The sequence below is a fragment of the Phaeobacter sp. HS011 genome (genome assembly GCF_018101215.1).
GTDB lineage: Bacteria > Pseudomonadota > Alphaproteobacteria > Rhodobacterales > Rhodobacteraceae > Phaeobacter > Phaeobacter inhibens.
In genome coordinates this window covers 57224-285568 of the sequence record NZ_JAGEUF010000001.1, presented here as the reverse complement: position 1 = coordinate 285568, position 228345 = coordinate 57224, and the positions used below count along the sequence as shown (strand labels likewise).

Here is a 228345-nt window from a genome sequence, read left to right as displayed (position 1 = left end):
CGGCGCAGAGTGGTCAGAAACTCTGACATCGGATAGACAGTCACGGCGGCGGGAAGATGATCCTGCACCGCCTCATTCAGCTTGGTTGGATTAACGAACCAGGAAACTTCGCCGGTCCGATCCGCGATGAGAAACGATTGCGGCATCGGATTAAACGCCACATCATCTCCGCGCAAATTTAGCAGCCAGGCGATATTGTCCGGCTGGGTCTCGACCAAACATTCAGCGCCTTTCTCGTTTAGATGCGCAACCATATCTGCGCATTTTTCAGCGCAGCTTCGCCCGGACAATTGCACAGGGAATACTGTCACCTGCCCCGATGGCGGGGACGGCTGATCCTGCCAGATGGCATCCACCGGATTGTCCTGCTGCGGCTGCATCACGGCGCCTGCCTGCGCGCAGGCCGCAGAAAACCGATCATACCAACCGGGCGGCAGGTGCATCGGGTCACACCCCACCTGCCAACCCTCCCGCGCGACCGAGGAAAGCCAGTGTTCCGGCGGCTGATCAAAGATATGCAACCGCGAAAACCATGGGCCTGCACATTCATTGGCGACCTGCACACTGTAACGCCCATCGACAAAAACCGCGACAGTCTCCGTCGTTACAATCGCCATTCCGGCGGAGCCGGTAAACCCGGTGACATAGGCCAAGCGTTCGTCATGCGGGGCGACATATTCACCCTGATGGGCATCAAACCGGGGCAGGATGAAAGCATCAAGATTGCGGGCGGCCAGTTCCAAACGTAGATCGGCGATGCGCGCCGCCGCAGGCGGGTTGCTCAGAGTGTCAGGCATTTTGGGAGATCTCTTCAGCAAGATGGCAGGCGACCTCACCGCGGTCGCCAAGGGGGCGCAAGCGCGGAACATCCCGCCTGCAGACATCAGCGGCATGAGCACAGCGCACATGAAACGGGCACCCCGGTGGTACATTCAAGGGTGAGGGCAACTCTCCCTCCAGCCGGATCGCATCGCCCGTGTCATCCGGGTCAAGCGAGGGGGCCGCACTCAGCAACGCCTGCGAATAAGGATGCGCAGGGTTTGCAAACAGGGTCTCACTGTCGCCTATTTCAACGATACGGCCCAGATAGATCACCGCCACCCGGTGCGAGACATGACGCACCAGTCGCAGGTCGTGGGCCACAAACAGGATGGTCAGATCCAGCTGCTCCTGCAATTCCAAGAGCAGGTTCACCACCTGCGCCTGAACTGAGACATCCAGCGCCGACACCAACTCATCCGCAATCAGCACCTCAGGCTCCACCGCCAGCGCGCGCGCGATTGCAATCCGCTGGCGTTGACCACCGGAAAACTCATGCGGCAGTTTCTGAGCCGCATCGGCTGGCAGCCGGACCAACTCCAGCAGTTCCTCCACCCGCGCAGGAATTTCATCCGCTGGGCGCATTTTGTGCACGTGCAGGGCTTCGCTCAGGATTTGACCACAGGTCATACGCGGATTGAGCGAAGAATAGGGATCCTGGAACATCATCTGCACGCGGCGGTTATAGCTGCGATCACGGCGCGCACCCTCGGCAAAGATATCCTGCCCATGGTGGCGAATACTGCCACCCTGCGGCTGATAGAGACGCACAATACAGCGCGCCAACGTGGATTTTCCACATCCGGATTCACCAACGACGCCAAGGGTTTCCCCCTTCTGCAGCGCCAGGCTGACACCATTCAGCGCCCGCACTGCGCGCCCGGGTTGTTTGCGTATCACATCAACCAAGCTGCGCGGCAGCTGAAAGGTCAGGCTGAGGTCGTCAATCTCCATCACCGGATGCGTCATGCCACTTCTCCCTGAATTGCGGGAACCGGATTGAAACAGGCCGCGCGCCGCCCGGTACTGATGGTTTCCAGCGGAGGCCTCTTGCTCAGGCAGGCTTCCGTCCGCACCTCACAACGCGGTGCATAGGCGCAGCCTCGCGGCAGCATCTCAAGGCTCGGCGGTGTGCCCGGCACGGAATAGAGCGGCGTGCGCGGGGCAATATCCTGCGGCACCGAACGCATCAGCCCCGCGGTATAGGGATGCCTTGGCGCGCGCAGCACCTGCCGCACCGCCCCCTGTTCCACAATGCGCCCGGCATACATCACCGCAACGTTTTCACAGGTCTGCGCCACCACACCCAAATCATGGGTGACCAGAATAACCCCCATGTTCATCTCCTGTGACAGACGCAGGATCAGATCGAGGATCTGCGCCTGAATGGTGACATCCAGCGCGGTGGTCGGCTCGTCCGCCAGCAATAGCTTTGGCTCCGCCGCCAGCGCGATGGCGATCATCACCCGCTGGCGCATGCCGCCGGAAAACTGATGCGGATAGTCCTGCAACCGAGAGGCCGCGGCGGGGATCCCGACGTGATCCAGCATCTCAATCGCCCGGTCCCGGCGCGCAGCGCGAGACAGATCAGTATGGGCCTTCAGCGTCTCGATCAGTTGCAAACCCACGGTCAACAGGGGGTTAAGCGAGGTCATCGGCTCCTGAAAAATCATTGCAACCTCGCCGCCGCGCACCTGGCGCAACTGCCGATCCGACAGGCGGGAAATATCCCGCCCCTGCCAGCGCACCTCACCCGTGACCTCGCCGTGACGCCGGGTCAGCCCCAGGATCGACCTGAGGGTGACGCTCTTACCCGATCCGCTCTCACCAACGAGGCCAAGAACCTCACCCTGTCGCACATCAAAGCTGACATCGCGTACCGCCGGCAGCAGCACACCGCCGCGCTTGAACGTCGTGCAGAGGTTGCGAACCTCCAGAACCGGTTGTGTCTCTTTCATGGTCATAATCTCTTTCCCCTCAACCGCGAGGCCGCAACAGATCAGCCAGCCCGTCGCCGATCAGCGAGAACCCGATCCCGGTCAGCACGATGGCGATGCCCGGCATCAGGCTGAGCCACCAAGCCGTGGTGATGAAATTGCGTCCTTCGGCAATCAAGACACCCCATTCAGCCTGCGGCGGCTGCGCCCCCAGACCGAGGTATCCCAGCGATGACCCCAGAAGGATTGCCAGCGACATATCCGTCATCCAGTAGACAATCACCGGGGTGATCGCATTGGGCAGCAGGTGGCGAAAAATAACCCGCCGGTCAGAATACCCCATGACCACCCCCGCCGAAGCATAGTCATTGCCCATCTGGGTGATCACCTCGGCACGCATCAGGCGCGCGTAATACACCCAGCCAACCACAGTGATGGCGATATACATATTGATCAGTCCCGGCCCCAGAACGGCAACAACCGCGATCACCAGAACCAGAAACGGAAAGGTGATGACCGCATCCACCACCCGACCAAAGATCATGTCCGCGATACCACGATAATATCCAACCAATGCGCCAATTGTGACACCGATCAGCATCGCAAAGACCGTGGCCAGAACCGCCATCTGCATATTCACCGAATAGGCCGAGATGACCCGGCTCAAACTGTCCCGGCCCAGCATGTCTGTGCCAAAGGGATGCGCCCAGCTCGGCGGCTGCCGCACCGCGTTATAATCGATGAAGTTCGGATCATATGGGGCGAACAGGCCCGGCGCGATGGCCAGCAGCGTCGAGACTGCGATGATGGCGACACCAATCATGAAACCGGGTTTGCGCAGGGCAATCTGCCACCGGCTCTGCTGCGGGCGTGTCGCCTCGGGCGACAGGAGTGTGGCATCAGTCATGTCAGACGCATCCTCGGGTCTAGAGCGCTCTGGATCAGATCGGTCAGCAGGAATACGATCGACACCAGCACAGCAAAGGTCAGGGTCAGCCCCTGAATCAGCGGATAGTCACGGGCAAAAATCGCCTCCAGCATCAACCGGCCTACCCCCGGCACCGCAAACACCGTCTCGGTAACCAGGGTGCCGCTCATCAAATTGCCGATGGACAGGCCAAGCAGCGTGACCGTGGAAATCAGCGCGTTCCGCAGCACGTGCCGTCCAAGGATCTGCCAGGCCGACAACCCCTTGGCGCGGGCGAATTCAACATACTCCGCATCCACCACCTCAACGATGGCCGACCGCAGGTTCCGCATGATGATCGCAGAGGTATAAAGCGCCACCGCCACCGATGGCAGAAACAGGTGATAGAGCCGCTCTGCAAAACTGTCGCCATATCCGCCCACCGGGAACCAGCGCAGCTGTGCCGCCAGAAAGGTGAGCAAGAGCAAACCGATATAGAACACCGGCATCGACAGACCGACCTGAAAGACCGTCCGGATCACCGCATCTGGCCAGCGCCCCCGGTTAAGTGCAGCAACAAAAGCCAGAGGTCCCGCAATCAGCACGGACAAGGCCACCGCATAGGTGGTCAGAAACAGCGTGGTCGGCAGGCGGCTGGCAATCACATCCATCACCGGTGCGCGCATCAGGATCGAACGCCCCAGATCCCCCTGAACAGTGTTCGACAGGAATTGCCAGAACTGGATCACCAGGGGTTGGTTCAGTCCCAATCGTTCACGAATAGCAGCCAGATCGGCGTCAGACGCACGGTCCCCTGCAATGGCGATAGCCGGGTCTCCTGGCAACAAGCGTACCAGCAAAAAGATAATGATCATGACCAGAAAGAAGGTCACGGCCATCAGTGCCAGGCGCTTGAGAATATACTGAATAGTGGCCATTTCGGCATCCGTTCATCGGCGCCGCCAGCCACGAGGCTGACGGCGCGTGGTTGTCCAAAGCGGTCGATCAGCGGCTGATCGACGCCTCCTCGAACAGGTTGTTGCCCAACGGTGTCTGCACATATCCGCTGACAGTCTCGGACAGGGCTACGGCAAACGGCGTCTCATACATGAACAGCAATGGCGCCGCCTCTGCATAGATTGATTGCATTTCGGCGTATTGGCCGGCCCGCGAGTCCGCATCCATTTCCGTCGCCGAGGCTTCGAACAGGCTGTTGAACTTCTCGTTCTCCCAGCCGGTGCCAACCGCCTTCGCCGTTGGGAAATAGCCCAGCCAGCCGGTAACCTGGCTTGGATCATTCACGTCATTGACCCAGCCATAGGTGTGGATGTCGAACTCACCCGACCGGTTTTTGGCACCACGGGTGGCATTGTCCACCTGCTCCACCTTCAGCTGGATGCCCAAAGGCGCCCACATCTGCTGCAGCGCTGCAAAGATGGTACTGTCATCGGCGGATCCGGCCAGGGTGGTAAAGGTGATCTCAGTGCCCGCCGCCAGACCAGCCTCCGCAATCAACGCTTTTGCCTTGTCCATATCATAGCCGTAGAGCGGATCCGTTTCGGTGGCCAACTGCGTCGCCGCCGCCATCAGCGGCGAGGTCATCGGCTTGCCAGCCCCCTGCAGCACCAGGCCAATCAGCGCCTTCTTGTTGGTGGCATAGTTCAGCGCCTGGCGCACGCGCGCATCAGCCAGCGGGTTGGGCGATCCATCCGCCCGCGTCGGGCGCGTATTGATCGGCGAATAGATGATCCGGGTTGAGGGGAACAGATTCATGTCAATCTTCGGATCCGCTTCCAGCTCGGCCACGCGCGAGAACGGGATGAACTCTGCCGCGTCCATCTCGCCCGCCTGAAGCTTCAGGATTCGGGTGGCATCATCCGGAATGATTTCAAAATGCACACCGTCCAGATAGGGCAGCGGTTTGCCGTCGGCACCAGCGCGCCAGTAGTGCTCATTGGCGCAGAAATCCATTGAGGTCCCCTGTTCGAACCCACAGAGGTAAAAGGGTCCGGTGCCAACGCCAGTACTTTTTGCGGCAAAGATGGCTGCGGATTTCTCCTGATCGGTCGCGCCATCGGCGGCCTCAAACCGCGCCTTGGAGACAACGCCGGTTGTGAAGGTGGCGAGCATCGACAGGATCGTGGGGTCAGGCGCCGAAAGCGTCAGCGTGATCTCATTTCCATTATTGGCAACTGTATCCAATGTTCCGAGAAGACCTGCCCAAGGACTTAGATCAGCATCGCGTGCTCGATTCAGCGAAAACACCACATCTTCACCAGTGAGCGGCGTCCCGTCGGAAAACTTGATGCCCTCGCGCAAGGTAAGCGTCACGGTAGTGCCATCGTCAGACACAGCATAGCTTTCGGCGAGGCCAGGTACGACGGAATTCCCATCCTGACTGGAGCGCAACAGCGTGTCAAACAGGCTGCCAACCATCCAGATATCTGGGTTCCGGTCTGCATAGATCGGATCAATCAGCGTGGAGCCATCATAGCGGGCAAAATTCAGCACGCCACCGCGATCCTGCGCCAAAGCCGGCCCGGTCAATGCTGTGGTCAGGACGGCTGCAGCCGCCACCAGTTTTCTTGTCATTTGTGAGATCCTCCCAGATCGATTCTCCGTCTCATGGGGAGGAGCATAGCGCGAGTTTTAAAATTACTAAAATTATTTTTAGCAAAACATGTCGCGAGGGGATCAGAGCCCTTATTCGGCTGATGAAAGTCTGATCCGGGCAACCAGCTCAGTGCGACGCGCTCTTCATCGGCATGGTGCTGACCCAAAGTTCGACAGCCTCTTCATCGCTCAACACAATCGAATAATGTGGTTTTGAGCAGTCATGATGGACAGTGTCCCCCGGTGACATGATATGTACCGCATCGCCCAGATGATATTCGAGCTGTCCCGAAATCAGGTAACAGAACACCTCCCCCTCATGGCACATCTTCTCCGACACGTGGCCGGGAGGTCGATGAATGATGGAAGGATAGCACAGCGCGCCGGAGAACCCCGGCCCCAGTTTTTCGTAGAGCCTCCCGTTTACGCCCAATGCGTAGGTATGCCGATTATCTTTATGAATATATTCCCGAAATTCCTCATCGACACTCAACAGCTGTTCCACGGTGGTTTGCAGAGAAGCAGCAATCGACAACAGAGACGATAGCGACGGCGTGCTGATGCCGCGCTCCACCTGTGAGATAAATCCGGGCGTCAGTTCGGTCTCCTCGGCAACCTGCACCATCGTCATTCCCATCGCTTTGCGACGGCGGCGGATGGCATGGCCCAACTGTTCAGGGTTGTCTTTCTTCCGGCTTCTTTTGTTCGTTACTGGTTTGCGCGTGCCTGAGACGTCCATGTCGATATCCTGAAAGTTACGGCGAGCCTCGCATCATACCGCCCAGAGACATCAGACTGATCATTCGGGGCGGATTGCAGATAGCGAAACTGCGAGTACCAGGAAAACGTATACTAAAATTTATTGAAGTGCTACATCATAAATGACCTATAGTTTACCAATCCAGGCGTTTTCCTTGTTTCAAACCTCAGAGAGGCCCGATGCGCAGCACAAAGACCGTACACGTGATTTCCGCTCATGCCGAGGGAGAAGTAGGGGATGTCATTGTTGGCGGCGTCGCCCCGCCGCCGGGCGCCACCCTCTGGGAACAGCGCTCTTTCATCGCAGAGGATCAGACCCTGCGGAACTTCGTGTTAAATGAACCGCGCGGTGGCGTGTTTCGACATGTGAACCTTCTCGTGCCACCGAAGCATCCGGATGCCGATATGGGCTTCATCATCATGGAACCCGAGTTCACGCCCCCGATGTCGGGATCAAATTCGATCTGCGTTGCCACCGTCCTTCTGGACAGTGGCATCCTGCCGATGCAGGAGCCAGAGACCCATCTGACACTGGAGGCGCCCGGTGGCTTGGTGCGCGTACGCGCCGATTGCAGGGACGGCAAGGCGGAACGCATTTACGTTCAAAATGTCCCCAGCTTTGCCCGCGAAATAGGCGTGCCGCTGAATGTCCCGGGGATCGGAACGCTACATGTAGATACCGCCTATGGCGGCGATAGTTTTGTGGTGGTTCAGGCTGCGGATCTGGAACTTGAGATCTGCGAGGCGGAAGCCAAAACGCTGGCTCAGATCGGCAGCCGCATCCTTGATGCAGCAAATGAGCAGCTGGGGTTTGCCCATCCCACCAACCCGGACTGGGCTCACATTTCTTTCTGCGCATTCTGCGGACCGCTCACGTCGACCCCAACAGGTCTGCGCAGTCGCTCAGCCGTCACCATCCAGCCGGGTAAGGTCGATCGCTCTCCAACCGGCACCGCGGTTTCAGCCCGGATGGCTCTGATGCTCGCCAAGGGGCAGATGACCGCGGATCAGGACTTCGAGGCGATTTCTCTCATCGGCTCAAGCTTCAAGGGCCGGATCGCGGCGCAGACCACTGTGGGCGATGTCGCTGCAATCGTGCCAGAGATCAGCGGCCGGGGGTGGATCACTGGCACCCACCAACACATGCTGGACCCTGACGATCCCTGGCCAACAGGCTATCGCCTCAGTGACACCTGGGGCGCCTGATGCCGATCTACTTGATCGGTCGGCCACAACAGGGCACACCCGACCAATCGCAGCCGGAAGGCAGCAAACGCAACCACCACTGATGAGGTCTCAATGGCAGCTAGGCGTGCCATCTCCCGCAATACCCTTCCCGACGTTATCGCCGCCGATCTGCGTGAACGCATCCTGAGCGGCGAACTGGCGGAAGGTGAACCGATCCGTCAGGAGGCCTTGGCCGAAGAATATGACGTGTCGCGCATGCCGGTGCGCGAGGCGCTGAAGCGCTTGGACGCCGAAGGGCTGGTGCTGTTCACGAACAATCGCGGGGCCACGGTAACCAAACACTCGCTACGCGAAATCGCGGAGATCTTTGATCTGCGCATTCTGGTCGAGGTCGATCTGTTTCGCCGCTCGATCCCCGCGATGACCACAACGGATTTCGCCCGATGCAGCCAGATCCTGGATGAGATGGACGCCTCCTATGACGCCGATGACGTCGCCACTTGGGGCGCGCTGAATCACCGCTATCACTCCGCACTTTATGCTGCGGCTGAGCGCAAACTGACCAATGAGGTGCTGCAGGGACTCAGCCTCCATTCCGACCGGTTCATCCGCATGCATCTGAGTGTGATGAAACAGCGCGAACCCGCCAAGGCAGAGCACCGCGATCTCCTGGCCCTGGCCCAAGCGCGCGATATCGATGCCGCCTGTGCCGCCCTGACCCGGCATATTTCCCGGACCAAGGAAGAGCTGCTGACATTGGTCGCCGAAAACCGCGCCTAACCCCAGTTCTGCCATCCGCGCCGAACAATGCGCGATGCGTGAATTCTGCAGGAAGCGGGCCTTCTCCTCTTGTGAGCAGACCTAAAACCAATATATTTAGTCAGGAATTATTCAGAACGCCCGAACGCGGGTTTCAGCAGACGGATCCACCACCGATGATGCCAGTGCAGACATTGCCCCTGCCGCAAGCGCAGGCCCCTGATGACTTGCGCCAAACGCCTGTGTTCAACGAACATGAATATAGCATTCTCAACACCTTGCGTCTTGCCGCGATGGGTTGCCGAGCTGCGGCACGCACTGACCTGTTCGAGGCCTGCGCCCTGCTTTGCGTCGATGGGGAAGACGCCAGACGCACCTATATCGACACATTCGTAAAATGCCTGCCTGAAGCCCTACCCCGCCGAATCAAGTGGTTTCGCCCCGGCACCACGGAGATCTCATTCGACGAAGCCTGGGTTTTGCGCTGTCTGTCGCGGGTTGCCGCGCAGGATTATGACAGCCTCGGATTTTTGCTGAGGTCGCAAATTGACCCCGCCCGCCGCCGTTACATCGGGTTTTTACTGGGCCGTATTTCCGAGCAATTTCCTAAGATTTAGAATCGTTCTAAAAACTCTTGATCTATGCGTCTTGTCGGGTATTATATGGCTTACAGCAAGCCAGCTTCCTGCCAGCCAGCTATTTTATTACGGAATAATGGGGAACACGATGACACAGACCGCTGCTGCACTTTCGACCGATGCAAAAACCGCAATCGCCGACGCCCTGAACCAATCCGTGGCAGAAACCGCTGTCACAACGATGCTGGCCCAGAATTTTCACTGGAACGTTAAAGGCATGGCATTCGGCCCTCTGCATGATCTGTTCCAAAAGATCTACGAAGATCACTTCCTCGGACAAGATGATCTGGCGGAGCGTGTGCGCGCACTGGACGTCCATGCCGAAGGGACCTTGGCCGGGATGCTGAAACGCTCCAAAGTGGCCGAGCATGACGGCCATGCCACAGATCAGGAAATGATCCGCATCATGATGGAGGCACAGGAGACGTTGGCCTCAACTCTCGCTGGCTGTGGTGCACTGGCCGCCGATCACGGCGACACACTGACCGAGGATCTCTGCATCGCGCGCGGTCAGACACATGAAAAATTCGCCTGGTTCCTGCGCTCACATCTTGCAGGCTAAGCCTCACCAAATCAGGTTGGGCAACACTAGATTGATCGCGGTCAGAGGATCTCCTCGGCCGCGATTTTTCGTTTCACCAGCTTCTTGCGGTAGGCGATATCCCAATGAGTGTATTTACCCAACTGCCCCTGCTGCGAGGTCAGCATTGTGACAAAAGCCCGCCGATGGCTGTCCTTCTTCAACCCCTTGAAGAGTGACTTCTGCGCTTTGGTCATCGAACAGCCGATACAGTGACCCTCACGTTTGAATTTACAGACATCAATACAGGGGCTGGGCGTCTTGGGCATATCTGACCTTATGCGTTACCGGGCATCTCGCACACACATGGGACGACTCCGACGCCGCTGCAACCACAAAGGCGAGTGTTTTTGTCGATTTTCATCAATTCTGCACCCAACCCTAGCGCAATCGGTCAAACGGCCAACGTAACTGCCTTGCTTCTGGTGTAGGCATCCAGACCTTCCAGCCCCTTCTCTCGCCCGAACCCCGATTTTCGATTGCCACCAAACGGCAGCTCAATACCGCCCGCCCAATAGTCATTGACTGTCACCTGCCCGGCATCAACCCGCCGGGCCATACGCAGCGCGGTCGCGATATCCTTGGTATAGATACCGGCAGCCAACGCAAACTCGGTGCCATTGGCCAGTGCCAGCGCCTCAGCCTCGTCCTCAAAGACCTGAATTGCCAACACAGGGCCAAAAATCTCCTGCAGGACGGCATCATCGTTGGCTGCAAGGTCATCCAGAATGGTTGGTGCATAGAACCAGCCCTTCCCGCTCTCAACATCGGTCAAAATCTCGCCACCGGTAACAATCTCGACCCCGCGCGTCCGGGCGCGGCTCACATGATCGTCTATCTGCGCCAAATGCCGGGCTGAGTTTACCGCTCCGATATCCGGCCCGCGCAACCCGTGGCCAACCCGCAGCCTCTGCGCCCGCGCGACCAGCTTGTCGCGCACTTCTGCATGAAGACTGCGGTGGATCACCAGCCGCGAACCAGCGGAACAGATCTGCCCCGCGTTCGAGAAAATCGCCCACAATGCGCCCTCAACCACAGCGTCCACATTCGCATCACCAAAGGCAACAAGAGGGGATTTGCCCCCCAGCTCCAGCGTCAGCCCGGTCACGTTGGGGGCCACGCTCTGCATCACACCAACCCCAGTTGCCACCGAACCCGTGAAGGTGACATGCCGCACACGGGGATCGCGTACCAACGGCGCGCCCGCAGCAATTCCGGTGCCGGTCACCACATTGACCACGCCCGCAGGCAACCCCGCCCGGATCAGAAGATCGGCAATCATCAGGGCCGTGAACGGCGTTGTCTCTGCCGGTTTAACGACCGCGGAACACCCTGCCGCCAGCGCCGGTGCAATCCCGCGAACCAAGGTCGAGGTCGGATAGTTCCACGGCACGATATGCGCGGTCACGCCCACCGGTTCACGCAGGGTGAACGCGGCATTGTCATTGCCGAGGTTCACGCTGCGGCCATCCAATTTGTCCGCAGCACCGGCGTAATACTCCAGCAACCGGGCAGACCCCGCGATATCGCCGCGCGCCTCCGCCAGCGTCTTGCCGCTATCCACGCATTCGACAACGGCCAGATGCTCCGCCTCGTGCCGCATCAGCCGGGCCGCTTCGTTCAGGATGGCGCATCGCCGCGCAGGAGGTGTGGCACTCCAGATCTCAAATCCTGCTACGGCGCTGGTCACCGCATGATCGACATCAGCCGCATCGCCCGCAGCAAAGTCAGCAAAGGCAGTGCCCCGTCCGGGGTCGAAACTCTCCATCCGCCCCCCGGCTCCGGGCGCAACAGCGCGCCCATCAATGAAATGATCACGCGGCAGATCGGGCAGCGCTCCGGTATCAAAATAGGCGGCAATCAATCCATCAGCGCTCATGGGGTATCCTCACTACAGGTGTATTTCGACGTGGCCAGCCACTCAGGATTGATCTCGACGCCCCACCCGGGCACCTCGCTGACCGTGGCCTGCCCATCGCAGATCACAAACGGATCGGTGACAAAGAGATCGCGCTGCCAGGGGTAATAGTCCTCGCCCTCGATGGAGAACTCCAGATAGCGCCCGGGCAGATCAACGGCGCGCATCATATGCATCGTGAACAGCGTCACCATCGACAGGTTTGCGCAATGAGGCGTGCACGGCAGCCCGGCCGCAGCGCCAAGCCGGGCAACCTCCATGCTCCGCGTCATCCCACCTAGATAGAGAATATCAGGCTGAATGATATCAACCGCGCGCATCTCAATCATACGGTGCCAGGTCTGCAAATCCCAATCCTGCTCACCACCTGCAACGTTCAAATCCAGCGCACGAGTCACCTCTGCGGTCTGCTCCAGCATCCAATAGGGGCAGGGTTCCTCAAAATGCTCATATCCGTGATCCTGCAGCAGCTGCCCCACCTCAATCGCGCGTTTGGGCGAGAACCCGGAGTTGCCATCAACCAGGAGCGCCACCCCCTCCCCCAGAGCCGTGCGAATCTGGGGAATGATTGCCTCTGTCCGCCCCGGCCATTCGTCGCGATCTTCGCCACATTCGGCGCCAACCCGCACCTTGAAGGCATCAAACCCGAAATCATCACGCAGCGCTTTCAGCCGCTCCGCCTCATCCTTGGGCGTGATGTCGCGGCGCATCGACGACGCATAGGCGCGGATCGGACCCGATGATCCCCCCAGCAATTCCGCAACAGGCTTTTCCGCCACCCGACCGCGCCAATCCCAGACCGCTGTATCAAGCCCTGCCATCGCACGCCGCAAATAGGTGCCGGGATATTTGTGCTCTCGCAACGGGATCTCCGCGATCACCGCCTCCATCGCATCCATACCCCGCCCCAAAGCCCAAGGTGCCACTTGCCGATGCAGGATCTCGCAGGTCAGATCGCTGTTGTAGGTCGAAACCTGCCCCCAGCCCTGCCGCCCATCCTCAGAGGTCACCCGAACAAAGCCGACAAGTGGGCTGCAAAAGGTCTCAATACGACGTATTCGGGGACCGCTGTCCTCTTTGCCACGACCGGCCCCAACGGGGACGGCGCCGGATGCTGAATAGGGCGTGGTCATGTCGCCTCCAGAATAAGATCCGCGGCCCGATGGGCCAGCATCATGGTCGGGGCATTGGTATTGCCCGAAGTGATATTGGGAAAGACAGAGGCATCCACCACCCGAACACCGTCAAGCCCATGCAGTTTCAGCTTCGGACAGACAACACTCGTGCTGGCATCTGTGCCCATCCGGCAAGTGCCGACGGGATGAAACACCGTGCCACAACGTTCGCGAAAATCAGATAGGATATCCGCATCCGCCATCTGTCGCAGGTCCGTCCCCATCGCCGCTTCGATCAGACCATCCAGCGCCGGGGTTGTGGCCAGCCGTTGACAGAGCCGCCCACCGGCAATGACCTGTGAGCGATCTTCCTCGGTTGCGAGCGAATTGGGCCGGATCAGCGGTGCTGCGCTAACATCAGCGCTACAGATATCGATCCGCCCCCGGCTTGTCGGGCGGCTCGGCTGAAAGCCGAGAATAAACCCGGCAAAGGGATCAGGCCGGATCACCTCGCGCGTGCCCTCCGGTGTTGTCGTATAGGTCACCGGGTTGAAGTAGAGTTGCTGATCAGGCCGCGTCAGCGACTGCGCGCTTCGGAAATAGCCGCCACATTGGTTCACCGACAGCGCCAGCGGCCCCCGCCGCCACAGGGCGTAGTGCAGCGCCGCGCGGATCTTCCCCGTCAATGGCGACAGGACGTTATTCAATGTCGGCTCGGTGGCGCGGAAATAATAGTTGATCCCCAAGTGATCCTGCAGGTTGCCGCCAACCTGCGGCTGATCATCAACGATCGCAATTCCATGTCGCCGCAACAGCTCCGCAGGCCCAATGCCGGATTTTTGCAGCAGCCCGGGCGAAGCAACCGCGCCCGCAGAAAGAACGATCTCCCGTCCCGCCGCTATCGACATGGATTTTCCCCGCCGCCGCACCTGAACCGAAACAGCGCGGCGCCCCTCAAAGGTGATCCGTTCGACCAGTGCGTCAGTCATCAAGGTCACGTTTTTACGTTTCAACGCAGGGGTAAGAAACGCCCTTGCGGAATGCATCCGCCGTCCGCCGCTGGTATTGATCCGATAGGCCGTCGCACCTTCGCCACCCGGATCATTGATATCATCGGTTCTTGGCAGTCCCAGTTCAGCCGCCGCCGAAAAAAAATGCCGGTTCGCCGGATGGATCTGATCCGACACATCCTGCACATGCAGCGGGCCGCTCCCGCGGCGTTGTCCATCCGGCGCAACCTGAGTTTCCATCGCCTCGTAGCTCTGCCGGACGGACGTCCAGCCCCAGCCTGTGGCACCTGCGGCCTCCCAATCGTCAAAATCCTGGGGCAATCCCCGCGCATAGACCAGCGCATTGATCGCGCCGGAGCCGCCAACACACTTGCCGCGCGGCCAATACCCTGCGCGCCCGGCCAGCGCTTCCTCGCGCACGCTTTCGTATTTCCAGTTCACCGCCGGATCGAAGAAGGTCTTGCCATACCCCAACGGCAGCGCAATCCAGGGAGAGCGCCCGCGCCCGCCGGCCTCCAGGATCAGCACCTTATGCCGCCCGGATCGGCTCAGACGGTCCGCCAGCACACATCCAGCAGATCCCGCACCAATAACAATGTAATCAAATCCCGTCACTTGCCCGACCGCTCGCATATCTCCTGTCGTCAGATCGTTACAAAGCATGCGACAAATCCAGAAACGAAAAATAATTCGTCAGCACCTTAAAAAAATTCGCAGCGAGGGTATTCTGACCGCATGTATCGTGATCTCCCCCCAATGACCTGGCTCCGCGCCTTTGACGCCAGCGCCCGCCACGGCAGTTTCACACAGGCTGCGGAGGAGCTCGGCCTCACCCCCTCAGCGGTCAGTTATCAGGTGCGCGGGCTAGAGGCGCAGTTGGGGCACAAGCTGTTTCACCGCGACCACAAATTGCTCAGCCTGACCCGTCTGGGACATGCCTATCTTCCAATCGTGGCCAAAGCATTTGCGGATATCGGCGCCACCACCTGGAATCTCTTTGGCAACGGGGTCCAGCAGGAGGTGACGCTCCGCTGTCTTACCTCGCTGAACCTTCTGTGGCTGATGCCGCTGCTTGAGGATTACAAAACACGTTACCCTGACAGTCGGCTGCGGGTGCTGTCGTCCTCGTGGAGCGAATTGTCCCAAGGGGAAGCCATCGATATCGACATTCGCTATGGCGATGGCAGCTGGCGCGATGGAGCCGTCGTACCATTAATGCAGAACAAGGTGATTGCGGTTGCCGCACCCGGCCTGCTTGGCAGCGCACCTTATCCCGATCTGCACAGGTTGCCGCTGATTGAAATGACCGGTGTCGTCGACACTTGGCGTCATTTCTTTGCGCGCCACAACCCAGAGGCCGCAATCCCTGAACCAGCCTACAAAGTCGACCAGTCGCTGATTGCCCTTGAACTTGCCGATCGGGGTCTGGGGGTCGCCTTGGTGGCCGATGTGTTTGCGCGCCCCTATCTGGACCGTGGCACGCTGCTGCGCGCCAGCCCTGTGGAGCTTTCGACCCAGCATGGGCATCATCTGGTACTGCCGTCTGATCGCAACAGCCACCGCCCGGAGGTCAGGACACTTGTAAGCTGGCTGCAATCTCAAGCCCGAAACAGTGCTGAGCTGGTTCGCGCCGCGATTGCCTCATCACCGGCGGACAGCTAGGGTCAGCGACGAGCGGATCAGATGGGCGAACCGACTCATATCCTGACAATAACGTACCCTGGGTCGGCATGCTCTCTGTTCTCGCAAATCGAAGCTATCGCCATCTTCTAGCTGCCCAGATCATCGCGTTGCTGGGAACCGGGCTTGCCACGGTCGCGCTTGGCCTGCTGGCCTGGCAGATCGCTGGCGAGCAGGCAGGTGTTGTTCTTAGCACCGCACTTGCGATCAAGATGCTGGCCTATGTCGGGTTGGCGCCTATCGCCTCCGCCCTTGCAGACCAACTGCCGCGACGCGTCATGTTGGTATCGCTCGATCTTATCCGCGCCGCTGTTGCGCTCGCTTTGCCCTTCGTCACCGAGATCTGGCATATTTACGGTCTGATCCTTCTCATGCAGGCGGCCTCAGCCGGGTTCACGCCAACCTTTCAGGCCACCATTCCCGATGTGCTGCCTGATGAAGCCGAATATACCCGCGCGCTATCTCTGTCACGGCTGGCCTATGATCTGGAAAGTCTGCTGTCGCCAATGCTTGCTGCAGCCCTTCTCACCGTCGTTAGTTTCCCGGTGCTGTTTACCGGAACCGTGATCGGGTTTCTTGCCTCCGCTCTGCTGGTGGTCTCGGTGCCGATCCCGTCGCCGCAGCCCAGCCCCCCACGCAGCATCTGGACCCGCACAACGCGCGGTATCCGGCTCTATTTCGCCACCCCAAGACTGCGCGGTCTGCTGGCATTGAATCTGGTGGTTGCAGCGGCCTCCTCGATGGTCATCGTCAACACCGTTGTGTTGGTCAAGGGTCACTTCGCGCTCAACGAACCTCAGGTTGCCATCGCACTGGCGGCCTTTGGCGGCGGCTCAATGATGGCCGCCCTCCTGCTGCCACGGGTGCTGGATCATATGCCGGATCGCCCGCCCATGCTGGCGGGTGGCGCGCTGTTGACCATCGGCCTGTGGATCGGCCCATGGGCCGACAGCTTTGGTCTTCTGGTGGTTCTTTGGGCCCTGCTCGGATTTGGCTTCAGCTTGGCCCAGACCCCGACCGGCCGATTGCTGCGGCGGTCTGCCCTTCCCGAGGATCGCCCCGCCCTGTTTGCGGCCCAGTTTGCGCTCAGCCACGCTTGCTGGCTGCTGACCTATCCACTCGCCGGGCAGATTGGCGCGCGCGCCGGGTTCGACGCCACGTTTCTGCTGCTGGGGACGCTCGCAGGCGGCGGATTGCTGCTCGCCGCAAGGCTTTGGCGCGACGATGGCGGTCTCGCGCATCAGGCTGAGGCCGCTACGCATGATCACCCTGACCTGCCCGCAGATCACCCACATCTGGCTACCTATGGCCATGGGCCGAACCATCGGCACCCGGTGGTGGTCGACGATCTTCACCCGCGCACCTGACCGTGCTGATCTGCGATCCGCCGCACAGACGGCAAGGTCAGCTCCCTAAATATCCAGCGGCAGCTCCTGTGTGCTTTTCTCCGTCGAAATCACAATTGAGGTGCGGAATTTACGCACATTGCTGTCAGCAAAGAAAAACCGATGGGTGAATGCCTCGTAGCCCGCAATGTCCGGCGCCACCACAACCATGACAAAATCGGCATCCCCCGCGATGCAGTAAAAATGCAGCACCTGCGGATCAATCCGCGCCTTTCGTTTGAACGCGTCAATCTGTTCCAGCCGATCCCGTTCCAATTCCACCGAAACAATCGCGGTAACGCCTAGGCCCACCTTCTGCTGATCAACCAGCGCGACTTCCTTCTGCAGGACACCTGCCTCGCGCAACCGCCGCAAGCGGCGCTGGACCGAGGCCGTGGACAGACCGCTTCTCTCAGCCATCTGCTGCACCGTTGTACGTGCGTCCCTCTGCAGCTGTGTCAGCAACATGCGGTCCGCAGAATCCACATGATCATCATGCATCACATTCTCCAAAATAATGATCTGAAGGTATCACAATATAAGATCATGGGCCATATGGCGCATCACTCACTGGTGATAAACCCATGGAATGACACATCACACACCGCAACGACATACCGCTTCACTGACCCAAGGCGCGCTGGCAATCCTGCCACTGGCACTGGGCGCATCGCTTTATGGTTTTGCTTTTGGGGTTTTGGCAGCCCAGATCGGCTTTCCCTGGTGGGGGATCGCCACGATGAGCGGTCTGGTTCACGCAGGCTCTTCGCAGATTGTTGCGGTTGAACAATTCTCCAGCGGCTCGGCCCTTCTCGGCGCGGTGCTGGCCGGTGCCGCACTGAACCTGCGCTACATCGGGATCGTGGCCTCGCTAATACCGCTGCTGGACGGGCTGCCGCTGTGGAAAAAACTGCTGGCGATCCACATGACCGGCGATGAAAACTGGGCCCTGACGATGGCAGAGCGGGCCAAGAACCCGCAGATTGGCGCAGCTTTCCTGATCGGCTCTGGCTGCGTGATGATATCGGTCTGGACCCTGTCAACGGCCCTCGGCGCGCTGGTCGGGTCAAGTTTCGGCGATCTGGAGCGCTTTGGTCTCGGCTTTGCCTTTACGGCTGCCTTCATTGCGATGGCCCGAGGCCTGTGGAAAGGAACTGGCGATCTCGCGCCTTGGACGGCAAGCTTTGTTGCCAGTTTCGCCTTGGTCGTCGCACAGGTTCCCACAGCCTACGCCATAATGATCGGTACATTGACCGGCCTTGCTGTTCTTCTCCTTAACCCGCGCAGAAAGGTACCGGCGCAATGACATTTAACGAATGGGGATTAATTCTGACCCTTGCGGCGCTGGCCTTCGGAATCCGGGTTCTTGGGCTGGTCGCAGGCAATCGGGTGCAGCAATCACGCTTTGCCCCGCTGCTGGGGCATTTGCCAGGCTTGATCGTGATCTCGCTGGTTGCGACATCCTTGGCAAACCAACCGCCCCAGACATGGGTCGCAGCGGCCATTGCTCTCGGTATCGCGGCGCTGACAAACAATGTCATCTGGACCATGGTTGCCGGGGTTGCAGCCTATGCTGTGCTCTCCCACGCCGCATTGCTATGATGTGAAATTGCACGTAAAAAACACCCGCAGCGGTATCAGCCACTGCAGGTGTCAAAAGGTCGAACGGGCCGACGACGGAGATCGTCATCCGGTCATCTGCCAGTCGTCAGGATCCTCATCCCATCCATCCGGCTGGGTCTCCACAGCAGCAGCCGGTGCATTGTCCTCCGCCACGGTGAAGTTTGATACCAGCTCCGCCAGCTTGGTCGCATCACCGCGCAGCATATGGCTGGCCGCAGTGGATTCCTCCACCATCGCCGCGTTCTGCTGAGTCACCTGATCCAGCTGCGACATGCCAATATTGATCTCATGCAGACCAGTAGACTGCGAGGCAGCACCATCGGCAATCTCGGAGACCTGCTGCGAAATCTGCCCGACCTGGGCCACGATATCACTTAGGGCGGTGCCAGCCTTGCCCACCAGTTCGACACCATAATCGACCTTTTTCGAGCTTTCGCTGATCAGCGTCTTGATCTCCATCGCCGCCTCGGAGGTGCGTTGCGACAGCCCCCGCACTTCGGAAGCCACAACAGCAAAGCCGCGACCGGCATCGCCAGCACGTGCCGCTTCAACCCCCGCGTTCAGCGCCAGAAGATTGGTCTGGAACGCGATATCATCAATCACGCCAATGATCTGCGCGATATGTTTGGAGCTTTCCTCAATATCAGTCATGGCAGAGACCGCGCTGTTGACGACGCTGCCGTTCTTTACGGCTTCGCTCTTTGCATCTTGGGTGGTCGCCTCAACGGCCCGCGCACCATCGGCGGCGGATTTCACGCTGGCAGTCAGCTCATCCAATGCGGCGGCGGTTTCTTCCAGCGTCGCAGCCTGGCTTTCCGTGCGTCGCGACAAATCATCAGAAGCTTGGCTGATCTCATCCGCACCGTTGCGTATGGACGAGGCCACATCCACCATATCCACCACCGTTCTGCTCAGTGTTTCGACCGTCAGATTGAAATCGGCCTGCAGCTGCGCATAGCCTTCCGTCAGCTCTTCGGTGATCCGGGCCGAGAGATCGCCCTGGGCCAGCCGTGCCAGACCATTGCCAATAGCCGTGACTGCAGCGGTCTGCTGGGCCTGATGAGCGGCCCGCTCCTCTTCTGTGGCTTTAGACAGCGCCTCTTTTTCGACAAGACCATCGCGAAACACCGTCAGAGCCTGTGCAATCCGGTAGATTTCGTCGCTGGTCCGATCAAACCCGTTGATCGGGCTCAGATCACCATCGGCAAGCCGTTCGGTGGTGCGGCTGATCGCATTCAGCGGGCGTTGAACCAGCCAATGGGTCAGCAGCAATGCCATCACCAACAACCCGGCGGCCATCATCAGCAACCGTTCGATATTGGCATAGGCCTCATCGACCGTCACCGCAATATCCGCGGCCATATAGGCGATTTCGCCCCGGCTGCCTGACCCCAGAAGGGACGCCCGGCTGGCAATCTGCAAGACTGCATTTGCCGTTGCATTGGCCTCCTTGGTGGCATCCGCATCCGCCGTGAGCGACGCAATGCGGAAAATCGCCAACCCCTGATCCGGCTCTGCCATAGTGATGATTTCATCGAGCTGGGTCGCAAGCCGCCCATCGTCAAACGTCTTATACTCGGCCAGGGCCGCTGCCGCTTGCTCCATTGGTTCCGCCGCAGCACGGGTCTGCGCAATGCTCTGCGCAGTTACCACATCCAGTGCGGCAACCTGAAAATTACTGATCCAGGTGTTGATCTCCAGCAGGGTATTGAGGAAGCCAACTTCGTTGGTCAGCAGCCCCTGAATGGCTTTCTTGCTGTCGTCGCTGGCATCTTCAGCCGCCAGTGTCACCTCAAACACCATATCATCGACCGCCGTCGACAGTTCCGTATCGCTGGACAGGCGTGCACTCAGTACCTCCTGGCGCAGCGCATTGGACTGAAGCCGCCCGCGCGACACCGCCTTTTGCAATACAGCGGCGGCGTCCCGAATGGCAAAGATCGGCACCACACCGGGTGCCTCAACCTCCAGAATATCGATGACATCGTTCAGGCGACCATCCGACGCCTTTGCCAGATCCATCAGGATCGACTGCATCGCGCGGTCCTCGGTTTCGCCAATCGCCAAGGCGATACCAGAGATCAGGTTGATCTCCGCCCGCGCCTGCAGCAAGGATTGCAATGTGGCGAATTTGACTTCGACCAGATCAACCAATGTTGCGTCAACCGCAGACATCGTCTGTTCGCCGCCTTTGGAAAGGTTCGAATAGGCGTTATCCGCCATCTCGGCGAGGGTGACCTGCATGGCACTGCTAAGGCCTTGAAGCTGTTCCATCATGGCGATCACCGCAGCGGCATTCTTAAACGCGACGGTGCGCGCCGCGATCGAGGCTTCCAGCGCCTCTTCAACCATAACGACATCGGGTTTGAATTCATCACGCAGCACCTGCGGCAGCTGCTCTACCGCGCCGTCCAACGCCCGGACCGCTGCGGTCACATCGCTTTTTGCGAAGTCGAGCGAGCCCGGTGTCTCCGCCAGCATAACCGCAACCATCGCGTCTTTCGTCCGGGCCGCCGCAGCAGTCATCTGACCGCTGAGTTCCAGTTCTGGAAGCTTGTCCTCGGTCAGTACATGCACATCCGCAGACACCTGCTCAAACGCCTGTGTCACAGCGTATCCAATCGCCGCCGAAGTACCCGCCATCGCCAGCAGGATGAGAAACATCTTGGCGCGAATACTAGACAACGGGTTCCACCGCCGTGTCGCGCGTTTACGTGTCTGCGTGGTCATAATTAGTCCCGTAAGTCATTAAAACTACTAGGCTCTGCCCGAAAAACCGGACAGACGCAGGGTCGTCGAGGCACCGAATGTGCCTCGACCAATTGCTGCGTTAAGATTCACCACCCGCGACGACGGGCTGAAACCCACCCTCTTTGGTGATATGGGTCAGGAACACATCGTCCATGCCCTGATTGTCATCCGGGCCAAAGCGCATGGTAACACCGCCAAAGTCCACGTCGCGCAGTCCCGCCATGGCCGCGAGATAGCTGTCACGGGTCAGATCCGCGCCGGCGTCTTCCAAGGCACGGATCGCCAGACGTCCGGTCAGATACCCCTCCAGCGTCACAAAACCCGGCTCGGCGTCAGCATCGACGGCTTTCAGTGCTGCCTGATATTGCGCCACAACAGGCAGCGACTGATCCCATGGGAACGGCACAACCTGGCTGATGATGACACCCTCGCCTGCGTCGCCCAATTCCTTTGCCAAGGCATCGGAGCCGACGAAAGAAATGTTTACAAAGGTCGGGTTGAACTTCAGCTTACGTGACAGCTTGATGAACTCAGCAACCGGCTTATAGGCTCCGACCATCACCACCGCATCAGGTTTTGCCTTGCGAATGGTCAGCAGCGCCTTTTTCACGGCAGTGGTATTGCGCGTATAGGTCCCTTCGGCCACCAGCGTCATGCCGCGCTTTTCCAGGGCGGCGGTCACACCGGCCAGACCAACACGGCCAAACCCGTCATCCTGATACAGAAGCGCGATCGATTTCATGTTCTGCTCATCAACCAGATGGGCAATCCAGGCCTCAGTTTCCGCGGCATATGTGGCCCGCACATTGAGGATATTCCCATGGCTGGCATCGCGCAGGAAACCCGCCCCGGTGAAGGGCCCGATGAAGGGCAGCCCAGCCTCGGTCGCAATCGGCTGCGTCGCCGAAGCGGTCGGCGTACCCACGGCCCCAATCAGGCCGATGTGCTGATTATCCGCAATCACCTGTTTGACCAGCGCCACAGACTTATCCGGTTCATAGCTGTCGTCCATGCTATCCAAAACGATGTTGCGCCCGTGAACACCGCCAGCAGCATTCGCTTCAGCGAAAGCCGCCTCCAGTCCCAGCTGCATGCCCTGACCCAGCGCCGCGGCCGGCCCGTCAAGCGCAGCAACCTGCGCAAAGCGCACCTCAGTCGAAGAGACCCCCTGCTCAGCCAGTCCAAGCGATGGCACCGCCAGAGCCAGAACCGCCGCAGTCGTTAGTTTTCTTAGCAACATCGTTTACTCCACCTTCAAATACATCGCAGCAGCCTGTCGCCTAGCCGTTAACAAAGCTTCCAGCCGCAAGAAGAATGTCATGCAAAATACGCAACGCATTTTAACGATCCTAGGAAGCCGTCGCCCCCAGCATGCATAAACCGTCGACGTCACCCGCCACCGCTGTTAGATTGATCGCGCTCTATTCCCGATCAAAACGCAGGACCCTCCATCGTGAAGATCCCTTCATCGTGAAAATCCCTTTGTTTTTTGATGGCTACGACCTCAGGGCCTATGACTTTCCGGGTGGGCAAAACCTGTCACAGCTGCGCGAGCGCCTGCGCTATGGCTATCGGCTGATGAAGGGGGCGCAGCCCCGCACCGGGTTCTATGTTGCCTTCAAAAACCTCGCCAAAAGTCTGCAAATTCTGGACCACGACGTGGTGATAAATGACTTTGGCTTTGCGCGCAGGCACCCGGATCACCCTATAGGGCTGAGTGGCTATCTCCCACCACTTGCACGATTTGGACTGCAGAACCCCGCTATTTACGGCCCCGGCCGGGTTCCCGATCCAACAGAGCTTGCTGCGATTCGCAGCCAGCTGGACCTAAAGGTGGTGACCTACCCGTCGACCTGGCCCATCCAGCTCAATCCGATTGAGACCCGCGCCCAGTTTGCGCCGATGTTCGTTGGTATCGACACGGATGCCTGGCCCGATATGTCCGGCACGACAAAATCCATTGATGTGCTGTTTTACAACAAGGTGCGCTGGCACCGGAAAACGGCTCGTGAAACTGACCTGATCCAACCGCTGCGCGATATTCTGAGCGCCCGTGGTCTCAGCTGGCAGGAGCTGGACTATGGGCACCACACACCCGCGCAATACCGCGATCTGGTCAGCCGCAGCCGTGCGTTGTTGTTTTGCACCGAACACGAGACGCAGGGTCTTGCCTATCAGGAGGCCATGTCGGCCAATCTGCCCGTTTTTGCCTGGGATCAGGGAGAGCTGGTCGATCCCTCTCAGCGCGCTCTCGCACAAGGGAATGTCCGTCCCAGCGCCGTCCCCTATTTTGATGAACGCTGTGGGCTGCGGTTCCAGATAGAGAATATTGAAGAGCAGTTTGATCGGTTCTGGACTGCACTGCCAAACTATCGTCCCCGCGACTACGTGTTAGACACCCTGTCCCTGCGGCGGGGAGGGGAGCGATTCATGTCGCTTTATGCGCCTCTTTTCGACCGCGGGGCACCCGCATCGGAGCTGCACGGCTCCACCCCCGCCGAGGCCAGAAGCGCCACCACATCTGCCGGGGTTTGACGGAACACCGTCTCCGGCAGCTCGGCAATCCGCTGGCGAGCGGCGGCAATCTCCGATGGCGTCAGATCCTGTAGACATCGGATCAGCGCCTCTGCGTCTGCGCTCCCCAAGGTCCAACCCTGCCCGGTCGCCTTGATCTTGTGACCGGTCTCAGTCCCCGACACCGCGATCACCGGACAGCCATGCCAGCCCGCCTCATAGATCCGATTGGGCAGCAGCAAATCCGAATTGCCACTCTGCAGGGGATCGCCCATCTGCCAGAGATCCTGCGCCCAGACGACATCGCAATTGTCGTAGCAGGCGGCAAGACCATGGGGATAGGCATAGGCCCCGTGGAAAATCACATTTCCAAGGCCAGCGATCCGGGCGTGAAAATCCGGAAGCACATGGTCGTGGATCTTACCATGAATATGCACTTCAACAGCTTGACCCATCTGTTCTGCCACACACAGCAGCAGCTCAAAACTCGGGCGACAGCGGATGGCCCCAATCCAGCCCAACCGCAGCGCATCCCCCCCGGACACCCGGTCGGTCGGCACAGGGCGCGTCATGTCCTCAGGCACGACCATCTTGTTTTCAACCAGGTGCCAAGGGCCCGAATAGCCCTGAACCGGCGCAAAATACCCGGTGTAGAATCCGGGCGACGACAGCCACAGAACCTCCGCCCCCGCCATCAGGCGCCTCTCACCCCAGCGCGCCATTCTGGATTTGAGGCTTGCGCCCTCAAACAGCGAATGGATATCCAGCACCTCATAGGCGATTGGCGCGGTAGCACCGCAGCGCAGCCGCAGAGCGGCCGCCAGCGCCAGCATATCGACATTGCGCGCCACCAGCAGATCGGCCTGCTGCACCAGCGGCGCCAGCCGTGGATCACGCAATGCCGTGGCCAGCGCCAGCCGCCCGCGTCGCAACAGCCCGTGTTGGCCGATTTCGCCCAGATCAATATTCTGCCAATTCACCATCGGCAGCGGCCCCTTGCGCGACGCGACCGAGATCACCTCATGCCCCAGCGCCTGAAATGACGCCAGCCGCCGCAGCTGGGCCACATCGGTCAGATCAGAGGCAAAGCAGACCAGCCGCGCCATGGCTCAGCCCTGCACCCGCTCGGACCCAGCTTCGTGATCCGCGCGGCCGCCATAGATTCTGGGTTGCGGCAGGGCACAGCATCCCGCAAGCACCCCCAGATGCAGCACTCCGCGCAACAGCCAGAAATTGCGGCGTGCTTCGGATGGTAATGCTGGCAGCGCAGCACCGGCGCAATAGACCACCTTCGCCATCGCAGCACCTGCCAGTCGTATCCGCGCCAGTGATCCGGGCGCGCCAGACGCATAGCTCTGCCCCATGCGGAACCGCCGTTTGGCCAGCCACCCAAGACGCAACCGTTCTGGGGCCACCTCTTCAAAAACCGGGGCCTCAGCACAGACCGCAAACCGCGCGCCCATATGCGACAGCGCAAAGAAATAGGCCGTATCCTCGCCGCCGCTTGTCCCGCGATCCAGATCGAACACCTCCCCCTCCCAGGGCTGGCCCGCAAATCGCATCAGCGCATTGCAGCTATGGGCCGTCTGCGGTTGCTCGGCTCCGGTCTGCATGGGCCTGCGCAGTTCTGGCCAATTGCTGTGCCAGTCCTGATCCACCATCCAGCCCGGCGCATCCGTAGGGTAGCGCGCGATTGCCGGGCCTGAGATCACATCTGCACGGGTCTCCACCGCCCGGCGCATCAGCTGTTCGATCCAATCGGCAGGCACCACCTCGTCATCATCGACAAAGGCGATCCAATCGGACTGCCGTTTGCGCGCCAAGGCCAGGCACGCATTGCGCGCAACCGAGATATTGCGCGCAGGCGCATGGATGTAGCTGACCGGCCAGGAGGCTGTCGTACCCCGCACCCAATGCTCCGAGGAGGGAGCCTCATCATTGTCGGCAACAACAATATCAATCGTGTATCCCGTCGGAGCGCGCAGCGCGGCCAGGCTCTCCAGCGTCGCCACAACGCTGCGACGCCGATAGGTACACAGCAGGATTGAGATCCGCTCCATCATTCTCTCATCCTCCATCCCGCTGCGTCCGGCTTGTCTGCCCTGAGGCAGATCGAAGACCAAACCCGATCATCCTCCGCAGCAGCCCAATCGCCCAGGCCATATGCATCACCACTAGGGCCACCCCGGACCAAACCCCAATGGCTCCCAATCGAAGACACGCCACCACCGTCACCGCCAATACTGCAGCCAGATAAACCAACGGCCAGAGCAGCGCGACTGGCCAGACAGCGGCGATCGCCAGCGCAATAACGCAGAGGACGAGGTTCAGCACCGGCGCCATCTGCCGCAACCGCGGTCGCATCCGATGCTTGATCAGTGTCGCAGCGCGACCGGCACCGTAGTTCTGATACTGACGCCACAGTGCCGCGGGCGTGCTACGCATCACATAGCCAAGCCGCACATCGCCCGCCAGCCAGATCCGGCCGCCCGCAGCGCGCAACCGCCAGTCCAGCTCGGCATCCTCATTGTGGCTAAAGGCAGCATCATACCCCCCCACCTTGCGAAACCAGTTCAGATCCATCAGCGCATGATGGCCATGGTCGACATAGCCTGAGGCCCGCCCCCCGCGATGGGCTGCCCCGCCGGACCCAAACGGCGTATCCACCACCCAGGCCGCTGCCCTGCCAAAGCTGCTGGCCCCCTGAGAATCCATTGCCACCACAACCGACACCGCATCCTCCGCCAGCCGAAATGCCGCGAGCAGAGCGGTTGCGTAATCTGCCGGATAAATCGCATGGGCATCACACCGCAGCAGTAGGTCAAAGCCCTCCCCGTGATTGACAACAGCGCGGTTGACCGCCGCAGACTGGAGCCGCTCCGGGTTATGCAACATATGTATCGGGCACGGCGCTGTCTCGGCAAAGCGCTGGACAATCGCAACCGTCTCATCCGTGCTGCCACCATCTGCCACCACCAGCGATGAACGTGCCGGATCGCGCAGCAATGGATCACGCAGCAGGCTCTCAAGGCAGGGCAGAATGGCCTTCGCTTCATTCAAGGTCGGGATCACAACCAGAATACGCAGATCCTTGGGCGCAGACACAGGGCTGGCGCTCGTGGCGCCCTCTTTGCCGTTCTGCCCGCTGCTGCCCATGGTGTTTGTTCCATTCCGTGTTATGGACCTGTCTAGCGGATCTGATTATGCTGCAACAGATTGATTTTTGCGCGCAGTCTAATGAACTTGGACCTGCCACCTACTTGCCACCTCTGCGGCGTCGCGCAGCGCAGGGCGGGCCGTGGGCAAACCAACAACGATGGGGTCAACCAACGTGTCCACGCCTAAGACGTCCTTTGCCGCTGATGACGGTCAGGAGGTGCTCGATCTCGGCGCCATTTTTGCAATCATCTGGCGCGGGCGCTGGGTGATCGCGGCCTGCGTGCTGATCGGTCTGATCGTTGGCATCTGGCGGGCCTATATCGTCGCAACCCCGCTTTACGGAGCCGAGGTGCAGCTGGTGCTCGACCCCCGCGATGAAAAAGTGGTGGATATCGAAAGTGTGGTCAGCAGCCTCTCCGCCACGGATGAGGTGATCCGTACAGAGGTCCATATCCTTGGCGGGCGAGAGCTGGCCGGTCAGGTTGTCGATCGGCTCAATCTGATCTCTGACCCGGAATTCAACATGATGCTGCGCGATCCCGGCTTCAATCCGGTGCAAGCGCTGAAGGACATGATCAAAGGCATCCTCGGGATGCAGGTCTATGATACATCACTCACCCCCGACCCTGCCTTTGTCCGCGAGAAAGTCATCCAGACACTTCTGGCCAACACCCGGGTCGTCAACATCCCGGACACCTATATCTTTTCAATCTGGGTGCTGAGCGAGAACCCTTTCAAGGCGGCGGACATCGCCAATGCCTTTGCCGATACCTATGTCGAAAATCAGGTGGCCGTGAAACTGAATGTGACCGAACAGGCCACCGGATGGCTGGCGGAGCGGGTGACGGAACTGCGCAGCCAGCTGGAGGTGAACGAGCGCCGGGTCGCCGATATTCGCGCGCAGGCCGACGTCACCAGCCCGGCGCAGCTGATCGGTCTGGAAAACCGCCTGATTTCGCTACGCAGCGCCCTGGCCGAACGGGCCGCAGAGGTCGCAGAGCAACAGGCCGCACAGACCGAACTCACCAGCCTGCAGACAGTTGAGGAACAGCGTGTGGCTGCCCGGCGCAACGGCTACGGTGCCATTCTGGCGCGGGCAGATAATCCACAGGATGGCTGGCGGAGCGTTCTGGCACAACTCGCCCGTGACCTGCGCGAGGCCGAAGCGAAGGAACAGGCGATCCGCCGTTCCATGGCCGATCTGGAGATCACAATCGCCACCCAAAGTGATGCGCTGACCGAAGTGGTGCAGGCCGAACGGGACGCCGAAGCAAGCCGTCTGTTGTTTGAGAATTTTCAGAACCGGCTGCGTGAAACCTCGATGCAAATTGGCCTTCAGCGGGCCGACAGCCGGGTGATCTCGCGCGCGTTCCCACCCGATCGCCCTGCCCTGCCGAACAAGGGCCAGATCTTGATTCTGTCAGTCTTTCTCGGCGGATTTCTCGGTACGGTGCTGGTGGTGGTCTTGCAACTCTCCCGCGCGCGCCTGCATTCCGCGGCGCAGATCGCAGGGCTAACATCGGTGCCGGTGATCGCCGTTCTGGATCAGTTTTCACAGAAAATCCGCCCCGAACAGGCCAGCGCGCTTGGCCCTCAGACCCGCGATGGCGAGGCCATCCGCAATCTGCGCACCACGCTGCTGATGGCACGGGGTGATGTACCGCCGCAAGTGGTTGTCTTCACCTCCGCCGAGAGCGGCGACGGCAAATCCACCCTGTCAGCGGCCATGGCCCATAACATGGCGCAGATCGGTAAATCCGTGCTGCTGGTCGACGGCGACCTGCGCCGACATTATCTCTCGGACCCGCTGGCGGATGGAAACAGCAAACCGGGGCTGTTCGACGTGCTGTCCGGGCGCTGCGATCTGGCAGAGGCGGTGCTGCCCGGCGCACTGGGGCAAGCCGATATCCTGCCTGCCGGCAGCGTCTCCGGCAGTGCGGCAGATCTATTAAGCCAAGGCGGCCTGACCGCGCTTTTGTCGGTGGCCCGCAGCCACTGGGATATCATCATCTTCGACACCCCACCGATTTCCGTGGTCCCCGATGCGCGGATCATCGGCCAGCACGCGGATCTGCTGATCCTTCTGGCGCAGTGGAACACCACCCGGCAGGCCGTCTTTACCGATGCGCTGCGAGAGCTGGAACAGGGGGGGCGCAGCCCTGACGGCATCGTTCTGACCAAGGTGAAAGCCGCTGCAAAACCGCTCTACGGGGCGACCAAACGGTCCCGCGACCGTTATTACCACGGGTGATGGCCGGATGCAGCTTGCCTCCCTTCTCCGCAAGGCCCGCATGGCCAGCCGCCGCAGCCTCGGCCAACCGGTCCTGAACTATCAGGTTCTGGGTGAGCGCTGTTCCGGCACCAATTTCCTTGACCAGCTGATCCAGCAGAACTTCGCCGCGGCGCGCCCGCGCTATGAGATGTGGAAACATGCGTTCCCCAACCTCATCGCGCTGCCTGCTGATGTGCTCTATGTGGTGATCTTCCGTGATCCGTTCCAATGGCTCGAAAGCATGTACGGCAAGCCCTGGCACAGCGTGCCAGAGCTGCGCGATCTCTCCTTCTCCGCGTTCATCCGCGCCGAATGGCGCAGCGAAATCGACGTGCCTGCATGGTTCGATCTGCCAAAGACAAGCCCCTGCAAAGGCCAGCCGCTCAATCAGGATCTGCACCCGATCACTGGTGCGCCCTTTGCCAATCTGCTGGCCCTGCGACAGGCCAAGGCCGAGGCGCTACTGTCCCTGCCGCAGCGCGGCGCACGCGTGATCTACACCACCCATGCTGCCATCAGTCAAAACCCGGAAGAGATCATCGCCCGTATCGCCAAAGAAAGCCCGGCGCCCCGCAATACGCGACTGGAGATCCCGCAGGGGCATTATGGCTGGTCATGGTCCAATCGCGATGTGAAACCGAAGACGGCAGGCCGCCTGATCACACCGGACGACCGCGCCTGGATCACCGCTCAACTTGATCCAGCACTTGAGGCCGCGATGGGCCTGCCGCTTGGCTCTGAGCCCGCCGCTTAACGCGTATTATACTAGGATACGGGCCCGATCAGATCCGAGGCGGCACATCCCGCCAGCGTCCCAGTGCCCGCCCGGCATAAATCCAGGCCATGGCGATCAGCATATGCCGGATCGAGTGTTCGTTATAAATCACATTGTCCGACAGCGCCGCGACCAGATTGATCAATACGTAGAACAGGTAATACCCGGAGGTCACGCTACCGTCCTGCAAATACCAGCGAAAACAACGGATCACGACGGCGATCAGCAGGCCGAAGAAGGTTACCGCCCCCAGTAAGCCATTGCCCACCATCAGCTCGATATAGCTGTTGTGGAACCAATAAAGACCCTCGTCGACATAGGCCTCAATATACAGCCGCGCATAGGACGGCACCGACCAGAAGGCCCCAAACCCAACGCCCCCAATCGGCGCTTTGGCGATCTCTTCCAGCCCAAAAGCCCAGATCACCGTACGCCCGGTCAACGTGCTGTCCTTGCCCAAACGCTCCAGCAGCAACCCCAGCGCGTCAACGCCCGAGATATAAATCGCGAGCGGCACCAGAAACAGCACCATCAGCGAAAATAGCAGCGCAACCCGTCGCGCTGTCCCGCCCCAGCGGCGGATCCACAGCACCGGCACATAAATCGCCAGAATGGCAAATGTCACATAGGCCCCCGCTGATTGAGCCATGCCCAGCACCGGGATCATCAGCGCCGCCGCAAGCATGCCCAATATTGATAGCCGCCAGTAGAATCCCAGTGTCACCAGCCCATGCGCTGCATTCACCGTCGCCTTGGCGAGGGAATTCTTATGCATATAGATGCCCTTCAACGCTCCATTGGGATGAAACGCAGGCGACAGAAATGTCATTATGGAATTCAGATAAGACAACGCCACGCCGGCCGCCGAGGTCAGGCTGACCACGATCATCGTATGATGCGCCGGAATAGCCGAGGCGATGCGCACCGCGATCAATGTCGTCATCGCCAACTGAAAGCTGCGATAGGCGGTGACTGGCGGGTTGACGCTCCACAGGGTGGAGGCCATCGCAATGACACAGGGCATCAGCACCGGCCAGGCCTGCCACAGGATCGCAGCACTCTGCCGCCAGTCGCGCAGATACCACAGGATCGTCAACGCGTAGAGCGCCATCCAGCCCGGTGACTGAAATCCCAGCCGATAGACCACCCCGGTGCCCGACATCGCCGCCAAAATCAGATAGGCCATATGCAGATGGCCACGCGTCAACCACCAGCGCCCTGCCCCGCGCCGCAGCACCGACGTCGGCCTTGGCTGCCGCTGTGGTTCCTGAAGTGGCTCAACCGTCAGTGTCATCTCGCCCTGCGTTCTGCTGTTGATCTCCGCTGCTCTCCACCGCTACCCGCTCGCTGCCTGCCGATCCAGCCATAGCACATGCAGAGCCCCGTGCCCGCGTCCCATTGGCAACATCAGATGCCCCTGCTGCCAGTGTCCGGACAGTCGGCACCATCCAGAGCGCCGATTGCCCCAGCGCGTCAACCGCCTCGGCCTCAACCTCCCTGCGGGAGGCCTCACAACACATCCGCGCCCAGACCGGGGCCGCAGCGGCGCCAAGATCCAGCGCGCCGTCTGCATCCATAGGTAAGGTGATACCCCCGCTGCGGCCCCCAAGCCGCCAGCGCTGCGGTCGTCGCCACAGGCGCGAGGCCGCGGCCTGCACTTTCAGCTCCATCCGGTTGCGCAACACCGATGCCAGCCAGGGCAGATGATCAGGGCGCATCACCGCACGCCGCAGCGCCCGCGCTAAGTGACCCGCCCGCACATCCCGTGCCAGCTCCAGCTGCGCGTGCCGCCGCAGCAGCGCCCGCCGACGGACATGCGCCAGTTCAGCCAGATCCGCGCGCGCCTGTTGCTGCACCAGATCATCCAGCACACCCATCTGAGCCGTCAGATCCCGGGGCTCATTGCGATAGGAGGTTGAGGCCACATGACGGCGATAGAGATAGGCTGCCATCGGCAGCACCCACATCTTCGCGCCCGCCAGCACCAGCCGCAAGTACAGGTCGTGATCCTCTCCGATCCGCAGCCCTGGATCATAACGCAGGTCGTTCAGAAAACATTTTCTAATCAATGGCTTGAGATATCCAATATGACTGATACCTTCAGGATCTACGCCACTCAGAACCAGATCTTTCAAATTCAGCATCCGGGCCACTTTCGGGGCGTGTCGGCCCAATATGGTCGCGCCCCGCGCCATAGGCTGCCCGGAAAACAGGATCATATCGTCGGCGACCACATCTGCCGCCAGATCCCCCGCCGCGTTCAGCATCATTTCCAGCCGTCGGGGGTGCTGGCTGTCGTCGCTGTCGCAAATGGCAACCCATTCCCCCCGCGCCAGCGCCAGCGCCTCATTGCGGGCTATGGCCGGACCGCCACTGTGTGACCGCCGCTGCGCCCGGATCCGCGGATCGGCGGCAACCGCCGCGCGGATCACCGCCCAACTGTCATCCTCCGAGGCGTCATCGATAATAATCAGCTCCAGATCTGTCAGCGTCTGCGCCAATACCGCCCGAATTGCCAACGGCAGATACGCCGCAGCATTGCGGCTGGCCATGATCACTGAAACCTGCGGCCGCGAGTCAGCCATCGCGCTGGCCCTTGGGCGGCGGGAGATCTGACACCACAGGTCCGCGCGCCCGGATATGCACCGCCGCCGGGACCCGCCAAGCCGCCGACACTCCCGCAGCGTCGCCATAGGTCAGCGTCAGCGTCCCCCGTGATGCGCGATGGCACAGATCAGCCCAAAGCGCGCTTTGGCCACCATCTGCCTCCGGCGCCGGGACCGCGATCCGCGTGCCAGCACTGTCACCCGTCAGCGCAGGGCCAGCCCCATCAGGCCCGACCAGATGAACCACCTCCGCTGACGCGTCAGATGCCCGCTCAACCTCTTGGCCGCGCTCGGGACCACGTGCCTTGGCCAGGGCCACCCGCGCCAATTGCAAGACCAGATAGGGATCCCGTAGCAGCTGCCCCGCAGCAGATATCAATCGCCGTTTTTTCAAATCCTCTGCCAGCGTTTCAAATGCCAACCGCTGCTGCAATACCCGCCGCCTATTGCTCAAAATATGCTGTATTTCAGTGTGTTGATCCAAATTTAGCCGATCATGCAAACCCTCCAGCGCCGCAAGCGACGCCACGACATGTGCCCGACTGGAGCGATAAGATAAGGACTGCGGATGCCGCCGGTATAGGTAAAGCGCCTCTGGCAGCAACCACAGACGTCCACCCTGTAGCAACAGCCGCAGATAGAGATCCTGATCCTCACCAATCGTCAGCGTTTCGTCGTAGCGCAGCCCACTTAGTGCCTCACGTCGGATCAAGGGCTTGATATAGCCCAGCTGCGCGCCGGCCTCTCCCGGCTCCGGCACCCGCAGCATCTCCGCAGGACCGATCTGGCGCGGCATTTCCCATCGCTCCGGTCCGAACACGCTGCGCGGCGCCGCCATCGGCTCGGTTGCAAAATGGATCATATCATCGGCAACCGCATCGGCGCCCAACGCCTGAGCCGCCAACAGAAGGCGGCGGAGCCGGTCCGGGTGCATGATATCGTCGGAGTCGCAAATCGCCAGCCACGCCCCCCGCGCAACAGCCAGCGCCCGGTTGCGCGCTGCGGCCGGGCCGCTTGGCGTTTCCCACAGCAGCACCCGCACACGGGCGTCCTGCGCAGCGGCGTCTTGCAGGATCTCAACCGACCCATCGCTGGAGCCATCATCCGCCACGATCAGCTCCCAGTCATCGTAGGTCTGCGCCCGCACAGACGCCAGTGCTGCGCGCAGGTAGCGCGCGCCCTGATGATTGGCCATGATGATCGAAATCAACCGCCCCTGCCCCGCCAGTTCCTGCATAGATCTGCCCATTCTGCCCCGAACATGTTTAGCACGCCGCCCCATAACGAGACCAGATCCGAACGCGGAACCGGCCGGATCACGGCCCAGAGGCATTTCCCGTGGCACGGTGTCATCAAACTGCTAAGACTGACGGCCAAGAGACGCCGCAACGCAACCGCCGCCCCTTCGGAAAGATCCGCCATGACCGACATGCCCGCAGCGCCACAGCATGACCACCAGACCGATGCGAACCTGTCACGGGTCGGTCCAACCATAGTGGGGATCGGCGCGCAGAAATGTGCCTCCACCTTCATCCATGCCGCCCTTGGTGCCCATCCGGACGCCGCCGTGTCTGACCCGAAGGAACTGGATTTCTTCAGCGCCTATTTCGATCGTGGGTATCAGTGGTATTGCAGCCATTTCGCCCATGGCGCAGACAAACCGGTCAGGTTCGAGGCCTCCCCGTCGTATTTCTACGATCCGCGCTGCCCCGACCGGCTGAACGCCTTTGATCCCACGATCAAGGTGGTCTGCCTGCTGCGTGATCCGGTGGCCCGTGCCTATTCCAATCACCTGCATGAGGTGATCAAGGGGCACATTCCTCCGCTCCCCTTTCATGAAGGGCTGGCCAACAATCCAGCCTATCTGGAACAGGGGCTTTACAGCCGCCACTTGGGTCGCTGGCTGGCCGCCCTTGGCCGCGACCGTGTTTTGGTGATGCTAGCGGAGGAGATCAGCGCGGATCCCGTCACCGCAGCGCAGAGAGTCTATCGGTTCGCAGGACTGGACGACGGCCATGTCTCACCAGTGCTGCACGAACGCCGGAACGAGAGTGACCGCGCCCGCTTGCCGACCCTGCGCCGTGCCCTTCGTGCCGGGGGTGATCAGTTGCGCAAAGCGGGCTTTGAGGATGGTCTGGCACGGCTAAAATCTACCGGTCCGGTATCGGCTCTGCTGCGCGCCAATAGCCAAAATATGCGCGATGTTGTGCCGCCCCTCGGGGAAGACGATATCGCCAGGCTACGCGCCTATTTCGCCGATGACCTGCGCCAGCTCCCGGCATTGCTGGGGCGTGACAGCCTGCCCTGGGAGAGCTGGCGGGCCGTGGAACACTGAAAACATAATGTACACATATGTACATTATGTTTTACTCAGAAGAGAATGGCGTCCTGCGCGATAAGCAGATCTAGCGTCAGCGCCTCTGCCCTGTCATCAATCACAGCAACATTAATCCAACCATCGTCCTCTTCGACCTGCAAAAGATCGCGTGTCCCACGGCCGCGTTCCCCATCCAGCCAGCGCAACTGCTCCGCACCATTAAGGTTGAACCGGGTCAGATCCAGAGTGTCCCCATGGGACAGGGTAAAATCATTGACCCGATCAGCAGGACCGCCCTGGCTGAAGATGAAGGTATCCGCGCCACCCCCGCCCCGCAGCTGATCGCGACCGATACCGCCATCCAGCACATCCTCTCCACCGCCACCGGCCAGTCGGTCCTTGCCACGACCGCCAAAAAGAAAATCATCGCCATCCTTGCCGCGCAGAATATCGCGGCCCTTGTCCCCATAGAGATGATCTGCGCCGTTATTACCAACCAGTTGATCCGCGCCGGCGCCGCCATGGATCAGATCTGCTCCATCGCCGCCAAACAGATCCTCGGCCTGATCGGTACCCACCTGCTCGGTCGCGAAGTTGGGCGTGCCCTCCTGCTCCTGTCCCGGCAGGGACACATCGGCAATCACGGCAACCAAGGGCGGCGCGTCCGGATCTGGTGTGCCCGCCCAAGCAGTTTGATTGTCAGACACCGCCCAGAGGTCAGCAAAGCTTTTCACCGCGCCGGAATACCACAATCCACCCGGCATATCCGCTCCGCTCAATTCAGCAAGGACTTCACCATCCACCCAAAAAATCGCAGCCGTGCCGGTTAGCTCAATTTCGTAGGTATGCAGCCCCGCAGCCGCATCAAAGCCAAGATCGACAACCAGTGGCCCCGCGGGGCCGTCCGCCAGACGCACGCGGCTGCCGTCCTCTGCTTCCATATGAATGCTCAATTGCACCTGACGGGTATTGGCGCCGACAAATTCGAAATCAAACTCTAGCCAGCGGTCATTGCGATAGTCCTCCTGATAGAGGAACATGCCGAAAACCGTACCGTCCTGCATCTGCGGCGCCTGCGCTGTCCAGCTCCAGGTGCCGGTCTCATGGGCGGCTTCGGATTGCATTTCCCCGCCGGTGAAGGTCCGCTCACCCGCGCCGCTCTCAGATGTCAGATGCAGCTCAACCGCGCCATCGGCATTGATCTGCACATTGTCCTTTGACCATTTGGTGTCTCGCGATTGCCCCGCGTTCCAGGTTGACACCAGCCAATCGTCGTCATCGCGGACCTGACCCGGAATCCGCAGATCCACGGTCGGGGTCACGTCTGCCTGCGCGCTGTCGGTTGATGCCATCTCGATCACTCCAAACCTTCGTGCCGCTTGTGACGGCGTTGCCTTGGGTTTGGTTCTCGGGGCGAACGATGGCAGGATTGTGCCTTAATTATCGCGCATTAATGCCCCATTCATACAGTTTAACGCAAACTCAAGAACAGTTTTAGAGGGTTGTTTTTTAGTCGAATTGCACAGCGCAGCGGGACCGTCCATTGGACAGCCTGCAAATCCCGATACAGCACATCCCCCAATGCACCACCGGTGATAGTCCGGCGGCACCCGTATCGCGACCTCTCTGTCCCCGTGGGGACACTCAGCATGATTGACCCGTGTCAGCAGCGAGACGGGTATGGTTAATGTGTATTCATATCTTAACGACTTGAAAAGAAAAAAGGCTGCCCCTTTTGGGACAACCCTCATTCCGCGCCTGTCTAGGCGCAGCATCTACCAATATGTCGGCTTAACTATCCTCACCATCCAAAGCGTCGAAAAACGCGCTGATCGCTGTCTCCAGGCGGCGCTGATCAACCGCTGAGAAATCACGCTCCATCGCCATTTCGATACGCCCATCACGCGCAAGACACCGCACTGTCCCCGCAGGGACGGTACAGCGCAGCGTTGTCTTAGCCGTACCGGCCCGCTGACTGCTGGTCGTTTCCTTCACATTGGAGGCGGGTGTCTTCAGCGCCTGGCGCAGTACCGACAGCTCTTCCTCGGCGCTCGAGAAACTGCGCTCGCGCAGTCGCTGCCGCAGAGCGGCCAAGGCGGATGGGGTGTCCACAAGATGCTTCTTCAGGTCCAGCCCCAGCGCCCTCGGGATCGCTTCCGCAAAAGACAGCTCCGCGCCAATCATCTCCAGCAGTTCGGCGAAGTGACGAATATAGCTGCGTTTCTGCCGCCCCGCAGAGGCATAAAGCAGCGCAACAGACTCTTCTACAGAGTCTGAACCTGTCTCTGGATCCTGTGCGTAAGACAGCGCCAGCTGTGCCATCTCGGAAAAAGAGATGTCCCGCCGCACTAGGTTTTCATCCACCATGCGGCGATAGAGACCTTGCAGCGTCTCTCCCCGCGCAACCAGGCCCGCCGGGATCAGCCTGAACTGCTCATCCCCGGTCTCCTCATAAAGCGCGCGATAGGCTGACAGACGGCGAAAACCCTGAACCAGCTGATACCCATCGCCGTCTTCTTCCACCCGGATCGGGTTGGAGAGGCCAAGATCACGAATAGACTCCTTCAACTCCTCCAGCTCGGGATCCCGATTAACGGCGCGGTCGCGGATCAGCTTGCTGGTGGAAATCTGATCCAGCGGGATCCGGTCAACCACAAGGCCAAGCGTCTTGAGCCGCACGAACTCATGCGCAAGCCGGTCATTTTCGGCGCGGATATTCTGTTCCACCTCAGCCCGCGTCCGCAACGCATCAGCGTTTTCGCTGATCGCAGTGGCCATCGGCCCGCGCCGAGCCTCGCCTGTGCGGAAGGCGGATTTGGTTTCCGGTGCCCCGATTGCTGGGTGCGGATCCGATGGGGCAGGGGAGGGGGCCTCCGGTTTTGCGACGGTTGGCTCCGACGGAAAATCGATGTCGAACATTCTGCGTTTGCTCATGCCTCATCCTCCAACTGCGCCCATGCGGTCAGGGCGTTATCCTTGAACTCCATATAGGCCTGATCAAACGAGGCGCGCGCCCGCCGCCAAGTCTCCCGCGTCATATCCCGATAATCGATCTCATAGATTGAACTGAGGAAGCGCCCGGATTGTTCTACCGCGCGGGTCATTTCAATCGGATGCTCCGTCATCCGGTCGCCAAACACCTTCACGAAAGCGTCGCGCATCGCCCGATGCAGATCATTCCCGGATTCATACCGGGTCAGCAGGAATCGCACTTCCTGAAACACCTTCGGCAGGCTGAACGTCCCCGCGGGGACAATGCCATTAAATGCAGAGAGATCCTCCAGCGCCTCCGAGAGCTGACCAATGAATGAGGTCGTGGAGTCATATTCCCAGTACCCAGGACCTGAAGGAATATAGAGCATGTCTGCTGCGAAAACCGCATTCATCGACTGGTAGCCAATCGCGGGCGGGCAGTCGAAGATCATCATGTCATAATCGTCCGACGGCAGCTGATCGAGATAGCGCGACACCGCCGCAAAAAAGGACCACTCAGGATTGAGGTGCCGATACTGGGCAGAGGCAAATTCCACAAAGGCCGCATTGGCGCAGCTGGGGATCACGTCAATCGTGGGCCAGCTGGTCGGTTTGACGAAGTCGCTGATCCGCAGGTCCTGGAGGCCCATGCCGGTGATTGCTTCCGGCAGGCGCCGCTTGGGCAGGGCGGCCCCGGACTCGGCGCCACGGGTGCTGGCGTTCATGCGCTCGGTCTCGCGCACCAGATCGCGCGCCATGATGCCCCAGACAGTATAGTCTTCGGTCACATCACTGAGCCCCATGGAATGGGAGAGCGTCGCCTGCGGATCGAAATCAACACAGAGCACACGATAACCATCCAAGGCAGCGGCATGAGCGAAATGCAGCGCTACGGTGGATTTACCAGCGCCCCCCTTGAAGTTGGAAATCGCGACCCGCAGCGCCCGCTTTCCGGCTGGACGCTCGGGCATCAGCGATTTGCGATTTACTTTCAGGCGGCGGCGCAGCTCATTGATTTCCTCAAGCGAATACCAACGCTGGCGACCGTCTTCTTCCACATGGCCCTGCGGCAAGCTGGGATCCGCTGCCAGACGACCGCGCAAAGTAGACTGGTTCACCTTAAAGATCAGCTCGGCCACTTCCCAGCTGGAGAACCGCCGCAGCGTCTTTTCCATCTTGGGAGAGAAGGTCTGCTGTCGGATCCAACTCTGCATTTTCAGCGATTGTGCCTGCATGTCTGCCAGGTCTTGATGGGTAAACATCTCTGCTCCTCATTCTCTGTAGTGCGCCCTTATTGATCAAGCGGACGCTTTTCCTACCTGAAAACCCGTTTACGCCGAATTTGCAAAAAACGCAAAACCTATTATCGTCGGAATGAGCGTCCTGTCCCCGCGGGGACCACGTGCGACGAGAGATAGGCAAACCCCTTGTTTTCCAGGGCCTGCGCGATTCGGTGGTGTTTGCAGAGTAGCGACGAAAAAATGGGGTTCCCCTCGCCTATATAGGGGGACGCTATATTGACCACCGCTGCATATTGGGGGACATTTTCGCCCCAATAGGGGACGCCTTAGATGTCACCCAATACCATGAATACCAATTTTTGAATCAAAAATGGGAATGGGATCGAGACGCAAACAACAGCGCTCTTGACAGAATCGCATCTCTGGACGCAAATCAGGTACACCAACTCAAAAACGTTGAGTTCGGGTCGAACTTCACCGAAGATCGCCGTTAGCGACACCGCGTGAACCCTGACCAAGATCAACAGGATCTCATGGCAAACATGAGACGACAGAGGCAGCCATCCGACATCGGGTGGAGATATGAGGGCAGCCATGCTTGCCAGTAAACCCGTCGGGCGACAGGCCGCGGCATTGAAATATGATATCCTCACGGCGTTGGGGACCTATGCCCTCTCGCTGGAGAAGGGGGCCCAGCGTCTCGTTCTGCGCTTCATGACCCTGATGACTGCGCGCTATAATTGGCAACGCAATGAGCTGGCCGTGGGGCAGCGTGAGATTGCCCGGATGTGGTCAGTCGATGAACGCACGGTCAAACGGGAGATGGCCAAGTTGCGGGCACTCGGCTGGCTTGTGGTCAAACGGCAGGGCGCGCGGGGACGCGTTACCGAATATGGTTTCGATCTGGAGTGCATCCTTGAGGACACGCGCGGATGTTGGGTCGCGGTTGGTCCAGATTTTGATCACCGGATGCGTGGCAGCGACACGCCTGAGAAAAACGTGGTACCTCTGATGTCAGGGACAGCGGCACCGGCCCCAGATATCAGCGATGGCAGCGAGTGGAGCCTGGCAAAGGCCGTTCTGCATCAGGAGGACCCGGCCACCTATTCGGCATGGATACAGGCGCTCACGCGGGAGAGCAGGGCAGGGGGCAGGTTGATCCTGCGCGCACCAAGCCGATTTCATGGCAACTATGTCACCGCACATTTACAAGAGAGGCTGCTGGCGGCCTGTCATGATATCGACGCGGATGTGGATCAGCTGACGATCCTGTCCTAGAGGTGCCTGGCCCAGGTCCCAGATTAAAAAGCAGCCCCCAAGCGGTTGCTCGGAGGCTGTCATACAACCGATGCGGCGAGGATCAGCGACGCTGTGGCACCCGATCCTCAAATCGTTTGAAGGCCAATGTGATCACCCCTGCGATGGCCATATAGACCAACGCCAGCAGCAACAGCGGCTCATAGACGATGAACGTGTCAGACCGCACCCGGGAGGAGACTGCGTAGATGTCCAGGACGGTAATGGTTGCCACCAGCGGTGTCGCCTTCAGCTGAAGGATGGTTTCGCCGCCAAGTGTGGGCAGAACGTTACGGACAGCCTGCGGCAGCCAGATCCTGCGGAACATGGTCAGACGCGGCATACCGTAAGCTTTGGCCGCCTCCAGCTGGCCCTTGGCAACGCCTGAGAAGGCCCCGCGCATAACCTCGCCCTCATAGCCGGCATAGGAAAGTGTGAGGGCCAGAACGGCATAGGGCCAAGCCTGCCTTAGGTAGGGCCACAACTCGCTGGAGCGGATCCAGGGGAACTGCGGAAACAGCGACCCCAGCCCGTAGTAGAGTAGCCAGATCTGCAGCAGCAATGGTGTGCCCCGGATGACGGTGCAGAAGATGCGCGCCGGCGTCGAGAGGTACCACGGGCCAACGGCCTGAGCGAGGCCAAGAGGCACCGCCAGTGCAAAGCCAAGGATACTGGTGACAACAAGGATCCAGATCGTGGTCCACAACCCTTCCAGCGCCAGCGGCGCATAGGTTGGAATCCAGTCCCAGCGTAGGGAAACCGCGCACCAGACAACCAAGGCTGCGAACAGGGCTATCAGCACCAGCCGATGAGGTTGCGTCAGGGATTTAAAGGAGGTCATTGGCGGCGCTCCCGCAGCGAGGGTTGGCCGCGCCTCGCCCAGCGTTCGATCCAGCCGAAAATCACGCTAGAACAGAGCGTTATCATCAGATAAAGCGCCCCAGCCGCAAGGAAGAACGTGAAATAGGCCCGCGTGCTGCTGGCGGCCTGCCGGGTTTCGAGGGTCAGCTCCGCAAAGCCGACAATAGCCAACAACGCGGTGTCCTTGGTGGCGATCAGCCACAGATTGGCCAGACCCGGTGTTGCAAAGCTCATCATTGCGGGGATGGTCACCCGGCGCATGGTCATGAACGGCGGCATCCCGTATGAACGCGCCGCCTCAATTTGACCGGGGGGCACCGCCTTGATGGCGCCGCGCAACACCTCAGTGGCATAGGCGCCCTGCACGATGCCCAGCACCCAGATGCCAGCTACAATTCCGCTGATTTCCACCCGACCATAGCCGAAACTGCCGGCGACTTTGTTGATCAGATCGGTCCCGACATAATAGAGGATCAGGATCAGCACCAATTCGGGCACGGCGCGGATCACAGTGGTGTAAATGGCGAGCAGATCACGAAGGATCGGCCCGCCATAGAGTTTTCCGTAGGCCCCGAAAAGCCCGATAATCAGCCCCATGCCAAAGGCCCCAAGGGCAATCTGGAGCGAATTGGCGAGGCCCCGCAACAGGTTGCCCCCCCATCCCGGCGGCGAGAGCGACAACAGCTGTGCGCTCTCGGCCAGACCAAACAGGTCGAGGAGTCCGGTCACGATATGTCCTTACTCGGAGTAGATGCTGGTCGTGAAATACTTCGAGGTGATCTCGGCATGGGTGCCGTCGGCCAGGATTGCCGCGATCCCCTTGTTGAGCGCTGCCAGAACATCGGCGTCCCCCTTGCGCACACCAGCGCCGACACCTTTGCCGAGGATCGCTTCGTCATTGGCGACAGCCCCTTTGATCTCGCAGCAACCGCCTACATCAGAGCCGACAAAATCAGCCATGGCGATGCTATCAGCCTGAGTCGCGTCGATGCGGCCGGCAAAGAGATCCTGATTGGCCTCATCCTGAGTCTGATAGACGCGCAGCTCGGAATCTTTGAAGTGTTCCTGTGCATAGGCTTGGTGGATGGTGGAGGCCTGAATGCCGACAACTTTGCCTGCCAGGGATTCTGGAGTGGCTTCAATGTCCATCGACTTGTCCGCCACAATCACCGCCGGGGTGTTGTAGTAGGGATCCGAAAAATCAATGGTTTTCAGCCGCTCTTCGGTGATCGACATTGAGGCCATGATTGCGTCGACCTGCTGACCGGTCAGCGAGGGGATAATACCGTCCCAAGCGACCGGAGTAATAACGCAGTCCAGTTCTGCGGCGGCGCAGACGGCATTGATCACGTCGATTTCCCAGCCAACCCACTGACCGGAGGAATCCAGCGAGGCGAAGGGCGGATAGGGTTCTGCGGCCACGCCGATCTTGACAGGTTCTGCCTGCGCGACAGCACAGGTTGCAGCCACGGTCGCGGCGGCAATGACTGTGGATTTAAGATTTGAAATCATGGACATAACTGTCTCCCTGTTTTGTTGTTGTACGTGTTATTATGCGTTAAGCGACCGAACTGAGGAACTGTTTCAGGCGCTCTGATTTTGGATTTCCAAAGACCTCCGACGGGGGGCCTTGCTCTTCGATCCGACCTTCAAAGAGGTAGACGACATGGTTCGCGACTTCTCTTGCGAATTTCATCTCGTGGGTGACCAGCAGCATGGTGCGCCCTTCCGCAGCGAGGTCACGGATCACCGTCAGGACCTCTCCGACCAGTTCGGGGTCAAGCGCCGATGTCGGTTCATCAAACAGCATGACATTGGGATCCACAGCCAGTGCGCGAGCGATGGCGGCACGCTGCTGTTGGCCGCCGGAGAGAAAGGCCGGAAAGGCATCGGCCTTGTCGCCGAGGCCCACGCGGGCCAACAGTTCATGCGCACGGTGGATCGCCTCGGAACGGGGCACCTTCAGCACATGAACCGGCACCTCAATCACGTTTTCCAACAGGGTGCGGTGGGTCCAGAGGTTAAATTGCTGAAACACCATGGCCAGGCGGGTGCGGATGCGTTCGATCTGGCGGCGGTCGGCAGGGCTGCCATCCTGGCGCATCGCCACGGTTTCACCTGCAATTACGATCTCGCCTGAGTTGGGTGTTTCCAGAAAGTTGATGCAGCGCAGCATGGTGGATTTGCCGGATCCGCTGCCGCCAATGATGGCCACGACATCACCCTGTTTCGCGGTGAGTGATACGCCCTTCAACACCTCCAGCGAACCGAAGGATTTGTGCAGATCGCTGACACGGATTGCCTCGGCCTGCGTGTGGGGTTCTACCGGCGTTTCAGCACGCGCCTGTAGGGGAGCAGATGCTGTCGAAAGCGGGGCAGGGTCTGCGGCAGCCGGATCGGGCATTTTTTTATGTCCTCATATTTCGGCTTGTAGTAAGGCTGACTTGGAGTAATTATGCAAGTGTATAATTACTGACCGCGTGATTGCGCAGCATATTGGAGAGCCTCGTGTCAGGTGAACGCCGGAAATTTAAGCGCGCGACCGCACAGGAGCGGAAGGAAGCGCTGATCCTCGCGACTTTGGAGCTGGTGGCGGAGAAAGGTGTGCGCGGTGCCACCGTGCGCGATATTGCTGAACGGGCGGATGTGACCCAGGGGCTGATCCGGCACTATTTTTCCTCCAAGGAGGAGCTGATGACCGCAGCCTATGAGCATCACATGGTCTTCATCAGTGATCTTACCTTTGCCCCGGTTGCCGGGATGGAAGGAAACGCCCGCGCCCGTCTGGCCGGGTTTGTTGAGGCCTCCTTGCTGCCTCCGGTGGTGGAGCCGACGGCGGTGGCGCTCTGGGCCGGGTTTTTGAACAAAGTGCAGCAGGATCCGCAGATGCGGCAGATCCACCAGCGCACCTATGACTATTTTCGCGACAAGCTGGGCGAGTTGATCGCCGCCGCATTGGAGGAGGCGGGAACCCCCGTCAACGCGGCGCGGCTGCATCATCTGGCGGTGGCCTGCAACGCGGTGATCGACGGTCTCTGGATGGAAGGCGGTGCCTTGCCGGAGGCGTTTGAAGAGGGCGAATTGCCAATGATCGGATTGGAATCCGTGGGCGCAATTCTGGGATTGAACTTGCAGCATAAGGCAGAACAGCCATGAGAATGACCGATGTGACCAGACGGTTGGCGGGGCTTGGCGGGGCCAAGTGGGAGGTGCATCTGACTGCGCGCGAGATGATCGCTGCTGGGGCAGATATCATCGAGATGACCATTGGCGAACCGGATGTGCCCACACCGGAGGCGCTGATGCAGACCGCCGGTGCCGCGATGATGGCCGGGCGCACCGGCTATTCGGACGGACGCGGGGAGGCCAATCTGCGCCAGACCCTTGCAAAACGGTACAGCGCCAGCACTGGGCGCGCGATCAGCCCGGACAACGTGCTGTGCTTTCCGGGCACACAGACCGCGCTGTATGCGGTGCTGATGGGGGTCGCTGAGCACGGGGACGAAGTTCTGGTGGGGGATCCGATGTATGCCACCTATGAAGGTGTAATCCGGGCAAGTGGTGCCGACATGGTGCCGGTGCCGCTGCGGCCCGAGCATGGGTTTCGGATGCAGGCGAATGATATCGCAGAGAAAATCACGCCCCGCAGCCGCGCCATTCTGCTCACCACGCCGCATAACCCCACGGGGTCCATCCTGACGGTTGAGGATCTCGACGCCATTGGGCGGCTGGCGGACGTTCACGACCTGTGGATCATCTCGGATGAGGTTTATGAGCAGCTGGTGTTTGACGCGGCGGAGTTTGTGTCGCCACTGGCGCGCGCGGCCTTTGCCGACCGGGTGATTGTGGTTTCTTCAATTTCCAAATCGCACGCCGCGCCGGGGTTCCGCAGTGGCTGGTGTATTGCCAGCACGGCCTTCTGTGATGGGTTGCTGCCGCTGTCGGAAACGATGCTGTTCGGCAATCAGCCTTTCATTGCGGATATGACAGAGCAGGCCGTGCGGGAGGGGTCTCCGGTGGCGGAGGGGATGCGCGCGCGATTTGCAGCCCGTGCGGCAAAGCTGGCAGAGCGGCTGCATCGCGACACCGCGTTGCGGGTGCACAGCCCGGAGGCGGGTATGTTTGCAATGATCAATGTGGCTGCGACCGATTTGGATGGTGACGCATATGCGCAGGACCTGTTGCACAGTGCCGGGGTTGCGGTGATGCCGGGATCATCCTTTGGCGAGAGCCTGCGAGGCTGGGTTCGGGTGGCGCTGACGATTGAGGATGACGCATTTGACCGCGCGCTGACGCGTATCGTGGATCATGCGAACCGCACATCAACGGAGGTCGCATGATCATGGGAGATCACAAAACCGCCGCACCCACGGTTGGTGAGGCGCTGGTGGAAGAGCTGGCCGCGCGCGGTGTGCAGCATGTGTTTGGCATTCCGGGGGTCCATACGGTTGAGCTGTATCGTGGGCTTGGGAGATCCGATCTGCGCCATATCACGCCGCGCCATGAGCAGGGGGCTGGGTTCATGGCGGATGGCTATGCACGGGTGTCCGGTCGGCCTGGCGTTGCCTTTGTTATCACCGGGCCAGGGCTGACCAACACGCTGACCCCGATGGCCCAGGCACGCGCGGATTCGGTGCCGATGCTGGTGGTGTCCGGGGTGAACGAGAGCGGTTCTCTTGGTCATGGGATGGGCCATCTGCACGAGTTGCCGGATCAGCATGCGCTTGCGAAGATGGTCGCGCTGAAATCAGAGCATGTTGCGGCACCGGAGCAGCTGACGCCCGCGTTGGATCAGGCCTTTGCACCGATTGCGGGGGCTGCGTTGTCACGGCCCGGACCCACCCATGTGCAGATCCCGCTGGATGTTGCAGGGAGTGCTGCCACGGATCGCGACGGGCAAGAGACCGCGCCAACCGATGTGCAGGGCAGGGGGAGTGTATCCCAGACGGATCTGGCGGCGTTGATGCAGCGCCTGACCGCAGCGGAACGTCCCGTGATCCTGGCCGGGGGCGGCGCGCGGTTCTGTGCTGATCAGTTGCGTCAGCTGGCAGAATATCTGGGCGCGCCTGTGGTCCAGACCGTCAATGCGCGCGGTGTGATGTTTGATCACCCGCTGTCGGTGCCCGCCAGCCCCAGCCTCGGCTCGGTGCGCGAAATGATCGGGGCGGCGGATTTGGTGTTGGCACTTGGCACTGAGCTGGGGCCGACCGACTACGATATGTATGCCACGGGTGTGATGCCGCAGATGCCGGGATTGATCCGGGTCGACCTCTGTGCGGAACAGCTGGCGCGTCATCGGGCGGAGCTGACGATTCAGAGCGATGTCGCGGCTGTTCTGTCGGCGGTGCTGGCTGAATGGAAGCCGGATCACTATAGCCCGACCGATTGGGGCATTGGATTGGCCGAACAGACCCGGGCTGCCGCCTGGGACGAAATCGGCGAGAGCTATCGCGCTCAGGTTATGGTGCTGAACGCGCTGCGCTCAGCGGTACCGGGGGCAATTGTCGTCGGCGATTCCGCCCAGCCGATCTATGCGGGAAACCTCTATTATGATCACGACCGCCCCGGCGGCTGGTTCAATGCGGCAACCGGATATGGCGCGCTTGGCTATGGCATACCGGCTGCCATCGGTGCGGCCATTGCCGCGCCTGAGGCGCCGGTTATCTGCATCGTTGGCGATGGTGGCGCGCAGTTTTCCCTGCCCGAGATCATGACGGCTGTTGATGAGGCTTTGCCGATCACGTTCATCGTCTGGAACAACCACGGTTATCAGGAAATTGCCCTTTCGATGCAGGATGTTGGCGTGCCGGTGGTTGGCTGTGATCCGACACCACCGGATTTTGCGGCAACGGCACGATCCTTCGGGATTTCGCATCGTGCGGTTTCTGCGGACCCGCAGGAGGTTGCCGTCGCATTGCACAGCGCGGCAACGGAAACCGGCCCCCGCATGATCGAAATTACCACCCCAAAATTCCTGCCAACACTGGCCACTGAGGACTGAGACATGACCAACCCTACCTATGAATTCACCCGCGCCATCAGCCGCCGTCCGGCCTCCAGCATCACGGATGGGCTGCGCGCCGAGGATATCGGCACCCCCGATCTGGACAAGATGCTGGCCGCCCACGCCGATTATGTCTCCGCATTGAAGAGCACCGGGGCGGAGGTGATCGAGCTGCCACCGCTGGAAGCGTTTCCGGATGCGGTTTTTGTGGAGGATACAGCCCTCTGCCTGCCGAAGGGCGCGGTTCTGATGCGTCCCGGCGCGCCGTCGCGACTGGGGGAAGTGGCTGAAATGGCGCCGACATTGCGCCAGTGTTATGATGAGGTGCGCGAGATCAAAGGCCCCGGTTTCATCGAAGGCGGCGATATTCTGGTCACGGAGCGCGAAATCCTTGTCGGCCGCTCGGCCCGGACCGATGCCGCAGGCGTCGCTGAACTGGCAGAGATTGTTGCCGACTGGGGCCACAGCCTGCGCGAAGTGTTTACGCCGGAGGGCGTGCTGCACTTCAAGACGGATTGTTCGCTGATGGATGCTGAGACCATTTTGTCCACCAAACGTCTCGATGCGTCCGGTTGTTTTGAGGGCTACCGGGTGCTGCATGTGCCTGAGGGCGAAGAGGCGGCTGCCAATGCGATCCGTTACAACAATCTTGTTCTGATGGCGGCGGATTTTCCGCGGACGGCAGAGATGCTGGACCGCGAAGGGTTTGAGGTTGTTCAGATCAGCAATACCGAATGTGCCAAACTTGACGGCGGTATGTCCTGTTTGTCGCTGCGCTTCTGACGCCGCTCTAAATGTGGATCTCTCCCGGTTTCGGGAGGGATCTGGCTGCATATGGTTGAAACTTGGCGCTGAGGCCCCTTATGAAAGGCAATCGGGCGGACAAAGACCATTGAGGCAGCAACATGAGCGGGACAGAACGGATTTGCGTTATCGGGCTTGGCTATGTCGGGCTGCCGCTGGCGGTTGAGTTTGGCAGATCCCGTCCGGTGGTCGGGTTTGATATCAGCGCCGAGCGTATTGACGCGTTGCAGGCTGGTGAGGACAGCACCCGCGAAATCAGCGCTGAGGCCTTGTCCAGCGCCGCGCATCTGACATTGACAGCTGACCCGGCAGAGATCGCCGACTGCACGATCTTCATTGTGACTGTCCCGACCCCGATCGACGACAGCCGCCGACCGGATTTGACGCCTCTGCTGCGCGCCTCGGAAACGGTTGGACGGTTTCTGAAGCCCGGCGATCTGGTGATCTATGAATCGACGGTCTATCCCGGCGCCACCGAAGAGGATTGCGTTCCTGTGCTGGAACGGTTGTCCGGTCTGACCTTCAACCGTGATTTCTATGCGGGCTATAGCCCTGAGCGGATCAACCCCGGCGATAAGACGCGCCGCCTGCCGGATATCGTCAAGGTGACCTCCGGGTCGACGCCGCAGACAGCGGAGCGGGTCGACGCCCTTTACCGTGAGATTGTGGTGGCGGGCACGCACAAGGCCGAGAGCATTCGTGTCGCCGAAGCGGCCAAGGTGATTGAGAACAGTCAGCGCGATATCAACATCGCGCTGATCAATGAGCTGGCCAAGATCTTCAATCGCATGGATATCGATACCGAAGCGGTTCTGCGCGCTGCGGGGACGAAGTGGAATTTTCTCAACTTTCGCCCGGGTCTGGTGGGCGGACACTGCATCGGCGTTGATCCCTATTACCTGACGCACAAGGCAGAGCAGCTGGGCTACCACCCCGAAATTCTGTTGGCAGGGCGGCGTCTGAATGACGGAATGGGATCATATGTTGCCAGCCAGATGGTCAAATCCATGCTCAAACGCCGGATGGCGGTTGCTGATGCGCGGGTGCTGGTGATGGGGTTGACGTTCAAGGAGAACTGCCCCGATTTGCGCAACACACGGGTGATCGATGTGGTGCGCTGCCTTGAAGAATTTGGTCTGACAGTGGATGTACATGATCCCCACGCGGACCCTGATGAGGCACGGGCTGAATACGGCGTAGATCTTGTCGCGGACCCGGAGGCGGGGAGCTATGATGGCATGGTCCTGGCGGTTGCCCATCAGGAGTTTCGCGACATGGGCGCCGCGCAGATCCGGGCCTTGGGTCGGGCTGATGCGCTGCTCTATGATCTGAAGTATGTGCTGACACCGGACCAGTCAGACCTGCGGCTCTGACCGGCCGATCAGGCTCTGAATCGGACTATTTTGGAACCATCAGCAGCTTGCCCCCGCGCCAGTAGGCGCCGGTGTCTTCGCGCAAGGCCTCATAGGCGCGGATCCTGTCCTGGGCATCTTGTCCTCCGGCATCAACCAGATGTGTCAGCAGACAATCCAGAACCGCCATCGCGCCGCCATAGCCACCAAAGGGATGCAACGTGTTGTCCGCGACCAGCAACAGGTGGTCTGGCTGTAGTCCCGGCGTGATAACTTCGCTGTCAGAGATCAGGATCAGTGTCGCCCCCTTGCGGCGCGCCAGCCGTAGGGCTTGCAGCGTTTCGGAGGAATAGGGGGCAAAGGTCATGGCAATCAGGCAATCCTCAGCGCCAATCTCCATCAGCTCGTCAATCGCTGTGCCCATGTGACGGGGCACCAGATCCAGACTGGGCAGGGCCATGCGCCCGACGTAGTGGAAATAATAGGCCAGCGCGTAGCTGGCGCGGGTCGCGGTTACATAGCAGCGCCGCGCGGAGGTGAGGGCGGTGACAATGGCGGCGGTGCGTTCCGGGGTCATCAGTCGCAGGGAGCGGGCCACGATGTTCACCTCATTGCGGGCGATGCGACCGTGGCGGGCCGTGTCGGGGGCCTGTTCCAGCCGATCCAGCCAGCCGAGGCCCAGACCGCCCTCGCGTTCGGTGGTCAGTGCGGCACGAAAGGGCGCGCGCAGGGCTTCAAAACTCTCGAAGCCCAGATGCACGGCCAGTCGGACCAGAGAATTGGCACTGACGCCGGCCTTGGTCGCGGAGACACGGATCGGATCGAGTCCGAAGTCGCCAGGCGTGTCGATGATATACTTCGCCGCCGCCGAAAGGGCCGGAGGCAGGTTCTCGATCTGGGTTTTCAGCTGATCGAGCAGGCGATGGGTCTGTCGGGGATCAAGATGCGGGTCCATACCGGCAGTTCAGACCATTTGTGTGATGGAGCGCAAGATGGAACATATGTTTTGATGTTTTGCCCCCGCCCGGGGACCGTTGGATGGTCAGGCGGGGGCAGATGCGTTGGTCTATCAGGCGGATGCCGCTTTCAGGTCTGACGCGTTGCTTTGCGTGATCGATCCATCCTCTGCCACGGAGATCAGCTCACGATGGGCCAGTTGGTCGAGCCCCTTGCAAGCCACCAGCATTAGGATGTCCTTCTCCCGCGCGACGATGGCCATATGGCTGAGCCAGCCACCAACCTCGCTGAGGACAGCCCCTGACCGCTGCACATAAGGCAGCCAAGCGGGGTTGATCATGCGGCAGGCGAGGATATCGCCATCCTGAAATCCGTCAAAGACATCAGGGCCAATGGCGGTTTCGTCCTCGACCCAGAACACGCGGCCCTCAACGCGGCCGCTGCCTGCGACGCAGGTGCCGCCGAGGCTGCCGTCACCGGATCCCGCCTGAGCCCCTAGCGACAGCAGTTCACAGTCGCGCAGCGTGAGGTTGACGGAGGTTGGCGCTGAGGGTTTGCGCAGCTCCTCGCGGTGCTTGCGGGCTGTGGCGCGGTCTTTCAGGGCCTCTGGCTGGTCCCAGTTGCCGGTTATGATGTCATCCATGTCCAGATAAAACACCAGATCATCCAGTCCGGAGCGGCTGCCAAGTGCAAGCAGAGCCCGGCGCAGCTCTGCCAGAACCCGCAGGGCTTCGTGCTTGGCCTGTTCTTTCAGATCCTGATAGGCAATCGCAAGATCCAGCGTGTCACGCAGATCCTCCGGCAGGTCTGCTGGTGGTTTGACGGTGCCACTGATCGGCTCTACCGAACTGTCGAGCAGCGAGATGAGCAGGCTGGGGGCTTCCTTGTAGCGCGGTGCCGACAGCTCATAGTCGAAGATGGAGCGATGCCCCATCAGGACCTGTGCGCGGCTTTCGGCCATCGGCCCGGTGCAGGACGCCAGCAGGCTGGACGGTGCGTTGGGCAGATCGGCATGCATCAGATGGGCACGCAGCGCCGGGTCACCTGCAGCGGCGGCGCTGGCCTCGCCCATGGTGAAGCCCGCGATGATATTCACCTTCTCAGCTTCGACATAGATGTCCGTAACAAAGAGGTCGCGCAGCGTCGCAATCGCCTCCAGCTGTTTGGGCAGCGGCAGGGCGGCGTAGTCCACCGCCTGCCAGAATGCCAGTTGATCGCTGAGACGGGGCAGAACCTCTGCGTGGAAGCGGTCGATCATCGGACGGGCCTGTTTGCGCAGCTGCTTGGCCTTGGTTGCCGTTAACTTCAGCGTCATCTGCTCCTTGAGGTCGACATCGACGTAGGTCTTGCCAAAGAGGTTCACCAGATGACCGGCGCGGCCTTCGGGCAGGTTGTAGGGCACCGACAGGGCGCGGCAGGCCAGATCAACACTGCCGCCCGGCGACCACAAGCTGCCCATCAACGAGAATGACAGGGGTGTCGGGCGGGGCAGAACCTCGGACATTTCGTCCTGTTCCAGAATTGTCTGGTCCGGATCAGCGTCTCCGTAGTGGTCCAAGAGATCACGCCATTCGGCCAGACGGGCCTGCTCTTGCTCAGTGCCCAAAGAGAGCGTGGTGATGTCGCGGCTTTGCACGATCTGGAATTCACCATTGGCGTAGGCCCATTCCACATCCTGCGGAGCACCAAATGTCTCCTCGATCTGTTGTCCAAGCGCCAGCAGTGGTGCCATGTCGAGCGTCTGGTCCTGATCCTGGGACGCAGGCAGGCCCGTATAGCGACCGAAGCGCAGGCTGGTGGGTGTGACGCGCCCGGAGACCAAATCCTCGCCGCAGCCTTCGACCCATTCGATCATGCACATGCCCGGTGCCATCGGATCCTGGGTGAACATGACGCCGGCATAGTCGGCCAGAACCATTTCCTGCACCACGATATTGCCCTGATCGGCGCTGTCGCCGTCACCGGCGTAACTGGCGGCGCGGTCTGAGGAGAAACTCTCCACGACGTCGTCCAGTGCTGCGCGCATGGTGTCTGCGGTCACGTCGAGCACGGATTCAAAAACCCCGGCAAAACTCTGATCGGCGCCGTCCTCATTGCTGGCAGAGGAGCGCACCGCGACCGGTTTGCCGCCAGCCAGGGCAAAAACCTTGGCCGCAAAGGCGTTTTTCTGGGCGTCGGACATTTCGCGGTAGTCGTGGATAGCGTCAGAGCGCACGATCACGCCGCCGGGCACCGGCAGGCCCGCGTTGCGCAGGATCGACAGGCGCAGGGCCTTGTTGCCGGCGTGTTCCAGCTCCTCGGTGTAGCCCATCGGGATTACGCCGCGCGGCAGTTTGGCGAGGCGGTGCTTGTGGGCGCGCAGGGCAAAGGCTTCACCCAGCTTGCGGTGCAGGCCGGTGACATAGGCGCGCTGCACCAGCAGGAGGGTCAGGCTGAAGCAGAGATAGGCGTTTGCGGCCGCTGTCAGGGTGAAGACCATCGCAAAGAGTGCGGGCATGCCCAGCACCATCCAGAGGGTTTTCTGGCGCGGGGTCTTGGCAACGGCCCACAACAGGTAGACGGCGGCGAGTGCGCAGAACAGCACCGGCAGGATGAACAGCGGATCGGCTGCGCCGAGGTTTGCCATCCACAGGAACGGGGTCTGCAGGCTGGCGCTGGCCTCTTGCGCCGCCGAGACGCCCAGCATCATCACCGGCAGGAACAGGAGCGCGGTGAGGTTCTTCATCGGGGTCAGGCCCTTGTCAGCATAGAACGCCTGCACTGCGCGGGCCTTGCGTACAGGATCATCGGCCAGTCGCTCTTTCAGCGCCTTCATCTCATCTGCGGTGTCATTGGTGGTGATCTGGTCACGCTCGGATTTCAGCGCGACCGGCAGGATCATGATCCGGGTGATCAGCGACAGCGCCAGCAGGCCCAGCAGGATATGGCTGCGTTCATGCACCCACAGCAGCGCGGCTGCCAGCGCCGAGATCGCCTTGTCCCAAAGGCCGCTCTGCTGGTCGGCAAGCCAGGCCTGAACATGCGGTTTGGGGGCCGGTGCGATAAAATACTCCCATGGCAACGTGTACCGTCCCCGGAAATCGAAGCCCTTCTGCGCCAGTTCCAGACCCAGCACCTGACTCATGAAACAGCTGCGGCGATCATAGCAGGCGGCCAGCGTTGGTTTGCTGGGATCCAGTTCACTGATGCGCTGCATCAGATGGGCGGTGGTCATCTTGCGGATCGGAATGTTGACGGCCCCCGGCAGATGGCCTGCATCAAAATCCCCGGGATAGCGGGTATCGACGATTTGCAGGTCTTCGGTGTTCATCAGGTCGGTGAAATCAGCGGTGCTGAGGAGCACATCGCGGCCGGGGTATTCCGGGATCGCGCGCAGGTCGGAGAGGGTTTTCACGTCCTTGTCGGAGAAATCCCGTCCCTCAACGATCCATTTTTCGATACCACCCGCGATGAAACTGCAATCAATGCCCATCGCAGCCAGTTTGGCGCAGGTCTCGGAGCTGCGGTTGCCATTGTGACAGAACAACACGACCTTCTGGCCCGGCTGAACTGGGCGCGATTGCAGGAAGTCAGGGAATCGGATGTGGGTCGCGCCGGGCAGGGTGCCCATGGCGTTCTCACCGGTTTCACGGATGTCGTAGAACAATGTCTGACCATCGTCGAGCGCGGCAGCGGCATCAGCGGTGGACATGGCCAACGGATGATCGGACTGGCGCGAGAAGCTGGTTTCCTTGAGTGCCGCATCCTTGATCTTGGTGCCGTCGAATTGCGCTGGCCGCACCAGGGTGGCCTGCAGGCGGGCCTGTTCAGCGGCGCGCTGGGTCGTGAACTGCCAGTAGTTCAGCATCGCCAGTGCCAGCGCTGCCAGCACCAGACCGGTGATCAGTTTGATCGGATATCGCTTCGCTTCGGCCTTGCCCTTTGGTTGCAAGCCGAGCTTGGCTGCGACCACCGCGCCAAGACCGGATACCATTGCGACCCCCACTGCAAGCACCTGCGAGAGGGAGGAAACCGACCCGATCACCAGTTCCGGCGAGGGAATGGCCCAAGCCGCTGCAGGAGCCAGCGCCGACGAGAAAAGAACCGCCAGCGACAGGCGAGAAACGGGTGTGTGGAAGCGAATGCATTTTGGTATCACGGGATATCCTGCCGGGCTTGTGCCCGATCTTCAAATTTGTGACGAATTTTACAAAAGAGCGCTGAAATCGTTACTGAAACGTTAATATTCAGACCGCGCCGAGAGCGAGCCATAAAATTATTTATACTATTTCAGGGTCACTTAACCAAATTTTCTCACTATTCAGGGTAAACAAATGCGTGGATTCACCGAACCGGCCTTGTCCGGGTTCAGACTGGAGAAGATGATGCCAATCGCCTGGAAATATCACTGTGGACCTACGGGTGTGATGCGCCTTTGGTCGATGATCTGTGTCTGTCTGCTGGTGCTGATGGCGCCGATGGCCGCCCGCGCTGATATCACGCTGACGTTTGGCACATATGCTGCGGATAAACCCACCGTGACGGTTAAAAAATATCGCCCGTTTTTGACGTTTCTGTCCAATCGTCTGGGAGAGGCTTTGGGTGAAAAAGTTGTCATTCGGATGACAGTTGCCAAGGAATATCAAGAGGGTATCGATCAACTTGCCAGCGGGGAGGTTGATTTCGCGCGCTTTGGACCCGCCTCTTACGTTCACGTGATGAAACAGAACCCGGGCATCCAGATTGTCGCCATGGAATCGAAGAAGGGGCGTAAGCGGTTCAAAGGCGTCATCGTGGTTCACCGCGACAGTGCGATCACCGAATTGTCGGATCTTGCGGGTCTCAGCTTTGCCTTCGGCGATGAGCTGTCGACGATTGGTCGCTATCTCGCGCAGAGCCACCTGTTGGAGGCCGGAATCGACAGTGGTGATCTGCATACCTATGACTACCTCGGGCGTCATGATCTGGTTGGGGAGGCAGTTGGCGCCGGTAAATTCACTGCAGGTGCGCTGAAGGAAAGTACCTACAAAAAACTGATCGCCAAGGGTGTCCCGATTCGGGTTCTGGCAAGTTTTGACAATGTCACCAAACCCTGGCTGGCATCCTCGGACCTGCCGGAAAATGTGCTGCTGGCGATGCGTGAGATCATGCTGTCCTCAGAAAATGAAGAGATCGTGCGGCGGGTGTCCAAAAACGGCTTTCTTCAGGGCTCTGATTCCGACTACGACCTGATCCGCGACGCGATGGAGCAAAGCCAGGCATTTTAGTGCCTTCACCGGGGACCCTTATGAAACGCACGGGCATACTCTTTCAAATCGTCGTCTCTTTGTCGCTGGCGGCTCTGCTGGTTGCGGCGGCAATTGGCGATGTCGCGCGCCGGTATGAAACCAGAAATCTTCAGGCGCAATTGAAAGAACAGGCTGAGCTGACCATCTCGCTGCTGAGCGGGCTGATGCTTGAATCGATCATCGTTGAGGATGTGCCGGTGCTGGAAACCGGTCTGATAGAGGCGATTGCACGCAATCCCAAGCTGCTGCAAATCCAGATCCAGAACAGCGCGGGCACTCCGATTGCCGAAGCGGGCGAGATTGATCAGGTGGGGCCTGACGATTTTGTCATGTATGATCGTCCGATCACGCTGGATGGGTTTGATTTCGGCCGTATGGTTGTCCATTGGTCGACCCGTGAAGGCCAGGCCATGGTTCAGCACAAGGTCAGTCAGACCATCATGTGGACCGTGGTTGCAGTGGCGATTTTGTCGCTGCTGGTGCTTATCCTGGTGAGTGTGCTGGCGTTGCGCCCGTTGCAGATCATCCATCAGAGGATGTCGGATGCCATTGCCGGTCTGTCAGGGTTGCAGGCCCGTCTGCCGTGGTTTGCCTCGCGCGAATTCCGGGCGCTCAATTTCTCTGTCGGGGTGCTCGAAGATACGTTCTCCGAACGGGATGAACGCGAATACGCATTGGAAGAGGCCCGCAAGGCCGCCGATATCGCCAATCGCGCGAAGTCGGAATTCCTTGCAAATATGTCTCATGAGATCCGCACGCCGATGAATGGTGTTATCGGCATGGCTGAGCTGATCCTTGAAACCGATCTGGATGAAGATCAGACAATGTACGCCGAGACGATCTCGAAATCGGGATCGGCGCTGCTGACCATCATCAATGATATCCTGAACTTCTCCAAGATCGAAGCCGGAAAGATGGAACTGGAGCGGGCGCCCTTCAATCTGCAGACTGCGATTGAGGACGTGGTGACTCTGCTCTCGCCGAAGGCCGCAGAAAAGAATGTCGAGGTGACCCTGCGCTATGATCCCAGTTTGCCGGAATGTTACGAAGGTGATGTCGGGCGTATCCGCCAGATTCTGACCAATGTTGCAGGCAACGCGGTCAAATTTACCGGAAAGGGGTATGTCTATATTGAGGTGTCCGGAGAGACTGACGATGATCGGACGGCTCTGCGCATCTCGGTGACCGATACCGGCGCCGGTATACCCGAGGACCGCTTGGATCGTATTTTCAACGCGTTTGAGCAGGCCGATGGTGCCGCCACCCGTAACTACGAAGGGACTGGTTTGGGCCTTGCGATCTCGACCCGGTTGCTGGAATTGATGGGGGGGCGGATCTCCGTGCAGTCGGAACTTGGCAAGGGGTCTGTGTTCACCATTGACCTGCCGCTTCGGATCCGGCCAAGCCAGCCGAAACGGGCGCAGGATGTTCGTGATTTCAAGGGACTCAGAGCCTTGGTGGTTGATGATCTTGAGCTCAACCGGATCATTCTGACTGAACGGTTGGCAACCTGGGGCGTGCAAAGCGTCGCTGCAGGATCGGCCCATCAGGCGCTGGAGTTGCTGCTGGATTCACGCCACGATGGCACTCACTATGATGTTATTTTGCAGGATTTCCAGATGCCGGGCATGGACGGCAAGGAGTTGGCGGAGCGCATTCGGGACATTCCGGAATACCGTGATTTGCCCATCGTGATCCTATCCTCTGTCGAAAACACAATTGACCGGGAGGCCCGCGACCATCTGGGGCGCTGTGAGGTTGCCTTGAAACCCTTGCGGGCTGCGCAGCTTCAGTCGGTGATGAGCCGCGTATTGGAGACGGCAACCGAGGAGGCGCCGCAGGCCGTTCCCCCGCAGGGCGTGGAGACATCCGTCGTGCCGGAGGTGAAACTTCTTTTGGCTGAGGACAACAGGACCAATCAGCTGGTGGTCTCGCGCATGCTTAAGGCTGCGCCGATAGAGGTATTGATCGCGGCCAACGGGGAAGAGGCGGTGACGATGTTTCAGGAACATCATCCGGATATCGTATTGATGGATATGATGATGCCGGTAAAGGATGGGATCGACGCTACCGCTGAGATACGTCAACTGGAAAAAGACAACGGTCTGGGCCGCTGCCCTGTGGTGGCATTGACGGCAAACGCGCTGCAGTCACATCGTGAGGAGTGTCTTGCGGCTGGCATGGATGACTTCCTGAGCAAGCCGATCAACAAGAAGGCGCTGCTTGGTGCGGTCGGCAAATGGGTCGATTGTGGACCTTTGCTGAAAACAGGAACCTGACGCGCCTAGGCTGGCGAAGAGATCACGAAGATCGCCTGCGTGTTGTATTCTTCCGGGCGCGATCAGAGATGCCTTTGGTGGCTTTGATATCTTTACCAGCCATCGGAATGTGATTTTGCTACGTGCCGGTCTTGGGTCAGGTCTTGCTCAGCAGCTGCTTAAGGCTCGACAGGGCGAAAAGACAGGCTGCAAGACAGACAATTGTTGGACCGGTCGGCGTGTCGAACATGAAGGCCAGCTGCAAACCTCCCAGCGCTGAGATCGCGCCTGTGACCGCTGCGATGATGGTCATGCGCTCCGGTGTTGCGGCAAACGGCCGTGCGGTTGCGGCTGGGATGATCAGCAGGGCGGCAATCAGCAACACTCCGACGACCTTGATCGCAACAGCCACTACAACCGCCAGCGCCAAGGTGAGGACCAGCTGTTCACGTCGGGGATCAATCCCCGCCGCATGTGCAAGGTCAGGATTCAGTGTCGCGGTCAGGAGCGCCGACCATCGCCACCAGAGTAGACCTACAACCAAGAGAGCGCCGCCCCAGATCACCATGAGATCGTTGGCGTTTACCGCGAGGATATCACCAAAGAGATAGGCCATCAGGTCAAGTCGCACGCCTTGAAGAAAGGACACTGCCACGAGGCCGAAGGCGAGAGAGGAATGCGCCAGCACGCCCAGAAGCGTGTCGACTGCGTAGCCTCTGCCGCTGAGTGTTGAGACGACCGTCGCCATGATCAGCGCCATCGCGAGGACTCCGACAAAAATTGACGTATCGAAACTGAGGGCGAGTGCGATCCCCAGGATTGACGCATGTGCAGTTGCGTCGCCGAAATAGGCCATCCGCCGCCAGACCACGAAACATCCGAGGGGGGCCGCGGCAATCGCGACGCCGACGCCCGCAAGCGCAGCGCGGATCAGAAAGCTGTCCAAAATCATCATCAGTGGGGTCCGGTCATTTCGGCACTTACGTTTTGCGGGTCATGCGCGTGGTCGTGACCGCAGCGGTGATCGTGCGAATGGTTGTGCTCGTGTCGATAGAGAGCCAGAGCCCCCTGCGTCCCATTTCCGAAAAGGGCACGATATTCTGGGGCTGAGGCCACATGTTCGGGGGCGCCTTCGCAACAGATGTGACCGTTGAGGCAAATCACGCGGTCGGAGGCGGCCATAACAACATGCAACTCATGACTGACCATTAAGATGGCACAGCCGAGGTCGCGGCGCAGTTGTTCGATTTGCTGATAGAAAGCGGCAGACCCGGGCTGATCCAGCCCCTGTGTGGCCTCATCCAGAATCAGCAGCTGAGGATTGCAGAGCAGCGCGCGGGCCAGCAGAACACGCTGGAACTGGCCCCCTGATAATCTGGTCATCTGGCGGTTCATCAACTGTCCGGCCCCGGCTTGCTCCAGCGCATTTTGCGCAGCGACATCAGATACCGAATGCGGCAGGCTCAGAAACCGGCGCACGTTGAGGGGGAGAGTCGGGTCAATATGCAGCTTTTGCGGAACATAGCCGATGCGCAGCCCCTGCGCCCGGGACACGGTACCAAGCGTTGGCCGCAATGCGCCAATAATCGTCCGCAGAAAGGTTGATTTCCCCGAGCCATTGGGGCCAACGATGGTAACGATTTCTCCGCGATCAATTGCAAAATTGACATTGTGTAGCACGGGGTTGGCGTTGTGCCTTACGCTGACACCGGTAAGTTTGACCAGGCTCATTGCGTGTCGTCCACCTGACATTTGGGGCAGAGGCCTTCTGCCTCCATCACTGTGCGTTCAATCAGGAACCCCGCTTCGCGCGCGGCGGCCCCAAGGCGACCGTTGGATGTTTGGGACGGTGCCTCCGCAACCGCATTGCAGGTGCGGCAGATCATGAAGACCGGGGCGTGATCATCACCGGGGTGGCTACAGGCCACAAAGGCGTTCAGCCGTTCAATCTTATGAGCGAAACCGTTTTTCACCAGAAAATCCAGCGCCCGATAGGCAATCGGGGGCTGCGATCCCAGGCCTTCGCCGCGCAGAATGTCCAGCAGATCATAAGCGCCCATGGCGCGATGGGCCTGCAGCAGGATTTCCAGAACCCGGCGCCGCACAGGCGTGAATTGTAGGCCGTTCGCACGACAATGTGCATCAGCAACGGCGATCCCATCGCTGATACAGTGACTGTGGTCGTGTGCGTGAAATCCGATGGGGTCCATCTGAGGCTCCGTTGGGCGATCTCTTTCGGGGTTGATATGTTATGTTATGACGTTTATCAACCGCCGTAATGTTATACAATTACATGAGGCCATCATGGGACATATCCGCTTTTTAGCAACTGCCGCAACAGTCTGGACCGTAGCGACGGCTGCCTTCGCCGAGGTGCCAGCAGTTGCTGCCGACATTACCCCGGTCCATGGCCTCGTATCGCGTGTGATGCAGGGGGTTGGCATGCCTGACCTGGTGGTGCCGCCCGGCGCGTCACCGCACAGCCATTCGATGCGCCCTTCGGAAGCGCGGGCTCTGGATCAGGCGGATCTTGTTTTTTGGGTTGGCCCGAGACTGACACCGTGGCTGGAAGGTCCTATTGCGACGCTTGCGTCCGATGCGAAGGTGATTGCGCTGCTTGATGCCGAGGCGACACAGCAACTGATGGTCCGAGAGACCGTTCAGTTCGGGCAGGGGCATGACGACGATCATGGCGGCGGCCACGATGACGGGCATGATGAGGAACACGGTGATGATCATCACGACGGGCATGATGAAGAGCATCATGACGCCCATCACGATGATGAGCACGCAAGCGGTCATGATGCGGATCACGGCACCGAAACGGCGCATGCAGATGAGCATGGGCACAGTCACGAGGCCGGCAGTCTTGATCCCCACGCGTGGCTGATGGCGGAAAATGGCAGCGCCTGGCTGCAGGTCATTGCGGAGGCCTTGGCGGCTGTCGATCCGGAGAATGCCCCGCTCTACATGCGCAACGCGGCGGAGGGGCAGGCCGAGATTGCAACAGCGGCTGCCGAAATTGCAACCAAACTGGACGCTGTGGCGGGCAAACCATTTGTCGTTTTCCACGATGCGTATCAGTATTTTGAAACCGGGTTCGGGATCCAGGCTGCGGGGGCTATTTCGCTGAGTGATGCATCGGATCCCAGCCCGGCCCGGATCGCAGAGATCCGCGCAACCGTTCAGGAGATGAAGGTGCGTTGTGTCCTGTCCGAGCCGCAGTTCAACTCCGGTCTCGTGGCAACGGTTTTGGATGGGACCGATGCGGGCACAGCGATTGTCGATCCGCTCGGCGTCAAGCTGGAGCCGGGGCCACAGTTCTATCCGCAGTTGCTGGCCTCAGTCGGCGACGCGATCGCGGGCTGCTATTGATCGGTGGGGGTCGGCGTCTGGCCGACCCGTCCCGCCAGTAGATGAACCAGCGTGGCGCCGGTCTCATAGTAGGCGCCACGCACGCCGGCAAAGGGCAACCTGTGGTCGTCGCTTACTGGAATGGGCAGTAGCGATCTGTCTCCATGCATCAGGGCCTCGGCCATGCGTCGGCCGAAAACCGTACCGGGGCCGATACCGCGTCCTGAGTATCCAAAACAGGCAAATCCCTGACCCAAATCAACAATTTTTGGGATATGCTCGGTTGTCATCGCGATCTTGCCGGCCCACTCTGCCTCAAACGGGTGATCTGCGAGGGCAGGGAACATGACTGCCAGCTTCCGCCGGAGCCAGTTTGTATGAACGCTGCGCGCCTGGTGGGACAAGTCACCCATGCCCCCGATGATCAACCGCCCGGCGCGGTCGCGTCGCCAGGACGACATGATCAGGCCTGTGTCCCAGCAGCCTTCTGCCTGCGGCAGGATCCGCCCCGCGAGACCGGCTGGAAGCGGCGCGGTTGCGGCCTGAAAATAGCTGACCGGGATGGTGGCCGGGGCGGTATATCCCGTGATGGGCAGCGGGTAGGCGTTTGTTGCCATGATCAGGTGACGGGCGCGGACTGTGCCCTCGGGGGTACTGACCCGCCAGCCATCTGTTTCGCGTGTGAGACTGACAACGGGTGAGCTTGCATGCAGCCTGGCGCCTTGCGAAGCCGCGGCGCGGGCCAGTCCGATGGCGTAGGCCAGCGGCTGAATGGTTCCGGCGCGAGGGTCGAACAGGGCGCCATAGACGGCATCGCTGCCAACGCGCGCGATGGCATCGCCGCGAGACAGGAGCGTGACAGGGGCGCCTATGGCCGTCAGCTGTTGGTGCCGCTTTCGCAGATCTTTCAGTCCCGAGCGCGCATGGGCGCAATGCAGCGTGCCAGTCTGTATCGGTTCGCAGTCGATCTGATGGGTCTTGATCAGTTCAAAAACCGCCGCGGGCGCGGCCGCAAGGAGGGTGGACAGCCGGGTGCCGTTGGCCTCTCCGAGGACGGAATTGATCTTCTTGGGGGGCAACCACAGCCCGGCGTTGACCAGTCCGACATTCCGCCCGGACCCACCCGCACCAAAGGTCTCCGCCTCCAGCAAGCGAACATCAGCCCCCAGCTCTGCCGCGCGCAAAGCCGCCGAACATCCGGTATACCCGCCGCCGACAACAACCAAATCTGCCGAGACATCATCGTGCAAGGCAGCAGCATCGAGGTCCTCGCGACAGGTTGTCTGCCAGAGGCTGCGGTTACGGTCAGGCGTCATGTCCATCATCCTCTATGAAGGGAGCATATCGTCTCAAAATCTGGTGTTGCCGCATATGCCCCTCCGTAATTTGCTGATTCGCATCCACGCAGGTGGTGCTGCGATCCGTCTGATGATTGATTTTGGCATATCGCAGGGACGCGCGGTTGCCGAGAAAAATCAGCAGTTTGGTGGTGGTTTCCAGCGGGATACGGGATGGGCGGCTTAGCCTGTGCGGGTTCCGCCCACATCTTCTGGCGCGATCGATACGGATTTCACAATCGCATGGCATTCGGTGCCGATGGCCAGATCCAGCGCGACGGCAGATCGCCGGGTGACACGTGCCAGCAAGGCTCCTGCTGAGGTCTGCAAAGAGATCATGATACCTGGCCCGTCGCCGCTACGCAGCGCGGTGACGCGGCCCGGCAGAATGTTCAATGCAGACAGGCCGACGGGTCGCTGGCGTGAGAGGATCACCTCATGGGCGGAGATGCGGACACGCACGGCATGGCCCGGCGGATGGGGCACGCGAGGAAGGAATAGGGCAAGGCCACCGGCGTTCAACTCGCTCAGCCCATCTGCGTGATGCTGCTGTACTGTAGCTTGCAGAATAGCGCCGGCAGCACGCACGCCAGTCGGCATGATGGTCGGGTCGGCCAGCACCAGATCGGCGGGGCCGCTGCGGATACAGCGCCCGTCTTGCAGGACAACCACAGTGGTTGCCAGCCGGGCGACCTCGGCAACTGAATGCGTGACATAGAGAATGGGGAGCGTGATTTCGTCGCGCAGCCGTTCCAGATAGGGAAGAATTTCGGCCTTCCGTGCCTCGTCCAGGGCGGCCAGCGGTTCGTCCGCCAGGATCATATCCGGTGCCGACAACAGGGCGCGGCCAATTGCGACACGCTGTTTTTCACCACCCGAGAGATTGGCTGGATGGCGGTTCAGCAATGCCCCCAATCCGAGCATCTCGACCACGGTGTCAAATGTCGTCACCGCGCGATTTCGGGTCTTAAATCTCTGGCCATACAGAAGGTTTTTCGAAACACTCATATGGGGAAAAAGCCGTGCATCCTGAAAGATGTAGCCAATGCGACGACGGTGCGGGGGGGTATCTATCCCGGCTTCTGTATCCAGAACAACGCGGCTCCCGAGGCAGATCTTGCCTGTCTGTGGCTGCAACAGACCTGCCACAGCGTTCACGACAGTGGTTTTCCCGGCCCCGGAACGGCCGAACAAAACGGTCACCCCCGCAGGAGCAGAAAAATCGACATCCAAGGCCAGCTGCCCCAGCTGATGCGTCAGCTTGACGTCTAACATGTCGCCCCCCGGACCCGGTCCGCAACACGGCGTGCCAGCCATTCCGACGCCAGCAGCGCGGCCATGGCAAGGGCAACGGAGATGATCACCAGCCGAAGGGCCGCTGTTTCACCACCGGGCACCTGCAGAAAGGCGTAGATTGCTGAGGGGAGCGTCCGCGTCTGGCCCGGAATGTTGGAGACAAAGGTGATGGTTGCGCCGAACTCACCCATTGCCTTGGCGAAGCCAAGGACGGCTCCGGCCAGAACACCGGGGAGGATCAGAGGCAGGGTGATGGTCACGAACACCCAGATCCGCGAGGCACCCAGTGTCGCGGCAGCCTGTTCCAGTTTGGGGTCCACCGCCTCCAGCGAAAGGCGTATGGCGCGCACCATCAATGGAAAACCCATGATCGCAGCAGCGAGAGCCGCGCCGGTCCAGCGAAAGGCAAAGACAATGCCGACCGCGTTCAGAGCACTACCAATCGGACTAGGGCCGCTGAAGACGATCAGCAGAATGTAGCCGGTGACCACGGGTGGCAGGATCAATGGCAGATGAACCACTCCGTTTAGCAGTGCTTTGCCCCGAAACTGCCCACGCGCCAGCGCCAGCGCCACCAACAGCGCCAGCGGCAGCGACAGAAGGGTTGCCCAGAACGATACCTTCAGGGACAAGGCCACCGCCTGCCATTCTTCGGGGCCAAGCCACTGCATTCTGAGGGGTCACTCCACTAGCACGGTGAAACCTTGCCCGACAAAGATTTCTTTCGCAATCGGACTGCTGAGAAAGTTCAGGAAATCAATGGCCTTTTGTCCATCATGGGTCGCAGCAGCGGGGTAGGTTATTGGTGCGTGGCTGTCTTGCGGGAACCGATCAACAACGGTGACAGCGGGGGTGCCGATCACATCGGACCCGTAGACCACACCCAGACCAGCGGCGCCGCGGGCGACCAGCGCAAGCGCAGCGCGTACATTGTCGGTTTGTGCAACATGCGGCTGCAATTGATCCCACAGGCCCAGATGTTGCAACGCAGACTTGCCATAAATCCCGGCCGGGACGGCCTCCACCAGGGCCATCGCCAGCGGGCGATCCTGTACCTGGATCAGCAGCGCGGATGTATTTTGCAGAGAGAGGGAGGGCACAGCTGGTGGTGCTACGGTTGGTGCGATCAGGACGAGGGAATTGCCGAGGAGATCAATGCGTGTCTCGGCTGCAATCAGGTTTCGCGACTGCGCCCAATCCATCCAGGCGGCGTTGGCAGAGATGAAAACATCGGCTGGTGCGCCATATTGCAGCTGCCGGGCCAACAGGGAGGACCCGGCCAGAGATAGATCAACGGTTGTGCCATTCTTGGCTTCATAGGCCTCAGCGATCTGCTCCAGCGCGGTTTTGAGGCTTGCCGCACCAAAAACAGTAAGTCGGTCGCTGAACGCGGATCCTGGCCAAAGCAAGGCCAGAACCATCGCGAGGCGTGCGAGACGTCGGCTGCTCCGCGGTTCTGGACCTATGGGGCGATCCGGCTGGTGTTGGCTCTGCACGTTACGTCCTGTCGTCACAAGTAATCAGGATGATAACGGCTCATGTGAACAGGCTGCAAGGCGCAACTCGACGGTTCTGCCCTGACGCCTACATCGCAAGAAGGGCCCGACGGTGTCGGACCCATGCAAAAATTCTGACGTCATATCTGCGCCCGGGTTTCAGACAGAGTTCCCGGTGCTAGCGCGCCTAGAACAGCGTGACCGCACCAACATCTGCTGCGGGTTTGGCCGCCGGAGCCGGCCGCGCAGCAACACGCTCCTGCTCGCCCAGACGCCTGTCATCTTTGACCTGCGTTTGCTGCGCAGCCCCCGAAACCGCATGGAAACGCACCCGCCTTGCCGAAGTGCCACCAACGCTGGATGACACCACCGCGATGCTCTCGTCCCGCAGGAACCGCTGGACGAAGTCGGCATTTGAGGCGCCGATGTCGGAGAGATTTGCCGACATTTTGGCCCCGCCGAAAACCTTGGCTTTCAGATTTTCGCGGCGCGCCCCTTTTTTCATGATCCCGTTGATCAGCAGTTCCATCGCATGGATACCGTAGCGCGCATTCACACTATCGCTGGCGGTTGAGGAGGCCAGCAGAAAGTGGTTCATACCGCCGACACCAACTTGGTCATCGTAGATGCACGCGGCAATGCAGGAGCCGAGCACGGTGGAGAACACCACGGTCGGGGATGTCGATACGCGATACTCGCCTTGTAGAACGGTCACCGTGGTAGAGTTAGCAAATACGCTCAAGGTGATTTCCTTCCCAGTTATATGTCAGGTCTTGCAAGCCTGAATCAGTGTTCCGGCCATTCGCGCAAGCGAGACCTGTTGCTGTGCGGCGCCCATTTCCCAAGCAACGCGTGGCATCCCGTAGACGACACTGCTTTTCTCGTCCTGCGCAAAGGTCTTTGCCCCGGCCTTGCGAAGCTCCAGCAGCCCTTGCGCCCCATCTTGCCCCATACCGGTTAAGATTGTGGCAACAACGCTTTTTGCGATGGGCACGGCAGACATAAAAAGTGCATCGACCGACGGCATATGACCTGAGATTGGGGGACCTTCCTTAAACCGCGTACGATACGGCTTTCGGGGGGTCATACCCATGTGGCGTGGTTGGCCGGCCGCGACATAGACATGGCCAGGCGACAGCGTCATATTGTCGTCGGCAGTCAATACCTTAGCTGGGCAAATGCGATCCAGAAGAGAAACCAACCCGCGGCCAAAATTCTTACCAGTGTGTTGAACGATCAGGGTTGGCGGACAGTTCAGCGGAAATCCGACCAGCACACTGCGCAGGGCTTCCACACCGCCGGTGGAGGAGCCGATCAGGATAATCTTGTCACTGCCGGGGCCTGCTGTGCCGCCAGCGGTTTGTTTTTGCAAAGGCGAGGCCTGATCCCGGCGCGGCGCCTTGACCATCATGTCGAAATAGCGCGCAAAATCGCGAGGGTTGTCGGATTTCGTCAGCTCGAAGATGCCAGCCCCGACGTCCAGCAATGGTGAAGAGTTGCGCGCTGGCGTTGACCCCTGGTTGTCCATCACAGACACCCACCTGATATCAAGCGCTGAGAAGAGAGCCAGCATCATTTCGAACTCGGGCAGTTTGGTGAACCCATCCTCGACGAAGGCAAAAGTGGGCTGACCCGCCTCCGCCTGATTGTAGGCCATCATCAGATTGTTGGCCAAAAGCACCTGAAGGCCAGGGTAGGTGGCCTCCATATGTTGTTGTAGGGTCTGCGCAAAACGCCGGTCCGTGGTGATGATCAATAGGCTCTGTGACAATGCTCATTCCGCTTGTTGCGTTCGGACAAAGGCCGAAGTGTTTCAGATGTACGGGCCCCCAACCCTGGCTTGGGGTTGGGGGCGTTTGGCGGGATCAGAAATCCTGCCAGATGTCCTTGGCGGCATTGCCGCTGGTGCTGGCTGCTGCGGGGGCTGGCTGTGGTGTGACAGCCTCTAGGTCCCAATCATCGCCATGGGCACTGGGGGCGGCCGGTGCGGCCTCCTGCGTGGCAACCGCTCTCCGGGTTGGCGCTGTGGACGCTGCGGGTTTACGGGCCGGGGCCTGCCCGCCGCCTGCTGCGACACGGAAATGGGCGACCAGTTCCGCCAGTTTGCTGGCATCAGCGTTCAACATGTGACCGGCGGCGGTGGCCTCTTCAACCATGGCGGCATTCTGCTGGGTGACCTGATCCAGCTGGGTCACGCCGGTGTTGATCTCATGCAGGCCGGTGGACTGTTCGCTGGCCCCGGTCGCAATGCCGGACACCAGTTGCGAGATATGACTGACCCGTTCGACAATGCCCTGAAGCGCATCACCAGTTTTTCCAACCAGATCGACGCCACGCTCCACCTGTTTGGTGCTGTCGCCGATCAGTGTCTTGATCTCCATCGCGGCATCCGAGGAGCGCTGCGCCAGCGCCCGCACCTCACTTGCGACCACGGCAAAGCCCTTGCCCGCCTCGCCAGCGCGTGCGGCTTCCACCCCGGCGTTGAGCGCCAGAAGGTTGGTCTGAAAGGCAATGTCATCAATCACACTGATGATCTGGGAGATATGGGTCGAGGATTGTTCGATCTCGGTCATGGCAGAGACCGCGCTCTGGACCACTTCGCCGCTGGTTTCGGCCTCCTGTTTGGCCTCCTGCATGATGCTTTCGACGCTGCGCGCCCCTTCGGCGGCGGATTTCACGCTGGCCGTCATCTCATCCAGAGCGGCGGCGGTCTCCTCCAGCGTGGCGGCCTGGCTTTCGGTGCGGTTCGACAGATCGTCAGACGCCTGGCTGATTTCATTTGCCCCACTGCGGATGCTCTCGGCTGTGTCAATCACCTGCGTGACCGTGGAGCCCAGGGTCTCCGCCGTGCGGTTGAAGTCACGCTGCAGCTGGGCGTAGTCCTCAGGCAGGTTTTCATTGATGCGAACGGTCAGGTCCCCCTGAGACAGTGCCGCCAGGCGACTGGAGATGACCTGGACGACATCAGCACGCTCTGCGTCGCGGGCCTGTTGATGACCTTTCATCGCCTCCTGCTGCTCCAATTTCTCGCGGAACGCTTCCAGCGTGCGGGCCATTTCGCCGATTTCGCTACGGGCCTGCGTGTAAGGAACATCCGCATGGGTTTCGCCCTCCGCCATGGAGGCCATACGCGCCTTCAGCCCATTGATCGGCCCCGTCACACTGCGCAACAGGACGGTCGAGGCAATCATCAGCAGAATAAGACTCACGCCAAGGGTGATAATCGATTCGATCTGCATCTGGGCGAGGTCCGCCTGGATGTCGGAGACATAAGAGCCGGTGCCGATGATCCAGCCCCAGGGTTCAAACGCCTGCACATAGCCGATTTTCTGTTCCGGCGTGGTCTGCCCCGGTTTCTGGAACCAGTAGCGGACCGATCCGGCGCCGTCGCTTGCGGCGACCTTGCCCAGTTCCTGAAAAACCTTCATGCCCTTCACATCTTCGAAACCGGACCGATCTGTGCCGACCCAATCGGGCACCATCGGATGCGCCCGCACAATCATATTCTGATCGAAGGCAAAGAGATATCCGGACGTCTCGAAGCGGATTTTTTCAATCACTTCACGCCCCTGGGCGCGCGCCTCATCGGCGGTAAGGTCACCCGACTGCACCTGAGCCTCAAGATCAGCAAGCAGGCTGATGGACGTGTCGATGATGTTGTTTAGTTCACGGTCACGCATGGCATAGGCATTATCGACGGCGCGCGACAGCAGCAGGACGGTCAACAGCACGGAAAGTGCGAGCGCCATCGCCACCACTGCGTAAATACGGATGGGAAGACGAAAGAATATGGACGGCATCGGTCACTTGGTCCTTTGAGGAATTACATCCTCCGACACTATGCCTCCGCCCCCTAACAAACCGTTAGGTACGTACCCTCAATTGCCTGTTTCGCAACATTATTACGTAGAGTTTCGATCTGTTATCTTAAGGCGTTTGAAACCCGCCAAGGCTAAGGCCCTGCGCGGTGTTCCCGCGATTCCGCCAATATCCTGCCCAGAAACGAAAAACGGCCCCGCTGCGGGGCCGTTTCATCCATGTCGCGGTATATATATGCTTATGTCACTGGACCGACAGCATACCCTTCTCGGACGCCAGTTCGCGCATCTTCTTCTGCAGCTTTTCAAAGGCGCGCACTTCGATCTGGCGGATCCGCTCCCGGCTAACGCCATATTGGGTGCTAAGGTCCTCAAGCGTCTTCGCCTGATCGGCCAAACGACGCTGGGTCAGGATATCCTTCTCACGGTCATTCAACACCTCAAGCGCACTGGCCAGAAGTTCACGCCGGGCCTCAAGCTCATCCCGCGCCTCATAATCGCCAGCCTGATCGGCATCCTCATCTTCAAGCCAATCCTGCCACTGCATAGTGCCTTCGCCCTCGCTGCCAACAGTGGCATTGAGTGACGCGTCCCCACCGGACATACGCCGGTTCATGGAGATCACCTCAGTTTCGGTCACCCCAAGATCGGTGGCGATTTTCTTGACGCTGTCGGGGTGCAGATCGCCCTCCTCCAGCGCGCCGATACGGGCCTTGGCCTTGCGCAGGTTGAAAAACAGTTTCTTCTGCGCCGAGGTCGTGCCCAGCTTCACCAGCGACCAGGAACGCAGGATATATTCCTGAATAGATGCACGGATCCACCACATGGCATAAGTCGCGAGGCGAAAACCCTTCTCGGGGTCAAACCGTTTGACCGCCTGCATCAGGCCGACATTGGCCTCAGAAATCACCTCGGCCTGTGGCAGGCCGTAGCCGCGATATCCCATCGCGATTTTTGCTGCCAGACGCAGGTGCGATGTCACCATCTTATGGGCAGAGGCACTGTCCTGCTCTTCCACCCAGCGCTTGGCCAGCATGTATTCTTCTTCCGGTTCCAGCAGCGGGAACTTGCGGATTTCCTGAAGGTACCGATTCAGCCCGCCTTCGGGTGTTGGTGCGGGCAGGTTTGCATAATTCGCCATTCTTTGTGTCCCTCCCAATGTATAAGGACTTAACATCGTTCTATATGGGTTAACGCATAGCCCCGTTCAAGAGTTGCCAAGTTTATCTCTTATAGGAATCGTAAGAAAAGCGGTCTGTGACGCAGTTCACAGGGATTTGCACAACAAACGTCGCGCAGTCACATCAGCTGCACGGGAAATCGCCCCAATAATTCATAAGGTTACCAACCAAGAGGCGGAATTATGTGCCCGCGGCTCCCAGCTTTTGCAGCAAATGCGCCATATCTTCCGGCAAGGGGGCCTCAAACCGCATGGCGTCGCCAGTGACCGGGTGAATGAACCCCAGAACCGCTGCATGCAGCGCCTGACGCGGGAAGGCCTGGATGGCAGCGGCGGTGTCTTCCGGCAGCGATTTTGCCGCCAATTTACGCTTGCCACCATAAACCGGATCCCCCACCAGCCCATGACCCGCATGGGCCATATGCACGCGAATCTGATGGGTGCGCCCGGTTTCCAGCCAACATTCGATCAGGGCGACAACAGGCGGCGTGCCAAAACTGTCGACGATGCGGGCGCGAGTGATGGCGTGGCGACCGCCTTGAAACAGGACGGCCTGACGCTGCCGGTCGGTTTTGTGCCGCGCCAGCTGGGTCGTCAGTTTCAAGATATTTCCGGGTTCGAAACTGGTGCCTTTGACCCCGCGCAGGCGCGGATCATTGGCATCAGGAACACCATAGCAGATCGCGCGATAATAGCGTTCTACCGTGTGTTTCTCGAATTGGGCCGCCAACCCCTGATGCGCCACGTCGGATTTGGCGACCACCAGCAGGCCGCTGGTTTCTTTGTCAATGCGATGCACAATACCGGGACGCTTCACCCCGCCGACACCAGAGAGGTTATCGCCACAATGATGCAGCAGCGCGTTTACCAGCGTCCCCGACGGCGTACCGGGCGCCGGATGCACGACCATGCCAGTAGGCTTGTTGATGACAATCAGATCGTCATCCTCGTAAATCACCTCAAGCGGGATATCTTCGGGACCAATATGGCTGTCTTCGGCCTCTTCGATTGTGATCTCAATCAGCGCGCCCTCGTCAACCTTGGCTTTGGCATCACTGACCACGGTTCCATTGACCTGTAGCTGACCTGCTTCGATCAATCGGGCAAGCCGGGTGCGCGATAGGGTGGCTTCCTCTGGCACATCACGCGAAACCGCTTTATCAAGCCGTTTAGGCGGGTTTTCCGCAATGACAAACTCGATCCGGCGGCGGGCCATGACACATCCTTCTGAAACAGATAATCAAAGTGAACCGCCCCAGCTGGTGTTCCTGCGGCGGATGGTGACCACGTTGACGGTGATCATGATTTGCGGGTTCTTAGTGGTTCTGACCTTGCTTGTCATCCGTTTGTCTGCATCCGGTCCAAACCTGCCCGAAACTGTCTCCCTGCCGGACGGGGTCAGCGCCCGCGCCGTAACCTTTGGCGACGGCTGGATTGCGGTGGTGACCGATGGGGATGAAATCCTGATCCTGAACAGCCTGAGCGGCGCAATTGAGCAGCGGCTGGACATCCAGCCCACAGGCAACTGACGCAAGACAACTGACACAAATCGACCAGCCGAGACACACAGGTTAGGGAAGACCCTGAATTCATAAAATAAAAGATGAAATCGTCGCAGTCGCGCTGGAACCTGTTTCGGTCCCTGTAGAGCTTTGCCAAGGATTGAAGAGTGGTACCACCTCCCCGGCTCGAACGGGGGACCTCCTGATCCACAATCAGGCGCTCTAACCTACTGAGCTAAGGCGGCACTACGGGCGATTTAATACAGGGGCGATGAGAGCGCAAGAGGAAAGCCGCAAGTTTTTTACCCTCAATGTGCAGAGATGTGCCGCCAATCGGACGGGTCACGCGCACGCCTGACATGCTCCGTCTGGCGGTGGCGGGTCCTTGCCTTTAGAGTGGGGGCAGGCTAGCAGAACCAGTCAACGCAAGCCCCACGACAGGAGAGCCGCATGAGCATCAACACCGAGCGCGACATCGAAGCAAACATGCAGATCGGCCCCACCGATGCTGGCATGGTGCGCATTTTCATCGAAGCGGACGGCATCGAGATCCCGATGGATTTCGACCCGGAAGAAGCCAATGAAATTGCCGAAGAGATCATGGCAGCAGCTCAGGCCGCGCGCAGCCTCAATACCTGACCCCAGACCTAGCCGGCCCTCAGACACCCCAACTCCCAGCCGCACCCGGCTGGGGATCGCGCAGCCGATGCAGGCGACTGGCCGCATCCATGGCGAATTTCTGAATCAGCTTCTTGCGGCGGGCGGCGGGCAGCTTTTGTTCCGGCGCCATGCGGATAATCTCTGCGTCGTAGTCATCTGCAATGATCAGCCCGCTGTCATCCGGTAACAGCTCATTTGGAAACGCCAGATCCACGGCCCAGAAATAGCGGTCACACCACTCCAGATAGCCCTGCCATTTGCTGTCGGACTGAAAATCGGCGCGGCTGGATTTGCACTCTACAACCCACAGCTCCCCCTTGGGGCCAAGCGCCATCACATCGACCCGCAGGCCGCGTGCCGGGACGAATTCCTCGACCGTGACAAAGCCAAGCGCTGCCATATGGCGCGCAACACCGCGTGCAAGACGCTGGCCGGGAGTGAGTTCCTGCATCATGTATTCAATGTGAACAATACGGGAACAAATGACAAGCGGTCTCCTTGTTGGCCAGCCTGAAAATTGATGGCCGGACCGTCCGCAGCCCTCGTGTCGAAATCCCCGCCGAAAAGAGTTTCATCCAGACCCTTGTCTCGCCCTGCCGCGCCCCCTAGTTAGAGCGGAGGCGGGTTCTGCCCTTCTCGTGACAGGTAGCATTCCAGTGGCCTTAAGCAATTCCGAGGGAGCTGGCTCTGTTCGGACCCTGGTCCTTTTATCTGGCGCCCACCTGTACATACAGGTCCTCGGGAATCAAAACCGCACGGTTGACTGGTGGTCCCGCCGCATTCCACCACTGTTCGAGCTGACAAAAGAAAAGCCGCGCCTGATGTGCACGGCTGACTAGGAGCGTGTTGGTTTGGACGGTTTTATGTCCAGGGCTGAGGATCAGCGACGCGGCAGCTGCCGAGAGGCTTTCCTGGCTGGAACCCGGACCGGGATCATCTCACCTGTCGCATCTGGCGTGATCCGCATCCCACCGCGCGGGTTTTCATCCTTACCCGCGAGGGACATCACCGCATAGCCGAACTGTACCCCGGCAAAAACGATCCCGTTCATGAACCACAGAAGCGCGACCGCCAGCAATCCGCTGTCCGATGTGCTGACCAGATGCCACAGGTTCATAACATTGAACCACAAAAGCATCCCGACAAAGGCCCCGGCGATGCCAAAGCCGATCACCACATTCCGAATATAGAGTTTTACCAGCTTCGGCATAAAACGCCCTCCTGCTACAGCAAAAACGGTAGCATTCTTTGCTAGGGCGTCCAGCGGCAAATCGCGGATCGGCGGAATTTGACGCATGTTGGCGGATCTTTGACGATCACCCAATGGCGCGAAATCAAAAAAGCGCGCCATCAGGGCACGCTTTCTGACTGTCTTCACATAATTTCTATCTTCACCTGGCTTTACTGCCCTCTACCGAGGAGCGCGAGCTGCCAAGAGGGCCTCAAAAAGCTTCCGGCGCTGCCTCGCGGGCCATGTGATCCAGCACGGCGTTCACGAATTTCGGCTCTTTGCCCTCGGGGAAGAAGGCCCGCGCGATATCAACAAACTCGTTGATCACAACCTTGGGTGGGGTTTTACCCGCCAGAAACTCAGCACCAGCCGCACGGAACAAGGCGCGCAGCGTTGGATCGATCCGGGCAATCGGCCATTTGGCCACCAGCGCACGGTCGGTCATCTGGTCAATCTTGGCCTGCTCATTGACCGCGCCCTCAATCAGCTTGCGAAAGCTCTTGGTGTCGCCCTCAGCCATTTCATCGCCATCATAGACCGCACCAAAACGGTGGTCTTCGAATTCGACGATGACCTTGTCAAAGGTCAGATTGCTATGTTCCATCTGAAACAGCGCCTGCACGGCATAAAGCCGGGACGCTGATTTCATTTTGTGCTTGTCACTGCCCTTGCGAGCGGCGCCTTGGCTGTCCGAGGTGGTCATGCGGTGGTGGGTCCATTATCTGAGTCGGCCAGTCTGATGGCCTCGGAAGGGGCTTTAAAGCCGACTCCCTTGGTTTGGGCGCCCCATTTACGCGTCAGCGCGATCAGATGCAAGGCCGCAGCGGCAGCGCCGCCACCCTTGTTCTGATCCTTGGTATCTGCGCGGACCTCTGCCTGCTTGCGATTTTCCACGGTCAGGATGCCGTTGCCGATGCACAGCCCCTGCAACCCCATCAACTGAATTGCGCGACTGCTGTCATTGCAGACGGTTTCATAATGGGTGGTTTCGCCCCGGATCACGCAGCCCAGCGCCACATAGCCATCAAAGTTTGAGCTGCGATCGGCAATCGCGATGGCGGTGGGCACTTCCAAGGCGCCGGGCACCTCGATCAGCTCGCAGGTGCCGCCTGCGGCCTCAATCTCCGCCTGCGCCCCGGCAACCAGATTGTCGGCGATGTCCTTGTAATAAGGAGCAACAACGATCAGCAGCTTCACCGGCTTGTCGAATGTCGGGCGGTCCAGCGTGTAGTGGGTTTCATGTGCAGCCATATCAAGCGTCCTTCAGCAGAGGTTTGGTGCCAACGATGGTCAGCCCATAGGCGTCCAGTCCAACATAGGTGGTGGAGGGCGAATCTGTCAGCAGCACCAGTTCTTGCAGCCCCATCTTGGACAGGATCTGCGCGCCCAGACCGGTCTGTTTGATGGTGCGCGGGCCCTCGTCGTCCTGCGCATATAGCGCGCTGCGGGGCTCCCGGAACAGGCAGACCACGCCGCGCCCTTCCGCAGCAATCAACTCCATTGCGCGGGGCAGCTGGCGGGCTGATTTGGGACCAAGCCCCAGCAGATCGGTCGCTTCATGCAAAGCGTGGGTACGGGTCAGCACAGGTTCTGGCGTGGTGATATCCCCTTTAATCATCACCACATGTTCGATGCCATGGGTCTGATCGGTGAACAGGCGCATTTCCCAGTCACCGCCAATCTCAGCCGTCACAGTCTCGCGCGAGGTTTCAACCACCAGATTGTCATTGCGCGCCCGGTAAGCGATCAGATCACTGATGGTGCCAATCTTCAGCCCATGTGTCTTGCCAAAGGTAACCAGCTCCGGCAGCCGCGACATGGTGCCGTCATCGTTCATGATCTCACAGATCACCCCCGATGGGTTCAGCCCGGCGAGGCGCGAGATATCAACGGCCGCCTCGGTATGGCCGGCGCGCACCAGCACGCCGCCGCGCTTGGCCCGCAGCGGGAAGACATGGCCCGGTGTCGCGAGCGATGCCATCGTATTGTTCTCGTTAATGGCCTCTGCCACGGTCAGCGCGCGGTCGGCTGCTGAAATCCCGGTCGAGACACCCTCGCGCGCTTCAATCGATACGGTGAAGGCTGTTTCATGACGCGAGGAATTGTTCACCGCCATCATCGGCAGACCCAGCGCATCAACCCGTTCTGCGGTCATCGGCAGGCAAATCAGCCCCCGCCCATGGGTCGCCATAAAGTTGATTGCAGCCGCATCGGCAAATTCGGCCGCGATGACCAGATCACCCTCGTTTTCACGATCCTCGTGATCGACCAGGATGAACATCCGCCCCTGATGGGCCTCTTCGATGATCTCTTCGATCGGGCTGATTGCATCGCGCAACTGGGCTTCAATCGGCCCCGGTGTTTCAAAGCTCATTCAGGCAACCTTTCGGTGGGCAGTCGTGGACAGCGGTCTATGCGACCCCCACAGCCCCGAGCAAGGCCGTGGATACCCAGCGGGATAGACCAGCCGTCCCGCAAATACCAGCCCCGCATGCGGCAGACCATGGCCTGGACGCGGCGTCCAAGAGCAGGCCACCATGTAGCGCTGACCAATATCGACGTTCCTTTCGACACTGTTGTGTAATTTTTCCAGTGACCCGCGCCGCCCCTGCGGCGCGCCTGGCCCAACGCCTTGTGTCGCATCCGTGATGCGGCGCACAAGGGGGCGGGAGCCTTAGCGGCTTTTGCTTGGCAACGGTCCGCGGGCGCGGCTTACCGCGCCGCCCGATCTCAACTCGCCTCGTGCAGCCGTGCTACATAGCGCGCAAGCGTATCTATCTCGAGGTTCACCGCATTGCCCACCGCAACATCCCCCCAGGTTGTAACCTCTTTGGTGTGCGGGATGAAATTGATACCAAAGTCACATCCTTCGACATCGTTCACCGTGAGCGAGGTGCCATTCAACGCAACCGACCCCTTCGGCGCGATGAAGCGTGCCAGATCCTCTGGTGCGCGCAGGGTGACACGGGTGCTGTCGCCCTCATCACGGATGTCAACAACCTCGGCCACACCATCGACATGTCCCGACACGATATGGCCACCCAGTTCGTCGCCAACCTTCAGCGCGCGTTCCAGATTGACACGCTTGCCAACGGTCCAGCCATTGCCGCCGATATTGGTCTTGGACACCGTCTCGGCCGAGATCTGTACATCATACCAATCGTCCCCCAGCGCGATCACGGTCAGGCAGACGCCATCGGAGGCAATCGAGGCGCCAATATCGATGCTCGCAGTGTCATAGCCGGTCCGGATCCGCGCCCGCAGGTCGCCCTGCTGCTCCAGCTCGGTGATGATGCCGATATCGGTGACGATGCCTGTAAACATGGGCGGGCTCCTGCAAATGCGGTTGTGGCCGTGTTGATCGGCCGGCGCCTCTCTGGTAGCCACTGGACCGCCGCGCGGCAAGCCCCGCTGTTGCCGGATGAACCCGCCCCGCCCTGCAATTGCCCGGAACCGATGGCCGCTCTTGCCTTGCGCCATTCCGGCGCCCTACCCTAGCCCGCAAATATGGTTAAGCCGAATTAGCGGTTAAGCCATTGTTTGTACAATCGGGATATATTTGGTCCATTATGCACAAGACCGACGATCCACAGCGCGCTTTCCTGTTCCTGCAAGGGCCACACGGTCCGTTCTTTGCCAGTCTGGCAGAGATGCTGCAGGCGGCTGGTTGTGCTGTCTGGCGCGTCGGTTTCAATGCGGGTGATCAGGCCTTCTGGCGCGATAAGTCCCGCTACCTGCCCTATCGCGGCACGCCGGAGGATTGGCCTGCACATCTCGAACAGGTGCTGGGCGATCATCAGATTACCGATTTGGTGCTTTATGGCGACACCCGTCCGATCCATGCGACAGCTGTGTCCGCTGCGCGCGCACGCGGCATCCGGGTGCATGTGTTTGAGGAAGGCTATCTGCGGCCCTATTGGGTCACCTATGAACGGGAGGGCTCCAACGGGCATTCCCGGCTGATGGACATGCCGGTGGCAGAAATGACCACGGCCCTTGCCCTTTCCGATATGGAGGCGCCACTGCCGCCGTCCCATTGGGGTGATACCCGGCAGCATGTCTTTTACGGCGCGCTCTATCATGGCTTTGTCATGCTGCTCAATCGTGGCTACCGCCAGTTCCGCCCCCATCGCACGCTGCCGGTCACCCGCGAATTTCAACTTTATCTGCGCCGCCTGCTGCTGATGCCGTTCCAGGCGCTTGAGCGTCGGCTCGCCACCCGGCGTATCCGCAATGGGGGCTTCCCCTATCACCTGGCCCTGCTGCAACTGGAACATGACAGTGCCTTTCAGGAGCATTCACCCTTTGCCAGTCTGACGGATTTCCTGACTGACGTGTTTCAAGGCTTCGCTGAGGGCGCTCCACGTCATCACCACCTCGTGGTCAAGGCGCATCCGCTTGAGGATGGTCGGGTTCCGATCCGGCGCACCGTCCGCCAGCTGGCCAAACGCTATGGGATGGAACATCGCGTGCATTACGTGCGTGGCGGCAAACTGGCTGCCCTGCTGAATGAGGCCCGCACGGCAGTTACCGTGAATTCAACCGCAGGTCAGCAGGTGCTCTGGCGCGGCATCCCGCTGAAGGTGTTCGGCAAGGCTGTCTATGACAAGCCTGAGTTTGTTTCGACCCAGCCACTGGCAAAGTTCTTCGCCGCCCCCGCAAGGCCGGACAACCGTGCCTACAAGGACTATCGCCGCTATCTTCTGGAAACCTCGCAACTCCCCGGTGGCTTCTATTCCCGTAAGGGTCGCCGCCAACTGCTACGGCAGGTGGTGGATATGATGCTCGCCTCGGAGGACCCCTATCAGGCGCTCATGCAGGGGACAGCGGCACCGCGGCAACAGTTGCGTGTGGTGAGCTGAGACGCCACATCTCTAAGGCTGGATTTTTTCAAGACGCTGCGCTAGCTTGACCCCAAAACTTGAGGCAAAACAATAATAGGTCGAGGAGACCGAGCAGTGAAAACCGTTCCCTTTCAATGGGCGCGACCGGTTGCGATTCTGGCCGCAGTCTCGCTGGCAGCATCCTGTGGCCTTCCCCAGGTCGGCCCGAACAAGCGTCAGATCTACGCCGGTTCCGTGCAAAAAGAAGGCGATGCCTTCATCGTCTCGGTCAATGACCGCGTCACCCGTGCCACCGCCGTGGTGCCCGCGCTCGGATTTTCTGACAGTTTCCGCAGCGCCGGTCAGCTGACCTCCGATGTGATCCGCCCCGGCGATGTTCTGGGCCTCACGGTCTGGGAAAACGTCGATGACGGGTTGCTGGCGGCTGAAACAACCAATGCCACGGTTCTGGAAGAGGTGCAGGTCGACAGTGCCGGCTTCATCTTCGTCCCCTATGCAGGGCGGCTGCGCGCCTCGGGCAATACACCGGATCAGTTGCGCCGCACCATCACCAAGAAGCTGGAAGATCAGACACCGGACCCACAGGTTCAGGTGCGCCGCCTTGCGGGCGATGGCGCCACTGTCAGCCTGACCGGGGCGGTAGGTGGACAGGGTGTCTATCCGATTGAACGCCCCACCCGGACGCTGGCGACCATGCTGGCCCGTGCGGGCGGCGTTGCGATTGAACCTGAAAACGCTCAGATTACCGTCATTCGTGGCGCCGAACGTGGCACCATTTGGTTCCAGGATTTGTTCAAACACCCGGAGCTGGACATTGCCCTGCGCGGCGGTGACAAAATCCTGGTGGAAGAGGACAGCCGCTCCTTCACCGCATTGGGCGCCACCAGCGCACAGGCGCGCGTCCCGTTTGAAAGCCAGAACCTCTCCGCGCTTGAAGCGATTGCGCAGGTCGGCGGTCTGGTCTCCACCGCATCGGATCCCACTGGCGTCTTTGTCTTGCGCAACGAACCCGCAGAAATCGCCAATCAGGTCTTGGGACGCAACGATCTGATCGGTGCGCAGCGGCTGGTCTATGTGCTGAACCTGACGAAACCCAACGGGCTGTTCGTGGCCCGCGACTTTGTGATCCGTGATTCAGATACGCTCTACGTCACCGAAGCGCCCTATGCCCAGTGGACCAAGACGATTTCCCTGCTGGCCAGCCCGCTGGCCCCCATCGCCAGTGTCGAAAGTTTGGCCAGCGGCGGCTGATGACATGACGGGACACCACCCGACAACCAAGGCCGGGGGCGCGCGCTCCCGGCTTTTTTATTACAACGCCGGCTTCCTGCGTCAGAAACGGCTGCAGCGTATCCTATCGCTGGCCGGGTATGACCTACGCTTGGGCAAACCAACCGCCGATGATCTGGTCGCGGTCTGGGGCAATGCAGATACCGCCCATCGTGGCCATGCTGTGGCAGAGGCGCGGGGCTGTGGCCTGTTGCGGGTCGAGGACGCTTTTCTCCGCTCAATCCATCCCGGCCGGGCGGGGGAGCCACCATTGGGGCTGTTGCTGGACCGCTCCGGGTTGCATTTTGACCCTGCTACCCCGTCCGATCTGGAGCAGCTCCTGGCCTCACATCCGCTGGATGACAGCGCATTGATGCGGCGCGCCCGGCGCGCTATCGCGCGGCTTCAGGACGCCCATCTGAGCAAATACAACGCCTATTCGCCACAGGCACCGGTCCCTGATCCCGGCTACGTTCTGGTGATCGATCAGGCCCGTGGCGATGCCTCGGTCCGCGCCTCGACCCCGTTCGAGGGCACCGATCACGCGCGGTTTCAAGAGATGCTCTATTACGCGCAGGACGAACATCCGGGCGCCCGTATCATCATCAAATCTCACCCGGAGGACCGCGCGGGCCACCGCCCGGGCTACTACAGCGCCGCAGACGCGCAGGGCCGGGTTGAAATCCTTGATACGCCAGTGTCACCCTGGGCACTGCTGGAAGGCGCAATCGCGGTCTATACCGTATCGTCGCAAATGGGATTCGAGGCGATCCTTTGCGGCCACAAACCCCGCATTTTTGGTCAGCCTTTCTATGCCGGCTGGGGCCTCAGCGAGGATGAATTCCCCATCACCCGGCGCCAACGCAGCCTGACCCGCGCGCAGCTGTTTGCAGCCGCGATGATCCTTTATCCCACATGGTACAGTCCCCATCACGACCGCCTGTGCGAGCTGGAAGAGGTGATCGACGCGCTGGAGGCGGAGACCCGCGCCTGGCAGCAGGACCGCGCCGGCTGGATCGCCTCCGGCATGCGGCTTTGGAAACGGCACCCGCTACAGACCTTTTTTGGCCGCTACCGGCGCCTGCGGTTCAGCAACAGCCCTAAGACGGCGAAGGCAAGTGGGCGCAACTGGATGATCTGGGCCGGGCGCACCAGCACCAGGCAATCTCCAGGCGCCCATCGTGTCGAAGATGGCTTTCTGCGGTCGCGCGGCTTGGGCGCGGATCTGATACCACCACTGTCACTGGTGGTGGACCGGCAGGGGATCTACTACGACCCCCACCAACCCAGCGATCTGGAGGATCTGATCGCTGCCCGTGCCACCCTGACGCCCGAGCAGCAGCAGCGTGCGGAAACCCTGACCCAGCGACTGGTGCAAGACAGCCTGTCGAAATACAACCTCGGCGGCACAGTGCCGGACCTGCCGGAGGGGCATCGGGTACTGGTCGTGGGACAGGTGGCGGATGATGCCTCGGTTCGGCTGGGTTGCGAGAAAATCGCGACCAACGCCGATCTTTTGCGCGCCGCCCGCGCTGCAAACCCGGGCGCGGTGCTGATCTACAAACCCCACCCCGATGTGGAGGCCGGTCTGCGGGATGGCAGCATCGCCGCGGAGCAGCTGGCGGATGTGGTGGTGCCCGACAGCGACCCGATGGCGCTTTTGGATATGGTACATGACGTTTGGACAATGACGTCGCTAATGGGATTTGAGGCCCTGCTACGCGGGGTGAAGGTCACAACGGTTGGCGCGCCCTTCTATGCTGGCTGGGGGCTGACCACGGATCTGGGCGCTGTCCCGGTGGCCCGACGTCGGGCACGCCCCTCGCTGATGGGGTTGGTACACGCCGCGCTGATCGACTACCCGCGCTACGTAGATCCGGTCAGCGGCCTGCCCTGTCAGGTGGAACTGGTGGTGGAGCGACTGGCCAAAGGGGACATCCCCGCACCCGGAACCGCCAACAGAACCCTTGCCAAACTTCAGGGCCTGCTAGCCACCTACGCCCACCTCTGGCGATAAGCTGCGTACGCAGAAGGTGCTCTGCCCGGTCTTGGGGCGCTGCCCCTAGCGCAGGGAACGCGTCCAGCGGTGTTGGATATCAGCTCCGACCGGACGGACATCAATCAAATCAAAGCGCGGCGCCTCGGCCAATGCGTCCAGCCCGAGGCTGCCGATTGAAGACAAGCCATCGCCGCCGATACCCAGCCCTGCGGTGAACCCGATCAGCTCATCCACCAGATCCTGCGCCAGAAGCGAGGCCGCAAGCGCACTCCCCCCCTCGCAGAAGACCCGTGTCAGCCCCGCCTGCCCCAGTTGCTGCAACACGTCGCCCGCATCCAGCTGCAGCCCATCTGCCGCGCAGGGCAGCAAGACCGCCCCCAATCCTTCCCAGGCGCGCAGGCGTTCGGCGTCGGCCCCGGCGCCGTGGCAGATCCAGACCGGAATGTCGCGCGCGCTGCGCGCCAACTGCCCCATCAACGGCAGGTCCAGATGGCGAGAGATCACCACCCGCACCGGCTGGCGTGCGACCCCCAGATCCCGCACCGTCAACGAGGGATCATCCGCCCGGGCGGTGCCGCCGCCTACCATCACCGCATCATGGCGCGCCCGCATGGCATGTACGGCCCGCCGCGCCTCCGACCCGGTGATCCATTTGCTTTCACCCACAGCGGTGGCAATGCGCCCGTCGAAACTGCTTGCCAGCTTCAGGGTGACAAAGGGGCGTCCCTGTTCGGTCTTCAGAAAGAACCCGGCATGATCCCACGCAGCCACATCGGAACAGACACCGGTGGTGACCGGGATCCCTGCGTCACGCAACATCGCAAACCCGTGGCCTGAGACACGCGGATCGCTATCCTCGATCGCCGCGACGACACGCGCCACGCCAGCATTGATCAGAGCCTGCGCGCAGGGCGGGGTCTTGCCGGTATGAGAGCAAGGTTCGAGCGAGACATAGACCGTTGCACCGCGGGCCAGGTCTCCGGCCTGCTGCAACGCCTGTGGTTCAGCATGGGGGCGACCACCCGGTTGGGTCCACCCACGGCCAACGATGCGTCCGTCGCGCACGATCACGCAGCCCACGGCCGGGTTCGGCCAGCAATTCCCCTGGCCACGCCGCCCCAGCGACAGTGCCAGCGACATGAACCTTGCGTCCTCGGGCCGCGCCCGTTCTGCGGGGCTCACTCTTCTGGCGCCACCGGCGGGCGCAGCTCGTGAACGAAGTCCTCGAAATCGTCCGCCGCCTGGAAATTCTTGTAAACACTGGCAAAACGCACATAGGCGACGGTGTCGATCCGGGCCAGCGCCTCCATCACGATCTCACCAATCTTGCTGGACTGAATATCGGTCTCACCCATGCTTTCCAGCCGCCGCACGATACCCGAAATCATCTGGTCAATGCGTTCCGGTTCGATGGGGCGCTTCTGCATGGAAATACGGATCGAACGCTCCAGCTTGTCGCGATCGAAATCTTCGCGTTTTCCGTTGGTCTTGATCACAACGAGATCACGCAGCTGCACCCGTTCATAAGTGGTAAACCGTCCGCCGCAGGCCGGGCAGAACCGGCGCCGCCGGATCGAGACATGATCCTCAGCAGGGCGCGAGTCTTTTACTTGGGTGTCGATATTTCCGCAAAACGGGCAGCGCATCAGCTGTCCCCCCTGTTCCAGTCCGCCGGTGAACGGGACGCCGCTGCGTCCTTATCCACAACTATATGGCAGCCTCTAGGGTTTGGGTAGAGGTGAATTACGACCACAAGATGCCGGGGCCTAGACCAGATGCGCGATCACCCTACGGCTGTGTGGTGCGTCGCGATGCTCGAAGAGGTAGATCCCCTGCCAGGTACCCAATGCAGGCCGCCCACCACTCACCGGGATAGACAGGCTGACCGGCAACAACGCTGCCTTGATATGGGCAGGCATGTCATCCGGCCCTTCATAGGTGTGGCGCAGATAGGCCATCGACGGATCGGAGGCCGGGGGCACCAAGCGGGACAGATAGGCAAGCAAATCACCCTGCACTTCCGGATCAGCATTTTCCTGGATCAACAGCGAACAGGAGGTGTGCTGCACGAAAAGCGTCAGCAGCCCCTGGCTGCGCCCGCTATCCTGCACCCACCGGGCGATCTGATCGGTTATCTCATACAGCCCCTGCCCACGGGTTGTGACGGTGAACTCTGCCTGCATGACCTCTGCCCTTGGTCCTGATTGCCTTGTGCCGCGCGCTTCAGTTGCGGCTGCGAAAGGGGAAAATCCAATCCTCGCATTTGCCATAGGCGGCATTGGCGCGGAATGCATATCCCGGGGTCAGGATATCGCCGGTCCAATTGCCGGTAAAGGGCGTCACCCCGGCGGCTGCCGGATCCAGTGTGAAGCGCACGGCAGAGCGCGCGCCGGTTGTGGCGCTAGCACCGATACCGTCCACGGCGTAGATCTTCGTCTGCCAGGACAGCCCCAGGGATTTGCGCACATAATCTCCTGCGGCACACCAATAGTCGGATTTGAGGGCACCGGCGCGGCCAATCACCTCAAACTGGCCGGTCCCGGCTGGCACCACCTCCAGCCTGTTGATGGCCCGAAAGGCAGAGGCAGGTGTCGACAGGGTGACCAGCACCAGCGCGGCCCCCACTATTCCCGGAATGCGCCGTCCGGCTGAGGTGGGGATGATGCGACCCGCACCTATGCCAAGGCGAGAGGTGAAACGGGAAACAAAACGCATGGGCAACCTCCTGGTCCGGGACTACTGTGCTTCTCAGAAGCGGGTAAAAGCGGTTGTGCATTGGTGGTCAGCCTGCTGAACACTGAGCCGGTCGCCGACGCGATAGGCGTTGGTCCGTTTCAGCCAGCTGTCGCCGCGCTCACTTGCGACCGGTGTTAGGGTGAAATGCACGGTGGATTTGCGGTTCACCGCCACCCCCTCACCCAGGCCACGGGCAACATAGATACCCTGCGCCCAGCCAGCACCCAACGCGCGGCGTGCGTAATCCGCAGCACCACACCAGAACGCCGAACGAACCGCGCCCTGCGGAGGGGCCACCTCGAATTGACCATCAGGCAGCGCAAAAACCCGTGCCCGGTCAGGAGTGACATGGCCCGTGGGCGCCGCATCGGCACAGGCCGAGAGCGCGAGCGTCGCTGCTAGGAGGAATGAAGGTAGTCGCATGATGCCAATCCCTGAATAACTAAAACTGCCGCAGGTCCCGACCGAATGCTTCAGTCCGACCGACCCGGCGTCGCAAAGCCTGCATGAAGGTTCTGAAGTGTGAGATAGGAGGCCACGGACAGGATTCCAGATACAGACGGACGCTGCCAGTCACAACTGATCACATTCATCGGGGTAACGCCACTTTGCCGCGCAACCAAACAGGTGATCACCGCGTTGAGCGGGCAAACAACCATCAGACAGAGGATCTTTTCATGGCTCAGAAAACCTTGTTCATCACCGGCGCCTCCAGCGGCATTGGCGCTGCAACCGCCCGCGCAGCTCATAAGGCAGGCTGGAATGTCGGGCTATTTGCCCGCTCCGAGGACAAATTGAACAGCCTTGCTGAGGAACTGGGTGACGGCGCCTTGGTCCTGCCCGGCGATGCGACGAAATTCGAAGATCAGGTCGCTGCCCTGCAACATCTTCGCGACAGTTTTGGTCAGGTGGACGCCGCTTTTGCCAATGCGGGCACCGGGCTGAACACCCCCGGCACAGAGAAGGGAGATCCGGCTGAATGGCACGATTTGGTGCATATCAACATCATGGCTCTCCTTTACACAGCCAAGGCCGCCCTCCCGCATCTGAAACGTCAGAAGGGCCACATGGTGCTGACCGGCTCCGCAGCGGGGCGAGTGCATATCCCCGGCTCGATCTACGGCGCCTCCAAATGGTTCGTCCATGGTTACGGTGGCAATCTGGCGGAGGAAATGAAGGAATGGGGTGGTCGCTGCACGGTGGTCGCGCCGGGAATGGTGGACACCGCGTTCTTTGACGAGGCCAAGCCCGACAAGTTGAAGCCCGAAGATGTGGCCGATGCCGTAGTCTTTGCGCTGGAGGCTGATCCACGCAACGCCGTGCGCGAAGTGTTCCTGATGCCTACCGGCTGACCTGACTGTCTTCCCACCGTCTTGGTCGCAAGTCATCCGGAGGGGTATCGCACCCCTTCCGGATGATTACAGCAGCACCACAGATGTCCTTGGACATAAGGCGCTGGTTAGTGGCGGCGCTCAGTGGGAAAGGGTATAATTTCAGCGGTTTGCCCTTCGGTCAGGGCCGTTGCCAGCACCTCCAGAACATCCGGATCAGCCGCCTCACCAGCCTCTTGGCCGAAGGCGGCGCAAGCACGATCCATCAGCATGGCGCGGGCAGCGGGTGCATCCAGTTCCTCAAGCAACGCCCGATCCTCGCGCATGATATCCACCAGAAATGCATTCGCTTTGGTCAGCGCGCTGAGCGATCTGAGTTTGTCATCCAACACGGTAAGTGCGTCGTTCAAATTGGAATGATGCGGCATTGGACCCCCTCCGATATCGCGAAATTAACATGTTGGTAACTTAGGTACTCGCGGGCGGAAAACAATTGTTGACCGTTAGGAATGGTTAACGAACCGACCTGTCCGACATCTCGTCAAGCGCCTCGTATTTCACTCTTCATCCAGTGCAGCCCTGTGGCACGCGCAATAAAAAAGGCGCCCCGCATGGGACGCCTGGTACTCCGATGCTATGCATCAGTGCTACTGATCCAAGAAGGAACGCAGTTTGCGCGAACGGCTCGGATGCTTCAGCTTTCTGAGCGCCTTGGCCTCGATCTGACGGATCCGTTCACGGGTTACGCTGAACTGCTGGCCAACTTCCTCCAGCGTGTGGTCGGTATTCATCCCGATACCAAACCGCATCCGCAAAACCCGTTCTTCACGCGGGGTGAGTGAGGCCAGAACCCGGGTTGTGGTTTCCTTGAGGTTTTCCTGAATGGCGCTATCCAAGGGCAGCACCGCATTCTTGTCCTCAATGAAATCGCCCAGCTGGCTGTCTTCCTCGTCCCCAATCGGGGTTTCGAGAGAGATCGGCTCCTTGGCGATCTTCATCACCTTGCGAACCTTCTCCAGCGGCATCTGCAGCTTTTCAGCCAGTTCTTCCGGCGTCGGCTCGCGGCCGATTTCATGCAGCATCTGGCGACCGGTGCGGACCAGCTTGTTGATCGTCTCGATCATGTGGACCGGAATACGGATGGTCCGCGCCTGATCCGCGATGGAGCGGGTGATCGCCTGGCGGATCCACCAGGTCGCATAGGTCGAGAACTTATAACCGCGACGGTATTCGAATTTATCCACCGCCTTCATCAGGCCGATGTTGCCTTCCTGAATGAGGTCAAGGAACTGCAGGCCCCGGTTGGTGTATTTCTTGGCGATGGAAATCACGAGACGCAGGTTTGCCTCGACCATTTCCTTCTTGGCCTGACGGGCCTCTTTTTCGCCCTTCTGAACCTGCTGCACGATGCGGCGGAATTCAGAGATATCAAGACCCACATATTGACCAACTTGCGCCATATCAGCGCGCAGTTCTTCAACCTTCTCGGTCGACCGTTCGACAAACATCTGCCAACCGCGCCCGGGCTTTTCGCCCATCTCGGCCAGCCAGTTCGGGTCCAGCTCGCGACCGCGATAGGCTTCGACAAACTCACGACGGTTAATGCGGGCCTGATCAGCCAGCTTCACCATGGAGCTGTCGATCGACATGACGCGACGGTTGATCCCATAAAGCTGATCAATCAGCGCTTCGATCCGGTTGTTGTGCAGGTGCAACTCGTTCACCAGCAGTACGATTTCAGAGCGCAGGGACTGGTAGACCTGCTCGTCACGCGCGCTGAAGGAGCCATCCTCGTTCAGGGTGGCCGAAATCCGGCTGTCCTGCATCTCGCTCAGCTGTGCATAGTCCGAGGAGATCTGCTCCAGAGTGGTCAGGACCTTGTCCTTCAGCGCCGCTTCCATCGCAGCGAGGGACATATTGGCCTGATCGTCCTCGTCGTCGTCATCGTCCTGCGCAATCGGGTTGCCGTCTGCATCCAGCTCGGGGCCGGTTTCCTTGGCGGCGGGCTTGTTCGCGGCTACGGCGGAGGTATCCACCACCGGCTCGCTCACCTCGCCATCCTCATCCAGCTGATTGCCGAATGTCGCCTCAAGGTCGATCACATCGCGTAGCAGAATGTCTTCGGACAGAAGTTCATCATGCCAGATGGTGATCGCCTGGAAGGTCAGCGGGCTCTCGCAGAGGCCTGCAATCATCGTGTTGCGACCGGCCTCAATCCGCTTGGCGATAGCGATCTCGCCCTCGCGGCTCAGCAGTTCAACGGATCCCATCTCGCGCAGATACATCCGCACGGGGTCATCGGTGCGGTCCAGCTTCTCAGCTGCCGCCCCGGCCACCGCCACTTCGCGGTTGCTCTCGGTGGTCACCAGTTCGGTCGAGCCTTTCTGCTCTTCCTCTTCGGCTTCCTCATCCTCGATGATGTTGATGCCCATTTCGGAGAGCATGGACATCACATCCTCGATCTGCTCCGAACTTACCTGATCCGGCGGCAGGACCTGATTGAGCTGATCATAGGTGATGTAGCCCTTCTCACGCGCTTCGGCGATCATCTTCTTGACCTGAGTCTGGCTCATGTCGAGAGAGATTTCGGGCTCCTGATCGTCAGGTTTGCGGTCGTCGGTATCTTTGGCGGCCATTCAATGCTCCTCGTAGGGGCTGGGGCGATTCGGTTTCGCGAATCATTATCGCGATCCGCTGATTCGTCACCCGGTTTACCCGTTTTTCTTTCGCTCTTCCTTAGCAAAACGACTCACTGCGGCGCAGCGGTCACTTCTTGGAGTAGCCAATTCGTTCCAAAAGGGCGCCGAAAGCGTCACGTTCCTCACGGTTCAGACGCGCTCCGTTCTCCCCAACATCATATTGCGCACGATCTTCATTCTCGCTGCGCACGGCCTTGTTGCGGGCTTCTGCCGCCTGCCCCAGTCGCCATGTCACGGCTTCATCTGCCAGTCCGTCCAGATCCTCTTCCGCCTCGGCCAGTTCGGCATCCAGACCGCGGCTCGCCTCCAGTTTGGCAAACTCCTCCGCCAGGGTCAGACTGGCCACTTCAACGTCACCGGGTCGCCGCAGACAGGGGCTGATTGCCACATGGCGAAGCGCAAAGAGGTTTTCAAGAGCATGTGCCCCGGCAGCCGTAGCTATTTCTTCTTTCAGCCGTTCCGGTGCATCAATGCCATGGCGCAGCACCAGATCACGCAGCAGCGCGTGATCCGATCCGATACAGGCCATGCGTTCCAGATTGACCTCATATTTGGCGACGACAGCCGGGGTGGTGATCACCGTGGCCAGAATCACCGCCTCGCGCACCCGCGCCAGTGACTCTTCGCTGCCACCGGCCAGCAGAGAGTTACGCGTGGTTTCCAGCGGCTGCGGTGGGGCGTTCTTGCCCCGCCAGGGCATCCGCGTACCATCACGAAACCCGCCGCTCTTACGCGATTTACCAGCGGCATAGCCGCCTTGTTTGCCTGAATAGCCCTGGCTACCAGATGTGTCTGGCCGACCTGCTGGCACACCAGCAGGCGCCGGCCCATTATCGTAGGGTCCGGCGTCATAACCGGGATCAAATCCCGGATCGTAGCCCGCTGTATCATACCCGGGATCATATCCGGCGTCGTAATCTGCACCGAAACCAGGATCATCTGCCGGCCTGGCCCCCGGATCAAAACCGGCATCAGGCGCGGCATCAAAGCCAAGATCCAGACCCGATCCGGCTGCCTCCTCCCGCGGGCGCCCTCCCCGAAACAGTTCCCAGCGCAGATCCTGCAAATCCTCGCCATAGTGACGGCGGATCGAAGGGTCACGGATCAGTCGGATCTTGTCGCGCAGCGCCTTGTCCAGCGCGGCCTTGCGTTCCGGGCTGTCAAACACCTTGCCTTCGGTTTCGCGCTGCCAGAGCAGCCGTACCATGGGCATCGCCTGATCCAGCACCGCTTGCACGGCCTCGCGCCCTTCGGCGCGGATCAGATCATCCGGGTCCTTGCCCTCTGGCATCAGCGCAAAGCGCAGGGATTTTCCGGCTTCCAGCAACGGCAGAGCCAGATCAATCAACCGCATCGCCGCACGCAGGCCTGCGGTGTCACCATCCAGCGCAATGATCGGCTCATCGGCGATCCGCCATAGCATCTGCAACTGGTTTTCAGTGATCGCGGTCCCCAGAGGCGCCACCGACGCCTCAAAGCCACCCTCGGCAAGCGCGATCACATCCATGTAACCTTCGGCGACCAAAAGCTGGCCAGATTTCCCCGATGCGGTGCGCGCAGGCCCGTGATTGTATAGGCTGCGCCCCTTGTCAAACAGCGCCGTCTCCGGCGAGTTCAGATATTTCGCATTGTCACGCGGATCCATTGCACGCCCGCCAAAGGCAATCGCCCGCCCCCGCGCATCGCGGATGGGAAACATGATCCGGTTACGGAACGTATCGTAGGGTTTGCCCCCTTTGTTGGACGGTTTGGCAAGGCCCGCCCCCATGATCAGCTCTTCCGGCACCCCTTTGCCACGCAACGCATCCCAGAGATTCTGCCACCCTTCCGGTGCGAAGCCGATCTCCCAGCGTTCCAGCGCCGGGCCGCTCAGCCCACGCCGCGCCAGATAGCTGCGCGCGCCTTCCCCGGCCCGCGTGTTGAGTTGCAGGCGAAAAAACCGCACGGCCTGCTCCATGACCTCGGCCAGCTGGGCCCGGTGATCCTGTTTCTGCTGCGCTCTCGGATCACGGGCGGGCATCTCCATCCCCGCCTCCTGCGCCAGAATCTGCACCGCCTCCATAAACCCGACGTTTTCGGTTTCCTGCACAAATTTCAGCGCGTCCCCTTTGGCGTGGCAGCCAAAGCAGTAGTAGAAGCCTTTGCGGTCATCGACGTGAAAGCTGGCGGATTTCTCATGGTGAAACGGGCAAGGTGCCCACATGTCGCCCTTGCCCTGGTTCGATTTGCGCTGATCCCACATGACCTTGCGCCCGACAACCTGCGTGAGGCTGACGCGGGTGCGCAATTCGTCAAGGAAACCGGGGGGAAGCGACATCTCAGTTGCTCTGCAGCTGCTTTTTCATCTTCTGGATCTGATCCCAGTTCTCCAGGCACTGCTGTTCCATCAATGCCCCGAGATCCGTATCGCGCAGGTCACGTTTGCGCAGGCTGTAGACATGGGCCGTCAGCTGCGGAATGGCCTTGCTGTACTGGTCAGGCCAGCTGGGGTTGCTGGCCAGAATCGTCTGGCCGACGTCCGCCTGCTTCACCCGGTCCAGCCGCGCCTGTTGCACCGCCGCCATGACCTGCCCTTGATACTTGCAGCTTTTTTCTTTCTTTTCAGCCGCATAGACTGGCGTTGCCAGCAATGCCGCGACAAGGGCAAGACGGATCATACAGATGACTCCCGGAATCAGTTGGTGATCCAGAGAGATTACCCCCGTGCCGCGACAGCTTCCATCGCTGTTTTCAGATCATCCACAAGTGTCTCCGCCATGGACCGGAACACCATGATCTGCAGGGTCTTTGGCCCCAGCCGCGTGATGGACGCCGCCATGTGTTTCAACTCACAGCGAGCTGTGTGGCCGCGTTTGAACACACTTGGCCGCAGATCCACCGGGCACAGCCGCGCCAGCACCGCATCTCCCTGCGCCCCCTCCAGCCGGACCACCGCCCAACCATCGCTCTGATCGGTAAGCGCTGCATGCTCTGCCAGCGCAGGATCCGGGCGGGTCCCGCTCAGCAGTGCCATCTCGCGGCCGAACCAGATAATCCGCGCGCCCGCTTTGGCATGGCTGCGGTTCGGCGTCGGCCAGCGCAGCCCGTGGGCTGCCTCCAGGGCAGCCGACAGCGCAGCAACCTGCCCCGCATAGGGCGCCAGCGTCGTCATCCCTTCACCCGGCGCTTCCGTCAACGACAGCTCCCCGACCTCCAGGGGCAGCAGCCCGGCACAGGGGGTTTTTACACTCAACTCAACCACGGGCACGCTCCCCTTCCGGGTCAAAGAACACTGGCTCCACAATCTCGCAAAGCGTATCCAGACCCGCGGTGTGATCCACCATGCGAATGGGATCACCAATCCGGTCCGGGCCAGCCTTGATCAGCGCCAGACCAATCATATGACCCAGCGTCGGCGCATAGCAGACGGAGGTCACATAGCCCTGATCATGGGCGCGCTCGACCGGGTCCTGCGGATCAAAAAGATGCGCGCCCGCTGTCAACTGCTGCACGGCACCGATCGGTTTGATCCCCACAAGCCGCATCCGATCCCTGGCCGTCAGCCCCTCGCGCTGTGCCAATTCGCGACCCACACAAGGCTTGCCAGACGCCAGCATGCCGCCAAAGCCCAGATCATGCAGCGTGGCCGTGCCGTTGATCTCCGCATGGGTCAGAAACCCTTTCTCAATCCGCAAGACGTTCAGGGCTTCCAACCCGTAGGCCCCACCGCCCAGCCCCTCGGCCCGGCGCAGCAACTCGCCAAACAGGCTCTCACCGTAGCGCGCCGGTACCGCCAGTTCATAAGCTTCCTCACCGGAGAATGAGATCCGAAACAGCCGCGCGGAGATCTCGCCCAGCGCGATCTCACCACAGGCCATGAACGGCCAATCAGCGGGTTCAAAGGCCGTGCCCAGCAGATCCTGCAACAGCGCGCGCGCCTTAGGGCCTGCGACGGAAAACTGCGCCCATTGCTCGGTGACCGAATTGATCCGCACATCCCAATCCGGGTGCAACGCCTGCGTCACGAACTCCAGATGCGCCATTACCTGCCCGGCAGCGGCGGTTGTTGTGGTCATCACATAGTGGTTCGGCGCAAGACAGGCCGTTGTGCCGTCATCCATGACAAATCCATCTTCGCGCAGCATCAGACCATAGCGCACCCGACCGGGTTTCAGCTTGGCAAAACCATTGGCATAAACAAAGTCCAGCAGCCGCGCCGCATCCGGCCCCTGAATATCAATCTTGCCGAGGGTGGAGACATCCGCGACCCCCACCGCATTGCGCACATACCCAACCTCGCGGTCACAGGACTGCCGCCAATGGGTCTCGTCGGGTTTGGGAAAATAGCTGGCCCGATACCAAAGCCCAACCTCCATCATATGGGCGCCCATATCCTCCGCCAGCCGATGCGACGTCAGCAACCGCCGGGGCGCAAAGCCCTGATCCTCTGCCCCTGCCCCCATCACGCCAATCGGCACTGGCACATAGGGCGGGCGAAAGGTGGTGGTGCCGGTCTCTGGGATACTGCGCCCCGTGGCCTCCGCCAGAACCGCCAGCGCCACCACATTTGAGCTTTTTCCCTGATCCGTGGCCATACCTTGGGTCGTGTAGCGTTTCATATGCTCAACCGAGCGAAAGTTCTCACGCCCAGCCTGACAGATGTCCTTGACCGTGACATCATTCTGAAAATCAACCCAGGCGCGCCCCCGCCCCGGCACCGACCACAGCGGGGAAATGCGATATTCCGCCTGCTCGGCCTCAGGCAGCTCTGCCGCAACAGCCCGCTTGCCCAATGCCTCTAATGCTCGCGCGCCGGCCTCTGCCCCATCTTGCAAAGCGGCTGTGGTGGTGAAGCGCCCGCGACAGGCCCCCACGGCCTCCAGCCCAGGAACCGCGCCGTCCTGCGGCACAAAACACGCAAGGTCCCGCCGCCAGCGGGGCCGTCCGTTCAGATGGCAGGTCAGATGCAGCGTCGGGTTCCAACCACCGGACATGGCCAGACAGTCCGTCTGCAATTTCTCCTCTCCCGATACCGATCGCAGGGTCAGGCTCTCCAACCGTTGGCGGCCAGAGGCATTGCAGACCTGCGCCCCCCGGATCACCCGAAAAGCATCACTCTGTGGTGCGTCATGGCGGCTGTCGATCACCGCTGCAACATGCACCCCGGCCGCAACAAGATCCCGCGCGGTGCGGTGGGCATCATCGTTGTTGGCAAACACGGTCACCCCTTCCCCCGGCGCCACCCCCCAACGATTGAGGTAACTGCGCACAGCCCCGGCCATCATGATCCCCGGCCGGTCATTATTGGCAAAGGCCACGGGGCGCTCCAACGCGCCTGCGGCAAGGATCGCGCGTTTCGCAACCAGCCGCCAGAAACAAGCGCGCGCGGGTTTGCCGCTACCGGCAGGTATTGTCTCAAGCGCGCCGTAGGTTCCCTGATCGTAAACACCTGTCACGCTCGTGCGCGCCATACGGCGCACATTGTCCAGACTGTCCAGCTCTGCCAGCGTGGCCGCAACCCACTGCTGCGCCGGGTTTCCATTGATGGTCTCTTGTTCGCTGAGCAATCGACCGCCGGGCTGGCTATCCTCGTCGCACAGGATCACATCCGCCCCGCCCCGCGCCGCCGTAAGTGCCGCCATCAGCCCCGCAGGCCCGGCGCCGATCACCAAGAGATCGCAGAACCCATAGGCCTTTTCATAGATCCCATCATCCGGCGCGCCAGACAATGCGCCAAGCCCCGCCGCACGGCGAATGACCGGCTCATAAATCTTTTCCCAGAACGCTGCAGGCCACATAAAGGTCTTGTAGTAAAACCCCGCGCCCAGAAACGGTGCGGCCAGATCGTTCACCGCCATCACGTCAAAACCAACCGACGGCCAGCAATTCTGACTGCGCGCCGCCAGTCCTTCATACAAGGGCAGCGTTGTCGCCCTCAGATTGGGCTCCTGTGCTGCCCCCTCTCCCAAGGTGACCAACGCGTTGGGTTCTTCACTGCCAGCAGTCAGGATGCCGCGTGGGCGGTGATATTTGAACGACCGCCCCACCAGATGAATGTCATTGGCCAGCAGGGCTGCCGCCAGCGGCTCCCCTTCCCGCCCCGTCAGGGCGCGCCCATTGAAGGAAAAGCCGACCTCGCGCGTATCGGACATCCCCGCCCATCCTGCGATCCGCATCACAGATCCTCCTGTGCAGATGCCAGCTGCACCGCGAACATCTCGTGGCTGGACGTGTCGCGCCGCACCCGGATCCAGCTGCCGCAGCCTTGCTGGTGATACCACCATTCCTCAACCGGACCGGCGGGATTGTCCCGCAAATGGACATGGGCATGCCACGCCTCAAGGCTGCCGCCCTCTGTAGGTGCCTCAAGCGCGGCACCCCGGTAATAGAACTCGCGCCGATCGCGCTCACCACATAGGGGGCAGGTAATCCTCATGGCCGACGCCCTTTCACCTTTCCAAATATACTCATATCCACCGCTGCGGCAATCGCAGGCGCAAATTCGGCACTGCAGGGATCAATGCAGATTATGCTGCGCACCGGTCGCCTCCTCATCCATCAGGCCATGGCCAGTTTCGAACCGCTCCAGCCGGAATGCCGCCGCGGCCTCATGTGGACGGTCCGTGGCGATCAGATGGGCATAACACTGCCCAGAGGCCGGCGTTGCCTTGAACCCGCCATAGCACCAGCCCGCATTGAGATAGAGCCCCTCAATCGATGTCCGGTCTATGATGGGCGAGCCATCCGGAGTCATATCCATAATGCCGCCCCAGCTGCGCAACAGCCGTGCCTTGCCGATGGCGGGCAGCATCGCCATACAAGCCTCCATTGTGTGTTCCACCATCGGCAGGTTCCCCCGCGCCGCATAAGAAGCGTAGAGATCAAGGTAGCTGCCAAAGACCAAACCACCCTTGTCCGACTGGCTGATATACAAATGCCCCTCTGCAAAGGTGATGACATGATCAATGATCGGCTTCAGCCCTTCTGAAACAAACGCCTGCAAAACATGGCTCTCAATCGGCAGGGTCAGACCAGCCATGGCCGCCACCTGACTGGACCGCCCGGCGGCGGCCATCGCCACCTTGCCCGCGCGGATCAGACCACGGGAGGTCTCAACCCCGATGACCTTGCCACCCTCAGTCCGAATGCCGGTCACCTCACAGTTCTGCAGGATATCAACACCGCGCTGATCCGCCCCCCGTGCAAACCCCCAGGCCACCGCATCATGGCGCGCCGTGCCCGCCCGGCGCTGTAGTAGCGCCCCCTGAATAGGAAAACGGTTGTTGTCATAGTTCAGCAGCGGCGCCATCTCGCGCAGTTGGTCGCGGGACAGGATCTCGGCATCATCACCCTGATTGATGATCGAATTCGCCCGCCGCACTGCACTGTCACGCTGTGCATCATTGTGAAAAACGTTCAAAATCCCGCGCTGCGACATCATCGCGTTGTAATTCAGATCCTGTTCCAGCCCCTCCCACAGCTTCAGGGAATGGGAGTAGAACTCAGAGTTGCCCGGCAAATAATAATTCGCCCGAACGATGGTGGTGTTGCGCCCCACATTGCCGCCGCCGATATAGCCACGCTCCAGCACGGCGATATTGGTCATGCCGTGATCCCTGGCTAAATAATAGGCGGTCGCCAGCCCATGACCACCGCCGCCGATGATCACCGCATCATATTCGGGTTTCGGATCCGGGTCGCGCCAATGGCCCTGCCAGCCCCGATTGCCCGTCAGCCCTTCGCGCAGCACACGCCAGCCAGAAAATCGCATCCCCGCCCCCTTGGTCTTTTACCCGGCGATCAGACGCGGGCCTTTGCCCGACCAACTGCCTTGGTGTCGTCGCGTGCCAGTCTGACCGGAACGCCACTGGGATACCAGCCCCGTGCAGATCAGTCGCCCGTTATCAGCAGCACATTCAGGACACATATGTCCAGTACTGAAAGCGACGCAGACCGCCAGCACCGGGTCGCGTTCACCCCAAAATCACACGCATAGGCTACTAAAACGAAAAAAGAGGCGGGACATGCCGCCTCTTTTCTTATGTATGATCCAAAAGAGCTGCCTTGAATAAGGTCAAAGCCCCTTGGCGCGGTAGCTTTTGGCAACCTTGTCAATGGACACCAGATAAGCGGCTGTACGCAGATCAGTCACGTCATTGCGGCCGTGCCAGACCTCCCGCATCGACTGATAGGCCGTGCGCATGGTGTCATCCAGACCGGAGCGCACCAGCTCCAGCTCATCAGCGCCTCGCAGGTAGCGTTCGGTGAACTTGGGGTTCAGCGTCCAGGTCTTGCCCAGGCTTTCAGACAGGGCCTCCAGCTCATCCACAACCAGCTGATGACGCGCCTCTTCCTGGCGGCGTTGCATCCGGCCAAAGCGGATGTGGCTGAGGTTTTTGACCCACTCAAAGTAGGAGACCGTCACACCGCCCGCGTTGGCGTACATGTCGGGAATGATTACAGTCCCTTTGTCGCGCAGTATCTCATCCGCGCCCGCAGTGACGGGGCCATTTGCCGCCTCAATGATCAGGCGCGCTTTGATGTTGGCTGCATTGGTGAGGTTGATCACCCCCTCCAGAGCCGCCGGGATCAGGATATCGCAATCCTCTTCCAACAGCAGCGCGCCATTTTCAACATACCGCGCATCCGGATAGCCCGTCACGCCGCCGTTGTTGGCGATCCACTGGAACACCGCTTCGATATCGAGACCTTTTTCGTCGATCAGACCACCGTCGCGCTCGATCACAGCGGTGATCTTGGCGCCGTCTTCCGACATCAGGAATTTGGCCGCGTGGTAGCCCACGTTGCCGAGGCCCTGAACGATGACGCGCTTGCCGTCCAGTTTGCCGTCCATATTGGCAGCCGCGACATCCTCCGGGTTGCGGAAGAATTCGCGCAGAGCATACTGCACGCCGCGACCCGTCGCCTCGACCCGGCCAGCGATACCGCCCGCGTTCAGCGGTTTGCCGGTGACACAGGCCTTGGCGTTGATATCCGTGGTGTTCATCCGCGCATATTGGTCTGCAATCCACGCCATCTCGCGTTCGCCAGTGCCCATATCGGGGGCTGGAACGTTCTGGGATGGGTTGATCAGGTCGCGTTTGGCCAGTTCATAGGCAAAACGGCGTGTGATCAGCTCCAGCTCGTGCTCTTCGTACTGGCGCGGGTCAATGCACAACCCGCCCTTGGAGCCACCAAACGGCGCCTCGACCAGCGCACATTTATAGGTCATCAGCGCCGCCAGCGCCTCAACCTCATCCTGATTCACGCCCATCGCATAGCGGATGCCGCCCTTCACAGGCTCCATATGTTCGGAATGCACCGAACGATACCCGGTGAAGGTCTGAATCCCCCCACGCAGGCGCACGCCAAAGCGCACGGTATAGGTCGCGTTGCAAACCCTGATCTTCTCTTCCAGACCCGGTGGCAGGTCCATCAGGGACACCGCCCTGTTGAACATCAGGTCCACACTCTGGCGAAAACTGGGTTCTGTTGCACTGCTCATCGGCTGTACTCCGTGCTTCTGCGTCGACTCAGTGAGATAGTGTCCGGACACTATGACTCTTGGATTAAGAAGGTGCGACCTTTTTGACCATTCCCGAGCAAAAAGAATCAATATTAGGCAAATTGAGGGCATGCGGTATTTGACTGAGTCGCCACGTTTGGCAGGTCGCTTCCGATTTGTTGACGCGCACTGAACAACCCGCGCGCGCACGCCACATTACCGTTAAATTCAAGGACAATGCGCGCGATTTGGTCCGGTATACGCCCCAATTCCGCCACCTTCATAAAGCATTAATATGTGTGAAATTCCATTTCTGATGGCGCTGTGCCGGGGGGTTAAGCGGCTGGGGGTTCGACACATGACTATGCGTTCTGACAAGATATCCATCGCGGCCCGACAGGCCTGCCTGACCGCCTGCATTCGCAGCGGGGCGCAGCTGCGCGCTTTCCGGCAGGATGACTCGGGCGTGCTGCTGAAACCCATGGTGGGCTTCCTGCTGTCAATGCTGGCCGTCGGCGGGATTGGCGTTGATCTGATGCGTATGGAACGGGACCGTACCATCCTGCAGTATACCCTTGACCGCGCAGTTCTGGCGGCTGCCGATCTCGACCAGCCACTGCCTCCTGCAGCGGTGGTTCAGGACTATCTCAGCAAGGCGGGGCTCAATAAATACTACACGCCCCCGGTGGCTGAAACCGGGCTCGGGTTCAAAAAGGTGCAAAGCACCATCGACACCACATTTGAAACCCACATGCTCAAATTCTCCAGCGGCCAGGACATGCCGCTCTATGCAACCTCCCGCGCCGAAGAGAGTATCGACGGGCTGGAGATCTCATTGGTGCTGGATGTCTCCGGATCGATGGGCAGCAACAGCCGCCTGGCCAATCTCAAGGTCGCGGCAAAAGATTTCGTCGACACGATGATCGCCAATACCATCGACAACAAGATGTCGATCTCCATCATCCCCTACGCCACACAGGTCAGCCTGCCGACCGAGTTGATGGATCAGTACAACACCACCGACGAACACGCATATTCCAACTGCGTGAATTTTATCGGCAGCCATTTTCAGACCACCGCTCTGTCCACCACCGAAGAACTGGACCGGACGATGCACTTCAGCGTGTGGTCCGGCAGTGACTATCGCGCCAGCGCAAACCCGCTGGGCAGCCCAACTTGTGAAGACAGGGCCGACCGCGAAATCCTGCCATTCCAGAAGGATGCGAACACACTCAAAGGCTTCATCGACGGCCTGAGTGCAAAAGGTAACACATCGATCGATGTTGGCATGAAATGGGGCACCGCCCTGCTCGATCCAAGTGCGCGCCCTGCCATCAGCGCGCTGGCATCAGGCGGTGGGGCCATGGTGCCAGCTACGTTCAATAATCGCCCGGCGGCGTTCAATGATCACGAAACGGTCAAGGTTATCGTGCTGATGACCGACGGCAAGAATACCAACCAGTACTATGTCGAGTCCGACCACCGGGAAGGATCCTCCGACGTCTGGTACAACTCTGCCGCCACCGGCTCGAACCCACGCTACTCGCTCTACGATCCGCAGCGCGACAAATACTGGTGGGACCGCATGAACCGCTGGGAAGATCACGCCTATGGTCAGGGCAGCTATCGCAAATGTGGTAGCTACAGCTGCTGGTGGCAGGACGAACAGGGGGAGCCTGCGAATGTCAAACGCCTGAGCTGGGGTGAGCTGTTCGGTGAAACCTCGCTGAAATATCTCTACAAGTACCTCTATGGCGATTGGATGGGTCAGTCCTCGGCGCGCAGCGTCTGGTACTACGGCGTCTATGACTACTGGAACACCAGCACCAAGGACGCCCGCACCCGCGCGGTCTGCAACGCCGCCAAAAATCAGGGCATCGTTGTCTACACCATCGGGTTTGAGGCGCCCAGCAGCGGCACTGCGGTGCTGAAGGATTGTGCCAGCTCAGATGCGCATCACTTTGATGTGCGCGGGCTTGAGATCCGCGACGCCTTTGCCTCGATCGCGACGTCGATCCGCCAGCTGAGGCTGACGCAATGACTCGCCGCAACCAACATCAAAAGCCCAGTCGGCTACGCCGCGCCCTGCGCCTGTTCCGCAAGCGCGAGGATGGCAACGCCACGGTTGAATTCGCCATCGTGATCCCCGCCTTTCTGTTTCTGCTGATGAACACAGTGGAACTGGGCATGATCACCATCCAGCAATCCATGCTGGAACGGGCACTGGATCAGACCGTGCGCGGCCTGCGCCTCTCAACCGGCGTTCCAAAACAGCACAATGAGATCCGCGACGAGGTTTGCCGCCGCTCTGGGTTTATCCGCAACTGCGGCACGTCACTGCGGCTCGAAATGGTACAGGTTGATCCTTATGCCTGGACGCCGGTTGACCCGGTTCCCGACTGCATCAACCGGGTTGAGGACGTGCAGCCCGTGCGCAATTTTGTCACCGGCGACTCCAACGAGCTGATGTTCATCCGCGCCTGCATGGCCATGAAGCCCGTGTTTCCTCATTGGGGCCTGGCTGACGATATGGACAATGATGCCGACGGCCGGATCCGCCTCTATGCGACCTCAGCCTTTGTTCAGGAGCCCCGGTAAGCCATGTTGACCCGTATCCGCACCCTGTTCCACCGCTACCGACGCGAAACCGATGGCTCGGTCTCGGTTGAGTTTGCCTTCTACATGCCGCTGCTGCTTGGCGTCTTTGCAGCAATCTACACCTATTTTGATGCTTTCCGTCAGGAAGGGGTCAATCTGAAAGCGGCTTATACCATCTCGGACCTGATCTCCCGCGAGACCTCGACCCTGAATGAGGATTACATCGACAGCATGCATGATCTGGCCAAGCTGCTGATCCGCGTCGACTCCTCTATTTCTCTCAGGATCTCGGTGATCCGCTGGGATGAGGACGATAACCGCTACTATGTGGACTGGTCCAAGGTGCGTGGCGGCAAATTCACCGAATGGCAGGACGGCAACATTCAGGAGGTCAAGGATGATCTGCCGACCATGCCGGATCAGGAGCGGGTGATTCTGGTGGAAACCAAGAACGATATCGACCCGGCCTTCAACGTTGGCCTGCCAGATATGGACATCCAGAATTTCGTCTTCACCCGCCCGCGTTTCGCACCGCAAGTGAAGTTTGAAGGTCAGGACAGCGGCGGCGGTGACCACAATGACAACAGCGGCGCGACGGACTAGACCTGCTGCTCAACCAACAAAGGCGCCTCCGGCATCGGTGGCGGCTTTTGCCATTCGAAAATACAGATGCCGCCTTAGCTCTGCGACTGCCCAGCCTCACGCCGTGCAATCATGATCGCCAGGATTTCCGCCATGGATTTGCTCTGCGCACCCGGCGTGACGCCCCCAATGCCAATCCGATGCCCCAGTCGCCACCAAAGCCCCGGCCGCCAGCTGCGCGCACCCTTGGTGGCTGTTCGGATCAGAAAGCCGTTCGACGGTTTGAACGCAAACACCCCACGATCCACCGCAACAACATCCGCCACCTCGGCTATCACTGCCCCGTCGGAACTACGCAGCACCTCTTCGGTCAATTCAATCCGCAACGCGGTAGCCTGCCATAGACGCATGGCCAGCCACAGGCAAAACCCACCAATGGCCAGCAGGAACACCAGCCAATGGGGGGCTGGCGGTTTGGCCAGTGCCACATAGATTGCCAGCGCCCCGACCACGATCAGCATCACCGCTGCCAGCACCCGCCGCGGCGCGGAGGCATCCACCGTTGCCAAAATCTCATCCTTCGTCTCGCCCGATCCAGCCCTCTGGCCCATCACCCGTGTCCTCACCCTGTTCTTCCGCCCCGGTCAGCACCACGGAGCTCGTCCCGGCGGATGTAGCCTGATTGCACCAAAGGGCATAGCCCCCTGTTGTCACGGTCTCCCAGAAAGAGGCTCCCACGGGCGACTTATGTGCACCTTCGCACATCAGCAGTTAACCAGAGGGGCTTTCCGACACACTCGCACAGACCTATCTATGAGGTCTTACACAGCAACCGGAGACCTGCCATGTCGATCCGTCCCATCCTGGAAACCCGTCCCGCCACACCCGCGCTGGAAGGTGCAGGCGTCAAGCTGCACCGCGCCTTCGGGTTTCACGACCCGAGCGAACTGGACCCCTTCCTGCTGTTCGACGACTTCCGCAATGACCGCGCCGAAGATTTCGAAGCCGGTTTTCCCTGGCATCCCCACCGGGGGATCGAGACCATCACCTATGTGTTGGACGGTACCGTTCACCATGGCGACTCTCTGGGCAACAATGGGACATTGGGCGCCGGCGACGTGCAGTGGATGACCGCCGGATCGGGCATCCTGCATCAGGAGATGCCAAAAGGGAATGCCAAGGGCCAGATGCATGGTTTTCAGCTCTGGGGCAACCTGCCCGCCAGCCAGAAAATGACCGCCCCGCGCTATCAGGACATCACCGCCAAGGACATTCCCGAGGTAATTGACGACGACGGCACCCGGGTGAAGGTCATTGTTGGTGACTTCTGGGGCAAACGCGGTCCCGTCGACGGCATCGCCGCCGATCCGCAATATCTGGATGTCTCCGTCCCGCCCGGTATAAAAAAGACCTTTCGCATCGACACATACCGGCGCGCTTTTGCATATGTCTTTGCCGGTCAGGGCGCCTTTGTCGATGCTGCAACGCCGCAGGGTGTGCTGCTGGAGAAAGAGGTCGCGGGCGAGGAACTGCACATCCGCGATATGTCCGGCGATCGTACGCTGGTCCGGTTTGGCACCGGTGAAGAAATCACCGTACAGGCTGGCCCGGAGGGGGTTCGCTTCCTTCTGATCTCAGGCGCCCCGATTGAGGAGCCTGTCGCCTGGCATGGCCCGATTGTCATGAACACCCAGGATGAGTTGCGGCAGGCCTTCAGGGATCTGCGCAATGGTCAGTTTATCCGGCCCGCCCACTAGATCCGCCTCAGACTGCCCGCTTGGTGTCGCGTTGCAGCGCGGCACCAACCCTCAGGGGGGGGGGCAGGCACATAGGGTCAGGCGCGAACGGATTTCTGTACCATGTCCCAATAAATTGCCTCGACCTCGTCCAGCGACAGACGCCCGCCGCTGCGGTACCAAGTCATCACACCGTTCAGCATCGCAATCACCGCCAGAGTTGCGATTTTGGTGTCGGGGATATGGAACACGCCCAGCCGCACCCCGTCTTTCAGGATCGTTTCCAGCGCATTCTCATATTCGCGACGCAGGGACTCGATAGCGGTGAAATTGTCTTCCGACAGGTTTCGCAACTCCATATAGGCAATGAAAACCGCGTCGGGTCGTTCCAGATGGAAGCGGATGTGAAACCGGGTAAAGGCCTCAAGCCGTGCCAGAACGTGATCTTCGGCACTGCCAGCAGACACAGTCTGATCCGGGTCCCGCAGATCCTGCCAGGCCTGCAACAACTCCGTCATATGACCTTCCATCAGGCTGAACAGCAGGCTCTGCTTGTCAGGGGTATAGTTATAGAGCGCACCGGCCTGCACACCGACCTCGGATGCGATCTGGCGCATTGAGACCGCCGCATAGCCATGTTGGGCAAACAGCTTCAGCGCCGCAGCGCGGATGCGCGGACCGGTGATATCGGAATGTGAACCTTGGGTACGTGCCATCTCTCCATTTTATATGAACATTCGTTCATATAAAAGCCCCGCTTGTGCCTTTTCACCAATATGTGCATCAAGGGAATAGTGAACAAGGATGGTTTTTATGCAATCGCCCGCACAGTCCAAGACCCGGCTCCCGATGCCCAGCATTTGTGCAACTTCGGGATTGGACCCCCTCCGTCGGCATTCTCGGCTTTTCCCCCTGTTGGCCGCAGCTGCGCTCGCCTCGGCCTGTGCCCGCGTGCCGGAGCTGGAGGACCGGCTTACACCCGATCTGCGCGGCGCCGCCTACCCTGCCCTTGTGCCCTTGGAGGATGCGCTTCACCCCGGCACATCCGCAGCTGAGGAGAGCAAAGCGCTGGAAGACACGCTAGAAGCGCGCGCCGCCCGTTTGCAGGCCCGCGCAGATAGGCTGCGCGCAGCACAACCCTGACGCAAGGCCCCCAGCTTGGCAGCCCCCTCAGCTGCGGGCAAAACCGTCTGATCTCACAGCAACACACGCCCTGTCTTGGGATTTGTCCGCCGCGTATCGCCGCCGCCGTTGCACCGCTGCGCCGAACCCGCTAAGGCGGGGAGACGTCTTTCGGAATTAAAGGATCCCCAGCTATGACAGAGCCGCTTCGCCTTGGTATTGCAGGTTTGGGCACGGTTGGCACCGGCGTGATCAAGATCATCCGCCGTCAAGCAGCCATGCTGGAGGCCCGTACCGGACGCCAGATCCAGATCACAGCCGTCTCCGCGCGGGACGCAAGCAAGGACCGTGGCGTGCCGCTTGGCGACTATGCCTGGGAAACCGACCCCGTGGCGCTGGCCACCCGCGACGATGTCGATGTCTTTGTCGAACTGATGGGCGGCCATGAAGGCGCTGCCAAGGCCGCAACCGAGGCCGCCTTGGAGGCAGGTAAGGACGTCGTTACCGCCAACAAGGCGCTGCTGGCGATCCACGGTCAGGCGCTGGCCGAACAGGCCGAGGCTGCAGGCCGCGTCATCCGCTTTGAAGCGGCTGTAGCGGGCGGCATCCCGGTGATCAAATCGCTGACCGAAGGTCTGGCAGGCAATGAAATCACCCGCGTCATGGGCGTTATGAACGGCACCTGCAACTATATCCTGACACAGATGGAAGCCACCGGTCAGGGCTACAACGCCCTGTTCGAGGAATGTGGCCGCCTTGGCTATCTTGAGGCCGATCCCAACCTGGATGTCGGCGGTATCGACGCCGGTCACAAGCTGGCGATCCTGTCCGCCATCGCCTTTGGCACCAAGCCCGCTTTTGACGATGTGCAGCTGGAAGGTATCCAGCGCATCAGTCTCGACGACATCCGCCACGCTGCCGATATGGGCTACCGGATCAAGCTGCTGGGCGTGGCGCAGCGCACCGGGCGCGGGCTGGAACAGCGTATGTCGCCCTGTCTGGTGCCTGCGAATTCCCCGCTGGGTCAGCTGGAAGGCGGCACCAATATGGTGGTGATTGAAGGCGACGCGGTTGAACAGATCGTCCTGCGCGGCCCCGGTGCCGGCGAAGGTCCGACCGCCAGCGCAGTCCTTGGTGACATCTGCGATCTGGCCCGCGGCAGCCGCCTGGCCACCTTTGGCCAGCCTGCGACCTCTCTGGAAGATGCCCCTGCGGCCCAGACCAGCCTTGCCGCTCCGCATTATCTGCGCTTGGCGCTGCTGGACAAGCCGGGCGCACTGGCCAAGGTGGCTGCTGCCCTTGGCAATGCTGGGATCTCCATCGACCGGATGCGCCAATACGGCCATTCTGAACCAACCGCGCCAGTACTGATCGTGACCCATAAATGCACCTCCAGCACCCTGCAGACGGCACTGGAAGATCTGGCCAAGACCGATGTTGTGGCAGGTGAGCCTGTTGCGCTGCGTATCGAAGAGGTCTGAGCGCCATCAGATGTAAAAAACAGCGGAAACAGTGCCGATTGCAGCGCGCCGTTACCGCCAACCGCCCTTGCCCGCACTGCCAGATGCAGGGTATGCGACGGCACCGACCCGGGATTGAGATAGGACATTGGCTATGACTTCTGACACCAACGACGCCGCATTCAACGACCGCCTGCTGTCGCTCGGCCTGGCCCGCGTGGCTGAGCAGGCCGCTCTGGCCTCCGCACCGCTGATCGGCCGCGGCGATGAAAAAGCCGCCGACCAGGCCGCCGTCAACGCCATGCGCGAACAGCTGAACCTGCTGGATATCGCAGGCGTCGTGGTCATCGGCGAAGGCGAGCGGGACGAAGCACCCATGCTCTTTATCGGCGAGGAAGTCGGCACCGGCAAAGGCCCCGGCGTTGATATCGCGCTGGACCCGCTCGAAGGCACCACGCTGACGGCCAAGGATATGCCGAACGCGCTGACCGTGATCGCGATGGGGCCGCGCGGCTCTATGCTGCACGCGCCGGACACCTATATGGACAAGCTGGCCGTGGGCCCGGGCCTGCCGGAAAATGTCGTTTCGCTGGACATGAGCCCGCGCGAGCGCGTCGAGGCGCTGGCCAAGGCCAAGGGCTGCGCCCCCTCTGACATCACCGTCTGCATTCTGGAGCGCCCCCGCCACGAAGCGATGATCGCTGAGGTGCGCGAAACCGGCGCCGCCATTCGCCTGATCACCGATGGCGATGTGGCCGGCGTAATGCACTGCGCCGAAAGCGAAATCACCGGCATCGACATGTATATGGGCCAGGGCGGCGCACCCGAAGGCGTGCTGGCTGCTGCCGCACTGAAATGCATGGGTGGTCAGATCTTTGGCCGCTTGCTGTTCCGCAACGATGATGAGAAAGCCCGCGCCGCCAAGGCCGGCATCACCGATCTGGACCGCGTCTATGCCCGTGACGAAATGGTCACCAGCGATGTGATTTTTGCCGCCACCGGCGTCACCGGCGGTTCGCTGCTGCCCGCGATCAAACGTCAACCGGGTTGGGTGGAAACCACCACGCTGTTGATGCGCTCCAAAACCGGGTCCGTGCGCCGGATGAGCTACCGGACTCCGCTCAGCGCGCATCAATAGGATCTGATCTTGCGACGCTACGCAAAGGTCGGGTTTTGAGTATTTGAAGAAAGGTGAAAGGCCGGGTCCGCGCAGATCCGGCCTTTGCCATGAGAACGCCCGTCAGGGGCCGGGGCAATCACGCGGAAAAGGGACGACGACATGAGCTTTCTGGGAGTTGAGACTTCACTCAGCGGGCGTCGCTGGATTGGCCCCGATGTGGAGGTCGCCCGCGCAGCCGAGATGATGGAACAGCAGACCGCACTGCCCGCCGCCGTCTGTCAGGTGCTGGCCCGGCGCGGCGTCCCCTCCCATGAGGCCAGCGGTTTTCTAATGCCGCAGCTGAAGGAATTGCTCCCTGATCCGCGCCGGATGAAAGATATGGAACCCGCTGCGGCCCGGTTCCTGCAAGCGGTGGAGCGGCGCGAGCGGATCGCGGTCTTTGCCGACTATGACGTTGATGGCGGCTCCTCAGCAGCGCTGCTGTTGGTCTGGCTAAACCAGGTAGGGCTGAGCGCCACGCTCTATGTGCCCGACCGTATCGACGAGGGCTACGGCCCCAATGACGCCGCGATGGCCGCGCTGGCCCGTGATCACGATCTGATTGTCTGCGTCGATTGCGGCACGCTGTCCCATGGTCCGATCGCCGCCGCCAAAGGCGCTGATGTGATCGTGCTCGACCACCATCTGGGCGGAGAGACCCTGCCGGACTGTGTCGCAGTGGTGAATCCCAACCGCCAGGATGAGGACGGCGACCTAGGCTATTTCTGTGCTGCAGGCGTGGTGTTTCTGATGTTGGTCGAGCTGCGCCGCCAGATGCGGGACAAGGGACTTGGCACCGGTCCTGACCTGATGGCCCTGCTGGATCTGGTGGCACTGGCCACCGTTGCGGATGTGGCACCCCTAATTGAAGCCAACCGCGCGCTGGTGCGTCAGGGGCTGAAGGTCATGGCCACTCGTCAGCGGCCCGGACTGGTGGCGCTGGCGGATGTCTCGCGGATGGATTCTGCCCCCTCCACCTATCATCTTGGCTTTCTGCTCGGGCCACGGGTCAATGCTGGCGGGCGCATCGGCAAGGCCGATCTTGGTGCGCGATTGCTGGCGACCAGCGACCCGGCCGAGGCCGAAGCCATCGCCGCCCGGCTGGATGAGCTGAACACCGAGCGCCGCGATATTGAAAACGCCGTTCGCGCCGCCGCGCTGGAGCAGGCGGAGGCGCGCGGGTTGGATGCGCCGCTGGTCTGGGCCGCTGGTGAAGGCTGGCACCCCGGCGTTGTTGGCATCGTTGCCTCTCGCCTGAAAGAAGCTGCCGGCCGTCCCGCCATCGTGATTGGCCTGGATGGCGATGAGGGCAAGGGATCTGGCCGCTCGGTCAGCGGCATTGACCTGGGCGCCTCCATCCAGCGCGCTGCGGCTGAGGGGCTGCTGATCAAGGGCGGCGGACACAAAATGGCAGCTGGGCTGACGGTCGCGCGCGACCAGCTGGAACCCGCCATGGCGCGGCTGAGCGAACTGCTGGCCAAACAGGGCGCCGGTGATCTGGGCCCAAGTGACCTGAAACTGGACGGCATGTTGATGCCCGGTGCCGCAACGGTACCGTTGATCGAACAGATCGAACAGGCAGGCCCCTTTGGGGCCGGCGCGCCCGCCCCCCGCTATGGGTTTCCCGACCTACAGGTGCGATTTGCCAAACGGGTTGGCGAAAGCCACCTGAAACTCTCACTCAGTGACGGGTTGAGCAGCGGGATTGATGCCATCTGCTTTGGCGCCTTTGATACTGCTTTGGGATCGCGCCTGCTGGATCACGGCGGCGCCCGTTTCCACTTTGCCGGTCGGCTTGAAATCAATACTTGGGGGGGCCGCCAATCCGTACAGCTGCGGCTGGAGGATGCCGCCGAGGCCTGAGATCAGCCCCGAAAAGCGCAGCACACAAAGAGCCTAGCAGTCGAAAATAACCGCCGCCCGCCCACGACAAAATAAATTGCAATACTGGTGTTTTTTAGCTTGCGGGTTCCGGCCCAAGACACTAAATACCCGCTCACACCAAGTGGCCCGTTCGTCTATCGGTTAGGACGCCAGGTTTTCAACCTGGAAAGAGGGGTTCGATTCCCCTACGGGCTGCCACTTTTCCGCATATCACCTTCGATTGACCGCCTGCATCTTGCAGAATGCTGCCTGTGCGACATTTGCAGCAGCCCGGCATCATGGCGCGGCCTCGACGATCTGTCGCCCGTTCCGCCAAGGGCGCTGGCCTGTGAGTGCCACTTTCCGCGATCCAAGCAGCGACAGAAGTTGCTCGCGGGAACACGTCGGATACCACAGGCGGTGCATCAAGTTATTTTCATAATTTTCATAAGCTTGCGGGATATTTCACGAGGTTGAAAAAAACTCGCGCTGATGTCAAAATCCCTCTTGCGCCGGGGCGATGTACTCAGTAAACACGCCCTCACAGACCAAGTGGCCCGTTCGTCTATCGGTTAGGACGCCAGGTTTTCAACCTGGAAAGAGGGGTTCGATTCCCCTACGGGCTGCCACTCTGTTTCCCCTGAACATTGTAATATGAACACTTTCGGAAACACGCTTCGTGTATGCCTGACTGCTGCGGTCGAACCACTTTCTGCCCGCTGTCACTCATAGGGGTCAATCATCAGGGCACCTGCGGCATGCATACGACCTTTCGATCAGACCCGGCTCCACGCGATAGCCTCGGGACCACGGCACCAGCGCATCAGTCCACCCGCATCAGATCACACGCAAAGACCAGCTCCACCGCAGATCCACCGACTGGCTGAGCATTAGGCTTCATCCTGCTCATCCATACCAGGCTGATAGAAGAAGTGGCGCGCCCGGCCTGCGTTTTTTGCAGCATAAAGTGCCACATCCGCCTGATGGAGCAACGTTGCCGCGTCCAGCCCTTGCGAAAAGGCCGCAGAAAGTGCGGTCCCTGCGCTCGCCGAAATCTTGCAGGTCTTATCACCGAAGGGGATTGGTTCCTCGATGCTAGAAATCAGCCGACGGGCAATACCTGAGAGCTGTATTCGGTCAATAAGACCCTCAAAGATAAGAACAAACTCATCCCCACCAACCCTTGCGACCGTATCATTCTGACGGGTGCATTGCACCATCAGCTTCGCTACCCGTTGCAGGACGGTATCCCCCGCCGCATGGCCAAGCGTGTCATTGACCTCTTTGAAGAAATCGAGATCCACATGCATCAGGGAGAAATCCCGGCCCGAGGAGATCAGCCGATTCAGGATGTGATCCATCGCGCGGCGGTTCTTCACACCTGTCAGCGTATCTGTAAACGCCTGTTCCTCTGCGGCGATTTTTGCCCCCTGTAGGCGTAGATTAAGCTGGCGTGACGCCTCCATAGCGGCGGATTTCGCCTCAACAAGATAGAGCATCTCAATGGTCAGATCCGTCGGGGAAAAATCAGCACTTGTAAGATCATAGTCGCGCACCGCTTCAAGCACTGAAATGCCGAAAGATAGGTTGATGAACCCGCCCTTACCCTCCGGGAAGGGGGCAAGCACCCCTTTCAGACCGGTTTGCGGAGCATCGCGGAAATTGAGATGCAGTTTTGCACCGGCTGTCTTGATCAGGTCCTCAGTCGACCGGACCCGACGCGGCCGCGCGAGATCAAAGACCCGAAAGAACCGGCTGCCGATCCATTCGGTATCCGGGCGCAGTTTGCGCAATGTCGGCCCAACCCCGGTAATCCGCCCTTCATGGTTAATAACCACATGCATCGGACAGATTTCATTGGCGATGGAGGAGATTTCCCGCATGCTCAGCATCATAGTGAATGCGCCCCCAGATCGAAGGCGCGGCCTTCGGCAAATTCAGTTTCAACCAGGGTGATCGCAATCACCTCTGCGTTGTCCTGCGTGCCTGAATGATCAAGGAAAACCAGATCGCCGTAGTCATCCGCCATCGCCCTCAGGACCCCCATCAATACATGGGCGTACCCGGGCAGACCGGGCTGGCAATGCAGTTCAAATTGCCCCGGCGCCTGTTCAATCAACTCCAGCCCCGGCAGGTTCAGATCTGCGACAGCCAGCCGTGCGCGATCCGGCAAATCATCCAGTGAATGCAGGAATTCCACATAGTTGACCCCACCAAAACGCAGCAATCGGCGCAGCGCCTCCAGCTGCGGGTTTGACACCAGAAACGTGCCCATATCTTCCAGCATTTCCGGCAGCGGGCGTTTCAGAATATCCTCTGCAGTCCGCAACATGATCTGGGATTGCTCATCCGTATAGGTAAGCATGGCTTCGAACTCGCTAAAGCCGAGCTCCGCCGTATCCATGATTGCCTGCCAGCTGTCCTTCCCGAAGGTGGTGCTGACAAACGCCTGGAATGCCCTATTGATCAGACCGTGCATCACTGGCCCCTTGTTACGTGTCTCTACTTTTGGCCCAGCCTGGTTAATAAAGGGCCAACAATTAAAATTGCTACGGTTTTCCCGCAGTCAGATGTCAGGGCCTTACCAGAACCTCTAGCCCCCCCAGCTTCAGCGTATTCTGCCGTGCCGGAGATATCTCGAAACGGTCAGCCTGCGCTGCCGCCAGCGCAGCCTCGACCTGCTCTGTTGCCCATTCTTCCACTGGTGTCCCGCGCTCCAGAATCACACGGCCTAGCATATCTGCACCGTCCGGGCCAAACCGCAGGGCCAGGCTCTCCAGCTGCGCTCCGTCACGACCTTCTCTGAAGAACAGCAACGCGAAGTCCGCCGTCTCGTCGGAGGTTGCACCCAGCGCGCCGCGAATAAGCACACATCCCGCGTTGCCATCCGGCAGCAGTTGCTTGCACCCGCGAATCCAGCGCAGCAGCTGAAACCGCTTCAGGCCCCTGAAATCATCCGCTGTTACCAAGGCTCCGGCAGGTCGTACGGGCAGCAGTTCAATCAGCTCCTTGCGCTGATCATCGGTAACATCCACCGCGTCCGTCGTTATTTGCCAACGGGTCGCGGCGCTGCGCGCCAACTGCAGACGCTTGGAGAGGTCCTTGTCGCCGGTCTCTTCCGCATGGGCATCCAACCGCGCCAGAGCGTCAAGCCCGCCCTGCCCCCAGTCATGAGCCATCTGCCACAGGGGCAGCTCTTCTGCTTTGGTCTCACCTGCCAGCACCCGCGCCACCTGGTTGTTGCCGGCAATGCGCCCCGCATCCACCAGCGGAGTCAGGGCCAGCGCCAGGGTGGCACCTGTCATCAGCGCCAGGCCGACAATGGCGCGGCGCAACAGATCCGGCCAATGCGCCCCGCCAATGGCGGCGCAGCCGGCATAGACCAACCCATGCAGCAGTAACATCATCGCAAAAAGCAGCGCATAGATGCGATCCGGCGTCCAACCATATTGCCAGACCCGCATCAACACCGCCCAGGCCGCCAGACCAGTGACGAGCATCAGACCAATCGCCAACTGCCGAGCTGCGATGCCGTTTGCGCCCTTTGGTTGCTCCTGCCGGGTCAGCGCCACGCAGACCAGTGTCATCATCACCGCTGACATCGCCATCAGCGTTGCAGCTGAGGACAGATGACCAAAGGCGCTGGACAACCCCTGCAGCGGAATCGCCGCCAAAAACAGGCCGACCACCAGAAGAACCGGGATCAGCAGCAGGCTGAGCAACCGAAACAAAAGATGCGGCGCGCCGCCGCCCCCCAGCTCCTGCACCACCGCCAGGCCCAGACCGAAAACCGCGCCGCTCAGCATCAGCGCCAGCCAGTCCACCTCGGCGATGTCTTCAAGAATAGTGATATTGACCAGATCCAGCAGGGCATTGGACAACAAGCCAAGGATCCAGAAGACAGCGACAAATCCGACCCCGCAGGCCAGGCGAAACGCAATCCCCCAACTGGCCGCAGACAGTGCCGCAAACCAGGTCCAGCGCTCCGGCGCGGACAGCCGCAGCAACACAAAAGGGCAGGCCATCGCGCCAAGCGTCAGCGCAATCAGCACCAAGGTCTCGTTCTCTAACAGGTCGATCGCAACCGGGTAGCGCAACGCCGCCAGAAGCATCAGCGCGGTCATCGGCACCGCAATCCAAAGCGCCCCGCGCAACGCATGCAGCAGCGACAGCGGTCCGATCATGGCCAGTGATGCGCCGCAAAAACTGGACAGAAACGCAAACATCGCCAGAAACAGGCTCTCAGAGAGACCCAGCTGATCCCAGTCCCGCGCCAGCAGCCACAGCGCGAATCCACTGCCCGCACCCAAAGCCACCATTGGCAAACGGGCGCGCAAAGCGGTCGCAGTATCCGGGTCAGTCATGGCAGCGATTCTCTCGTTAGATCGGCCTGACTTATACACTTGCGCAAAATAATGGCAGAGGTCTGAACGCGCGAAACTTCCCCTCAACTGGCGTTAGAAATCAGTTGGCGCGCCTCCCTCGGATTTCCGGCGTGCGACGAAGTCCGCCAGTTCCTCGTGCCGGGCCACATCCAGCGGTGGCGCTTCAAATCGGGCAATGATCTCCTTGAACATGTTATGTGCCCGTTCCGGCGTCCAGACCGCGCCTGCCGCCTCCCAGGCCTCATAGTTGCGCCAATCACTGAGGTAGGGCTGATAAAACGCGGTGCTATAGCGATCCTGCGTGTGCTGAATACCAAAGAAATGGCCGTCGTTGCCGACCTCGCGAATGGCTTCCAGCGCGATATCCTCAGGGCCGGTGCCGATGACTTCCGGCTGCATGTAGCGCTGGATCTGCTGGAGAATTTCGCAATCCATGATGAACTTCTCCGGGCTGGCAATCAGCCCGCCTTCCAGCCATCCGGCCGCGTGGTAGACCATATTGGTGCCCGACTGCACTGCCGCCCAGAGCGAATTGGACGTCTCCCACATCGCCTGCCCATCCGGTACATTGGCCGCACAAACACCGGACGACCGCATCGGCAGGCCATAATAGCGCGCCATCTGCCCGGTCATCTGGGTCGAGCGCATATATTCCGGCGTGCCAAAGGCCGGGGCACCGGATTTCATATCCACATTGGAGGTGAAGGTGCCGATCACACAGGGCGTGCCGGGGCGTATATATTGAAACAGCGCAATCGCCGAGAGCGACTCGGCGATGGATTGCGCCACAGCTCCGGACATGGTCACCGGTGCCATCGCCCCCGCCAGCGTGAAGGGCGTGACAACGATCGCCTGCCCCCGCCGTGCCAGCCGCAGGCAACCGTCGATCATCGGCTGGTCGTGTTTCAGCGGCGAGGTGGAGTTGATGTTGGTATACATATGCGGACGGGCCTCGAACTCTTCATGAGTCAGCCCTCCCGCGATCCGCACCATCTCCATCACATCCTCGACCCGCTCCTTGCCCAGCGAATAGGCGTGCATCGCCTTGTCCGTAAGCGTCAGCTTGTCATAGAGCACATCCAGATGGCGGACCGAGGCATGAATATCCACCGGCTCCACCGGATAGCCGCCAGCAAAGTGGATGCAGTTGAAATATTGGGTCAGCTTCAGCAGGTTCTGACATTGCTCGCGGGTGCCCGCGACCTTGGCATTCAGGGACATATCCCAGTAGTTTGGCGGCGAAGACACATTGCCGAATAGGATATGATCGCCCCCCACCGGCAGGGTTCGATCGGGATTGCGCGGCGTGATGGTGAATTCCGATGGCGCCTTGGCGACCATCTCCATCACGAACTCCCGGTCCAGATGAACCCGGTCACCCACGACCTTGCAGCCCGCCTCCTTGAAGATCTCAAGCGCCTCATCGTTAAGGAACACGATGCCGATCTCTTCGAGGATCCGCATCGCCCCATCGTGAATGGCCGCCACGCCCTCAGGGCCAAGCGGCTCAATCGGGCGATCAATGTTGCGTGGCACCGACCATGGCATCTGCTCAATCACCGCATCCCCGCGCCGGGCCGCCGCACCAGCGCGTCCGCCACCACGTTTTCGGGTTCGTGTCTCGGTTGTCATGGCCGCCCTCCCCTGCTGTCAGCTGATCGGCGCGACCGCCCATGGGGCCGCGCTACCGTTGGCTCATAGCGTCAGCAGGCCCTGTTCAGGCGCATTCCGAATGCCTGTTCCCGACAGGTTTGGTCGCTTTTCAGCGCCAACCCTGGTCAGACTGCATATTTCTGGGCATATGTGTCCAGTTCGCCTGACCCGGAGGCCACCAAACCACCGCTGGCGACGCGGTCAGCGATCCAGCCAGCCGGGGATATGGCCGATATCCGGCAGAACCACATCCGCGTGGGCTTCCAGTTCCGCTGCCCCGGCAAGCCCGGTCAGCACCCCGATCCGGTGCATCCCCGCCGCCGATCCAGCCTCCAGATCATGCAGGCTGTCGCCCACCATGGCGGTGCGCTCCGGTGCGATACCGGTGGCGGCACAGAAGGCCAGCAACGGGTCGGCGTCCGGCTTTGCCCCATGGCCGCTATCGAACCCGGCAACGAAGGCAAAGCGATCCAGTACACCGCTGCGACTGAGCTGTGATTTTGCAGACAGTTCCGCATCATTGGTCATCACCCCCAGCACCTTGCCCCGCGCCAGAAGATCATCAAGGAAGGCCGCCAGCGGCACGGCCTCGGCCAGGTCCGCCTCACCGGCGCTTTCGGCCATATATTGCTCCAGCTGATCCAGATCCATCTGTGGCACATGCGGCGCCAGCGCCTCCGCCACCTGCCGGTTGGTGGAGGCGATCACCAGACTGCTGGGCAGGATCTTTCCCGTCTCCAGGTCAAAATCTATCGCCGCCGCCATCGCCTGTAACCGATCCGTATCTCCCTCCGACAGCAGATCCAGCATCCGCCCGGTCCAACGGTTCCAGGTCTCGGCAAAGTCAAACAGCGTTCCGTCCTTGTCGAACAGCAGGGCATCAACGGGCATGGGCACTCCTAGATCAGAAATCCGCCCCCAATACCGCGCCGGCCTCAGGCGCAAGGGAACAGACGTGGGGCTGTGGTCATCAATCCACCAGGGACGTCGCCCCGATACATAGGTGATTGAAGACCGCCGCGCCAGCCAGCCCGAGGCTTTGGACGCTCAGTCCCGGTAAGAGAGGTTAATCACATCCCTTAACGGCGCGATGGTTTCCGCCGATCAACGCCGCCACATTCGCGAAACTCAGGTCCAGTGAACCTGCGCCCCGCCCGGCAGCGCCATACGCGCCTGCATCGGCTGATCATAGGCCAGCCCGGCACTGTCACAGAACTGCATGACCCAAGCGTCATCCATCGTCAGAAAGTCGAGAACCGAGCCGAGAAACTCGGGATTGGCGGCCTGCTCACGCAGATCCGCCTCACTCGCTCCGGTTGCGCCCAGAAAAACCGGCAGCAACTCGTCGTTGCCTGCCAGCCAGGCAAGCGCTTTTAAGCCTAAAGTCTCGGCTGCATCGGCGGAAAATAGCATATGTGCACACATTCCTGACACTTCGCGGTCAAATTGGTGAAAATACGAAAGGGTTTGTTAACCAGTCTCATTAAAACTTGAGACAATTCCAACGCAAGGGGCGAAAGGGCACCACGTGCAGGGCACTATCCTTATTATCGACGGTGTTGCGACCAACCGGATCATGCTGAAGGTTCAGCTGTCCGCCGCCTATTATCGGGTGGTTCAGGCCGAAACTGTTGCCGATATTGCCAAGACCGCCCTGCGCTGCCGCCCCGATCTTATCCTCAGTGCCATGTCGCTGCCCGATGGCGACGCGGTCGCCGTGAAACAGGCGCTGGCCGCCGATGACCAGCTTGCCGATATTCCGATGATCGCCATCGATCACGACAGCGACGCCGACCGCCGTTTGGCCGCCCTTACTGCCGGGATTGACGATGTGTTGTTGCAGCCGCTGGATGACACCATGTTGCAGGCCCGGATCCGCAGCCTGCTGCGCGCCAGCAGCACCCAGGAAGAGCTGAATTTGCAGCGGGGCAATACCCATGGCTATGCCCTGCCCCTCTCCAGCCCACATATCAGCGCGGGCCTGAGCGGCGCACAGGTGGCCTTGGTAACCGAACAATCCGCCACCGGCGTCTACTGGCAGGCCCAGCTGGCACCGCGTGTGCCCTACCGGCTGTGCAACCATCAGTTCAATGCGGTTCACCCCCTGATGCGCGAACCGGTGCCTGATGCCATCGTGATCGAACTGGGACGCAACACATTGGCGCAGGGCCTGCGTCTGCTGGCGGATCTGCGCGCCCGTGCGACCACCCGCAAATCCGTGGTCATTGCCGTCGTCCACCCCGCCGACCCCGCCATCGCCGCTGAGGCGCTGGACCGGGGGGCGCATGATGTGCTTCAGTCCGGCTTCGACGTCGCCGAGCTGGCGCTCCGGCTTGATAGCCAGCTGCGCAACAAGGCACGCATTGATCAGCTGCGCGACACCGTCCGCAACGGGCTGCGCGCCGCCGTTGAGGATCCGATGACCGGCCTCTTCAACCGCCGCTATGCCAAACCCTTCCTTGAGCGGGTCGCCAGCACCTCTGCCAAGACCGGCGAAACATTTGCAGTGATGCTGGCCGACCTTGACCATTTCAAACAGATCAATGACCTCTACGGCCACCCGGTCGGCGATGCGGTGCTGATCGAAGCAGCCAAACGCCTGCAAACCGCACTGCGCCCGGTCGATCTGCTGGCCCGCGTCGGTGGCGAAGAATTCATGATCGTGATGCCCGCAATTGGCGAGGCGATGGCCGAAGCCGCTGCCAGTGATCTCTGCAACCGGATCAACAGCAAACCGTTCCATATCCCCGGCGTTGACGCGCCGATCTTTGTGACCATCAGCATCGGCGTTGTCATCGGCGGACGCGCCTCGGCTGTGGATCAGCGCGACGGCACCGATCTCGCGCCGCAGGATCACGACAGCGCCGTCAGCGCCCTGATCACCAATGCCGACCGCGCGCTCTATTCGGCCAAACATGCCGGACGCAATCAAGTCTCGCTGGCAGACCTCGCAGCCTGACAGCGACAACGCGGCCCGCGCCGTCAACGGCGCGGACAAAGATCACCAGACACGGGACAGTGTCACTGGGCGCCAGTTGCCACAGACCGGGACAACCCGGCAGACAACTGGCGCAAATACAGGCAGGACCGGCCGAGCAGCCATTTGGTCCAGAAACATGAAACGGGGCAGCGATCCTCTCACTGCCCCGTTCGGTATTCCAGATAGCCATCGCCCCAGCTGTCCGGTGATCAAAAACCGGTCGGTTCGACCTCCCTGCTCAGTGCCGCCAGTTGCGCCGTTTCGGGTGCTGGATACGCTGCTCAAGCTGGTCAGCATAGGCCGCCCGCTCGCCCGCAGTCATCGCAACAATCTGATCCAGCCAGGCCGCCTGAACGGAGCGCTGGAATTCATGCCGCCGTGTGGCCTGCCCCTCCAGCATCCCCCCCAGCGCCATCGCATCAAAGGGACTGGCCCGCAGCAGCTCAACCACCTTGTCCCCTTCCGCACGCCGCCGGCCCTTGTAGCTGCCGTGCTCGCCTTCAGCCGTACTGCGAAGGCTGCGCCGGGTTTCAGCATCCAGATCCCGAAACAGCATGGCCCCGACCGGAGGCGGCATTCCGGCGCCTCTTTTGTGGTCGTTAAACCGCCAGGCCGCCCCGGCAACGACGCCAACCACCGCAAGGTTCAGCGCCAGCGACGCCATCAGCAGCCAGCGCAAGCGGCGGCCGGGTTTGGATGTGCGGGTCTCGTTGGTCATTCCATCTCCTCGCTCAGCACCACGGCCAGGTCGTAGCTATCATAGGGAAGGCTGTCATCAACCTGCTCCAGCCCCGCCAGGCTTACCGGGTCGGGCAGAAACGCAGGCGGCGCCAACCCGATCCACAGCCCGGCAGCACTGGCCGTGACCAATCCGCCAAGGGCAGGCCATCCACCAAGCCCGACCAACAAGTCCCGCAACCCTGCAAAAACTCCGCTGCCCGCAGCGCCCGGCTGCGCGGTCAGATCTGATCCCATTGCCTGACGCTCCAGGATCGCCGCCTGTGTCGCCGCAGCCTCGCTCAGGATCGCCCGCTCCAGCACCTCAGGGAGGGCGGCCGGGGCAGCGGTCCGCGCGCTGGCAAAAAGATCATCAAGCGCCAGTTCAGCCGCCACAAGATCCGCCGGGCCCAACCCGTCCCCGGCATCAGCGCCCGTCGGTGTGGGCGCGGTTTTTCCAGTTTTATCAACCATCACTATACCCCAGTTCGGCCCGGCGCCCGACCAGGATTGCCGCCAGCGCCCGCTTGCCCCGCGCGGTCAGACTTTCAACCGCCTCGACGCTGATGTCCATGATCCCGGCAATCTCCGGATTCGCCAGATCTTCGATGTGACGCAGCACCACCGCCTGCCGCTGACGCTCCGGCAATTGCATGAGTGCATCCTGCAACGCGTCCTGCCGCGCCCCGTCCTGCATCTGCTCCGCCGCAGATTTTGCAGGGTCCGGCGGGTCGGGAATGGCGTCCAGATCCACATGTCCGCCCCGCAATCGGCGCTTATGATCAATACAGAGGTTCATCACCACCCGGTAGAGCCAGGTCGAAAGCCGCGCCCGCCCCGGCTCCCAATGTTCCGCCTGCCGCCACAGCCGTACCATCGCCTCCTGGGTGATGTCCTCGGCCTCTGCGCGATTGCCAAGCACCCGCAGTGCCACGCCTAGGGCCCGGGGGGCCAGCCGCGCCGTCAGCACAGCTGCGGCCTCCGGATCCCCAGCAGCAAAGCGGATCAGCAATGCCCCGTCCGGATCATCCACGCCCTCCGCCATCGGCGTCGCCGGGCTGTCAGGCGGCGGCATCAGCGGGCCCTGCTCCGGGGCCCGCTCCGCGGTATTGGCAGATATATGCACCTGTCGTATCGGATCAGTTCTGCTCCACTTCGCCGCCCTGCATATCCCCACGTGGTTTATGACCGGCCCCATGGCGGCCCCGGAATTTTGCCCGCGCGCTCTCGAATTCTTCCTTGCTGATAGCACCATCGTCATTGGCGTCCACGCGGTCAAACATCTTTCCCATCCGGCGCGGCTTGGGCAGTTCATCAAGGCTGAGTGCGCCATCTTTGTCCGCATCCATTCGCTCCAGCATCGCAGCGGCGCGGGTTTTGGCGCGGGCCTGTGCAGCGGCTTCCATTTCCGCCAGTGTCAGTTGACCATCACCATCGGTATCCGCCGCCGCAAAACGGGCCTCACGCAGCCCTTCCATCTCGGCCTTGGTCACCTGACCGTCACCATTGGTGTCCATCTCTTCAAAGCTCATGCGCGGACCATGACCGCCCTTGCCGCCAAAGCCCGGCTTCGCTATCGCACCCGTTGCTCCGATGACAGCTCCGACAGCGATGACGGCGGCGATAAACTTGGTATGTTTCATGTCTGCGGTTCCTTTTGCAGCAGGCAGCCCGTTGCTGCCGATCACAGAAACAAAACGCAGCCCCGGCAGAGTTCCGTCGCAAAAAAATCAAAAGCTCAGGAGAAATTTCGGGCAGCGCATTGCACCAAAGGTGCGGGCAGCGCACTCTTGCGGCATGCCGACGCACTACAGCGGACTGCCCCTTTAAACTTGCGGCCAATGCGCTCAAATATGCGGGCAAAAGATAGGATTTGTTATGACCGAGTCATCTGCGGCACTTTCAGCCGATCTCAAAACTGATACTCCGGAAGACCGCCCCACCATGCCCGCTGTGCTGCGCGGCTGGCGGTGCAAATGCCCCAATTGCGGCGAAGGCAAACTGTTGCATTCATATCTGAAGGTCAACGACAACTGCTCCAATTGCGGGCTCGACCTCACCAGCGCCCGCGCTGATGACGGCCCGGCGTATCTGACCATTCTGCTGGTCGGTCACATTATGGCGCCGCTGCTCCATGTGGTCTATTTCACCTGGCGGCCTGAGCCTATGGTTACCTTCACCGTGTTTTCGCTTGGCTGCCTGCTGTCATCGCTGTTTCTCCTGCCCCGGATGAAGGGTATCGTGATCGCCTATCAATGGGCGCGTCGGATGCACGGCTTCGGCAAGGAAAGCTGACTCGCCAGAGTTAAGAAAGACGCAGACATGAGCAAATCGCCCACCCCGGCCAAGGCGACCATCGACAACGGTTATGCCGATGCCGCCGCCGCGCGCCGGGACACCACTCCGATCCGCAATGCCGCGACAATTATCGCGGTGCGCGATCGGATGGGCGATGATCCTCAGGTCCTGATGGGCCAGCGCGGCGCCAAAGCTGCCTTTATGCCCAACAAAGTGGTGTTTCCCGGCGGCGCTGTCGATCCCGGGGACGCCGATGTGCCGCTCGCCAACCCGCTGCCGCAGCTCTGCCAGGATCGCCTGTCCGAGCAATCCCCGGCGGGTCTGCATCACGCCCTCGCCGTCGCCGCCATTCGCGAACTGTGGGAGGAAACCGGCCTCATCCTCGGACAGCCCGGCACATGGGCCGCCACGCCTGAGGCAGACTGGATCGACTTCGCCGCCACCGGCCACCTGCCTGCCGCCGAGACGCTGCAATTTGTCTTCCGCGCCATCACACCACCCGGCCGCCCGCGCCGGTTCGACGCCCGGTTTTTTCTGGTGGATGCCGCGCATATCAACAGCGATATCGACGATTTCTCCCGCGCCTCGGACGAGCTGTCGCATCTGCAATGGATCCCACTCAGCCAGGTCCGCACCTATGATCTGCCCTTCATCACCGAGGTGGTGCTGGCGGAGGTCACCCGACGCATCCGTCAGGATGGCCCACCCGAAAGCGTTCCGTTCTTTCGCAACGATGATGAATCAAGCCATTTTCTGAGGCTGAAGGGCTATCCGATGCCCACGGACGACTGACCCGTCACCAAAGGCCGCAACGCAGGCCGCTCAGATTGCCAGCAGCAGCGCCAGGATCGACAGGATCAGCAAACCCATGCCGACAATCTCGCGCCGGGTGATCTGCTCCTTGAAGAACAACACCGACGCCAGCAGTGACAGCAGCAATTCAATCTGCCCCAGAGCCTTCACATAGGCGGCGTTCTGCAAAGTGAAGGCCCAGAACCAGCAGAAGGATCCTGCCATGCTGGTCAGGCCAACCCAGATCGCCACACGCCGCGCCGCCCAGACCCGCGCGATCTCTCCCGGTTCCCGCCACTTCAGCCAAACCAGCATGAACAGCGTCTGCAGGCTCACGACGATGGCCAGCGTCACACCGGCGCGAAATGCTGGTGCCAGCGCATCCAGTTCCAGCGAGGCCGCGCGATAACTCACCGCTGAGAAGGCAAAGAGCACCCCCGACCCAAGCCCCAGCAGCGACGCCGGGCTGGACAGATGCCGCCACCACGGCCCCTTGCTCTGCGGCGTCTTCGACAGCACCAGCACCGCACATAGGCCGATCACAATCGCCACCCAGCCCAAGGGCGTGATCTGATCTCCCAGCACCACCAGCCCGACCAGCGCGGTCTGGATCACCTCGGTTTTCTTGAAGGTAATCCCCACGGCAAAATTGCGCTGCCGGAACAGCGCCACCACACAGACTGTCGCAAGGATCTGGGCGGTGCCACCGATGGTGGCAAACATCCAGAACGTCGCAGACAGCGCTGGTATCTTCTGCCCTGACACCGCCAGATAGGCCAGCAGCCCGGCCCAGATCAGCGGCGCGGAATAGACAAATCTCGAAAACGTCGCCCCCGCCGTCGACAGCGTGACGCTGCTCAACACTTTTTGCAGCATAAAGCGGACGGTCTGAAAACTGGCAGCCGCGATGGCGATGGGGATCCACAATGTCATGTGCCCCTTATGGGGGGCTATTGCGGCTCTGACCAGATGGGATGTGCGACCGGGTCCTTTGCCCGCAGCGCATAGCGGCGCATGACCACACCATAGGAAGGGTAGGCATAGCCGTCATTCCGGGCCAGAAACTGCGCCCGCCGCCCCTGGTAGAGGCGCGGCAACTCATGCCAGGGCACCCCCGGATGGCAATGATGCACCACATGCAGGTGATTGTTCAGAAACAGAAATCCAAGCACGCCGCCGCGCTCGATAATCACCGTACGCGCCGCCGGATCAAGATGCGCGCGATGCTCCAGGAAGGTGCGGATCTTCAAGATCGCCAGCCCCAGATAGGCCGCCAGCAGATAGGCCCAGAACGGCAGCGCGCTCTGCGCCACCAGCCACAGTGTCAGCCCCGCACCGAGGAGATGCAGCAACCAGTCGCGCAGAACCGGTTCATCGCCGCGCCGGATCAATCGCCAGTCTTCGGCCATAAATCGGATCTGCCCCAGCAGCGGCCCCAGCAACACCCGCCCCGCCAGCGTATTGTTGAGCCAGAGCAAGCCGCGCTGCGCGCCTCCGAACCGCCGCCATTGCGCCGGATCCAGATAATTGGTCTCCGGGTCATCATATGGATCGGTCAACCGCTCATCATGGTGATGGGCCAGATGGGTGTCGCGAAACCGCCCATAAGGAATCGCCAGATTGAGCGGCAGAAACATCAGCGCCTCATTCAACACCCGGAGACGAAACGGATGACCATGCAACGCCTCATGGCTGAGCGAGGACTGCAACGTGATCAGGCAGGCCAGAACCGGCACCGCCAGCCTGACAGATACCAGTGGCAGCCAAGCCAGCGCCGCGCCCCAGGCCGCATAACATCCCAGCATCAGCGCCAGCGTGCCCCATTCGACACGCCCCAATTGCACCTGCACCCGCTCCAGCGCGGCGCGCTCGTCCGGCACCGGAGGGCTGATCTGAGGATCAGACATGCCGCCGCCCCCAGCGCACTCCGGCCCAGATCCGTTCATACAGCAGGTAACACAGGAAGCCGACGCAGGTGTTGACCAGCGCCAGCGTCCCGCCAAGGGCAAGTGAACCGGTCAGCAGCCAGCCAACCCCCGCCATCATCGCCAGCCCCAGCAGATTCCAGATCACCGCTTTCACCACTGATCGCGCCCGTGTGTCCATTCGCAGCCTCCTGTTTTTCTTACCTTTCCTCTGGCCTACACGGATGCCGGGCGATGCAGAATTCCGAATATGATTAACAAAATTCAGCAATCGTGATATAATTCATCACATGATTGATATTATGGACAAACGCTTGCGCGCCGAGCAGTTTCGCCTGCGCCTCAACCGGGCGCTCCGCGACAGCGGTCTCAGCCAAAGCGCGCTCGCCCGCGCCATCGGGGTGGATCGCTCGACCATATCGCAGCTTCTGACCGATGCGGGGGCGCGGCTGCCCAATGCCCATGTGGTCGGTGCCTGTGCAGGCGCACTTGGGGTTTCTGCCGACTGGCTCCTCAGCCTGTCGGATCGCCCGGAAAACGCCGCAGATCTGGTCGCAGCCAGCCTGTCGATGGCCAAGGCTCCGCGCGCCTTGGTGGATGAACGCATCTTTGAATGGCACCAAGAGGCGCAGGGTTACAAGATCCGCCATGTCCCTGCCGCCCTGCCCGACATGCTCAAGACGCGCGCGCTGCTGGAATGGGAATATGCCCCGCATCTGGGGCGCACCGCCGATCAGGCCATCGGCGCCTCTGAGGATCGACTGACATGGATGCGGCAATCGGCCTCCGACTATGAAATCGCCATGCCAATCTATGAGTTGGACAGCTTTGCCCATGCGGTTGGATATTATGAAGGCCTGCCGCTGGACATCCGGCTGCAGCAGCTCGACCATTTCGAACAGCTCTGCACCCAGCTTTATCCGCGCCTGCGGATCTATCTCTTTGATGCCAAGCGGCTCTATTCAGCGCCACTCACCGTCTTTGGCCCGCTGCTTTGTGTGTTTTACGCAGGCAGCCATTATCTCGCCTTCCGCGACAAGGAGCGGGTCGAGACCTTTAGCAGCCATTTCGACGATCTGGTGCGCGAGGCAGATATCACCGCGCGGCAATTGCCGGGGCGGCTCAGGGCGCTCAGGGCGGCGATCTCCAGTTAAATCTGTTTCGCCCGCCCTATCGGTTCTGCGACAGATTTCATCAAACGGCAGGCCTCCACGCCCGCTGCCACATCATCACAGCTTCGGGTCCGGGTTCTCCGTATGGCCATCCACTGCGATCACCTGCCCTGACACCAGTCGCGCCGCGTCCGACCCCAGAAACACTGCCATATTGGCAATGTCCCGCGCTTCGACAAAGGACCGCATCGAGGTCCCAGAGGCATAGCCCTCATAGACCTGATCGCGGGTCATGCCCTTGGCTGCTGCCTCACGCTCCAGCACGCCCTCCATCCGCGGACCCTCGACTGCACCGGGACAGATTACATTGGCGCGGATGCCAAAGGGGCCCAGCTCCATCGCCAAGGTCTTCATCAGCCCGATCACCGCCCATTTCGCCGAAGCATACGGCGCCCGGTTGGGATAGCCGTACAGCCCAGCGGTCGAAGACGTCACGATGATCGACCCGGCCCTCGCTGCCTTCATCAAAGGAGCCGCATATTTCGCCGCCAGAAAGCAGCCCTCCAGGTTGACGCTGACGCATTTGCGCCAATCCTCCAGCGCGATATCCTCAATCAGCGCGGTCGGCCCGGCAACACCTGCATTGGCGCACAACACATCCAGCCCGCCCCAGACCTCAGCGATCTCTGCGAACAGCACCTTCACGCCCGCCTCATCGGTGGCATCCACCACCGTTGTCCGCCACCCCTCAGGCACGTCAGCCAGCGCCACCGCGCTGACATCCGTGACCCAGACCTGATGCCCGGCGGCGGCGAATCCTTCCGCCATCGCCCGGCCAATCCCTGACCCGCCGGCGGTCACCAGAACACGGCGCATCCCTTCAGCGCTCACCGCGGCGCACCAATCGCGCGGCCCAGCCCCTCTGGCGCTGCCAGCGAAGCATGGGCTTCGGCCAGCTTCACCAGGTTGGCCTCGATATGCGCCGCAGGCGGCGCCGAGCGGCGGGTCGCAAGATCCACATGCAGCAGCATATGCTCCCCGGTCGCCAGCAGCCGTTCACCGGAATACATCTCGTGCCACAAGTGCATTTTCTTGCCCGCGCCCATGATCACCCGCGTCCGCACCTGGATCGGATCTCCCGCATGCACCTCGTCGATGTGGCGGATGTGGGTTTCGGCGGTGAAATAGCTGCCGCCACTGGCGATATACTCCGCATCGCAGCCGATGATCATCATCAGCCGATCGGTGGACTGGGCAAAGGCATCCAGATAGCGGCTCTCGGTCATATGGCCGTTATAGTCGGTCCAGTCCAGCGGCACGATCCGGCTCTGCGTCAGCACCGGCTGGCTCAGGTCCTCCAGACCGTCCATCGACCGCACCAACCCAGCCTCCCCCTCGCGCTCCGCGTCATGGGCGTTCTGCAGCGCGCCTGCTCCCCAGTCATTGGCGCCCAGCGCCCGCATCATACCCACAAGGTTATCGTCGCGAATACGCTCCAACGCGCGGATCGAGTGATGGCCAGACTGGTCATCCGACTGGCCCGCAATCAGATCGACCAGCTCATCCGTGAACTCCGGCACATCCATCAGCTTGGTCCAGGGCCATTTCAGTGCCGGGCCAAACTGCGCCATGAAATGCTTCATGCCCGCTTCACCGCCCGCCACGCGGTAGGTTTCAAACAGCCCCATCTGCGCCCAGCGGATACCAAACCCATAGCGGATGGCGTTGTCGATCTCTTCGGTGGTGGCGATGCCATCCTTGACCAGCCACAGCGCCTCGCGCCAGACCGCCTCAAGGAAGCGGTCGGCCACATGCGCGTCGATCTCTTTCTTCAGATGCAGCGGGTACATCCCGATCTCGGTGATGATTGCCTTGGCGCTGTCGATCACGCTGGCCGGATTGACCTCGGTTGTGACCAGTTCCACCAGCGGCATCAGGTAGACCGGGTTGAACGGATGCGCGACCACGATCTGGGCGGCATTGCTGAACCCATCCTGCAATTGCGACGGTTTGTAACCAGAGGTGGACGAACCGATAACAGCGTCCGCCGCGACATGCGCCTGCAAAGCGCCATAGACTTTCTGTTTCAGTTCCAACCGCTCCGGCACGCTTTCCTGAACCCAGATCGCCCCGGCCACCGCCTCTTCAATGGTCGCATGGTAGCTGAGACGGCCCTCCGCAGGCAGCGCCACATTACCAAGGCCCGGCAAAGAGCGCCGCGCATTGGCAAGAACTTCGCCAATCTTGCGCTCTGCCTCCGGGTCCGGGTCGAACACCCGCACATCCCAGCCATTCAGCAGGAACCGCGCGGCCCAGCCGCCGCCAATAACCCCGCCACCGATGATTGCTGCTGTTTTTGTCATGACATTGTTCTCCAAAAGACATTGGCCCATGAACCACACGAGCACGTCGCGCGGGTTAAGCGCGCATGGCTTCCTTGCCCGCTGGCAAGCAGGCAGTTTTCATTTTCATTGAATTCAAATGCGCTGGCAGCGCGAAACTTGTGATCTGCTTTAGATGAGGAAAGGCAGAACACCGAAGAACGCAAAACCGCCAAGGAAGGCGGTCCCGGCGATCCGGCCCGGGGACAGGGACTTTCGCAAAATCAGAGCAAGAACTGCTCCCAGACCGATAACCCCGGCACCAAGCCACGCCCCGGCTGCGATCCCCATGGCAGGTGGGGCAATGCTGTTTTCCACTACAGCGTCGGACAGACCGACCGCGACCCCAAACCCGGCCAAAAACAGCACGAGCGCCGCAAGCGGCCCTTTCCACCAAGCGGCCTCGGACTGAAGGAAAGCGGTGAGGGACAGCATCGAGGCAGCGAAGAATGGAAGGAATATCATTCAACCAAGTAATCCAGTTCCTTTTTGAGCTTCAACCCTGAATTGTCGCCGCCCTGTGTCAGGGGGCACGTTTGCCCCCCTTTTTTTTGAAACGCGTATTACTTCGTCACCGGTGCGCGTTTCACCAGACCCAGCTGGGCGCGCACCTCATCCGGCCCCATCAGCTTGGCCCCCATGTTTTCAATGATGGTGCCCGCGCGTTCGACCAACTGCCAGTTTTCCGCCAGCTGCCCTTTGCCAAGCCACAGGTTGTCCTCAAGCCCCACCCGCACATTGCCGCCCGCCAAGACGGAGGCCGCCACATAGGCCATCTGATCGCGCCCAAGCGAAAACGCCGACCAGTCCCAGTCGTCCGGCACATTGTTCACCATCGCCATGAAGGTGTTGAGGTCATTGGGCGCGCCCCAGGGGACCCCCATGCACAGCTGCACCAAAGCGGGGCTGTTCAGCACGCCTTCCTTCACCAGCTCCTTGGCGAACCACAGATGACCCGTGTCAAAGGCTTCGATCTCCGGCTTCACCCCCAGATCCGTCATCATCTGACCCATCGCCCGCAACATGCCCGGCGTGTTGGTCATCACGTAATCGGCCTCGGCGAAATTCATCGTGCCGCAATCCAGCGTGCAGATCTCCGGCAGGCATTCGGCCACATGCGCCATCCGGGCGGTGGCGCCAATCATATCGGTGCCAGCCTCATTCAGCGGCAGCGGGTTTTCGGTGTCGCCAAACACCATGTCGCCGCCCATACCTGCGGTGAGGTTCAGCACCACATCGGTGTCGCTTTCACGGATCCGGTCAGTCACTTCGCGGTAAAGCGCCAGATCGCGCGAGGGCGCGCCGGTTTCCGGATCACGCACATGGCAATGCACGATCGCCGCCCCGGCCTTGGCCGCCGCAATGGCACTCTCAGCAATCGCTTTGGGCGATCTGGGCACATGCGGGCTGCGATCCTGGGTGCTGCCAGAGCCGGTGACGGCGCAGGTGATGAAGACGTTTTTGGCCATATTCAGAGGCATTTTGGTTTTCCCCTCAATGTACAGGGTTGTGCCCGAGTTATCCCCAAGCCTGCCCCCAGATTCCTGTTTGTGTTGTTTTCGACAGTGCCGCAGCCTTGGTGCACACACTAGGCAACATGCGAATCGAACTTGATGAAATCCGCAAAAAACATCCTCCAGCCCGAGAATCAGCCGCTAAAAACGGCCGTTTTGGTGCTTGATGAGAGCAATACGCTGTCCTTCGCCGCGGCCGTAGATCCGATGCGCGCCGCCAATCGGCTGGCCGGTCGCGGTGCGTTTGATTGGGACTATGTCACCGCAACCAGCGAGCCTGCGATGCTGACCAGCGGTCTCAGCGTCCCCGGCATCCCGCTCGCGCGACTGCAAAGCTGCGAGTTGCTGATCGTGATCGCTGGCTTCCAGCTGGCCCGCCACGCCACCCCCAGCCTGCTGGCCGGCCTGCGCCGTCTGGCGGCAGGTGGCGCGACCATCGCGGGCATCGACGGTGGCCCCTGGCTGATGGCCGAGGCCGGTCTGCTTGACGGCCACCCGGCCACCACCCATTGGGAAGATCTGGACAATTTCGCCAGCCGCTTCCCCGGTGTGCAATGCCGCAACGACCGCTTCACCCTCTCCGAGGGCCGCATGACCTCCGGCGGCGCGACACCTGCCATTGAAATGATGCTGCACATCATCGGCAGCCGCCATGGTGCAGGCTTTGCCTCACGCGTGGCGGGCCTGTTCCTCTATGACGGCCCCGGCTCCACCGAGCGCCCGCAAAGCCGTCTTGGCAGTTCCAAACATTCCACCCTCACCGCACGGGCCAACGCCCTGATGGAGGCAGCGCTGGATGATCCCAAACCGCTGCGCGACATCGCCGACGAACTGGGCACCAGCACCCGCAGCCTGCAACAGCAGTTCCGCCTGCGGCTGAACACCACGCCGCAGGACCATTACCTGCAACTGCGTCTGGCTGAGGCCCGCCGGTTGGTCACCGACACAGATCTGCCAATCATGGAGGTGGCGCTAGCAACCGGCTTCAACTCGCAGTCCAGCTTTGCCCGCGCCTTCCGCACCGCCCATGGCACCACAGCGCGCGAGTTGCGGCAGGCAAGCCTTGCAAGCGCCGCGCCCACACGTCTTGCCACGAGCAAACCGCTGTTCAGCCAGGCGCCTCTGTCACAAGGTCAAAGCCCCCTGCGCCAAAGCGGGCCACTGCCGCGCCATTCCACCGGCTCTTACTGAAGCTCGGGCGCAGATAGATCACACAAAAACGGGCGGCCCCATCGGGCTGCCCGTTTCGCTTTATCAGCAGTCCTAGTGATCAATAGGGCATGGGATGGGCACGATGGGCGATGTCGATCTCCTCCAGCACCTCCTGCGACAGGGTCAGATCCGCCCCCGCCAGCACATGCTCCAGCTGCGCCAACGTGGTCGCTCCAAAAATGGCCGAGGCCATGAACGGCCGCGTATGGCACCAGGCCAGCGCCATATGCACCGGATCCAAACCGTGACGTTCGGCGATCTCCAGATAGGCCGCCACCGCCGGATAGACCCGATCCGTGTCACGCCCGCCCAGTTCCGGGCTCAATGTCTTGCGCGAGGCCTCAGGCACCGCACCATCCTGATATTTCCCCGTGAGCAAACCCGTTGCCAATGGCGAAAACGCCAGCAGCCCCACGTCTTCGTAGAGGCTCAGCTCAGCCAGGTCGGTGTCATACAACCGGCACAGCAGCGAATATTCATTCTGGATCGAGGCCACCCGTGGCCCGCCGGTCTGCTCGGCCAGTCGCAGCCAGTGTGCCGTGCCCCAGGCGCTCTCGTTTGACAGACCAAAGGCGCGAATATTGCCCTTGTCCACCTGAGCCTTCAGCGCCTCCAGACATTCCGCCATGTTGTCCAGCACCGCCGCCCGGTCATCGCCGCCCGGATCATACTGCCAGTTCTTGCGGAACATATAGCTGCCCCGATTTGGCCAGTGAAACTGATAGAGGTCGATGTAATCCGTCTGCAGCCGCCGCAAGGATCCTTCGATCGTGGGTGCGATGGTCTCCGCTGTAATCGGTGCCCCATCCCGCACCGCCTGCAGCCCTTCGCCGGAATGTTTGGTGGCAAGGATGTAATCCCCGCGCCGCCCGGTCTTGGCATTCCAGGTCCCGATGATTGCCTCGCTGTCACCGACCGTCTCCGCGCTGATCGGGTTCACCGGATACATTTCCGCCGTATCAAGGAAATTCACCCCCGCCGCCAAGGCCGCATCAATCTGCGCATGGGCATCCTCCTCCCCCGTCTGGGTGCCAAAGGTCATGGTGCCGAGACAGATCTGTGACACCTCCATGCCGGTGCGGCCAAGCGGGTTCATCTTCATGATCGGGATCCTGTTGTTGCAACTCGCAACAGACCCTAGCCCACCCGCAGCCCAGTGCAACCAGCTGCCTCCCCCGCACATCGGGGCGTTAACCTTTCACGCACAATCCAGACGTGAAACACGATGGATGTGATACAATTAAAATTGTCGGAAATCTAGAAAAGGAGAGTGACAACATGACGTTCTCTATGTCCAAAAGCTACAAAGACCTGATCGCAGAAGCTGAAGCCATCGTGATGTCGATTTCCCCGGCAGAGGCGGCAGATCTGCATGACCGTGACGACAGCCTGTTTGTCGACCTGCGGGTTATCCGCGAAGTTGAACGCACCGGCGTCATCCCCGGAGCCCTGTCCTGCCCGCGCGGCCTGATGGAGTTCTGGATTGATCCATCCAGCCCCTACCACAAACCAGTCTTTGCCGAAGATCGGGCCTTCATCTTCTATTGTGACAACGGATGGCGCTCGGCCCTGGCTGCCAGGACCGCGCTGGAAATGGGATTGCAGCGGGCGGTCTTTTTGAAAGGCGGCTTTGATGCCTGGATCGCCGACGGGGGTGATGCCATCCCTTACAAGTGGTAACTAACCGGCTGACACCGGGCAAGCGGTGCTTGTCACCCCGGGCAAAACCCGGCAGCCTGTGCATCTAACAGCCAGAGGAAGCACAGCATGCCCCAAACCATCACAAAAGGCGTCAAGGCGCTCCTTGACGAGGCCAACGCCGTTGTGGACACCATGTCCGTGGAGACCGCAAAAGAGGCCATCCATGATGACGCCTATGTCTTCATCGACCTGCGCGATATCCGCGAATTGCAGTCCAGCGGCATGATTCCAGGCGCCTTTTCCTGCCCGCGCGGGATGTTGGAATTCTGGATCGACCCTGACAGCCCCTACCATAAACCGGTGTTCAATCAGGACAAGACCTATGTGTTTTACTGCGCCAGCGCCTGGCGATCGGCCCTTGCAGCCAAGGCCGCGATGGAAATGGGACTGGGACCGGTGATGCATCTTGAGGGCGGCTTTACCGCCTGGGCCAAATCGGGTGGAGAGATCGCCCAGCGCGACGACTGAACCGCGCATCCCTGATCCAGAACAGGTTCCCCGGCGCGGCAAATCTGCCGCGCCCGGCACAATACGACACGCCAATTGGGAAAATGTCGGAAACACCCGTGCAATCCATCCTCGCAGCGGTCATGACTGGCCATTATGCGAATGATGATTTCCTTTGCGGCGCTGTTTCTCTCGGTGATCCTGTTGCAGCTTTCGACCGGCGGCGTTGGCCCGCTGGATGCGCTCTCCGGCATCACACTGGGCTTTGACAAGGAACAGATCGGCTTTCTCGGCTCGGCGCATTTCCTTGGTTTTTTCATCGGTTGCTGGTGGGTGCCGCGCCTGATGGGCAACGTCGGCCACAGCCGCGCCTTTGCGGTCTGTACGGCCCTCGGCGCCATGGGATTGATCGGCCACACCCTGACCGAAGACCCGCTGGCATGGGCCGTGATGCGGATAGCCTCCGGCCTCTGCGTCGCAGGGTGTTACACCGTGATCGAAGCCTGGCTGAACGCCAAGGTCACCAATGAAACCCGCGGGCGCGCCATGGGCACCTATCGCATTGTCGACCTCTCCGCCTCGCTAGTGGCGCAGCTGCTGATCGCGGTGCTGCCGCCTGCCTCCTACATTTCGTATAACCTGCTGGCGATCCTCTGCTGCGCGGCCCTCTTGCCGCTCACCATGACCAAGGTCAGCCAGCCCGACATTCCCGATGCCCCCCGGCTGCGCCCGAAACTGGCCTGGGCCTGCTCACCTCTGGCGGTTGCCGGTGTGATCGTCGCCGCCCTCAGCTCCGCATCCTTCCGTATGGTTGGCCCGATCTACGGCCAAGAAGTCGGGCTGGAGGTCGGGCAGATCGCCTTCTTCCTCGCGACATTTGTTCTGGGCGGCGCGCTAGCGCAATACCCGCTGGGCTGGCTCGCCGACAAATACGACCGACGCTGGGTGCTGATCTGGCTGTCGGTGGTGGCCATCCTGTCCTGTGGCATCACCATGGCCGCCAGCGGCATGGGCACCTGGGCCGTTATGGCCTCTGCGGCGTTCTTTGGTTTCACCACCATGCCGATCTTCTCGGTCTCCGCCGCACACGCCAACGACTTTGCCACCTCCCAGCAACGGATCGAACTGGCCGCCGCGCTGATGTTCTTCTACGCCCTTGGCGCCATCGCCTCGCCGCTGATCACCTCGGCGCTGATCGAAAACTACGGTCCCGGCGCGCTCTTTGCCTTTGTCGCCGTGGGCCACCTCGGGCTGATCATCTTTGGCCTCGCCCGAATGCGCGCCCGCCCCGCCCCTGAGGACCGAACCCGCTACGTCTATGCGCCGCGCACCTCCTTCACCATTGGCCGCCTGCTCAAACGCTCCCGCGAGCGCCGCTAGACGGCCTGAGACACCATCCAGGCCGGGGAAATTAGCCACAAGTCCCACAGCGGGGTTTCCGGCGGCAGCGCCATGCGCTAGACGGGCCAGCAAAGCTTTAGTTGGATGGATGATATGGCGCGCTTTCTCATTACCTCAGCGATCCCCTACATCAACGGGATCAAGCATCTGGGCAATCTGGTCGGCAGCCAGCTGCCCGCAGATCTCTATGCTCGCTACCAGCGCGCACGCGGCCATGAGGTGATGTTCCTCTGCGCCACCGACGAACACGGCACCCCTGCCGAGCTGGCCGCCGCCAAGGCAGGCAAACCGGTCGCGGATTACTGCGCCGAAATGCACGAAGTTCAGGCCGGTATCGCCAAGGGGTTCGGCCTCAGCTTTGACCATTTTGGGCGCTCCTCCAGCCCGCAGAATCACGCGTTGACCCAGCATTTCGCAGGCAAGCTGGCCGAGCAGGGGCTGATCCGTGAAGTGACCGAAAAACAGGTCTACTCCCACGCCGATGGCCGCTTCCTGCCCGACCGCTATATCGAAGGCACCTGTCCCAACTGCGGCTATGAACGCGCCCGCGGCGACCAGTGCGAGGAATGCACCAAGCAGCTGGACCCGACCGATCTGATCGACCCGCGCTCCGCGATTTCCGGCTCCACCGATCTGGAAGTGCGCGAGACCAAGCACCTGTACCTCTGCCAGTCGCAGCTGAAGGACCAGCTGGATGCCTGGATCGACTCCAAGAAGGACTGGCCGGTCCTGACCACCTCGATTGCCAAGAAATGGCTGCATGACGGCGACGGCCTTCAGGACCGCGGCATTACCCGCGATCTCGACTGGGGTGTCCCGGTCAAGAAAGGCGATGAAGATTGGCCCGGCATGGAGGGCAAGGTGTTCTACGTCTGGTTCGATGCCCCCATCGAATACATCGCCTGCGCCAAGGAATGGGCCGACGCCAACGGCAAGACCGACGCCGATTGGGAACGCTGGTGGCGCACCGACAAGGGCGCTGAGGATGTGAAATACGTCCAGTTCATGGGCAAGGACAACGTCCCCTTCCACACCCTCTCCTTCCCAGCCACTATTCTGGGTTCCGGCGAGCCTTGGAAGATGGTCGACCACCTGAAGTCGTTCAACTACCTGAACTATGACGGCGGCCAGTTCTCCACCTCGCAGGGGCGCGGCGTGTTCATGGATCAGGCGCTGGAGATCCTGCCCGCGGACTACTGGCGCTGGTGGCTGCTGAGCCACGCCCCCGAAAGCTCCGACTCCGAATTCACTTGGGAGAATTTCCAGCAATCTGTGAACAAGGATCTCGCCGACGTGCTGGGCAACTTCGTGTCCCGCATCACCAAATTCTGTCGCTCCAAATACGGCGAGGCGGTTCCCGCAGGCAATGACTACGGCGAGGCGGAACAGGCGCTGATTGATGAGATCAGCACCCGTGTTACCGCCTATGAAGGCCATATGGCCGCCATGGACGTGCGCAAATCCACGCAGGAGCTGCGGGCGATCTGGGTCGCGGGCAATGAATACCTGCAATCCGTGGCGCCCTGGTCCGTCTTCAAAACCGACCCCGATCAGGCCGCCGCTCAGGTGCGTCTGGGGCTGAACCTGATCCGGCTCTATGCGGTGCTGTCCGCCCCCTTCATCCCCGACGCGACCGAGCGTCTGCTGGCCGCCCTTCAGACCGAGGATCGCAGCTGGCCCGACGATGTGGCCGCCGCCCTCAGCGCGCTGCCCGCAGGTCATGCCTTCACCGTGCCGGAGGTGCTCTTTGCCAAGATCACCGACGAACAGCGCGAGGACTGGCAGGAGCGCTTCTCCGGCACCCGCGACTGATCTCAGGGCCGCGCCCCGTGACAAAGACCAAGGCCGCTCCACCGGGAGCGGCCATTTTGCGTTCAAAGGTGGATACGCTCCCCTTCCGGCGGCGTCCGCAACCGCCAGCGCGGCGCCAGCTCTGCATGATGTTGCCGCAATACCTCCGGCCCCTCACGGTACAGCGCATAGGTCGAATGATGGATCGGCAGTACTGCCTGCGGCTCCAGCTGCTGCGCAAACCCCGCCGCCTGCGCCCCATCCATGGAGATCTGCCCCAGCGCCCCCGCCCCGCCGACAGCGCCCAGATGCGGGACAAAGATATCCAGCAGACCTGCCTCCGCAACCTGCGCTGCTCTCAGAGCCTGCCAGACCGGCGGCACCAGAAAACTGTCGCCTGCCCAATAGATCCGCGCCAAGCCAAAGGCCGTTTCCACCTCGATCAGGTAGCCGTTGCCCAGCCCAAGCAACCGCGCCACCTCCGGGTTCTCTGAATGAACCGCAGGCAGTGCCGTGATCCGCAGAACCCCCTCCGGTCCTTCAATGCGCCGCATCTCGCCGTGGGCCAGCGCGCTGGCGGCAAAGCCTTTCTGCCGCACCGCTGCAAGGTCATGCTGCGGCACCAGCATCGGCAGCTTCGGGTCCAGCCATGCCTGCGCCGCCTGGTCGAAATGATCCTCATGGGCATGGCTCAGCAGCACCAGATCATAGCGGTCGTAGCGCAGCCCCGGAAAGGGCGTGAGCCGCGCATGTGGCTTTATATTCGGCCCGCGCGCGAGGTCGAACATCTCATTCGGGTCCCCCATGACAAAGGCCTCAGGCCCCTCTCCAAGACAGGGGTCTGTCAGCACCCGAAGCCCCGCAGCCTCGATCTCCAGCATGGCGCCGCCCAACCAGCGCAGGGATACACCCGGCGGCGCAGCCCGCGCGACAGCGGGCAAGCCGCCACTAAGGGTCAAGGCCGCGCCACTCTTCAGCAATTGACGTCTGTTCATCGTCTTCTCCTGTGATGTACGACAGGAGTAAGCGCTCGCATATTACGGAATAATCGGTTTAATACTGAAGGCTTTAAACGGGTATTTCGCTCAATGGATCGACTTCAGAACATAGAAACCTTTGCTGAGGTTGCAGATCAGCTCAGCTTTGCTGCTGCTGCGCGACGCCTCGGACTGCCAGCCTCCACGGTCACCAGCCGCATCCGCACCCTGGAACAGAGCCTGGGCGTGCGCCTGCTGGACCGCACCACCCGGCGTGTGGCCCTGACACCCGCCGGAGCACTATTTCTGGACCGCTGCCGCCGCGCGCTCGACGAGATCGACGCCGCCCGCGATCTGGTTGCAGCCGAGGCCAAGGCCAGCGGTCTGCTGCGCCTCTCGGTCCCCACCGCGCTGCCCATGGCCCCACTGGCAGCCCTCACATCTGCCTTTCTGCGTGATTATCCGCAGATCTCGATCAACATAACCGTGGATGACACCCCTGCCGACTTCATTGCCGACGGCATCGATCTGGCGCTGCGCGGCAACCGTCCGGGCAGCGACAGCCTGATTGCCCGTGTGCTGTCTCAAACGCCGGTGGTGCTGGCGGCGGCGCCGGGGCAGCTCGCAAATGAGGATCTGCCGATTCTCGGCCCGCTTGCGCGGCACCTGACGGACCGGCGCGCAGACAGCCGCATTACCTGTGAATCCTTTGCACTCGCTCTGGAACTGGTGCGGTCCGGCGCAGCGCGTGGCTGCTTTCCGCGCCCGATGTGCGATGCGGACTATGCGGCGGGGCAGCTGGATCTTGCCCCGCCGCCCACCGGCGTGGAGACACAGCTCACTCTGTATCTGGTCTACCCGGACCGCCGTCCGCTGCCTCAGAGATTGCGGCTCTTCATTGACAGGCTGGTGGCGGCTTACACCTCTTCCTGATGGCAGAAACCACCGGGCCATACGCTAAGGCGATCGGCAAAAAATCTTAATCTGACTAAAAAAGTCAGGTTGACGATTCTGATTAAATAAGTCAGGTATAAAGTAGTTCAGCCAACCTGTGATTGTGCAGCCAGCCCGACTGATAGCAAATCAACCGAGATCGTCCAATGTCGTTTCTTCTGCAATTCTTCTCCCTGCGCCACCGCCCTGTTGAAGGCACCCGCGCGTCGGTCAGCCTGCACGCCTACGGGCTGCCGCGTGGCGATCAGGGGTTTTGCCTGGAATGGTATCTGGATCGGTCGGAAAACCGAAACGGGTGACCCTGATGAACCAGATGACTTTTGACCACGCCGCCACCACCACAACCGCAGCCACCGAAGTCTTCCCGACCTACCACGCTGAGGAACTCGCCCGTGGCGGGAACCAGGCCCGCATCCTGCTCAATGGCCAGATCTACAGCCTGCGGATCACCCGCGCCGGAAAGCTGATCCTGACAAAATGATTTCCAACAGCACATCCGCCGCATCTGCGGCACCACGGGGCGGGGCCACTGTTGGCCTGCTGACAGATTTGCCCGCCCTGGAGGCCCTGGCCGTGCGCAACCTGCGCCACTGGTTCAACGGTGCCGACAGCCGCATCGCGTTGCGTCAGGACCTACTGGCTGCACTTGGTCCGGTTCTGGGCCGTCAGGCCTATGAGAATTTTGGTCGCCTTTGCAATTTCTGCGTCACCGAGGGCCGCCGCCCACTGGTACGCCATGGCATGACCTGCACCTGCCTTGGGGCCGATGAAAACTGCTTTGCCAATCTGGTCGCCGCCGCCGCGCATGGCGAATATGAGGATGCCAATCTCTTCGCCGCCCTGATCGTCCAGCCACAACAGGCGCAACGCGCCACCGTTCTTGCCGCCAAAATAGGTCTGGTTCTGGATCAGCTCAGCGCCCAGACAACCGGCCCCGCCGCGCATGCCGCGCAGCTGCAGCCGCTCTCGTCCACCCTTCACTGACGGTCCACTGCCTGACAGCCACCGTTCCCCTGTAACCCGTTCACATCATAACATCTCGACTAACTCTTAAGGAACGCTCTAATGACATCGCATTTTCTCGCAGGTACCGCTGTTGCAGCGCTCGCCACAGTTGCGGCTCCCGCTTTTGCGGCAGACAAGGCTGAGGTGCTGACCACCTACGCAAATATTGCGCACGCCAAATATCAGGACAGCCTTGAAACGGCCAAAACCCTGCAAACAGCCGTGGACAGCCTGATCGCTGAACCCTCCGCCGAGGCCCTGGAAGCTGCCCGCAAGGCCTGGCTCGCGGCCCGCGTGCCCTATCAGCAGTCCGAGGTGTTCCGCTTTGGCAATGCCATCGTTGATGACTGGGAAGGCAAAGTGAACGCATGGCCGCTGGACGAGGGCCTGATTGATTATGTCGATGCCAGCTACGGCGGCCCGACCGATGAAAACACCCTTGCGGCGCTGAATATCGTTGCCAACCCCAGCTTTGAGCTGTCCGGCAAATCCATCGACGCCAGCGCCATCACGCCTGAGCTGCTGGAAACCACCCTGCATGAGGCCGATGGCGTCGAGGCCAATGTCGCAACCGGCTATCACGCGATCGAATTTCTGCTTTGGGGTCAGGACCTGAACGGCACCGACCACGGCGCCGGCAGCCGCGCCTGGACCGACTATGCCGCAGGCGAGAATTGCACCAACGGCAACTGCGATCGCCGCGGCGAATACCTGAAGGCCGCGACCGATCTGCTGGTCTCCGATCTGGAGTGGATGGCCGCACAATGGGGCACCGAAGGCGAAGCCCGTGGCACGCTTTTGTCGGATGAAAACGCAGGCATCACCGCCATGCTGACCGGCATGGGCTCGCTCTCCTACGGGGAAACCGCCGGCGAACGCATGCGCCTAGGCCTGATGCTGAACGATCCTGAGGAAGAGCATGATTGCTTCTCCGACAATACCCACAACAGCCATTACTACGATGGTCTGGGCGTGCAGAACGTCTATCTGGGCGAATATATCCGCACCGACGGCAGCATGGTTTCCGGCGCGTCGCTCTCCGATCTGGTGCAGGAGATCGATCCGGCACTGGACGGCGAGATGCGCAGCAAGCTCTCGACCACCATGCGCGCGCTGGGTCAGATCAAGACCGCAGCCGAGGCGGGTTTCTCCTACGACCAGATGCTGGAACAGGGCAATGAAGCAGGCGAAGCGCTGGTCATGGGCGGCGTCAACGGTCTGGTCGATCAGACCCGCTCCATCGAACGCGTGGTGACAGCGCTGGATCTCGATGGCGTCGCCATCGAAGGCTCCGACTCGCTCGACAACCCAACGGCCGTTTTCCAGTAAGACAGGCTAAGGGCTGCCACGGCAGCAAAGATACGGCAGGGGCGGCGCATCGCGTTGCCCCTGCCCTTGGCGTTTTGGCCTGGCCACCTGCGGCACCAATTCGCCCGGACAACCCGGACAAATTGTCCACCCCCGCAAGAGTTGATGCCAGCTCCGGATCCTCCTATCCAAGGTCAGGAGGCCCCGCGCCCCGCCAATAGAAGTGATCCCTGCCCGCATGCGAGTTTCCCCATCGCCCCACCGCCCGCGTCTGCCCCAGCTGTTGATGGGCCTCAGCCTCCTCGCGCTGATCGCACCGCTCCCCACTCTGGCCGACCAGCAAACCACGGCGCTGTCAGAAACCCTGGCAGCAGAGACGCCAGAGGGCGATACAGCCCGCACGCAGACTGCGCCTCCCTATGCCACGCTTGGCGATCCGCATCTCGCCACCCTTCCCCGCACCGCGCAGGAACAGACCCGCATCCGCGCCGTCACCCGTCCGGCAGATCAGTTCGACCAGCCCGAACCCTATGAGGCCCTGCCCGCAGGCGCGGCCACTGTGCGCGCCCGAACGGATGACGAGGCGTTTTCGCAGCACAGTGACAATCTCAGCTTTGAGGAAGAGCTGGAATTCAAACTCGGCAATGGGCTGTTCAAGAAAATCTGGGTGTTCTCGCCCGCCTCCACCCTCGCCTCCGACGGGCTGGGGCCGCTCTATAATGCGCGCTCCTGCCAGCGCTGCCACCTGAAGGACGGGCGCGGCCATGTGCCGGATGGGCCGGACTATGCCTCAACCACGATGTTCCTGCGCGTCTCGGTTCCCGGCCCGGTGCCGGACCAGATGCAGGCCATTACCGACTATATCGGAACCGCGCCAGAGCCGACCTATGGCGGCCAGATGCAGGATTTCTCCGCCCCCGGAATCGCCCCGGAATATCGCCTCGGCGTCACCTACAGCGAAGACACCATCGCGCTTGCAGGCGGCGAGACGGCCACCCTGCAACGCCCTGAGTATAGCGCCAATAACCTCGGCTATGGCCCGCTGCACCCCGATGCCATGCTCTCCCCCCGCGTCGCCCCCAGCATGATCGGCCTCGGCCTGCTTGAGGCGATCCCGGCTGCGGATATTCTGGCAGGCGCGGATGAGGATGACAGCAACGGCGACGGTATCTCCGGGCGTGCCAATCTGGTCTGGTCGGTGGAACACAACCGGATCATGCTGGGCCGCTTTGGCTACAAGGCCGGACAGCCCACGGTGCATGAACAATCCGCAGCCGCCTTCTCCGGCGATATCGGCATCTCCACGCCGCTGTTTCCGGCTCATGCAGGCGATTGCACCACTGCGCAGACCAGCTGCCGCAACGCGCCCCATGGCGGTGATGACATCCGCGAGACCGAGATCGACCAGCCCAATATGGATCTGGTCACCTTCTACAGCCGCAACCTCGGCGTGCCTGCCCGTCGCACCCCGGACGACCCCGCCGTCCTGCGCGGCAAGGCGCAATTCTACGGCGCAGGCTGCACCAGCTGCCACACCCCGAAATTCGTCACCAACCGGCTGGAGGCGCAACCCGCGCAGAGCTTCCAGCTGATCTGGCCCTATAGCGACCTCTTGCTGCATGACATGGGCGAGGGCCTTGCTGACCACCGCCCGGAAGCCCGCGCAACCGGGCGCGAATGGCGCACCGCGCCGCTCTGGGGGGTGGGGCTGGTACAGCAGGTCAATCCCCGCGCAGGTTTCCTGCATGATGGCCGCGCTCGCACCCTGCTGGAGGCGATCCTCTGGCATGGCGGCGAAGCCCAATCCGCCCGAGACACCGTGGTCGGCCTTGCGCCCAAAGACCGCGCCGATCTGATCCGCTTTCTGGAGTCGCTCTGATGCCGAACCCCCTTTCCCTGTCCCGCACGCGCCTGTCGCGTGTTGTCGCCCTGACGGTTGCGACCGCTATGATCTGCGGCACCCTGCCCCCGCAAGCGGCCCTTGCGCAGACCGACACCACAGCTGTCAGCACGCCCAATACACCGCCCCAAACCCTGGCCCCGGCACATCAACTGGACTGGATCCTCACCCATCATATCCTCCCCGGCTTTGACAGGCTGGCACAGACCAGCGCCACCCTGGCCGACGTCGCCGCAAGCCATTGCACGCCGGATGACCCGGCCCTGCGCGCGGCCTTCGCCCACGCCTTTGATGCCTGGATCACAGTCAGCCACCTGCGCTTTGGTCCCACCGAAACCGACAACCGGGCCTTTGCCCTCGCCTTCTGGCCGGACAGCCGCAACAAAATCCCCGGCACCCTGCGCCGCGCCGTCACCGAAACCCCGCGCGAGGAGCTGGCTATACCGGAGGTCTTTGCCAGCCAATCCGTGGCCCTGCGCGGGTTCTATGCGCTGGAGTATCTCCTGTTCGACGACGCCATCCAGTCCGAAGGCAGCGCAGATCAGCGCTGCACCCTGGTCGCGGCCATCACCACCGATATCGCCCGCACCACCGCCGCGATCCGCGACGATTGGCACAACAGCTACGCCGTGACACTGGTGAGCCCCGGGCCGGGCAACCGCTACCAATCAGAGGCCGAGATCCGGCAGGAGCTGTTCAAAACCCTGACCACCGGGTTTCAGGTGCTGGTCGATATGCGGCTGGGCCGTCCGCTGGGCCAGTTCGACGCCCCCCGCCCCAACCGCGCCGAGGCCCGCCGCTCCGCCCGCAGCCAGCGCCACATCGTGCTGAACCTCACTGCGATGGAACCGCTCGCCCTTGCCCTTGCGGCGGGCGATCCCGCACTGATGCAGGAAATCGACGCAGGCTTTGCCAAGGCGTTGAAACGCGCCAGCGCGCTGGACGATCCCTCCCTCGCCGGGGTTGCCGATCCCGCCCGCCGCTTTCGTATCGAAGCCCTACAGCAGGACATCAATGACCTGCGCAGCCTGATCACCACCCGGCTTGGCCCGAAGCTCGGCGTCACCGCCGGTTTCAACTCGCTCGACGGGGACTGATCCATGGCAGGCCCCTCCCGTCGCGGTTTCCTCGCAGGGCTTCTGGCCGCAGGCATGGCCCCGCAGGCCAGCTGGGCCGACCTTGGCCACCCCGCCTATCTCTCGGCTGGCAAAACCCCCGATGGCCGCTTCCTCCTCGCGGGTCTGGACCGCACCGGCACCATCCTGTTCCGCCATCCGCTGCCCGCCCGTGGCCATGCCGCAACCGCGCACCCCAGCCGCCCCGAGGCGGTCGCCTTCGCCCGCCGCCCCGGCCAATTCGCCGATGTGATCGACTGCCGCAATGGCGCAGCACAGACGCGGCTGACCCCACCCAAAGGTCACCATTTTTACGGCCATGGTGTATTTTCCCCGGACGGCTCCCGCCTGTTCACCACCGAAAACGCCTATGAAAATGGCGATGGTCGCATCGGCATCTGGGACGCCAGCGCGGGCTACCCCCGCATTGGCGACTACGCATCAGGCGGGATCGGACCGCATGATATCCGCCTGCGCACCAGTCCTGACGGCCAGCACAATCTGGTGGTGGCCAACGGCGGCATCCAGACCCACCCCGACAGCGGCCGCGCAAAGCTGAACCTCGCCACCATGCAACCCAACCTCAGCTACCTCAGCCTTGATGGCACCCTGGAGGATCAGCTGATCCTGAACGCCGAGATGCGCCTGAACTCGATCCGCCACCTTGCCATCAGCGCCACCGGCACCGTTGGTTTTGCGATGCAGTGGCAGGGCGACGCGGGCGCGGATCTGCCGATCATCGGCCTGCACAATCCCGGCTCCGCCCCCCGCCTGATGGCCGAGGATGACCCCCGGCTGCGCAACCTCAACGGCTATGGCGGCTCCGTCGCCTTTTCTCGCGATGGCGCACAGATCGCCGTCACCTCGCCACGCGGCGGCGTGGTGCAGATCGCCGACTGCACCAGCGGCGCCTTGCTGCATGAGGTCCGGCTGACCGATGTCTGCGGACTCACTGGCACTGGCGCGGGCTTTATCGTGACCACCGGCGCCGGTGAGGTCAGCACGATCCGCGACGGCACGCTGGCCCATCTGGACCGGTCCGATCTCGCCTGGGACAATCATCTGATCCCGATCCCCTGATCAAACGGTAAGAAAGACAAACGAAAGCAAAACGAAAATAATTCGTGACTTTTCGCAAACGGAGGCCTAGATAAGCCTGCGAAAGGATCACGCATGGACGCAACCGACAGACAGGCCGCCATTCTCGACCTGCTGACCCGGCAGGAGCGCGTCGAGGTCGAGGACCTCGCGCAGCGCTTTGGCGTCTCCCTGCAAACAATCCGCACCGACCTGCGCGATCTGGCGGCCCGTGGCGCGCTCTCTCGCGTGCATGGCGGCGCGGTGCGCAGCAGCAGTGGTGCCAGCCGCGATTACGCCGAGCGGCGCAAGCTGAACGCCCGCGGCAAACGCGCCATGGCCGCGCTCGCCGCTGATCTGATCCCCGACAACTGCGCCATCACCCTCAATATCGGCACCTCCACCGAACAGGTGGCGCGCGCGCTCTCTGGTCATCGCGGCCTTACAGTTCTTTCCAACAATATCAATATTATCAATATGATGATGGAGGATGAGAGCAAGGAACTGGTACTTGTCGGCGGCGCCATACGGCAGAGCGACGGCGCCATCGTGGGCGAGGACGCGCTAGAATTCATCGCCCGCTACAAGGTGGATATCGCCGTTATCGGCGCCTCGGCCATGGACGCAGACGGCGCCATTCTCGACCATGATCCGCGCGAAGTCTCCGTCGCCCGCGCCATCCTGAAAAACGCCCGCAAGCGGGTGCTCGTCTGCGACGGCAGCAAGTTCGCGCGCACCGCCCCGGTCCGCATCTGCGATATCTCCGATCTTGACGTGGTGATCACCGACCGCCCCGTTCCCCCTGAATTTTCCCGCGCAGCCGAGGCTGCGGACACGCAAATCCTCTGGGTTGGCGAAAACGAAAGTAGCGAAAATGCCTGATCCTCACGCGCAAGACCAGATCACCGATCTCTTCATCATTGGCGGCGGCATCAACGGCTGCGGCATCGCCCGTGACGCCGCAGGGCGGGGCCTATCCGTGGCGCTGGCTGAGATGAACGACCTCGCCTCCGCCACCTCCTCGGCCTCCACCAAACTGTTCCACGGCGGCCTGCGCTACCTTGAATACTTCGAATTCCGTCTGGTCCGCGAGGCGCTGATCGAACGCGAAGTCCTGCTGAAGGCAATGCCGCATATCTCCTGGCCGATGCGTTTTGTCCTGCCCTTCCACAAGGACATGCGCTTTGACAACACCACGCCGACATCAAAACTGCTGACGACGATCATGCCGTGGATGAAGGGCCGTCGCCCCGCCTGGCTGATCCGTCTGGGCCTGTTCATGTACGACAGCCTTGGCAAACGCGGTATCCTGCCCGGCACCTCCAAACTGGATCTCTCCAACGACCCCGCAGGCCGTCCGTTGGACCCGAAGTTCAAGACCGCTTTTGAATATTCCGACTGCTGGATCGAAGACGCGCGGCTGGTGGTGCTGAACGCCCGCGACGCGGAATCCCGCGGCGCCGAAATCATGACCCGCACCAAGGTGACAGGCGCCACCCGCAATGCGGACCACTGGGTGATTGACCTTGAAGACATCACAACGGGCGAAACCTCGCAGCGCCGCGCCAAGATGCTCGTCAATGCCGGCGGCCCTTGGGTTGCCGATGTGCTGCGTCAGAAACTGGGCCAGAACAGCCGCGAAAGCGTCCGACTGGTGCGCGGCAGCCATATCGTGGTGCCGAAACTCTACGATCACGGGCGCTGCTACTTTTTCCAGGGCACCGACGGGCGCATCATCTTCGCCATTCCCTACGAGGAAGACTACACGCTGATCGGCACCACTGACGCCGACCACCCCGACCCGCAGACCGCCCCGACCTGCACACCCGAGGAACAGGATTACCTGATCAATTTCGCCTCGCAATATTTCGCCAATCCGCTCAGCCGTGACGATATCGTCTGGACCTATTCCGGCGTGCGTCCACTTTATGACGATGGCGCCAGCTCTGCCACCGCCGCCACCCGCGAATATGTGCTGACCCTGAACGACAACGCCGCGCCGCTGCTGAATGTCTTTGGCGGCAAGATCACCACCTATCGCAAACTGGCCGAGGCCGCGCTGGAGAAAATCGGCACCGTGTTTCCCGACCTTCCACGCAACTGGACCGCAGGCGTCGCCCTGCCCGGCGGTAATTTCCCTGTCGGGGACGTGGCAAAACTCACCGCGAAACTGGCGCAGGACTATCCCTTCCTCAGCCCTTACGCGACTCGCCGCTTGATCCGCGCCTATGGGACGGAGGCCTGGGAGGTACTGGGGAATGCGACCTCGGCCGAGGATCTCGGCCAGGCCTTCGGCGCCACCATCACCGCCCGCGAACTCGACTGGACCATCACCCACGAATGGGTCCGCACTGGCGAGGATTACCTGCTGCGCCGCACCAAACTGGCCCTGCGCCTGACCGAGGCAGAGCGCGCCGCCGTCGACAGCTACATCCGCAGCAAAGCCGCAGATCTGGCCGCCTGAGTGCGGTTCGTGGGGCGGGTGGGCGCCGGATCGTTTCAGACCCCTACGCCTTAACCCACTCGCAACACATCCAACCCCTATGCGTCCGCACCCCGCGCAACGCCCACAAAAAGTATCAGCCCCCCTGCCCGATTGTTTCGCACGCGAAACATTTGGTCAGAGGGGCTGACGTTATTGCCTGTGCCCTTTGGTCGTGGAGGGGGGGGGCGTAGCACGCCCTCCCGCGGCGGCGCGCCATCTGTTCAGACGGCCCTTCAGGGCAATGCTGTCTCTCGTGATTTCAGGCTGACAGGCGCCTATCCGATAAAGCTGATTTCGCTGGCCACGACACGACTGATCAGCCCACCGGTGTTCACAGCGCGGTAGATAGATCGCGGAGGGCGGGCAGCCTCATCCACGTGGCGATGCACCCATTTCCGGCCCTCCATCGTTTTCAGCGACTGAGACAAGGCGCGATCGGTAATCGTGCGCAGATTCCGCTTTATGTCATTGAAGTGGCTCGGCTCATGCAGTGCTGTCAGTACCGGCAAAGTCCACGAGCGCCGCAGCAAATCCTGATCTTCCTTGGCGGTGACACTGTGAATTTTATTGGCGGTGGCGGCGGCGGAAATGCCCAGCGTCGTCAGTCGAAACTCCGGACGCAGCGGGTGACCATAACCGGGGTTTCGCTCCAGCAGCCCGATTGAAATCAGGTGATCGATGCTTTGCGCAAACGCGGTCCTGCTTGCCCCGGTGGCCGTCAGCAGCGGCGCCTGTCGCCCGGCAATGCCTGCGTGCAGATGGGCCAAAATAGGGATGGCCCAAGCTCTTGAGGTGGTGTTGACAAACGTCTCAATGTCCATAAAGTATAGTTAGTATATTTTAGATCAAAAGGGAAGACCATGGCGCTTATTTCATTGGAAAACACCATCAACATCTCGTTTTCGGTCAAGGATCGCCACGCCAGTGCGGATTGGTTCAAAACCATGCTTGGGTTTGATACGATCTACCATGCGGATGAGGCCGGATGGTCGGAGCTGCAGACTAATACGACCGGCGTCACAATCGGTCTGGGTGAGCATACCAAACCCGCCCCCGGAAACTGTGTTCCCGTCTTCGGCATCGCGGATCTGGATGCGGCGCGGCAAAAACTGGAACAGGCCAAGGTGAAATTTGACGGCGAAACCGATGTCGTCGAAGGTATGGTCAAGACGGCAACTTTCTATGATCCTGACGGCAACGCGATGATGCTGGCTCAAGATTTGACCGGTGGCGCGTAAGGATGCGTCGGCTCTGCACAGCGTCTATCGCCCTGCTGCTTTCGGCGGGTGTCGCCTCCGCTGCCCCCTTCGAGGAAGTCACCGTCGGGGTTCCCGTGGCCTCAATCACCGATGCAGAGGAATGGTACCTCACCCTATTTGGCGCTGAGGTTGAGGTCCTAAGGCCTGTTCCCGGTATTGTTGAATTTAAGGTGACACCCGAGACATGGTATCAGATTTTCGAAACCGATGATCCCCAGCCCTCCGGGGCCGTCGTCAGATTCTTGGTGGACGATATGGCCGCGTCTCAGGCCAAGTGGGCTGACGCTGGCATTGACACCGGCGAAGCAATCCAAATTCCAGATGTCGTGACCTATTCAGAGTTTACCGACCCGGACGGGAATGCCCTCGGGCTTTATGACCTGCCGTAAGCATTCAGGATTTCGCGACCGTTGAAAATCGCGGCTGCACCCGTTGTTGCGAGGTCCAATGCGAACCCTTACGGTTTCTCAATCCGGCGCAGTTCGGTCGGAACGCCCCCGCAATTCACAGCGGGGGCGTTCCATTTCCAGATTCTCACAACAGATCAGAATTCCACGCCCTTCTGGGCTTTGATACCATCGCGGAAGGGGTGTTTGATCTGGCCCATCTCGGTGACCAGATCAGCGATTTCGATCAGCTCTTCCTTGGCGTTACGGCCGGTCAGCACCACATGGGTCATCGGCGGTTTTTCGGTTTCCAAAAACTCCACGACATCGGCGATGTCGATATAGTCATAACGCAGGGCGATGTTGATCTCATCCAGCAGCACCATGGTATTGCGCTCGTCGCGGATCATCTCCTTGGCCTTTTCCCAGCCCTTTTGCGCGGCGGCAATATCGCGGGCCTTGTCCTGGGTCTCCCAGGTAAAACCTTCGCCCATCGCGTAAAACTGGCACAAATCGCTGAAGTTTTCTTCGATCAGTGTACGTTCGCCGGTCTGCCAGGCGCCCTTGATGAACTGCACCACAGCTGAGGGCATTTTATGGGCGACGCAGCGCATGATCATGCCGAAACCAGAGCTGGATTTACCCTTGCCCGGGCCGGTGTGAACGATGATCAGTCCTTTCTCGCCGTCCTTATTCTTCATCATGCGGTCGCGGGCGGCCTTCTTCTTGGCCATCTTCGCCGCATGGCGTGCCGCTTCTGCTTCGGAAATGTCGGTCTCGGGCGTATCGCTCATGGGAGCTCTCCTACTGGTTCGCCCATGTCTTGACAAAGACAGGGGCAATGGCGCAAGGGGGTTTTGTTGGTTCCTGCCATTTGGCAGGCGAAGAGGGAATGTGACAGTTGGGCCATCAAGGTCCGGCCAAGCACAGCCGCCCCCGCGACCGTGACCGGAGAGGTCTCCGATGCCACTGAGGAAACTCGGGAAGGCAGGATGACCGTCAAGGCCCCAGGCCTTGGCATCCGCAAGCCGGGAGACCTGCCAACAAAAGAAACGCAACGGGCGGACGGGGTGTTCCGCGACTGGCTGGGATTCCTGCGCGACCTTCGCGCCCCCGCTGGCCCGCAGCCCCCTCGCTGGAACCAAGTGAAGGGCGCTCATGGCCGAGGTAACACTGACGATCTGCACAACCTGCCGTCGCGGCGAGGTGACCGACCCGGAAGCTCCGCGCCCCGGCGCCCGCATGCTGGCTGCCCTGCAAGACGCCGATCTGCCCGAGGGCGTTGCGGTGCGCGGTGTCGAATGCCTTTCGGCCTGCACCCGTGGCTGCTCCATGGTGCTGAGCGGCGGCGATGCCCGCTGGAGCTACATCTACGGTGATCTTGATCCCGACGAACATGTGCCCGACATCCTGACCGGGGCCGCCGCCTATGCCGCCACCACGGATGGTCTGGTGCCCTGGCGCGAGCGTCCCGTAGTGTTCCGCAAGCAATCCATCGCCCGCATTCCGCCCGCACCTGTGGCGGCGCCTTCCACTCCCCCATCGTTGTCCAAGGATTAACCCCATGAGCGACCTGAACAAAATCCCCGTCACCGTCATCACCGGCTTCCTTGGTGCGGGCAAAACCACCCTGATCCGCCATCTGATGCAGAACCCGCAGGGCAAGCGTCTGGCCGTCGTGGTCAATGAGTTTGGCACCGCTGGTGTCGACGGCGAAATCCTCAAATCCTGCGCCGATGAGAACTGCCCGGCAGAGAACATCATGGAACTGGCCAATGGCTGCATCTGCTGCACCGTGGCCGATGATTTCATCCCCACCATCGAACAGCTGATGAACCTGCCGGAAAAACCCGATCACATCGTGATCGAGACCTCTGGTCTGGCGCTGCCGAAACCGCTGCTGAAGGCGTTTGACTGGCCCGCGATCCGGTCGCGTATCACCGTAGATGGCGTGGTAGCGCTGGCCGATGCCGAAGCGGTCGCCAAGGGTCAGTTCGCCACCGATCTGGATGCGGTGCAGGCCCAGCGCGAGGCCGATGAAGGCATCGACCACGAAACCCCACTGTCGGAACTGTTCAAGGATCAGATCTCCTGCGCCGATATCATCCTCTTGTCCAAGGCCGATCTGGCCGGTGAGGAGGGTCTGGACAAGGCCCGCACCATGATCGAGGCCGAAGCGCCGCGCAAACTGCCGATCCTGTCGATGTCCGAAGGCGTGATCGACCCGCGTGTCATTCTGGGGCTTGAGGCCGCCGCCGAAGACGATCTGGACGCGCGCCCCTCGCACCACGAGCATCATCACCACCACGACGATGATCATGACGACGATCACCACCATCATGATCATGACCACAGCCATGACGATTTTGATACAATCGTGGTCGAAATGGGCGAAGTCTCTGATCCGCAAGTGTTGCAGGATGCCATCGTGAAACTCGCCCGCGAGCGTAATATCCTGCGCGTCAAAGGCTATGTTGCGGTAGAAGGAAAACCGATGCGTATGCTCGTTCAGGCCGTGGGTGAACGCCTGCGCGCGCAATATGACCAGCCCTGGGGCGCACAGGCGCGCAAGACCGTTCTCGTGGTCATCGCCGAGCATGACAATATCGACGCCGAGGCCATCCGCGCCGAGCTGGGGGCCTGAAACGGATGCCTGCGAAGCGCCAGATTTTCGACGGTCTCGCCCACCCGGCCGGACCGGGCGCTGCCATCCCCGCTTCCATACCCCCCTTCAGGCAAGGAGCCTGACCCATGCATGTCGTCTTCCGCGAAAGCCACGGCCTCGACGAGAGTGATACACCACAGGATCTGGGGCAGACGCCTGCGGATCTTGTGGTGCTGTCGTTTTCCGACAGCGATCTCGGGGCCTTCGCGGCGGGCTGGCATCGCGGCAAGGACCGGCTGCCCTCGCTACGCCTCGCCAATCTGGTGGCGCTGAAACACCCCCTGTCCGTGGACGTCTATGCCGAGCAGACACTGGAGGGCGCCAAGGGCATCCTTGTGCGTCTTATCGGCGGCGAAAGCTATTGGTCCTACGGGCTTGCCACGTTGCAGGACATGGCCCGCCGCAAGGGCATCGCGCTGGCGATCCTGCCTGCTGACGGGCGCGAAGACCCGCGTCTGGATGAGCTGTCGACCCTCCCCGTCTCAACCCTGCGCCGGTTGCAGCATCTCTGCGATAGCGGCGGGGCCGTGGCCGCGCAGGCCGCACTGGCGCAGCTGTCGCTGGCGGCGGGGCTATATGCAGGTCCGGTGACCGGGCTGAAATCCGTGCCGCAATATGGTTGTTACGACCCGGATCGCGGCGTCTTGGCAGAGCTGCCTGAACAGGACAAACCGCTGGTTCTGGTCAGTTTTTATCGCTCCTATCTGACGGCCGCCGACACCGCGCCTGTCGATGCGCTGATCGCGGAACTGCGCGGACGGGGCTATGCCGCCTATGGTGTCTTTGCCGCCAGCCTGAAGGCGCCGGAAGCTGCCGATTGGCTGCGCAGCACCCTGCCCGATCTGGCCCCGGCTGCGATCATCAACGCCACTGCGTTTTCCGCGCAGGGCACCGACGGCAGCGCTTCGCCGCTCTCGACCACGGGCTGCCCGGTGTTTCAGGTGGCGCTCTCGACCGCGCGGCGCAAGGACTGGGCCGAGGCCGACCGGGGTCTGTCACCAGCCGATCTTGCCATGCATGTGGTGCTGCCCGAGGTGGACGGACGCATTTTCGCAGGGCTGGTCAGTTTCAAGGCGCCGGGCAAAAAAGATCCGGACCTGCAATATTCCCGCTTTGCCCATCGCGCCGACCTGGACCGGGTAAAGGCCGCAGTGGACCGGATCGAGGGCTGGCTGCGGCTGGCGCAACTGCCCAATCATGACAAACGTCTGGCGCTGGTGCTGTCGACCTATCCGGGGCGCGATCACAATCTGGCCCATGCGGTGGGGCTGGATGCACTGGCCTCCTGCGATGAAATCCTGCGCGAGCTGTGGGATCAGGGCTATGTGGTCGAACCGCTGGAAAGCACCGGCCTGCGCCTGATGGGCGAAACGCTGAGCCTGCCGTTACAGGACTACAGAACCGCCCTTGCAACCCTGCCGCAGGATCTACAGGATACCCTGGCCGAGGCTTGGGGCCAGCCGGAGGAAGACCTCGACTGCCGCGATGGGGCGTTTCATTTCAAAGCGTTGCGCGCGGGAAAGGCGCTGATCGCGCTGCAACCGGAGCGCGGCGAGGTGAAAACCCGCGTCGATGATTACCACGATCTCGACCGTACCCCGCGCCACGCTTATGTGGCGTTTTACATGTGGCTGCGCAGCCAATCCGACGCCATCGTCCACATCGGCGCCCATGGCACATTGGAGTGGCTGCCCGGCAAATCCGTCGCGCTTTCGGCTGCCTGCTGGCCCGAGGTGCTGACCGGCCCGCTGCCAGTGGCCTATCCCTTTATCGTCAATGATCCGGGCGAGGCCGCACAGGCCAAGCGCCGCATTGGCGCGGTTACCCTTGGCCATCTGCCGCCACCATTGGCCCAGACCAATCTGCCAGACGGCATGGCGCGGCTGGAAAGCCTGCTGGATGAATATTCCACCGCCGACGGTCTGGACCCCGCCCGCCGCGACCGGCTGATCGACAGCATCCGGACCGAGGCGCAAGGCACAGGCGTGGAGGCTGATCTTGGCCTCACCCCGGACAGCTGCGCCGCCGAGGCGATCACCCGCATCGATGCCTTTGTCTGCGACATCAAGGAAAGCCAATACGGCGAGGGGTTGCACATCTTTGGCACCGGTCAATGTGGTGCCGAGGAACGCGCCGGTCTGATTGCAGCGCTGAGCGGGCATATGGTGCCCCCCGGCCCGTCCGGATCGCCGTATCGGGGCCGTACGGATGTCATCCCGACCGGGCGCAACCTCTTTACCACGGATCCCCGCGCGGTGCCCTCGCGGGCGGCGCAGGCGCAAGGGGTCAAGCTGGCGGAAGAGCTGCTGCGCCGCCACCTTCAGGACCACGGCGACTGGCCCAAGGGCTTGGTGATTGATCTCTGGGGCTCTGCCACCATGCGCACCGCAGGCGAGGAATTTGCCATGGCGTTGCATCTGGCGGGGCTTGCGCCCAAATGGGACGAAGGCTCCGAGCGCGTCTCCGGTTTCGAGGTGCTGCCGCTCTCAATGCTGAACCGCCCCCGCATTGATGTCACCCTGCGGGTTTCCGGTCTGTTCCGCGACGTCTTCCCCGGCCTGGCCCAGATGTTCGAGGCCGCCGCCGCCGCGCTGGCGGCGCGTGAAGAATCTCAGACCGACAATCCCTATCTGATTGAGACCCCCCGCGTCTTTGGTCCGAAACCGGGCCAGTATGGTCTGTCGATGAACCCGCATCTGGATGACTACACCGACGAGGCCCGCGCCGCAGCGGGCGAGGCCTGGCTCAATGCGTCTTCGCACGCGATTGATGCCAAGGGCGATATCAGTGAGGCACGCGCCGCGCTGGAGGCCCGGCTGCAAACCACGGATAGCTTTGTGCACCTGCAGGACCTGCCGGAAACCGACCTGCTGGTGGCGTCGGATTATGCCGCGCATGAAGCTGGATTTGCCGCCGCCATGGCGCGCATCGGCCAAGCCGCCCCTGCGCTTTACCACATGGATGCCACCCGACCTGACAAACCGCAGGCACGCAGCTTGGGTGAGGAGATCGCCCGCGTCACCCGTGCCCGTGCGGCCAACTCGGACTGGGCCACCTCGATGATGAACCACGGCTTTCGCGGCGCGGCGGAAATCGCGGCGACGCTGGATCACATGGCCGCCTTTGCGCATCTGGCACAGGTGGTGCAGCCGCATCTGTTTGATCTCTATTTCGAGGCCACTTTGGGCCGCGAGGATCTCGTTGAATTCATGAGCCGCGAAAACCCCGATGCGCTTCAGGCCATGCGCGACCGCTTTCGCGCGCTGTTTGACGCCGGTCTCTGGAGCACGCGACGCAACTCCATCATGGCCGAGCTGGAGGGCGCGGTGTGACGGGCCACGCCGCCTCTCCAGCGCCCAAAGTCTATGGCTGGTGCCCCGGTGCGCTGCGCCCGATGATGTCGGGCGACGGGCTGGTGGTGCGGGTGCGGGCACCTTTGGGGCGGCTCACGCCTGAACAGGCGCGCGGTCTGGCCGAGCTGTCGCAGCGGTATGGGTCAGGCCTTGTCGATATTTCCGCCCGCGCCAATCTGCAACTGCGCGGCATCCGCGAAGACGCCCACCGCGCGCTGATCGCGGGACTGCGCGATCTGGATCTGGTGGATGAGGATGCGGGTGCAGAAGCGCGCCGCAATATCACCCTGACGCCGTTCTGGCGCGCAGGCGACGACAGCCACAAGATTGCACAGGATCTGGCCGCAGCGCTGACACAGGCCCGCGATCTGGCGCTTCCCGGCAAATTCGGCTTTGCCGTGGATTGCGGTGCGGCCCCGGTCCTGACGGACACCGCCGCCGATATCCGTATCGAACGTGGGCCCGACGGGCTAATCTTGCGTGCAGATGGTGCAGACACGGGTCTGCCGGTCACCGCTGAAACTGCCGCAGGCGAAGCCCTCACGCTGGCCCGCTGGTTTCTCGACCAGGGCGGCGCGTCCGAGGGACGTGGCAGAATGCACCAGTTGATTGCGCGCCGCACACCACCCACAGTGCATGTCGCAGCCGCCCCCGGCGCAACGCAGATTGCACCACAACGGCCGGGTGCGACCACATCAGGCCTGTTGGTGGCCTTGGAATTTGGCCAGATGCCTGCCCGCACGCTGGCGGCGCTGGCCGATCACGGAGCATTGCGGCTGACCCCCTGGCGGATGCTGCTGGTGGAAGACATCAGCAGCCTGCCGCCCCTGCCCGGCCTGATCCTGGATGCAACGGATCCCCGCCTGCGGGTGAGCGCCTGCACCGGTGCACCCGGTTGCCCGCAGGCGCGCGCGGTCACGCGCGATCTGGCGCGTGATCTGGCCGCTGCGGTCCCCGTTGGTCAACACCTGCATATTTCGGGATGCGCCAAAGGCTGCGCCCACCCCCGCCCCGCCGATCTGGTTCTGACGGCGACCAACACTGACCGATTTGATCTGATCCGCAATGGCACTGCCGCGGATCACCCGCTAAACACCTCCCTGAGCGCCGATGCATTGCGCGCCGCTCCCGAACTTCTGACAGAGGGCAGCTGACATGCGCCACACCTATGAAACCAACGGCGCCGCGATCTATGCCGAGAGCTTTGCCACCATCCGCCGCGAGGCCGATCTGGCGCGCTTCACCAAGGACGAGGAAGTTGTCGTCGTTCGCATGATCCACGCCGCCGGGATGGTGGGGCTGGAGGAGCATGTGCGGTTTTCCGACGGCATGGCAGAGACCGCCCGCGCAGCGCTTGCCAAGGGCGCGCCGATCCTCTGCGACGCCTATATGGTGAGCGAAGGCATCACCCGCCCGCGCCTGCCTGCGGACAATGAGGTGATCTGCACGCTCCGCGATCCCAAGGTGCCGGAAATGGCCAAGGACATGTCCAACACCCGCTCCGCTGCCGCGCTGGAACTGTGGCGCCCGAAACTGGAAGGCGCGGTTGTGGCCATCGGCAACGCCCCCACCGCGCTGTTCCATCTGCTGAATATGCTGCAAGACCCCGCGTGCCCGCGCCCCGCAGCCATCATCGGCTGTCCGGTGGGTTTTGTCGGCGCTATGGAATCCAAAGACGCACTGATGGAGGACTTGCCAGTGCCCTCGATGATCATCAAAGGGCGTTTGGGTGGCTCCGCTATCACCGTGGCTGCCGTCAACGCGCTGGCGAGCTGGAAAGAATAACCCATGACCGTTTCCAAGGGTAAAGTCATCTGCGCCGGGCTTGGCCCCGGGGATCCCGATCTGATGAGCGTCCGCTCGCACCGGATGATCTCCGGCGCGCGTCACATCGCCTATTTCCGCAAGGCCGGCCGCAAGGGCCAGGCCCGCGCCATTGTCGAGGGCATGCTGGCCGAGGACGTCACCGAACACGCGATGGAATACCCGGTGACGACCGAAATCCATTTCTCGGACCCTGAGTACAACCGGGTGCTGGCGGCGTTCTATGACCAGTGGGCCGACACATTGGCCGAGATTGCACAGACCGAAGACGTGGTGGTGCTCTGTGAGGGCGATCCGTTCCTCTATGGGTCTTACATGCATCTTTATACCCGCCTGCAGGGACGGGCCGCGCAGGAGATTATCCCCGGCATCACCGGCATGTCCGGCTGCTGGACCGCCTCTGGCCAGCCGATTACTTGGGGAGACGATGTGCTGACGGTGGCGATGGCCACTCTCAGCGAGGATGAACTGGCCAAGCGCGCGGCGGAAACCGACGCGCTGGTGGTGATGAAGATCGGCCGCAACCTGCCCAAACTGCGCCGCGCGCTGGAACGCGCGGGCCGCGCCGAAGACGCCTGGCTGGTCGAACGCGGCACCATGCCGGGGCAGACCGTGCAGAAGTTGTCCGAGATCGACGGCGAGGTGCCCTATTTCTCCATCGTATTGGTTCACGGACAGGGGCGCCGGCCATGAAACTATCGCAAAACGGTTGGGTGGTGATTGCGGGGCTTGGCCCCGGCAATGAGGCGCTGGTGACGCAGGAAGTGCGTGGCGTCATTGATGAGGCCACGGATATCGTCGGCTATATTCCTTACGTCAACCGGGTTGAGCCGCGCGAGGGGCTGACCCTGCATGCGACGGACAATCGGGTCGAAGTGGACCGCGCCACCCATGCGTTGGAAATGGCCGCTGAGGGCAAGCGCGTTGTTGTGGTGTCCTCTGGTGATCCCGGTGTGTTCGCCATGGCCTCTGCCGTGTTTGAAGCGCTTGAAAACAATGCAGAAAGCCGCCCCGAATGGCTGGATCTGGAGATCAAAGTGCTGCCCGGAATCACCGCGATGCTGGCCGCCGCTGCCGCCATCGGGGCACCATTAGGGCATGATTTTGCGGCCATCAACCTCAGCGATAACCTGAAACCCTGGAGCCTGATTGAAAAGCGCCTGCAACTGGTCGGTGAGGCCGGTCTGGCGATGGCGTTTTACAATCCGCGCTCCAAGTCGCGGCCGCATCAGTTTGCCCGCGCGCTGGAGATCCTGCGCGAGGCCTGCGGTGCGGAGACGCTGATCACATTTGCCCGCGACGTAACCAAGCCTGGGCAGGAACTGCTGACCGTGCCGCTGAAGGATGCCACACCCGAGATGGCAGATATGCGCACTGTGGTGATTGTCGGCAACCGCGACACGCGGCGGGTGGGCAACTACGTCTATACCCCCCGCTATGCGGCTGAGGGTTAAGCGGCGGAATGCGACAGCCAGGCCATCACCTCTGCGACGCTGCCCTTGATGGGCCGCGCAGGCACGTCCGGTCTGCCGATCATGATGACCGGCAGACCGAGGGTGCGCGCAGCGGTGAGCTTGGCCGCAGCCCCTGCGCCGCCTGCGTTCTTGGCCACCACATGGGTAATGCCGTGGCGCTGCATCAGCGCAGTATCCCCCGCTGCATCAAACGGCCCGCGGGCGATCTCAACCGTGGTGTGCGGCAGCGGCAGGGGCGCGTCTGGTTCATCAACCAGCCGCAGCAGGTAATGGTGCTGGGGCTTGGCGGCGAATTGGGTGAGGTTCTGCTTGCCGATGGCCAGAAACACCCGTGCGGGCGCGTCTGGCAAAGCGCTGACGGCTTCATCAATAGTCCCGGCGTGAACCCAAGTGTCGCCCTCCCCCGCTTGCCAAGCCGGGCGTTCGAAGGCGCAAAGCTTCACATCCGTCGCTTCGCAGGCGTGAACCGCATTGGTGCTCATCTGCGCTGCAAACGGATGGGTGGCGTCGACCACATGGGTGATGCTTTCGGCCTTCAGATATTCCGAAAGCCCCTCCACGCCGCCGAAGCCGCCGATGCGCGTGGGCAGGGGCTGGCTGACGGGCTTGGCGGTGCGGCCCGCGTAGGAAAACACCGCATCCGCGCCCGCCTCAGCCAAGGTTTTCGCGAGCGTCGAGGCCTCGGTGGTGCCGCCCAGAAGAAGGATGCGTGTCATGTCTGATCCGTGGCTCACAATCATTGGTCTGGGCGAAAATGGACTGGAAGGCTTGGGCGATGCAAGCCGGAAGGCGCTTGCGGAAGCCGAAGTGATCATAGGCGGCCCCCGGCATCTGGAATTGGCTGGCGCTGGCGGCAAAGGCCAGCCCTGGCCGGTGCCGTTTTCCATCGAACCAGTGCTGGCGGCGCGGGGGCGGCGCGTCGCCGTTCTGGCCTCTGGCGATCCGTTCTGGCATGGCGCTGGTGGCTCGCTGATGCGGGATCTGGAGGCGGGTGAGTGGGTGTCATACCCGGCGCCATCGTGTTTTGCACTGGCGGCAAACCGGTTGGGATGGAAGCTAGAAGAGGTGCTGTGCCTGGGACTGCATGCGGCGCCTTACGCGCGACTGCTGCCGCTGCTGGGCCGGGGCGTTCGGGTGATCTGCACCTTGCGGGATGGGGCGGCGCCTGCGGAATTGGCGGCCTGGCTGGCTGCGAATGGCCAGCCGGATGCGCGGCTGCATGTGATGGAGCGGCTTGGCGGCCCCAAGGAAAGGCAGCTCCATGCCACTGCCGAAGCTTGGGACCTGCCGCCGGGGGAGGCTCCGGTCCTGATGGCCATCGAGACCATGCGGCCCGGGCTGCCGCAGGCCTCTGGCCTTGCGGATGATCTCTTTGCCAGTGACGGGCAGATCACCAAGCGGCCCATCCGGGCGCTGACACTGTCGGCACTGGCGCCGCGCGCGGGAGAGCTGTTGTGGGATATTGGCGGCGGGTCTGGCTCGATCTCCGTCGAGTGGTGTCTGGCGGCGCGGGGTGCGCAGGCGATCACTTTTGAGCCGCGCGAGAGCCGGCTGGAGAATATCTGCGCCAATGCCGCTGCCTTTGGACTGGATCACCGGATGAGGGCGGTCGCCGGCAAAGCCCCGGATGTGCTGCAGGACCATCCCCTGCCCGATTGCGTGTTTATCGGCGGCGGCGGCTCACAGGCGCTTTTGGACCATCTGTGGGAGATCCTACCCGAGGGCACCCGGCTGGTGGCCAATGGTGTCACGCTTGAGACGGAAACACTGCTGATGCAAGCCCATGCTGCGCGCGGCGGGCATCTGCTGAAGGCTGAGATCGCCGAGGCCGGCCCCTTGGGAACCATGCGCGACTGGCGACGGGCGCGGCCCGTTATTCAGTGGAGCGTCACGCGATGAAAGTGGCGGGGATCGGTTTTCGCGAGGCTGCAACGGCAGCGGATTTGCAGGCCGCGCTGGCGCTGACCGGTGAGCATGTGGATGCCGTCGCCTCCATTGCAGAGAAGGCCCATGCCCCAGCCATGCAGGAGTTTGCACGCAGCATCGGCCTCCCCGTGATTGTATTGCAGGAAGCAGATATTGCCGGAGAGCAGACGCTGACCTGCTCGCCCCGGATCAAGGCGCGGTTCGGCACCGGGTCGCTGGCGGAAGCCGCGGCGCTGGTCGGCGCGCGCCATGGGGTGCCGGGCGCAACGGCGCGCCTTCTCGCCCCAAGAGTTGTCACCGCGGATGGGCTTGCCACCGCGGCCATAGCAGAAAGACTTGAGCCATGACCGTTCACTTCATTGGCGCCGGACCGGGCGCCGCCGACCTTCTGACCTTACGCGGGCGCGATATCCTCGCGGCCTGCCCGGTGTGCCTATATGCGGGTTCGCTGGTGCCGGAGGAGATCCTGAGCCACTGCCCAAAGGACGCCAAGGTGGTGAACACGGCGGCGATGGATCTGGACGCCATCGTGAGTGAAATCAAGGCGGCGCATGAAGCAGGTCAGGACGTGGCGCGGCTGCATTCCGGCGATCTGTCGGTGTGGTCCGCTATGGGTGAGCAGATCCGGCGGTTGAAGGCCGAGGGCATTCCGGTCAGCGTCACCCCTGGTGTTCCGTCCTTTGCCGCCGCTGCTGCGGCACTGGGAACCGAGCTGACCCTGCCCGGCCTTGGCCAGTCGGTGGTGCTGACACGGACACCGGGGCGGGCGTCTTCGATGCCTGCGGGCGAGTCGCTGGAGAATTTCGCCCGTACCGGCACCACGCTGGCGATCCACCTGTCGATCGGCAATCTGGATCATGTGGTAGAGAGCCTGACACCCCATTATGGTGCTGATTGCCCGGTGGCGGTGGTCTACCGCGCCAGCTGGCCGGATCAGCAGATCATCCGCGCCACTTTGGACACCCTGAAGGCATCGCTGGACGAGAAGATTTCACGCACCGCGCTGATTCTGGTAGGGCCGGTACTGAAGGGCGAAGGTTTTGACGAAAGCTGCCTTTACTCGACAGAATACGACCGCCGCTACCGGCCGCAAAGTGCTGAAAGCCCGTGGTCGAGTTGGAGCCACGGGGATGATTGATAGAATGGCTGATCCAATGACAGATATGAACCCTCCCGGCCTGATGATTTCGGCACCGTCTTCCGGCACCGGCAAGACCACGGTGATGCTGGGCCTGTTGCGGGCGTTGGCTGAGGACGGGCTGGTGGTGCAACCCTACAAAAGTGGGCCGGACTACATTGACCCGGCCTTCCACCTTGCGGCGGCGGGCAGGCCCAGTTTCAACCTCGACACCTGGGCCATGGACGCGGGCCTTCTGGATGCGGTCACAGGTCAGGCGGCGGGTGCGGAAATCTGCATCGGTGAAGGCTCGATGGGGCTGTATGACGGTGTTGCCACGCGTGGGCAGTCGGGCTTTGGCTCCTCTGCCGAGACCGCCAAGCGCATGGGCTGGCCGGTGGTGCTGGTGGTCGATGTGGGCGGTCAGGCGCAATCCGCTGCCGCCACGGCGCTTGGGTTCAAGAACTATGACACCGATGTGCCCTTTGCCGGGGTCATTCTGAACCGGGTGGCAAGCCCGCGGCATGAGCGGCTGACCCGTCTGGGGATGGAAAAGACCGGCATTAAGGTGCTGGGATCCCTGCCCCGGCGTGGTGATCTGGCGCTGCCGGAGCGGCATCTGGGCCTGATCCAGGCGGTGGAGCATCCCGATCTGGAAGCCGCGATTGCGGGCTATGCGGCGTTTCTGCGCGAGAATGTCGATCTGGAGGCGATCAAATCGGCGGCCCTGGCGGGGGCAGCCCCGGCGGCGGCGAAACTTCCCCAGCCGCCTGCGCAGCGGATTGCGCTGGCGCGGGATGCCGCGTTTTCCTTTACCTACCCGCATCTGCTGACCGGCTGGCGCGCGGCGGGGGCAGAGATCCTGCCGTTCTCGCCGCTGGCGGATGAGGCGCCCGCTGCGGACGCCGATCTGGTCTGGCTGCCTGGCGGCTATCCGGAACTGCATGGCGGCACACTGGCGGCGGCGGAGACCTTCCGCGCAGGGCTGCGCAAACACGCCGAGACCAAGCCGGTGCATGGCGAATGTGGTGGTTACATGGCCCTCGGCGAGGCGCTGATCGACAAGGAAGGCAACCGGCACCAGATGGCCGGCCTTCTGGGTCTTGTGACCTCCTACGAGAAGCGCAAATTCCACCTTGGCTATCGCCGGGCTGTGCTACAGGCCGGAATGCCAGGCTTTGCAGCAGGCACGGCACTGCGGGGGCACGAATTCCACTATTCGACCATTCTGGATGAACCCGATGCGCCACTGGCCAATGTCATGGATGCGGACGGCAACCCGGTGCCGGAAACCGGATCGATCAAAGGCCATGTGACCGGCACCTTCTTCCATCTGATTACCGGAGAGCAGGCATGACCGGCTTTGTCAGCTTTGTGTCCTCCGGTCCCGGTGATCCGGAACTGCTGACCGTGAAGGCGGTCAAACGGCTGGAAGCGGCGGATGCGGTGCTGTTTGACGATCTGTCCTCAGGGCCGATCCTGACCCATGCCCGCGCGGATGCGGATCTGGTGGGTGTCGGCAAACGAGCCGGCCGCCCCTCGCCCAAGCAAGACCATGTCAGCCAGCTGCTGGTCGATTACGCCAAAAGCGGGCTGCATGTTGTGCGGCTGAAATCCGGCGATTCCGGTGTCTTTGGCCGGTTGGAGGAAGAGATCACCGCGCTGCGGCAGGCCGGGATCGGGTTTGAGATCGTGCCCGGTGTCACAGCGGCCTCAGCGGCGGCGGCAGCAGCGAACATCCCGCTGACCCGACGGCTGACCGCGCGGCGGCTGCAGTTCATCACCGGTCATGACGTCACCGGCGGCCTGCCCGATCAGCTAAACCTCGCCGCGCTGGCGGACCCGGATGCGACCACCGTGGTCTATATGGGCAAGCGGACCTTTGCCTCACTGGCGGAAAAGCTGCTGGAGGCAGGATTGCCGCCCCAAACCCATGCGCTGATTGCACTGGGGGTCTCGACGCCGGAGCAATCCTTGCATTGCCATACAGTCGGCGAGCTGCCGGAGGTGCTGCGTGCGATGGAGACCACGGCGCCGGTGCTGATCCTCTACGGCCCGCTTGCCGATCAGCCTGCGGATCCCGCCCATGCCGGGGTCAGCGCAAAGGACGACGGCTAACCAGCCGGTCACCGCGCGGCCCCTGCGCCCAGACCAGAGGTCACCCCACTCTGAGAGGTCACATCCTGCCCGTGTTTCGCGGGTGGGATATTTCTATTTTTCCGTGTTCACGGCAGCTGACCCAAGGGCGCGTCGCAATCGCCTTCTGCGGGGCCGGATTCAAACTTGACCGAGTCGGGGCGCAGGGGCCACATAGGCGGCATATGGTGTTCCAACGGCGCGAAGCGTCAGGACTGAAACGGGAATGAGGAACGGTGGACCCAATTGCGGCACCGCAGCCTCAACCGCCCCCGCGACTGTGAGCGGCGAGCAGCTTTCCAACACCCACTGGCCAACTGGCTGGGAAGGGGGAAAGCAAGCAGCGACCCGCGAGTCAGGAGACCGGCCATGCAACAACAACATCCCGTCGGGTGAGACGGAGAGGAGACAGTTATGCATATCGAACCAGGCATCGTTGATGCCACCAAAATCGGCTTGTCCTATGCCACGGCAGCCGGTGCTGCGACCTATGCCGCCAAGGAAACCTTTGCGGATCTGAAAAAGACCAATATCGCCTCCTACGCGCTGCGCGCATTGGTCGCGACTGTTGGCGTGTTCCTGTTCTTTGAGGTGCTGCCGCATTTCCCCGTTGGCGTGTCCGAGGTGCATTTCATTCTCGGCTCGACCCTGTTTCTGATCCTTGGGTCCGCGCCTGCGGCCTTTGGTCTGGCGGCGGGTCTGCTGATTCAGGGCGTGTTCTTTGCGCCGTTTGATCTGCCGATGTATTTCATCAACCTGACCACGCTCCTGGTGCCACTGTTTGCGCTGCAAGCACTGGCCAGCCGTATCATCGCGCCGGGCACCGCCTATATCGATCTGAAATACAGCCAGGCGCTGGCGCTGAGCACCGCCTATCAGGGCGGCGTGGTGGCCTGGGTGGCGTTCTGGGCCTTCTACGGCCAGGGGTTTGGCGGCGAGACCGTGACCTCCGTGCTGACCTTTGGCGGCGCCTATATGCTGGTGATCCTGATTGAGCCAATTGCCGATCTGGCGGTTCTGGCTGGTGCCAAGGCGATGCGTGGCCTCAACGGCAGCGCGCTGGTGACACCACGCCTTTACAACAACGCCTGATCCTTGGCACATGAATGAACCGGCACGGCCCCGCCTTCGGGGCCGTGTTTTTGTCTGAAAGGCCCCGCGATGATTGACCTCACCCTGATCGGTATCGGCACCGGCAACCCGCAGCATCTGACCCTGCAGGCCGTTGAGGCACTGAACGCGCAGGATCTGATCCTGATCCCCAACAAAGGGGCCGGTAAGGACGATCTGGCAGGGCTGCGTCAAGCAATCTGCGCCGAGGCGATCCGGGGTCATGGCCAGACCGGTGATGGCCCCCGTATCGTGGAATTCGACCTGCCGGTGCGCGATGAGGCGACACAGGATTACCGCCAGCGGGTGGATGACTGGCATGACGCCATCGCCGAAATCTGGTGGCAGACCATCACCACCCATCTGCCCGAGGGCGGCGCCGTTGGGTTTCTGGTCTGGGGGGATCCCTCGCTCTATGACAGTACGATGCGGATTGCGGACCGGCTGAAAACACGGGCCGAGATTGGCCTGCGCGTCATTCCCGGCATCACCTCCATTCAGGCGCTGACGGCGGCGCATGCGATCCCGATCAATACCATCAACGGCCCCTTCACCATCACCACCGGGCGGCAGCTGCGCGATGCGGGCTGGCCAGCCAGTGCTGACACCGTGGTTGTGATGCTGGACGGGGCCTGTTCGTTCCAGTCGCTTGAGGCTGATGGCGTTGAAATCTGGTGGACGGCCTATGCCGGGATGGAAAACGAGATTTCGATTTCTGGCCCGCTGGCCGAGGTGGCAGATCATATCATAGAGACCCGCGCCAAAGCCCGCGCCGATCATGGCTGGATCATGGATATCTATCTGCTGCGGCGCGGCTGACAACAACTGCGCTGATGTCCGGTCTCGCGCTCGGCGATGCCTGTGGCCATGCGTTTGAGCTTCGGGCGGTTGGAGTGGCGGGGAGACAGGGATTCGAACCCTGGGAACGCTCTCACGTTCAACGGTTTTCAAGACCGCCGCATTCGACCACTCTGCCACCTCCCCGGTCGGCGCCGGGTTTAGGGGTTGGCTGCCCGTCTGGCAAGAGGGAATTGCACCCCATTCCGTTTCACAGTCCCCATCGCCTGTTCCTGATGTCATGCTCCGCGCGCTGAACACGACGGGCTGCCACGCGGATCCGCGATATCCGAAAACTTGCCGAGCGGGCGGTGGCAGGGTTTCCTTGCGTTGGCGTGGCGGCTATGCTGCGCCCATCATAAGGGCGCCGGAACAACCGGCACAGAAACAGCTGACGCCGGACCAATCGGCACGGAGCGCAGGACAGCGCGCATAAGAAGGCGCAAAGCGCCGTCAGATACGGGCAAGGAAGCACACATGGTTCACGCTATGTCGACAGGGAAACACAGCGCCAGAGGCCAGGAGTCATCGCGCCGGGGCCTACGGCTTGCGGCGGCACTGACCGGGCTGATGGTCCTCGGTGCCTGCGAAGAGGGCCCGGGATTGGCCTTCCTCAAACCGAAGGCACAGGAGGACGGGGCCGTTACCCCCTCCAGCAGTACCCGTCTGGTCGAACGCGAGGTGGAGGCACCGGAGGTGTTCCAGGTGACCGAAGCGGGTCTATGGGATGGTCGTCCCTCGCTGGGCGGTGTCTGGGTGGCGCATCCCGATGCCGAGGATCCCGAACAGGTGATCATTCGCAATCAGGCCAATGGCAAATTCGTGATCGGTGCGCTGTTCCGGCGCGAGCGGGAAATTCCCGGTCCCCGGCTGCAGGTGTCCTCCGATGCGTCCGAAGCTCTGGGCATGTTGGCGGGTGCGCCGGTTGAACTGAATGTGACTGCGCTGCGCAGTGAAAAGGTCGCCGACCCGGAGCAGGCAGCGGAGGTGATCCTTGAGGATGCGGATGTCGCGCTTGCCGATGGCGGTGATATCGACACGCAGCCGCTCGACCCGATCGCCGGCGCTGCGGCAGCCATTGACGCGGCGGTCCCGACCGCAACGACCCCCACGCAGGCAGCCGCACCCGCGGTGACCACCGCGGCAACCAAGGCAGCGGCAGCCAGCTCCTCGCTGAGCAAACCCTATATCCAGATCGGCATCTTCAGCGTTGAGGCCAATGCCAAACGTACCGCCGATCAGATGCGCAATGCCGGGCTTCTGCCCTCAGTCCTGTCCCAGTCCAGCAACGGCAAACCGTTCTGGCGAGTGCTGGTCGGGCCGGCCCAATCGAAATCCGAACGCAGCCAGCTGCTGAAGAGCGTCAAGGCCATCGGCTTCTCTGATGCCTATGCGGTCACCAATTGACCTCGCTTGTGCGGCTCTGCCTGACGTGACCAACCGGAAAGACGCTCCTGTTATGACCTTTCTCCCCTCTCCGCTTCGCACTGCTTTGAAACTGACCTGTGCGGCTGGCCTCCTGGTCAGCCTCTCGGCGCTGTCGGCTGCGGCCTTTGATACCCGCGCCCGTGCCGCCTATGTGCTGGATCAGGAAACGGATACCGTGCTGCTGGCCAAGAACGCCGATCTGGCGCTGCCGCCTGCGTCGATGTCGAAACTGATGACGCTCTACGTGGCGTTTGAGGCGATCCGTGATGGCCGCCTGACGCTCGATGAGCGGCTGCCGGTCAGTGAACACGCCATGAGCTACAAAGGCTCGACCATGTTCCTCAACACCCAGGACCGGGTCCGGGTGGAGGATCTGCTGCGCGGGATTATCGTGCTGTCGGGCAATGATGCCTGTGTGGTGCTGGCCGAAGCGCTGAGCCCGGATGGCACCGAGGCGGGATTTGCCCGTTACATGACCAAGCGGGCGCAGGAAATGGGGATGGACAACTCCACCTTTGCCAATTCCAACGGCTGGCCCGCCGCCGGGCACCGTATGTCGGTGGAGGATCTGGCGATCCTTGCGGAAAAGCTGATCGAGGATTTCCCGCAGTATTACCCGCTGTTTGCCGAGCGGGAGTTTGAATTTGATGGCCGCGCGCCCTCCAATGTGCGCAACCGCAACCCGCTGCTGGGTCTGGGCATCGGCGCGGATGGTCTGAAGACCGGTCACACATCCGAGGCGGGGTATGGTCTGGTGGGATCTGCCGCACAGGGTGACCGACGGGTGATTTTTGTAATCACCGGTCTGGACAGCACCACCGCCCGCGCAGAGGAGGCCGAGGCCATTGTTAACTGGTCGTTTCGCCAATTTGCCAAAAAAACGGTGGCTAAAGCGGGTGTTCCGGTCGCAGAAGCCGAGGTCTGGCGCGGGGCAGAGGCAACCGTAGGGCTGGTGCCTGCCGAGGATCTGAACGTGTTGTTGCCCGCGCTTGCCGGTCGCGAAATCACCGGCGAGGTGGTCTATACCGGGCCGATTGATGCTCCCATTGAGAAGGGCCAGAAGCTGGCCGAACTGGTGCTGCAACCCGATGAGCTGCCGGAGGTCCGCCTGCCGCTGGTGGCGGAAAAGGACATTCCGACCGGCGGTTTTCCGGTGCGGGTGAAAACCGCAGCGCAGGTGCTGGTGAAACGTTTCATCAGCGGGCCTGAGGCCAGCCAGTGACACCGGCCAAGACCGGCGCCACAGCCGATGGCGCAGCCCCCTATCCTGGCCTGTTTGTCACCTTTGAAGGCATCGACGGCTCCGGCAAGTCGACGCAATGTCGGCTGCTGGCCGAAGCGCTGCAGGCGCAGGGGATTGAGGTTGTCCTGACCCGTGAGCCGGGCGGATCAGATGGCGCGGAGGAGATCCGCCGTCTGGTGCTGGAGGGCGACCCGGACCGCTGGTCGGCGGAGACCGAGCTGCTGTTGTTCACGGCGGCACGACGCGATCATATGGAACGGCGCATCCTGCCTGCACTGGCGGCGGGCAAGGTGGTGGTCTGTGACCGCTTTGCCGATAGCACCCGAATGTATCAGGGGTTGTCGCGCGGGGATCTGCGCGCCAGCGTCGATCAGCTGCATGCCCTGATGATTGGCCATGAACCGGACCTGACCATCCTGATCGACATGGACCCGGCCAAGGGGCTGGCGCGCGCCAAGGGCCGTCAGGGCAGCGAAGAGCGGTTCGAGGATTTCGGTCTGGATCTGCAACAACGGATGCGCGCAGGGTTTCTGGCACTGGCGGAGGAATTTGCCGACCGGTTTCGCGTCATTGACGGGGACCGCCCGATTGAGCTGGTGGCGCAGGATGTGCTTGGGGTTGTCTCCACCGCCCTACCTGCTTCCGATGGGGACGTCGGCGCATGAGCAAGGACGACGCCCCTCTGCGCGCAGATCAGACAGCCGGCGCGCCCCATCCGCGCGAGACGCTGCACCTGTTTGGGCAAGCGCAGGCGGAGCAGGATTTTCTGACCGCCTTCAACTCTGACCGTTTGCACCATGGCTGGCTGCTGACTGGCCCGCAGGGCGTGGGCAAGGCAACGCTGGCCTGGCGCATTGCAGCGTTTCTGCTGTCGCAGCCGCCTGCGGAGGAAGCGGGGCTGTTCGGCGCGCCGCCGCCTGCCACCTCGCTTGATATCGGGATGGATCATCCGGTAATGCATCGCATTCAGGCGCTGGCGGAGCCGGGGCTGGCCTCGATCACCCGCAGCGTTAACGACAAAGGCAAGCTGCGCGATCAGATCGTTGTCGATGACATTCGCGCGCTGAACAAATTCTTTGGCCTGTCGGCAACAGACGGCGGACGTCGGGTGGTGATTGTTGATGCCGCGGACGAGATGAACACCAGCGCCGCCAATGCCCTGCTGAAGATGCTGGAAGAGCCGCCTGCCCGCACCACCCTGCTGCTGGTGTCGCATCAGCCCTCGCGACTGTTGCCGACGATCCGCTCGCGCTGTCGCCTGTTGCGGTTCGCGCCGCTGAGCCCTGAGGACATGCAGGCGGCCCTGACGCAGGCAGGCGCTGAGCTGCCCAGGCAAGCCGAGCATCTGGCCGCATTGGCCAATGGCTCTGTCGGGGCGGCGCTGCGGCTGCTGAACCTTGGCGGCCTGCAGGCCTATAGCGATGTGGTGCGGCTGTTGGACAGTTTGCCCCGGCTGGATCGACAGCGCGCCATGGCGCTGGCGGAACAGGCCGCAGCACGGGGTGGTGCCGATAAATTTGAGCTACTGCTGACGCTGATCGACACCGCGCTGGCGCGGCTGGCGCGCACCGGGGCCACCGGAATGGCGCCGCAGCCGGAGGCCGCCCCGCAGGAGGCCGCAGTGCTGTCGCGGCTTTCACCGACGCCGCAGAAGGCGCGGGCCTGGGCGGATCTGGCAGCGCAGGTAACAGCCCGGATGCGCCACGGTCAGGCGGTGAACCTTGACCCCGCAGCACTTGTCCTAGATACGGTTTTCAAGATGCAGGACACTGCGGCGCGCTGATCCGGGCCACCGGACCGCCCCGCAGGACGCGACAGAGAGCAGTTATGACCGAGAGCCTTTCCCCCATGCCCCCGTCCATCACGGACAGCCATTGCCATCTGGATTTTCCCGATTTCGACGGCGAGCTGGACGCGCTGATCACGCGGGCGGCAGAGGCCGGTGTGACCCGCATGGTGACGATCTGCACCAAGCTGCGCAATGAACCCACCGTGCGCGCCATCGCCGAGGCGCATGCGCCGGTGTTCTATGCTGCTGGCACCCACCCGATGAGCGCCGCAGATGAGCCGCTGGTGTCGGTTGATGAGCTGGTCGCGCTGGCGCAGCATCCCAAGTTTGTCGGCATTGGCGAGACCGGGCTGGACTATCATTATACCGCCGACAGCGCGGAGGTGCAGAAGACCTCGCTCAGAACCCATATCACGGCGGCGCGGGAAACCGGCCTGCCGTTGATCATCCACGCGCGTGCGGCGGATGATGATATGGCGATGATCCTGCGCGATGAGATGGCCAAGGGCGCCTATACCTGCGTCATGCACTGTTTCTCCTCCTCGCCCGACCTGGCACGGGCGGCGCTGGATCTGGGGTTCTACCTGTCGATGTCGGGCATCGCCGCCTTCCCCAAGAGCCAGGAGCTGCGCGATATCTTTGCTGCCGCCCCGCTGGAGCGCATTCTGGTCGAAACCGACGCCCCCTATCTGGCGCCGCCCCCCTATCGCGGCAAACGCAATGAGCCGGCCTATACCGCACACACCGCCCGCGTGGGTGCCGAGGTGTTTGGTGTGGACTACGCCGATTTCGCCGCCCAGACGCAGGCGAATTTTGACCGGCTGTTCTGGAAAGCGGCGCAATATGAGGCCGCCGCCTGATGGGCGTGCTGCGCTTTACCATTCTGGGCTGCGGTTCATCCGGTGGGGTGCCGCGACTGGGCGGGCATTGGGGCGATTGCGACCCGGACAATCCCCGCAACCGCCGCCGCCGCTGCTCGCTGCTGGTAGAGCGGGACGGGCCTGAAGGCACGACAACCGTGCTGATCGACACCTCCCCCGATATGCGCAGCCAGCTGCTGGACAGTGGCACCGGGCGACTGGACGGGGTTGTCTACACCCATTCCCACGCGGATCATGTGCATGGCATCGATGATCTGCGGATGATCGTCTTCAACATGCGCGACCGTATTCCGGTCTATGCTGATGGTGACACGCAGAACGCGCTGTTGTCGCGTTTTGGCTATGCCTTTGTGCAGCCCGCAGGCTCCCCCTATCCGCCCATTCTGGACCTGCGCAGCATTGATGGGCCGCTGACCATCTCCGGACCCGGTGGCGATATCACCCTGCGCCCGTTTGAGGTCAATCACGGCTCCATGGACGCGCTGGGGTTCCGCATTGGTGATCTGGCCTATCTGCCGGATGTGGCCAAGATCCCCGATAGCGCGCTGGTGGAATTGCAGGATCTGGACTGCTGGATCCTCGATGCGCTGCGCCGCAAGCCGCATCCCACCCATCTGTCGCTGGACGAGGCGCTGGAGTGGATCGAACGGATGGCCCCAAAGCGTGCGGTGCTGACCAATATGCACATTGATCTGGATTATGCGCAGGTCGCTGCAGAGACCCCTGACCACATTGATCCCGCCTATGACGGGATGGTGATCGAATACCCGATCTGAGCCGCCACATAAGGCGCCCGCGACCCCGCCCACAGGAAGGCACATCATGTTTCAGAGCCTGATTGATGTCATCCTGCCGGTGTTTCTGGTCATCGGTGCGGGCTATGTCGCCACCCGTCGCGGATATTTTCAGGCCAGCCATGTCGATGGGCTGATGAAATTCACCCAGAGCTTTGCCATCCCCTGCCTGTTGTTTCGCGCCATTGCGACGCTGGACCTGTCGGCGAGTTTTGATCCGCGCCTGCTGATCAGCTTCTACACCGGCGCCGCGATCTGTTTCAGCCTTGGCATGATTGGCGCACGGCTGATTTTCAAACGCGACTGGGAAGATTGCGTGGCGATAGGTTTTTGTTGCCTGTTCTCCAATTCGGTTCTGCTGGGCCTGCCGATCACGGAACGTGCCTATGGTGCCGACAATCTGACCGGCAACTATGCAATCATCGCCTTTCACTCGCCGTTTTGCTACGGGCTGGGCATTACGGTGATGGAGATCGTGCGCAACAAGGGCGCGGGCGGCTTTGCTACGGTGAGATCGGTTTTCAGCGCCATGTTCAAGAATGTGCTGATCCTCGGCATCGCCCTGGGGTTTGTCGTCAACCTCTCGGGCCTGTGGATTCCGCAGGCGGTGGATGAGGCCCTGTCGCTGGTCATTCGGGCGGCCCTGCCGACGGCGCTGTTTGCGCTTGGGGGGGTGCTGGTGCAATACCGCCCCGAAGGAGATCTGCGCGCCATCGGCTTTGTCTGCGCGATCTCATTGATGGTACATCCGGCGCTGGTCTGGAGCATGGGCAGCGCCTTGAAGGTGCAGCCGGATCTGTTCCGCTCTGCGGTGCTGAATGCCGCGATGGCGCCGGGGTTCAACGCCTATATCTTTGCCAACATGTATGGGCGCGCGAAACGGGTGGCGGCCTCCTCGGTGCTGATTGCTACGGGATCCTGTATCCTGACGGTCTGGCTGTGGCTGCTGATCCTGGGCTGAGCGGTCAAACAAACAGGGGCGCCGCAGCGCCCCCGATGGTCTGTTTCCATGGCGGCTATCAATCGCCGTCGGCCACACCGCGCTGGCGCAGCCGCGCACGGCGGGCACGGTAGCTGGGCAGGATCACCAGAAGGGCCGCCAGCCCCAGCAGGCCGATGGTCATCGGGCGCTCCATCAGGAAGCCCAGCCCATCATAGAGCTGCATCGAGCGGGAGAAGTTATCCTCCAGCATTGAGCCCAGAATGAAGCCGATCAGCAGGGGCGCGAGCGGATAGTCGGCAAAGCGCAGCACCGTGGCACAAATCCCGAGACCCACAAGGATCAGCAGTTCGGTCGCATTGTTCTGCCCGATATAGGCCCCCATCAGCGTGAAGAAGAAGATGAAGGGGATCAGGTAGTTGCGCGGCACTGCCAGCACCTTGGCGATATAGGGGATCAGCGGCAGGTTCAGAACCAGAAGGATCAGATTGCCGACATACATGGAGATGATCACGGCCCAGAAGATCTCCGGCTCATCCACCATCAGGCGCGGGCCGGGCGAGACATTGAGCGCGATCAGCGCGCCCAGCAGGATCGCCGTGGTGCCGGAGCCGGGAATGCCCAGCGTCAGCAGTGGCACGAAGGAACCTGTGCAGGCTGCGTTATTGGCGCTTTCGGGCGCGGCGAGGCCTTTGATCGAGCCCTTGCCGAACTCTTTCTGCTCCTCCTTCGGGGCGATATTGCGCTCCACTGCGTAGCCAAGGAAGGAGGCGATGGTGGCCCCGGCCCCCGGTAGCACCCCGATCAGAAAGCCCTGAATCGACTGGCGACCAATCACTGGCGCGATGGATTTCGCCTCCGCCCTGGTGATGCGCAGATCCTTGATCTCATTGCTGCCGCCTTCGGTCTTGGAGCGGCTGGGATCCAGCACCAAGTACAGCGCCTCTGGCAGGGCAAACATCGCCATGGCCAAGGTTATGAAACCAAAGCCCGATTGCAGATCCATAATGCCCATGGTGAAGCGGGGCATATTGAACAGCGCGCCCTCACCCACCGTGGCCATGATTAGGCCAAGAACAGTCATCAGCAGCGCCTTCACCACCTGGCCGGTCCCCGCAAAGGCGGCGATGGCGGAGAGGCCCACAACCATCAGCGCGAAATATTCCGCCGAGTGGAACAGCAGGGCAACGCTGGCCAGTGCGGGCGCGAAGATCATCAGCAGGACAGCACCGATGCTGCCGCCGCAGAAGGACGAAATCGCCGCCACGGTCAGCGCCTTGCCGGCCTTGCCCTGCCGCGCCAGCGGGTAGCCATCGAAGGACGTCGCCACTGTCGAGGCCACACCCGGCGCGTTGATCAGGATGGACGAAGTCGAGCCACCGAAGATGGCGCCATAGTAGACACCCGCCAGCAGGATCAGCGCGGCCGAGGGATCACCGATGGAGATCGCCACCGGAATCATAATGGAAATGATGCTCATCGGGCCGAGACCCGGCAACATGCCGATAAAGGTGCCGATGAGGCAGCCGCCGATCACCATCAGGAGGTTACTAAAGGAAAAGGCCGTGCTGAGGCCGATCAGAATACCATCCAGCATATCAGCCCCCAGTTCCCAAGAAGAAGGGCAGCGGGCGCAGGTAGATGCCCAGCACCTGCTGCACCAGATACCAGACCACGCCAGCCGCCAGAACAGCGATGGGGATCAGGATATGCAGCTTGCGCTCGCCAAGGATCATGGCGCTGATCACCAGAAAGCCAACGGTGGCGATCAGGAACCCCACCGGACGCAGCGCCAGCGCATAGAGGACCATCATCGCCAGAAGTGCCGTGGCCTGACCCAGCTTGTAATCCAGCAGACGTCGGTAATCGATGTCGCCGGCCTTTGGGCCCGCATCGGATTTCTGCGGCGACAGCAGGATGATCAGCGCGCAGATCACCGCCATGACAGACAGCCCCTTGGGGAAGGTGCTGGGCCAGATGGCATTGAATTTCATGAACGGCGGTAGCCCTTCGTCCATGGTGAAAAAGGCCGTGTAGCCATAGGCGAGGCTGATCATGAGAATGACCAGCGCGATCCATCGGTCGAGCGCCATCGGGCTCTCCCCCCTTTGGTGAGATATGTTCAAAGTGAAACCTGAGCGGCGGCGCGGCCTCCTCCCGAAGATGCGCGCCAGCGGTTTCTGTCGTCAGAGGCGGGCGCCCGGCACCTCTCGGACCGGACGCCTGTCTGCTCTGCCAGACTTAGAGGAAGCCGAGTTCCTGCATCAGGCTCTTGATGACCTCTTCCTGTCCTTCCAGGAAGCTGACGAAATCATCGCCGCTGTTGTGGATGTTCACCCAACCGTTGCGGGCGCGGACCTCTTCCCATTCGGGGGTGTCATACATCTTGGCCAAGGCTGCGCGATAGGCGTCGACCTTTTCCTGCGGAAGACCGGGGGCGCCAAAGAAACCGCGCCAGTTGACGAAGGTTGCGTCGATCCCCTGTTCTTTCATCGTGGGGGCGTCTGCATAGGCCGGCACGCGGTCCTCGGCGGTGACGCCGATGATTTTCACCTCGCCTGCGTTGGCGAGATCAATCGCCTCGGAGAAGCCGGTGGAGAGTGCCGCGATTTCACCGGAGAGGAGTGCCGCCATGGCAACCCCGCCTGCATCATAGGGGATGTATTTCACCGCTGTTGGCTCTTCGCCTGCGGCCTTCATCACCATCGCGGCGACCAGATGATCCATGCCACCGGGAACCGAGCCGCCACCGATGGCGGTCTTGCGCGGATCGGCCTGATAGGCGGCGATCAGATCGGACATGGAGTTGATTGGGCTGTCCTTGCCCACCACGATGGCCGCGTAATCACCAATGGTGCCTGCGACCATGGTGAGGTCACGAAAGTTATGCGGGAAGACACCGGTCAGCGAGCGGATCACAATCGGGGTGGAGTTCACCATCAGGGTGCCGTGGTTGCTCTCGGCGTTCTCAATCAGATAGCCGATTGCCTTGCCACCGCCGCCGCCGGACATGTTCTCAAAGGAGGCATTGCCCACCAGGCCCGCCTTGGTCAGCGCCTCACCGGTGCCGCGCGCGGTGCCGTCCCAGCCGCCGCCTGCGCCGCCGGGGATCAGAAAGTGGATGCTGTCCACCATCTCATCCGCAGAAACCGGCGCAGCAAAGGCCAGTGTCGCAGCGGTCACGGCCATCAGGGCGCGCCGGGTCAAAGTCATTTTCATCTGTTTGTCCTCCCATTTGACAAATGGCGGCTTGGCCGCTCATGACTGAAAGGGAACACGGCAAGCTGACACAAACCTGTCACACTCAATTTCACAGTCGCCCGTCCGCCCCTTTGATGGATAGATCCCCATGCGTTTCCTGCTGGTCGAAGACAATCTGAGCCTGGCCTCCGCCGTCGAAGACCGACTGCGGATGGATGGCCATGTGGTGGACCATGCCCCCGATCTGGCGGTGGCGGATGACTATGCGGCGACGGCGGATTATGACTTGATTTTGCTGGATATTATGCTGCCAGACGGGGACGGTCGCAGCTTTCTTAAGTCCCATCGCAGCCGCGAGGGCACGACGCCGGTGATCGTGCTGACTGCGCGTTCCGAGGTGTCGGACCGGGTTGGTGTGCTGGATCTGGGCGCGGATGATTATATCACCAAACCCTTTGATTTTTCCGAGTTGGAGGCGCGTTGCCGGGCCGTGTTGCGGCGCCATGGTGGCGGCAGTTCCAACCAGAAACGATTCGGTGCGCTGGTGTTTGATCCGCTGGCGGGCACGCTGGTGGTGGGCGACAAAACCGTCTCCCTGCGCAACAAGGAGTTGCGCTTGCTGGAAATTTTCATCAATGCGCCGGACCGGATCTTCTCCAAATCCAAGCTGGTGGACCGGCTGTTTTCCTATGAGGAAGACGTCTCGGAAAATGCGATTGAGGTTTATGTCGCGCGACTGCGCAAGCATCTGGCCGGGGCGGATGTGGAAATCACTACGGTGCGTGGGCTCGGCTACCGGATGTCGCTTGCATGAGCCGCGCGCTGCCGACCAGCGGGTCGATCAGGCGGCGGTTGACGTTGCAGCTGGTGGGCAGTGCCGCGTTTCTCGCCTCGCTGTTGTTTTTCATCGTATTGGTCTTCACCCGGGATGTGTCGCAGCGCACCCATGACAGCATCCTTCAGGCCTCGGCCACGTCGATTATGGATTCGGTCTCTGTCCGGTCGGGCGATGTGACAGTCGACATCCCCTATTCGGCCCTATCCATGCTGGGCAACGTCAGCGATGACCGGGTGTTTTATCGCGTCGCGCAGAATGACCGGCTGCTGACCGGTTACGGCGATCTGCCCCTGTCTGATCTACTGCCACAACGAGGGCAGCCGCGGTTTGATACGGCGCCATACAAGGGCGACAGCATCCGCATGGTGACGCTGGCGCGGCGGATCTCATTGAACGGTCAGGTGTCCGATGTGGTGATTTCAGTGGCGCAGACCCGCGAAGGACAGGCGGCGCAATTGGCAGAGCTGACGCGCACCGCGCTGCAGCTTGGCCTGGGGTTCTTTATGATTGCGGCGTTTCTGGCGATCTGGGCTGCGCAATCCAGCATTCGCCCGCTTGCCGAACTGGCCGAGGCCGTGTCGCGCCGTGGGCCGAAGGATCTGCGCCCGGTGCGCCGACCGGTGCCGTCCGAGATGATCCCGCTGGTGACGTCGCTCAACCGGTTTATTGAACGGCTGCGGGTTTCGTTGTCGCGGTCGGAAGATTTCATTGCTGAGGCGGCCCACCGGGTGCGCACCCCGCTGGCCACGGTGCGTGCGCAGGCGGAGATCACATTGAGGCGGGTTGAGCGGGACGAAAACCGCGCCTCGCTGCGCGAGATGATCCGCGCCATCGACGAAAGCTCCCGCGCGGCGGGGCAGCTGCTGGATCATGCAATGGTGACCTTTCGCACCGACAGCCTGCTGCGCGAAGAGGTGGATCTGGGGGCGCTATCTCGGGAACTGCTGAACCGGCTCCGTCCGATTGCGGAGCTGAAGGACATCGCGCTGCATTCCGACCTACCGCAAACACCGGCGCTATCGGGGGATCCGATCCTGATCCAAAACGCGGTGCGCAACCTGTTGGACAATGCGATCAAATATGCGCCATCCGAGAGCGACATTCAGGTCATCCTGCGCAAGGAGGGAGCAGAGTTGCGGCTGAGCATTATCGACGAGGCAGGCGGTTTTCCCAGCGGCGACACCGATGCGCTGACGGCACGGTTTGCGCGGGGCACCAATGCTGAAGGGACGATTGGCTCGGGCCTTGGTCTCACCATTGCGCGCGAGGTGGTGGAAGCCCACGGCGGGCGGCTGACGATCGCGCCAAGCCAAGCCACCAGCGGACCTCCTGCCGCATCCCCAAGACGGGAGGGATCATGCGTTTCCTTGTATTTCCCAGTGCCATGACCGGCCTGATCCGCGTATTTTGTCTGGCGGTTCTTGCCCTTGTTCTGCCAGCGCTCGCCGTGCAGGCGTTTGAGGTCGAGGATCAGCGCCGATTTGGCCCCACTGCCGGTGAGGCGAGCGCGGATATCCTGCGAGTCCTGTCCACCACGGACACCGATCTGCTAGCCCCGCTGGTCGAGAGCTTTCTGCGCACCCGACCCACGGTAGTGGTGGACTATGTGTCAGTCAGCAGTTCAGAGCTGATGCGCGCGGTGGTGGAGGAAGGCGCGGGTTTTGACCTTGCCGTATCCTCGGCGCTGGATCTGCAGACCAAGCTTGCCAATGATGGCTATACCCGCGCGCATTCCCCCGGTGGGCGGCTGCGGATCCCTGATTGGGCGGTCTGGCGCGATCATGTCTTTGCCTTCTCGCAGGAGCCTGCGTCGATTGTGTTGTCGCCGGCCGCCTTTGACGGGCTGGAGATGCCACGCAGCCGTCAGGCGCTGATGTCGCTCTTGCGGCGCTATCCGAACCGGTTCCGGGGCCGCATTGGCACCTATGACGTGGAGAAAAGCGGTCTTGGCTATATGTTTGCGACGCAGGATCTGCGCACATCGGAGAGTTTCTGGCGGATGATGGAGATTTTCGGCAGTCTCGATTTGCGGCTCTATTGCTGTTCCGGTGAGATGATCGAGGCGGTCGCGCGCGGGGAACTGGCCATCGCCTATAACGTGCTGGGCAGCTATGCCCGTGCGCGCGACGATCTGGCGGAGCTGATCGAAATCGTCGATCCGCAGGACTACACCAATATGATGCTGCGCACCGCTGTGGTGCTGCAGGGGGCAGAGCGGCCCGATCTGGCGGGGGCGTTCATCGATCACCTGTTGCGCGCCGCCTGGGGCGATGGGCGCGATCCGGCCTATCCTTTCCCGCGCTACGCCACCGCCGAGACCAGCCCCACCGCCGCGCTGCGCCCGATCCAGATGGGACCAGGGCTGCTGGTGTTTCTGGACCGGCTGAAACGGGCGCGTTTCCTTGAAGAATGGCGCAGTACCGTCCTGCAGAAATAGCGCACCCCCTTAGCGATAAAGCAGCGACTGGCCTTTGTGGAACAGGTGCAGCCTGGCCGGATCGGCATAGAGCCGTACAGAGGAGCCGCGCAGCCCCTTGTGAATGCCGGGGAGTTTCGCAATCAGGGGATCCTTGCCCCCGCCTGCGGCGATGTAGAGCACCGTAACCTCACCCAAGGCCTCCACGATATCGACGCGGCTGTCGATCAGCGCGCCGCCTGTGCCGGTTTCGACCAGATCCTCGGGCCGGACGCCGACATTCACCGCGAGGCCCTGATCGGCGTCGGTCGTGGGGATATCGGCCATGACCTCCTCGCCGCTGTTGAGCCGCACGGTGGTCCGTGGGCCGGTGGCAATCACGGTGCCCGGGATCAGGTTCATGGCAGGTGAGCCGATGAACTGGGCCACAAATTCATTCTCCGGTCGCTGGTACAGCTCCAGTGGCGTGCCGACCTGTGCGATGCCTTTGTCGGCGAGCACCACAATACGGCTGGCCAGCGTCATCGCCTCCACCTGATCATGGGTCACATAGATCATGGTGCTGTCCGGCATCGCCTCTTTCAGCTGGGCGATTTCGATCCTTGTGGCGACCCGCAGGGCCGCGTCCAGATTTGAGAGTGGTTCATCAAAGAGATAAACCTTCGGATCGCGCACGATAGAGCGGCCGATGGCAACCCGCTGCCGCTGCCCGCCCGACAGCGCCTTGGGCAGGCGGTCGAGATAAGGCTCAAGCTGCAGGATCTTGGCAGCACGGTCGATGGCGGCGTCGATCTCTGGCTTGCTTTTCTTCGCGATTTTCAGCGCAAAGGCCATGTTGTCGCGCACTGTCATATGCGGATAGAGCGCGTAGGATTGAAACACCATCGCGATGCCCCGCTGGGCGGGCGGAATATCATTCATCACCGCATCGTCGATTTCCAGCGTGCCGCCGCTGATCCGCTCCAGCCCCGCGATCATCCGCAACAGGGTGGATTTGCCGCAGCCGGAGGGGCCGACAAAGACGATCAGCTCCCCCTGTTTGATATCAAGGTTGATATCTCTCAGGACCTCGACGCCGCCCCCGTAGGTCTTGGCGACATTGGTCAATTTCAGGTTTGCCATCTACTGGTCCCTCCCCTGCTCGTCGTTTCTGTCAGACCCGCACCGCGAGGCAGGCCTGCCACGGTGCCAGCGCGACACGGGCGCCGCTTTGCGGCAGGTCGGCCAGGGCGATATCGGTGTCGGGCTTGCGCCATGTGCCCTCCGGCAGGGTGATTTCTGCCGGGGTGTCCCCCAGATTGAAGGCGCAGAAGATCACCTCGTCGCGGTCCTGTCGGATGAAGAAGGCAACATTGCCCTCTGCCCGCAGCTGGTCATGAGTGCCAATCGCCAGCGCCGGATGCGCCTTGCGCAGGGCGATGGCACGGCGATAGTGGTGCAGCATGGCGTCCGGGTCGGTTTCTTGGCTGGCCACGCTCAGGTTCAGGTGCTCGGGCGAGACAGGCAGCCATGGCTTGCCCGCGCTGAAGCCACCAGAACCGTTGGAAGGCTCCCAGACCATCGGCGTGCGGCAGCCGTCGCGGCCCTTGAATTCGGGCCAGAACTCAATGCCATAAGGATCCTGTAGATCTTCAAAGGCGATATCCGCCTCCGGCAGGCCCAGTTCCTCACCCTGATAGATGCAGGTGGTGCCGCGCAGGCACATCATCATGGTGGTGAACAGGCGCTGCGCCTCCGGGCTGAGATCCCAGCGGCTGCTGTGGCGGATCACATCGTGGTTGGAGAACGCCCAGCAGGCCCAGCCATTTGCGGCCACACGGTCCACCTCGGCAAAGACCTCGGCCAGACGGGAGGCCGTCAGCACATCCTTGGCCAGAAGTTCAAAGGCGTAGCACATGTGAACACCGGTGCTGCCTGCCGTGTAGCTGCCCATGATCTCAAGGCCGCGCTGCGCGTCGCCCACCTCACCCACGGCGGCCTTTGCCGGGTATTCATCCAGAAGCGCGCGGAACCGGCCCAGGAAGGCCAGATTTTCCGGCTGGTTCTTGGAATAGAGATGTTCCTGATGGTTATAGGGGTTCACCGAGGGGGCGATGGTGGCATTGCGCTGCTCTGGCGGCAGGGCTGGATTGGAGCGCAACTCTGCATCGTGATAGTAGAAATTGATCGTATCAAGGCGGAAGCCGTCAACGCCACGCTCCAGCCAGAAGCGGGTCGCATCCAACAGCGCGTTCTGCACGGCGGGGCAGTGAAAATTCAGATCCGGCTGCGAGACAAGGAAGTTGTGCAGGTAATACTGCTCACGCCGGGGATCCCATTGCCAGGCAGAGCCGCCAAAGATCGACAACCAGTTGTTCGGCGGTGTGCCATCGGGCTGCGGGTCGGCCCAGACGTACCAGTCAGCGCGGGCATTGTCGCGGCTCTGGCGGCTTTCGCCGAACCACGGGTGCTGGTCAGAGGTGTGCGACAGAACCAGATCGATCATCACGCGGAGGCCAAGACCATGCGCCGTTGCGACCAACTGATCAAAGTCGGACAGGCTGCCAAACATCGGATCGACGTCGCAATAGTCGGAGACATCATAGCCGAAATCCTTCATCGGGGAGGTGAAGAAGGGAGAGATCCAGATCGCGTCCACCCCAAGCGATGCGATATGCGGCAGGCGCTCGGTGATGCCCCTGAGGTCACCGATGCCGTCGCCGTTGCTGTCCTGATAGCTGCGTGGGTAGATCTGATAGATCACCGCACCACGCCACCAATCGGGGTCAGCGGCGAGAAGCTGTGCCGGGTCGAGTTGAGCTTGAGCGTTCATGGCAGTTTTTCCATAGTCTTAGAATAAGGGCAGCGCCGGTGTGATCCGGCCTGCGGATCACGTCACTTGACCGAGCCTGCAAGGAGGCCACGGACGAGGTATTTCTGCATGGCAAAGAAGACGGCGAGCGGCACCGCAATCGAGACAAAAGCGGAGGTTGCGAGGATCTCCCAATTGCCGCCCCGGGTGCCCAGCAGTTCAACAATCTGCTTGGTCATCACCGTGGTTTCTCCGGTCGCGTCAATCAGGAACACCATCGCCACCAGAAGGTCATTCCAGGTCCACAGGAACTGGAAAATCGCAAAGGACGCCAGTGCCGGGAACGACAGGGGCAGGATGATGCGCACAAAGATCATGAAATCGGTCGCGCCATCCACGCGGGCGTTTTCGATGATGTCGCGGGGAATGCCGACCATGTAGTTGCGCAAAAGGTAAATCGCGAGTGGCAGGCCAAAACCGGTGTGGGCCATCCAGACGCCGATGTATCCCTTGCCGATGCCGATCTCATTGTGGAACTTCAGCAGTGGGATCAGGGCCAGTTGCAATGGGACCACCAGCAGGCCAACGATGGCCGCCACCAGCAGGGCGCGGCCCGGAAATTCCATCCACGCCAGCGCATAGGCGGCGAAGGCCGCAACAAGGATCGGGATGATGGTTGCCGGGATGGTGACGGTCAGCGTGTTGAAAAACGCCTTGGCCATATTGTCGGTTGAATTGCCGGAGATGAGCACGGTTTCATAGTTCTCCAGCGTGAATTCCGGCGGCACGGTTGCGGTGACGAACACACGGGGGCCGCGTTTGCCGCTGATTTCCTCAACGCTTTCCAGCCGGTAGGCGCCATCTGCCGCAACCGTCAGGGTGCCGCCACGGCGCAGCTCTGCACTGGTGCCGGGGTCATAGGCGGCAGGCTCACGCGCAGAGGTGCCCCAGGCGGAAATCTCGCTGCTGGTGCCTTCGGCAAAAAGACGCCCTTCGATCACATAGAGGTCGCCCTCCTGCATCTGTGTGCTGGGGGGATCGGTGCGCAGGGTCAGGTTCTGCTCGCTTGGGAACATCGCGCGCCACCAGCCGCTGGTTGCGATCTGATCTGAGGTGCGGAAGGAGGACGCCAACAACCCCAGCGTCGGGAACAGCCACAGCCCCACAAGCAGTACCACAGACAGGCGCAGGGCCCAGATCAGCGCAGGTTTCTCTCCGGCAATCATATTCATCGCGGTCTCTCCTCAGCGCATTTCGCGGCGGGCGTTGTAGACGTTCCAGACCAGGATCGGCAGGACCAGAAGCATGATGACCATGGCGCTGGCAGACCCGACACCCCAGTCATTGGCGCGGAACAGTTTGTCGTACATGTAGTTGGCCAGAACCTGCGTCTCCCACTGGCCGTTGGTCATGGCAAAGACGATGTCAAAGACCTTGAGCACGACGATGGTGATGGTGGTCCAGACCACGACGATGGTGTCCATGATCTGCGGCACCTTGATCTTGAAGAAGATCTGAAACGGCCCGGCCCCATCCACGATGGCGGCCTCCACGGTTTCTTCCGGGATGCCGCGCAGGGCTGCCGACAGGATCACCATGGCAAAACCGGTCTGGATCCAGATCAGCACCATCATCAGAAAGAAACTGTTCCAGAAGGGAATGGTCAGCCACTGCATCGGCCCGTCGCCGCCGAAATAGATGTAGAGCGCGTTCAGAACGCCGATCTGGTCGGTGCCTTCGGGGCGGGCGTCATAGACCAGTTTCCAGATCACCGCAGCGCCGACAAAGGAAATCGCCATCGGCATGAAGATCAGCGATTTGGCGATATTGCCCCAAACAAGGCGGTCCGTCAGCTGCGCCGCCAGCAGGCCAAAGGCGGTCGAGGCCGCAGGCACAACGAGGAGCCACAGAAAGTTGTTTTGGAGCGCCTCCCAGAATTTCGCCTCCGCCAGCATCTGCTGATAGTTGGCAAGGCCGACGAATTCTGATCCACCGCCGGGAACCCGTTCCGTAACCGACAGGCGCAGGGTCTCAACCACCGGGTAGGCCAGATAGAGCCCCAACGCGAGCAGCGCGGGCAACAGGAACAGCCATGGCCGGATCATATTGGCGCGGCGGATATTGCGGGCGATATGCGCGCCGCGTGCCGGAAAGATCACCCGATCCAGCACGAGATTGGAAAAGTAGAAATAGCCGACACACCCACCAACGCCAAAGGCGATGGTCAAGAGGCCCTGAATGGCTGGATGCATGGGATATCTCCCTTTGTGGTGAAGCGTGGCCCCGGACAGGCATCCGACAGGTCACGCGGACGCGCAGATTGGCGTGTCTGCGAGGGCGGAAACAGGGATAGTGCGGTCGGCCCATCGGGGCCGACCCTGTTGGTGACTTACTTCAGAGCATCCCAAGAGGACTGGATCTCTGCTGCGACCTCTTCGGCAGGGGTGCCGCCGGCATAGCCGACCATACCGGTCCAGAAGGATCCCGCACCAACACCACCCGGCATCAGATCCGATGCGTCAAAGCGGAAGGTATCGGCAGAGAGCAGAATCTCCCCCATCTTCTTCAGCGTATCGGTCGCATAGAGGTCGGTGTTCACGCCCTTATGCGGGGTCAGGAAGCCCTGTTGCGCCATCCAGACCTCATGCCCGATGGGAGATTTCAGGAACTCCATCAATGCGCGCGCGCCCTTGCTGTCGTTGGTGATCGACCACAGGGTCCCTGCCCCCAGAACCGGGCTGCCCAGCTCTTTTTCCTCATAGGCCGGGAAGTAGAAGAAATCAGCATCCAGACCGACTTCCGTTCCTTCGGGGAAGAACGCAGGGATGAAGGACGCCTGACGATGCATCAGACATTGCGGCGGGCTGGCGAACAGGCCTTTGGGGCTATCACGGAAATCGGTGGAGGCCACAGCCCCCGCCCCGCCGGAGACGTAGTCATCATTGCGGGCGAAATAGCCGAACTCTTCGATCGCATTCACAACACGCGGATCGGTGAACGGGATGTCGTTGGACACCCACTGGTCATAGACGCCCGGCTCCTGCGTGCGCAGCATCATATCCTCAACCCAGTCGGTTGCAGGCCAGCCAGTGGCACCACCAGATCCCAGACCGATGCACCAAGGGGTGTTGCCGTCAGCCACCATCTGATCGGTCAGCGTTTTCAGCTCTTCCATCGACTGGGGGATATCATAACCGAAATCTTCAAAGGTTTCAGGTACGTACCAGACAAGGGATTTCACATCGACCTTGTAGAACAGACCAAAGACATCTTCGTTGCCATCCGGCCCCGTGAAGGTGCTGAGATCAACCCAAGAGTCACCGGCGGCATAATTTTCACGGACCCAATCGGCGGTCTCGCTGCCCAGCGGCGCGATAAAGCCGCGTGCGGCCATGTCCGATACAAGACCCGGCTGCGGGAAGACGGCGACGTTGGGCGCGGAGCCTGCCTCTGCATCGACGACGATCTGCTGCTCAAAACTGTCAGAGCCAGTGTAGCGCACGTCCGCACCGGTGGCTTCGGCGAAATATGCCAGGACCTTTTCCACAAGCTCCTGATCCGGGCCAAGCCAGGGGCCGAAAACCGTGACATGCTCCCCCGAAAGGTCAGTTGCCTTCAGCGCCTCGAAGCTCTCCCAGTTAAACTCTCCCTCGCCGACCGGAAAGGTCAGCGCGCCTTCGGCCTGCGCAAGACCAGCAGACAGGGCCAAGACGCCGGCTGCTGCAAAAAGACTGCGTTTCATGATGTTTCCTCCCGAGTGTTCAACGCGCCTGCCGTTTGTCACGGTTTCAAAGTTTTCAAAGCGCTTTGGATTTCAGCAAAATCTCGGATTCGGATGGAACTGTCAACAATTTCCCATCACATCACCAAACAAGCATAAAAAATACGGGACTTGCCAGCCTATCCCCGGCCCTGCCATAACTGCGCAGGTGGCCCACGGTTACCATGGGCATACACAATGAAATCAAAGCGCTTTGGAGTTTTCTGCGAATGAACCTGAAGGAATTGGCCGCATATCTGAACCTGTCGCAGACGACAGTGAGCCGCGCGCTCAACGGCTTTCCCGAGGTGAGCGAAGCAACCCGCAAACGCGTCGCGGCCGCCGCAGAGCAACACAACTACCGCCCCAACACCCGCGCCAAAGCGCTGGCCACAGGGCGCGCGATGGCGATTGGTCACGTGATCCCGTTGTCGTCGCAGCATGAGATGGTGAACCCAATCTTCGGCGACTTCATCGCAGGTGCCGGCGAGAGCTACGCCGCGGCCGGCTATGACATGGTGTTGTCGCTGGTTGAGGATAAGAAGCAGGAGAAAGCCTATCGCGAGATGGCCTCCAAACGGAATGTCGACGGCATCGTTTTACATGCGCCGCGCATGTCGGATCCCCGGATCGGACTGTTGCGTGAAATCGGCCTGCCCTTTGCCGTGCATGGCCGCGCCTCCGATCTTGCGGGGGAGTATTGCTGGCTCGATGTGAACAACAAAAGCGCCTTTGACCGGGCGACACGGTTTCTCATCGACCTTGGGCACCGGCGGATCTGCCTGGTGAACGGGTTGGAGAGCATGGATTTCGCCTGGCGTCGGCGGGCGGGCTATGAATACGCGCTAGAGGCCGCGGGCCTGCCGCTGGATCCCGCACTGATGTACGCGGAGGAAATGACCGAGAGCTATGGGTATCGCACCGTTGTGAAAACCCAGGCGATGGTAGATCCGCCCACCGCCTATCTGGTGTCGTCAATCATCCCCGCCATGGGGGTGCGCCGCGCGATTGAGGATTCGGGGCGTCAGATGGGGCGTGATATTTCGGTGATCACCCATGACGATGACCTGTCCTATCTGCGCAACGGCGATGAGGTGCCGCAATTCACCGCGACCGTGTCCTCCGTGCAGGAGGCAGGCCGGCAGCTGGCCAATCTGCTGTTGGACCAGATCCGCAATCCCGGTCAGCCGCTTCCCACCCGCCTGCTGGAGGCCCAGCTGACCGTTGGGCGTTCAACCGGACCTGCGCCCATTCTTCGCTGATTGCCCCCGACAGGAGCCCCTGCCCCATGTTCCGAAACAGCCGCGCTGATTTTCCCAAAGACTTCCTCTTTGGCACCGCGACCTCTGCCTATCAAATCGAAGGTCATGGATTTGGCGGTGCTGGGCTCACCCATTGGGACAGTTTCGCCGCCACCCCCGGCAACGTCGTGCGCGCCGAACATGGCGGGCGGGCCTGCGACCACTACCACCGCTACGCCGAGGATCTTGATCTGGCGGCGGCAGCCGGGTTCGACTGCTATCGATTTTCCACCAGCTGGGCGCGGGTCATGCCCGAGGGCCGCGGCGCCTCGAACCCTGAGGGGTTGGATTTCTACGACCGGTCGACGGATGCGATGCTGGAGCGCGGGCTGAAGCCCTGTGTGACGCTTTATCACTGGGAGTTGCCGCAGGCCCTGGCGGATCTGGGCGGCTGGCGCAACGCGGAGATCGCCAACTGGTTTGGCGACTACGCCGAGGTGATCATGGGGCGGATCGGCGACCGGATGTATTCCGCAGCCCCGATCAATGAACCCTGGTGCGTGGGCTGGCTGTCGCATTTCCTTGGCCATCACGCGCCGGGGCTGCGCGACATTCGCGCCACCGCCCGGGCGATGCACCATGTGATGCTGGCCCATGGCACTGCCATTCAGGCGATGCGCGCCCTCGGCATGAGCAATCTCGGTGGCGTGTTCAATCTGGAATGGGCCACGCCCGTTGATGACAGCGAGGCCGCGCAGCAGGCCGCCGCACGCTATGATGCGATCTACAACGGCTTTTTCCTTGGCGGTGCCTTTCACGGGCGATACCCGGATCTGGCGCTGGAAGGGCTGGAGCCGCATCTACCAAAGGGCTGGCAGGATGATTTTGCCACCATCACCGCCCCGGTCGACTGGTGCGGGCTGAACTACTATACGCGCAAACAGATAGCCCCTGACGCAGGCCCATGGCCGCAGTATGCCGAGGTGAATGGCCCGCTGCCCAAAACCCAGATGGGCTGGGAAATCTATCCGCAGGGGCTCTATGACTTCCTGACACGGACAGCGCGCCACTACACAGGTGATTTGCCGCTGATTGTGACGGAAAACGGCATGGCCAATGCGGATGTTGTGACAAAGGGCAAGGTGGAGGATGCGGCGCGCATCACCTTTGTCGATGACCACCTCGACGCCGTGCGTCGCGCGATTGCCGATGATGTGCCAGTGCAGGGTTATTTCCTATGGTCGCTGTTGGACAACTACGAATGGGCGCTGGGGTATGAAAAACGCTTTGGCCTGGTGCATGTGGATTTTGAAACGCTGAAACGCACACCGAAGGCGTCTTATCATGCGTTGCGATCTGCGCTTACGGGTGCATCCAAATAAGGGCGGTGCAGGAGCACAGGCGTCAGTCCGCCAGCCGCCCTGCCAATCGATTCAGCACAGTGAGGCATTGTGAGAGCTGATCGAGCGTCAGATATTCATCCGCCTTATGCGCCTGCGCAATGGATCCGGGGCCGCAGACGACCACATCCATGCCAAGCTCCTGAAACAACCCGGCCTCGGTGCCGAAAGGCACCAGCTCAGCAGCATTGCTGCCGAGCAGATCCGCCATGAGTTCACGCGCCTCATTTTGAGTGGTGGGGGTGAGCCCGGCCACCTCGCCCACCACCTCAGTCTCAATGCTGGCCTCCGGGTAGATCGCCTGCATCGCGGGCAAGAGCGTGTCGCGGCAATAGCGCGCCATCGTCTCCTTGACATGATCCGCGTCCGAGGGCTGCACCGGTCGCATCTCCCAATCCACCTGCGCTTTTGACGCGATAACATTATGGGCGCTGCCGCCATTGAGGGCGCCGATGTTCAGCGTCGTCCAGGGCGGATCAAAGCGGCTGTCCGGTGGGGTACGCTGTTGCAGATCACCGCGCAGATCCAGCAGGCGGCTCACATAACGCGCGGCATATTCCACCGCATTGACGCCCCGCCCTGGATTGGATCCGTGCCCCTCAAGCCCCTGAAACCGCGTGCTGTATTCGTGGCAGCCTTTGTGCCCTTCAACGACTCGCATGCTGGTGGGTTCCCCGATGAGCGCCAGTCGCGGTTTCAGCCCGCGCTCGCGCAGCGCCAGCACCAGATGACCGGCACCAATGCAGCCCACCTCCTCATCGTAGGTAAAGGCGAAATGGATAGGACGGCGGCTGATCTGCTCGGCGAACTCTGGGGCTATCGCCAATGTTGCGGCAATAAACCCCTTCATATCGCAGGTGCCGCGCCCGTAGAGCCGCCCGTCCCGCTCCACCATCGTGAAGGGATCGCTGGTCCAGTCCTGATCGGTTACCGGCACCACGTCACTGTGGCCCGACAATACAATCCCGCCATCGGTGTCCGGGCCAAGCGTGGCAAAGAGATTTGCCTTCTGCCCGCCGGCATCAAACATCACATCGACCCGCGCGCCGCAGTCCTCAAGCCGGTTGGCCAGATAGGCGATCATCTCCAGATTGCTGTCTGCAGAGACCGTGGGATAGGCGATGAGATCCGACAGAATGCGGGTAGTCTGCTCCATCACCCCGTTACCCCTTCACGAAGAGTTTGCGCTCAATAGAGCAGAGCGGCTCGGCAGCGCCTGTGTCGCGGATCAACAGGGTTTCGGTGGTCTCCAGCCCCCATGTGTCCATCCAGAGCGCTGGCATGAAATGGAACACCATACCGGGTTGCAGCACAGTTGTATCCTCACTGCGGATCGACGCTGTGCGTTCCCCCCAATCCGGCGGATAGGACAGGCCAACCGGATACCCCATGCGGCCCGAACGCTCGATACCGTGTTTGGCCATCACCGCCATGAAGGCATCGGCAATATCGCAGGTGCGATTGCCCGCACGGGCCGCCTCGATCCCGGCGGCGATGCCTTCGATCTGCGCCGCCTCGGTTCGCAGCATCTCTGCCGGAGGAGTGCCGAGGAAGACCGTGCGCGACAGTGGCGCGTGATAGCGGCGATAGCAGCCGGAGAGCTCGAAGAAGGTCGCCTCGCCCTGCCTCATCGGGGTGCCGTCCCAGGTCAGATGCGCCGCTGTCGCATCCAGCCCGGAGGGGGTCAGTGGCACGATGGCCGGGTAATCGCCCCAATCGTCCCCTACGCCAGTCACACCGGCATGCAGGATATCGGCCACCAGATCGTTTTTTCGCACGCCGGGTGCGGCCCGTTCGAGGGCGGTTTGGATCACCTTATCGGTGATCCGCGCGGCCTTGCGCATAAAGCTGATCTCGGCATCGGATTTCACAAGCCGCTGCCAATTGACCAGTGCGGTGGCATCCACCAGGTCCGCCTGTGGCAGCTCTGCCGCCAATACGGCATGGGCCTTTGCCGAGTAGTAATAATTCTCCATCTCGACACCGATCCGGGCGCGTTCCAGCCCGAGAGCGCACAGATGCCCGGCAAGATCCTGCATCGGATGTCGGTCGGTTGATTGGACAAAGTGGTCGCCATAGCCCAGCAGCCTGTCCTGCGGCATCCAACAGGTGCGGCGGGCGCCCATCATATCCATATGCCGCCCCCACCAGATCGGATTACCGTCTTGCGGGATGATCACCCCCTGATGCACGTAAAAAGACCAGCCATCATAGCCTGTGAGCCAAGCCTGATTAGAGGGATCCGTGACAAAGAGCGCGTCCAGCCCCGCAGCCGCCATCGCGGCGCGTGTCTTGTCCAGACGGTGCTGATATTCAGATTGTGTGAAGGGTGTCTGTGGTTTGGTCATCGCTCAGATCCTTTCCGCTCTTTACTCCGCCCCATCAGCCCAGCACCGCTGTTACGGCTCGATGGGTTGCGGCCACGACACGGTCCGCTTCATCCCGTGTCAGGCAAAATGGTGGCGCAAATCCAAGGATGTCCCCCTGCGGCATGGCCCGCGCGATCACGCTGTCCTGTTCCAGAAGTTTGGCGGCGATTTGCGGGCCGATCTTGTCACTGGCGTCGAAGAAACGGCGATCATCGCGGTCAGCGACAAACTCCACTGCGCATAACATCCCCTCGCCCCGCAGATCGCCGACATTAGGGTGATCGCCCAGCGCCGTGCGCATTTCGTCGTTAAGATAGGCCCCAATGGCACCGGCGTTTTCCACAAGACCAAGCTGGTCAATCAGTTTGAGGTTGGCCACCCCGGCAGCGGCCCCGATAGGATGCGCCGAATAGGTCCAGCCATGGCCGATGGGGCCGTTCTCATCTGTGCCGCGCTCCAGAACCTGCCACATCTTGTCCGACACGATAGAGCCCGACAGCGGTGCATAGGCCGATGTCAGCCCCTTGGCGATGGTGATAAGATCAGGTCGCATGCCGTAGTGATCCGAGCCGAACATCGTGCCCAACCGGCCAAAACCAGTCACCACCTCATCTGCGACCAACAGGATATCGTGCCGTTCAAGCACCGCCTGAATGGCGGGCCAGTATCCTGCGGGCGGCGGGACGATGCCCCCGGTGCCCAGAACAGGCTCGCCGATAAAGGCCGCGATAGTATCAGCCCCTTCTCGCGCAATCAGCGCCTCCAGCTCGGCCACGCAATGGGCAACGAAGTCTGCCTCGCTCTGGCTGAGGTCTTCACGGCGGAAATAATAGGGGGCCTCAGTGTGCACCACCTGTGCCAAGGGCAGATCGAACTTGTTATGGAACAGCTCCAACCCGGTCAGCGACCCGGTCATCAACCCCGACCCGTGATAGCCCCGCCAGCGCGAGATGATCTTTTTCTTTTCCGGCCGCCCCAGGATGTTGTTGTAATACCAGATCAGCTTGATGTTGGTTTCATTCGCATCCGACCCCGAGAGACCGAAATAGACCTTGGACATATGATCAGGGGCACGGTCCATGATCATCTTGGCCAGGGTGATAGACGCCTCGGTCCCATGCCCTACGTAGGAATGGTAATAGGCCAGTTCGCGGGCCTGATCGGCAATGGCTTCGGCGATTTCAGGACGGCCATAGCCCACATTCACGCAATAAAGCCCGGCAAAAGCATCCAGCATCCGATTGCCGTCTCGGTCCTCGATATGGCAGCCGGTGCCACCGGTCACCACGCGCTGAGGCAGATTTCCGCGGGCAAATTCAGCGAGATGCGTTGACGGATGAAAAAAGCTATCGCGATCCCATTGGTCCAATTGGTCGTTGCGTAGCATATGTGCTCACTCCTTGGCTGTGGCGGCGCGCCGCCTTTGGTCACATGAAGGGAGCCAGTTGCACGCGACAGACCAAGAGGCGGTCCGTTTTTGAGCAGAAAAGGCTCCGCTCACCCGGACAGCAGCGCGCAATGCCTTTATTGCCAGGGTCGTGTCACAGTTGGAGCATGGCGAGACCTTCCATGGCAACAGGTTTTTGTCAGCAGGCAGGTTGGTCGGTGACACCGCGCTGCTATCTGCCGGACGGCCGCGCCAAGGACTGACGCGTGACAAGAGTCGTGCTGATGCAGACCGACTGCCCCTCGGACCTGCCTTCCACGATTGCAATCAGCTCTTGCGCCGCCTTGCGCCCCATCTCGCGGTGCGGGACATGCACGGTTGTCAGAGCGGGACTGACGATTTCTGCCAGTTCGATATCATCGAACCCTGTGATGGAGACATCCTCAGGCACGGCGATGCCCCTGCTTCGCGCCTCGCGGAGCGCCCCTGCTGCCAAGACATCATTGCCGCACATCACCACGGTTGGGCGAGGCGTGCGTGACATCAGCTCCGCAAAGGCTGAGGCGCCCTTTTCAATCTCATAGGGGGCTTCGATCAATGTTAGCGCAGCCGGGTCGAGACCTCTGGAGCGCATGGCATCGCGAACACCGCTGACGCGATTTTGGGCACGGTCGTTGCCCTGCAAGATACCGGAGATCATCGCCATGTGGCGGTGCCCGGCATCAACAACCGTGTGGGCAAGATCCCGCATCGCGCCCTTGTTGCTGAAACCCACTGACGGCTGCAGCCGTTCAGGCGCATAAGACCAAGCAACAAGGACCGGTACCCGATGTTTCTCCAGATACTGGTAAATCTGCTCCTCCCGCTCATGACCAATCAGCAGCAAGCCATCTGCGCCACGCGCAACCAATGCACGGATCTGTTCCTTCTCCACCTCTGGGCTATATGCGGAACTGGACACCAGCAGCGTGTAGCCGTCCTCCCGCAGTTGATCCTGAAACGCCTGCAGCCCGCGCGCGAAGATCGCGTTGTCCATCGTGGGAATAATCGCTCCGATGGTAAAGCTGCGTTTGGCCGCCATAACGCGGGCGGCGAAGTTTGGCGTATAGCCCAGTGATTCGACCGCCTGCATCACACGCTGGCGGGTCGTTTCGATGACACGATCCGGTGAATTCAGGCAGCGCGACACTGTGGCGGTTGAGACGCCTGCGGCCTTGGCAACATCGTTAAGTGTTGGAGCGGAGGGGGTTTTTCCCATGTCGTACCTGTGATTTCCCTAGCTCATTTTAGCAGATTTCATGGCCACCGCCAGCCATCAATGTAAGCGCTTGCATTATCAATGTAAGCGCTTACAAATACTGTAGAGATAACAACGGGGATCTTTCGATGTTTCTGGTGGCGTCTGTCTGCGTGTTTGCCGTGTTCTTTGCCAATGTTGCCATGGGCGCATTTGGTGGCGGCGGTTTTCTGAGCGACGTCGGTGAGATGGTGATCCTGTTTGCAGCGTCCATTCTGTTTGTGGCTGCAATTCTCAAAAAAGAAGCTGACCAAAAAAACCAAGACGGCAGCTGATGGATTTCCAAGGGAGGAAGACAATGACGAATAGCAAGGATGGGCTCAAATCCGCAGAGCGCCGCAATTTTCTGAAACTGGCCTCAACCGGTTCTTTCACCGCAGCCCTGGTGGCGGGGGCCGGCGGAGTGCTCTGGTCAACAGAGGCGGTTGCACAAACCGCCAAGGAGGAAAAAGAACGTGAGGGTGCGGCCGAGCATATCATGACAGTGGCCACCGCCTATGTGCTGGGGGCATCGCGCAGCTATCCGATCATGCAGCTGGACCTGAAGGAGAACATCCAAAACGCCACCAACGGCAAGATCTACGTCAAACTGGCCCCCGGCGGACAGCTGGGCGCGGGCGGCGCATTGGTGCAGAAGGTGCAAGGCGGCACCATTCAGGCGGCACAGCATTCGCTGTCGAATTTCGCCCCCTTCGCCTCCACCGTAGATCTGATCAATATGCCCTATCTCTGCGGCTCCAACCAGCGGTTCACCAATCTGGTGACCTCCGACTTCTGGAATGCAGAGGTGCACCCCAAGGTGGAAGCCAATGGTTTCAAGGCTCTGTTCTATGTGAACATTGATCCCCGCGTGGTGGCTGTGCGTAAGGGCGGCAATGCTGTGACCTCACCGGGTGACATGGCGGGCGTTAAATTCCGGGTGCCCGGTTCCAAGATGCTGCAACAATATTACCGCATGGTTGGCGCCAACCCCACGCCAGTGGCCTGGGGAGAGACACCATCGGCGATCAAACAAGGTGTGGCAGATGCGCTCGATCCGTCGGTTGGCGCGCTTTATGTCTTTGGCTTCAAGGACATTCTCAGCCATGTGACCTTCACCCAGGCGGTGCCGGACAGTCAGGTTTACTCCTGCAATCTTGAGTGGTTCAATTCCTTGCCTGCTGATGTGCAGGACGGCGTGATGTGGGGGTCGGAAATGACCGCGCATCAAAACCTCTCCAAGGTTCCCTCGGCCCGCGCCTATGCAATGGCGGAGCTGGCCAAGGCCGGTGTTGCCTTCCACACGCTCAGCGACGATCAACTGGGTGAATGGCAAGAGGCCGGCGGCTATCAGCGCAGTGAATGGGATACGTTCAAGACAGAGCTGGCCGGGTCGATGGACAATTTTGCCAAGCTGGAAGAGGCCGCAGGCACGCAAGGCAAATACTACGTTCACGACGCGTAACGTGTCGCAAGACGTGGTGCCGGGGGCCGGCGCCACGTTCCCTTTCCCTCATAGCCGCCTTCGACAGCCCGATTTGGACTGATTTATCAGGCGCGCCCAAACCTCGGGACGAGCGATGGAACTCTTGCGAAAAATTGACAAAAACGCCGAGCGATGGCTGCTGCTGACCTTCTACGTGATGCTGGTTATCACCATGGCGGTTGAGGTTATCCGGCGCGAACTCTTTGCCTATTCCTCGATCTGGGGTGAGGAGATCGTGCGCTACTCCTTCATTTATCTCGCCTGGATCGGTGCCGCCGCCGCAGTGAAAGAGCGGGCCCATATCCGGATTGATGTGCTGATGCACTACCTTGGGCCGCGCCCCAAGGCGCTGCTCTATATCTTTGGCGATCTGGTGATGTTCGTTGTCGCGTTGGTGGCGCTTTACTGGTCGTTCGAGACGGTGCTGGTGTCAGCCAAATTCGGCTCCGTCAGCCACGGGCTGCGCATTTCCATGGTTTGGTTTCTGATGGCGGTGCCAGCCGGGTTCGCCCTGATGGTCTGGCGGCTGCTGCAATCCTTCCTACGCGATTTTCGCAGCCTTCGGGACGGCTCGCCCGTCTTTGAGGGCGACAAGCTGTTTGATTGAAGGATCTGAGAGATGCTGTGGAATTCACTCAATCAAACGGTTGAACTGGGGTGGGACTTTTACCTGCCGGTGATCCTGTTCGTGGCCCTGATTGCGCTGGCGGTACCGGTCTGGGCCGCCATCGGGGCGGCGGCCATCACCATGCTGGTGATGTCGGGCGATCTGCCGCTCAGTGCAATTGGAGAAAGCCTGTTCACCGGCATTGATGCCTTTGCGCTGACGGCGGTGCCGCTGTTCATCCTGACCGGTGATGTGCTGGTGCGCACCGGGCTAAGCAAGAAGTTCCTTGATGTGGCAGAGGCGTTGACCTGCTGGACGCGGGGCGGTTTCGGTTCGGCCACGGTGCTGGTCTGCGGCATGTTCGCGGCGATCTCAGGCTCTGATGCTGCGGGCGCTGCGGCAGTCGGCCGGATGACCATCGCCCGGCTGGTCGAAAGTGGCTACCCCCGCCCCTATGCCTGCGCGCTGGTGGCTGCGGGCGCCTGCACCGGCATCCTGATCCCGCCCTCCATCGCCTATATCATCATCGGTCTGGTGCTGGGCATTTCCGCCTCCACCCTATTTCTGGCGGCGCTGATCCCGGGGATTGCCATTTTGGTATCGATCCTCGTCACCAACATCATCATGAACCGGCTCTATACCTATGAGACCGGGGGCAACATGGGGCTGGGCGAATGGCTGGGCAATCTGGGCCAGTCGCTGAAATCCGGCTGGTATGCCTTTATCGTGCCGGGGATCATTTTCTATGGCATCTTCTCCGGTCGCCTGACCCCGACTGAGGCGGGCGCCACCGCCGTGGTCGTCACGATCCTGATGGGCTTCCTGCTCGGCACTCTGAAACTGGCGGACTTCCCGGCGATGCTGGTCAGCTCGGCCAAGGTGAACGGGGTGATCCTGCCAATCATCGCCTTTTCTGCCCCGCTGGCAGAGGCACTGGCCATCATGGGCGTGCCGCAGGGGTTTGTGACGGCGGTGACCGGGCTGACCGATGATCCGTCAATTCTGATACTGCTGATGATCTGCATTCTGATTGCGGCGGGCTGCGTGATGGAGACAACGCCAAACATCGTGATCCTGGCGCCGATCCTGAAACCGCTGGCCGACAACATCGGCATGAACGAAATTCAGTTCTGCATCATGATGATCACCGCGCTGGGGGTGGGGTTCATTACTCCGCCGTTGGGACTGAACCTATTCGTGGTCTCCGGCATCACCGGCGAATCCATCCTCAAGATCGCCGCCCGCGCCATTCCCTTTGTTCTGACCATGCTGATTGTGGTGCTGCTGATCGCTTATCTCCCTGCGATCTCAACCACGCTGCTCCCTGACATCTATAAATAGGACCCTTTGGACATGACCCGTGAGTACCTGAAGAAGGCGGCCCTGACCCCAAAATCTGATGCGTCCGAGACCCATAAGACCGTGCAGGGGATCCTTGATGATATTGAGGCAGGCGGCGACGCCAAAGCATTGGAATATGCCGCAAAATTCGACCGTTACGAGGGCAATGTGCTGCTGACGGACGAGGAGATTGAAGCCGCCTGCGCGCTGGTACCCGAGAAGCTAAAGGCCGATATCCGGTTTTCTCACGACAACGTACGGCGCTTTGCCGAGTTGCAGAAAAGCACGATGCAGAATGTGGAAACCGAAATCTGCCCCGGCTTCATCACCGGGCAGAAGGTGATCCCGGTGGATGCGGCGGGCTGCTATGTGCCGGGCGGGCGCTACAGCCATGTCGCCAGCGCGATCATGACCGTAACAACCGCCAAAGTGGCCGGTTGCAAGCATATCACCGCCTGCTCGCCGCCGCGCCCCGGCGTCGGCGTGGCCCCGGCCATCGTCTATGCCGCCCATATCTGCGGCGCGGATAAGATCATGGCGATGGGCGGCGTGCAGGGGGTTGCGGCGATGACCTTCGGCCTCTTTGGCCTGCCCAAGGCCAATATCCTCGTTGGCCCCGGCAATCAATTCGTGGCGGAGGCCAAGCGCATCCTGTTCGGTCGTGTCGGTATCGACATGATCGCAGGCCCCACCGATAGCCTGATCCTGGCAGACAGCACGGCAGATGCTCATATCGTTGCCACCGATCTCGTCAGCCAGGCAGAGCATGGTTACAATTCCCCGGTCTGGCTGGTGACCGATGATCGAGCTCTGGCCGAGGAGGTGATGCGGCTGGTGCCCGGGCTGATCGACGATCTGCCCGAGGTGAACCGCGAGAACGCCGCTGCGGCCTGGCGCGATTATGCGGAGGTCATCCTATGTGCCGACCGCGAAGAGATGGCCGCCTGCTCCGACGACTACGCGCCCGAGCATCTGACCGTGCAGGCCGAGGATCTGGACTGGTGGCTGGGGCAGCTGACCTGCTACGGCTCGCTGTTTCTGGGCGAAGAGACCACGGTCTCCTACGGCGACAAGGCGGCGGGCACCAACCATGTTCTGCCGACCTCGCGCGCGGCCAGCTACACCGGCGGGCTGTCGGTCCACAAATACATGAAGATCGTCACCTGGCAGCGCGCCACCCGCGAAGGCTCCAAACCAGTGGCGGAGGCCACCGCGCGGATCGCACGGCTGGAGGGGATGGAGGGCCACGCCCGTGCTGCCGACGTGCGGCTGGCCAAGTATTTCCCTGATGAAACCTTTGACCTGACCGCCAATGGCTGACCCGCGCCCCCTGTTCGATCTAGCAGGCCACACCGCCTGCATCACCGGCGCCAGCTCCGGACTGGGGCGGCGGGCGGCGGTGGCACTGGCTGCGGCCGGGGCACAGGTGGTGGCGGTGGCGCGCCGGGTGGAGGCCTTGGAAAGCCTCTGTGCGGAAATTGGGGCAAGCGCGGCCCATGTCGCCGCCGACGTTGCAGACAGAAGCACGCTGGATACGCTGCGGGATAGAGTCTCGGCCCCCTTTGGTCCGCCGGACATCCTGATCCACGCGGCAGGGGTGAACACGCGGCAACCCGCGGATCAGGTCACGGCTGAGGGCTGGGACCGGACAATTGCTCTCAACCTCTCGGCGCCATTCTTCCTTAGCCAGGCTCTGGTTCCCGCGATGAAGGACCGGGGCTGGGGGCGGATCGTCAATTTCGCCTCGCTCCAGACCACCCGTGCCTTTCCCGGCGGCATCGCCTATGGCGCCAGCAAAGGTGGGATCGGCCAGCTGACCCGCGCCATGGCTGAGGCGTGGTCGTCTTTCGGCATCACTGCCAATGCCATCGGACCCGGTTTTTTCCCCACTGAACTGACGCAGGCTGTGTTCGAAGACGACGCCCGCGCCGCCCGCAACGCCGCGCAAACCTGCATCGGCCGCAACGGTCGGATGGAGGATCTCGACGGGCCGCTCTTGTTCCTGTGCTCCGAGGCCTCTGCCTATGTCACCGGGCAGATCCTGATGGTTGATGGAGGGTTCACAGCGAAATGAAAGCCTTGGTTTATGAAGGGGTTGAGACGCTGGTGTTCCGCGACGTGCCGATGGTTGCAGCCCGGCCGGGCGAGCATCTGATCCGCATTCGAGCCTCCGGCATCTGCGGGTCGGACATGCACGCCTATCTGGGCCACGACGCCCGCAGGCCCGCCCCGCTGATCCTCGGCCACGAAGCCGCCGGCGTGATCGAGGACGGACCGCAGAAGGGCCGCCGGGTGACGATCAATCCACTGGTCACCTGTGGCAGCTGCACGGCCTGCGCATCGGGGCGCGAAAACCTCTGCGCCAGCCGACAGATCATCTCCATGCCGCCGCGCGAAGGTGCCTTTGCCCAATTTGTGGCGATGCCAGACCGCAATCTGGTGACGGTGCCAGACAACGTACCACTGGAAAAGGCGGCGCTGGCAGAACCCTTGGCCGTCAGCTGGCACGCCGCCCGGTTGTTGCTTGAGGCGCTGCACCCAGACACCGAACGCCACGCGCTGGTGATCGGCGGTGGCGCCATCGGGCTGGCGGCGGCACTGGCACTCAGGGCGATGGGGGTGAAGGACGTCACCATCCAGGAACCAAACGCTGCGCGCCGGGCCTTCCTGACGGACCGCTGCGGCCAGCAGGCGGTCGCAGAGTTTCAGGGGATGGTGCCGCTGGTGGTGGACGCCGTCGGCTATGCCGCCACCCGCGCCGCGGCCTCTGCCTGCGCCGCCCCCGGTGGTGTGATTGCCCATGTCGGCCTCGGTGAGGATATCGGCGGTTTGGATATCCGCCGCATGACGCTGCAGGAAATCACCTTTATCGGCACCTATACCTATACCGCGCAGGATTTTCGCAACACGGCACAAGCGATTTTTGATGGCCGATTAGGAGCACTGGACTGGCCCGAGCTGCGCCCCTTGTCAGAAGGAGCCGCCGCGTTTCACGACCTGCGGTCCGGCGCAGTGGCCGCGCCAAAGATCATTTTATCCCCCTGGGCCTAAGCCCTGAGCTGAGCAAACGGAGAGTACCATGTATGACAAGATCCTGGTTCCCATGGCCCTGGACCACGGGGTTTCCGGCACAACGCTGAAAGCTGCCGCGACCCTGTGCAACCCCGGCGGGCAAATCACTGCACTGCATGTCTATGAGGCACCGCAAGGTTCTGTCAGCGCCTATTTGGATGAGGATGCAGTACGTGAAGGGCTGGATAGGGCCCGCCAACAACTGACCAAGAAAACCGCTGACTATGGCGATGTCACAGCTGAAATCGTCAAAGGCCGCTCGTACCGGGCCATTGTTGAATATGCCGAACAGAACGGCACCGACTGCATCGTCGTTGGCTCACATAAACCCGGGCTCAGCGACTTTTTCCTCGGCTCGACTGCCGCCCGTGTTGTGCGCCACGCACCCTGCGCCGTGCATGTCTGCCGCACCCTCTGACCCCAACACCGAGACCTGAAGCAAAGGCAATCGACCATGAGCATAGACAAAAGGATCGCTGACGATCTGGCGGCCAACGGCGTCTCTTTCGTCACCACCGTGCCCTGTAAACAACTGGCGGGCGTGATTGAGGAAATTGACCAGCGCGATGACATTTTTCATATCCCTTCCAACAAGGAAGATGAGGGCATGGGCCTGTGCGCCGGAGCCTGGATGGGGGGGAAACGTCCGGCGATTATCATGCAGAACACCGCCATTGGGGTCACCATCAACACGCTGGCAACACTGATCCAATACTACCGGATGCCGCTGCCGATGCTGATCTCCTACCGTGGTGAGCTGCGCGAGCCGGTGGCCTGCCAAGTTGAAATGGCGGTGCATACCAAGGCGCTTCTGGCGCAGATGAACATCCCGACCTACCATTTCCATTGGCAAAAAGACGTCGAGGAATTCGATAACATCCTGAAATACACCTTCATGTGCAACAAACCCGTTGCCATCCTGACCGATGCCAATTTCTGGGGAGGCTATGGCGACCAATGATCCGTTCTGAAATACTGAAGGAAATCGCCCCTATCCTGCGGGATCAACTGGTGGTCTGCAATATCGGCATCCCTAGCCAAGAGCTGCATGCAATCGACGACCAGCCGAGCAATTTCTACATGCTGGGCACCATGGGGCTGGCCTCCTCCATCGGGTTGGGGCTGGCGCTGGCGCAGCCGAAACCGGTGATTGTAATTGATGGTGATGGGTCCGTCCTAACCAACCTTGGAACCCTGCCTACGATCGCCAACAACGTCGCGGACAACTACATCCTGATGATCATCGACAATGGCTCCTATGGGTCGACGGGCGACCAGCCGACCTATACTGGCCGCAAGACATCGCTTGCCGAGATGGCACGTGGTGCTGGCTGCGAGAATGTGGTCGAAGTCGTGGATAAGGACACCGGGCCCGCACTGGAAACCGCTCTTGCAAGCGGCAAGATGACAGTGATGGTGGTCAAATGTGACAGCGGCAACGCCAAGATGCCGGTGATCACAATGGACCCGGTGGTCATCCGCGATCGCTTCATGAAGGCCGTGGCCAGCTGATGGGTGCGGGCGCCATCCATTCCGCCGAGGATGCCCGCCGCCTCGCCCGGCGGCGGCTGCCCTGGATGGTGTTTGACTATATCGACGGGGCCGCCGGACAGGAAACCGGGGTGGCGCGGAATCGCGCCGCGCTGGGTGGCATCGCCCTGCGGCCCCGTATCCTGCGCGATGTCAGTCAGCGCTCGCTTGCTACGCACGTCTTCGGCGCCGAGGCAGATCGCCCTTTTGGCATCGCCCCTATGGGCATGTGCAACCTCGCCGCTCCCGGCGCCGACCTGATGCTGGCCCGGCTGGCCGCGCGTTACCGGGTGCCGCATGGGGTTTCCACCGTCGCCTCGACCCCGCTGGAAGAGATCATCGAAACGGCCGAAGGCTATGCCTGGTTCCAGCTCTATTTCAGTGGCGACGGCAGCGGCACCTTCAAACTGGCAGAACGCGCCCGTGCAGTCGGCTATCATACGCTGGTGCTGACCGTTGATGTGCCCGAGGTGGGTCGCCGTCCGCGTGAGTTACGCCATGGCTTTACAATGCCTTTCCGTATCGGGCCACAGCAGTTCATCGACTTTGCCCTGCACCCGCGCTGGTCACTGACAACTCTGCTCAAAGGCAAGCCGGTGATGGCAAACTTCGAAATGGAGGGCTATGAATTTGACCGCACCCAAAGCCGGGCGCGGGCCACTTGGGATACGCTGGCCCGGCTGCGCGACCTTTGGCCCGGAAAGCTGGTGGTGAAAGGCGTACTGGACGTCGAAGACGCCCGCGCGCTGGTGTCAGCCGGGGTTGATGCCATTCAGGTGTCCAGCCATGGCGCGCGACAACTGGAGGCCGCGCCCGCCCCGATAGAGATGTTGGCGAAGATCCGTGCAGATCTTGGGCCGAAGTTCCCGGTTTTCTATGACAGCGGTCTCCGATCGGGCGAAGATGTCCTGAAAGCGATCACAATGGGCGCTGATTTTGTATTTCTGGGCCGCATCCTGCAATACGCTATTGCTGCAAGAGGCGAGACCGGGTTGGCACAGTTGTGGCATGCAATAAGCGAAGAGCTGAGCATTGCCATGGCACAAACCGGCCGCGTCTCACTGAACCATTGAGAGCGCGATGCAACGCGACATAGAGGGCCGAGCAAGGCCACCGTCGCGCGCATTCATGCTGCGTTTGCGTCGCTGCGCTGGTCCTTTGCGTCGACCGTAAGGTGGTAGGCCTGACAGATTTCACCGCCCGCTTCGAACCTCGGTCCGGCCGAGGTGATCGACAGGCGCGCCCGACGCATCAGCAGCGCGGCTGTGACCGAGGTGATACACAAAAAGGCGTTGATTTTCCACTCCTGCGCGAGTCGGGACAGGCCGCGCTCCAGATGTCCACGCACATGCATACGATCCCGCGCGCTTAGCGTGTCTTCGACAAAAAACCGGCTGACCTCCCAGATTGCAGCATCCTGTGGCGCCGCATGATCCAAGACATTTGACGGCAGGCCCGGCAGCAGCCCCAATTGCGCATCGCGCAACATATAGCTGGTGGTCATGCACTGCGCCGTCGTCGGAGTCACCCGGAAACCACCAAGAACCGTTTTTCCTTCATGAACAGTGCAGTAGATACTTTCCGGCGTGTCGTACTGGTCGAACTCCAACCCACGCACATTGGGCAGGTTCCAGCGTCGCAACTGAACAAAATGACGATACCGCGCGCGCAACATCTCAGTGAAGAGCCCACCGGTCTCCGCAAAATTGTCGAATGTAATTTCTGTCGACTGCATCGCAGATCCGGTCAGCTGTTCCAGCCCGAATGCAAATGTACACTCTGGCAATTTATCGAAAATTCGACTCAACCTATCCGGAAAGCGTAAATTTTGAATTAATTCAGAATGACAGATCCGCTTTTTGCGACGGCTTCTCATATTCGGTTCGCATCAGTCGCAATGCGATCAGGCGGAGCGCGCCGCCGGTACCGATGTGATCTTGCGAATTTCCGAAAGCAGTACCGATTTCTTGACCGGTTTGGACAGATAGCTCACAGCGCCGAGCCGTAGGAACAGCTCCTGTTCTTCCGGCGCGGCGTTCGCCGTCAGCATAACCACCGGTGTCGCCCCAACCCGCCCGCCACGTCGCAGCATTTCCGTCAGGGTTTCCCGGCCATCCATCACCGGCATTTTCATGTCCAAAAGCACCAAATCAAACGGTTGTCGCTCTAAGGCGTCCAAAGCCTCAGCGCCATTTTCTGCATCGGTGATCCGCACTCCGCTGTTTTTTAGAAACGCCCGGACAACCAGACGATTGGATGTCGTGTCATCCACCAGCAGAATGGATAGATCGCCAAGCTCGCCCGTCTCTGCACGCGCAGTCTGCTGCGGCAGGACCTCCACCTCAGAGGCATCCAGCGCGGTGATAGGGCACAAGAAAGTGAAGCAGCTACCCCAGTCGCGGCCGGTCTGCACGGTGATATCGCCGCCCATGATGCGGGCCAGATGGCGGGCGATCGCCAGCCCCAATCCGGTACCAGGCACGTTGGGGGCATTCTTGTCCTTGGCGCGATAAAAATCCGTGAAGAGTTTGGCGCTCTGCTCAGGCGTCATGCCCCGACCAGTGTCGGACACTGCAACGCCCAGCATCATGCGCCCGCCAATATCTTCGCAATCTGCAACCACCTCAACCTGACCTGTTTCGGTGTATTTTACAGCGTTGGACACCAGGTTTCCGATCACCTGCCGCAACCGCAACGCATCACATTCTGCATAGTCCGGAACACTCTGCGCCAGGCTGACGGCCAGCGCGAGCCCCTTTTCATCCGCCCGCGGGCGATACATTTCGACGGCGCTGGAAATCTCTTCCCGAGGGCTGGCAGTGGCAAGGTTCAGTTCGAACTGACCGGACTCAATCTTGGCGTGATCAAGAACATCATCAAGAATACCCGTGAGCGCCTGAGACGATTTTCGCAGGAGTTGCGTTTGCTCCCGCAGCGTATCGGATCCGGAATTTTCCTCTTCGATGAGTTCGGACATGCCGCAGATCGCATTCAGAGGTGTGCGAATTTCATGGCTCATCGCGGCGAGGAAGCGGCTCTTAGCGCGGCTCGCGGCCTCCGCCGCGCTTAACGCCTCACGCAGCCGCGCGGTCAAATGGTGCTGCACCCACATGGCGTGCACCATATAGGCGGCTCCCAGCAAGAGAATGACCGCAGCAATGATCATCTCGCCGGGGCTCGCGACGCGCAGCAGCGTGGCACAAACCATATACCCCACGGTAAGGATAATCGGCACCGCAGTGATGATCCCAAAATAGAACCACGCAGAGCGCGCAACCACCGAATGATTGAGCGCGATGATAAGCAGCATCGCCCCCATCAGTTTCGGGAAGGGTTCAGGATGCAGGAACAACAGCAACGACAGAGAATTGAAAACGCAGACGCCAACAAACGCAGAACCGGCGAAGAGGACCATGCCGCCGAGCGTGACGCCAGAAGACAGCCGCCGGTAGACCCGCAGACCCACCAATTCGACCAGAACGTAAGCCGCGTAGACAACGGCAATGGTCTGCAAGGACAGAAAGTAGAGTGACAGCAGCGACACCAGGGTGATCGAGGCAAATCGGGAGGGAAGGTCCGACCGAACAAGCTTGTTCTGGCTGGCAACGGAGTTCACGAGGTCTGGCGATAATGAAAACAAACGCATCCTCCCTTCCGGTTTTCCCTGGCCACCTCCCCACCGTCGCGTTCACGCGTCAAAGGCGAGCATCACCTAATTTGACAACAGATATCCGATTCGCTCGTACCGTTAAATTGCGGTCAAATGGTGACAGATGACTTAATATTGCCGAGCGGACCTTAACGACAGGCTGATCAAACTCAACTTTTAGCGAGAAAGACAGCCCCAACCCGGATAGGAATATCCCCCCACCAGCAGCTCAACCATGGCGGCTTTGAGCCACATGATTTGTCACACAACCCCTCCCACGGGTGTCATGAAACCGAAGCTGTTTTGGGGTTATCTTTGGGTGCTATTGTTGCATTGTCTAGGCGCAACAACGCGCACCAGCCGCGGCCATCGCGACGCGTGTGAGAAGACACGAGTGAAAAGCACGCCCTGCAAACGCACCCTAACAACGGTTAATTGGAAAGATGGTGCCCCCACACGGACTCGAACCGCGGACCTACTGATTACAAATCAGTTGCTCTACCAGCTGAGCTATAGGGGCCTTGGGCAGCGAGATAGCGCCTCTCGCGGGAGGGCGCAAGACGAAAAATTCGTCTCGCGACTTAGAATTTCATGGCGGTATTTGAGTGCATATTTTCCCGTGATAGATCCCGCCCCCTTTGCAGTCGGCCAACCGGATCTGTCAGGTCTGAATTCCAGCAGTTTGCGCGATCATCCTAGAGTTGGCAGCTGTAGCCATTTTGGCTGGTCTGTTTGACCAAGCCTGCGTTGCGGTCGGGCCCCAAATGTCAAATCGATCCAAAGCCATGCTGGTGACTGACGCAGAAATATATGATCATGCCATCAACCAGCTGATAGGGGCTGTCGCGTGCCAGCCATAACCACGTGCTGACCGCCCTGAATAACCGGAAGCAGCCGTATGACGGAAACACGTTTCAATATCATGATCGTCGGACAGACGGGGCGGTTGCAATATGAGGCGGTGCTGTTTGCAGCCTCCCTGCGCCGATACGCCCCTAATTTTACGGGTCGGCTCTATGTGGCGGTTCCGCAACCTAGCGGGCTCTGGACAAAGGACCCCAGCATTCGCAACAAACCGGTGCTAGAAGCGCTGGAAGCTTTGGGAGCAGACATCTTGCCGTTTCAGTCGGTGGCCTTTGGCGAGAGCTACCCCTATGGCAACAAGATTGAGGCACTTCTGGCGCTGCCGGAGGGGGAGCCATTTGTGTTCTTTGACACCGACACGCTGATCACCGGTCCGCTCGACCAGCTACCGTTGGATTTTAGCCGCCCTTCTGCGTCCCTGCGCCGAGAGGGCACCTGGCCGAAGCCGACACTTTACGGTCCCGACATGACCGGAATCTGGCGGGCGCTCTACGATCGCTTTGGATTGGATTTTAACAGCAGCCTTGATCACAGCCAGCCTGAAAATTTCTGGCGCCGCTATCTCTATTTCAATGCCGGCTACTATTACGGAAGCTGTCCGCGCGTCTTTGGCCAGCGGTTTCTTGAGTATGCAGCGTCCATCCGCGACGATCTGCCAAAGGCATTGATCGGCCAGTCGCTGGATCCCTGGCTGGATCAGATCGCCCTGCCGCTGGTCATTCACAGCCTCGGCGGGGGGCGTGCGACACTGCCCGAGGGCTATCTTGATGGGGAGATGAGTTGCCATTACCGCAGTTTACCGCTGCTTTACGCTCGGGAAAGCGATGATGTCGTCGCCGCGCTCGAGACAGTGGCCAGCCCGAACAAGATCAAGAAAGTTCTGAAACAATATGAGCCGATGAAGCGAATGATCTATCAGGGCCGTGGTGCCAAGGTACGGGCGATGTTTGATCGCGACAACCTACCTCGCAAGGAGCAGGCATTGCGCAACCGGATCAAATCCGCCGGTTTCTGGATGCGATAATCAGCACTTCTAACGCGCTGCCTCCGCGGAAGAGTGCCTTTAATACCCCTGCCGGATCCTGCGCCACGCGAGGGTGGCGCCAATTTGCAGCTTGCCTTACGGGGCGTGGCAGAGTGTTCTTACGCGCGAAACAACTTCCGACCAGTGAGGTCGACTATCCAGGGGAGCACATCCAATGTCTGAAGCGCCAAGCTACGGGTTCGACACATTGCAAATTCACGCCGGCGCCAAGCCGGATCCGGCCACCGGAGCGCGACAGACGCCGATCTACCAGACCACGGCCTATGTGTTTCGCGATGCGGATCATGCGGCGGCCCTGTTCAACCTTCAGGAAGTCGGCTTCATCTATTCGCGCCTGACCAACCCGACGGTGGCCGTGCTTCAGGAGCGCATTGCAACCCTGGAAGGCGGCGTCGGCGCGGTCTGCTGCTCCTCCGGCCATGCAGCACAGATCATGGCGTTGTTCCCGCTGATGGGACCGGGATGCAATGTGGTCGCCTCGACCCGGCTTTACGGGGGTACCGTCACCCAGTTCAGCCAGACTATCAAACGCTTTGGCTGGTCGGCTAAATTCGTGGATTTTGACGACCCTGAGGCTGTGGCCGCAGCCATTGATGACAACACGCGGGCGGTATTTGGCGAATCTGTTGCAAACCCTGGCGGCTACGTCACGGATATTCGCTCCATTGCGGATGTCGCGGACGCGGCGGGTGTGCCGCTGATCATCGACAACACCTCTGCCACGCCCTATCTCTGCAACCCGATTGCTCATGGTGCGACGCTGGTTGTGCATTCCACCACGAAGTACCTGACCGGCAATGGTACCGTCACCGGCGGCGTGATTGTCGATTCCGGCAAATTCGACTGGTCGGCAAATGACAAATTCCCGTCGCTGTCGCAGCCCGAGCCGGCCTATCACGGGCTGAAGTTCCACGAGACCTTTGGCGGTCTGGCCTTCACCTTCCATGGTATTGCCATCGGCCTGCGCGATCTGGGCATGACCATGAATCCACAGGCAGCGCATTATACGCTGATGGGGATCGAGACCCTCAGCCTGCGGATGGAACGCCACTGCGAGAATGCCAAAACCGTTGCGTCCTGGCTGGAGCAGGATCCGCGGGTTGATTATGTGACCTACGCGGGGCTGCCATCCTCGCCCTATCATGATCGTGCGAAAGCACAGTATCCCAAGGGCACCGGCGGGCTGTTCACCTTTGCTGTGAAGGGCGGCTATGACGCCTGTGTCAAACTGGTGAACTCGCTGGAAATCTTCAGCCATGTCGCCAACCTTGGCGATACCCGCTCGCTGATTATTCACTCTGCTTCGACCACCCATCGCCAGCTGACACCTGAACAGCAGGAGGCTGCCGGGGCCGGGGCGAATGTTGTGCGTGTCTCCATCGGGATTGAAAACGCCGATGACCTGATTGCCGATCTGGATCAGGCCCTGAGCAAGGCGATCAGCTAAGTCACTGATATCACGCCGGTATCATAGTATTATAAAAGGCCGGGGCATCCCGGCCTTTTTTAGTTCTCAGTCGTTCACCGGCAGCTTGATATCGTAAACCACGGAGACGCTGTGGCTGAAATTCAGCACCCCTGCCTCAATCGGCATTGGTGCGCTGCGGGCCATCTCCATCGCCATCATCGGCTGACCACCGCCCGTGTCGCGATCATGAATTGACCGCACAGGGCCCAGCTCAACTCCGGCGGCTTCTGCCAGTTGCGCTGCTTTGCGCCGCGCATCCTTCACAGCGGCGCCGCGGATCTGGTCCTGCACTTTGGCCGGATCGGCAACACCGAAACTCAACCCACGGAAATCATTGGCGCCGACCTTCAGCACCTGATCCAGCACCTCGCCCAGCCGATCCAGATCACGGATGCGCAGGGCCAGGGTATTGGAGGCATTGAACCCGGTGATTTTGCGGCGCCCCTCGGAATAACTGCGATCCTGCGACCATACTGGGTTCAGTGAAATCTGCTGGGTCTGCATATCCTCTGCGGCGATGCCGGCCGCGCGCAACTCATCGACCACCGCGACCATCTTGGTGGAGACGGCGGACATGGCCAGCGCGGCCTCTTCCGCCTCCTCGGTGACCCCCAGGGTGATTGTCGCCAGTGTCGGGGTGACGGCGATACGCGCCTCGCCAGTGACCGAGATCTGGCGATCCACCGGGGTTTCCTGCGCATGGGCAAGCCCTGTTGCCAGCAGAACCGCCAGCGCGGAGGCAAAGATATGTCTAGCTTTCATCGAACTGCTCCTTTTCTGGGGTGTAACATGGGGATGGCAATTGACCGCCTGCAAGGGGGAAATCGTGTCTTTTCCTTTCCCTTGCGCGCGCTCTGCCTTATGGTCTGCGCCAAGATCGCCCTGCCACACAGGGGTATGGGCATACTAAAGCTGAAGGCGTGTTTGCATCATGAAACCGGGGTTTGCACTTTCTCTGTCCTCCACCGGCGTTGGCCTATTGCAACGTGCCGCCGGGGGCTGGCGCCAGATTGGCACGGTTTCGCTGGATGTCGAAGATCTGAGCGCCGCACTGGCAGATCTGCGCCAACTGGGCGAACGCCATGCCCAGGGACCGATCGCGTGCAAGCTGATCATCCCGAACGATCAGATTCGATACCTGACGCTTGACACCGGGACCACCGATCTCGACAGCCGCCGCGCCGCTGCCGAGCAGGGCCTGGATGGGGCGACCCCGTATCGCGTGGATGAGCTGGCCTTCGACCTGAGTGAGGACGGGGCACAGACACATGTGGCTGCCGTCGCCCGCGAGACTTTGCAAGAGGCTGAAGATTTTGCGCTGATGCATGGGTTTCTGCCGGTGAGCTTCGTTGCGACGCCGCAGGAAATGAACTTTCTGGGGGAGCCGTTTTTCGGCGCGTCTCAGACCCTGCTGCAATCCGGGGAAGCCCCGGTTGAACCTGACGGTGTCGCGGTGGTTGATATCGGCCCGGCAGGTGCGCCGCCCGCCATCTCAGACGCATCAGACACAGGTGCGGACGCTAAGGTAGATGCCGACACCCGCTTGGACGAAAACGCATCACCCGACGCGCCCGACGCTGATGATACCGCCCCCGCGGCCCCTGCCCCGTCAGAGCCCGTGTCGGAACTCGAAGACGCATCTACTGATGACAGTTCCGTTGATGAGACTGAAACTGCTGCAGCGGAGAGCAAGCCGGTCGAACAGACCGGAGCTGAGCCGGATCACGTCTCTGACGACACGCCCGTTGCGGATACCGAAGATACACCGGCACCGCCAACAGCCATCGCTGCGAGCGGTTTTTCGACACGGCGACGCAAGGATGGGGAGCTGCGCGCACAGAAAGCGTCGGTACCAACGGCCGCCCCAGCATCGCCCAAAGCCCCCGCAGCGACCAAAACCGGTGCTGGGGCCAATACCGCAGCGCCGTATACAGATACCAAGCCAAAGGATGGCCCGCGCGTGGTGCCTCATGCTGCCTTTGGCTCCATTGCACTTGCCGACAGCCCGGCGGCGCTGGGAAAAGGCGACGTCAAAGCGCAGCCGCAGGCCGCTCAGACAACCGGACCGATCGTCCCCTCCCTCGCCGCCAAGAGTAGTATCCCCCCCGCTCCAAAAGCATCGGGCCCGGCGCCGGTTCTACCCCGTGATGACATAGGGGACATCCCACTCACGGAGACGCCCAAAGACAAGAAATCCCTGCATGAGGCAGGCAAGGCATCCCTACTGGCCGGCGTCTCAAAGCAGAAGGTCGGCGGCAAGCCACGTTTCCTTGGCTTGGCTCTGGTGAGCGGCTTGCTAATTGTCATGGCGATTGTGGCGGCCTGGGCAATCCTTGCCGACAGGCAGTCCCGCAATGCCGTCAGTGACGCAACTGCGGTGCCATTAAGCAGCCCAAACACAAGCGGCTCCGGTGACATCGCGCCGCAGGTCAGCGCGATACCAGATCAGCCTGATGAGGGGGCGTTGTTGCCACTGGACGCAACGCCAGACGGCACTTCCCCCAGTGACGCAGCTGCGACTGCGAACGGTGATGAGGGTCTTTCCAGCACGGATACGGCCGTTCTGGACGCGCTGCGGCTGGAGCAGGACGCCACACCGACGACAGATGAGACCCTTACTGAGGATCTGGACCAGGCCGAGCTGGCCCCGGAAGCGGATGAGGCTGCGGCGGCGACCGATCAGGATACGCCGCTCACACGCGCGGCCCAATACGCTGCAACCGGCATCTGGCAACACGCGCCTGAAACGCCCGAGGCCCCGGGAACAGATACGCTTGAGACCCTCTATGTGGCGTCAATTGACCCAACGGATATCTCCGAAGACGCAACAGCCCTGCCTGATCAGACATTGTTCGCCACGGATCTGGAACTGGGCACGATCAGCACCCCCACTGCTGCCGGACAGCAGTTTGACCTGGATGAGCGCGGATTGGTCAAGGCCACCCCGGGCGGGACGCTGAACCCGGACGGGATCATGGTGTTCCTCGGCCGTCCCGAAAAGGTCCCGCCACCGACCCCTGCCCGCCCAGACCCGGACGTTGCCGCCGCAGCGGAGGAAGCCGCGCGTCAGGTGATCTTGTCGGAACTTCGCCCCAAACAGCGCCCCAACGATCTCGTCGAACAAAACGAGCGTGCGCAGCTTGGCGGGTTGAGCCGTGCTGAACTGGGCGCGCTTCGCCCCCGTGGTCGCCCACCGGGATTGAAACCGCCAGAAGAGAACAGCCTGCCCGCAACCGCACAGGCGATTGCACGCTCCGTTGTGCCCCGAGGGCGGCCAGCCAATTTTGCCAATCTGGTCGACCGTGCGCAGCGCAACCGTCAGCGCAATGCGGAGCCCAGCATCTCAGAGGCGGTCGCCAGCGCACCGCCGCGAACCGTTACACCACGAATCCCATCCAGCGCCTCGGTTGCGCGGCAGGCCACCGTCGACAATGCGATAAATCTGCGGCGGGTGAACCTGATTGGTGTCTACGGCACCCCGTCAAATCGCCGCGCGCTGATCCTGATGCCCAACGGCCGCTACAAAAAGGTAAAGGTCGGAGATCGGATCGATGGTGGTCGTGTTGTGGCTATTGGCGACAGCCAGCTGCAATACCAAAAAGGCAACCGCAACCTGACGTTGAAGATCCCCAGCGGTTAAGGCCAACACAGTCAGCACACTGCGAACAAGGTGCAGAATACGCGCCAAAAGATCGAACAAAAAAGCCGGACCAATCTTGGTCCGGCTTTTGTCGTTACGGTCTGCAAACGGCTGATCACTCAGCCCCTGCAAGCTCCCCGTTGGCAATCTGTTCGCGTTCAATCGACTCAAACAGCGCCTTAAAATTGCCTTCGCCGAAGCCGTCGTCGCCCTTGCGCTGGATAAATTCGAAGAAGATCGGCCCAATCACAGTTTTGGAGAAGATTTGCAGCAGGATCTTGGTCTCCCCCCCGTCAACAACGCCTTCGCCGTCAATAAGGATGCCATGTTTCTGCATCCGGTCCAGCGGCTCCTCATGGCCGATCACACGGTCGTGGCTCATCTCATAGTAGCTGGCCGGAGGGGCTGGCATGAACTTGATCCCGCGGTCTGAAATCTCATCCGTCGCGCCATAGATATCTTCGCTACCAACCGCGATGTGCTGGATACCCTCACCGTTGTATTTTTTCAGATAGGAGACAATCTGCCCGGTTTCGCCGCGATCTTCATTAATCGGGATGCGGATGCGTCCGCAAGGAGAGGTCAGTGCGCGGCTCAGCAGCCCGGTGAATTTGCCTTCGATGTCAAAGAATCGGATTTCTTTGAAGTTGAACAACTCGCCATAGAACCTGAACCATTTGTCCATATTGCCCTTGAAGACGTTATGGGTCAGGTGATCGAGGTAATAAAAGCCAACACCGCGCGGTTTTGACTGGGTGAGCCACTCGAACTCGGTGTTATAAGGCGAGGTGTCATAGTACTGGTCGATAAAGTAGATCAGCGAGCCACCAATCCCCTTAATCGCAGGGACGTCCATCGTCTTGTCGTCACCTTCATAAGCTTCTGCCCCCTTTGAGACGGCATGTTCGAAGGCCTTTTGCGCATCAACAACACGCCACCCCATGGATGGCGCACAAGGACCATGATCCGCCACGAAACGCTCGGCAAAGCTGCCTTTCTCGGCATTCAGGACATAGGTGATATCCCCCTGCTGCCACAGCTCGATGCCCGGCTTGCTCTTGTGGCGCGCCACCAGCTCATACCCCATGCGCGCAAAGAGATCGCGCAGCTCCTGCGGGTCGGGATGGGCAAATTCGACGAATTCAAACCCATCGGTCCCGGCCGGATTTTCTGGGCTGATGACGGATTTCGGTGCGTTATGCGGGAACGGGCCCATGCGGCTTCCTCCAAATAGGGAATAGTTTAGCTGCATTCAGAATACCGCAATTCAGATGCTTGTTTTGCGCATAGTTTAGAATATGCCAGTGTAGAGGCGCGCAAATCACGCGCAAAAATCACAATAATCGTGAAAGTCCCGCACATGCTAGACATAACTGATCAGAAACTGCTCTCCGCACTGCAAAAAGACGCTCATCTGACGGCACAGCAGCTGGGGGAACTGCTGAACCTCTCAGCGAGTCAGGCCGGGCGACGCCGGCAGCGCCTGGAGGCCGACGGCTACATCCGCAGCTACGAAGCACGTCTGGATCCTGACAAGCTGGGGTTGAGTGTTCAGGGGTTTGTGCAGGTCCACCTGGAAAGTCACGGACCCGAACAATCTGAACGATTTTCACGGCTGGTCCGGATGCGTCCTGAAATAACATCAGCCTGGACCATGACGGGCGAAGCCGATTATTTGCTTAGGGTATTCTGCACTGATCTTGCTGCGTTAAACCGGCTTTTGCATGAAATTCTGCTGCCGCACCCGACGGTCGCGCGTGTCCAGAGCCAGATTGTGATGGCACAATTAAAAAGCGATGGGCCGCTGCCGACTTAAGGTTCCGTGAACACTCGTGCGCTATACAAACACGGTACAGACTTAGAGATTGGATAGAGACCGTGTCCTTTGTAGATCGTCGCATTGAAAGCCGCCCCACCCGCGGCGAGGCTCCATTTGGGCTAAACGAGGTGTTCTTCTCCCGCACCGACAGCCGGGGGGTCATCCTCGCCGGCAACTATGTGTTCCGCAGGGTATCCCACCACGATTGGGAAGAACTGCTTGGCGCGCCACATCGCACCATTCGCCATCCCGACATGCCCAAGGGTGTGTTCCAATTGTTCTGGGACACCATCAAGAGCGGTCAGACCATGGGCGCCTACGTCAAGAACAAGTCGAAAGATGGGCTTTATTACTGGGTGTATGCTGTCGTGGTGCCCTGCGCTGACGGTTACCTGTCAGCGCGGATCAAACCCAGCAGCAAGATGTTCGACGATACCCGAAGCCTCTACGCCAAGCTGCTTGCGGCGGAGCAAAACGAAGGTCTGACACCCGAGGAAAGCGCCGAACGCCTGAAGGGCTGGATCGTCGATCATGGTTTTGACAACTATCGGCAATTCGCGACCAAAGCGATGAGTGAGGAACTGATCGCGCGCGATATCGGACTGGAGAATGAGCCAGATCAGATGATTGTCGATCTGTGTCAGATGCTGGACAACGCCAAGACACTCGTCGGTGAGACCGAAGGCCTGATCAAGGATTTCGACGCCATGCATACAATCCCGCATAACCTGCGGGTCATTGCGTCGCGTATTGAACCCTCGGGCGGACCGGTCACCGTGCTGTCGCAGAACTATGGCGCGATGTCGCGTGAAATGTCTGACTGGTTTGCAGCGCATGTCATGGGCAAGGACAGCAATTTCGCGGTGATCGAGGCGGCCGTGGACGATTCCCTGTTTGTGGAGTGCATGGTGCGTGTCCTGAAGGAATGCGACATCCAGCTTCAAAAGGAACGGCGCAGCCTGGGAGAAGTTGACATGCAGGGAGAACGCGACATCCTGGCTCAGCTGGTGGCCCAGCAGCTGGAACGCGCGGGCAATGGGCTCGACCAGGTGGAGCGCGAAGCCTCACGAATCATGCATGCCTGTCAGGTTATGCACCGCCACTTTCTAGGCCTCAGCTCGACCCGTGTTCTGTGCAAGATCGAAAGTGCCCGCCTACCGGAGTCAGGCGAAACACTGGCGGATATCATCGATCAGCTTGGCGTCTTTCAGGAGCGCATATCCCAACGGCTGGAGCGTATTGCAAAACTCAGTAATGAGATCCGCTCACTGGAACGCTGACGCGAGGCGCACAGGTTATGCACAAACCGGGGTCAGGATCCACTAATCTGCCAGCGCTGGTTTTCTGTTGTCCCTGATAAGAAATAGAGCCGCAGGAATAGCGGCTCTATCTCAAAGGCCTGAGAGACGTAACTCAGATGAGCCAGCTCGTGCCCGGACCTTTGAACTGCGGCAACGCAGTGGCATCGAGTTTTTTAGGTTGCGACCGCCAGTCCCGGCGCGCTCAAAACCTCTGTATTATTGCCCTTAGCGTGCCAGCAGTACTGCATTGATGGGTTCTGCCCTGGGGTGCCCCTCCTGCAAAGCCAAATACGCGTGCGCTCCGTTTGACGAGAGGCCCGACCGGTCCTGCGCGACGGTCAGGCCGCTCCGTGCAGGTTGCTTTTTCGGACAGATATGGTGCCGTAGCAGCAAATGGCAGCGCCGCCACACCGACCCGCGCCACCATCGCATGTTAAACGTTGCCAAGCCGGGCGGCGCTTGCGATACCGAAACTTATGGATGCATTTCTCTATCAGGCGACGATCTACCTTGCAGCCGCGGTGATTGCCGTGCCGATTGCCGCACGCCTCGGGCTTGGGTCGGTTTTGGGCTATCTGGCTGCCGGAATCATAATCGGACCGGTGTTCGGGTTCGTCGGAAGCGAAGCCGAAGATCTGCGCCATTTTGCCGAATTCGGCGTCGTCATGATGCTTTTTCTGATCGGGTTGGAGCTGGAGCCCCGCGCACTTTGGGCGATGCGGCATAAGTTGCTCGGCCTCGGCGGCCTCCAGATCCTTGTGAGCACGATGGCCCTGATGGGTGCAGCCATGCTGGCAGGGGAGACCTGGCAGGTGGGTCTGGCCATTGGCTTGGCGCTCTCGCTCTCCTCAACCGCCATCGTACTGCAGACCCTCTCTGAAAAGGGACTGATGCGGACCGGCGGGGGGCGGGCGACATTCTCGGTTTTGCTCACGCAGGATATCGCGGTCATCCCCATCCTTGCCTTACTGCCGCTGCTGGCCGCCCAACATGGCGCCCAGATCACCGGGAATGGATCCATCGCTCGCGGTGCGGATGATGCCCATGCCGCATCCAGCCACGCCACACTTTCGCTTGTCGAAGGGCTGCCCGGTTGGGCTGTAACCCTGGTGACCCTTGCCGCAATCGGGTCAATTGTGCTGGCCGGGGTCTATCTCGCCCGTCCGGTGTTCCGGTTCATTCATGCCTCCAACCTGCGCGAGATGTACACGGCTTTGGCGCTGATGATCGTTGTTGGCATCTCGTTCCTGATGACGCTAGTCGGCCTCTCGCCTGCGCTTGGAGCCTTTCTGGCGGGGGTGGTTCTTGCCAACAGCGAATTCAGGCATGAACTGGAAAGCGACCTCAACCCCTTCAAGGGGCTGCTGCTGGGGTTATTCTTCATCACTGTCGGCGCCGGTATCAACTATCGCTTGTTTCTGGCAGAGCCGGGCGATCTGATCGGCCTCGCCCTCCTGGTGATCATTGCAAAAGGCGCCGTGCTTTACTTTGTGGGCAAAGCATTTGGCCTGAAGAAACGCGATCACTGGTTGTTTACGCTGGGCCTTGCGCAGGCGGGTGAATTTGGGTTCGTCCTGCTGGCATTTTCACGGCAGCTCAATGTTGTGCCGCCTGAACTGTCAGAAAAACTGCTTCTGGTGATCGCCCTGTCGATGCTGATCACCCCGCTGTTGTTCATTCTCTATGACCTGCTGTCGAAATACAGCAAGGACAGTCCAAAAGAACAGGCCCCTGATGAGATCGATGAAGAAGGCCCGGTCATCATTGCCGGGATTGGACGCTTCGGCCAGATCGTCAATCGCCTGGTCCGTGCCAGTGGGTTCAATACCGTTGTTCTGGACAGCAATATGGCATCCGTACAGCTGATGCGGCGGTTTGGCGTCAAGAGCTTCCTCGGTGACCCCACCCGCCCCGAACTGCTGAAAGCAGCTGGCATTGCAAAGGCCAAGGTCCTCGTTGTGGCGCTTGACGACAGAGAGGCTGCACTCAGGTTGGTTGCCCATGCCCGTCGTGGGTATCCGGATCTGCATATCATTGCCCGCGCATTTGATCGCAACCATGTGTTTGAACTCTACAAGGCAGGGGCGAATGATATTGTGCGCGAGATGTTCGACAGCTCCCTGCGTGCCGGGCGCTATGTTCTGGAGCAGATCGGGCTGAGCGAATATGAGGCGGCGCAGGCCGAACAGACCTTCTATGCGCATGATCGTCAAACCGTGCGCGAGCTGGCAGGCCTCTGGATTCCCGGGACACCGGCCAGCGAAAACCCGGCTTATATCGCCCGTGCCCGTGAGCTGGAGAAAGATCTGGAAACAGCGCTCCTGGAGCTTGCAGAGGCCAAGAAATCCTCAGACCAGAAATTAGCCTGAGTCCCAGCTGCATCGCCTCATCGTCCAACGGCGGGTAAAGCAATACTGAGCCGTCTATCGGCAGCTCAGCTGCCGGAGACGCCCGCTTCCTCAAAGGTTGCCATACCGCTGTGGCACGCGACAGCGGCCCGCAGTACCTGGATGGCCAAAGCCGCACCAGATCCCTCTCCAAGGCGTAGATCCAGCGAGAGAAACGGTGGTTTGCCAAGATGGGTCAGCAATGCGGCATGGGCGCTTTCGGCGCTCTGGTGCCCTGCGACGACGTGATCCAGTGCCGCCGGGTGGGTCCGCATCAAGCAGGCCGCCGCCGCGCAGCAGATAAACCCGTCCAGAATGACCGGAATTTTCATCATGCGGGCCGCGGTCATCGCCCCGGCCATGGCGGCAATCTCGCGCCCGCCGAGACGGCGCAGCGCCTCAACCCCGTCAGTGATGGCCGGGCCATGCAGCGCCACCCCTTCCGCTACAACCCGGGTTTTATTTGCCAAGCCCGTGTCGTCGACACCGGTTCCACGTCCGGTCCAATCCCCGGCGTCCCCCCCGAACAGCGCGCACGCCAGCGCTGCGGCCGGTGTGGTATTGCCAATACCCATCTCGCCCACCACAAGCAGATCCGCGGAGGGATCAACCGATTTCCATCCAGTCTGCAACGCACTGAGTAGTTCGGCGCTGTCCATGGCCGCGTCTTTGGTAAAGTCCTTGGTTGGCGTTTCCAGATCAAGGCTATGAACATCGAGCCGGGCACCCGCGAGCTTTGCCAGCTGGTTGATCGCGGCGCCGCCGTGTTTGAAATTGGCGACCATCTGCGCGGTCACCTCGCTCGGGAAGGCCGAGACCCCCTGCTGCACGATGCCATGGTTGCCCGCAAAGACGATCACCTGCGGCGCCCGGATCACCGGGCGCTCGGTGCCACGCCAGCTGCCGTACCAGATCGCCAGATCCTCCAATCGCCCAAGCGAGCCCGGCGGCTTGGTCAATTGGCTGTTGCGTTCGGCCGCGGCCGTTTCAGCCCGTTCATCCACGCCCGGAGCCTGCGCAAGCTGCGCACGAAAGTGATCAAGCGAAAAGAGCGGTGACAGCATGGAAAGCCTCATTGCATCGAAGGGGTCGTCGCAGGTAAAGCGGATCATCCGTATGTACCGGTTCATCTTGACACCGCAAGCCCTCCGTGAGGCCCGCAAATGCGAAAAAACGACATATCTGGTGTAGATTTTCTGCTCGTGTTGATCTTGTTGACACGTTTGCCCATGCCAAGGTTGCAAAAACAGCAGTTTGCGCGACATGCGCACGCGGCTTGGGCATTTCCCTTTGCTGGGGTTGCCGTTGCGGTACCGGCGTGCCTGTTGGCGGTGATCGCGCAGGGCATGGGATTATCTCCGATGCTGGCTGCTGGGATCGCGCTGCTCACGCAGACACTTCTAACGGGCGCCATGCATGAAGATGGGCTCGCAGATACCGCAGATGGGTTCTGGGGTGGTTTCACCCGTGAGCGGCGGTTGGAGATCATGAAGGACAGCCAAATCGGCACCTATGGGGTTCTGGCGCTGATCATGACAATTGGTCTGCGCTGGATCGCCTATGCGAGTCTGCTGGCAGCTGACGCGGTGTGGGTGCTCTTGCCCGTGGCCATGCTGAGCCGGGCTATGATGCCGGTTGTTATGGCAGCGCTGCCGAATGCGCGCATCACCGGCCTGTCCTCCTCCGTCGGGCGCCCGCCCTGGAGGGTCTGCGGGCTGGGGCTGGCGATTGCAACCCTGGCTGCCGTACTGTTCCTCGGCTGGAACGCCTGGGGACCCTTGCTGGCGATGTGTACGATCGCTGCCGTCATCGCTGCCACCGCCCGCACCAAGATCGGAGGACAGACCGGTGATGTGTTGGGGGCCACGCAGCAGTTGAGTGAGCTTGTCGCCCTGCTCTGCCTGTCCGCCGCCCTCAGCTGAGCACCGCTGCCGCTTACTCCACGCCGCTGGTGCGGATCTTCAGCTGTCCGCCACAGTGCTTACAATGCACCGCATCTACATCGTGGCGGGTCAGCCCGCATTGGCTGCAGGTATAGCGCACACGCTGCGGATTAAAGATCGCCTGCGCCAGCCGCACAAACAGGGTCACCCCCACCACCATGACAAACACCGAGAAGGTTTTGCCAGCAGGGGTCGCCATGGTGATGTCGCCAAAGCCGGTGGTGGTCAGCGTCGCGACCGTAAAATAGAGCGCATCGATATACGGATAGTCGCTGCCCGTGGTATCCATGAAGAAAACCAGTGCCGTCATCGACGTCGCAAAGACAAAGATGAACAGGTTAATCCCGGCAATGATCGCATCTTCATGACGACGAAAAAACCGGCTGTCACGCCGCAGATCCTGCAGCAAATGGTAGGAGTGGATCAGTCGTAGGCCCCGCAAGATGCGCAGGAACGCCAATCCTCCGGGCAGAATGGTCTCCAGCAACAGCGACACCAGAACGATGATGTCAGCGAGCGTGTAGATGCGCCAGAACAGCTTGCGGCGGTTGCTGCTGATCCAAAGCCGTGCCGCCAGATCCAATGCGATGACCAGCCCCGCCAGCCAGCTCAGCCCGATCAGCCAAGGCCCATGGGGGATATGAGCAGTGGACATGAAAAACAGGATGGTGATGGCATCAAAGCCGATCAACCCATAGCGAAACCGGACCGATGCGCTATCGGTGCCACGATAGAGATCGGTCAGGCGAGTTTTTAGATCCGTCATGGATATTCTCTGCTCGTTTTTTAGCCATGGTCGGGCGCGTCACCCAGTCAGATATACGCAGTGACATCGGGAGGGGCTAAATCATAGCCCAAAAATCAAAAAGGCCACGCCTTGAAGCGCAGCCTTTGTTTTTGATTTTTCGAATATAAGCTGGTTCGATCACCGCTGTTTCTGGGTAGAGATCACGCCGCAGCGCGGGAGGTCAGCACCTCGTCAACCTGCTTCGCGGCAGAGATTTCATCGCCACCGGAAACCGCTGCCACCTCACGCGTCAGGCGCTCAAGCGCAGCCTCATAGAGCTGACGCTCCGAGTAGCTCTGCTCGCGCTGATCATCGGTGCGGTGCAGGTCGCGCACTACTTCGGCGATGGAAATCAGATCACCTGAGTTGATTTTCTGCTCATACTCTTGGGCACGGCGCGACCACATGGCGCGCTTTACCTTCGCCTTACCCTTGAGCGTGGTCATCGCCTTGGCGATCACATCGGGGGAGCTGAGCGACCGCATGCCAATTTCGGTTGCCTTGTTGGTCGGCACCCGCAGGGTCATCTTGTCCTTCTCGAAGGTGATCACGAACAGTTCCAGCGCGAAGCCGGCCACTTCCTGCTCCTCGATCGAAATGATCTGGCCAACGCCATGGGCGGGGTACACAACATAGTCGTCGGGGCGGAATTCAGGCTTCTTCGATTTAGTCATACAGGTCTTTCCTCGCTATGTGCCGATGTCAGGATCGGCTGGGCTGCCACAAGTCCAGGCGCGCGATGATCCGAAGACCCGCGCCGCAGACATGTCGCAGGAAAACCGCCAACAGACCCGTGCGACATGAGGCGCACAGCCAAGGCGGACATCCGTGATTGGTCATTTCCTGACTGAGTATATCACATTTTTTGCCTTACAAAAAGGCGAGGGTCCGTGAAACCTCACGGTGACGGGCTATCGGATCATAGAAAACACCGCGAAACGGACGGACCACCCCGCCTTCCTTGGCGGCAGCGCCAAGAACACCTGAGGTGAGTCGGCAGATCAAGTGCTCCGCAAGTCCCGGATAGAATCTTGGATCAGCCGCCTTCGCCCGGAGCCTCGGAGAAATATTTCTCCAACTTGCCCTCTTCGCCGTCACGCTCTTCAGCCTCGGGAAGCGGGTCTTTTTTGGAGACGATGACTGGCCACATTTCAGAATATTTGCGGTTGAATTCGACCCATTTGTCCATGTCCGGCTCCGTATCCGGGCGGATCGCATCCGCGGGGCATTCCGGTTCGCAAACACCGCAATCGATACATTCATCCGGATGGATCACCAACGTGTTCTCACCCTCATAGAAGCAATCGACCGGACAGACTTCGACGCAGTCGGTGTATTTGCAGGCGATGCAGTTATCCGTAACGACATAAGTCATGGTTGGCCGAGTCCCGTAGCTGTTTGGCTTGTAGCTAAATCACCGAAGCGCCGGCTTCAAGATGTCAAAACACACCATCCCGACGACTAAGATCAAGCGCCCTGCGCTCTTTCTTATCCGGGCGACCTTTTCCCTCGTAGCGCGGGTTGCGCGGCACGGGGTCCTGTTTTTCGGTCAAATCAAAGTACAGCGCCTGTGCCTCTGGGGCAGGTCCGCGCCGTGTTCCGAGGGCTTCGATCCGCACGGTTCGGATGATGCGGCCCTGCGGGAAGCTCAGAACGTCCCCGGAAGAGACGTTCTGAGCCGGTTTTGCAATTTTATTGCCATTGAGACGAAGATGACCACCACTGACCATTTTGGCGGACAGGCTGCGGGTCTTGAAGAACCGCGCCTGCCACAGCCATTTGTCAATTCTGATCTTCTCGCTCACCAGCATCCTCTTCAGTTTCAGCGACCGACGATCAATCGGATTGCTTCAACCCCATCAGTGCTGCGGCAAAGGGATTGTCGGGATCGATCTGCTTTTCCTTTTTCGGCGGGCGTGCCGAATAGGTCTTGCTGCCTTGATCCTGACGGCCACCCTTTTTGCCGGGCTTGCCATCGCGACCGCCGGGCTTACCGCCGCGCGGTTTGCCTTTGCCACGCGGGGCGTCGCCCCCGCGTTTGGCACCACTGCGTTCACTGCCAGCATCCTGACCACGCAGGTTGCCATTGCGGTTGCCGCCAGTCTTGCGAGCGCGGCCCCAGGTGAAGGTGTAGAATACCTCTGTTTCCTGCTCCTCGACCTTCGCATCCGCCGCATCGCCGACAGGTGTCTCGATTTCTGCGGTTTCCGGGATCGGATCCGCAGCAACCGGATCTGCCAGTTCTTCAGCCACGGGCGCGACGCCTGAGTCTTCAATCCCGGCGATCTCCGCTGGGACATCAGCGGGCGCGACGGGGTCCGCAACAACAGCATCAGTGGTTGCTGCAGTGTCAGCCTCATCCGGCGCAGCGGCTGGTGTGTTCTCCACCTGCTGAGCCGCATCCATAACAGGAACGTCAGCCTCCGGAGTGCCGGTTTCAGTAACCACGGCGTCAACGGCCTTGGCTTTCACCCGCTCGCCCTTGTCAGCCTGATAGCCAAGCCCCTGCATCAGGTCGGCAAACTGCTCAAGCGTCATGCCGGTGATCGACAGCATGTCGGCCTTGGCTTCAAAACCACCACGGCTGTCTTCGGCCCGCAACATATCTGCAAGACGTTCCAGCATATCGATACGGATCATGCGTTCGCCTGCATTGCGATAGCCGCACATGGTGTCATATCCCTGCGGTGCATCCTTGATGACCGGTACGGTCACCAAGCCAGCTGGCGGCGCATCCGGGAATTCCCCCAGACCTTCGGAAAGTGCCCAGAGCACCAGACGCAAACGGGTCGGTGCCGGCTTCAGCAGCAGCGGCATGAAGATGGTGAACTGGCCAAAACGAATGCCGTGCTTACGCAACGCGCCACGGGCATCCTGATCCAGATCCTTCACCTCTTGTGCGACGGCTCCACGCGGCAGCAGGCCCAGCCCCTCGACCATGCGGAAGGCAAAGCCACGGGCAAGGCCAGTCAGCTCTTCGTCCCGTTGCAGGTTGAGCAGCGGCTCAAACAGCGCGTTGATCTTGCGGGAGATGAAATGCTGCAGGCGACGTTCGACCTTCTGCGCGACGTCAGCCCCCGCAGCATCATCGACAAAAACCTCAATACGTGGGTTCAGTGGATCTGCGCCGGCCACCAATTTGCCGACAGCATGTTCGCCCCACATCAGGCCGCCCTGATCGGTAAAATCAATTTCAGTATCCGGCGCGTTGTAGAAACGGTCAGCCCGGAGATGGAAATGCGGTGCGAGTGCTTGCAGGGAGGCGGATTTCAGCGCCTTTGCCTCGGCGCCCTGAGCGCTCTTGTCCGGCGAGAACCGGAACCCTTCAAGACGACCAACGAATTCACCTTCGACGGTCACTTCACCCTTGTCATTCACTTCGGCCAAAAGGGCCTCCTTCTGTTTGAGCCGGCGCAAAAGCACGGATGTGCGCCGGTCCACAAATCGCTGAGTCAGACGTTCGTGCAAGGCGTCCGACAATCTGTCTTCTACAGCGCGCGTCTCTCCGCGCCAATGACTTTCATCACGTACCCAGCCGTTCCGTTGTGCAACGTAGGTCCAGGTCCGGATAAAGGCCAAACGTTTCGACAATGCGTCAATGTCGCCATCAACCCTGTCGATCCTTTTTATCTGCCGCGCCAGCCAATCGTCCGGCACAACCCCGGATCCGTGCAGATACTGGAACAAAACGCCCAAAAGGCCAGAATGTTCCGACTGAGAAATGCCGCGAAAATCGGGAACCCGGCAAACATCCCAAAGCAGTCGCACAGAGGGGGCATTGGTCGTCCGCGCCAGAATTTCATCCTGCTGGGAAAGCGATTTCAATGCGATAAGATCATCCGCTTCGCGTGCGCGAACCAAATTCTGATCCTCCGGCGCTGATTCGAGAGAGCGGATCAGCGCCTCCACAGTGCCAAATTGAAGCTTGGAGGAGCGCCAGTTCAGCTTTTTAAGCGGCGTGAACCGATGCTCCATAATGGCCTGCGCCACGCCATCCTCCAGCGGCGGCGCATCGCCGGTTACCCCGAAACTGCCGTGGCTCATGCCGCGCCCTGCCCGTCCCGCAATCTGCGCCAGTTCATTGGGCGCCAGCTGCCGCATCCGGCGCCCGTCGAATTTGGTCAGCGAGGAAAAGGCGACGTGATCAATATCGAGATTGAGCCCCATGCCGATCGCATCGGTCGCAACCAGATAGTCCACCTCTCCATTCTGGTAGAGCTCCACCTGAGCGTTCCGCGTTCGCGGACTGAGCGCGCCCATGACCACCGCGGCGCCCCCCTTTTGGCGGCGCAACAGCTCAGCGATTGCGTAGACATTATCGATGGAAAATCCCACAATTGCTGTGCGCGCGGGCATTCGGCTGAGCTTTTTTGAACCTGAATAGACCAGATCAGAGAGCCGCTCGCGGCGCAGGAACTGGACACCGGGGACCAGTGCTGCAATCGGTCCGCGCATGGTATCCGCCCCCAGAAACAGCGTCTCCTGCGTGCCGCGCGCGCGCAACAGCCGGTCGGTGAAAACATGGCCGCGTTCCGGGTCTGCGCAGAGCTGGATCTCATCCACCGCCAAAAAATCACAGCCCATGCCCTCAGGCATCGCCTCAACCGTGCAAATCCAATACTGCGCGCGGGGCGGAACGATGCGTTCTTCCCCGGTGACCAGCGCCACCACGGATGGGCCACGGGCCGCCACGACCTTGTCATAAACCTCCCGCGCCAGAAGCCGCAGCGGAAATCCCATGACACCGGTGCGGTGTCCCAACATGCGTTCGATCGCATAATGCGTCTTGCCGGTATTGGTCGGTCCCAAAACCGCCAGGACCCGGGCAGTCCCGGAACTCTGCATGCCTGTCATGATATCGCCCTCAACGCCCGAACCGCGTTCACTTGCCCGTTTTACAGCTCTCTGCCTTCAACCGTGGTCTTCAGCCGGTCGAGCGCGTTGGTTATCGCCTCGTGATGCGGATGTATAGCCTGCGCCCTTTTGTAGGCCTCATAGGCGTTCTGCGGATCATTGAACTGTTCGAACATCGCCCCCAGCGCAAAGATCGCGTTGTAGTCATTGGGGTTCAACATCAGCGTTTGCTCCAGATCAGCCACCGCTGGCCCAAAAAGCCCCGCAGTAAAATAGGCCCGCGCGCGTTCATACCAGCCAGTAGCAAATCCGGGCGCATGATCCGTCAGCGCTGTCAGGTGCTCGATAGCAATGCGGGTGTCGCCCCGCTCGAGCGCGTCTTTGCCACGTTTCAGCAACAGGTCCATCGCCGGAGACCCACTGCTGCCCCAGAGGGCCTGTAACGACCTGTCCAGACCGATCGCCTCGTCCGGATCAGCCTGGGCCAAGGCCGCAAGCAATCCGGCCTCATCCGCAGGGGACTCCGCGCGCGCCTGCAAAGGCACGGAAAACAGGACTGTCAAAGACGTTGCCGCCACGATAGCTTTGAGATTGGAGAATTTTGCAACCATGATGGGTTAAGTGTAACCGCGCAGCCCGCGTTTTCCAGAGCCGGGGAGCCTTCCCTCACATAAAATTGCGGGCTGCGGATCAAATATGAGGACTAAACATGAGCGAAACGCTGACCCAAGCAGCAGAAACGCTGAACGAAAAAATGGACGGCGGCTTTGATGGCTCCGCCAAATTCGACATCACCGGGATGGGCACGATCATGCTCGACCAGAATGGTGCGCGCGTCGCAGACGAAGAAGCAGAAGTCACCATGACCGCCGATGCCGAGACGTTCCAGTCGATCATCGAAGGGGATTTGAACCCCACCACAGCTTTCATGAGCGGCAAGCTGACCATCGATGGTGACATGAGCACCGCGATGAAGCTGGCATCGGCAATGGCCTGATGGACGCGCACCTGATGGATCTGACCCCCGCCCCATTCTTTGCCGATATCGCGCGAGGACCCGACGGTGGGCAGGCTCATTGGGTGACCACCAGCGATGGCCTGCGCATCCGCGTGGGCCATTGGCGCCCGGATGGTGCCCAAAAAGGTACGTTGCTACTGTTTCCGGGACGCACCGAATATATTGAGAAATACGGCGCGGCCGCCCAGGACCTGGCCAATCGCGGCTATGCCACTCTGGCGGTTGACTGGCGCGGTCAGGGGCTTGCTGACCGGCTGCTGCCCGAGCGCCTTCTGGGCCATGTTGTTGCGTTTAGAGATTTTCAGAAAGATGTCGACGCGGCTGTAGATCTGGCCGAGCGGCTGGCGTTGCCAAAACCCTGGTTTGTACTTGGGCACTCCATGGGCGGGGCCATTGGGCTTCGCGCCGTGATGGAGGGGCTGCCAGTTAAGGCCTGCGTGTTTTCCGCCCCGATGTGGGGCATTCAGATTCCCCCGGCCCTACGCCCTGTGGCGCGGCTGCTCAGCGCAATGGGCGACCGGTTCGGCATCGGCGCGATGCGGACCCCGACAACCACGCTTGCACCCTATGTGCAGGCCAGCCCGTTTACAGGCAATTCGCTCACCAATGATGCAGAGATGTATCGTCTCATGCAGGACCAGCTTGCTGCACAGCCGGATCTGTCGCTCGGCGGGCCAACGGTGCGATGGTTGGGTGAGAGTTTGCGTGAATGCGCTGATCTTGCCCAATTGCCCTCGCCCGCGCTGCCCTGCATCACCTTCCTCGGGACACAGGAGCAGATCGTCAACACCGCAGCCATCCATGATCGCATGGCCCGCTGGCCCGGTGGGGAACTGGATCTGGTCGAGGGCGCGCAGCACGAAGTGATGATGGAAGGGGCTGAAACACGCCGCACCATTTTTGACAAGATGACGCGGCTGTTTGACCAATACGCCGACTAGGCTGCCCCTTCGGATAAGGCAGGCTCAGAGCGCGCTGCCTGTTGCTGGGTATAAATCACTGCGACACGCAGGGCGGTTGCTTGTGATCCCCTGCCCTCACGCTTAGATGTCGAAGCAGACATAAAACAGCCTGAGGTGCCCTGATGATCAACGCTCCCTTCCTTGACCGCGACCTGATGCGAGACGTCAACGCCAATGCTGCAGGTGGGGCCGGGCCGGATGGGCTGGGCAATCTGCCCGAATGGGACCTCAGCGATCTCTATACCTCCGAGAATGCGTCTGAGCTGGAACGGGACCTGGCTTGGCTTGACGGGGAGTGCGCCAGCTTCGCCGCCGATTACGAAGGTAAGCTGACTGATCTGGACGCTGATGGTCTGCTCACCTGTGTGCTGCGCAATGAAAAAATCAATGCGATTGCTGGACGGATCATGTCCTTTGCCGGATTGCGTTATTACCAGCTGACCACGGACGCAGGCCGGGCGAAGTTCATGTCCGACATGCAGGAGAAGATCACCATCTTCACCACGCCGCTGGTGTTCTTCACACTGGAGATCAACCGGCTTGAGGATGCTGTGTTGGAGAGCCACTTCGCCGCCAACAGTGATCTGGCCCGCTATAAACCGATCTTCGACCGGATCCGCGCAATGAAACCCTACCAGCTATCGGATGAGCTGGAGAAATTCCTGCATGATCTCGGTGTGGTCGGGGATGCTTGGGAGAGGCTGTTTGACGAGACGATTGCCGGTCTCACCTTCACCGTGGATGGCGAAGAGCTGAACATTGAGGGCACGCTCAATCTCCTGACTGAGCAGGACCGCAGCAAGCGTGAAGCCGCCGCGCGGGAGTTGGCGCGGGTTTTCTCCGACAACATCAAGATCTTCGCCCGTGTTCACAACACCCAGGCCAAGGAGAAGGAAATTCTCGACCGCTGGCGTGGGATGCCGTCGCCGCAAATGGGTCGCCACCTCTCCAACCACGTCGAGCCGGAGGTCGTGGAGGCACTGCGCGAAGCAGTGGTTTCGGCCTACCCCAAGCTGTCGCACCGCTATTATGAGCTGAAGCGCAAATGGCTGGGGCTGGACCGGATGCAGGTCTGGGACCGCAACGCGCCGCTGCCGATGGAAACCTCGCGTACCGTGAACTGGGACGAGGCACGCAAGATGGTGATGGATGCCTACAGCGCCTTTGACCCCCGCATGGGCGATCTGGCCGAGCCGTTTTTCGACAAGGGTTGGATTGATGCCGCCGTGAAACCGGGCAAGGCGCCCGGCGCATTTGCCCACCCGACCGTGACCGACGTGCACCCCTATGTGATGCTGAACTATCTCGGCAAGCCGCGCGACGTGATGACCCTTGCGCATGAGCTGGGGCACGGCGTGCATCAGGTGCTGGCGGCCGATCAGGGTGAGATGCTATCTTCAACACCGCTCACACTGGCTGAGACTGCCTCTGTCTTTGGCGAGATGCTGACCTTCCGCAAGATGCTGGAAAACGCCAAGGATAAGACTGAGCGCAAGATCCTGCTGGCAGGCAAGGTCGAGGACATGATCAACACCGTCGTGCGCCAGATCGCGTTTTATGATTTTGAGTGCAAACTGCACGCCGCCCGCGCCGAGGGGGAACTGACGCCAGACGATATCAACGCGCTGTGGATGTCAGTTCAGGCCGAAAGCCTTGGCGAGGCCTTTGACTTCATGGAGGGCTATGAAACCTTCTGGACCTATGTGCCGCATTTCGTCCACTCCCCTTTCTACGTCTACGCCTATGCCTTTGGCGATGGCCTCGTGAATGCCCTCTATTCGGTCTACGCCGAGGGGGCTGAAGGATTTGAGGACAAGTACTTCGAGATGCTGAAGGCCGGCGGATCCAAACACCACAAGGAACTGCTGGCGCCCTTTGGCCTTGATGCTTCTGATCCCACGTTCTGGGACAAGGGGTTGAGCATGATCTCCGATATGATCGACGAATTGGAGGCGATGGAGGACTGATCCTCACGCATACCACCGGACGAAGAAAGGGCGTGGTCAATCGGCTGCGCCCTTTGCTTTTTGTTGGCGGTTATTTGAGCTGGCTATCCTTGCTGCCACGCCGGTTAATGCCGCCCCGCGCGCTGTAGGCGCTGTCGCGATCCTGCTGGCACTCAATACAGAGCTTTACCCCCGGAATGGCCTTGCGGCGGGGCTCCGGAATTGGTTCTTCGCAATCCGCGCAATGGGTCAGGCTCTCACCGACGGGCGCAGGCCGAGATTTAAGCCGCGCCAGTTCATCGCTGATTGAAGCCTCGATTTGCTCGCTCACCGCGCCATCGCGCGCCCATCCTCCGGCCATGGTCCGTCTCCTCTCGTAGGGTTACATCCTATCACATCCGGCAGGCATATGCTGCAATTGCCACCTGACGTGATGCGATAGCTATGGGTGAAACACCTCACTTGACCCACTGGTTCCGGTCTCTGGTTGCACCGAAGCGCAACAGCGGCTGGGCATCTGGAACAAAAACACCGCCCAGACCGTTGCATACACGACGGCG

At 61.0% G+C, this 228345-nt stretch carries 213 protein-coding genes, 5 tRNA genes and 2 riboswitches (1 of these 220 running past the window's edge); of the genes, 106 read left to right on the top strand and 112 right to left on the bottom strand.

Features of this window, described 5'->3' with window-relative positions; all coding sequences use genetic code 11:
• The 7 genes from J4721_RS01355 to J4721_RS01325 form a co-directional block, all read right to left on the bottom strand.
• Positions 1–797, bottom strand: the 5' portion of a protein-coding gene (locus J4721_RS01355) for an aminopeptidase P family protein (protein WP_102875428.1). 1006 nt of this gene lie to the left of the window's left edge; the window shows 797 of its 1803 coding nt (coding positions 1–797); the start codon lies at positions 795–797; its stop codon lies beyond the left edge, outside the window.
• Complete coding sequence (locus tag J4721_RS01350; protein WP_014881665.1) at positions 790–1788, bottom strand: ABC transporter ATP-binding protein; 999 nt, start codon at positions 1786–1788, stop codon at positions 790–792. Before J4721_RS01350 ends, J4721_RS01355 begins: the two co-directional genes overlap by 8 nt.
• The gene (locus tag J4721_RS01345; protein ID WP_102875427.1) at positions 1785–2783 is read right to left on the bottom strand and encodes an ABC transporter ATP-binding protein; all 999 of its coding nucleotides are present in this window, start codon (positions 2781–2783) and stop codon (positions 1785–1787) included. The genes J4721_RS01350 and J4721_RS01345 overlap by 4 nt, the downstream gene beginning before the upstream one ends.
• Positions 2784–2796: 13 nt before the next feature.
• Positions 2797–3663 (bottom strand): ABC transporter permease, encoded by an 867-nt coding sequence (locus J4721_RS01340; protein WP_014881663.1) that lies wholly within the window; start codon positions 3661–3663, stop codon positions 2797–2799.
• On the bottom strand, positions 3660–4601 hold the full coding sequence (locus tag J4721_RS01335) for an ABC transporter permease (RefSeq protein ID WP_014881662.1): 942 nt from the start codon (positions 4599–4601) through the stop codon (positions 3660–3662). The genes J4721_RS01340 and J4721_RS01335 overlap by 4 nt, the downstream gene beginning before the upstream one ends.
• 67 nt (positions 4602–4668) lie before the next feature.
• Complete coding sequence (locus J4721_RS01330) at positions 4669–6255, bottom strand: ABC transporter substrate-binding protein (protein ID WP_102875425.1); 1587 nt, start codon at positions 6253–6255, stop codon at positions 4669–4671.
• A 148-nt stretch (positions 6256–6403) separates the two neighbouring features.
• Complete coding sequence (locus tag J4721_RS01325; RefSeq protein WP_211001933.1) at positions 6404–7015, bottom strand: helix-turn-helix domain-containing protein; 612 nt, start codon at positions 7013–7015, stop codon at positions 6404–6406.
• A 200-nt stretch (positions 7016–7215) separates the two neighbouring features.
• Here J4721_RS01325 and J4721_RS01320 point away from each other — a divergent pair, with 200 nt between their 5' ends.
• The 4 genes from J4721_RS01320 to J4721_RS01305 all read left to right on the top strand — a co-directional run bounded on the left by J4721_RS01320 (position 7216) and on the right by J4721_RS01305 (position 10182).
• Complete coding sequence (locus tag J4721_RS01320; RefSeq protein WP_014881659.1) at positions 7216–8241, top strand: proline racemase family protein; 1026 nt, start codon at positions 7216–7218, stop codon at positions 8239–8241.
• Between the two features lie 93 nt (positions 8242–8334).
• Entirely contained in the window at positions 8335–9003 is a 669-nt protein-coding gene (locus tag J4721_RS01315) for a GntR family transcriptional regulator (protein ID WP_014889224.1), read from the top strand.
• A 38-nt stretch (positions 9004–9041) separates the two neighbouring features.
• Positions 9042–9599, top strand: a complete 558-nt coding sequence (locus J4721_RS01310; RefSeq protein ID WP_254682771.1) for a hypothetical protein — start codon at positions 9042–9044, stop codon at positions 9597–9599.
• Between the two features lie 109 nt (positions 9600–9708).
• A complete protein-coding gene (locus tag J4721_RS01305) occupies positions 9709–10182 on the top strand; it encodes a Dps family protein (protein WP_014881656.1) in 474 nt (157 codons plus the stop codon).
• 41 nt (positions 10183–10223) lie between these two features.
• On the opposite strand, the gene J4721_RS01300 is transcribed toward J4721_RS01305, so the two are convergent.
• The 4 genes from J4721_RS01300 to J4721_RS01285 form a co-directional block, all read right to left on the bottom strand.
• A complete protein-coding gene (locus J4721_RS01300; RefSeq protein ID WP_102859737.1) occupies positions 10224–10469 on the bottom strand; it encodes a DUF1289 domain-containing protein in 246 nt (81 codons plus the stop codon).
• 125 nt (positions 10470–10594) lie between these two features.
• Positions 10595–12079, bottom strand: coding sequence for an aldehyde dehydrogenase family protein (locus J4721_RS01295; RefSeq protein ID WP_102859736.1), 1485 nt, complete (start codon positions 12077–12079; stop codon positions 10595–10597).
• Positions 12076–13251 (bottom strand): mandelate racemase/muconate lactonizing enzyme family protein, encoded by a 1176-nt coding sequence (locus J4721_RS01290; protein WP_102859735.1) that lies wholly within the window; start codon positions 13249–13251, stop codon positions 12076–12078. The genes J4721_RS01295 and J4721_RS01290 overlap by 4 nt, the downstream gene beginning before the upstream one ends.
• The gene (locus J4721_RS01285; RefSeq protein WP_211001932.1) at positions 13248–14906 is read right to left on the bottom strand and encodes a GMC family oxidoreductase; all 1659 of its coding nucleotides are present in this window, start codon (positions 14904–14906) and stop codon (positions 13248–13250) included. Before J4721_RS01285 ends, J4721_RS01290 begins: the two co-directional genes overlap by 4 nt.
• Positions 14907–14999: 93 nt before the next feature.
• On the opposite strand from J4721_RS01285, the gene J4721_RS01280 reads away from it, so the two are divergent.
• Together J4721_RS01280 and J4721_RS01275 are read left to right on the top strand one after the other, a co-directional pair.
• Complete coding sequence (locus tag J4721_RS01280; protein WP_247655752.1) at positions 15000–15905, top strand: LysR substrate-binding domain-containing protein; 906 nt, start codon at positions 15000–15002, stop codon at positions 15903–15905.
• 68 nt (positions 15906–15973) lie between these two features.
• Positions 15974–17290, top strand: coding sequence for an MFS transporter (locus tag J4721_RS01275; protein WP_211001930.1), 1317 nt, complete (start codon positions 15974–15976; stop codon positions 17288–17290).
• A gap of 45 nt (positions 17291–17335) precedes the next feature.
• On the opposite strand, the gene J4721_RS01270 is transcribed toward J4721_RS01275, so the two are convergent.
• A complete protein-coding gene (locus J4721_RS01270; RefSeq protein ID WP_211001929.1) occupies positions 17336–17809 on the bottom strand; it encodes an Lrp/AsnC family transcriptional regulator in 474 nt (157 codons plus the stop codon).
• Between the two features lie 88 nt (positions 17810–17897).
• Here J4721_RS01270 and J4721_RS01265 point away from each other — a divergent pair, with 88 nt between their 5' ends.
• Both J4721_RS01265 and J4721_RS01260 read left to right on the top strand, forming a co-directional pair.
• Positions 17898–18614, top strand: a complete 717-nt coding sequence (locus J4721_RS01265) for an AzlC family ABC transporter permease (RefSeq protein WP_014881648.1) — start codon at positions 17898–17900, stop codon at positions 18612–18614.
• The gene (locus J4721_RS01260) at positions 18611–18910 is read left to right on the top strand and encodes an AzlD domain-containing protein (protein ID WP_014881647.1); all 300 of its coding nucleotides are present in this window, start codon (positions 18611–18613) and stop codon (positions 18908–18910) included. The genes J4721_RS01265 and J4721_RS01260 overlap by 4 nt, the downstream gene beginning before the upstream one ends.
• 84 nt (positions 18911–18994) lie before the next feature.
• Here the strand turns inward: J4721_RS01260 and J4721_RS01255 are convergent, their stop codons facing one another.
• Together J4721_RS01255 and J4721_RS01250 are read right to left on the bottom strand one after the other, a co-directional pair.
• Positions 18995–21661, bottom strand: a complete 2667-nt coding sequence (locus J4721_RS01255) for a methyl-accepting chemotaxis protein (protein WP_211001928.1) — start codon at positions 21659–21661, stop codon at positions 18995–18997.
• Positions 21662–21761: 100 nt separating this feature from the next.
• Positions 21762–22922 (bottom strand): ABC transporter substrate-binding protein, encoded by a 1161-nt coding sequence (locus J4721_RS01250; protein WP_014881645.1) that lies wholly within the window; start codon positions 22920–22922, stop codon positions 21762–21764.
• 230 nt (positions 22923–23152) lie between these two features.
• On the opposite strand from J4721_RS01250, the gene J4721_RS01245 reads away from it, so the two are divergent.
• Positions 23153–24217, top strand: coding sequence for a glycosyltransferase (locus J4721_RS01245; RefSeq protein WP_371816052.1), 1065 nt, complete (start codon positions 23153–23155; stop codon positions 24215–24217).
• Here the strand turns inward: J4721_RS01245 and J4721_RS01240 are convergent.
• Genes J4721_RS01240 through J4721_RS01230 form a run of 3 tightly spaced genes read right to left on the bottom strand, consistent with a single transcriptional unit; the run spans position 24121 to position 27352 of the window.
• A complete protein-coding gene (locus J4721_RS01240; protein WP_211001926.1) occupies positions 24121–25302 on the bottom strand; it encodes a glycosyltransferase family 1 protein in 1182 nt (393 codons plus the stop codon). The genes J4721_RS01245 and J4721_RS01240 overlap by 97 nt on opposite strands.
• A gap of 3 nt (positions 25303–25305) precedes the next feature.
• Entirely contained in the window at positions 25306–26274 is a 969-nt protein-coding gene (locus J4721_RS01235; protein WP_247655750.1) for a glycosyltransferase family 2 protein, read from the bottom strand.
• Positions 26264–27352 (bottom strand): glycosyltransferase family 2 protein, encoded by a 1089-nt coding sequence (locus J4721_RS01230; RefSeq protein ID WP_211001925.1) that lies wholly within the window; start codon positions 27350–27352, stop codon positions 26264–26266. The genes J4721_RS01235 and J4721_RS01230 overlap by 11 nt, the downstream gene beginning before the upstream one ends.
• Positions 27353–27527: 175 nt before the next feature.
• Here J4721_RS01230 and J4721_RS01225 point away from each other — a divergent pair, with 175 nt between their 5' ends.
• Together J4721_RS01225 and J4721_RS01220 are read left to right on the top strand one after the other, a co-directional pair.
• Positions 27528–29606 (top strand): GumC family protein, encoded by a 2079-nt coding sequence (locus J4721_RS01225; protein WP_371816051.1) that lies wholly within the window; start codon positions 27528–27530, stop codon positions 29604–29606.
• A 7-nt stretch (positions 29607–29613) separates the two neighbouring features.
• Positions 29614–30381 carry a hypothetical protein gene (locus J4721_RS01220; RefSeq protein WP_211001923.1) on the top strand — a complete coding sequence of 256 codons (768 nt, stop codon included), beginning with the start codon at positions 29614–29616 and terminating at the stop codon, positions 30379–30381.
• Between the two features lie 28 nt (positions 30382–30409).
• Here J4721_RS01220 and J4721_RS01215 read toward each other — a convergent pair whose 3' ends face one another.
• Genes J4721_RS01215 through J4721_RS01205 form a run of 3 tightly spaced genes read right to left on the bottom strand, consistent with a single transcriptional unit; the run spans position 30410 to position 34245 of the window.
• The gene (locus J4721_RS01215; RefSeq protein ID WP_211001922.1) at positions 30410–31696 is read right to left on the bottom strand and encodes an O-antigen ligase; all 1287 of its coding nucleotides are present in this window, start codon (positions 31694–31696) and stop codon (positions 30410–30412) included.
• A complete protein-coding gene (locus J4721_RS01210) occupies positions 31680–32987 on the bottom strand; it encodes a glycosyltransferase family 2 protein (protein WP_211001921.1) in 1308 nt (435 codons plus the stop codon). Before J4721_RS01210 ends, J4721_RS01215 begins: the two co-directional genes overlap by 17 nt.
• The gene (locus J4721_RS01205) at positions 32980–34245 is read right to left on the bottom strand and encodes a glycosyltransferase family 2 protein (RefSeq protein WP_247655749.1); all 1266 of its coding nucleotides are present in this window, start codon (positions 34243–34245) and stop codon (positions 32980–32982) included. The genes J4721_RS01210 and J4721_RS01205 overlap by 8 nt, the downstream gene beginning before the upstream one ends.
• A gap of 183 nt (positions 34246–34428) precedes the next feature.
• On the opposite strand from J4721_RS01205, the gene J4721_RS01200 reads away from it, so the two are divergent.
• Positions 34429–35343, top strand: coding sequence for a sulfotransferase domain-containing protein (locus J4721_RS01200; protein WP_211001919.1), 915 nt, complete (start codon positions 34429–34431; stop codon positions 35341–35343).
• A 35-nt stretch (positions 35344–35378) separates the two neighbouring features.
• Here the strand turns inward: J4721_RS01200 and J4721_RS01195 are convergent, their stop codons facing one another.
• From J4721_RS01195 to J4721_RS01185, 3 genes are all read right to left on the bottom strand, one after another.
• A complete protein-coding gene (locus tag J4721_RS01195; RefSeq protein ID WP_211001918.1) occupies positions 35379–36677 on the bottom strand; it encodes a family 16 glycosylhydrolase in 1299 nt (432 codons plus the stop codon).
• A gap of 439 nt (positions 36678–37116) precedes the next feature.
• Positions 37117–38259 (bottom strand): ParB N-terminal domain-containing protein, encoded by a 1143-nt coding sequence (locus J4721_RS01190; protein WP_211001917.1) that lies wholly within the window; start codon positions 38257–38259, stop codon positions 37117–37119.
• Positions 38256–39560, bottom strand: a complete 1305-nt coding sequence (locus J4721_RS01185; protein ID WP_014881632.1) for an AAA family ATPase — start codon at positions 39558–39560, stop codon at positions 38256–38258. The genes J4721_RS01190 and J4721_RS01185 overlap by 4 nt, the downstream gene beginning before the upstream one ends.
• A 573-nt stretch (positions 39561–40133) precedes the next feature.
• Here J4721_RS01185 and J4721_RS01180 point away from each other — a divergent pair.
• Positions 40134–40817, top strand: coding sequence for a DnaA N-terminal domain-containing protein (locus J4721_RS01180; RefSeq protein WP_102915971.1), 684 nt, complete (start codon positions 40134–40136; stop codon positions 40815–40817).
• An 82-nt stretch (positions 40818–40899) separates the two neighbouring features.
• Here J4721_RS01180 and J4721_RS01175 read toward each other — a convergent pair whose 3' ends face one another.
• From J4721_RS01175 to J4721_RS01160, 4 genes are read right to left on the bottom strand one after another with little or no spacing between them, the layout of a single operon-like run.
• Positions 40900–41676 (bottom strand): ABC transporter permease, encoded by a 777-nt coding sequence (locus J4721_RS01175; protein WP_014881864.1) that lies wholly within the window; start codon positions 41674–41676, stop codon positions 40900–40902.
• A complete protein-coding gene (locus J4721_RS01170; RefSeq protein ID WP_211001916.1) occupies positions 41673–42425 on the bottom strand; it encodes an ABC transporter permease in 753 nt (250 codons plus the stop codon). Before J4721_RS01170 ends, J4721_RS01175 begins: the two co-directional genes overlap by 4 nt.
• 9 nt (positions 42426–42434) lie before the next feature.
• Positions 42435–43214 carry a transporter substrate-binding domain-containing protein gene (locus J4721_RS01165; protein WP_211001915.1) on the bottom strand — a complete coding sequence of 260 codons (780 nt, stop codon included), beginning with the start codon at positions 43212–43214 and terminating at the stop codon, positions 42435–42437.
• 40 nt (positions 43215–43254) lie between these two features.
• On the bottom strand, positions 43255–44100 hold the full coding sequence (locus J4721_RS01160; RefSeq protein WP_014889374.1) for an ABC transporter ATP-binding protein: 846 nt from the start codon (positions 44098–44100) through the stop codon (positions 43255–43257).
• 104 nt (positions 44101–44204) lie between these two features.
• Between J4721_RS01160 and J4721_RS01155 the strand changes: the two genes are divergently transcribed.
• The 5 genes from J4721_RS01155 to tviB all read left to right on the top strand — a co-directional run bounded on the left by J4721_RS01155 (position 44205) and on the right by tviB (position 49877).
• On the top strand, positions 44205–44852 hold the full coding sequence (locus tag J4721_RS01155; protein ID WP_014881860.1) for a TetR/AcrR family transcriptional regulator: 648 nt from the start codon (positions 44205–44207) through the stop codon (positions 44850–44852).
• Positions 44849–46036: a pyridoxal phosphate-dependent aminotransferase gene (locus J4721_RS01150; protein ID WP_211001914.1), complete on the top strand. Its 1188-nt coding sequence runs from the start codon at positions 44849–44851 to the stop codon at positions 46034–46036. Before J4721_RS01155 ends, J4721_RS01150 begins: the two co-directional genes overlap by 4 nt.
• A 2-nt stretch (positions 46037–46038) precedes the next feature.
• Positions 46039–47697, top strand: a complete 1659-nt coding sequence (locus J4721_RS01145) for a 5-guanidino-2-oxopentanoate decarboxylase (protein WP_027246471.1) — start codon at positions 46039–46041, stop codon at positions 47695–47697.
• Positions 47698–47700: 3 nt separating this feature from the next.
• A complete protein-coding gene (locus J4721_RS01140; RefSeq protein ID WP_211001913.1) occupies positions 47701–48483 on the top strand; it encodes a dimethylarginine dimethylaminohydrolase family protein in 783 nt (260 codons plus the stop codon).
• 122 nt (positions 48484–48605) lie between these two features.
• Complete coding sequence (gene tviB, locus J4721_RS01135; RefSeq protein WP_211001912.1) at positions 48606–49877, top strand: Vi polysaccharide biosynthesis UDP-N-acetylglucosamine C-6 dehydrogenase TviB; 1272 nt, start codon at positions 48606–48608, stop codon at positions 49875–49877.
• Between the two features lie 25 nt (positions 49878–49902).
• Here tviB and J4721_RS01130 read toward each other — a convergent pair whose 3' ends face one another.
• Together J4721_RS01130 and J4721_RS01125 are read right to left on the bottom strand one after the other, a co-directional pair.
• Positions 49903–50811 (bottom strand): MurR/RpiR family transcriptional regulator, encoded by a 909-nt coding sequence (locus tag J4721_RS01130; RefSeq protein ID WP_211001911.1) that lies wholly within the window; start codon positions 50809–50811, stop codon positions 49903–49905.
• 114 nt (positions 50812–50925) lie between these two features.
• A complete protein-coding gene (locus J4721_RS01125; protein ID WP_211001910.1) occupies positions 50926–54951 on the bottom strand; it encodes a PEP/pyruvate-binding domain-containing protein in 4026 nt (1341 codons plus the stop codon).
• Positions 54952–55234: 283 nt separating this feature from the next.
• Between J4721_RS01125 and J4721_RS01120 the strand changes: the two genes are divergently transcribed.
• Positions 55235–56059: a PhnD/SsuA/transferrin family substrate-binding protein gene (locus J4721_RS01120; RefSeq protein WP_244915704.1), complete on the top strand. Its 825-nt coding sequence runs from the start codon at positions 55235–55237 to the stop codon at positions 56057–56059.
• Between the two features lie 20 nt (positions 56060–56079).
• Positions 56080–58359, top strand: coding sequence for a response regulator (locus tag J4721_RS01115; RefSeq protein WP_211001909.1), 2280 nt, complete (start codon positions 56080–56082; stop codon positions 58357–58359).
• 136 nt (positions 58360–58495) lie between these two features.
• Here the strand turns inward: J4721_RS01115 and J4721_RS01110 are convergent, their stop codons facing one another.
• Genes J4721_RS01110 through J4721_RS01100 form a run of 3 tightly spaced genes read right to left on the bottom strand, consistent with a single transcriptional unit; the run spans position 58496 to position 60548 of the window.
• The gene (locus tag J4721_RS01110; RefSeq protein WP_014881851.1) at positions 58496–59293 is read right to left on the bottom strand and encodes an iron chelate uptake ABC transporter family permease subunit; all 798 of its coding nucleotides are present in this window, start codon (positions 59291–59293) and stop codon (positions 58496–58498) included.
• Positions 59293–60069, bottom strand: coding sequence for a metal ABC transporter ATP-binding protein (locus J4721_RS01105; RefSeq protein ID WP_014881850.1), 777 nt, complete (start codon positions 60067–60069; stop codon positions 59293–59295). The genes J4721_RS01110 and J4721_RS01105 overlap by 1 nt, the downstream gene beginning before the upstream one ends.
• Positions 60066–60548 (bottom strand): Fur family transcriptional regulator, encoded by a 483-nt coding sequence (locus tag J4721_RS01100; RefSeq protein ID WP_102859829.1) that lies wholly within the window; start codon positions 60546–60548, stop codon positions 60066–60068. The genes J4721_RS01105 and J4721_RS01100 overlap by 4 nt, the downstream gene beginning before the upstream one ends.
• Positions 60549–60642: 94 nt before the next feature.
• Between J4721_RS01100 and J4721_RS01095 the strand changes: the two genes are divergently transcribed.
• Positions 60643–61713, top strand: a complete 1071-nt coding sequence (locus J4721_RS01095; RefSeq protein ID WP_211001908.1) for a zinc ABC transporter substrate-binding protein — start codon at positions 60643–60645, stop codon at positions 61711–61713.
• On the opposite strand, the gene J4721_RS01090 is transcribed toward J4721_RS01095, so the two are convergent.
• On the bottom strand, positions 61707–63008 hold the full coding sequence (locus tag J4721_RS01090; RefSeq protein WP_211001907.1) for an FAD-binding oxidoreductase: 1302 nt from the start codon (positions 63006–63008) through the stop codon (positions 61707–61709). The two genes, J4721_RS01095 and J4721_RS01090, sit on opposite strands and share 7 nt — an antisense overlap.
• Here J4721_RS01090 and J4721_RS01085 point away from each other — a divergent pair.
• Positions 63007–63216 carry a hypothetical protein gene (locus J4721_RS01085; RefSeq protein WP_102875508.1) on the top strand — a complete coding sequence of 70 codons (210 nt, stop codon included), beginning with the start codon at positions 63007–63009 and terminating at the stop codon, positions 63214–63216. The two genes, J4721_RS01090 and J4721_RS01085, sit on opposite strands and share 2 nt — an antisense overlap.
• Here the strand turns inward: J4721_RS01085 and modC are convergent.
• From modC to J4721_RS01045, 8 genes are all read right to left on the bottom strand, one after another.
• Positions 63213–64304 carry a molybdenum ABC transporter ATP-binding protein gene (gene modC / locus J4721_RS01080; RefSeq protein WP_102875507.1) on the bottom strand — a complete coding sequence of 364 codons (1092 nt, stop codon included), beginning with the start codon at positions 64302–64304 and terminating at the stop codon, positions 63213–63215. The genes J4721_RS01085 and modC overlap by 4 nt on opposite strands.
• Entirely contained in the window at positions 64298–64996 is a 699-nt protein-coding gene (gene modB / locus J4721_RS01075; protein WP_014889361.1) for a molybdate ABC transporter permease subunit, read from the bottom strand. Before modB ends, modC begins: the two co-directional genes overlap by 7 nt.
• Before the next feature lie 9 nt (positions 64997–65005).
• The gene (gene modA, locus J4721_RS01070) at positions 65006–65821 is read right to left on the bottom strand and encodes a molybdate ABC transporter substrate-binding protein (RefSeq protein ID WP_102875506.1); all 816 of its coding nucleotides are present in this window, start codon (positions 65819–65821) and stop codon (positions 65006–65008) included.
• A 187-nt stretch (positions 65822–66008) separates the two neighbouring features.
• A complete protein-coding gene (locus J4721_RS01065; RefSeq protein WP_061047480.1) occupies positions 66009–66563 on the bottom strand; it encodes a chemotaxis protein CheD in 555 nt (184 codons plus the stop codon).
• A gap of 24 nt (positions 66564–66587) precedes the next feature.
• Entirely contained in the window at positions 66588–67529 is a 942-nt protein-coding gene (locus J4721_RS01060) for a CheB methylesterase domain-containing protein (RefSeq protein WP_044042014.1), read from the bottom strand.
• Positions 67530–67686: 157 nt separating this feature from the next.
• The gene (locus J4721_RS01055) at positions 67687–69621 is read right to left on the bottom strand and encodes a methyl-accepting chemotaxis protein (protein WP_211001906.1); all 1935 of its coding nucleotides are present in this window, start codon (positions 69619–69621) and stop codon (positions 67687–67689) included.
• Between the two features lie 262 nt (positions 69622–69883).
• Positions 69884–70780 carry an RNA polymerase sigma factor RpoH gene (rpoH, locus tag J4721_RS01050; RefSeq protein WP_014874008.1) on the bottom strand — a complete coding sequence of 299 codons (897 nt, stop codon included), beginning with the start codon at positions 70778–70780 and terminating at the stop codon, positions 69884–69886.
• A gap of 220 nt (positions 70781–71000) precedes the next feature.
• Positions 71001–72035 (bottom strand): RluA family pseudouridine synthase, encoded by a 1035-nt coding sequence (locus tag J4721_RS01045; protein ID WP_014874007.1) that lies wholly within the window; start codon positions 72033–72035, stop codon positions 71001–71003.
• Here J4721_RS01045 and J4721_RS01040 point away from each other — a divergent pair.
• The gene (locus tag J4721_RS01040) at positions 72034–72348 is read left to right on the top strand and encodes a DUF6476 family protein (RefSeq protein WP_044040521.1); all 315 of its coding nucleotides are present in this window, start codon (positions 72034–72036) and stop codon (positions 72346–72348) included. The genes J4721_RS01045 and J4721_RS01040 overlap by 2 nt on opposite strands.
• A 141-nt stretch (positions 72349–72489) precedes the next feature.
• Here the strand turns inward: J4721_RS01040 and J4721_RS01035 are convergent.
• Positions 72490–72566 (bottom strand) — tRNA-His (locus J4721_RS01035).
• A 205-nt stretch (positions 72567–72771) separates the two neighbouring features.
• Here J4721_RS01035 and J4721_RS01030 point away from each other — a divergent pair.
• Positions 72772–72960 carry a DUF6324 family protein gene (locus tag J4721_RS01030; protein ID WP_014874005.1) on the top strand — a complete coding sequence of 63 codons (189 nt, stop codon included), beginning with the start codon at positions 72772–72774 and terminating at the stop codon, positions 72958–72960.
• A 19-nt stretch (positions 72961–72979) separates the two neighbouring features.
• Here J4721_RS01030 and J4721_RS01025 read toward each other — a convergent pair whose 3' ends face one another.
• The 6 genes from J4721_RS01025 to J4721_RS01000 all read right to left on the bottom strand — a co-directional run bounded on the left by J4721_RS01025 (position 72980) and on the right by J4721_RS01000 (position 77536).
• Positions 72980–73435, bottom strand: coding sequence for an MmcB family DNA repair protein (locus J4721_RS01025; RefSeq protein ID WP_102869658.1), 456 nt, complete (start codon positions 73433–73435; stop codon positions 72980–72982).
• A 426-nt stretch (positions 73436–73861) separates the two neighbouring features.
• The gene (locus tag J4721_RS01020; RefSeq protein WP_211001905.1) at positions 73862–74191 is read right to left on the bottom strand and encodes a hypothetical protein; all 330 of its coding nucleotides are present in this window, start codon (positions 74189–74191) and stop codon (positions 73862–73864) included.
• A 232-nt stretch (positions 74192–74423) separates the two neighbouring features.
• A complete protein-coding gene (gene nusB, locus J4721_RS01015; RefSeq protein ID WP_014874002.1) occupies positions 74424–74915 on the bottom strand; it encodes a transcription antitermination factor NusB in 492 nt (163 codons plus the stop codon).
• Positions 74912–75463 (bottom strand): 6,7-dimethyl-8-ribityllumazine synthase, encoded by a 552-nt coding sequence (locus J4721_RS01010; RefSeq protein WP_014874001.1) that lies wholly within the window; start codon positions 75461–75463, stop codon positions 74912–74914. The genes nusB and J4721_RS01010 overlap by 4 nt, the downstream gene beginning before the upstream one ends.
• 1 nt (position 75464) lies before the next feature.
• The gene (ribB, locus tag J4721_RS01005; RefSeq protein WP_211001904.1) at positions 75465–76586 is read right to left on the bottom strand and encodes a 3,4-dihydroxy-2-butanone-4-phosphate synthase; all 1122 of its coding nucleotides are present in this window, start codon (positions 76584–76586) and stop codon (positions 75465–75467) included.
• A gap of 356 nt (positions 76587–76942) precedes the next feature.
• Positions 76943–77536, bottom strand: a complete 594-nt coding sequence (locus J4721_RS01000; RefSeq protein ID WP_014873999.1) for a riboflavin synthase — start codon at positions 77534–77536, stop codon at positions 76943–76945.
• Positions 77537–77781: 245 nt separating this feature from the next.
• On the opposite strand from J4721_RS01000, the gene J4721_RS00995 reads away from it, so the two are divergent.
• The 3 genes from J4721_RS00995 to J4721_RS00985 all read left to right on the top strand — a co-directional run bounded on the left by J4721_RS00995 (position 77782) and on the right by J4721_RS00985 (position 82342).
• Positions 77782–79074, top strand: a complete 1293-nt coding sequence (locus J4721_RS00995; RefSeq protein ID WP_211001903.1) for a capsule biosynthesis protein — start codon at positions 77782–77784, stop codon at positions 79072–79074.
• Positions 79075–79170: 96 nt separating this feature from the next.
• Positions 79171–80307: a polysaccharide biosynthesis/export family protein gene (locus J4721_RS00990; protein WP_014873997.1), complete on the top strand. Its 1137-nt coding sequence runs from the start codon at positions 79171–79173 to the stop codon at positions 80305–80307.
• Between the two features lie 4 nt (positions 80308–80311).
• Complete coding sequence (locus J4721_RS00985) at positions 80312–82342, top strand: capsular polysaccharide biosynthesis protein (RefSeq protein ID WP_211001902.1); 2031 nt, start codon at positions 80312–80314, stop codon at positions 82340–82342.
• 45 nt (positions 82343–82387) lie between these two features.
• On the opposite strand, the gene ribD is transcribed toward J4721_RS00985, so the two are convergent.
• The 5 genes from ribD to J4721_RS00960 form a co-directional block, all read right to left on the bottom strand.
• The gene (ribD, locus tag J4721_RS00980; protein ID WP_371816048.1) at positions 82388–83506 is read right to left on the bottom strand and encodes a bifunctional diaminohydroxyphosphoribosylaminopyrimidine deaminase/5-amino-6-(5-phosphoribosylamino)uracil reductase RibD; all 1119 of its coding nucleotides are present in this window, start codon (positions 83504–83506) and stop codon (positions 82388–82390) included.
• Positions 83503–83970, bottom strand: a complete 468-nt coding sequence (gene nrdR / locus J4721_RS00975; protein WP_014873994.1) for a transcriptional regulator NrdR — start codon at positions 83968–83970, stop codon at positions 83503–83505. Before nrdR ends, ribD begins: the two co-directional genes overlap by 4 nt.
• A gap of 120 nt (positions 83971–84090) precedes the next feature.
• Positions 84091–84507 (bottom strand): secondary thiamine-phosphate synthase enzyme YjbQ, encoded by a 417-nt coding sequence (locus J4721_RS00970; protein ID WP_102854265.1) that lies wholly within the window; start codon positions 84505–84507, stop codon positions 84091–84093.
• Between the two features lie 40 nt (positions 84508–84547).
• Positions 84548–85039 carry a hypothetical protein gene (locus J4721_RS00965; RefSeq protein ID WP_211001900.1) on the bottom strand — a complete coding sequence of 164 codons (492 nt, stop codon included), beginning with the start codon at positions 85037–85039 and terminating at the stop codon, positions 84548–84550.
• Positions 85040–85072: 33 nt separating this feature from the next.
• On the bottom strand, positions 85073–85483 hold the full coding sequence (locus J4721_RS00960; RefSeq protein ID WP_211001899.1) for a hypothetical protein: 411 nt from the start codon (positions 85481–85483) through the stop codon (positions 85073–85075).
• Between the two features lie 254 nt (positions 85484–85737).
• Here J4721_RS00960 and J4721_RS00955 point away from each other — a divergent pair, with 254 nt between their 5' ends.
• Positions 85738–86412: an SDR family oxidoreductase gene (locus J4721_RS00955; protein ID WP_014879470.1), complete on the top strand. Its 675-nt coding sequence runs from the start codon at positions 85738–85740 to the stop codon at positions 86410–86412.
• Between the two features lie 107 nt (positions 86413–86519).
• On the opposite strand, the gene J4721_RS00950 is transcribed toward J4721_RS00955, so the two are convergent.
• The 9 genes from J4721_RS00950 to J4721_RS00910 form a co-directional block, all read right to left on the bottom strand.
• On the bottom strand, positions 86520–86819 hold the full coding sequence (locus tag J4721_RS00950) for a hypothetical protein (protein ID WP_014879469.1): 300 nt from the start codon (positions 86817–86819) through the stop codon (positions 86520–86522).
• A gap of 219 nt (positions 86820–87038) precedes the next feature.
• Positions 87039–89027, bottom strand: a complete 1989-nt coding sequence (gene rpoD / locus J4721_RS00945) for an RNA polymerase sigma factor RpoD (protein WP_014873988.1) — start codon at positions 89025–89027, stop codon at positions 87039–87041.
• 130 nt (positions 89028–89157) lie between these two features.
• Complete coding sequence (dnaG, locus tag J4721_RS00940; protein ID WP_211001898.1) at positions 89158–91407, bottom strand: DNA primase; 2250 nt, start codon at positions 91405–91407, stop codon at positions 89158–89160.
• A gap of 1 nt (position 91408) precedes the next feature.
• Entirely contained in the window at positions 91409–91747 is a 339-nt protein-coding gene (locus J4721_RS00935) for a hypothetical protein (protein WP_102874617.1), read from the bottom strand.
• 38 nt (positions 91748–91785) lie between these two features.
• Positions 91786–92331, bottom strand: coding sequence for a sarcosine oxidase subunit gamma (locus J4721_RS00930; RefSeq protein WP_102874618.1), 546 nt, complete (start codon positions 92329–92331; stop codon positions 91786–91788).
• Positions 92324–95245, bottom strand: a complete 2922-nt coding sequence (locus J4721_RS00925) for a sarcosine oxidase subunit alpha family protein (protein ID WP_211001897.1) — start codon at positions 95243–95245, stop codon at positions 92324–92326. The genes J4721_RS00930 and J4721_RS00925 overlap by 8 nt, the downstream gene beginning before the upstream one ends.
• Positions 95245–95505 (bottom strand): sarcosine oxidase subunit delta, encoded by a 261-nt coding sequence (locus tag J4721_RS00920; RefSeq protein WP_211001896.1) that lies wholly within the window; start codon positions 95503–95505, stop codon positions 95245–95247. Before J4721_RS00920 ends, J4721_RS00925 begins: the two co-directional genes overlap by 1 nt.
• A gap of 81 nt (positions 95506–95586) precedes the next feature.
• On the bottom strand, positions 95587–96840 hold the full coding sequence (locus J4721_RS00915; protein WP_211001895.1) for a sarcosine oxidase subunit beta family protein: 1254 nt from the start codon (positions 96838–96840) through the stop codon (positions 95587–95589).
• Between the two features lie 303 nt (positions 96841–97143).
• On the bottom strand, positions 97144–98574 hold the full coding sequence (locus tag J4721_RS00910; protein ID WP_014873981.1) for a Glu/Leu/Phe/Val dehydrogenase: 1431 nt from the start codon (positions 98572–98574) through the stop codon (positions 97144–97146).
• Between the two features lie 358 nt (positions 98575–98932).
• On the opposite strand from J4721_RS00910, the gene J4721_RS00905 reads away from it, so the two are divergent.
• Genes J4721_RS00905 through J4721_RS00895 form a run of 3 tightly spaced genes read left to right on the top strand, consistent with a single transcriptional unit; the run spans position 98933 to position 101775 of the window.
• Positions 98933–100615, top strand: a complete 1683-nt coding sequence (locus tag J4721_RS00905; RefSeq protein WP_211001894.1) for a pilus assembly protein TadG-related protein — start codon at positions 98933–98935, stop codon at positions 100613–100615.
• On the top strand, positions 100612–101172 hold the full coding sequence (locus J4721_RS00900) for a TadE/TadG family type IV pilus assembly protein (RefSeq protein ID WP_102874622.1): 561 nt from the start codon (positions 100612–100614) through the stop codon (positions 101170–101172). Before J4721_RS00905 ends, J4721_RS00900 begins: the two co-directional genes overlap by 4 nt.
• A 3-nt stretch (positions 101173–101175) precedes the next feature.
• Positions 101176–101775: a TadE/TadG family type IV pilus assembly protein gene (locus J4721_RS00895; RefSeq protein ID WP_061048592.1), complete on the top strand. Its 600-nt coding sequence runs from the start codon at positions 101176–101178 to the stop codon at positions 101773–101775.
• A gap of 74 nt (positions 101776–101849) precedes the next feature.
• Here the strand turns inward: J4721_RS00895 and J4721_RS00890 are convergent, their stop codons facing one another.
• On the bottom strand, positions 101850–102365 hold the full coding sequence (locus tag J4721_RS00890; protein ID WP_027247724.1) for a hypothetical protein: 516 nt from the start codon (positions 102363–102365) through the stop codon (positions 101850–101852).
• 234 nt (positions 102366–102599) lie between these two features.
• Here J4721_RS00890 and J4721_RS00885 point away from each other — a divergent pair, with 234 nt between their 5' ends.
• Positions 102600–103511 carry a pirin family protein gene (locus tag J4721_RS00885; protein WP_211001893.1) on the top strand — a complete coding sequence of 304 codons (912 nt, stop codon included), beginning with the start codon at positions 102600–102602 and terminating at the stop codon, positions 103509–103511.
• A 77-nt stretch (positions 103512–103588) separates the two neighbouring features.
• Here J4721_RS00885 and J4721_RS00880 read toward each other — a convergent pair whose 3' ends face one another.
• The gene (locus J4721_RS00880; protein WP_027247726.1) at positions 103589–104206 is read right to left on the bottom strand and encodes a TetR/AcrR family transcriptional regulator; all 618 of its coding nucleotides are present in this window, start codon (positions 104204–104206) and stop codon (positions 103589–103591) included.
• Positions 104207–104303: 97 nt separating this feature from the next.
• Between J4721_RS00880 and J4721_RS00875 the strand changes: the two genes are divergently transcribed.
• The 6 genes from J4721_RS00875 (at position 104304) to J4721_RS00850 (ending at position 109723) form a co-directional block, all read left to right on the top strand.
• Complete coding sequence (locus J4721_RS00875; protein ID WP_102858109.1) at positions 104304–104633, top strand: hypothetical protein; 330 nt, start codon at positions 104304–104306, stop codon at positions 104631–104633.
• A 173-nt stretch (positions 104634–104806) separates the two neighbouring features.
• Positions 104807–106093 carry a homoserine dehydrogenase gene (locus J4721_RS00870; protein ID WP_014873973.1) on the top strand — a complete coding sequence of 429 codons (1287 nt, stop codon included), beginning with the start codon at positions 104807–104809 and terminating at the stop codon, positions 106091–106093.
• 133 nt (positions 106094–106226) lie between these two features.
• A complete protein-coding gene (glpX, locus tag J4721_RS00865) occupies positions 106227–107210 on the top strand; it encodes a class II fructose-bisphosphatase (protein ID WP_014873972.1) in 984 nt (327 codons plus the stop codon).
• A 141-nt stretch (positions 107211–107351) separates the two neighbouring features.
• Positions 107352–109094: a single-stranded-DNA-specific exonuclease RecJ gene (gene recJ, locus J4721_RS00860; protein ID WP_211001892.1), complete on the top strand. Its 1743-nt coding sequence runs from the start codon at positions 107352–107354 to the stop codon at positions 109092–109094.
• A 144-nt stretch (positions 109095–109238) separates the two neighbouring features.
• A tRNA-Glu gene (locus J4721_RS00855) sits at positions 109239–109313 on the top strand.
• Positions 109314–109648: 335 nt separating this feature from the next.
• Positions 109649–109723: transfer RNA gene (locus J4721_RS00850), tRNA-Glu, on the top strand.
• A 261-nt stretch (positions 109724–109984) separates the two neighbouring features.
• On the opposite strand, the gene J4721_RS00845 is transcribed toward J4721_RS00850, so the two are convergent.
• The 6 genes from J4721_RS00845 to J4721_RS00820 all read right to left on the bottom strand — a co-directional run bounded on the left by J4721_RS00845 (position 109985) and on the right by J4721_RS00820 (position 116545).
• The gene (locus J4721_RS00845; protein WP_076620077.1) at positions 109985–110986 is read right to left on the bottom strand and encodes a GGDEF domain-containing protein; all 1002 of its coding nucleotides are present in this window, start codon (positions 110984–110986) and stop codon (positions 109985–109987) included.
• On the bottom strand, positions 110986–111573 hold the full coding sequence (locus J4721_RS00840; RefSeq protein WP_014873969.1) for a heme NO-binding domain-containing protein: 588 nt from the start codon (positions 111571–111573) through the stop codon (positions 110986–110988). Before J4721_RS00840 ends, J4721_RS00845 begins: the two co-directional genes overlap by 1 nt.
• A 94-nt stretch (positions 111574–111667) precedes the next feature.
• Positions 111668–113458 carry a DUF4153 domain-containing protein gene (locus tag J4721_RS00835; RefSeq protein ID WP_211001891.1) on the bottom strand — a complete coding sequence of 597 codons (1791 nt, stop codon included), beginning with the start codon at positions 113456–113458 and terminating at the stop codon, positions 111668–111670.
• A 93-nt stretch (positions 113459–113551) separates the two neighbouring features.
• Positions 113552–115111 carry a trimethylamine methyltransferase family protein gene (locus J4721_RS00830; protein WP_102883173.1) on the bottom strand — a complete coding sequence of 520 codons (1560 nt, stop codon included), beginning with the start codon at positions 115109–115111 and terminating at the stop codon, positions 113552–113554.
• A 222-nt stretch (positions 115112–115333) separates the two neighbouring features.
• Positions 115334–116023, bottom strand: a complete 690-nt coding sequence (locus J4721_RS00825; protein ID WP_014873966.1) for an HAD family hydrolase — start codon at positions 116021–116023, stop codon at positions 115334–115336.
• Between the two features lie 237 nt (positions 116024–116260).
• Positions 116261–116545 (bottom strand): DUF3572 domain-containing protein, encoded by a 285-nt coding sequence (locus J4721_RS00820; protein WP_027247729.1) that lies wholly within the window; start codon positions 116543–116545, stop codon positions 116261–116263.
• A gap of 115 nt (positions 116546–116660) precedes the next feature.
• Here J4721_RS00820 and J4721_RS00815 point away from each other — a divergent pair, with 115 nt between their 5' ends.
• Positions 116661–118091 (top strand): diguanylate cyclase domain-containing protein, encoded by a 1431-nt coding sequence (locus J4721_RS00815; RefSeq protein WP_211001890.1) that lies wholly within the window; start codon positions 116661–116663, stop codon positions 118089–118091.
• Positions 118092–118350: 259 nt separating this feature from the next.
• On the opposite strand, the gene J4721_RS00810 is transcribed toward J4721_RS00815, so the two are convergent.
• The 4 genes from J4721_RS00810 to J4721_RS00795 all read right to left on the bottom strand — a co-directional run bounded on the left by J4721_RS00810 (position 118351) and on the right by J4721_RS00795 (position 120472).
• Entirely contained in the window at positions 118351–118830 is a 480-nt protein-coding gene (locus J4721_RS00810; RefSeq protein WP_014879448.1) for a periplasmic heavy metal sensor, read from the bottom strand.
• Positions 118827–119303 (bottom strand): hypothetical protein, encoded by a 477-nt coding sequence (locus J4721_RS00805; protein ID WP_102869641.1) that lies wholly within the window; start codon positions 119301–119303, stop codon positions 118827–118829. The genes J4721_RS00810 and J4721_RS00805 overlap by 4 nt, the downstream gene beginning before the upstream one ends.
• Positions 119296–119904 carry an RNA polymerase sigma factor gene (locus J4721_RS00800; protein WP_211001889.1) on the bottom strand — a complete coding sequence of 203 codons (609 nt, stop codon included), beginning with the start codon at positions 119902–119904 and terminating at the stop codon, positions 119296–119298. Before J4721_RS00800 ends, J4721_RS00805 begins: the two co-directional genes overlap by 8 nt.
• 64 nt (positions 119905–119968) lie before the next feature.
• Complete coding sequence (locus tag J4721_RS00795) at positions 119969–120472, bottom strand: EF-hand domain-containing protein (RefSeq protein ID WP_076619463.1); 504 nt, start codon at positions 120470–120472, stop codon at positions 119969–119971.
• Between the two features lie 235 nt (positions 120473–120707).
• Between J4721_RS00795 and J4721_RS00790 the strand changes: the two genes are divergently transcribed.
• Both J4721_RS00790 and J4721_RS00785 read left to right on the top strand, forming a co-directional pair.
• On the top strand, positions 120708–121124 hold the full coding sequence (locus tag J4721_RS00790; protein WP_014879444.1) for a DUF983 domain-containing protein: 417 nt from the start codon (positions 120708–120710) through the stop codon (positions 121122–121124).
• A gap of 27 nt (positions 121125–121151) precedes the next feature.
• A complete protein-coding gene (locus J4721_RS00785) occupies positions 121152–121919 on the top strand; it encodes an NUDIX hydrolase (protein WP_014879443.1) in 768 nt (255 codons plus the stop codon).
• A gap of 30 nt (positions 121920–121949) precedes the next feature.
• On the opposite strand, the gene J4721_RS00780 is transcribed toward J4721_RS00785, so the two are convergent.
• From J4721_RS00780 to J4721_RS00770, 3 genes are read right to left on the bottom strand one after another with little or no spacing between them, the layout of a single operon-like run.
• Positions 121950–122852: a DMT family transporter gene (locus tag J4721_RS00780; RefSeq protein ID WP_027247735.1), complete on the bottom strand. Its 903-nt coding sequence runs from the start codon at positions 122850–122852 to the stop codon at positions 121950–121952.
• Positions 122853–122869: 17 nt separating this feature from the next.
• Positions 122870–123826 carry a fatty acid desaturase gene (locus tag J4721_RS00775; RefSeq protein WP_211001888.1) on the bottom strand — a complete coding sequence of 319 codons (957 nt, stop codon included), beginning with the start codon at positions 123824–123826 and terminating at the stop codon, positions 122870–122872.
• Entirely contained in the window at positions 123819–124025 is a 207-nt protein-coding gene (locus J4721_RS00770; protein WP_014873956.1) for a DUF2061 domain-containing protein, read from the bottom strand. Before J4721_RS00770 ends, J4721_RS00775 begins: the two co-directional genes overlap by 8 nt.
• Before the next feature lie 109 nt (positions 124026–124134).
• Here J4721_RS00770 and J4721_RS00765 point away from each other — a divergent pair, with 109 nt between their 5' ends.
• The gene (locus tag J4721_RS00765) at positions 124135–124998 is read left to right on the top strand and encodes a helix-turn-helix domain-containing protein (RefSeq protein WP_014873955.1); all 864 of its coding nucleotides are present in this window, start codon (positions 124135–124137) and stop codon (positions 124996–124998) included.
• Positions 124999–125073: 75 nt separating this feature from the next.
• Here J4721_RS00765 and J4721_RS00760 read toward each other — a convergent pair whose 3' ends face one another.
• The 4 genes from J4721_RS00760 to J4721_RS00745 form a co-directional block, all read right to left on the bottom strand.
• The gene (locus J4721_RS00760) at positions 125074–125832 is read right to left on the bottom strand and encodes an SDR family oxidoreductase (RefSeq protein ID WP_211002279.1); all 759 of its coding nucleotides are present in this window, start codon (positions 125830–125832) and stop codon (positions 125074–125076) included.
• A gap of 11 nt (positions 125833–125843) precedes the next feature.
• Positions 125844–127319 (bottom strand): carnitine 3-dehydrogenase, encoded by a 1476-nt coding sequence (locus J4721_RS00755; protein WP_211001887.1) that lies wholly within the window; start codon positions 127317–127319, stop codon positions 125844–125846.
• A 150-nt stretch (positions 127320–127469) separates the two neighbouring features.
• A complete protein-coding gene (locus J4721_RS00750) occupies positions 127470–127802 on the bottom strand; it encodes a hypothetical protein (RefSeq protein ID WP_211001886.1) in 333 nt (110 codons plus the stop codon).
• 98 nt (positions 127803–127900) lie between these two features.
• A complete protein-coding gene (locus J4721_RS00745) occupies positions 127901–128818 on the bottom strand; it encodes a 3-keto-5-aminohexanoate cleavage protein (RefSeq protein WP_211001885.1) in 918 nt (305 codons plus the stop codon).
• A gap of 132 nt (positions 128819–128950) precedes the next feature.
• Here J4721_RS00745 and J4721_RS00740 point away from each other — a divergent pair, with 132 nt between their 5' ends.
• Positions 128951–130042 carry a GlxA family transcriptional regulator gene (locus J4721_RS00740; RefSeq protein WP_102869636.1) on the top strand — a complete coding sequence of 364 codons (1092 nt, stop codon included), beginning with the start codon at positions 128951–128953 and terminating at the stop codon, positions 130040–130042.
• Between the two features lie 79 nt (positions 130043–130121).
• On the opposite strand, the gene J4721_RS00735 is transcribed toward J4721_RS00740, so the two are convergent.
• A complete protein-coding gene (locus J4721_RS00735; RefSeq protein WP_102848769.1) occupies positions 130122–131165 on the bottom strand; it encodes an aldo/keto reductase in 1044 nt (347 codons plus the stop codon).
• Between the two features lie 176 nt (positions 131166–131341).
• Between J4721_RS00735 and J4721_RS00730 the strand changes: the two genes are divergently transcribed.
• The 4 genes from J4721_RS00730 to metG all read left to right on the top strand — a co-directional run bounded on the left by J4721_RS00730 (position 131342) and on the right by metG (position 135424).
• The gene (locus J4721_RS00730) at positions 131342–131743 is read left to right on the top strand and encodes a rhodanese-like domain-containing protein (RefSeq protein WP_211001884.1); all 402 of its coding nucleotides are present in this window, start codon (positions 131342–131344) and stop codon (positions 131741–131743) included.
• 87 nt (positions 131744–131830) lie between these two features.
• Positions 131831–132232, top strand: a complete 402-nt coding sequence (locus J4721_RS00725) for a rhodanese-like domain-containing protein (protein WP_076619450.1) — start codon at positions 131831–131833, stop codon at positions 132230–132232.
• A gap of 135 nt (positions 132233–132367) precedes the next feature.
• Positions 132368–133591, top strand: a complete 1224-nt coding sequence (locus J4721_RS00720) for an MFS transporter (RefSeq protein WP_211001883.1) — start codon at positions 132368–132370, stop codon at positions 133589–133591.
• A 114-nt stretch (positions 133592–133705) separates the two neighbouring features.
• Positions 133706–135424, top strand: coding sequence for a methionine--tRNA ligase (gene metG, locus J4721_RS00715; protein WP_247655745.1), 1719 nt, complete (start codon positions 133706–133708; stop codon positions 135422–135424).
• Between the two features lie 62 nt (positions 135425–135486).
• Here the strand turns inward: metG and J4721_RS00710 are convergent, their stop codons facing one another.
• Positions 135487–136398 (bottom strand): MBL fold metallo-hydrolase, encoded by a 912-nt coding sequence (locus J4721_RS00710; RefSeq protein WP_211001881.1) that lies wholly within the window; start codon positions 136396–136398, stop codon positions 135487–135489.
• 93 nt (positions 136399–136491) lie between these two features.
• Between J4721_RS00710 and J4721_RS00705 the strand changes: the two genes are divergently transcribed.
• The 10 genes from J4721_RS00705 to glpD all read left to right on the top strand — a co-directional run bounded on the left by J4721_RS00705 (position 136492) and on the right by glpD (position 146203).
• Positions 136492–137313 (top strand): LysR family transcriptional regulator, encoded by an 822-nt coding sequence (locus J4721_RS00705; RefSeq protein WP_211001880.1) that lies wholly within the window; start codon positions 136492–136494, stop codon positions 137311–137313.
• Between the two features lie 167 nt (positions 137314–137480).
• Positions 137481–137633 (top strand): hypothetical protein, encoded by a 153-nt coding sequence (locus J4721_RS00700; RefSeq protein ID WP_155805589.1) that lies wholly within the window; start codon positions 137481–137483, stop codon positions 137631–137633.
• A 5-nt stretch (positions 137634–137638) separates the two neighbouring features.
• Entirely contained in the window at positions 137639–137815 is a 177-nt protein-coding gene (gene hemP / locus J4721_RS00695) for a hemin uptake protein HemP (RefSeq protein ID WP_036767300.1), read from the top strand.
• Positions 137812–138318, top strand: a complete 507-nt coding sequence (locus J4721_RS00690) for a hypothetical protein (protein ID WP_211001879.1) — start codon at positions 137812–137814, stop codon at positions 138316–138318. Before hemP ends, J4721_RS00690 begins: the two co-directional genes overlap by 4 nt.
• Before the next feature lie 81 nt (positions 138319–138399).
• Entirely contained in the window at positions 138400–139668 is a 1269-nt protein-coding gene (locus J4721_RS00685; RefSeq protein WP_211001878.1) for an imelysin family protein, read from the top strand.
• Between the two features lie 217 nt (positions 139669–139885).
• Positions 139886–141526, top strand: coding sequence for a di-heme oxidoredictase family protein (locus tag J4721_RS00680; protein ID WP_211001877.1), 1641 nt, complete (start codon positions 139886–139888; stop codon positions 141524–141526).
• Complete coding sequence (locus J4721_RS00675; RefSeq protein ID WP_211001876.1) at positions 141526–142644, top strand: imelysin family protein; 1119 nt, start codon at positions 141526–141528, stop codon at positions 142642–142644. The genes J4721_RS00680 and J4721_RS00675 overlap by 1 nt, the downstream gene beginning before the upstream one ends.
• A gap of 3 nt (positions 142645–142647) precedes the next feature.
• Entirely contained in the window at positions 142648–143742 is a 1095-nt protein-coding gene (locus J4721_RS00670; protein WP_211001875.1) for a DUF1513 domain-containing protein, read from the top strand.
• A 93-nt stretch (positions 143743–143835) separates the two neighbouring features.
• Positions 143836–144621: a DeoR/GlpR family DNA-binding transcription regulator gene (locus J4721_RS00665; protein WP_102858088.1), complete on the top strand. Its 786-nt coding sequence runs from the start codon at positions 143836–143838 to the stop codon at positions 144619–144621.
• A complete protein-coding gene (gene glpD, locus J4721_RS00660) occupies positions 144614–146203 on the top strand; it encodes a glycerol-3-phosphate dehydrogenase (protein ID WP_211001874.1) in 1590 nt (529 codons plus the stop codon). Before J4721_RS00665 ends, glpD begins: the two co-directional genes overlap by 8 nt.
• Positions 146204–146499: 296 nt before the next feature.
• On the opposite strand, the gene J4721_RS00655 is transcribed toward glpD, so the two are convergent.
• A complete protein-coding gene (locus tag J4721_RS00655) occupies positions 146500–147045 on the bottom strand; it encodes a helix-turn-helix domain-containing protein (RefSeq protein ID WP_211001873.1) in 546 nt (181 codons plus the stop codon).
• Positions 147046–147084: 39 nt separating this feature from the next.
• Here J4721_RS00655 and J4721_RS00650 point away from each other — a divergent pair, with 39 nt between their 5' ends.
• Together J4721_RS00650 and J4721_RS00645 are read left to right on the top strand one after the other, a co-directional pair.
• Positions 147085–147462, top strand: a complete 378-nt coding sequence (locus J4721_RS00650; RefSeq protein ID WP_211001872.1) for a VOC family protein — start codon at positions 147085–147087, stop codon at positions 147460–147462.
• A 2-nt stretch (positions 147463–147464) separates the two neighbouring features.
• A complete protein-coding gene (locus J4721_RS00645) occupies positions 147465–147872 on the top strand; it encodes a VOC family protein (RefSeq protein ID WP_211001871.1) in 408 nt (135 codons plus the stop codon).
• A gap of 155 nt (positions 147873–148027) precedes the next feature.
• Here the strand turns inward: J4721_RS00645 and cobO are convergent, their stop codons facing one another.
• Positions 148028–148663, bottom strand: a complete 636-nt coding sequence (gene cobO / locus J4721_RS00640; protein WP_211001870.1) for a cob(I)yrinic acid a,c-diamide adenosyltransferase — start codon at positions 148661–148663, stop codon at positions 148028–148030.
• Between the two features lie 50 nt (positions 148664–148713).
• Positions 148714–148929: riboswitch (cobalamin riboswitch) on the top strand.
• 98 nt (positions 148930–149027) lie between these two features.
• Here cobO and J4721_RS00635 point away from each other — a divergent pair.
• The 7 genes from J4721_RS00635 (at position 149028) to cobJ (ending at position 157165) form a co-directional block, all read left to right on the top strand.
• A complete protein-coding gene (locus tag J4721_RS00635; protein ID WP_014879416.1) occupies positions 149028–149429 on the top strand; it encodes a DUF1636 domain-containing protein in 402 nt (133 codons plus the stop codon).
• A gap of 4 nt (positions 149430–149433) precedes the next feature.
• Positions 149434–150513 (top strand): cobalamin biosynthesis protein CobW, encoded by a 1080-nt coding sequence (gene cobW, locus J4721_RS00630; protein ID WP_061048628.1) that lies wholly within the window; start codon positions 149434–149436, stop codon positions 150511–150513.
• A 107-nt stretch (positions 150514–150620) separates the two neighbouring features.
• Positions 150621–153866 (top strand): cobaltochelatase subunit CobN, encoded by a 3246-nt coding sequence (cobN, locus tag J4721_RS00625; protein ID WP_211001869.1) that lies wholly within the window; start codon positions 150621–150623, stop codon positions 153864–153866.
• Complete coding sequence (gene cobG / locus J4721_RS00620) at positions 153863–155041, top strand: precorrin-3B synthase (RefSeq protein ID WP_211001868.1); 1179 nt, start codon at positions 153863–153865, stop codon at positions 155039–155041. The genes cobN and cobG overlap by 4 nt, the downstream gene beginning before the upstream one ends.
• 1 nt (position 155042) lies before the next feature.
• Positions 155043–155672 carry a precorrin-8X methylmutase gene (locus tag J4721_RS00615; RefSeq protein ID WP_076619423.1) on the top strand — a complete coding sequence of 210 codons (630 nt, stop codon included), beginning with the start codon at positions 155043–155045 and terminating at the stop codon, positions 155670–155672.
• A gap of 3 nt (positions 155673–155675) precedes the next feature.
• Complete coding sequence (locus tag J4721_RS00610) at positions 155676–156404, top strand: precorrin-2 C(20)-methyltransferase (RefSeq protein WP_076619421.1); 729 nt, start codon at positions 155676–155678, stop codon at positions 156402–156404.
• Complete coding sequence (gene cobJ, locus J4721_RS00605) at positions 156401–157165, top strand: precorrin-3B C(17)-methyltransferase (protein WP_211001867.1); 765 nt, start codon at positions 156401–156403, stop codon at positions 157163–157165. The genes J4721_RS00610 and cobJ overlap by 4 nt, the downstream gene beginning before the upstream one ends.
• Here cobJ and J4721_RS00600 read toward each other — a convergent pair.
• Entirely contained in the window at positions 157162–157902 is a 741-nt protein-coding gene (locus J4721_RS00600) for a cobalt-precorrin-6A reductase (protein WP_211001866.1), read from the bottom strand. The two genes, cobJ and J4721_RS00600, sit on opposite strands and share 4 nt — an antisense overlap.
• Between J4721_RS00600 and cbiE the strand changes: the two genes are divergently transcribed.
• From cbiE to cobF, 7 genes are all read left to right on the top strand, one after another.
• Complete coding sequence (cbiE, locus tag J4721_RS00595; protein ID WP_211001865.1) at positions 157901–159085, top strand: precorrin-6y C5,15-methyltransferase (decarboxylating) subunit CbiE; 1185 nt, start codon at positions 157901–157903, stop codon at positions 159083–159085. The genes J4721_RS00600 and cbiE overlap by 2 nt on opposite strands.
• Positions 159082–159459, top strand: coding sequence for a cobalamin biosynthesis protein (locus J4721_RS00590; protein ID WP_102876305.1), 378 nt, complete (start codon positions 159082–159084; stop codon positions 159457–159459). The genes cbiE and J4721_RS00590 overlap by 4 nt, the downstream gene beginning before the upstream one ends.
• Positions 159456–160250 carry a precorrin-4 C(11)-methyltransferase gene (gene cobM / locus J4721_RS00585; RefSeq protein WP_211001864.1) on the top strand — a complete coding sequence of 265 codons (795 nt, stop codon included), beginning with the start codon at positions 159456–159458 and terminating at the stop codon, positions 160248–160250. Before J4721_RS00590 ends, cobM begins: the two co-directional genes overlap by 4 nt.
• A 16-nt stretch (positions 160251–160266) precedes the next feature.
• Complete coding sequence (locus tag J4721_RS00580) at positions 160267–161586, top strand: cobyrinate a,c-diamide synthase (RefSeq protein ID WP_211002278.1); 1320 nt, start codon at positions 160267–160269, stop codon at positions 161584–161586.
• Complete coding sequence (cobA, locus tag J4721_RS00575; RefSeq protein ID WP_076619411.1) at positions 161583–162347, top strand: uroporphyrinogen-III C-methyltransferase; 765 nt, start codon at positions 161583–161585, stop codon at positions 162345–162347. The genes J4721_RS00580 and cobA overlap by 4 nt, the downstream gene beginning before the upstream one ends.
• Before the next feature lie 187 nt (positions 162348–162534).
• Positions 162535–162752: riboswitch (cobalamin riboswitch) on the top strand.
• A 27-nt stretch (positions 162753–162779) separates the two neighbouring features.
• On the top strand, positions 162780–163457 hold the full coding sequence (locus J4721_RS00570) for an energy-coupling factor ABC transporter permease (protein WP_014873920.1): 678 nt from the start codon (positions 162780–162782) through the stop codon (positions 163455–163457).
• Between the two features lie 69 nt (positions 163458–163526).
• On the top strand, positions 163527–164294 hold the full coding sequence (cobF, locus tag J4721_RS00565) for a precorrin-6A synthase (deacetylating) (protein ID WP_211001863.1): 768 nt from the start codon (positions 163527–163529) through the stop codon (positions 164292–164294).
• A gap of 75 nt (positions 164295–164369) precedes the next feature.
• Here cobF and J4721_RS00560 read toward each other — a convergent pair.
• Positions 164370–164459 (bottom strand) — tRNA-Ser (locus J4721_RS00560).
• 330 nt (positions 164460–164789) lie between these two features.
• Here J4721_RS00560 and J4721_RS00555 point away from each other — a divergent pair.
• The 7 genes from J4721_RS00555 to J4721_RS00525 are packed head-to-tail and all read left to right on the top strand — an operon-like array spanning position 164790 to position 171408.
• Positions 164790–165719: an SPOR domain-containing protein gene (locus J4721_RS00555; protein ID WP_211001862.1), complete on the top strand. Its 930-nt coding sequence runs from the start codon at positions 164790–164792 to the stop codon at positions 165717–165719.
• A gap of 52 nt (positions 165720–165771) precedes the next feature.
• A complete protein-coding gene (locus J4721_RS00550) occupies positions 165772–166962 on the top strand; it encodes a D-alanyl-D-alanine carboxypeptidase family protein (RefSeq protein ID WP_211001861.1) in 1191 nt (396 codons plus the stop codon).
• Positions 166959–167648, top strand: a complete 690-nt coding sequence (gene tmk, locus J4721_RS00545; RefSeq protein ID WP_014873916.1) for a dTMP kinase — start codon at positions 166959–166961, stop codon at positions 167646–167648. The genes J4721_RS00550 and tmk overlap by 4 nt, the downstream gene beginning before the upstream one ends.
• Complete coding sequence (locus J4721_RS00540; protein WP_102854218.1) at positions 167645–168766, top strand: DNA polymerase III subunit delta'; 1122 nt, start codon at positions 167645–167647, stop codon at positions 168764–168766. The genes tmk and J4721_RS00540 overlap by 4 nt, the downstream gene beginning before the upstream one ends.
• A 44-nt stretch (positions 168767–168810) precedes the next feature.
• Positions 168811–169632, top strand: a complete 822-nt coding sequence (locus J4721_RS00535; RefSeq protein ID WP_211001860.1) for a TatD family hydrolase — start codon at positions 168811–168813, stop codon at positions 169630–169632.
• Positions 169632–170429, top strand: a complete 798-nt coding sequence (locus tag J4721_RS00530) for an MBL fold metallo-hydrolase (protein ID WP_076619400.1) — start codon at positions 169632–169634, stop codon at positions 170427–170429. Before J4721_RS00535 ends, J4721_RS00530 begins: the two co-directional genes overlap by 1 nt.
• Before the next feature lie 46 nt (positions 170430–170475).
• Entirely contained in the window at positions 170476–171408 is a 933-nt protein-coding gene (locus J4721_RS00525; RefSeq protein WP_102848750.1) for an AEC family transporter, read from the top strand.
• A 58-nt stretch (positions 171409–171466) separates the two neighbouring features.
• On the opposite strand, the gene J4721_RS00520 is transcribed toward J4721_RS00525, so the two are convergent.
• The 3 genes from J4721_RS00520 to J4721_RS00510 form a co-directional block, all read right to left on the bottom strand.
• A complete protein-coding gene (locus tag J4721_RS00520) occupies positions 171467–172984 on the bottom strand; it encodes a tripartite tricarboxylate transporter permease (protein ID WP_014873911.1) in 1518 nt (505 codons plus the stop codon).
• 1 nt (position 172985) lies between these two features.
• Complete coding sequence (locus J4721_RS00515; protein WP_061048187.1) at positions 172986–173480, bottom strand: tripartite tricarboxylate transporter TctB family protein; 495 nt, start codon at positions 173478–173480, stop codon at positions 172986–172988.
• A 148-nt stretch (positions 173481–173628) separates the two neighbouring features.
• Positions 173629–174606, bottom strand: a complete 978-nt coding sequence (locus J4721_RS00510; RefSeq protein WP_014873909.1) for a tripartite tricarboxylate transporter substrate binding protein — start codon at positions 174604–174606, stop codon at positions 173629–173631.
• Between the two features lie 130 nt (positions 174607–174736).
• Between J4721_RS00510 and J4721_RS00505 the strand changes: the two genes are divergently transcribed.
• From J4721_RS00505 to J4721_RS00495, 3 genes are read left to right on the top strand one after another with little or no spacing between them, the layout of a single operon-like run.
• Positions 174737–175402, top strand: coding sequence for a response regulator transcription factor (locus J4721_RS00505; RefSeq protein ID WP_014873908.1), 666 nt, complete (start codon positions 174737–174739; stop codon positions 175400–175402).
• A complete protein-coding gene (locus J4721_RS00500; protein WP_061048189.1) occupies positions 175399–176814 on the top strand; it encodes a sensor histidine kinase in 1416 nt (471 codons plus the stop codon). Before J4721_RS00505 ends, J4721_RS00500 begins: the two co-directional genes overlap by 4 nt.
• Entirely contained in the window at positions 176784–177863 is a 1080-nt protein-coding gene (locus J4721_RS00495) for an ABC transporter substrate-binding protein (RefSeq protein WP_102883140.1), read from the top strand. Before J4721_RS00500 ends, J4721_RS00495 begins: the two co-directional genes overlap by 31 nt.
• Before the next feature lie 9 nt (positions 177864–177872).
• Here J4721_RS00495 and J4721_RS00490 read toward each other — a convergent pair whose 3' ends face one another.
• The 5 genes from J4721_RS00490 to J4721_RS00470 form a co-directional block, all read right to left on the bottom strand.
• Positions 177873–178964, bottom strand: a complete 1092-nt coding sequence (locus tag J4721_RS00490) for an ABC transporter ATP-binding protein (RefSeq protein ID WP_014873905.1) — start codon at positions 178962–178964, stop codon at positions 177873–177875.
• 31 nt (positions 178965–178995) lie between these two features.
• Entirely contained in the window at positions 178996–180654 is a 1659-nt protein-coding gene (locus tag J4721_RS00485; RefSeq protein ID WP_211001859.1) for an alpha-amylase family glycosyl hydrolase, read from the bottom strand.
• 62 nt (positions 180655–180716) lie between these two features.
• The gene (locus J4721_RS00480) at positions 180717–181865 is read right to left on the bottom strand and encodes a carbohydrate ABC transporter permease (RefSeq protein WP_211001858.1); all 1149 of its coding nucleotides are present in this window, start codon (positions 181863–181865) and stop codon (positions 180717–180719) included.
• 12 nt (positions 181866–181877) lie between these two features.
• A complete protein-coding gene (locus J4721_RS00475; RefSeq protein ID WP_014873902.1) occupies positions 181878–182885 on the bottom strand; it encodes a carbohydrate ABC transporter permease in 1008 nt (335 codons plus the stop codon).
• Between the two features lie 137 nt (positions 182886–183022).
• Positions 183023–184375: an ABC transporter substrate-binding protein gene (locus J4721_RS00470; RefSeq protein WP_211001857.1), complete on the bottom strand. Its 1353-nt coding sequence runs from the start codon at positions 184373–184375 to the stop codon at positions 183023–183025.
• 248 nt (positions 184376–184623) lie between these two features.
• On the opposite strand from J4721_RS00470, the gene J4721_RS00465 reads away from it, so the two are divergent.
• Positions 184624–185655, top strand: coding sequence for a LacI family DNA-binding transcriptional regulator (locus J4721_RS00465; protein ID WP_027247788.1), 1032 nt, complete (start codon positions 184624–184626; stop codon positions 185653–185655).
• A 26-nt stretch (positions 185656–185681) separates the two neighbouring features.
• Positions 185682–187016 (top strand): GH1 family beta-glucosidase, encoded by a 1335-nt coding sequence (locus tag J4721_RS00460; RefSeq protein WP_211001856.1) that lies wholly within the window; start codon positions 185682–185684, stop codon positions 187014–187016.
• A gap of 22 nt (positions 187017–187038) precedes the next feature.
• Here J4721_RS00460 and argE read toward each other — a convergent pair whose 3' ends face one another.
• The 4 genes from argE to J4721_RS00440 form a co-directional block, all read right to left on the bottom strand.
• Positions 187039–188193 carry an acetylornithine deacetylase gene (gene argE / locus J4721_RS00455; protein ID WP_211001855.1) on the bottom strand — a complete coding sequence of 385 codons (1155 nt, stop codon included), beginning with the start codon at positions 188191–188193 and terminating at the stop codon, positions 187039–187041.
• 4 nt (positions 188194–188197) lie between these two features.
• Complete coding sequence (locus J4721_RS00450; protein ID WP_211001854.1) at positions 188198–189382, bottom strand: M24 family metallopeptidase; 1185 nt, start codon at positions 189380–189382, stop codon at positions 188198–188200.
• Positions 189383–189416: 34 nt separating this feature from the next.
• Positions 189417–190790: an aspartate aminotransferase family protein gene (locus tag J4721_RS00445; protein WP_211001853.1), complete on the bottom strand. Its 1374-nt coding sequence runs from the start codon at positions 190788–190790 to the stop codon at positions 189417–189419.
• 232 nt (positions 190791–191022) lie between these two features.
• The gene (locus J4721_RS00440) at positions 191023–192048 is read right to left on the bottom strand and encodes a LacI family DNA-binding transcriptional regulator (RefSeq protein WP_102869603.1); all 1026 of its coding nucleotides are present in this window, start codon (positions 192046–192048) and stop codon (positions 191023–191025) included.
• A gap of 128 nt (positions 192049–192176) precedes the next feature.
• On the opposite strand from J4721_RS00440, the gene J4721_RS00435 reads away from it, so the two are divergent.
• The 11 genes from J4721_RS00435 to J4721_RS00385 all read left to right on the top strand — a co-directional run bounded on the left by J4721_RS00435 (position 192177) and on the right by J4721_RS00385 (position 201175).
• The gene (locus tag J4721_RS00435) at positions 192177–192362 is read left to right on the top strand and encodes a hypothetical protein (RefSeq protein WP_014873894.1); all 186 of its coding nucleotides are present in this window, start codon (positions 192177–192179) and stop codon (positions 192360–192362) included.
• A 23-nt stretch (positions 192363–192385) separates the two neighbouring features.
• Positions 192386–193531 (top strand): TRAP transporter substrate-binding protein, encoded by a 1146-nt coding sequence (locus J4721_RS00430; protein ID WP_014879382.1) that lies wholly within the window; start codon positions 192386–192388, stop codon positions 193529–193531.
• A 115-nt stretch (positions 193532–193646) separates the two neighbouring features.
• The gene (locus J4721_RS00425) at positions 193647–194159 is read left to right on the top strand and encodes a TRAP transporter small permease (protein ID WP_027247795.1); all 513 of its coding nucleotides are present in this window, start codon (positions 193647–193649) and stop codon (positions 194157–194159) included.
• Positions 194160–194171: 12 nt separating this feature from the next.
• Entirely contained in the window at positions 194172–195500 is a 1329-nt protein-coding gene (locus tag J4721_RS00420) for a TRAP transporter large permease (protein WP_014879380.1), read from the top strand.
• Between the two features lie 12 nt (positions 195501–195512).
• A complete protein-coding gene (gene hisD / locus J4721_RS00415) occupies positions 195513–196820 on the top strand; it encodes a histidinol dehydrogenase (RefSeq protein WP_211001852.1) in 1308 nt (435 codons plus the stop codon).
• A complete protein-coding gene (locus J4721_RS00410) occupies positions 196813–197574 on the top strand; it encodes an SDR family NAD(P)-dependent oxidoreductase (RefSeq protein WP_211001851.1) in 762 nt (253 codons plus the stop codon). The genes hisD and J4721_RS00410 overlap by 8 nt, the downstream gene beginning before the upstream one ends.
• Positions 197571–198551: an alcohol dehydrogenase catalytic domain-containing protein gene (locus tag J4721_RS00405; protein ID WP_102883128.1), complete on the top strand. Its 981-nt coding sequence runs from the start codon at positions 197571–197573 to the stop codon at positions 198549–198551. The genes J4721_RS00410 and J4721_RS00405 overlap by 4 nt, the downstream gene beginning before the upstream one ends.
• A gap of 28 nt (positions 198552–198579) precedes the next feature.
• Positions 198580–198990 (top strand): universal stress protein, encoded by a 411-nt coding sequence (locus J4721_RS00400; RefSeq protein ID WP_076619363.1) that lies wholly within the window; start codon positions 198580–198582, stop codon positions 198988–198990.
• Positions 198991–199026: 36 nt separating this feature from the next.
• The gene (gene comD, locus J4721_RS00395) at positions 199027–199533 is read left to right on the top strand and encodes a sulfopyruvate decarboxylase subunit alpha (RefSeq protein WP_014873886.1); all 507 of its coding nucleotides are present in this window, start codon (positions 199027–199029) and stop codon (positions 199531–199533) included.
• Positions 199530–200084 carry a sulfopyruvate decarboxylase subunit beta gene (gene comE / locus J4721_RS00390; RefSeq protein ID WP_076619361.1) on the top strand — a complete coding sequence of 185 codons (555 nt, stop codon included), beginning with the start codon at positions 199530–199532 and terminating at the stop codon, positions 200082–200084. Before comD ends, comE begins: the two co-directional genes overlap by 4 nt.
• Positions 200084–201175 carry an alpha-hydroxy acid oxidase gene (locus J4721_RS00385; RefSeq protein ID WP_102874673.1) on the top strand — a complete coding sequence of 364 codons (1092 nt, stop codon included), beginning with the start codon at positions 200084–200086 and terminating at the stop codon, positions 201173–201175. Before comE ends, J4721_RS00385 begins: the two co-directional genes overlap by 1 nt.
• A 53-nt stretch (positions 201176–201228) precedes the next feature.
• On the opposite strand, the gene J4721_RS00380 is transcribed toward J4721_RS00385, so the two are convergent.
• The 3 genes from J4721_RS00380 to J4721_RS00370 form a co-directional block, all read right to left on the bottom strand.
• Positions 201229–201837, bottom strand: coding sequence for an acyl-homoserine-lactone synthase (locus J4721_RS00380; RefSeq protein ID WP_027247800.1), 609 nt, complete (start codon positions 201835–201837; stop codon positions 201229–201231).
• Between the two features lie 168 nt (positions 201838–202005).
• Positions 202006–203748: an ATP-binding protein gene (locus J4721_RS00375; protein ID WP_211001850.1), complete on the bottom strand. Its 1743-nt coding sequence runs from the start codon at positions 203746–203748 to the stop codon at positions 202006–202008.
• A 447-nt stretch (positions 203749–204195) separates the two neighbouring features.
• Positions 204196–204271 (bottom strand) — tRNA-Thr (locus J4721_RS00370).
• A gap of 378 nt (positions 204272–204649) precedes the next feature.
• On the opposite strand from J4721_RS00370, the gene J4721_RS00365 reads away from it, so the two are divergent.
• Positions 204650–205639, top strand: a complete 990-nt coding sequence (locus J4721_RS00365; protein WP_211001849.1) for a hypothetical protein — start codon at positions 204650–204652, stop codon at positions 205637–205639.
• Positions 205640–205814: 175 nt separating this feature from the next.
• Positions 205815–207107: an O-acetylhomoserine aminocarboxypropyltransferase/cysteine synthase family protein gene (locus tag J4721_RS00360; protein WP_211001848.1), complete on the top strand. Its 1293-nt coding sequence runs from the start codon at positions 205815–205817 to the stop codon at positions 207105–207107.
• A gap of 66 nt (positions 207108–207173) precedes the next feature.
• Here J4721_RS00360 and J4721_RS00355 read toward each other — a convergent pair whose 3' ends face one another.
• On the bottom strand, positions 207174–207890 hold the full coding sequence (locus tag J4721_RS00355; protein ID WP_211001847.1) for an SIMPL domain-containing protein: 717 nt from the start codon (positions 207888–207890) through the stop codon (positions 207174–207176).
• A 169-nt stretch (positions 207891–208059) separates the two neighbouring features.
• Here J4721_RS00355 and J4721_RS00350 point away from each other — a divergent pair, with 169 nt between their 5' ends.
• Positions 208060–210768, top strand: a complete 2709-nt coding sequence (locus J4721_RS00350; RefSeq protein ID WP_211001846.1) for a hypothetical protein — start codon at positions 208060–208062, stop codon at positions 210766–210768.
• 115 nt (positions 210769–210883) lie between these two features.
• Here the strand turns inward: J4721_RS00350 and hppD are convergent, their stop codons facing one another.
• Entirely contained in the window at positions 210884–211984 is a 1101-nt protein-coding gene (hppD, locus tag J4721_RS00345; protein WP_014879366.1) for a 4-hydroxyphenylpyruvate dioxygenase, read from the bottom strand.
• Positions 211985–212128: 144 nt separating this feature from the next.
• On the opposite strand from hppD, the gene J4721_RS00340 reads away from it, so the two are divergent.
• The 3 genes from J4721_RS00340 to J4721_RS00330 all read left to right on the top strand — a co-directional run bounded on the left by J4721_RS00340 (position 212129) and on the right by J4721_RS00330 (position 216257).
• Positions 212129–212584, top strand: coding sequence for an Lrp/AsnC family transcriptional regulator (locus J4721_RS00340; protein ID WP_014873850.1), 456 nt, complete (start codon positions 212129–212131; stop codon positions 212582–212584).
• A gap of 62 nt (positions 212585–212646) precedes the next feature.
• Positions 212647–213867 (top strand): PAS domain-containing protein, encoded by a 1221-nt coding sequence (locus tag J4721_RS00335; protein ID WP_014873849.1) that lies wholly within the window; start codon positions 212647–212649, stop codon positions 213865–213867.
• 497 nt (positions 213868–214364) lie between these two features.
• Positions 214365–216257 (top strand): monovalent cation:proton antiporter-2 (CPA2) family protein, encoded by a 1893-nt coding sequence (locus J4721_RS00330; RefSeq protein ID WP_211001845.1) that lies wholly within the window; start codon positions 214365–214367, stop codon positions 216255–216257.
• Positions 216258–216322: 65 nt separating this feature from the next.
• On the opposite strand, the gene cobT is transcribed toward J4721_RS00330, so the two are convergent.
• Positions 216323–217339, bottom strand: coding sequence for a nicotinate-nucleotide--dimethylbenzimidazole phosphoribosyltransferase (gene cobT, locus J4721_RS00325; RefSeq protein WP_014879362.1), 1017 nt, complete (start codon positions 217337–217339; stop codon positions 216323–216325).
• 99 nt (positions 217340–217438) lie between these two features.
• On the opposite strand from cobT, the gene cobS reads away from it, so the two are divergent.
• Positions 217439–218197 (top strand): adenosylcobinamide-GDP ribazoletransferase, encoded by a 759-nt coding sequence (gene cobS / locus J4721_RS00320; RefSeq protein WP_211001844.1) that lies wholly within the window; start codon positions 217439–217441, stop codon positions 218195–218197.
• Positions 218198–218210: 13 nt separating this feature from the next.
• Here the strand turns inward: cobS and J4721_RS00315 are convergent, their stop codons facing one another.
• From J4721_RS00315 to J4721_RS00290, 6 genes are all read right to left on the bottom strand, one after another.
• On the bottom strand, positions 218211–218984 hold the full coding sequence (locus J4721_RS00315) for an ion channel (protein ID WP_014879360.1): 774 nt from the start codon (positions 218982–218984) through the stop codon (positions 218211–218213).
• Positions 218985–219166: 182 nt separating this feature from the next.
• A complete protein-coding gene (locus J4721_RS00310) occupies positions 219167–219679 on the bottom strand; it encodes a CarD family transcriptional regulator (RefSeq protein WP_014873844.1) in 513 nt (170 codons plus the stop codon).
• A 362-nt stretch (positions 219680–220041) separates the two neighbouring features.
• Positions 220042–220380 (bottom strand): ferredoxin FdxA, encoded by a 339-nt coding sequence (fdxA, locus tag J4721_RS00305; protein WP_014873843.1) that lies wholly within the window; start codon positions 220378–220380, stop codon positions 220042–220044.
• Positions 220381–220444: 64 nt separating this feature from the next.
• Positions 220445–220816, bottom strand: coding sequence for an RNA-binding S4 domain-containing protein (locus J4721_RS00300; protein ID WP_199538316.1), 372 nt, complete (start codon positions 220814–220816; stop codon positions 220445–220447).
• A gap of 25 nt (positions 220817–220841) precedes the next feature.
• Positions 220842–223859, bottom strand: coding sequence for a helicase-related protein (locus tag J4721_RS00295; RefSeq protein WP_211001843.1), 3018 nt, complete (start codon positions 223857–223859; stop codon positions 220842–220844).
• A gap of 41 nt (positions 223860–223900) precedes the next feature.
• The gene (locus J4721_RS00290) at positions 223901–224470 is read right to left on the bottom strand and encodes a tetratricopeptide repeat protein (RefSeq protein WP_211001842.1); all 570 of its coding nucleotides are present in this window, start codon (positions 224468–224470) and stop codon (positions 223901–223903) included.
• Between the two features lie 98 nt (positions 224471–224568).
• Here J4721_RS00290 and J4721_RS00285 point away from each other — a divergent pair, with 98 nt between their 5' ends.
• The 3 genes from J4721_RS00285 (at position 224569) to J4721_RS00275 (ending at position 227806) form a co-directional block, all read left to right on the top strand.
• Positions 224569–224856 (top strand): SCP2 sterol-binding domain-containing protein, encoded by a 288-nt coding sequence (locus tag J4721_RS00285; protein ID WP_211001841.1) that lies wholly within the window; start codon positions 224569–224571, stop codon positions 224854–224856.
• Positions 224856–225818, top strand: a complete 963-nt coding sequence (locus J4721_RS00280; RefSeq protein WP_211001840.1) for an alpha/beta hydrolase — start codon at positions 224856–224858, stop codon at positions 225816–225818. The genes J4721_RS00285 and J4721_RS00280 overlap by 1 nt, the downstream gene beginning before the upstream one ends.
• Before the next feature lie 143 nt (positions 225819–225961).
• Complete coding sequence (locus tag J4721_RS00275; protein ID WP_102874684.1) at positions 225962–227806, top strand: M3 family oligoendopeptidase; 1845 nt, start codon at positions 225962–225964, stop codon at positions 227804–227806.
• Positions 227807–227876: 70 nt separating this feature from the next.
• Here the strand turns inward: J4721_RS00275 and J4721_RS00270 are convergent, their stop codons facing one another.
• The gene (locus J4721_RS00270; RefSeq protein ID WP_014873836.1) at positions 227877–228146 is read right to left on the bottom strand and encodes a DksA/TraR family C4-type zinc finger protein; all 270 of its coding nucleotides are present in this window, start codon (positions 228144–228146) and stop codon (positions 227877–227879) included.
• Between the last annotated feature and the right edge of the window lie 199 nt (positions 228147–228345).

Excerpts from the sequence above, each read along its gene's own strand:
- J4721_RS00970 (WP_102854265.1), bottom strand. The coding sequence starts at position 84,507 with ATGCAGGCAGAGTTCACCGTCACAACCCGTGGGCAGGGGCTGTATGAG.
- J4721_RS00840 (WP_014873969.1), bottom strand. The coding sequence starts at position 111,573 with ATGCACGGTCTGATCAATAGGGCATTCCAGGCGTTTGTCAGCACCACC.
- J4721_RS00805 (WP_102869641.1), bottom strand. The coding sequence starts at position 119,303 with ATGGTTGATAAAACTGGAAAAACCGCGCCCACACCGACGGGCGCTGAT.
- comE (WP_076619361.1), top strand. The coding sequence starts at position 199,530 with ATGATCCGTTCTGAAATACTGAAGGAAATCGCCCCTATCCTGCGGGAT.
- J4721_RS00425 (WP_027247795.1), top strand. The coding sequence starts at position 193,647 with ATGGAACTCTTGCGAAAAATTGACAAAAACGCCGAGCGATGGCTGCTG.
- J4721_RS00720 (WP_211001883.1), top strand. The coding sequence starts at position 132,368 with ATGCGAATGATGATTTCCTTTGCGGCGCTGTTTCTCTCGGTGATCCTG.
- J4721_RS00675 (WP_211001876.1), top strand. The coding sequence starts at position 141,526 with ATGCCGAACCCCCTTTCCCTGTCCCGCACGCGCCTGTCGCGTGTTGTC.
- J4721_RS01305 (WP_014881656.1), top strand. The coding sequence starts at position 9,709 with ATGACACAGACCGCTGCTGCACTTTCGACCGATGCAAAAACCGCAATC.
- J4721_RS00515 (WP_061048187.1), bottom strand. The coding sequence starts at position 173,480 with ATGGCGCTCGACCGATGGATCGCGCTGGTCATTCTCATGATCAGCCTC.
- J4721_RS00800 (WP_211001889.1), bottom strand. The coding sequence starts at position 119,904 with ATGCCGCCGCCTGACAGCCCGGCGACGCCGATGGCGGAGGGCGTGGAT.
- J4721_RS00785 (WP_014879443.1), top strand. The coding sequence starts at position 121,152 with ATGAGCAAATCGCCCACCCCGGCCAAGGCGACCATCGACAACGGTTAT.
- J4721_RS00905 (WP_211001894.1), top strand. The coding sequence starts at position 98,933 with ATGACTATGCGTTCTGACAAGATATCCATCGCGGCCCGACAGGCCTGC.
- J4721_RS00380 (WP_027247800.1), bottom strand. The coding sequence starts at position 201,837 with ATGCAGTCGACAGAAATTACATTCGACAATTTTGCGGAGACCGGTGGG.
- J4721_RS01060 (WP_044042014.1), bottom strand. The coding sequence starts at position 67,529 with ATGGAGGCCACCTACCCTGGCCTTCAGGTGCTTTTGGCCAACAATCTG.
- J4721_RS01320 (WP_014881659.1), top strand. The coding sequence starts at position 7,216 with ATGCGCAGCACAAAGACCGTACACGTGATTTCCGCTCATGCCGAGGGA.
- cobS (WP_211001844.1), top strand. The coding sequence starts at position 217,439 with ATGCGAAAAAACGACATATCTGGTGTAGATTTTCTGCTCGTGTTGATC.
- modB (WP_014889361.1), bottom strand. The coding sequence starts at position 64,996 with ATGCAGTGGCTTGGCCCCGAAGAATGGCAGGCGGTGGCCTTGTCCCTG.
- recJ (WP_211001892.1), top strand. The coding sequence starts at position 107,352 with ATGAGCTTTCTGGGAGTTGAGACTTCACTCAGCGGGCGTCGCTGGATT.
- J4721_RS01040 (WP_044040521.1), top strand. The coding sequence starts at position 72,034 with ATGACACATCCTTCTGAAACAGATAATCAAAGTGAACCGCCCCAGCTG.
- J4721_RS00710 (WP_211001881.1), bottom strand. The coding sequence starts at position 136,398 with ATGAACAGACGTCAATTGCTGAAGAGTGGCGCGGCCTTGACCCTTAGT.
- J4721_RS00460 (WP_211001856.1), top strand. The coding sequence starts at position 185,682 with ATGTTCCGAAACAGCCGCGCTGATTTTCCCAAAGACTTCCTCTTTGGC.
- J4721_RS00550 (WP_211001861.1), top strand. The coding sequence starts at position 165,772 with ATGACCTTTCTCCCCTCTCCGCTTCGCACTGCTTTGAAACTGACCTGT.
- J4721_RS01175 (WP_014881864.1), bottom strand. The coding sequence starts at position 41,676 with ATGACCTCCTTTAAATCCCTGACGCAACCTCATCGGCTGGTGCTGATA.
- J4721_RS00530 (WP_076619400.1), top strand. The coding sequence starts at position 169,632 with ATGGGCGTGCTGCGCTTTACCATTCTGGGCTGCGGTTCATCCGGTGGG.
- J4721_RS01045 (WP_014874007.1), bottom strand. The coding sequence starts at position 72,035 with ATGGCCCGCCGCCGGATCGAGTTTGTCATTGCGGAAAACCCGCCTAAA.
- J4721_RS00740 (WP_102869636.1), top strand. The coding sequence starts at position 128,951 with ATGAAATCCGCAAAAAACATCCTCCAGCCCGAGAATCAGCCGCTAAAA.
- J4721_RS00580 (WP_211002278.1), top strand. The coding sequence starts at position 160,267 with ATGACAGATATGAACCCTCCCGGCCTGATGATTTCGGCACCGTCTTCC.
- J4721_RS01000 (WP_014873999.1), bottom strand. The coding sequence starts at position 77,536 with ATGTTTACAGGCATCGTCACCGATATCGGCATCATCACCGAGCTGGAG.
- J4721_RS01025 (WP_102869658.1), bottom strand. The coding sequence starts at position 73,435 with ATGATGCAGGAACTCACTCCCGGCCAGCGTCTTGCACGCGGTGTTGCG.
- J4721_RS01260 (WP_014881647.1), top strand. The coding sequence starts at position 18,611 with ATGACATTTAACGAATGGGGATTAATTCTGACCCTTGCGGCGCTGGCC.
- J4721_RS00430 (WP_014879382.1), top strand. The coding sequence starts at position 192,386 with ATGACGAATAGCAAGGATGGGCTCAAATCCGCAGAGCGCCGCAATTTT.
- J4721_RS01250 (WP_014881645.1), bottom strand. The coding sequence starts at position 22,922 with ATGTTGCTAAGAAAACTAACGACTGCGGCGGTTCTGGCTCTGGCGGTG.
- glpD (WP_211001874.1), top strand. The coding sequence starts at position 144,614 with ATGCCTGATCCTCACGCGCAAGACCAGATCACCGATCTCTTCATCATT.
- J4721_RS01190 (WP_211001917.1), bottom strand. The coding sequence starts at position 38,259 with ATGAGCAAACGCAGAATGTTCGACATCGATTTTCCGTCGGAGCCAACC.
- J4721_RS01120 (WP_244915704.1), top strand. The coding sequence starts at position 55,235 with ATGATCTGTGTCTGTCTGCTGGTGCTGATGGCGCCGATGGCCGCCCGC.
- J4721_RS01095 (WP_211001908.1), top strand. The coding sequence starts at position 60,643 with ATGGGACATATCCGCTTTTTAGCAACTGCCGCAACAGTCTGGACCGTA.
- glpX (WP_014873972.1), top strand. The coding sequence starts at position 106,227 with ATGACTTCTGACACCAACGACGCCGCATTCAACGACCGCCTGCTGTCG.
- J4721_RS00770 (WP_014873956.1), bottom strand. The coding sequence starts at position 124,025 with ATGGACACACGGGCGCGATCAGTGGTGAAAGCGGTGATCTGGAATCTG.
- J4721_RS00275 (WP_102874684.1), top strand. The coding sequence starts at position 225,962 with ATGATCAACGCTCCCTTCCTTGACCGCGACCTGATGCGAGACGTCAAC.
- J4721_RS00750 (WP_211001886.1), bottom strand. The coding sequence starts at position 127,802 with ATGATATTCCTTCCATTCTTCGCTGCCTCGATGCTGTCCCTCACCGCT.
- J4721_RS00995 (WP_211001903.1), top strand. The coding sequence starts at position 77,782 with ATGCACAAGACCGACGATCCACAGCGCGCTTTCCTGTTCCTGCAAGGG.
- J4721_RS00475 (WP_014873902.1), bottom strand. The coding sequence starts at position 182,885 with ATGCATCCAGCCATTCAGGGCCTCTTGACCATCGCCTTTGGCGTTGGT.
- J4721_RS00875 (WP_102858109.1), top strand. The coding sequence starts at position 104,304 with ATGCAATCGCCCGCACAGTCCAAGACCCGGCTCCCGATGCCCAGCATT.
- J4721_RS00955 (WP_014879470.1), top strand. The coding sequence starts at position 85,738 with ATGGCTCAGAAAACCTTGTTCATCACCGGCGCCTCCAGCGGCATTGGC.
- J4721_RS01335 (WP_014881662.1), bottom strand. The coding sequence starts at position 4,601 with ATGGCCACTATTCAGTATATTCTCAAGCGCCTGGCACTGATGGCCGTG.
- J4721_RS00330 (WP_211001845.1), top strand. The coding sequence starts at position 214,365 with ATGGATGCATTTCTCTATCAGGCGACGATCTACCTTGCAGCCGCGGTG.
- J4721_RS01275 (WP_211001930.1), top strand. The coding sequence starts at position 15,974 with ATGCTCTCTGTTCTCGCAAATCGAAGCTATCGCCATCTTCTAGCTGCC.
- cobA (WP_076619411.1), top strand. The coding sequence starts at position 161,583 with ATGACCGGCTTTGTCAGCTTTGTGTCCTCCGGTCCCGGTGATCCGGAA.
- J4721_RS00910 (WP_014873981.1), bottom strand. The coding sequence starts at position 98,574 with ATGAGCAGTGCAACAGAACCCAGTTTTCGCCAGAGTGTGGACCTGATG.
- J4721_RS01315 (WP_014889224.1), top strand. The coding sequence starts at position 8,335 with ATGGCAGCTAGGCGTGCCATCTCCCGCAATACCCTTCCCGACGTTATC.
- J4721_RS00685 (WP_211001878.1), top strand. The coding sequence starts at position 138,400 with ATGACATCGCATTTTCTCGCAGGTACCGCTGTTGCAGCGCTCGCCACA.
- J4721_RS01020 (WP_211001905.1), bottom strand. The coding sequence starts at position 74,191 with ATGCCGAAGCTGGTAAAACTCTATATTCGGAATGTGGTGATCGGCTTT.
- J4721_RS00870 (WP_014873973.1), top strand. The coding sequence starts at position 104,807 with ATGACAGAGCCGCTTCGCCTTGGTATTGCAGGTTTGGGCACGGTTGGC.
- J4721_RS00555 (WP_211001862.1), top strand. The coding sequence starts at position 164,790 with ATGGTTCACGCTATGTCGACAGGGAAACACAGCGCCAGAGGCCAGGAG.
- J4721_RS01220 (WP_211001923.1), top strand. The coding sequence starts at position 29,614 with ATGCAGCTTGCCTCCCTTCTCCGCAAGGCCCGCATGGCCAGCCGCCGC.
- J4721_RS00820 (WP_027247729.1), bottom strand. The coding sequence starts at position 116,545 with ATGCTATTTTCCGCCGATGCAGCCGAGACTTTAGGCTTAAAAGCGCTT.
- J4721_RS00410 (WP_211001851.1), top strand. The coding sequence starts at position 196,813 with ATGGCTGACCCGCGCCCCCTGTTCGATCTAGCAGGCCACACCGCCTGC.
- J4721_RS01145 (WP_027246471.1), top strand. The coding sequence starts at position 46,039 with ATGGGAGATCACAAAACCGCCGCACCCACGGTTGGTGAGGCGCTGGTG.
- J4721_RS00610 (WP_076619421.1), top strand. The coding sequence starts at position 155,676 with ATGACCGTTTCCAAGGGTAAAGTCATCTGCGCCGGGCTTGGCCCCGGG.
- J4721_RS01055 (WP_211001906.1), bottom strand. The coding sequence starts at position 69,621 with ATGCCGTCCATATTCTTTCGTCTTCCCATCCGTATTTACGCAGTGGTG.
- J4721_RS00490 (WP_014873905.1), bottom strand. The coding sequence starts at position 178,964 with ATGGCAAACCTGAAATTGACCAATGTCGCCAAGACCTACGGGGGCGGC.
- J4721_RS00375 (WP_211001850.1), bottom strand. The coding sequence starts at position 203,748 with ATGCGTTTGTTTTCATTATCGCCAGACCTCGTGAACTCCGTTGCCAGC.
- J4721_RS00895 (WP_061048592.1), top strand. The coding sequence starts at position 101,176 with ATGTTGACCCGTATCCGCACCCTGTTCCACCGCTACCGACGCGAAACC.
- J4721_RS00535 (WP_211001860.1), top strand. The coding sequence starts at position 168,811 with ATGACCGAGAGCCTTTCCCCCATGCCCCCGTCCATCACGGACAGCCAT.
- J4721_RS00450 (WP_211001854.1), bottom strand. The coding sequence starts at position 189,382 with ATGACCAAACCACAGACACCCTTCACACAATCTGAATATCAGCACCGT.
- cobW (WP_061048628.1), top strand. The coding sequence starts at position 149,434 with ATGAGCGACCTGAACAAAATCCCCGTCACCGTCATCACCGGCTTCCTT.
- J4721_RS00525 (WP_102848750.1), top strand. The coding sequence starts at position 170,476 with ATGTTTCAGAGCCTGATTGATGTCATCCTGCCGGTGTTTCTGGTCATC.
- J4721_RS01160 (WP_014889374.1), bottom strand. The coding sequence starts at position 44,100 with ATGCCCGATCCGGCTGCCGCAGACCCTGCCCCGCTTTCGACAGCATCT.
- J4721_RS00405 (WP_102883128.1), top strand. The coding sequence starts at position 197,571 with ATGAAAGCCTTGGTTTATGAAGGGGTTGAGACGCTGGTGTTCCGCGAC.
- J4721_RS00670 (WP_211001875.1), top strand. The coding sequence starts at position 142,648 with ATGGCAGGCCCCTCCCGTCGCGGTTTCCTCGCAGGGCTTCTGGCCGCA.
- J4721_RS00795 (WP_076619463.1), bottom strand. The coding sequence starts at position 120,472 with ATGAAACATACCAAGTTTATCGCCGCCGTCATCGCTGTCGGAGCTGTC.
- hppD (WP_014879366.1), bottom strand. The coding sequence starts at position 211,984 with ATGGGCCCGTTCCCGCATAACGCACCGAAATCCGTCATCAGCCCAGAA.
- J4721_RS00285 (WP_211001841.1), top strand. The coding sequence starts at position 224,569 with ATGAGCGAAACGCTGACCCAAGCAGCAGAAACGCTGAACGAAAAAATG.
- J4721_RS01090 (WP_211001907.1), bottom strand. The coding sequence starts at position 63,008 with ATGACGCCTGACCGTAACCGCAGCCTCTGGCAGACAACCTGTCGCGAG.
- J4721_RS01140 (WP_211001913.1), top strand. The coding sequence starts at position 47,701 with ATGACCAACCCTACCTATGAATTCACCCGCGCCATCAGCCGCCGTCCG.
- J4721_RS00825 (WP_014873966.1), bottom strand. The coding sequence starts at position 116,023 with ATGCCCGTTGATGCCCTGCTGTTCGACAAGGACGGAACGCTGTTTGAC.
- J4721_RS00665 (WP_102858088.1), top strand. The coding sequence starts at position 143,836 with ATGGACGCAACCGACAGACAGGCCGCCATTCTCGACCTGCTGACCCGG.
- J4721_RS01280 (WP_247655752.1), top strand. The coding sequence starts at position 15,000 with ATGACCTGGCTCCGCGCCTTTGACGCCAGCGCCCGCCACGGCAGTTTC.
- J4721_RS01085 (WP_102875508.1), top strand. The coding sequence starts at position 63,007 with ATGTCCATCATCCTCTATGAAGGGAGCATATCGTCTCAAAATCTGGTG.
- J4721_RS01010 (WP_014874001.1), bottom strand. The coding sequence starts at position 75,463 with ATGGCTGCACATGAAACCCACTACACGCTGGACCGCCCGACATTCGAC.
- J4721_RS00705 (WP_211001880.1), top strand. The coding sequence starts at position 136,492 with ATGGATCGACTTCAGAACATAGAAACCTTTGCTGAGGTTGCAGATCAG.
- tviB (WP_211001912.1), top strand. The coding sequence starts at position 48,606 with ATGAGCGGGACAGAACGGATTTGCGTTATCGGGCTTGGCTATGTCGGG.
- J4721_RS01270 (WP_211001929.1), bottom strand. The coding sequence starts at position 17,809 with ATGCATGATGATCATGTGGATTCTGCGGACCGCATGTTGCTGACACAG.
- J4721_RS00745 (WP_211001885.1), bottom strand. The coding sequence starts at position 128,818 with ATGCCTCTGAATATGGCCAAAAACGTCTTCATCACCTGCGCCGTCACC.
- nrdR (WP_014873994.1), bottom strand. The coding sequence starts at position 83,970 with ATGCGCTGCCCGTTTTGCGGAAATATCGACACCCAAGTAAAAGACTCG.
- J4721_RS00500 (WP_061048189.1), top strand. The coding sequence starts at position 175,399 with ATGAGCCGCGCGCTGCCGACCAGCGGGTCGATCAGGCGGCGGTTGACG.
- J4721_RS00420 (WP_014879380.1), top strand. The coding sequence starts at position 194,172 with ATGCTGTGGAATTCACTCAATCAAACGGTTGAACTGGGGTGGGACTTT.
- J4721_RS01195 (WP_211001918.1), bottom strand. The coding sequence starts at position 36,677 with ATGGCATCAACCGACAGCGCGCAGGCAGACGTGACCCCGACCGTGGAT.
- J4721_RS00435 (WP_014873894.1), top strand. The coding sequence starts at position 192,177 with ATGTTTCTGGTGGCGTCTGTCTGCGTGTTTGCCGTGTTCTTTGCCAAT.
- J4721_RS01265 (WP_014881648.1), top strand. The coding sequence starts at position 17,898 with ATGACACATCACACACCGCAACGACATACCGCTTCACTGACCCAAGGC.
- J4721_RS00510 (WP_014873909.1), bottom strand. The coding sequence starts at position 174,606 with ATGAAAATGACTTTGACCCGGCGCGCCCTGATGGCCGTGACCGCTGCG.
- J4721_RS01200 (WP_211001919.1), top strand. The coding sequence starts at position 34,429 with ATGACCGACATGCCCGCAGCGCCACAGCATGACCACCAGACCGATGCG.
- J4721_RS00495 (WP_102883140.1), top strand. The coding sequence starts at position 176,784 with ATGCGTTTCCTTGTATTTCCCAGTGCCATGACCGGCCTGATCCGCGTA.
- J4721_RS00915 (WP_211001895.1), bottom strand. The coding sequence starts at position 96,840 with ATGCGATTTTCTGGCTGGCGTGTGCTGCGCGAAGGGCTGACGGGCAAT.
- J4721_RS01130 (WP_211001911.1), bottom strand. The coding sequence starts at position 50,811 with ATGGACCCGCATCTTGATCCCCGACAGACCCATCGCCTGCTCGATCAG.
- J4721_RS00845 (WP_076620077.1), bottom strand. The coding sequence starts at position 110,986 with ATGCTGAGCATGCGGGAAATCTCCTCCATCGCCAATGAAATCTGTCCG.
- J4721_RS01340 (WP_014881663.1), bottom strand. The coding sequence starts at position 3,663 with ATGACTGATGCCACACTCCTGTCGCCCGAGGCGACACGCCCGCAGCAG.
- J4721_RS00700 (WP_155805589.1), top strand. The coding sequence starts at position 137,481 with ATGTCGTTTCTTCTGCAATTCTTCTCCCTGCGCCACCGCCCTGTTGAA.
- cobF (WP_211001863.1), top strand. The coding sequence starts at position 163,527 with ATGATTGACCTCACCCTGATCGGTATCGGCACCGGCAACCCGCAGCAT.
- J4721_RS00400 (WP_076619363.1), top strand. The coding sequence starts at position 198,580 with ATGTATGACAAGATCCTGGTTCCCATGGCCCTGGACCACGGGGTTTCC.
- J4721_RS01205 (WP_247655749.1), bottom strand. The coding sequence starts at position 34,245 with ATGCAGGAACTGGCGGGGCAGGGGCGGTTGATTTCGATCATCATGGCC.
- J4721_RS01215 (WP_211001922.1), bottom strand. The coding sequence starts at position 31,696 with ATGACACTGACGGTTGAGCCACTTCAGGAACCACAGCGGCAGCCAAGG.
- J4721_RS00485 (WP_211001859.1), bottom strand. The coding sequence starts at position 180,654 with ATGAACGCTCAAGCTCAACTCGACCCGGCACAGCTTCTCGCCGCTGAC.
- J4721_RS00645 (WP_211001871.1), top strand. The coding sequence starts at position 147,465 with ATGCGTCGGCTCTGCACAGCGTCTATCGCCCTGCTGCTTTCGGCGGGT.
- J4721_RS00960 (WP_211001899.1), bottom strand. The coding sequence starts at position 85,483 with ATGCGACTACCTTCATTCCTCCTAGCAGCGACGCTCGCGCTCTCGGCC.
- J4721_RS00300 (WP_199538316.1), bottom strand. The coding sequence starts at position 220,816 with ATGCTGGTGAGCGAGAAGATCAGAATTGACAAATGGCTGTGGCAGGCG.
- J4721_RS00900 (WP_102874622.1), top strand. The coding sequence starts at position 100,612 with ATGACTCGCCGCAACCAACATCAAAAGCCCAGTCGGCTACGCCGCGCC.
- J4721_RS00440 (WP_102869603.1), bottom strand. The coding sequence starts at position 192,048 with ATGGGAAAAACCCCCTCCGCTCCAACACTTAACGATGTTGCCAAGGCC.
- J4721_RS00385 (WP_102874673.1), top strand. The coding sequence starts at position 200,084 with ATGGGTGCGGGCGCCATCCATTCCGCCGAGGATGCCCGCCGCCTCGCC.
- J4721_RS00340 (WP_014873850.1), top strand. The coding sequence starts at position 212,129 with ATGCTAGACATAACTGATCAGAAACTGCTCTCCGCACTGCAAAAAGAC.
- J4721_RS01325 (WP_211001933.1), bottom strand. The coding sequence starts at position 7,015 with ATGGACGTCTCAGGCACGCGCAAACCAGTAACGAACAAAAGAAGCCGG.
- J4721_RS01330 (WP_102875425.1), bottom strand. The coding sequence starts at position 6,255 with ATGACAAGAAAACTGGTGGCGGCTGCAGCCGTCCTGACCACAGCATTG.
- J4721_RS01235 (WP_247655750.1), bottom strand. The coding sequence starts at position 26,274 with ATGGAGGATGAGAGAATGATGGAGCGGATCTCAATCCTGCTGTGTACC.
- dnaG (WP_211001898.1), bottom strand. The coding sequence starts at position 91,407 with ATGTCGCTTCCCCCCGGTTTCCTTGACGAATTGCGCACCCGCGTCAGC.
- J4721_RS00950 (WP_014879469.1), bottom strand. The coding sequence starts at position 86,819 with ATGCCGCATCATTCCAATTTGAACGACGCACTTACCGTGTTGGATGAC.
- J4721_RS01150 (WP_211001914.1), top strand. The coding sequence starts at position 44,849 with ATGAGAATGACCGATGTGACCAGACGGTTGGCGGGGCTTGGCGGGGCC.
- J4721_RS00965 (WP_211001900.1), bottom strand. The coding sequence starts at position 85,039 with ATGCGTTTTGTTTCCCGTTTCACCTCTCGCCTTGGCATAGGTGCGGGT.
- J4721_RS00505 (WP_014873908.1), top strand. The coding sequence starts at position 174,737 with ATGCGTTTCCTGCTGGTCGAAGACAATCTGAGCCTGGCCTCCGCCGTC.
- J4721_RS01030 (WP_014874005.1), top strand. The coding sequence starts at position 72,772 with ATGAGCATCAACACCGAGCGCGACATCGAAGCAAACATGCAGATCGGC.
- J4721_RS01290 (WP_102859735.1), bottom strand. The coding sequence starts at position 13,251 with ATGACCACGCCCTATTCAGCATCCGGCGCCGTCCCCGTTGGGGCCGGT.
- cbiE (WP_211001865.1), top strand. The coding sequence starts at position 157,901 with ATGTCTGATCCGTGGCTCACAATCATTGGTCTGGGCGAAAATGGACTG.
- J4721_RS00885 (WP_211001893.1), top strand. The coding sequence starts at position 102,600 with ATGTCGATCCGTCCCATCCTGGAAACCCGTCCCGCCACACCCGCGCTG.
- comD (WP_014873886.1), top strand. The coding sequence starts at position 199,027 with ATGAGCATAGACAAAAGGATCGCTGACGATCTGGCGGCCAACGGCGTC.
- hisD (WP_211001852.1), top strand. The coding sequence starts at position 195,513 with ATGACCCGTGAGTACCTGAAGAAGGCGGCCCTGACCCCAAAATCTGAT.
- J4721_RS00925 (WP_211001897.1), bottom strand. The coding sequence starts at position 95,245 with ATGCGGATCGCAGGATGGGCGGGGATGTCCGATACGCGCGAGGTCGGC.
- J4721_RS00590 (WP_102876305.1), top strand. The coding sequence starts at position 159,082 with ATGAAAGTGGCGGGGATCGGTTTTCGCGAGGCTGCAACGGCAGCGGAT.
- J4721_RS00655 (WP_211001873.1), bottom strand. The coding sequence starts at position 147,045 with ATGGACATTGAGACGTTTGTCAACACCACCTCAAGAGCTTGGGCCATC.
- J4721_RS00355 (WP_211001847.1), bottom strand. The coding sequence starts at position 207,890 with ATGAAAGCTAGACATATCTTTGCCTCCGCGCTGGCGGTTCTGCTGGCA.
- J4721_RS00790 (WP_014879444.1), top strand. The coding sequence starts at position 120,708 with ATGACCGAGTCATCTGCGGCACTTTCAGCCGATCTCAAAACTGATACT.
- J4721_RS00775 (WP_211001888.1), bottom strand. The coding sequence starts at position 123,826 with ATGTCTGATCCTCAGATCAGCCCTCCGGTGCCGGACGAGCGCGCCGCG.
- J4721_RS00520 (WP_014873911.1), bottom strand. The coding sequence starts at position 172,984 with ATGCTGGATGGTATTCTGATCGGCCTCAGCACGGCCTTTTCCTTTAGT.
- J4721_RS00635 (WP_014879416.1), top strand. The coding sequence starts at position 149,028 with ATGGCCGAGGTAACACTGACGATCTGCACAACCTGCCGTCGCGGCGAG.
- J4721_RS01110 (WP_014881851.1), bottom strand. The coding sequence starts at position 59,293 with ATGATGATTTTGGACAGCTTTCTGATCCGCGCTGCGCTTGCGGGCGTC.
- J4721_RS00350 (WP_211001846.1), top strand. The coding sequence starts at position 208,060 with ATGAAACCGGGGTTTGCACTTTCTCTGTCCTCCACCGGCGTTGGCCTA.
- modC (WP_102875507.1), bottom strand. The coding sequence starts at position 64,304 with ATGTTAGACGTCAAGCTGACGCATCAGCTGGGGCAGCTGGCCTTGGAT.
- J4721_RS01105 (WP_014881850.1), bottom strand. The coding sequence starts at position 60,069 with ATGAGCCTGGTCAAACTTACCGGTGTCAGCGTAAGGCACAACGCCAAC.
- J4721_RS00445 (WP_211001853.1), bottom strand. The coding sequence starts at position 190,790 with ATGCTACGCAACGACCAATTGGACCAATGGGATCGCGATAGCTTTTTT.
- J4721_RS00570 (WP_014873920.1), top strand. The coding sequence starts at position 162,780 with ATGCATATCGAACCAGGCATCGTTGATGCCACCAAAATCGGCTTGTCC.
- J4721_RS01115 (WP_211001909.1), top strand. The coding sequence starts at position 56,080 with ATGAAACGCACGGGCATACTCTTTCAAATCGTCGTCTCTTTGTCGCTG.
- J4721_RS01165 (WP_211001915.1), bottom strand. The coding sequence starts at position 43,214 with ATGTCCATGATTTCAAATCTTAAATCCACAGTCATTGCCGCCGCGACC.
- cobN (WP_211001869.1), top strand. The coding sequence starts at position 150,621 with ATGCATGTCGTCTTCCGCGAAAGCCACGGCCTCGACGAGAGTGATACA.
- rpoH (WP_014874008.1), bottom strand. The coding sequence starts at position 70,780 with ATGGCGAATTATGCAAACCTGCCCGCACCAACACCCGAAGGCGGGCTG.
- J4721_RS00470 (WP_211001857.1), bottom strand. The coding sequence starts at position 184,375 with ATGAAACGCAGTCTTTTTGCAGCAGCCGGCGTCTTGGCCCTGTCTGCT.
- J4721_RS00755 (WP_211001887.1), bottom strand. The coding sequence starts at position 127,319 with ATGACAAAAACAGCAGCAATCATCGGTGGCGGGGTTATTGGCGGCGGC.
- J4721_RS00880 (WP_027247726.1), bottom strand. The coding sequence starts at position 104,206 with ATGGCACGTACCCAAGGTTCACATTCCGATATCACCGGTCCGCGCATC.
- J4721_RS00365 (WP_211001849.1), top strand. The coding sequence starts at position 204,650 with ATGACGGAAACACGTTTCAATATCATGATCGTCGGACAGACGGGGCGG.
- J4721_RS00295 (WP_211001843.1), bottom strand. The coding sequence starts at position 223,859 with ATGACAGGCATGCAGAGTTCCGGGACTGCCCGGGTCCTGGCGGTTTTG.
- J4721_RS01100 (WP_102859829.1), bottom strand. The coding sequence starts at position 60,548 with ATGGACCCCATCGGATTTCACGCACACGACCACAGTCACTGTATCAGC.
- J4721_RS01345 (WP_102875427.1), bottom strand. The coding sequence starts at position 2,783 with ATGACCATGAAAGAGACACAACCGGTTCTGGAGGTTCGCAACCTCTGC.
- J4721_RS00765 (WP_014873955.1), top strand. The coding sequence starts at position 124,135 with ATGATTGATATTATGGACAAACGCTTGCGCGCCGAGCAGTTTCGCCTG.
- J4721_RS01210 (WP_211001921.1), bottom strand. The coding sequence starts at position 32,987 with ATGGCTGACTCGCGGCCGCAGGTTTCAGTGATCATGGCCAGCCGCAAT.
- J4721_RS00935 (WP_102874617.1), bottom strand. The coding sequence starts at position 91,747 with ATGATCCGTCTTGCCCTTGTCGCGGCATTGCTGGCAACGCCAGTCTAT.
- J4721_RS01230 (WP_211001925.1), bottom strand. The coding sequence starts at position 27,352 with ATGGGCAGCAGCGGGCAGAACGGCAAAGAGGGCGCCACGAGCGCCAGC.
- J4721_RS01180 (WP_102915971.1), top strand. The coding sequence starts at position 40,134 with ATGCTTGCCAGTAAACCCGTCGGGCGACAGGCCGCGGCATTGAAATAT.
- cobJ (WP_211001867.1), top strand. The coding sequence starts at position 156,401 with ATGAAACTATCGCAAAACGGTTGGGTGGTGATTGCGGGGCTTGGCCCC.
- J4721_RS00650 (WP_211001872.1), top strand. The coding sequence starts at position 147,085 with ATGGCGCTTATTTCATTGGAAAACACCATCAACATCTCGTTTTCGGTC.
- J4721_RS00540 (WP_102854218.1), top strand. The coding sequence starts at position 167,645 with ATGAGCAAGGACGACGCCCCTCTGCGCGCAGATCAGACAGCCGGCGCG.
- J4721_RS00985 (WP_211001902.1), top strand. The coding sequence starts at position 80,312 with ATGACGGGACACCACCCGACAACCAAGGCCGGGGGCGCGCGCTCCCGG.
- rpoD (WP_014873988.1), bottom strand. The coding sequence starts at position 89,027 with ATGGCCGCCAAAGATACCGACGACCGCAAACCTGACGATCAGGAGCCC.
- J4721_RS00360 (WP_211001848.1), top strand. The coding sequence starts at position 205,815 with ATGTCTGAAGCGCCAAGCTACGGGTTCGACACATTGCAAATTCACGCC.
- fdxA (WP_014873843.1), bottom strand. The coding sequence starts at position 220,380 with ATGACTTATGTCGTTACGGATAACTGCATCGCCTGCAAATACACCGAC.
- J4721_RS01300 (WP_102859737.1), bottom strand. The coding sequence starts at position 10,469 with ATGCCCAAGACGCCCAGCCCCTGTATTGATGTCTGTAAATTCAAACGT.
- J4721_RS00270 (WP_014873836.1), bottom strand. The coding sequence starts at position 228,146 with ATGGCCGGAGGATGGGCGCGCGATGGCGCGGTGAGCGAGCAAATCGAG.
- J4721_RS00780 (WP_027247735.1), bottom strand. The coding sequence starts at position 122,852 with ATGACATTGTGGATCCCCATCGCCATCGCGGCTGCCAGTTTTCAGACC.
- J4721_RS00615 (WP_076619423.1), top strand. The coding sequence starts at position 155,043 with ATGCGCCACACCTATGAAACCAACGGCGCCGCGATCTATGCCGAGAGC.
- cobM (WP_211001864.1), top strand. The coding sequence starts at position 159,456 with ATGACCGTTCACTTCATTGGCGCCGGACCGGGCGCCGCCGACCTTCTG.
- cobO (WP_211001870.1), bottom strand. The coding sequence starts at position 148,663 with ATGAGCGATACGCCCGAGACCGACATTTCCGAAGCAGAAGCGGCACGC.
- ribB (WP_211001904.1), bottom strand. The coding sequence starts at position 76,586 with ATGAGCTTTGAAACACCGGGGCCGATTGAAGCCCAGTTGCGCGATGCA.
- J4721_RS00465 (WP_027247788.1), top strand. The coding sequence starts at position 184,624 with ATGAACCTGAAGGAATTGGCCGCATATCTGAACCTGTCGCAGACGACA.
- J4721_RS00280 (WP_211001840.1), top strand. The coding sequence starts at position 224,856 with ATGGACGCGCACCTGATGGATCTGACCCCCGCCCCATTCTTTGCCGAT.
- J4721_RS00890 (WP_027247724.1), bottom strand. The coding sequence starts at position 102,365 with ATGGGCCAGAGGGCTGGATCGGGCGAGACGAAGGATGAGATTTTGGCA.
- J4721_RS00315 (WP_014879360.1), bottom strand. The coding sequence starts at position 218,984 with ATGACGGATCTAAAAACTCGCCTGACCGATCTCTATCGTGGCACCGAT.
- cobT (WP_014879362.1), bottom strand. The coding sequence starts at position 217,339 with ATGCTGTCACCGCTCTTTTCGCTTGATCACTTTCGTGCGCAGCTTGCG.
- J4721_RS00600 (WP_211001866.1), bottom strand. The coding sequence starts at position 157,902 with ATGACACGCATCCTTCTTCTGGGCGGCACCACCGAGGCCTCGACGCTC.
- J4721_RS01240 (WP_211001926.1), bottom strand. The coding sequence starts at position 25,302 with ATGGCGCGGCTGGTCTGCTTTGCCTCTGATCTGACCGATGTGGCCCAG.
- J4721_RS01350 (WP_014881665.1), bottom strand. The coding sequence starts at position 1,788 with ATGACGCATCCGGTGATGGAGATTGACGACCTCAGCCTGACCTTTCAG.
- J4721_RS00920 (WP_211001896.1), bottom strand. The coding sequence starts at position 95,505 with ATGAGGATTACCTGCCCCCTATGTGGTGAGCGCGATCGGCGCGAGTTC.
- J4721_RS01255 (WP_211001928.1), bottom strand. The coding sequence starts at position 21,661 with ATGACCACGCAGACACGTAAACGCGCGACACGGCGGTGGAACCCGTTG.
- J4721_RS00480 (WP_211001858.1), bottom strand. The coding sequence starts at position 181,865 with ATGAATATGATTGCCGGAGAGAAACCTGCGCTGATCTGGGCCCTGCGC.
- J4721_RS00730 (WP_211001884.1), top strand. The coding sequence starts at position 131,342 with ATGACGTTCTCTATGTCCAAAAGCTACAAAGACCTGATCGCAGAAGCT.
- J4721_RS00290 (WP_211001842.1), bottom strand. The coding sequence starts at position 224,470 with ATGGTTGCAAAATTCTCCAATCTCAAAGCTATCGTGGCGGCAACGTCT.
- hemP (WP_036767300.1), top strand. The coding sequence starts at position 137,639 with ATGAACCAGATGACTTTTGACCACGCCGCCACCACCACAACCGCAGCC.
- J4721_RS00680 (WP_211001877.1), top strand. The coding sequence starts at position 139,886 with ATGCGAGTTTCCCCATCGCCCCACCGCCCGCGTCTGCCCCAGCTGTTG.
- J4721_RS01185 (WP_014881632.1), bottom strand. The coding sequence starts at position 39,560 with ATGTTTACCCATCAAGACCTGGCAGACATGCAGGCACAATCGCTGAAA.
- J4721_RS00810 (WP_014879448.1), bottom strand. The coding sequence starts at position 118,830 with ATGACCAACGAGACCCGCACATCCAAACCCGGCCGCCGCTTGCGCTGG.
- metG (WP_247655745.1), top strand. The coding sequence starts at position 133,706 with ATGGCGCGCTTTCTCATTACCTCAGCGATCCCCTACATCAACGGGATC.
- J4721_RS00835 (WP_211001891.1), bottom strand. The coding sequence starts at position 113,458 with ATGACTGACCCGGATACTGCGACCGCTTTGCGCGCCCGTTTGCCAATG.
- J4721_RS01295 (WP_102859736.1), bottom strand. The coding sequence starts at position 12,079 with ATGAGCGCTGATGGATTGATTGCCGCCTATTTTGATACCGGAGCGCTG.
- J4721_RS00760 (WP_211002279.1), bottom strand. The coding sequence starts at position 125,832 with ATGCGCCGTGTTCTGGTGACCGCCGGCGGGTCAGGGATTGGCCGGGCG.
- J4721_RS00310 (WP_014873844.1), bottom strand. The coding sequence starts at position 219,679 with ATGACTAAATCGAAGAAGCCTGAATTCCGCCCCGACGACTATGTTGTG.
- J4721_RS01285 (WP_211001932.1), bottom strand. The coding sequence starts at position 14,906 with ATGCTTTGTAACGATCTGACGACAGGAGATATGCGAGCGGTCGGGCAA.
- J4721_RS00830 (WP_102883173.1), bottom strand. The coding sequence starts at position 115,111 with ATGACAACCGAGACACGAACCCGAAAACGTGGTGGCGGACGCGCTGGT.
- J4721_RS00690 (WP_211001879.1), top strand. The coding sequence starts at position 137,812 with ATGATTTCCAACAGCACATCCGCCGCATCTGCGGCACCACGGGGCGGG.
- nusB (WP_014874002.1), bottom strand. The coding sequence starts at position 74,915 with ATGACCACCTCGGACAGCCAAGGCGCCGCTCGCAAGGGCAGTGACAAG.
- J4721_RS00725 (WP_076619450.1), top strand. The coding sequence starts at position 131,831 with ATGCCCCAAACCATCACAAAAGGCGTCAAGGCGCTCCTTGACGAGGCC.
- J4721_RS00735 (WP_102848769.1), bottom strand. The coding sequence starts at position 131,165 with ATGAAGATGAACCCGCTTGGCCGCACCGGCATGGAGGTGTCACAGATC.